This window comes from Bacillus sp. FSL K6-3431 (assembly GCF_038002605.1).
Classification (GTDB): Bacteria; Bacillota; Bacilli; order Bacillales; family Bacillaceae_C; genus Lederbergia.
The window spans coordinates 1,900,686-2,131,371 of record NZ_JBBOCT010000001.1; the positions used below are offsets into that span (position 1 = coordinate 1,900,686).

The 230,686-nt window shown below is 36.9% G+C and carries 227 protein-coding genes, 1 tRNA gene, 1 other RNA gene, 12 pseudogenes and 3 riboswitches (2 of these 244 only partly in view); of the genes and pseudogenes, 44 read left to right on the forward strand and 197 right to left on the reverse strand.

What is annotated here, in order from left to right; all coding sequences use genetic code 11:
- From MHB53_RS09805 to MHB53_RS09855, 11 genes and pseudogenes are all read right to left on the reverse strand, one after another.
- Nucleotides 1-693, reverse strand: the beginning of a protein-coding gene (locus MHB53_RS09805) for a spore germination protein (RefSeq protein WP_340917638.1). The gene continues 852 nt to the left of window position 1, outside the view; 693 of the gene's 1,545 nt are visible here — the first part of the coding sequence; the start codon lies at nucleotides 691-693; its stop codon lies beyond the left edge, outside the window.
- 90 nt (nucleotides 694-783) lie between these two features.
- Nucleotides 784-1,653, reverse strand: a complete 870-nt coding sequence (gene rfbD, locus MHB53_RS09810) for a dTDP-4-dehydrorhamnose reductase (RefSeq protein ID WP_340917640.1) — start codon at nucleotides 1,651-1,653, stop codon at nucleotides 784-786.
- Nucleotides 1,646-2,623: a dTDP-glucose 4,6-dehydratase gene (gene rfbB / locus MHB53_RS09815; RefSeq protein WP_340917642.1), complete on the reverse strand. Its 978-nt coding sequence runs from the start codon at nucleotides 2,621-2,623 to the stop codon at nucleotides 1,646-1,648. The genes rfbD and rfbB overlap by 8 nt, the downstream gene beginning before the upstream one ends.
- A 3-nt stretch (nucleotides 2,624-2,626) precedes the next feature.
- Complete coding sequence (gene rfbC / locus MHB53_RS09820) at nucleotides 2,627-3,181, reverse strand: dTDP-4-dehydrorhamnose 3,5-epimerase (RefSeq protein WP_340924589.1); 555 nt, start codon at nucleotides 3,179-3,181, stop codon at nucleotides 2,627-2,629.
- A gap of 20 nt (nucleotides 3,182-3,201) precedes the next feature.
- A complete protein-coding gene (rfbA, locus tag MHB53_RS09825) occupies nucleotides 3,202-4,074 on the reverse strand; it encodes a glucose-1-phosphate thymidylyltransferase RfbA (RefSeq protein WP_340917644.1) in 873 nt (290 codons plus the stop codon).
- A 498-nt stretch (nucleotides 4,075-4,572) separates the two neighbouring features.
- A complete protein-coding gene (locus tag MHB53_RS09830; protein ID WP_340917646.1) occupies nucleotides 4,573-4,938 on the reverse strand; it encodes a DUF2188 domain-containing protein in 366 nt (121 codons plus the stop codon).
- Between the two features lie 66 nt (nucleotides 4,939-5,004).
- On the reverse strand, nucleotides 5,005-5,394 hold the full coding sequence (locus MHB53_RS09835; protein WP_340917648.1) for a hotdog fold thioesterase: 390 nt from the start codon (nucleotides 5,392-5,394) through the stop codon (nucleotides 5,005-5,007).
- Between the two features lie 106 nt (nucleotides 5,395-5,500).
- Nucleotides 5,501-5,767 (reverse strand): hypothetical protein, encoded by a 267-nt coding sequence (locus tag MHB53_RS09840; protein ID WP_340917650.1) that lies wholly within the window; start codon nucleotides 5,765-5,767, stop codon nucleotides 5,501-5,503.
- An 81-nt stretch (nucleotides 5,768-5,848) separates the two neighbouring features.
- Nucleotides 5,849-7,165: a Na+/H+ antiporter family protein gene (locus MHB53_RS09845; protein ID WP_340917652.1), complete on the reverse strand. Its 1,317-nt coding sequence runs from the start codon at nucleotides 7,163-7,165 to the stop codon at nucleotides 5,849-5,851.
- Between the two features lie 716 nt (nucleotides 7,166-7,881).
- Nucleotides 7,882-8,166, reverse strand: a pseudogene (locus MHB53_RS09850) (NADH:flavin oxidoreductase); the annotation flags it as partial.
- Nucleotides 8,167-8,307: 141 nt separating this feature from the next.
- Complete coding sequence (locus MHB53_RS09855; protein ID WP_340917654.1) at nucleotides 8,308-8,748, reverse strand: Lrp/AsnC family transcriptional regulator; 441 nt, start codon at nucleotides 8,746-8,748, stop codon at nucleotides 8,308-8,310.
- 169 nt (nucleotides 8,749-8,917) lie between these two features.
- On the opposite strand from MHB53_RS09855, the gene MHB53_RS09860 reads away from it, so the two are divergent.
- Complete coding sequence (locus MHB53_RS09860) at nucleotides 8,918-9,505, forward strand: GNAT family N-acetyltransferase (RefSeq protein ID WP_340924591.1); 588 nt, start codon at nucleotides 8,918-8,920, stop codon at nucleotides 9,503-9,505.
- Between the two features lie 124 nt (nucleotides 9,506-9,629).
- A pseudogene (locus tag MHB53_RS09865) lies at nucleotides 9,630-9,928 on the forward strand (IS3 family transposase); the annotation flags it as partial.
- Here the strand turns inward: MHB53_RS09865 and MHB53_RS09870 are convergent.
- On the reverse strand, nucleotides 9,896-11,398 hold the full coding sequence (locus tag MHB53_RS09870; protein WP_340917656.1) for a leucyl aminopeptidase: 1,503 nt from the start codon (nucleotides 11,396-11,398) through the stop codon (nucleotides 9,896-9,898). The pseudogene MHB53_RS09865 and the gene MHB53_RS09870 overlap by 33 nt on opposite strands.
- 177 nt (nucleotides 11,399-11,575) lie before the next feature.
- Between MHB53_RS09870 and MHB53_RS09875 the strand changes: the two genes are divergently transcribed.
- The gene (locus MHB53_RS09875; protein ID WP_340917657.1) at nucleotides 11,576-12,061 is read left to right on the forward strand and encodes a divergent PAP2 family protein; all 486 of its coding nucleotides are present in this window, start codon (nucleotides 11,576-11,578) and stop codon (nucleotides 12,059-12,061) included.
- Nucleotides 12,062-12,121: 60 nt separating this feature from the next.
- On the opposite strand, the gene MHB53_RS09880 is transcribed toward MHB53_RS09875, so the two are convergent.
- Nucleotides 12,122-12,808: a 3D domain-containing protein gene (locus tag MHB53_RS09880; RefSeq protein ID WP_340917660.1), complete on the reverse strand. Its 687-nt coding sequence runs from the start codon at nucleotides 12,806-12,808 to the stop codon at nucleotides 12,122-12,124.
- A 114-nt stretch (nucleotides 12,809-12,922) separates the two neighbouring features.
- Complete coding sequence (locus MHB53_RS09885) at nucleotides 12,923-13,246, reverse strand: YuiB family protein (protein ID WP_340917662.1); 324 nt, start codon at nucleotides 13,244-13,246, stop codon at nucleotides 12,923-12,925.
- Between the two features lie 1,058 nt (nucleotides 13,247-14,304).
- Nucleotides 14,305-14,404, forward strand: a riboswitch (purine riboswitch).
- Between the two features lie 71 nt (nucleotides 14,405-14,475).
- On the opposite strand from MHB53_RS09885, the gene add reads away from it, so the two are divergent.
- The gene (add, locus tag MHB53_RS09890) at nucleotides 14,476-15,468 is read left to right on the forward strand and encodes an adenosine deaminase (protein WP_340917663.1); all 993 of its coding nucleotides are present in this window, start codon (nucleotides 14,476-14,478) and stop codon (nucleotides 15,466-15,468) included.
- Nucleotides 15,469-15,789: 321 nt separating this feature from the next.
- On the opposite strand, the gene MHB53_RS09895 is transcribed toward add, so the two are convergent.
- Nucleotides 15,790-17,007, reverse strand: a complete 1,218-nt coding sequence (locus MHB53_RS09895) for an NAD(P)/FAD-dependent oxidoreductase (RefSeq protein WP_340917665.1) — start codon at nucleotides 17,005-17,007, stop codon at nucleotides 15,790-15,792.
- Between the two features lie 347 nt (nucleotides 17,008-17,354).
- Here MHB53_RS09895 and MHB53_RS09900 point away from each other — a divergent pair, with 347 nt between their 5' ends.
- Entirely contained in the window at nucleotides 17,355-18,353 is a 999-nt protein-coding gene (locus MHB53_RS09900) for an NAD(P)/FAD-dependent oxidoreductase (protein WP_445661416.1), read from the forward strand.
- A 1,062-nt stretch (nucleotides 18,354-19,415) separates the two neighbouring features.
- On the opposite strand, the gene MHB53_RS09905 is transcribed toward MHB53_RS09900, so the two are convergent.
- From MHB53_RS09905 to MHB53_RS09915, 3 genes are all read right to left on the reverse strand, one after another.
- Nucleotides 19,416-20,180: a (S)-benzoin forming benzil reductase gene (locus MHB53_RS09905; protein WP_340917667.1), complete on the reverse strand. Its 765-nt coding sequence runs from the start codon at nucleotides 20,178-20,180 to the stop codon at nucleotides 19,416-19,418.
- Between the two features lie 262 nt (nucleotides 20,181-20,442).
- Nucleotides 20,443-20,805, reverse strand: coding sequence for a HesB/IscA family protein (locus MHB53_RS09910; RefSeq protein WP_340917669.1), 363 nt, complete (start codon nucleotides 20,803-20,805; stop codon nucleotides 20,443-20,445).
- A gap of 310 nt (nucleotides 20,806-21,115) precedes the next feature.
- Nucleotides 21,116-21,352: a YuzB family protein gene (locus tag MHB53_RS09915; RefSeq protein WP_340917671.1), complete on the reverse strand. Its 237-nt coding sequence runs from the start codon at nucleotides 21,350-21,352 to the stop codon at nucleotides 21,116-21,118.
- 240 nt (nucleotides 21,353-21,592) lie between these two features.
- Here MHB53_RS09915 and MHB53_RS09920 point away from each other — a divergent pair, with 240 nt between their 5' ends.
- On the forward strand, nucleotides 21,593-22,660 hold the full coding sequence (locus MHB53_RS09920; protein WP_340917673.1) for an NAD(P)/FAD-dependent oxidoreductase: 1,068 nt from the start codon (nucleotides 21,593-21,595) through the stop codon (nucleotides 22,658-22,660).
- 161 nt (nucleotides 22,661-22,821) lie between these two features.
- Here the strand turns inward: MHB53_RS09920 and MHB53_RS26335 are convergent.
- From MHB53_RS26335 to MHB53_RS09930, 3 pseudogenes are all read right to left on the reverse strand, one after another.
- A pseudogene (locus MHB53_RS26335) lies at nucleotides 22,822-23,090 on the reverse strand (YolD-like family protein).
- A pseudogene (locus MHB53_RS26340) lies at nucleotides 23,084-23,171 on the reverse strand (YolD-like family protein); the annotation flags it as partial. The pseudogenes MHB53_RS26340 and MHB53_RS26335, both read right to left, overlap by 7 nt.
- Nucleotides 23,168-23,812: pseudogene (locus tag MHB53_RS09930) on the reverse strand (DinB/UmuC family translesion DNA polymerase); the annotation flags it as partial. The pseudogenes MHB53_RS26340 and MHB53_RS09930, both read right to left, overlap by 4 nt.
- Nucleotides 23,813-24,114: 302 nt before the next feature.
- On the opposite strand from MHB53_RS09930, the gene MHB53_RS09935 reads away from it, so the two are divergent.
- From MHB53_RS09935 to MHB53_RS09950, 4 genes are all read left to right on the forward strand, one after another.
- Entirely contained in the window at nucleotides 24,115-24,690 is a 576-nt protein-coding gene (locus MHB53_RS09935) for a LysE family translocator (RefSeq protein ID WP_340917677.1), read from the forward strand.
- 25 nt (nucleotides 24,691-24,715) lie between these two features.
- Nucleotides 24,716-25,492 carry a helix-turn-helix domain-containing protein gene (locus MHB53_RS09940; RefSeq protein WP_340917680.1) on the forward strand — a complete coding sequence of 259 codons (777 nt, stop codon included), beginning with the start codon at nucleotides 24,716-24,718 and terminating at the stop codon, nucleotides 25,490-25,492.
- A gap of 451 nt (nucleotides 25,493-25,943) precedes the next feature.
- Nucleotides 25,944-26,420: an NUDIX hydrolase gene (locus tag MHB53_RS09945; RefSeq protein ID WP_340917683.1), complete on the forward strand. Its 477-nt coding sequence runs from the start codon at nucleotides 25,944-25,946 to the stop codon at nucleotides 26,418-26,420.
- A gap of 80 nt (nucleotides 26,421-26,500) precedes the next feature.
- Nucleotides 26,501-27,439 (forward strand): hypothetical protein, encoded by a 939-nt coding sequence (locus MHB53_RS09950; RefSeq protein WP_340917685.1) that lies wholly within the window; start codon nucleotides 26,501-26,503, stop codon nucleotides 27,437-27,439.
- A gap of 617 nt (nucleotides 27,440-28,056) precedes the next feature.
- Here MHB53_RS09950 and MHB53_RS09955 read toward each other — a convergent pair.
- Nucleotides 28,057-28,926: an aldo/keto reductase gene (locus tag MHB53_RS09955; RefSeq protein WP_340917688.1), complete on the reverse strand. Its 870-nt coding sequence runs from the start codon at nucleotides 28,924-28,926 to the stop codon at nucleotides 28,057-28,059.
- Nucleotides 28,923-29,303 (reverse strand): ArsR/SmtB family transcription factor, encoded by a 381-nt coding sequence (locus MHB53_RS09960; RefSeq protein WP_340917690.1) that lies wholly within the window; start codon nucleotides 29,301-29,303, stop codon nucleotides 28,923-28,925. Before MHB53_RS09960 ends, MHB53_RS09955 begins: the two co-directional genes overlap by 4 nt.
- 326 nt (nucleotides 29,304-29,629) lie before the next feature.
- On the opposite strand from MHB53_RS09960, the gene MHB53_RS09965 reads away from it, so the two are divergent.
- Entirely contained in the window at nucleotides 29,630-30,706 is a 1,077-nt protein-coding gene (locus MHB53_RS09965; RefSeq protein WP_340917692.1) for a nucleotidyltransferase domain-containing protein, read from the forward strand.
- Between the two features lie 162 nt (nucleotides 30,707-30,868).
- Here the strand turns inward: MHB53_RS09965 and MHB53_RS09970 are convergent, their stop codons facing one another.
- Together MHB53_RS09970 and MHB53_RS09975 are read right to left on the reverse strand one after the other, a co-directional pair.
- Nucleotides 30,869-31,024 (reverse strand): hypothetical protein, encoded by a 156-nt coding sequence (locus MHB53_RS09970; RefSeq protein ID WP_340917694.1) that lies wholly within the window; start codon nucleotides 31,022-31,024, stop codon nucleotides 30,869-30,871.
- The gene (locus tag MHB53_RS09975; protein ID WP_340917696.1) at nucleotides 31,021-31,218 is read right to left on the reverse strand and encodes an XtrA/YqaO family protein; all 198 of its coding nucleotides are present in this window, start codon (nucleotides 31,216-31,218) and stop codon (nucleotides 31,021-31,023) included. Before MHB53_RS09975 ends, MHB53_RS09970 begins: the two co-directional genes overlap by 4 nt.
- A 412-nt stretch (nucleotides 31,219-31,630) precedes the next feature.
- On the opposite strand from MHB53_RS09975, the gene MHB53_RS09980 reads away from it, so the two are divergent.
- Entirely contained in the window at nucleotides 31,631-32,308 is a 678-nt protein-coding gene (locus MHB53_RS09980) for an SOS response-associated peptidase (protein WP_340917698.1), read from the forward strand.
- 25 nt (nucleotides 32,309-32,333) lie between these two features.
- Here MHB53_RS09980 and MHB53_RS09985 read toward each other — a convergent pair whose 3' ends face one another.
- On the reverse strand, nucleotides 32,334-32,516 hold the full coding sequence (locus MHB53_RS09985) for a hypothetical protein (RefSeq protein ID WP_340917700.1): 183 nt from the start codon (nucleotides 32,514-32,516) through the stop codon (nucleotides 32,334-32,336).
- A gap of 101 nt (nucleotides 32,517-32,617) precedes the next feature.
- On the opposite strand from MHB53_RS09985, the gene MHB53_RS26345 reads away from it, so the two are divergent.
- From MHB53_RS26345 to MHB53_RS10000, 3 genes and pseudogenes are all read left to right on the forward strand, one after another.
- Complete coding sequence (locus MHB53_RS26345; protein WP_445661417.1) at nucleotides 32,618-33,115, forward strand: ATP-dependent DNA ligase; 498 nt, start codon at nucleotides 32,618-32,620, stop codon at nucleotides 33,113-33,115.
- A gap of 471 nt (nucleotides 33,116-33,586) precedes the next feature.
- Nucleotides 33,587-33,974 (forward strand): annotated as a pseudogene (locus tag MHB53_RS09995) (ferritin-like domain-containing protein).
- Nucleotides 33,975-33,997: 23 nt separating this feature from the next.
- Complete coding sequence (locus MHB53_RS10000) at nucleotides 33,998-34,249, forward strand: translation initiation factor 2 (protein WP_340917702.1); 252 nt, start codon at nucleotides 33,998-34,000, stop codon at nucleotides 34,247-34,249.
- 102 nt (nucleotides 34,250-34,351) lie between these two features.
- Here the strand turns inward: MHB53_RS10000 and MHB53_RS10005 are convergent, their stop codons facing one another.
- From MHB53_RS10005 to MHB53_RS10015, 3 genes are all read right to left on the reverse strand, one after another.
- Nucleotides 34,352-34,762 carry a DUF1064 domain-containing protein gene (locus MHB53_RS10005; RefSeq protein WP_445661418.1) on the reverse strand — a complete coding sequence of 137 codons (411 nt, stop codon included), beginning with the start codon at nucleotides 34,760-34,762 and terminating at the stop codon, nucleotides 34,352-34,354.
- A 63-nt stretch (nucleotides 34,763-34,825) separates the two neighbouring features.
- Nucleotides 34,826-35,212 (reverse strand): dUTP diphosphatase, encoded by a 387-nt coding sequence (locus MHB53_RS10010; protein ID WP_340917704.1) that lies wholly within the window; start codon nucleotides 35,210-35,212, stop codon nucleotides 34,826-34,828.
- Complete coding sequence (locus tag MHB53_RS10015; protein WP_340917705.1) at nucleotides 35,109-35,624, reverse strand: dUTP diphosphatase; 516 nt, start codon at nucleotides 35,622-35,624, stop codon at nucleotides 35,109-35,111. Before MHB53_RS10015 ends, MHB53_RS10010 begins: the two co-directional genes overlap by 104 nt.
- A gap of 120 nt (nucleotides 35,625-35,744) precedes the next feature.
- On the opposite strand from MHB53_RS10015, the gene MHB53_RS10020 reads away from it, so the two are divergent.
- Nucleotides 35,745-36,122, forward strand: a complete 378-nt coding sequence (locus MHB53_RS10020) for an STAS/SEC14 domain-containing protein (RefSeq protein WP_340917707.1) — start codon at nucleotides 35,745-35,747, stop codon at nucleotides 36,120-36,122.
- 54 nt (nucleotides 36,123-36,176) lie between these two features.
- Here the strand turns inward: MHB53_RS10020 and MHB53_RS10025 are convergent, their stop codons facing one another.
- From MHB53_RS10025 to MHB53_RS26350, 6 genes are all read right to left on the reverse strand, one after another.
- Nucleotides 36,177-36,407 carry a hypothetical protein gene (locus tag MHB53_RS10025; RefSeq protein WP_340917710.1) on the reverse strand — a complete coding sequence of 77 codons (231 nt, stop codon included), beginning with the start codon at nucleotides 36,405-36,407 and terminating at the stop codon, nucleotides 36,177-36,179.
- A 195-nt stretch (nucleotides 36,408-36,602) separates the two neighbouring features.
- Nucleotides 36,603-37,436, reverse strand: coding sequence for a DnaD domain-containing protein (locus MHB53_RS10030; protein ID WP_340917712.1), 834 nt, complete (start codon nucleotides 37,434-37,436; stop codon nucleotides 36,603-36,605).
- Nucleotides 37,437-37,564: 128 nt separating this feature from the next.
- Complete coding sequence (locus MHB53_RS10035) at nucleotides 37,565-37,723, reverse strand: hypothetical protein (RefSeq protein ID WP_340917715.1); 159 nt, start codon at nucleotides 37,721-37,723, stop codon at nucleotides 37,565-37,567.
- Nucleotides 37,716-37,841, reverse strand: coding sequence for a hypothetical protein (locus tag MHB53_RS10040; RefSeq protein WP_340917717.1), 126 nt, complete (start codon nucleotides 37,839-37,841; stop codon nucleotides 37,716-37,718). The genes MHB53_RS10035 and MHB53_RS10040 overlap by 8 nt, the downstream gene beginning before the upstream one ends.
- Nucleotides 37,810-38,067: a hypothetical protein gene (locus MHB53_RS10045; RefSeq protein WP_340917719.1), complete on the reverse strand. Its 258-nt coding sequence runs from the start codon at nucleotides 38,065-38,067 to the stop codon at nucleotides 37,810-37,812. Before MHB53_RS10045 ends, MHB53_RS10040 begins: the two co-directional genes overlap by 32 nt.
- Nucleotides 38,068-38,096: 29 nt before the next feature.
- Entirely contained in the window at nucleotides 38,097-38,351 is a 255-nt protein-coding gene (locus MHB53_RS26350; RefSeq protein ID WP_445661419.1) for an IS3 family transposase, read from the reverse strand.
- Nucleotides 38,352-39,034: 683 nt separating this feature from the next.
- Between MHB53_RS26350 and MHB53_RS10050 the strand changes: the two genes are divergently transcribed.
- Nucleotides 39,035-39,319: a DUF4183 domain-containing protein gene (locus MHB53_RS10050; protein WP_340917721.1), complete on the forward strand. Its 285-nt coding sequence runs from the start codon at nucleotides 39,035-39,037 to the stop codon at nucleotides 39,317-39,319.
- Nucleotides 39,320-39,407: 88 nt separating this feature from the next.
- On the opposite strand, the gene MHB53_RS10055 is transcribed toward MHB53_RS10050, so the two are convergent.
- Nucleotides 39,408-39,785 (reverse strand): DUF4183 domain-containing protein, encoded by a 378-nt coding sequence (locus MHB53_RS10055; protein ID WP_340917724.1) that lies wholly within the window; start codon nucleotides 39,783-39,785, stop codon nucleotides 39,408-39,410.
- A 660-nt stretch (nucleotides 39,786-40,445) separates the two neighbouring features.
- A complete protein-coding gene (locus MHB53_RS10060; protein ID WP_340917726.1) occupies nucleotides 40,446-40,598 on the reverse strand; it encodes a hypothetical protein in 153 nt (50 codons plus the stop codon).
- 284 nt (nucleotides 40,599-40,882) lie between these two features.
- Here MHB53_RS10060 and MHB53_RS10065 point away from each other — a divergent pair.
- Nucleotides 40,883-41,142 (forward strand): annotated as a pseudogene (locus MHB53_RS10065) (NifU family protein).
- Between the two features lie 233 nt (nucleotides 41,143-41,375).
- On the opposite strand, the gene yutH reads toward MHB53_RS10065, so the two are convergent.
- Nucleotides 41,376-42,371 (reverse strand): spore coat putative kinase YutH, encoded by a 996-nt coding sequence (gene yutH / locus MHB53_RS10070; protein WP_340917731.1) that lies wholly within the window; start codon nucleotides 42,369-42,371, stop codon nucleotides 41,376-41,378.
- A 101-nt stretch (nucleotides 42,372-42,472) separates the two neighbouring features.
- Here yutH and MHB53_RS10075 point away from each other — a divergent pair, with 101 nt between their 5' ends.
- The gene (locus MHB53_RS10075) at nucleotides 42,473-42,973 is read left to right on the forward strand and encodes a phosphatidylglycerophosphatase A family protein (RefSeq protein WP_340917733.1); all 501 of its coding nucleotides are present in this window, start codon (nucleotides 42,473-42,475) and stop codon (nucleotides 42,971-42,973) included.
- A 54-nt stretch (nucleotides 42,974-43,027) separates the two neighbouring features.
- Here the strand turns inward: MHB53_RS10075 and MHB53_RS10080 are convergent, their stop codons facing one another.
- On the reverse strand, nucleotides 43,028-43,792 hold the full coding sequence (locus MHB53_RS10080; RefSeq protein ID WP_340917735.1) for a TIGR01457 family HAD-type hydrolase: 765 nt from the start codon (nucleotides 43,790-43,792) through the stop codon (nucleotides 43,028-43,030).
- A gap of 32 nt (nucleotides 43,793-43,824) precedes the next feature.
- Nucleotides 43,825-44,262 (reverse strand): DUF86 domain-containing protein, encoded by a 438-nt coding sequence (locus tag MHB53_RS10085; RefSeq protein ID WP_340917737.1) that lies wholly within the window; start codon nucleotides 44,260-44,262, stop codon nucleotides 43,825-43,827.
- Between the two features lie 128 nt (nucleotides 44,263-44,390).
- On the opposite strand from MHB53_RS10085, the gene MHB53_RS10090 reads away from it, so the two are divergent.
- Complete coding sequence (locus tag MHB53_RS10090; protein WP_340917739.1) at nucleotides 44,391-44,687, forward strand: cytosolic protein; 297 nt, start codon at nucleotides 44,391-44,393, stop codon at nucleotides 44,685-44,687.
- 53 nt (nucleotides 44,688-44,740) lie between these two features.
- Here MHB53_RS10090 and MHB53_RS10095 read toward each other — a convergent pair whose 3' ends face one another.
- Nucleotides 44,741-45,016, reverse strand: coding sequence for a YutD family protein (locus MHB53_RS10095; RefSeq protein WP_340917742.1), 276 nt, complete (start codon nucleotides 45,014-45,016; stop codon nucleotides 44,741-44,743).
- 120 nt (nucleotides 45,017-45,136) lie between these two features.
- Between MHB53_RS10095 and MHB53_RS10100 the strand changes: the two genes are divergently transcribed.
- Both MHB53_RS10100 and MHB53_RS10105 read left to right on the forward strand, forming a co-directional pair.
- Complete coding sequence (locus tag MHB53_RS10100; protein WP_340917745.1) at nucleotides 45,137-45,787, forward strand: YhcN/YlaJ family sporulation lipoprotein; 651 nt, start codon at nucleotides 45,137-45,139, stop codon at nucleotides 45,785-45,787.
- A 158-nt stretch (nucleotides 45,788-45,945) separates the two neighbouring features.
- Entirely contained in the window at nucleotides 45,946-46,905 is a 960-nt protein-coding gene (locus MHB53_RS10105) for a M23 family metallopeptidase (protein WP_340924598.1), read from the forward strand.
- 487 nt (nucleotides 46,906-47,392) lie between these two features.
- Here MHB53_RS10105 and MHB53_RS10110 read toward each other — a convergent pair whose 3' ends face one another.
- The 26 genes from MHB53_RS10110 to MHB53_RS10235 form a co-directional block, all read right to left on the reverse strand.
- A complete protein-coding gene (locus MHB53_RS10110; RefSeq protein WP_340917747.1) occupies nucleotides 47,393-48,961 on the reverse strand; it encodes a Na+/H+ antiporter NhaC family protein in 1,569 nt (522 codons plus the stop codon).
- A 102-nt stretch (nucleotides 48,962-49,063) separates the two neighbouring features.
- Nucleotides 49,064-49,252: riboswitch (Lysine riboswitch) on the reverse strand.
- A 62-nt stretch (nucleotides 49,253-49,314) separates the two neighbouring features.
- Nucleotides 49,315-50,076 (reverse strand): sporulation protein YunB, encoded by a 762-nt coding sequence (gene yunB / locus MHB53_RS10115; RefSeq protein WP_340917749.1) that lies wholly within the window; start codon nucleotides 50,074-50,076, stop codon nucleotides 49,315-49,317.
- Between the two features lie 114 nt (nucleotides 50,077-50,190).
- Entirely contained in the window at nucleotides 50,191-50,496 is a 306-nt protein-coding gene (locus MHB53_RS10120; protein WP_340917751.1) for a YunC family protein, read from the reverse strand.
- A 57-nt stretch (nucleotides 50,497-50,553) separates the two neighbouring features.
- Entirely contained in the window at nucleotides 50,554-51,927 is a 1,374-nt protein-coding gene (locus MHB53_RS10125) for a bifunctional metallophosphatase/5'-nucleotidase (protein ID WP_340917753.1), read from the reverse strand.
- A 95-nt stretch (nucleotides 51,928-52,022) separates the two neighbouring features.
- Complete coding sequence (locus MHB53_RS10130; protein ID WP_340917754.1) at nucleotides 52,023-52,868, reverse strand: DUF72 domain-containing protein; 846 nt, start codon at nucleotides 52,866-52,868, stop codon at nucleotides 52,023-52,025.
- A gap of 239 nt (nucleotides 52,869-53,107) precedes the next feature.
- A complete protein-coding gene (sufB, locus tag MHB53_RS10135; RefSeq protein WP_340917756.1) occupies nucleotides 53,108-54,505 on the reverse strand; it encodes a Fe-S cluster assembly protein SufB in 1,398 nt (465 codons plus the stop codon).
- A gap of 22 nt (nucleotides 54,506-54,527) precedes the next feature.
- Nucleotides 54,528-54,959 (reverse strand): Fe-S cluster assembly sulfur transfer protein SufU, encoded by a 432-nt coding sequence (gene sufU / locus MHB53_RS10140; RefSeq protein ID WP_340917758.1) that lies wholly within the window; start codon nucleotides 54,957-54,959, stop codon nucleotides 54,528-54,530.
- Nucleotides 54,949-56,178, reverse strand: coding sequence for a cysteine desulfurase (locus tag MHB53_RS10145; RefSeq protein ID WP_340917761.1), 1,230 nt, complete (start codon nucleotides 56,176-56,178; stop codon nucleotides 54,949-54,951). The genes sufU and MHB53_RS10145 overlap by 11 nt, the downstream gene beginning before the upstream one ends.
- Complete coding sequence (gene sufD, locus MHB53_RS10150) at nucleotides 56,178-57,488, reverse strand: Fe-S cluster assembly protein SufD (RefSeq protein WP_340917763.1); 1,311 nt, start codon at nucleotides 57,486-57,488, stop codon at nucleotides 56,178-56,180. Before sufD ends, MHB53_RS10145 begins: the two co-directional genes overlap by 1 nt.
- A gap of 17 nt (nucleotides 57,489-57,505) precedes the next feature.
- Complete coding sequence (sufC, locus tag MHB53_RS10155) at nucleotides 57,506-58,291, reverse strand: Fe-S cluster assembly ATPase SufC (protein WP_340924601.1); 786 nt, start codon at nucleotides 58,289-58,291, stop codon at nucleotides 57,506-57,508.
- 278 nt (nucleotides 58,292-58,569) lie between these two features.
- Nucleotides 58,570-58,722, reverse strand: a complete 153-nt coding sequence (locus tag MHB53_RS10160; RefSeq protein WP_340917765.1) for a hypothetical protein — start codon at nucleotides 58,720-58,722, stop codon at nucleotides 58,570-58,572.
- Nucleotides 58,723-58,994: 272 nt separating this feature from the next.
- Nucleotides 58,995-59,654, reverse strand: coding sequence for a methionine ABC transporter permease (locus MHB53_RS10165; RefSeq protein WP_340917766.1), 660 nt, complete (start codon nucleotides 59,652-59,654; stop codon nucleotides 58,995-58,997).
- Entirely contained in the window at nucleotides 59,644-60,684 is a 1,041-nt protein-coding gene (locus MHB53_RS10170) for a methionine ABC transporter ATP-binding protein (protein ID WP_340917768.1), read from the reverse strand. The genes MHB53_RS10165 and MHB53_RS10170 overlap by 11 nt, the downstream gene beginning before the upstream one ends.
- Before the next feature lie 146 nt (nucleotides 60,685-60,830).
- On the reverse strand, nucleotides 60,831-61,685 hold the full coding sequence (locus MHB53_RS10175; RefSeq protein ID WP_340917771.1) for a MetQ/NlpA family ABC transporter substrate-binding protein: 855 nt from the start codon (nucleotides 61,683-61,685) through the stop codon (nucleotides 60,831-60,833).
- Between the two features lie 150 nt (nucleotides 61,686-61,835).
- Nucleotides 61,836-62,987 carry an N-methyl-L-tryptophan oxidase gene (solA, locus tag MHB53_RS10180; RefSeq protein ID WP_340917773.1) on the reverse strand — a complete coding sequence of 384 codons (1,152 nt, stop codon included), beginning with the start codon at nucleotides 62,985-62,987 and terminating at the stop codon, nucleotides 61,836-61,838.
- A gap of 131 nt (nucleotides 62,988-63,118) precedes the next feature.
- Nucleotides 63,119-63,225: riboswitch (SAM riboswitch) on the reverse strand.
- A 122-nt stretch (nucleotides 63,226-63,347) separates the two neighbouring features.
- Nucleotides 63,348-63,656, reverse strand: coding sequence for a thioredoxin family protein (locus tag MHB53_RS10185; RefSeq protein WP_340917774.1), 309 nt, complete (start codon nucleotides 63,654-63,656; stop codon nucleotides 63,348-63,350).
- Nucleotides 63,657-63,947: 291 nt separating this feature from the next.
- Nucleotides 63,948-64,292 (reverse strand): toprim domain-containing protein, encoded by a 345-nt coding sequence (locus MHB53_RS10190; protein WP_340917775.1) that lies wholly within the window; start codon nucleotides 64,290-64,292, stop codon nucleotides 63,948-63,950.
- Nucleotides 64,293-64,420: 128 nt separating this feature from the next.
- Complete coding sequence (gcvH, locus tag MHB53_RS10195; RefSeq protein ID WP_340917777.1) at nucleotides 64,421-64,804, reverse strand: glycine cleavage system protein GcvH; 384 nt, start codon at nucleotides 64,802-64,804, stop codon at nucleotides 64,421-64,423.
- A gap of 84 nt (nucleotides 64,805-64,888) precedes the next feature.
- On the reverse strand, nucleotides 64,889-65,248 hold the full coding sequence (locus MHB53_RS10200; protein ID WP_340917779.1) for an arsenate reductase family protein: 360 nt from the start codon (nucleotides 65,246-65,248) through the stop codon (nucleotides 64,889-64,891).
- Nucleotides 65,249-65,677: 429 nt separating this feature from the next.
- On the reverse strand, nucleotides 65,678-65,890 hold the full coding sequence (locus MHB53_RS10205) for an ABC transporter ATP-binding protein (RefSeq protein WP_340917781.1): 213 nt from the start codon (nucleotides 65,888-65,890) through the stop codon (nucleotides 65,678-65,680).
- Nucleotides 65,891-66,033: 143 nt separating this feature from the next.
- Nucleotides 66,034-66,711, reverse strand: a complete 678-nt coding sequence (locus MHB53_RS10210; protein WP_340917783.1) for a DUF2642 domain-containing protein — start codon at nucleotides 66,709-66,711, stop codon at nucleotides 66,034-66,036.
- A 15-nt stretch (nucleotides 66,712-66,726) separates the two neighbouring features.
- Nucleotides 66,727-68,082, reverse strand: coding sequence for an arsenic transporter (locus tag MHB53_RS10215; protein WP_340917785.1), 1,356 nt, complete (start codon nucleotides 68,080-68,082; stop codon nucleotides 66,727-66,729).
- Nucleotides 68,075-68,215, reverse strand: a complete 141-nt coding sequence (locus tag MHB53_RS10220; protein WP_340917788.1) for a hypothetical protein — start codon at nucleotides 68,213-68,215, stop codon at nucleotides 68,075-68,077. The genes MHB53_RS10215 and MHB53_RS10220 overlap by 8 nt, the downstream gene beginning before the upstream one ends.
- Nucleotides 68,216-68,238: 23 nt before the next feature.
- Complete coding sequence (locus tag MHB53_RS10225; protein ID WP_340917790.1) at nucleotides 68,239-69,471, reverse strand: DUF2642 domain-containing protein; 1,233 nt, start codon at nucleotides 69,469-69,471, stop codon at nucleotides 68,239-68,241.
- Nucleotides 69,472-69,539: 68 nt separating this feature from the next.
- A complete protein-coding gene (locus MHB53_RS10230; protein WP_340917793.1) occupies nucleotides 69,540-70,094 on the reverse strand; it encodes a hypothetical protein in 555 nt (184 codons plus the stop codon).
- Nucleotides 70,095-70,247: 153 nt separating this feature from the next.
- Entirely contained in the window at nucleotides 70,248-71,321 is a 1,074-nt protein-coding gene (locus MHB53_RS10235; RefSeq protein WP_340924602.1) for a CotH kinase family protein, read from the reverse strand.
- 273 nt (nucleotides 71,322-71,594) lie between these two features.
- Between MHB53_RS10235 and MHB53_RS10240 the strand changes: the two genes are divergently transcribed.
- Entirely contained in the window at nucleotides 71,595-72,521 is a 927-nt protein-coding gene (locus MHB53_RS10240) for a hypothetical protein (RefSeq protein ID WP_340917795.1), read from the forward strand.
- A gap of 200 nt (nucleotides 72,522-72,721) precedes the next feature.
- Here MHB53_RS10240 and MHB53_RS10245 read toward each other — a convergent pair whose 3' ends face one another.
- From MHB53_RS10245 to MHB53_RS10260, 4 genes are all read right to left on the reverse strand, one after another.
- The gene (locus MHB53_RS10245; RefSeq protein ID WP_340917797.1) at nucleotides 72,722-74,506 is read right to left on the reverse strand and encodes an acyl-CoA dehydrogenase family protein; all 1,785 of its coding nucleotides are present in this window, start codon (nucleotides 74,504-74,506) and stop codon (nucleotides 72,722-72,724) included.
- Nucleotides 74,507-74,518: 12 nt separating this feature from the next.
- The gene (locus tag MHB53_RS10250; RefSeq protein ID WP_340917799.1) at nucleotides 74,519-75,697 is read right to left on the reverse strand and encodes an acetyl-CoA C-acetyltransferase; all 1,179 of its coding nucleotides are present in this window, start codon (nucleotides 75,695-75,697) and stop codon (nucleotides 74,519-74,521) included.
- Nucleotides 75,698-75,726: 29 nt separating this feature from the next.
- Nucleotides 75,727-78,111, reverse strand: coding sequence for a 3-hydroxyacyl-CoA dehydrogenase/enoyl-CoA hydratase family protein (locus MHB53_RS10255; protein WP_340917801.1), 2,385 nt, complete (start codon nucleotides 78,109-78,111; stop codon nucleotides 75,727-75,729).
- A gap of 134 nt (nucleotides 78,112-78,245) precedes the next feature.
- On the reverse strand, nucleotides 78,246-79,166 hold the full coding sequence (locus MHB53_RS10260; protein WP_340917804.1) for a proline dehydrogenase: 921 nt from the start codon (nucleotides 79,164-79,166) through the stop codon (nucleotides 78,246-78,248).
- A 93-nt stretch (nucleotides 79,167-79,259) separates the two neighbouring features.
- On the opposite strand from MHB53_RS10260, the gene MHB53_RS10265 reads away from it, so the two are divergent.
- From MHB53_RS10265 to MHB53_RS10290, 6 genes are all read left to right on the forward strand, one after another.
- Nucleotides 79,260-79,535 (forward strand): hypothetical protein, encoded by a 276-nt coding sequence (locus MHB53_RS10265; RefSeq protein WP_445661421.1) that lies wholly within the window; start codon nucleotides 79,260-79,262, stop codon nucleotides 79,533-79,535.
- A 16-nt stretch (nucleotides 79,536-79,551) separates the two neighbouring features.
- The gene (locus MHB53_RS10270) at nucleotides 79,552-79,884 is read left to right on the forward strand and encodes a spore coat protein (protein WP_340917806.1); all 333 of its coding nucleotides are present in this window, start codon (nucleotides 79,552-79,554) and stop codon (nucleotides 79,882-79,884) included.
- 110 nt (nucleotides 79,885-79,994) lie between these two features.
- Nucleotides 79,995-81,407 carry a glycolate oxidase subunit GlcD gene (gene glcD / locus MHB53_RS10275; protein ID WP_340917809.1) on the forward strand — a complete coding sequence of 471 codons (1,413 nt, stop codon included), beginning with the start codon at nucleotides 79,995-79,997 and terminating at the stop codon, nucleotides 81,405-81,407.
- Nucleotides 81,407-82,729, forward strand: coding sequence for a (Fe-S)-binding protein (locus MHB53_RS10280; RefSeq protein WP_340924609.1), 1,323 nt, complete (start codon nucleotides 81,407-81,409; stop codon nucleotides 82,727-82,729). Before glcD ends, MHB53_RS10280 begins: the two co-directional genes overlap by 1 nt.
- 236 nt (nucleotides 82,730-82,965) lie before the next feature.
- Complete coding sequence (locus MHB53_RS10285; protein ID WP_340924612.1) at nucleotides 82,966-83,175, forward strand: helix-turn-helix transcriptional regulator; 210 nt, start codon at nucleotides 82,966-82,968, stop codon at nucleotides 83,173-83,175.
- Nucleotides 83,172-83,639 carry an MFS transporter gene (locus MHB53_RS10290; protein ID WP_340917811.1) on the forward strand — a complete coding sequence of 156 codons (468 nt, stop codon included), beginning with the start codon at nucleotides 83,172-83,174 and terminating at the stop codon, nucleotides 83,637-83,639. The genes MHB53_RS10285 and MHB53_RS10290 overlap by 4 nt, the downstream gene beginning before the upstream one ends.
- A gap of 82 nt (nucleotides 83,640-83,721) precedes the next feature.
- Here the strand turns inward: MHB53_RS10290 and MHB53_RS10295 are convergent, their stop codons facing one another.
- From MHB53_RS10295 to MHB53_RS10320, 6 genes and pseudogenes are all read right to left on the reverse strand, one after another.
- A complete protein-coding gene (locus MHB53_RS10295) occupies nucleotides 83,722-84,831 on the reverse strand; it encodes a GerAB/ArcD/ProY family transporter (RefSeq protein ID WP_340917813.1) in 1,110 nt (369 codons plus the stop codon).
- Nucleotides 84,832-84,852: 21 nt separating this feature from the next.
- A complete protein-coding gene (locus tag MHB53_RS10300) occupies nucleotides 84,853-86,073 on the reverse strand; it encodes a Ger(x)C family spore germination protein (RefSeq protein ID WP_340917815.1) in 1,221 nt (406 codons plus the stop codon).
- On the reverse strand, nucleotides 86,063-87,682 hold the full coding sequence (locus MHB53_RS10305; protein WP_340917818.1) for a spore germination protein: 1,620 nt from the start codon (nucleotides 87,680-87,682) through the stop codon (nucleotides 86,063-86,065). The genes MHB53_RS10300 and MHB53_RS10305 overlap by 11 nt, the downstream gene beginning before the upstream one ends.
- A 425-nt stretch (nucleotides 87,683-88,107) precedes the next feature.
- On the reverse strand, nucleotides 88,108-88,575 hold the full coding sequence (locus MHB53_RS10310; protein ID WP_340917822.1) for a hypothetical protein: 468 nt from the start codon (nucleotides 88,573-88,575) through the stop codon (nucleotides 88,108-88,110).
- A 6-nt stretch (nucleotides 88,576-88,581) separates the two neighbouring features.
- Nucleotides 88,582-89,070: pseudogene (locus MHB53_RS10315) on the reverse strand (DUF3231 family protein); the annotation flags it as partial.
- Between the two features lie 36 nt (nucleotides 89,071-89,106).
- A pseudogene (locus MHB53_RS10320) lies at nucleotides 89,107-89,601 on the reverse strand (DUF3231 family protein).
- A gap of 213 nt (nucleotides 89,602-89,814) precedes the next feature.
- On the opposite strand from MHB53_RS10320, the gene MHB53_RS10325 reads away from it, so the two are divergent.
- The 4 genes from MHB53_RS10325 (at nucleotide 89,815) to MHB53_RS10340 (ending at nucleotide 94,497) form a co-directional block, all read left to right on the forward strand.
- Nucleotides 89,815-89,946 (forward strand): hypothetical protein, encoded by a 132-nt coding sequence (locus MHB53_RS10325; protein ID WP_340924616.1) that lies wholly within the window; start codon nucleotides 89,815-89,817, stop codon nucleotides 89,944-89,946.
- 883 nt (nucleotides 89,947-90,829) lie between these two features.
- The gene (locus MHB53_RS10330; protein ID WP_340917827.1) at nucleotides 90,830-92,332 is read left to right on the forward strand and encodes a spore germination protein; all 1,503 of its coding nucleotides are present in this window, start codon (nucleotides 90,830-90,832) and stop codon (nucleotides 92,330-92,332) included.
- 21 nt (nucleotides 92,333-92,353) lie between these two features.
- Nucleotides 92,354-93,439, forward strand: a complete 1,086-nt coding sequence (locus tag MHB53_RS10335) for a GerAB/ArcD/ProY family transporter (protein ID WP_340917829.1) — start codon at nucleotides 92,354-92,356, stop codon at nucleotides 93,437-93,439.
- Nucleotides 93,436-94,497 (forward strand): Ger(x)C family spore germination protein, encoded by a 1,062-nt coding sequence (locus MHB53_RS10340; RefSeq protein WP_340917832.1) that lies wholly within the window; start codon nucleotides 93,436-93,438, stop codon nucleotides 94,495-94,497. Before MHB53_RS10335 ends, MHB53_RS10340 begins: the two co-directional genes overlap by 4 nt.
- A gap of 171 nt (nucleotides 94,498-94,668) precedes the next feature.
- Here the strand turns inward: MHB53_RS10340 and MHB53_RS10345 are convergent, their stop codons facing one another.
- Both MHB53_RS10345 and MHB53_RS10350 read right to left on the reverse strand, forming a co-directional pair.
- A complete protein-coding gene (locus MHB53_RS10345) occupies nucleotides 94,669-95,844 on the reverse strand; it encodes an FtsW/RodA/SpoVE family cell cycle protein (protein ID WP_340917834.1) in 1,176 nt (391 codons plus the stop codon).
- 242 nt (nucleotides 95,845-96,086) lie between these two features.
- Nucleotides 96,087-97,253: an FtsW/RodA/SpoVE family cell cycle protein gene (locus MHB53_RS10350; RefSeq protein WP_340917836.1), complete on the reverse strand. Its 1,167-nt coding sequence runs from the start codon at nucleotides 97,251-97,253 to the stop codon at nucleotides 96,087-96,089.
- Nucleotides 97,254-97,443: 190 nt separating this feature from the next.
- On the opposite strand from MHB53_RS10350, the gene MHB53_RS10355 reads away from it, so the two are divergent.
- The gene (locus MHB53_RS10355; RefSeq protein ID WP_340917838.1) at nucleotides 97,444-97,761 is read left to right on the forward strand and encodes a thioredoxin family protein; all 318 of its coding nucleotides are present in this window, start codon (nucleotides 97,444-97,446) and stop codon (nucleotides 97,759-97,761) included.
- A 31-nt stretch (nucleotides 97,762-97,792) separates the two neighbouring features.
- Here the strand turns inward: MHB53_RS10355 and MHB53_RS10360 are convergent, their stop codons facing one another.
- Entirely contained in the window at nucleotides 97,793-99,238 is a 1,446-nt protein-coding gene (locus tag MHB53_RS10360) for a phospholipase D family protein (protein WP_340917841.1), read from the reverse strand.
- A gap of 334 nt (nucleotides 99,239-99,572) precedes the next feature.
- Here MHB53_RS10360 and MHB53_RS10365 point away from each other — a divergent pair, with 334 nt between their 5' ends.
- On the forward strand, nucleotides 99,573-99,719 hold the full coding sequence (locus MHB53_RS10365; protein WP_340917844.1) for a lmo0937 family membrane protein: 147 nt from the start codon (nucleotides 99,573-99,575) through the stop codon (nucleotides 99,717-99,719).
- A gap of 76 nt (nucleotides 99,720-99,795) precedes the next feature.
- Here the strand turns inward: MHB53_RS10365 and MHB53_RS10370 are convergent, their stop codons facing one another.
- From MHB53_RS10370 to MHB53_RS10430, 13 genes are all read right to left on the reverse strand, one after another.
- Nucleotides 99,796-100,245: a GNAT family N-acetyltransferase gene (locus MHB53_RS10370; RefSeq protein ID WP_340917846.1), complete on the reverse strand. Its 450-nt coding sequence runs from the start codon at nucleotides 100,243-100,245 to the stop codon at nucleotides 99,796-99,798.
- 91 nt (nucleotides 100,246-100,336) lie between these two features.
- Entirely contained in the window at nucleotides 100,337-102,181 is a 1,845-nt protein-coding gene (gene opp4A / locus MHB53_RS10375) for an oligopeptide ABC transporter substrate-binding protein (protein WP_340917849.1), read from the reverse strand.
- Nucleotides 102,182-102,199: 18 nt separating this feature from the next.
- The gene (locus MHB53_RS10380) at nucleotides 102,200-103,108 is read right to left on the reverse strand and encodes an ABC transporter permease (RefSeq protein WP_340917853.1); all 909 of its coding nucleotides are present in this window, start codon (nucleotides 103,106-103,108) and stop codon (nucleotides 102,200-102,202) included.
- Between the two features lie 28 nt (nucleotides 103,109-103,136).
- The gene (gene opp4B, locus MHB53_RS10385) at nucleotides 103,137-104,099 is read right to left on the reverse strand and encodes an oligopeptide ABC transporter permease (protein ID WP_340917855.1); all 963 of its coding nucleotides are present in this window, start codon (nucleotides 104,097-104,099) and stop codon (nucleotides 103,137-103,139) included.
- A 5-nt stretch (nucleotides 104,100-104,104) separates the two neighbouring features.
- Nucleotides 104,105-105,037, reverse strand: coding sequence for an ABC transporter ATP-binding protein (locus MHB53_RS10390; RefSeq protein ID WP_340917857.1), 933 nt, complete (start codon nucleotides 105,035-105,037; stop codon nucleotides 104,105-104,107).
- Nucleotides 105,024-106,040 (reverse strand): ABC transporter ATP-binding protein, encoded by a 1,017-nt coding sequence (locus MHB53_RS10395; protein WP_340917858.1) that lies wholly within the window; start codon nucleotides 106,038-106,040, stop codon nucleotides 105,024-105,026. Before MHB53_RS10395 ends, MHB53_RS10390 begins: the two co-directional genes overlap by 14 nt.
- 561 nt (nucleotides 106,041-106,601) lie before the next feature.
- On the reverse strand, nucleotides 106,602-107,426 hold the full coding sequence (locus tag MHB53_RS10400; protein ID WP_340917860.1) for an urease accessory protein UreD: 825 nt from the start codon (nucleotides 107,424-107,426) through the stop codon (nucleotides 106,602-106,604).
- A 1-nt stretch (nucleotide 107,427) separates the two neighbouring features.
- Entirely contained in the window at nucleotides 107,428-108,039 is a 612-nt protein-coding gene (gene ureG, locus MHB53_RS10405) for an urease accessory protein UreG (protein WP_340917862.1), read from the reverse strand.
- Nucleotides 108,040-108,104: 65 nt separating this feature from the next.
- The gene (locus MHB53_RS10410; RefSeq protein WP_340917865.1) at nucleotides 108,105-108,845 is read right to left on the reverse strand and encodes an urease accessory protein UreF; all 741 of its coding nucleotides are present in this window, start codon (nucleotides 108,843-108,845) and stop codon (nucleotides 108,105-108,107) included.
- Complete coding sequence (gene ureE, locus MHB53_RS10415; protein ID WP_340917867.1) at nucleotides 108,784-109,239, reverse strand: urease accessory protein UreE; 456 nt, start codon at nucleotides 109,237-109,239, stop codon at nucleotides 108,784-108,786. The genes MHB53_RS10410 and ureE overlap by 62 nt, the downstream gene beginning before the upstream one ends.
- A gap of 353 nt (nucleotides 109,240-109,592) precedes the next feature.
- Nucleotides 109,593-111,305: an urease subunit alpha gene (gene ureC / locus MHB53_RS10420; protein WP_340917869.1), complete on the reverse strand. Its 1,713-nt coding sequence runs from the start codon at nucleotides 111,303-111,305 to the stop codon at nucleotides 109,593-109,595.
- Nucleotides 111,302-111,625, reverse strand: a complete 324-nt coding sequence (locus MHB53_RS10425) for an urease subunit beta (RefSeq protein ID WP_340917871.1) — start codon at nucleotides 111,623-111,625, stop codon at nucleotides 111,302-111,304. Before MHB53_RS10425 ends, ureC begins: the two co-directional genes overlap by 4 nt.
- Nucleotides 111,626-111,637: 12 nt before the next feature.
- On the reverse strand, nucleotides 111,638-111,940 hold the full coding sequence (locus MHB53_RS10430; protein WP_340917873.1) for an urease subunit gamma: 303 nt from the start codon (nucleotides 111,938-111,940) through the stop codon (nucleotides 111,638-111,640).
- Nucleotides 111,941-112,275: 335 nt separating this feature from the next.
- On the opposite strand from MHB53_RS10430, the gene MHB53_RS10435 reads away from it, so the two are divergent.
- The gene (locus MHB53_RS10435) at nucleotides 112,276-113,217 is read left to right on the forward strand and encodes an urea transporter (RefSeq protein ID WP_340917875.1); all 942 of its coding nucleotides are present in this window, start codon (nucleotides 112,276-112,278) and stop codon (nucleotides 113,215-113,217) included.
- 142 nt (nucleotides 113,218-113,359) lie between these two features.
- On the opposite strand, the gene MHB53_RS10440 is transcribed toward MHB53_RS10435, so the two are convergent.
- The 7 genes from MHB53_RS10440 to MHB53_RS10470 form a co-directional block, all read right to left on the reverse strand.
- Nucleotides 113,360-113,632 carry a hypothetical protein gene (locus MHB53_RS10440; RefSeq protein ID WP_340917877.1) on the reverse strand — a complete coding sequence of 91 codons (273 nt, stop codon included), beginning with the start codon at nucleotides 113,630-113,632 and terminating at the stop codon, nucleotides 113,360-113,362.
- 21 nt (nucleotides 113,633-113,653) lie between these two features.
- Entirely contained in the window at nucleotides 113,654-115,486 is a 1,833-nt protein-coding gene (locus tag MHB53_RS10445; RefSeq protein WP_445661422.1) for an ABC transporter ATP-binding protein, read from the reverse strand.
- Nucleotides 115,483-117,198, reverse strand: a complete 1,716-nt coding sequence (locus MHB53_RS10450; RefSeq protein ID WP_340917879.1) for an ABC transporter ATP-binding protein — start codon at nucleotides 117,196-117,198, stop codon at nucleotides 115,483-115,485. The genes MHB53_RS10445 and MHB53_RS10450 overlap by 4 nt, the downstream gene beginning before the upstream one ends.
- Before the next feature lie 203 nt (nucleotides 117,199-117,401).
- On the reverse strand, nucleotides 117,402-118,109 hold the full coding sequence (locus MHB53_RS10455) for an anti-sigma factor (RefSeq protein WP_340917881.1): 708 nt from the start codon (nucleotides 118,107-118,109) through the stop codon (nucleotides 117,402-117,404).
- A complete protein-coding gene (locus tag MHB53_RS10460; protein WP_340917882.1) occupies nucleotides 118,110-118,664 on the reverse strand; it encodes an RNA polymerase sigma factor in 555 nt (184 codons plus the stop codon).
- An 83-nt stretch (nucleotides 118,665-118,747) separates the two neighbouring features.
- The gene (locus tag MHB53_RS10465; RefSeq protein ID WP_340917884.1) at nucleotides 118,748-119,242 is read right to left on the reverse strand and encodes a COG4315 family predicted lipoprotein; all 495 of its coding nucleotides are present in this window, start codon (nucleotides 119,240-119,242) and stop codon (nucleotides 118,748-118,750) included.
- A gap of 23 nt (nucleotides 119,243-119,265) precedes the next feature.
- Nucleotides 119,266-120,042, reverse strand: a complete 777-nt coding sequence (locus MHB53_RS10470; RefSeq protein WP_340917886.1) for an extracellular solute-binding protein — start codon at nucleotides 120,040-120,042, stop codon at nucleotides 119,266-119,268.
- Nucleotides 120,043-120,226: 184 nt separating this feature from the next.
- Here MHB53_RS10470 and MHB53_RS10475 point away from each other — a divergent pair, with 184 nt between their 5' ends.
- Nucleotides 120,227-120,637: a VOC family protein gene (locus MHB53_RS10475; protein ID WP_340917887.1), complete on the forward strand. Its 411-nt coding sequence runs from the start codon at nucleotides 120,227-120,229 to the stop codon at nucleotides 120,635-120,637.
- A 136-nt stretch (nucleotides 120,638-120,773) separates the two neighbouring features.
- On the opposite strand, the gene MHB53_RS10480 is transcribed toward MHB53_RS10475, so the two are convergent.
- The 13 genes from MHB53_RS10480 to MHB53_RS10540 all read right to left on the reverse strand — a co-directional run bounded on the left by MHB53_RS10480 (nucleotide 120,774) and on the right by MHB53_RS10540 (nucleotide 132,654).
- Nucleotides 120,774-121,073 carry a hypothetical protein gene (locus MHB53_RS10480; protein WP_340917889.1) on the reverse strand — a complete coding sequence of 100 codons (300 nt, stop codon included), beginning with the start codon at nucleotides 121,071-121,073 and terminating at the stop codon, nucleotides 120,774-120,776.
- Nucleotides 121,073-121,567, reverse strand: coding sequence for a hypothetical protein (locus MHB53_RS10485; protein WP_340917892.1), 495 nt, complete (start codon nucleotides 121,565-121,567; stop codon nucleotides 121,073-121,075). Before MHB53_RS10485 ends, MHB53_RS10480 begins: the two co-directional genes overlap by 1 nt.
- A gap of 54 nt (nucleotides 121,568-121,621) precedes the next feature.
- Nucleotides 121,622-121,765: a hypothetical protein gene (locus tag MHB53_RS10490; protein ID WP_340917894.1), complete on the reverse strand. Its 144-nt coding sequence runs from the start codon at nucleotides 121,763-121,765 to the stop codon at nucleotides 121,622-121,624.
- Nucleotides 121,766-121,879: 114 nt separating this feature from the next.
- The gene (locus tag MHB53_RS10495; protein ID WP_340917896.1) at nucleotides 121,880-122,353 is read right to left on the reverse strand and encodes a CarD family transcriptional regulator; all 474 of its coding nucleotides are present in this window, start codon (nucleotides 122,351-122,353) and stop codon (nucleotides 121,880-121,882) included.
- A gap of 177 nt (nucleotides 122,354-122,530) precedes the next feature.
- Nucleotides 122,531-123,097 (reverse strand): PepSY domain-containing protein, encoded by a 567-nt coding sequence (locus MHB53_RS10500; protein WP_340917898.1) that lies wholly within the window; start codon nucleotides 123,095-123,097, stop codon nucleotides 122,531-122,533.
- A 229-nt stretch (nucleotides 123,098-123,326) separates the two neighbouring features.
- Entirely contained in the window at nucleotides 123,327-124,052 is a 726-nt protein-coding gene (locus MHB53_RS10505) for a PepSY domain-containing protein (protein ID WP_340917900.1), read from the reverse strand.
- Nucleotides 124,053-124,106: 54 nt separating this feature from the next.
- Nucleotides 124,107-125,468 (reverse strand): sensor histidine kinase, encoded by a 1,362-nt coding sequence (locus tag MHB53_RS10510; RefSeq protein ID WP_340917902.1) that lies wholly within the window; start codon nucleotides 125,466-125,468, stop codon nucleotides 124,107-124,109.
- The gene (locus MHB53_RS10515) at nucleotides 125,465-126,163 is read right to left on the reverse strand and encodes a response regulator transcription factor (RefSeq protein ID WP_340917904.1); all 699 of its coding nucleotides are present in this window, start codon (nucleotides 126,161-126,163) and stop codon (nucleotides 125,465-125,467) included. Before MHB53_RS10515 ends, MHB53_RS10510 begins: the two co-directional genes overlap by 4 nt.
- 69 nt (nucleotides 126,164-126,232) lie before the next feature.
- A complete protein-coding gene (locus MHB53_RS10520) occupies nucleotides 126,233-127,561 on the reverse strand; it encodes a multi antimicrobial extrusion protein MatE (protein WP_340917907.1) in 1,329 nt (442 codons plus the stop codon).
- Nucleotides 127,562-127,940: 379 nt separating this feature from the next.
- On the reverse strand, nucleotides 127,941-128,075 hold the full coding sequence (locus MHB53_RS10525; RefSeq protein WP_340917909.1) for a hypothetical protein: 135 nt from the start codon (nucleotides 128,073-128,075) through the stop codon (nucleotides 127,941-127,943).
- A 106-nt stretch (nucleotides 128,076-128,181) separates the two neighbouring features.
- Nucleotides 128,182-128,784 carry a TetR/AcrR family transcriptional regulator gene (locus MHB53_RS10530; protein WP_340917911.1) on the reverse strand — a complete coding sequence of 201 codons (603 nt, stop codon included), beginning with the start codon at nucleotides 128,782-128,784 and terminating at the stop codon, nucleotides 128,182-128,184.
- A 188-nt stretch (nucleotides 128,785-128,972) separates the two neighbouring features.
- Nucleotides 128,973-130,640, reverse strand: a complete 1,668-nt coding sequence (locus MHB53_RS10535) for a glycerol-3-phosphate dehydrogenase/oxidase (RefSeq protein ID WP_340917913.1) — start codon at nucleotides 130,638-130,640, stop codon at nucleotides 128,973-128,975.
- Between the two features lie 745 nt (nucleotides 130,641-131,385).
- On the reverse strand, nucleotides 131,386-132,654 hold the full coding sequence (locus tag MHB53_RS10540; RefSeq protein ID WP_340917916.1) for a polysaccharide deacetylase family protein: 1,269 nt from the start codon (nucleotides 132,652-132,654) through the stop codon (nucleotides 131,386-131,388).
- A gap of 200 nt (nucleotides 132,655-132,854) precedes the next feature.
- Between MHB53_RS10540 and MHB53_RS10545 the strand changes: the two genes are divergently transcribed.
- The gene (locus MHB53_RS10545) at nucleotides 132,855-133,862 is read left to right on the forward strand and encodes an aminoglycoside phosphotransferase family protein (protein WP_340917918.1); all 1,008 of its coding nucleotides are present in this window, start codon (nucleotides 132,855-132,857) and stop codon (nucleotides 133,860-133,862) included.
- 86 nt (nucleotides 133,863-133,948) lie between these two features.
- Here MHB53_RS10545 and MHB53_RS10550 read toward each other — a convergent pair whose 3' ends face one another.
- The 5 genes from MHB53_RS10550 to MHB53_RS10570 all read right to left on the reverse strand — a co-directional run bounded on the left by MHB53_RS10550 (nucleotide 133,949) and on the right by MHB53_RS10570 (nucleotide 138,000).
- A complete protein-coding gene (locus MHB53_RS10550; protein WP_340917920.1) occupies nucleotides 133,949-134,491 on the reverse strand; it encodes a YusW family protein in 543 nt (180 codons plus the stop codon).
- A 94-nt stretch (nucleotides 134,492-134,585) separates the two neighbouring features.
- Complete coding sequence (locus MHB53_RS10555; RefSeq protein ID WP_340917922.1) at nucleotides 134,586-135,458, reverse strand: aminoglycoside 6-adenylyltransferase; 873 nt, start codon at nucleotides 135,456-135,458, stop codon at nucleotides 134,586-134,588.
- A gap of 31 nt (nucleotides 135,459-135,489) precedes the next feature.
- Nucleotides 135,490-136,098 (reverse strand): AAA family ATPase, encoded by a 609-nt coding sequence (locus MHB53_RS10560; protein WP_340917925.1) that lies wholly within the window; start codon nucleotides 136,096-136,098, stop codon nucleotides 135,490-135,492.
- 214 nt (nucleotides 136,099-136,312) lie between these two features.
- Complete coding sequence (locus MHB53_RS10565) at nucleotides 136,313-137,140, reverse strand: aminoglycoside adenylyltransferase domain-containing protein (RefSeq protein WP_340917926.1); 828 nt, start codon at nucleotides 137,138-137,140, stop codon at nucleotides 136,313-136,315.
- A gap of 83 nt (nucleotides 137,141-137,223) precedes the next feature.
- Nucleotides 137,224-138,000, reverse strand: coding sequence for a phosphotransferase family protein (locus tag MHB53_RS10570; protein ID WP_340917928.1), 777 nt, complete (start codon nucleotides 137,998-138,000; stop codon nucleotides 137,224-137,226).
- A 348-nt stretch (nucleotides 138,001-138,348) separates the two neighbouring features.
- On the opposite strand from MHB53_RS10570, the gene MHB53_RS10575 reads away from it, so the two are divergent.
- The gene (locus MHB53_RS10575; protein WP_340917930.1) at nucleotides 138,349-138,588 is read left to right on the forward strand and encodes a hypothetical protein; all 240 of its coding nucleotides are present in this window, start codon (nucleotides 138,349-138,351) and stop codon (nucleotides 138,586-138,588) included.
- Nucleotides 138,575-138,736 carry a hypothetical protein gene (locus MHB53_RS10580; RefSeq protein ID WP_340917932.1) on the forward strand — a complete coding sequence of 54 codons (162 nt, stop codon included), beginning with the start codon at nucleotides 138,575-138,577 and terminating at the stop codon, nucleotides 138,734-138,736. The genes MHB53_RS10575 and MHB53_RS10580 overlap by 14 nt, the downstream gene beginning before the upstream one ends.
- Nucleotides 138,737-138,865: 129 nt before the next feature.
- Here the strand turns inward: MHB53_RS10580 and MHB53_RS10585 are convergent, their stop codons facing one another.
- Nucleotides 138,866-139,330, reverse strand: a complete 465-nt coding sequence (locus tag MHB53_RS10585; protein WP_340917933.1) for a hypothetical protein — start codon at nucleotides 139,328-139,330, stop codon at nucleotides 138,866-138,868.
- Complete coding sequence (locus MHB53_RS10590; RefSeq protein WP_340917934.1) at nucleotides 139,320-139,706, reverse strand: hypothetical protein; 387 nt, start codon at nucleotides 139,704-139,706, stop codon at nucleotides 139,320-139,322. The genes MHB53_RS10585 and MHB53_RS10590 overlap by 11 nt, the downstream gene beginning before the upstream one ends.
- Before the next feature lie 631 nt (nucleotides 139,707-140,337).
- Between MHB53_RS10590 and ileS the strand changes: the two genes are divergently transcribed.
- The gene (gene ileS / locus MHB53_RS10595) at nucleotides 140,338-143,418 is read left to right on the forward strand and encodes an isoleucine--tRNA ligase (RefSeq protein WP_340917936.1); all 3,081 of its coding nucleotides are present in this window, start codon (nucleotides 140,338-140,340) and stop codon (nucleotides 143,416-143,418) included.
- A 349-nt stretch (nucleotides 143,419-143,767) separates the two neighbouring features.
- On the opposite strand, the gene MHB53_RS10600 is transcribed toward ileS, so the two are convergent.
- The 33 genes from MHB53_RS10600 to MHB53_RS10755 form a co-directional block, all read right to left on the reverse strand.
- A complete protein-coding gene (locus MHB53_RS10600) occupies nucleotides 143,768-144,397 on the reverse strand; it encodes an HAD family hydrolase (RefSeq protein ID WP_340917938.1) in 630 nt (209 codons plus the stop codon).
- 70 nt (nucleotides 144,398-144,467) lie between these two features.
- Nucleotides 144,468-145,418 (reverse strand): LacI family DNA-binding transcriptional regulator, encoded by a 951-nt coding sequence (locus MHB53_RS10605; RefSeq protein ID WP_340917939.1) that lies wholly within the window; start codon nucleotides 145,416-145,418, stop codon nucleotides 144,468-144,470.
- A 220-nt stretch (nucleotides 145,419-145,638) separates the two neighbouring features.
- Nucleotides 145,639-147,612 (reverse strand): LTA synthase family protein, encoded by a 1,974-nt coding sequence (locus tag MHB53_RS10610; protein WP_340917941.1) that lies wholly within the window; start codon nucleotides 147,610-147,612, stop codon nucleotides 145,639-145,641.
- A gap of 471 nt (nucleotides 147,613-148,083) precedes the next feature.
- Nucleotides 148,084-148,896: an EcsC family protein gene (locus MHB53_RS10615; protein ID WP_340917942.1), complete on the reverse strand. Its 813-nt coding sequence runs from the start codon at nucleotides 148,894-148,896 to the stop codon at nucleotides 148,084-148,086.
- A gap of 98 nt (nucleotides 148,897-148,994) precedes the next feature.
- The gene (locus MHB53_RS10620; RefSeq protein WP_340917944.1) at nucleotides 148,995-149,381 is read right to left on the reverse strand and encodes a sporulation protein; all 387 of its coding nucleotides are present in this window, start codon (nucleotides 149,379-149,381) and stop codon (nucleotides 148,995-148,997) included.
- A gap of 16 nt (nucleotides 149,382-149,397) precedes the next feature.
- On the reverse strand, nucleotides 149,398-149,526 hold the full coding sequence (locus MHB53_RS10625; RefSeq protein WP_340917946.1) for an FbpB family small basic protein: 129 nt from the start codon (nucleotides 149,524-149,526) through the stop codon (nucleotides 149,398-149,400).
- A gap of 390 nt (nucleotides 149,527-149,916) precedes the next feature.
- A complete protein-coding gene (locus tag MHB53_RS10630) occupies nucleotides 149,917-150,072 on the reverse strand; it encodes a hypothetical protein (protein WP_340917948.1) in 156 nt (51 codons plus the stop codon).
- A gap of 505 nt (nucleotides 150,073-150,577) precedes the next feature.
- Nucleotides 150,578-150,775, reverse strand: coding sequence for a potassium transporter TrkG (locus MHB53_RS26355; protein WP_445661423.1), 198 nt, complete (start codon nucleotides 150,773-150,775; stop codon nucleotides 150,578-150,580).
- 71 nt (nucleotides 150,776-150,846) lie between these two features.
- Entirely contained in the window at nucleotides 150,847-151,020 is a 174-nt protein-coding gene (locus tag MHB53_RS10635) for a hypothetical protein (protein WP_340917950.1), read from the reverse strand.
- A gap of 189 nt (nucleotides 151,021-151,209) precedes the next feature.
- A complete protein-coding gene (locus MHB53_RS10640) occupies nucleotides 151,210-152,256 on the reverse strand; it encodes an NAD(P)/FAD-dependent oxidoreductase (RefSeq protein WP_340917952.1) in 1,047 nt (348 codons plus the stop codon).
- Nucleotides 152,257-152,571: 315 nt separating this feature from the next.
- Nucleotides 152,572-153,507, reverse strand: coding sequence for an ABC transporter substrate-binding protein (locus tag MHB53_RS10645; protein WP_445661511.1), 936 nt, complete (start codon nucleotides 153,505-153,507; stop codon nucleotides 152,572-152,574).
- A gap of 344 nt (nucleotides 153,508-153,851) precedes the next feature.
- Nucleotides 153,852-154,829: an ABC transporter substrate-binding protein gene (locus MHB53_RS10650; RefSeq protein WP_340917956.1), complete on the reverse strand. Its 978-nt coding sequence runs from the start codon at nucleotides 154,827-154,829 to the stop codon at nucleotides 153,852-153,854.
- 202 nt (nucleotides 154,830-155,031) lie between these two features.
- Nucleotides 155,032-156,747 carry an ABC transporter ATP-binding protein gene (locus MHB53_RS10655; protein ID WP_340917958.1) on the reverse strand — a complete coding sequence of 572 codons (1,716 nt, stop codon included), beginning with the start codon at nucleotides 156,745-156,747 and terminating at the stop codon, nucleotides 155,032-155,034.
- A gap of 120 nt (nucleotides 156,748-156,867) precedes the next feature.
- Nucleotides 156,868-157,167 carry an ABC transporter substrate-binding protein gene (locus MHB53_RS10660; protein WP_340917960.1) on the reverse strand — a complete coding sequence of 100 codons (300 nt, stop codon included), beginning with the start codon at nucleotides 157,165-157,167 and terminating at the stop codon, nucleotides 156,868-156,870.
- Entirely contained in the window at nucleotides 157,137-157,799 is a 663-nt protein-coding gene (locus tag MHB53_RS10665) for an ABC transporter substrate-binding protein (protein WP_340917962.1), read from the reverse strand. The genes MHB53_RS10660 and MHB53_RS10665 overlap by 31 nt, the downstream gene beginning before the upstream one ends.
- 167 nt (nucleotides 157,800-157,966) lie before the next feature.
- The gene (locus tag MHB53_RS10670) at nucleotides 157,967-158,935 is read right to left on the reverse strand and encodes an ABC transporter substrate-binding protein (RefSeq protein ID WP_340917963.1); all 969 of its coding nucleotides are present in this window, start codon (nucleotides 158,933-158,935) and stop codon (nucleotides 157,967-157,969) included.
- A gap of 303 nt (nucleotides 158,936-159,238) precedes the next feature.
- The gene (locus tag MHB53_RS10675) at nucleotides 159,239-160,207 is read right to left on the reverse strand and encodes an iron-hydroxamate ABC transporter substrate-binding protein (protein ID WP_340917965.1); all 969 of its coding nucleotides are present in this window, start codon (nucleotides 160,205-160,207) and stop codon (nucleotides 159,239-159,241) included.
- Nucleotides 160,208-160,282: 75 nt separating this feature from the next.
- Nucleotides 160,283-161,302, reverse strand: a complete 1,020-nt coding sequence (locus MHB53_RS10680; RefSeq protein WP_340924622.1) for a FecCD family ABC transporter permease — start codon at nucleotides 161,300-161,302, stop codon at nucleotides 160,283-160,285.
- A gap of 14 nt (nucleotides 161,303-161,316) precedes the next feature.
- Complete coding sequence (locus tag MHB53_RS10685; RefSeq protein WP_340917967.1) at nucleotides 161,317-162,363, reverse strand: FecCD family ABC transporter permease; 1,047 nt, start codon at nucleotides 162,361-162,363, stop codon at nucleotides 161,317-161,319.
- 11 nt (nucleotides 162,364-162,374) lie between these two features.
- A complete protein-coding gene (locus tag MHB53_RS10690; RefSeq protein WP_340917969.1) occupies nucleotides 162,375-163,166 on the reverse strand; it encodes an ABC transporter ATP-binding protein in 792 nt (263 codons plus the stop codon).
- A 1,075-nt stretch (nucleotides 163,167-164,241) separates the two neighbouring features.
- Nucleotides 164,242-164,584, reverse strand: a transfer-messenger RNA (tmRNA) gene (gene ssrA, locus MHB53_RS10695).
- 267 nt (nucleotides 164,585-164,851) lie between these two features.
- Nucleotides 164,852-165,319: an SsrA-binding protein SmpB gene (gene smpB / locus MHB53_RS10700; protein WP_340917971.1), complete on the reverse strand. Its 468-nt coding sequence runs from the start codon at nucleotides 165,317-165,319 to the stop codon at nucleotides 164,852-164,854.
- A gap of 152 nt (nucleotides 165,320-165,471) precedes the next feature.
- Nucleotides 165,472-167,817 (reverse strand): ribonuclease R, encoded by a 2,346-nt coding sequence (rnr, locus tag MHB53_RS10705; RefSeq protein WP_340917973.1) that lies wholly within the window; start codon nucleotides 167,815-167,817, stop codon nucleotides 165,472-165,474.
- A gap of 19 nt (nucleotides 167,818-167,836) precedes the next feature.
- Nucleotides 167,837-168,583, reverse strand: coding sequence for an alpha/beta hydrolase (locus tag MHB53_RS10710; RefSeq protein WP_340917975.1), 747 nt, complete (start codon nucleotides 168,581-168,583; stop codon nucleotides 167,837-167,839).
- 265 nt (nucleotides 168,584-168,848) lie between these two features.
- Nucleotides 168,849-169,082, reverse strand: coding sequence for a preprotein translocase subunit SecG (gene secG, locus MHB53_RS10715; protein ID WP_340917977.1), 234 nt, complete (start codon nucleotides 169,080-169,082; stop codon nucleotides 168,849-168,851).
- 259 nt (nucleotides 169,083-169,341) lie between these two features.
- On the reverse strand, nucleotides 169,342-170,634 hold the full coding sequence (eno, locus tag MHB53_RS10720; RefSeq protein WP_340917980.1) for a phosphopyruvate hydratase: 1,293 nt from the start codon (nucleotides 170,632-170,634) through the stop codon (nucleotides 169,342-169,344).
- Nucleotides 170,635-170,739: 105 nt separating this feature from the next.
- Nucleotides 170,740-172,275, reverse strand: coding sequence for a 2,3-bisphosphoglycerate-independent phosphoglycerate mutase (gpmI, locus tag MHB53_RS10725; RefSeq protein ID WP_340917983.1), 1,536 nt, complete (start codon nucleotides 172,273-172,275; stop codon nucleotides 170,740-170,742).
- Complete coding sequence (gene tpiA / locus MHB53_RS10730; protein ID WP_340917986.1) at nucleotides 172,268-173,029, reverse strand: triose-phosphate isomerase; 762 nt, start codon at nucleotides 173,027-173,029, stop codon at nucleotides 172,268-172,270. The genes gpmI and tpiA overlap by 8 nt, the downstream gene beginning before the upstream one ends.
- 68 nt (nucleotides 173,030-173,097) lie before the next feature.
- On the reverse strand, nucleotides 173,098-174,282 hold the full coding sequence (locus MHB53_RS10735; protein WP_340917988.1) for a phosphoglycerate kinase: 1,185 nt from the start codon (nucleotides 174,280-174,282) through the stop codon (nucleotides 173,098-173,100).
- A gap of 224 nt (nucleotides 174,283-174,506) precedes the next feature.
- Nucleotides 174,507-175,514, reverse strand: coding sequence for a type I glyceraldehyde-3-phosphate dehydrogenase (gene gap / locus MHB53_RS10740; protein ID WP_340917990.1), 1,008 nt, complete (start codon nucleotides 175,512-175,514; stop codon nucleotides 174,507-174,509).
- A 39-nt stretch (nucleotides 175,515-175,553) separates the two neighbouring features.
- Entirely contained in the window at nucleotides 175,554-176,603 is a 1,050-nt protein-coding gene (locus tag MHB53_RS10745) for a sugar-binding transcriptional regulator (RefSeq protein ID WP_340917992.1), read from the reverse strand.
- A 120-nt stretch (nucleotides 176,604-176,723) separates the two neighbouring features.
- Nucleotides 176,724-176,966, reverse strand: coding sequence for a glutaredoxin family protein (locus MHB53_RS10750; RefSeq protein ID WP_340917994.1), 243 nt, complete (start codon nucleotides 176,964-176,966; stop codon nucleotides 176,724-176,726).
- A 148-nt stretch (nucleotides 176,967-177,114) separates the two neighbouring features.
- Nucleotides 177,115-177,186, reverse strand: a tRNA-Arg gene (locus tag MHB53_RS10755).
- 234 nt (nucleotides 177,187-177,420) lie between these two features.
- Here MHB53_RS10755 and clpP point away from each other — a divergent pair.
- The gene (gene clpP, locus MHB53_RS10760; protein WP_340917996.1) at nucleotides 177,421-178,020 is read left to right on the forward strand and encodes an ATP-dependent Clp endopeptidase proteolytic subunit ClpP; all 600 of its coding nucleotides are present in this window, start codon (nucleotides 177,421-177,423) and stop codon (nucleotides 178,018-178,020) included.
- A 56-nt stretch (nucleotides 178,021-178,076) separates the two neighbouring features.
- Here clpP and MHB53_RS10765 read toward each other — a convergent pair whose 3' ends face one another.
- The 29 genes and pseudogenes from MHB53_RS10765 to MHB53_RS26360 all read right to left on the reverse strand — a co-directional run bounded on the left by MHB53_RS10765 (nucleotide 178,077) and on the right by MHB53_RS26360 (nucleotide 208,646).
- Entirely contained in the window at nucleotides 178,077-179,795 is a 1,719-nt protein-coding gene (locus tag MHB53_RS10765; protein ID WP_340917998.1) for an ABC transporter ATP-binding protein, read from the reverse strand.
- Nucleotides 179,796-179,953: 158 nt separating this feature from the next.
- Nucleotides 179,954-180,904, reverse strand: a complete 951-nt coding sequence (gene whiA / locus MHB53_RS10770; RefSeq protein ID WP_340917999.1) for a DNA-binding protein WhiA — start codon at nucleotides 180,902-180,904, stop codon at nucleotides 179,954-179,956.
- A 28-nt stretch (nucleotides 180,905-180,932) separates the two neighbouring features.
- Nucleotides 180,933-181,916: a gluconeogenesis factor YvcK family protein gene (locus MHB53_RS10775; RefSeq protein WP_340918001.1), complete on the reverse strand. Its 984-nt coding sequence runs from the start codon at nucleotides 181,914-181,916 to the stop codon at nucleotides 180,933-180,935.
- Entirely contained in the window at nucleotides 181,916-182,806 is an 891-nt protein-coding gene (gene rapZ, locus MHB53_RS10780) for an RNase adapter RapZ (protein WP_340918004.1), read from the reverse strand. Before rapZ ends, MHB53_RS10775 begins: the two co-directional genes overlap by 1 nt.
- Before the next feature lie 620 nt (nucleotides 182,807-183,426).
- A complete protein-coding gene (gene trxB / locus MHB53_RS10785) occupies nucleotides 183,427-184,374 on the reverse strand; it encodes a thioredoxin-disulfide reductase (protein WP_340918006.1) in 948 nt (315 codons plus the stop codon).
- A 133-nt stretch (nucleotides 184,375-184,507) separates the two neighbouring features.
- Entirely contained in the window at nucleotides 184,508-186,022 is a 1,515-nt protein-coding gene (locus tag MHB53_RS10790; protein WP_340918008.1) for a tetratricopeptide repeat protein, read from the reverse strand.
- A 272-nt stretch (nucleotides 186,023-186,294) separates the two neighbouring features.
- Nucleotides 186,295-186,828 carry an acyltransferase gene (locus tag MHB53_RS10795; protein ID WP_340918010.1) on the reverse strand — a complete coding sequence of 178 codons (534 nt, stop codon included), beginning with the start codon at nucleotides 186,826-186,828 and terminating at the stop codon, nucleotides 186,295-186,297.
- On the reverse strand, nucleotides 186,825-187,478 hold the full coding sequence (gene ppaX, locus MHB53_RS10800) for a pyrophosphatase PpaX (RefSeq protein ID WP_340918013.1): 654 nt from the start codon (nucleotides 187,476-187,478) through the stop codon (nucleotides 186,825-186,827). Before ppaX ends, MHB53_RS10795 begins: the two co-directional genes overlap by 4 nt.
- Nucleotides 187,478-188,416, reverse strand: a complete 939-nt coding sequence (locus tag MHB53_RS10805) for a nucleoside recognition domain-containing protein (RefSeq protein WP_340918015.1) — start codon at nucleotides 188,414-188,416, stop codon at nucleotides 187,478-187,480. Before MHB53_RS10805 ends, ppaX begins: the two co-directional genes overlap by 1 nt.
- Nucleotides 188,417-188,443: 27 nt before the next feature.
- Complete coding sequence (gene lgt / locus MHB53_RS10810; protein WP_340918018.1) at nucleotides 188,444-189,256, reverse strand: prolipoprotein diacylglyceryl transferase; 813 nt, start codon at nucleotides 189,254-189,256, stop codon at nucleotides 188,444-188,446.
- Between the two features lie 44 nt (nucleotides 189,257-189,300).
- The gene (gene hprK / locus MHB53_RS10815) at nucleotides 189,301-190,230 is read right to left on the reverse strand and encodes an HPr(Ser) kinase/phosphatase (RefSeq protein WP_340918020.1); all 930 of its coding nucleotides are present in this window, start codon (nucleotides 190,228-190,230) and stop codon (nucleotides 189,301-189,303) included.
- Between the two features lie 289 nt (nucleotides 190,231-190,519).
- Complete coding sequence (locus tag MHB53_RS10820) at nucleotides 190,520-190,876, reverse strand: phage holin family protein (protein ID WP_340918023.1); 357 nt, start codon at nucleotides 190,874-190,876, stop codon at nucleotides 190,520-190,522.
- A gap of 15 nt (nucleotides 190,877-190,891) precedes the next feature.
- Complete coding sequence (locus tag MHB53_RS10825) at nucleotides 190,892-192,058, reverse strand: DUF4097 domain-containing protein (protein WP_340918025.1); 1,167 nt, start codon at nucleotides 192,056-192,058, stop codon at nucleotides 190,892-190,894.
- A gap of 304 nt (nucleotides 192,059-192,362) precedes the next feature.
- On the reverse strand, nucleotides 192,363-195,251 hold the full coding sequence (gene uvrA / locus MHB53_RS10830; RefSeq protein ID WP_340918028.1) for an excinuclease ABC subunit UvrA: 2,889 nt from the start codon (nucleotides 195,249-195,251) through the stop codon (nucleotides 192,363-192,365).
- Between the two features lie 7 nt (nucleotides 195,252-195,258).
- The gene (gene uvrB / locus MHB53_RS10835) at nucleotides 195,259-197,238 is read right to left on the reverse strand and encodes an excinuclease ABC subunit UvrB (protein WP_340918030.1); all 1,980 of its coding nucleotides are present in this window, start codon (nucleotides 197,236-197,238) and stop codon (nucleotides 195,259-195,261) included.
- A gap of 175 nt (nucleotides 197,239-197,413) precedes the next feature.
- Complete coding sequence (locus MHB53_RS10840; protein WP_340918033.1) at nucleotides 197,414-197,656, reverse strand: DUF2164 family protein; 243 nt, start codon at nucleotides 197,654-197,656, stop codon at nucleotides 197,414-197,416.
- Between the two features lie 14 nt (nucleotides 197,657-197,670).
- Complete coding sequence (locus tag MHB53_RS10845; RefSeq protein WP_340918035.1) at nucleotides 197,671-197,898, reverse strand: hypothetical protein; 228 nt, start codon at nucleotides 197,896-197,898, stop codon at nucleotides 197,671-197,673.
- Nucleotides 197,882-198,421, reverse strand: a complete 540-nt coding sequence (locus MHB53_RS10850; RefSeq protein WP_340918037.1) for an RNA polymerase sigma factor — start codon at nucleotides 198,419-198,421, stop codon at nucleotides 197,882-197,884. Before MHB53_RS10850 ends, MHB53_RS10845 begins: the two co-directional genes overlap by 17 nt.
- Entirely contained in the window at nucleotides 198,405-198,782 is a 378-nt protein-coding gene (locus MHB53_RS10855) for a hypothetical protein (protein WP_340924625.1), read from the reverse strand. Before MHB53_RS10855 ends, MHB53_RS10850 begins: the two co-directional genes overlap by 17 nt.
- Nucleotides 198,783-199,074: 292 nt before the next feature.
- Nucleotides 199,075-199,314 (reverse strand): CsbA family protein, encoded by a 240-nt coding sequence (locus MHB53_RS10860; RefSeq protein ID WP_340918039.1) that lies wholly within the window; start codon nucleotides 199,312-199,314, stop codon nucleotides 199,075-199,077.
- A gap of 78 nt (nucleotides 199,315-199,392) precedes the next feature.
- Nucleotides 199,393-200,037, reverse strand: coding sequence for an HD domain-containing protein (locus MHB53_RS10865; RefSeq protein WP_340918041.1), 645 nt, complete (start codon nucleotides 200,035-200,037; stop codon nucleotides 199,393-199,395).
- A 707-nt stretch (nucleotides 200,038-200,744) separates the two neighbouring features.
- Nucleotides 200,745-202,337 (reverse strand): glycoside hydrolase family 32 protein, encoded by a 1,593-nt coding sequence (locus tag MHB53_RS10870; protein WP_340918043.1) that lies wholly within the window; start codon nucleotides 202,335-202,337, stop codon nucleotides 200,745-200,747.
- 391 nt (nucleotides 202,338-202,728) lie between these two features.
- Nucleotides 202,729-203,121 (reverse strand): acetylxylan esterase, encoded by a 393-nt coding sequence (locus tag MHB53_RS10875; RefSeq protein WP_340918045.1) that lies wholly within the window; start codon nucleotides 203,119-203,121, stop codon nucleotides 202,729-202,731.
- 92 nt (nucleotides 203,122-203,213) lie between these two features.
- The gene (locus tag MHB53_RS10880; RefSeq protein WP_340918046.1) at nucleotides 203,214-205,679 is read right to left on the reverse strand and encodes a beta-mannosidase; all 2,466 of its coding nucleotides are present in this window, start codon (nucleotides 205,677-205,679) and stop codon (nucleotides 203,214-203,216) included.
- 18 nt (nucleotides 205,680-205,697) lie between these two features.
- Nucleotides 205,698-206,558: a glycoside hydrolase family 113 gene (locus MHB53_RS10885; protein WP_340918048.1), complete on the reverse strand. Its 861-nt coding sequence runs from the start codon at nucleotides 206,556-206,558 to the stop codon at nucleotides 205,698-205,700.
- Between the two features lie 92 nt (nucleotides 206,559-206,650).
- Nucleotides 206,651-207,133 carry an ATP-binding cassette domain-containing protein gene (locus MHB53_RS10890; protein ID WP_340918050.1) on the reverse strand — a complete coding sequence of 161 codons (483 nt, stop codon included), beginning with the start codon at nucleotides 207,131-207,133 and terminating at the stop codon, nucleotides 206,651-206,653.
- A 7-nt stretch (nucleotides 207,134-207,140) separates the two neighbouring features.
- Nucleotides 207,141-207,470 (reverse strand): hypothetical protein, encoded by a 330-nt coding sequence (locus MHB53_RS10895; RefSeq protein ID WP_340918052.1) that lies wholly within the window; start codon nucleotides 207,468-207,470, stop codon nucleotides 207,141-207,143.
- 301 nt (nucleotides 207,471-207,771) lie between these two features.
- A complete protein-coding gene (locus MHB53_RS10900) occupies nucleotides 207,772-208,104 on the reverse strand; it encodes a glycoside hydrolase family 113 (protein WP_340918054.1) in 333 nt (110 codons plus the stop codon).
- Nucleotides 208,089-208,646: pseudogene (locus tag MHB53_RS26360) on the reverse strand (glycoside hydrolase family 113). The gene MHB53_RS10900 and the pseudogene MHB53_RS26360 overlap by 16 nt, the downstream one beginning before the upstream one ends.
- 348 nt (nucleotides 208,647-208,994) lie before the next feature.
- On the opposite strand from MHB53_RS26360, the gene MHB53_RS10910 reads away from it, so the two are divergent.
- The gene (locus MHB53_RS10910) at nucleotides 208,995-211,145 is read left to right on the forward strand and encodes an alpha-galactosidase (protein ID WP_340918057.1); all 2,151 of its coding nucleotides are present in this window, start codon (nucleotides 208,995-208,997) and stop codon (nucleotides 211,143-211,145) included.
- Between the two features lie 171 nt (nucleotides 211,146-211,316).
- On the opposite strand, the pseudogene MHB53_RS10915 reads toward MHB53_RS10910, so the two are convergent.
- The 3 genes and pseudogenes from MHB53_RS10915 to MHB53_RS10925 all read right to left on the reverse strand — a co-directional run.
- Nucleotides 211,317-211,507: pseudogene (locus MHB53_RS10915) on the reverse strand (carbohydrate ABC transporter permease); the annotation flags it as partial.
- Nucleotides 211,507-211,695 (reverse strand): annotated as a pseudogene (locus tag MHB53_RS10920) (carbohydrate ABC transporter substrate-binding protein); the annotation flags it as partial. The pseudogenes MHB53_RS10915 and MHB53_RS10920, both read right to left, overlap by 1 nt.
- Nucleotides 211,696-212,073: 378 nt before the next feature.
- Entirely contained in the window at nucleotides 212,074-212,445 is a 372-nt protein-coding gene (locus MHB53_RS10925) for a hypothetical protein (RefSeq protein WP_340918059.1), read from the reverse strand.
- Between the two features lie 250 nt (nucleotides 212,446-212,695).
- Here MHB53_RS10925 and MHB53_RS10930 point away from each other — a divergent pair.
- A protein-coding gene (locus MHB53_RS10930; protein ID WP_340915606.1) for an IS3 family transposase occupies nucleotides 212,696-213,807 on the forward strand; the annotation gives its coding sequence in 2 pieces (ribosomal slippage) (nucleotides 212,696-212,948 and nucleotides 212,948-213,807; 1,113 coding nt in all).
- A gap of 128 nt (nucleotides 213,808-213,935) precedes the next feature.
- Here the strand turns inward: MHB53_RS10930 and MHB53_RS10935 are convergent.
- From MHB53_RS10935 to MHB53_RS10990, 12 genes are all read right to left on the reverse strand, one after another.
- Entirely contained in the window at nucleotides 213,936-214,943 is a 1,008-nt protein-coding gene (locus MHB53_RS10935; protein ID WP_340918062.1) for a substrate-binding domain-containing protein, read from the reverse strand.
- A 122-nt stretch (nucleotides 214,944-215,065) separates the two neighbouring features.
- Entirely contained in the window at nucleotides 215,066-216,238 is a 1,173-nt protein-coding gene (locus MHB53_RS10940) for a glycoside hydrolase family 130 protein (protein WP_340918064.1), read from the reverse strand.
- Entirely contained in the window at nucleotides 216,238-217,410 is a 1,173-nt protein-coding gene (locus MHB53_RS10945; RefSeq protein ID WP_340918066.1) for an AGE family epimerase/isomerase, read from the reverse strand. The genes MHB53_RS10940 and MHB53_RS10945 overlap by 1 nt, the downstream gene beginning before the upstream one ends.
- A gap of 387 nt (nucleotides 217,411-217,797) precedes the next feature.
- A complete protein-coding gene (locus tag MHB53_RS10950) occupies nucleotides 217,798-218,811 on the reverse strand; it encodes a carbohydrate ABC transporter permease (protein ID WP_340918068.1) in 1,014 nt (337 codons plus the stop codon).
- 1,116 nt (nucleotides 218,812-219,927) lie between these two features.
- Nucleotides 219,928-220,827, reverse strand: coding sequence for a carbohydrate ABC transporter permease (locus MHB53_RS10955; RefSeq protein WP_340918069.1), 900 nt, complete (start codon nucleotides 220,825-220,827; stop codon nucleotides 219,928-219,930).
- 3 nt (nucleotides 220,828-220,830) lie between these two features.
- Nucleotides 220,831-223,437: a DUF5696 domain-containing protein gene (locus tag MHB53_RS10960; protein WP_340918070.1), complete on the reverse strand. Its 2,607-nt coding sequence runs from the start codon at nucleotides 223,435-223,437 to the stop codon at nucleotides 220,831-220,833.
- 14 nt (nucleotides 223,438-223,451) lie between these two features.
- The gene (locus tag MHB53_RS10965; protein WP_340918073.1) at nucleotides 223,452-224,078 is read right to left on the reverse strand and encodes a YIP1 family protein; all 627 of its coding nucleotides are present in this window, start codon (nucleotides 224,076-224,078) and stop codon (nucleotides 223,452-223,454) included.
- The gene (locus tag MHB53_RS10970; RefSeq protein WP_340918076.1) at nucleotides 224,062-225,525 is read right to left on the reverse strand and encodes an NHL repeat-containing protein; all 1,464 of its coding nucleotides are present in this window, start codon (nucleotides 225,523-225,525) and stop codon (nucleotides 224,062-224,064) included. Before MHB53_RS10970 ends, MHB53_RS10965 begins: the two co-directional genes overlap by 17 nt.
- A 14-nt stretch (nucleotides 225,526-225,539) precedes the next feature.
- Complete coding sequence (locus tag MHB53_RS10975; protein WP_340918078.1) at nucleotides 225,540-226,409, reverse strand: carbohydrate ABC transporter permease; 870 nt, start codon at nucleotides 226,407-226,409, stop codon at nucleotides 225,540-225,542.
- Between the two features lies 1 nt (nucleotide 226,410).
- Nucleotides 226,411-227,280 (reverse strand): carbohydrate ABC transporter permease, encoded by an 870-nt coding sequence (locus MHB53_RS10980; RefSeq protein ID WP_340918080.1) that lies wholly within the window; start codon nucleotides 227,278-227,280, stop codon nucleotides 226,411-226,413.
- A 105-nt stretch (nucleotides 227,281-227,385) separates the two neighbouring features.
- Nucleotides 227,386-230,319, reverse strand: coding sequence for an extracellular solute-binding protein (locus tag MHB53_RS10985; protein ID WP_340918081.1), 2,934 nt, complete (start codon nucleotides 230,317-230,319; stop codon nucleotides 227,386-227,388).
- A 143-nt stretch (nucleotides 230,320-230,462) separates the two neighbouring features.
- Nucleotides 230,463-230,686 carry the 3' end of an ABC transporter substrate-binding protein gene (locus MHB53_RS10990; RefSeq protein WP_340918083.1) on the reverse strand. 1,099 nt of this gene lie beyond the right edge of the window, so only the last 224 of its 1,323 coding nucleotides appear in the window; its start codon lies beyond the right edge, outside the window; its stop codon occupies nucleotides 230,463-230,465.

The following is a 230,686-nucleotide window of genomic DNA, read 5'->3' on the forward strand; positions in this document are numbered from 1 at the left end:
AAATCCGGGACTAAAGGCCATATCTGACGAAATAGATTCGATTCGCCGATTCACTTCTTTGACTAGTGCTGGATTAGCGATTTCATTCATGTAAATTATCGCTAATTTAGTATTGGTTTCCCAACCTACCTCATAATACTGGATCTTTAATTGGCGGTTCTTGATACGTTTGCGCACAAGGTTCAAATTCACATCAAGACTTTCGACGAATCCCTCATGTGAACCGCGAACCACCTTCTCATTTTCTGGCTCATCAGGTGAACGTCTGACTAATTTAATCGTGTTAAATAGAAAAATTGCCCCTTGTTTTTCTACAAAAAGCACACTCATCCCTTTTAGCAACGCAGTGACTGCTTCATTAAGACTTCTTGTCTTTATTAATTCAGAACTAGTAATAATATCTTCGACTTTTTGACGTGATGTTGCTGTTCCAATTGGAACTAAAACACTATTTTGTATTTTTTCAGAATCAGCCATTGTTTCCAAGTAAATGATTAAACCATGTTTATCATTAATCATTATTTCCCTTGTTTTTATATCACTGGACTCGTAAAACGCTTCCTTGATATATGAAAGGTTTTCTCCAATTGTTGCAAAAACTTGTACCACATTCGATTCATCTTTGTTTATTCTTTGCTTTTTGTTATTTTTGAAAGGATTCATGATTTCTGCAACTTCTTCCTCTCTTCTCACTGATAACCCATCTTTACAAAATATTGGTTTCCATCCTAGTATTCACAGATATTCTGATGATATACGAATAGAAGAGTAGCACAAACATCGCTACTCTTCTGGTTTTTCAATCCTGTCATCCATAAAATCTTTAAGTGCTTCTCTCCACATTCTCGGTTTTTTAAATCCATTTAACCTTATTGCTTGATGCTCAAACACAGAATATGTGGGCCTTGGGGCAGGATAGGCTAATTTATCCGTCTTATTAGCAATTACTTTTACAGTCATTCCTGAAAATTGAATGATTGTCTGCGCAAATTCATACCATGAGCAATGACCTGAATTGGAGAAGTGGTATGTTCCATATTTTTCAGTATTCATTAGGTTGAGGAGAAAATGACATAAATCAAGACTGTAAGTCGGGGAACCAATTTGATCTGATACAACAAATATTTCCTCTTTCTCTTCTGACACATTCAAAATCTTCTTCACAAAATTTGTTCCATGTTTTCCATATAACCATGATGTTCTTACAATAAAATGACGTAAATGTAAGTTCCGTACAAAATCTTCTCCTGCTGCTTTTGATTTTCCATATATACTGACAGGTGAGATCGTATCTAATTCATGGTAGGCGGAATGCGTAGTTCCGTTAAATACATAATCTGTGCTCACATATATTAGTTTGGCATTAATTTCCTGTGCAGCAACCGCTACATTTCTTGTTCCGTATGCATTGATTAAATATGCTTGGTCTGGATTTTGCTCTGAAGCATCCACATGTGTATAGGCAGCTAAATGGAGGATGACACCCGGTTTTATATCATTTACAACTTGTTTAACCGAAACGAAATTTGTCACATCTAAAGACTTTTTACCCATACCGAAGTACTCATACTTTCTCTCGTTTTGCAGCAATTCCATTAATTCCATACCTAATTGCCCCGTTGCTCCAGTGATCAATACTTTTATTTTATTCATGTATCCCACCTGTTTGCTTCCACCAATGTTCGTTTTCTGTATACCAGCGGATCGTCTCTTCTATCCCTTTTTCAAACGTATAGATCGGTTTCCATCCAAGCTCATTTTTAATCTTGCTTGGATCGATTGCATAACGAAAATCATGCCCAAGCCGATCTTTTACATATTTAATCTTTTCATTAGAAACCCCCAATTTTTTTACAATCCATTGTGCAATCTCCTTATTCGCTCGCTCATTATGTCCGCCAATATTATATGTTTCTCCTGCAGCACCTTGATGGATGACAAGATCGATTGCGGAGCAATGATCATGCACATGTAACCAATCTCGTACATTCAGACCATCCCCATATATAGGCAATTCTTTCCCTGTCAAAGCATTTGTAATGAGAAGTGGGATTAATTTTTCAGGAAATTGAAATGGTCCATAATTATTGGAACATCTTGTGATATTTACATGTAAACCATATGTTTCAAAATAGGCCCTAACTAGCAGATCAGCTGAAGCTTTACTTGCGGAATAGGGACTATTTGGTAGTAGCGGACTGTCCTCTGTGAAAAAGCCTGTTTTACCTAAAGATCCATACACTTCATCTGTAGAAATCTGCACAAATTTTTTGATATTCGCAGATTTTGCTACCTCCAACAAGGAATGTGTTCCTTCGATGTTACTTTTTATAAATATGCTTGAATGATCAATACTTGTATCCACATGTGATTCCGCAGCAAAATTAACAATTATATCAATATGATGTTCCTGCACGATACGCTGAACGAGCTCTACATTCAAAATATCTCCTTTAATAAAGTGATAGCTATCATGATCCTCTACATCTTTTAAATTATCTAAGTTACCCGCATATGTTAAAACATCAAAATTTATGAAGCTATATGATGGATATTTGTTGACCATGTACTTAACAAAATTGCTGCCAATAAAACCTGCACCGCCAGTAATTAATATATTCATTTATTAATCTCCTATAGACATTTTTTCTACCTCAGAAAAGTCTGGTAGTTTTTTGTCTTTTGCTGAAAGAATGGGATTCGTCATTGGCCAGTCAATATGGAGTTCAGATGTGTTCCAACGTATCCCTCTCTCATGCTCACGAGAATAATACTCGTCAACTTTGTATTGCACCTCGGTATCCCTCACAAGTGTGCAAAATCCATGGGCAAACCCTTTTGGTACAAATAATTGCCTATGATTGTCTTCTGTTAAGAGAAAACTTTCCCATTTTCCTATTGTTTCCGAATCGGTTCTAATATCGACAACCACATCATATATCGCCCCCTTCATCACACGCACTAATTTACTCTGTGCCTTCGGGTTTAGCTGGTAATGCAACCCCCGAATCGTTCCACTTTGATGTGAAAAGGAATGATTATCTTGAATAAATGTACGGCCTATCCCATGCATAGCAAATAAATTTTTATTAAATAATTCAATGAAATAGCCTCGATCATCTGTATGTGTCGTCAATTCCACTAACAACACCTCATCAAATGTAGTAGGAATTATTTTCATCATTTTCACCTCAAGCTGTTTTAATTATCGTTATCTATTAGACTTATTAAATACTTGCCATAGTCGTTATCTTTTAGTAATTCCGCGATTTCGATTAATTTTTCTTTACTTATATACCCTTTTCGATAGGCGATTTCTTCAATACAAGCAATTTTTAGTCCTTGACGGCTTTCAAGCGTTTCGATAAATGAAGAAGCTTGACGTAAGGATTCATGCGTCCCAGCATCAAGCCAGGCAAATCCTCTTCCTAATATTTCAACTTGTAATTCATTTGCTTGCAGATAATAATCATTTATCGAGGTTATTTCTAATTCCCCACGTTCTGAAGGTATTACTTGTTTCGCAATATCTACTACTCTATTATCATAAAAATAAAGACCTGTTACTGCATAAGAGGACTTTGGAGCACTTGGTTTTTCCACAATTGATATGGCCTTCATCTCCTTGTTGAACGCTACTACTGCAAATCTTTTTGGATCCTTGACACTGTATCCAAAAATCACAGCTCCTTTTGTCAGATGTACGGCCCGCTCTAAGATTTTTGGTAAATCATGCCCGTAATATATATTATCTCCTAAAATAAGTGCAACAGAATCTTGACCAATGAAGTTTTCTCCAATAATAAACGCCTGTGCTATGCCTTTTGGTTCTTCCTGAATTGCATAAGAAAGATTTATGCCGATCTGAGAGCCATCGCCTAGTAATTTCTTATAAAATGGGAGATCGTCCGGTGTAGAAATAATTAAAATCTCCCGAATTCCTGCAAGCATTAGAACAGATAAAGGATAGTAAATCATTGGTTTGTCAAATATAGGAAGCATTTGCTTCGAAATTGCCCTCGTCAACGGATACAATCTAGTTCCACTGCCACCAGCTAAAATGATTCCTTTCACAGTTATCACATCCTTTTATCAAATTTTATAGAGAAAATCAACAAGCCATTTCATAAAATTAAGGCGGGAAGTGGATTCTTGATCATTATTAGTTTGTTTATAAGTGTAAAAAAAAAGAAGCGATAATTGGAAGATGCTTAGATTCAGTACGGGACATAGAAGATAAGATCATTATTATTGATACTGGACCAATAGACGATACGAAGTAAATTGTCAGCAAGTATACTAGTTTATATTCTGTGGTTAGATTATGATACATTTATTTTCTGATGACCACTTACATAATTGCTATGACATAGTTCGTTAATGCTAGCTCATTATAAATGAGTATAATAATACTCATTTTCAACTTAGCCCCACCTTTTTAAAATCCTTTTACATTTATATGTGCGAACCATCGTTTTATGAAATACGCTCGCTGATGATAGTCTGAAATGCACAATGCTGTCTATGAAATAAATGAAGGAAGGCTGTCTATTTTAGACAGCCTTCCTTCATTTATTCATAAAGTCTCTGAGAAACGTCACCGTTCTCCGTATAGATAATGAGTACACCTTCGTGATCAGTCACATACTCTTTCGCCTTTTCAAGGAGACTTGCTTTCGTATCTTCTCGCTTGATCGCTCGTTTACCATCCTTTTTCTTCAATACCCAGTTTTCGTTTTCAGCCCTAACATGATACTCAGGTCGATGATAATCATCGCCTTCCACATATTTACGCGCCTGAGCGATTCCAATCGATATCGCTCTACTTTCTTCTTTATTGTCCCTCAGAACCGCATTGGCAATTTCAATCGCTTTATTTCGAACATCATCTGAAAGATTTTTCATTGAGTCGGGATAATTGTTTTTTGACCAAGGCATGAAAAAACACTCCTTCTTCCTTTTACTATTCCAATTCCCGCTCTCAACGACTCTAAACAATGAAGCTTATGGTTTCTTAACTGGAACAACTGCTATTGTACATCTCGATACACAAATAAGCTGTTCCTCTTCATCTTTTATTTTAATATCCCATACCATGGTACTTTTACCATGATGTAAAACTTCAGCTATAGCCGTAACAATACCATCCTTTTTAGATCGAATATGGTTCGCATTAATTTCAAGACCAAAACAAATTTCTTTTTCTAAGTCAATCATCGCTGATGCTCCAACACTTGCCACTGTTTCTGCTAACGCTACAGATGCTCCTCCATGTAAATACCCAAATGGCTGTCTTGTCCGTTCGTCTACTGGCATTGTAGCAACCACTCGACCTATTCCTATATCAATAAACTCCATTCCAAGCGCTTTAATTAACGTGTTTTTATTGTTCATTTTGATCACTCCACATTATGTATTCATATATATGTTATTCTCTTTAAATGAAAGAAAGCCTGCAAAAATAAAACAGCCCCCCGAAATCAGAGAGCCTCTAATGCACCTAATAACCGTATGGTCCCGGTGGACGTCCGTTTCCGTATCCATATCCGTACGGATATGGATTGGGCCCTGGACCCCCATATGGATAATAGGGCGCTGGTGGTGGGTATGGATAATAGGGACGCGGACGAAATAAAGAAGCGCCAATGCCACCGCCAAGCAAACCTCCGACGAATCCTCCCAATAGTGGTGCGCCAAAGAAAAAGCGATTATTATTATATGGTACTGGACCGCGATAATAATTCATTTTATGTTTCCTCCCTTGCATCTGAGCTAATAGCCCTTCTATATCTATTTATGCGGCAATGAGGGAGATGGCATGGGCAAATTAATACTTTCCTATTACTTTCTATAAAATCATCGCTGCAAACCAACCAAACAATATGAGTGGAATATTATAATGTAGAAATGTCGGTACACATGAATCCCAAATATGATTATGCTGACCATCTGCATTCAAACCAGCTGTTGGCCCTAATGTACTGTCAGATGCTGGCGAACCTGCATCTCCTAGCGCAGCGGCTGTTCCTACTAGACTAATTGTTGCCAATGGGCTAAAGCCAAGCTCTAATGCCAGCGGAACGAAAATAGTTGCGATAATCGGAATTGTTGAAAACGATGAACCTATTCCCATTGTTACGAGTAGACCTACGATCAACATCAACAAAGCCCCAAGAGAACGATTGTCACCAATTAAATTAGCCGAGCTTTTCACAAGACTTTCTACATCCCCCGTTGCAGCTACTACCTCGGCAAAACCTGAAGCAGCAATCATTACAAAACCGATAAAAGCCATCATTTGCATACCTTGCGTTAAAAGAGAATCTGCTTCCTTCCATTTGACCGAACCAGTTATATACAGAACAAGAATTCCTGATAAAGCTCCGAAAATCATCGATCCCGTCTCAATTTGAATTATAACTGTCGCAATTATAGCGATGATAGAAAAGATAATTCCTCGTTTCGTATACGTTTGATCGGCATTTTCCTCCATTACAGCCTTTTGCTTATATACTCGAGGTTTACGATAGGAAATAAAAATCGCGACCAACAACCCGACTGCCATTCCTGCTACTGGAATAATCATTGTCCCAGTAATATCAGAAACATCCATTTGGAGACCGCTCTTTTCAATATTTTCAGCAAGAAGTTGATGGAAAAGCTGACCGAAACCGACTGGAAGTAATATATATGGTGCGGTTAAACCAAATGTTAGTACACAGGCGATTAAGCGCCTATCAATTTGATATTCATTCATAATATAAAGAAGAGGTGGAATAAGTAATGGAATAAAAGCAATATGAATCGGAATTAAGTTTTGGGAGAAACAAGCAATAAGTAAAATGACAAAAACAAGTAATGCTTTCGATAATGCTTTTCCTTTTGTATCACCTTGTTTGCTTACTGCTCTTAAAACATTATCTACAAGCCATTTTGGCAATCCGGTATAAGAAATGGCGACAGCAAATCCACCAAGAAGTGCATAGCTTAATGCAATATTAGCTCCTCCTCCAACCCCACCTGAAAAGGCATCTATAATATCTTTTACATTTAATCCACCCGAGAGTCCACCCACAAGAGCTCCAGCAATTAAAGCAAAGACGACGTTAACCCTCAATAAACTAAGAATAAGCATAATTAGTACAGCAACAACAACAGCATTCATAAAAAGACTCCTTTCAATCTCATTGCAACTCTTTACCTCGCTAAATTGGTAGAGTGCTAAACACAATATTTAGCATACACCGCATCCTAGCTACTGTCAATGAGTTTTTTGAAGTTTATTGAGTATGCTAAAAAAGCAAGCTGTACTTAAGCCGAGTGGCTTATAAATCGCTATGAGTGGACAGTAAAAGGTTGAAAATACGTATTTATTCCCTGAACCCATCACATCCTACGGATTTCTATTTATTCCTAGTGTGGGAGATTCTTTAATTCTTAATGGTTGGGGTTACATAGTAGGTCGAAATGAATTTAGCTAGGAACAAGAAATAACTAAAATCAAAATCATATGCACTCGTCAAAGTAAAAAACGGAAATAGCTTTTAAAGACGTGATATACATCTCTTTTTATTGCACATAATTGGTCTTATATGCTAGGTAGTATTAGAATCATGGAGTTTTCACACAAAAACACCCTTGAATATTAAGTTCAAGAGTGCTTTAAAAAGAGTTTTTTCGATTAAATCACTTATCTTTTTTAAACCAAATAGACACTTCAGGGTAGTAACCACCGAACTAACTATTCGCACTAATCTCTAATCACAACAGGCATCCCGACTTCCATAGACTTTTTCTCGTCTTATGTTAGATGTAAGAAAGAAAAGAAATCTTTGTACAATTTCATTATTAACCGAGTGTTAGAAAACCGACAAAGGGCAACACATATTTTAAGTTAGCCAGGGCTCCTTTACCCAAAGCAACCAAATCGGCTTCACCATTCTCAATGATCTCCTCCGCTCTTTCCGGATTCTCTAAATGACCGTTCGCAATTACAGGTATTTCCCCGTATTTTTTTGCGAGAGAAGCAAGTCATGCTTCGCTTGTATCGAATGCGGGCTTCCATGCTTCGTATTCCGTAACATGAATAAAATCAAGACCTGATTGCCCTAATTGACCAAAATTGATTTCAGCATCTTGTTCTTTTCCTGCCCACTTATGATTTGGACCGTTTTTGTGACAGTGACTTTATGATATTCTATTAGAGTATATCACCACATTTTTACATATAAACCACGCTAACAACTTTATTATCATGAAACAAAAAGGCATCCGAATAGGTCTATTCGGATGCCTTTTGTCTACAATCTAAAATTCAAGACTGCCTTTAATAAATGGTTTATATTCCACAACAGAAGATAATTTTATTAAGGTAGACGGTTCCCCGTAAGGTAAAGTAGCATCAATAAATTCTTCAAGTATTTTCACTGATTCCGTTACAACTTTTACTAAATAACTAAACTGACCTGCTAATCGATGGCATTCTACTACTATTGGATGTTCTTTGCAAAAATCTCTGAATTTTTTTCCTTGTTTCGTGTCGAATAAAATAAATGCTGTTACATTTTTATTGAGTTTTTCAGGATCAATGATAGCCCTATACCCTTTTATAACTTCTTTATCTTCTAGTTTTTTTACTCTTTCATTTGTTGCAGGAGTTGAAAGTCCAATCTTCTTTCCTAGTTCTGTCATTGATATTCGAGCATTTTCCTGAAGTTGGCTAAGAATGCTTTGATCGATTTCGTCCAAGGTATCACGCTCCTTTACATTAAAAATTAAAGTATAAGTATATTATTAAAGTTTATAATAAGGAATTTTTCGAAACAACCTTAATATAGATATGTATTTAGAATAATATAACATATAGAATTGTAATTACTAAATATAAATATGAAATGAGGAAAAGGTATTGTTAAAAGTGGTGAATGAATTTTATAACAACCAAATAGTTTTAGAAAATCGTCTTGTTAAGTTAATTCCATTTGAAGAAAAATACAAAAAGCAGTTAAAAAATATCATTTATGATGAAGAGGTTTACTATACTATAGAGTGTAAAAATGATGCAGAACTCGACACGTACATAGATGAATCCATTAATCAAAGAATGTTGGGCTTTTCATATCCTTTTTTAGTGATTGATAAAAGAACCAATGAAATTGCTGGTTCAACAAGGTTTGGACATATTCAGTTTAATAATAAGCGATTGGAAATTGGATGGACTTGGTACGGTAAGCCATATAGAGGAACTGGATTAAATAAAGCATGTAAATTTGAACTATTAAAATATGCATTTGAAATTATGAATTTTAAAAGGGTACAATTTAGTGCTGATATTAGAAATATTCGTTCACAAAAGGCAATTCAAAAGTTGGGAGCAACAAAAGAAGGAGTTTTTAGAGCAAATTATATGGATACATCTGGAGTAAGCAGAGATGATGTATACTTTAGCATTATTCATACAGAATGGAACGATATTAAAAGAAATGTGTTTAAAGAGTTTATTTAATTATTCAACAAACTGTCGTTTATTAAACAACATGACGAACCAATATATTTTAATTAGTGAGCAAGCATATACTTATGCAAGAGTATGGCGCTTTAAACCTGTCTTATTTACAAGCCAAACTCCTAAAAGCAAAGTAATTGATGAAGCCCTGAAAACATTTGGAGTCGAACGATCCTTGAGCATGAAGATTGCCCCTACGATAACTTGGTAGCGGAAGTGATATTCAAAGTATTTAAGACAGAGTTTGCGAATGGTGCACACTTTCATCTAGAAGAACTTGAACTGGATGATTATGTGCATTGGTACAATAAAATTAGATTCCATGGAACGTTAGGTTACAAAAGCCCCTTCATGAATTCTTTGTTAAAAGATAATGAAGGGGTTTCTGTTTTATTTGATTGGTTCAAATCTTTCAGCAAGTAATGCAAGTGTTCGAACCATGACGCCAGTTGCTCCTGCAGGTCCGAGATCGTGCGAACTTGATATAGTAGCCGTTCCCGCGATATCAAGATGAACCCATGGCGTTTCATCTACAAATTCTCCAATGAATGCCCCACCCATAATCGCATGTCCCTCTCGTCCTGGTGAATTATTTAAATCAGCTATTTTACTGTTACGTACTCTTTCCTTATCTTTATCTGTATAAGGAAGTCGCCATATGAATTCTCCCGCTTCATATGAGGACTTTAGTACTTCTTCAAAAAAATCCTCATTATTCGTTAATGCTCCTGTTTTATCAAGACCTAACGCGATTATTACTCCACCTGTAAGTGTAGCGACATCAACTATATAATTTGCTCCGTGCTGCTTTGCATATGTTACCGCATCAGCCAGTACAAGTCTGCCTTCCGCATCCGTATTCAGCACCTCAATCGTCTTACCACTTAAGGATGTAATCACATCGTCAGGCTTAAAAGCTTCTGCACTTACTACATTATCCGTAGCAGGTATTACTGCGACCACATTCTGTTCAGGCTGCAAGCGTCCAATTACTTCCATCGCTCCAAGAACAGCACCTGCGCCTCCCATATCCATTTTCATTCCAACAATACCATCTTTCGGCTTTAATGAATAGCCACCTGTATCAAATGTAACTCCTTTTCCAACGAGACCAAGAACATCAGTCCAGTCATCACGCCCTTGATACTTCAAGACAATCATTTTTGGTGGTTCGACTGACCCTTGGTTAACCGCAAGAAAAGCTCCCATTCCTAGCTTCTCCATTTCATGTTTTTCTAAGATTTCTAGCTCGAAGTCATATACCTTAGCTAATTCTGTTGCATGATCGGCAAGATGAGTGGCAGTCATTAAATTGCTAGGTGTATTAACAAGCGTTCGAGCAGCGTTTGTCCCTTTTCCATGTGCATGTCCAACATATAAAGCTGCTTTGATGACATCAACTTCTTCATCTGTAAACACTTCTATAGTCTCAATGTCCACATCTGGTTCATTCGATTTTTGCTTATAACCGGCAAATTCATAAGTGGCAAGTGTAGCTGCTTCGCTAAGAACATGTGCTGCATCCTCAACAGGTATTCGTTCGCATACAAATGTATCAAGTGCAACAGATATCGAATGTATCTTTAAACTCTTTGCCTTTTTAAAAGCGACTCCAAAAGCTTCACGAGCTTGATCAAAAGTTATTTCTTTTTCCTTACCTAAACCAATAAAGATAATACGTTTTATTTCAGTCTTACCCAAACTATGTACAATTGAAATCTTCTTCAGTTTTGCTGAAATATCTCCTGATTTAACAAGATCAGTAAGCCCTTTTTGAAACGATTCATCCAATGTTTCTAATTTGCCAGAAAATTTTTCTGTTTTGTCAAATAGTCCAATAAGCATACACTCTTGCACACTTTCAAATGGATTCTTATTGTTAACATGATACATTCCTATCACCTCATTTTTCATTATAACGGAAAACAAGAGATACTTCGAATTCCGAAGTTTAGTAACGCCTCCTTACGGAAAAACTATAGCAATATTGCAAGGAATGATTTCTTATGCTTCGTTTGTGGTAATATAAACAATAACCATATTGGACACATGACGAGAGGATGTTTTTGGATGGAGGTTTTCGCTAATTTTCCCCTTTGGGCTTCGATTTCGGCAATATTTTTTGCCCAATTTATTAAAGTACCTCTACATTATTTCATGACAAAAAAGGTGGATTGGAATCTTATTAGTTCAACCGGTGGAATGCCTAGTTCACATTCAGCAGCTGTTACTTCTTTAGCCACCGGGATAGCTATTATCGAAGGAATTGGTTCCACATTATTCGCTATTTCAGCCATCTTTGCATTGATAGTTATGTATGATGCAAAAGGGGTTCGCAGACAAGCCGGTGAACAAGCTGCAGTTCTCAATAGATTGACGGCTGATTTCCAGCGTTTACTTGAAGACACAACTATTCGGAAAAATAAACCCCAAAAAGAGAAACGGAATGAAATAGTACTACTCAAAGAACTACTAGGACACAAACCTATAGAAGTATTCTTCGGAGGATTGACAGGAATCATTTGGGCTTTTGCTTTATATAACTTTTTTATTTAAACATTAAATCCATTGTAAACTGGAATCTTATTTTTCTAATCGAAAAGAGACTGACAATTGTCAGTCTCTTTCATTTCTTTTATTCATATAGCTTTGCCGAAATACTTGCATTGTCTCATCCTCATTCATAGCGGTCAACTCTTCTTCGCTTAACTTTCCTTTGCCATTTTTAATAATATACACTTCGACTGTTTGTTTTCCCCATTCATTATATACTTCATCTACTGTTTCAAAATATAAATCTATAATATCGCCTTTAATGGCTGATCCGGTATCTGCAACGACACCAAATCCATAATCTGGGATGAATAGGATAGTGCCAAGCGGGAATACATTAGGATCAGCGGCTATGGTCGAGTAAAGATCTCTTTTCACCTTTACTCCTGAAAATGTAATGCCGTATAAAGGATGTCCTGGGTTCTTTCCAGTTGACTCTATTCCGGCTGTATAACCTGTTGCAACTACTTTTTTGCTAGGATATTTCGACCAATCCTCTTTATTTTCCAATGAATTTTTCGTAGATGTATTTATTACTTTCTTATATGTCGCTTTCACTTTAGATGACGAATGGACTGATTTATCATCTTGATTAAGTATTGCCGGGGACTTCCATACACTTTCGTGGATAACAAATGACGCCAATGTCCGATTGCTCATTCCAGTCAGGAATCCCCCAGTCGTTAATATTGCTTCGACTACCAATAAGAACATAATTAATCTGATACAAAACTTTTTAATATGTAGCATTGATTACTCTCCTCTCAAATCTAGTGTTTTCCCATTTTGAGAGGATTTATTCCTTATTCAATAAATTGCGTGTTCACTGATATAGAAAAAAGAGACCTTCTTTAATGAAAGTCTCTAAAACATCCTATATCCTTTTGCTCTAAGCAGTCTCATCGTTAATCCTGAAACGACAGCACCAGCGAATCCACCTAATACGATTGCAATATCAGCTGCAGCAAGTGTAGATATAATTTCACCTAATTCAGAAAATGAGTTACTCGGATTTGTAAAATATTCACTGAACTTCACTTTATCAATAATTAATATAGCGATAATCGGATAGACAACTGCCATAATCCACGTCATTCGCAAGAGCATATTTAATATAAAACCAATTCCAAAAAATAACACAAAAAATAATAGCACCGAGATTAATAGAACAGGAATAGCCATTTGCATATATATTTCCTCCTTGATAATAAAAGCACAGTAATGGCCGTGCACGTCAAAGCTTCATTTAATTCTTAAAAAGCACTCTATCCAAGTTTACTGAATGTATTTGATAGCGTCAATCTTCGTAGCAAGGCGATTTGATGACATTTTAAAAGAAAAGTGTCAATACCATGCCACCTTCAGGCTACTATCGAAGTACAATATATAAGCACAGGCGCTTCCTTCCATTTACTACCCTACAGAAGTAAACCATTATGATATTCTTCAGTAGCTTTTGAAACAGCCTTTCCAATGCACTTTGAGAGCAATTACCTAAATGTATAGCCAGTATAGGAAATAAGGAATGATAAAAATCACGGTTCAATTCCTGTCCTCCTTTTATACATCAATGTAAAAAGTAAGCTCCTTTCTTTAACTCTACAAGAATGGAGCTACCGTTGTGCCCCCTTTGTTTCAGAATTGCACTGAAGAATTTAGTTCAATTACTTCTTCAACAATGGATTCTCCTTCACTTTGGTCATTATTAGACCACTTCACCTTTCCTGTAGTCTAATTCTGCCATCAGATCGAATTTCGGGTGTAGAATAACATCGCCCCCCCTCCCCCCATAACTCCGATTTTTGTTTACATGGTTATAATTAGACTCTAAGCAACCATTTTTCATTACTATTCCAATCATTGTTCCTTTTACAATTTCTCCCCCACTATAGGTTGCTGAAAGTATATTACCTTCTTGTTTATATTCAAAAAAAGTATTTGAAGAAACTCCTCCGTTAGCTGTATTATCAATTGATACAAATTTACGTCTATCATAATACACTAAAAATAAATGTAACTTTTAAATATCCTACCATATATCTTACCTTTTCCAGTTAACACGTTTCATTCTTTTCTTCTGTAACCTAAACCTTTGTTGAGGAAAGTAAAACAAGAATCCTCTATTAAATATAGTGTTTTGATGAATTTACTCTGACTTAGCTTAATCAAGAATAGTGCCTTTACGGAATAACTTGCCTGAATTGAGACCTACTTGACAATAAAATTAATTTCCATTATTATTTTATAAAAATGATAAGTAAAGTTTTCGTATAACTCCAAAGATATGGTTTGGAGGTCTCTACCAGGAACCAATAATTCCTGATTACGAAGAAGGTACATGTACTTGTACTTTCTTCGTAATCAGGAATTTTTTTTACCTTTTTACTTTTTTACATTAAATAAATTAGGAGGTTATTATGGATTTTACTGCGTTACCTAAAATTGAACTTCATTGCCATTTAGATGGGAGTCTAAGACCTGAAACAATCATTGATATAGCAAAGAGAGAGGACATTAGGATACCCTCTTTTGATATGGAAGAAGTTCAGAGAGAAATCACTGCTCCGGTAGAATGTGAATCTCTGGATGAATATTTGAAAAAATTCACCATCCCCAACTTAGTCATGCAGTCAAAGGAGAATCTAAGAAGAATTGCCTTTGAGCTTCTTGAAGATGCTGCACAGGAAAATGTGAAATATATAGAGGTTAGATTTGCCCCTTTACTTCACACTGAGAAGGGGCTAGATGTAGAAGAAATAGTGCAAAGCGTTTTAGATGGGATGAAGGATGCGGAAGGTCAATACGATATAAAAGGAAACTTAATACTTTCATGTATGAGAACGATGTCTGTACATAGTGCTTTTGAGGTTGTAGAAAAGGGTAAAAACTTCCTTGGAAAGGGAGTCGTGGCTATAGATTTATGCGCGTCAGAAGAGGAAGGTTTTTGTGGAAATTTCATAGAACCTATTAAATTAGCTAGAGAATATGGTTATAGGGTAACTATTCATGCTGGTGAAACTGGAATAGGTAAAAATGTACTAGAAGCAGTTAAACTTTTGGGTGCTGAAAGGATTGGACATGGAGTATTTATTAAAGATTGCGATGAAGCATATAGAATAGTTAAGGAACAGCAGGTTGTACTTGAAATGTGCCTGACAAGTAACGTCCAAACAAAAGCCGTGAATAATTTTCGTGAACATCCGATCTATCACTTTCACAAGGATGGAATAAAAGTAACAATTAATACGGATAACAGAACAGTATCAGCTACAAGTATGGTGAATGAATGCAATATAATATTCAAGGAATTTAATATTAGTTTTGAAGATTATAAACAGATTTATTTTAATAGTGTTGAAGCGTGCTTTGCAGATTTAGAGACAAAGGAATTACTGAAAAAGTATATATAATTATTAAGCTGTCTGCACCTAATATGTAAGGGGCAGGCAGCTATCCTAATAACTTATTAATTGATTTTACGTATTATACAGTTGATTCACCATTAGTAAAATAAGCTTTCTTTATATAGTTCCATCCATATTTTTCATCATAACCTTCTAAATCTGTACAAAGGTAGAGATTTTCAAATCCTTTTTTGAACTCCCTTAACAATATGTTGGAGTAGAACAGAGACAAACTCATTTTCACCTCTCCACTGAAACCAACTTATACTTTCTAAAAACGTAAAAAAGACAGAATCATCGCTGATTCCGTCTCCTAACTAATTCTATTTAAATCAAGTTAAATTTACCTTTTTTCATTGTAAGTGGAACTCCACCGACCATATATAGGGCACGGTTATCAATCATCTTCTTCATAAATGAAGCTTTTGTTCCAGTTACTTTTTTACCAAATACAACACCAATTGCATCATCATCGCCAAGTGAACAAACTGTTCCTTTATTATCGAAAACAAATGAATGGAGGTTTGTATTGCCTTTTATCAATCTTGATATATTTTCCGCTACAAGTTCACCTTGTTGCATAGCAATTTGTGCTGTAGGCGGGTATGGACGATTAATTTCTTCATTAATAACAAGTGAACAATCGCCAATTACAAATACATCTGTAAATCCTGGAGCACGTAAATTAGTATCTACCTTTACACGACCACGCATATTTTCAATTTCTGATTCTTCAATAATTGGATTACCACGAACCCCTGCAGCCCAAACAACTGTTGCAGCATTTATTTCTTCTGTTTCTGTTTCGCTTTTTGCAACAATAATACCATTTGGAGTAGCTTCTTTGATCGCTGTTCCAATCATAAATTCAATACCTTTTTTCTCCAAGTGAGCCATTGCATATTTAACTAGCTCTGGGTCAAATCCTGGAAGTGCACTTGGTGCTGCTTCAACACAAATAACGCGCACAAGCTTTTGATCAATATCATATTCTGCGCAAAGCTTAGGAATTCGATTACCTAGCTCTCCTAAAAATTCAATACCTGTAAATCCAGCACCACCAACAACGATCGTTAAACGTTCTGGCTTTTTATCAGCTTCTACTTTATATGTTGCGAATTGATATTCGATGTGCTCACGGATTTGACGTGCAGAATTCACATTACTAATGGAAAAAGCATATTTATCAAGTCCTTGGATGCCAAATGTTTCGGAAGCTCCTCCAAGAGAAATCACCAGATAATCGTATGAAATCTCACTATTATCCAGTATTACCTTTTTCGATTGATGATCTACCTTCAATGCAGTAGCTTGAATAAATTCCACTTTACTTTTATCAATTACCGCAGAAATATCGTAGCGAACTTTGTCGTGATGCAGTGTTCCTGCTGAAGCTTCGTGTAACCAAGTAGTTTCGTAATGATAATCATTTTTGTTTACTAATACAATATCAGCTTCATTGTTACTAAGCTGTTTTTGCAAGCGAGTTACTGTCATCAATCCACCATATCCAGCACCCAATACAACAATCTTCGGCCTTTTCATAATAAACACTGCCACCTTTGCTTCATAATTATGTGAGTTTATACGTAAAAAGCTAACACGTAAATTATTCGAATAAATTAATGTGATTCACTTCACGTACAATATTAAAAAACTAGAAATATGTCATATACGATAAAGAATTATCCCACTTACATCATATGGCTTTTTTTCATCTATTTCAAGCGTATTCATAGAAAAACTTAATTTAAAATAATTCAGAATCAATAAAGGTGCTTTTTGCTGAATTTTAGAGGATATTTATATATCAGGCTGCAGATAATGTCATAAAGATTCGTATGTGATAATATAAAAAAAGACAAGTTTTTATATTATCAGGAGGGATTATTTTGCAAGAAGATCAAAATGTATATGACATAACAGTTTTGGGTGGAGGACCAGCGGGTATGTTTGCTGCTTTTTACGGAGGCTTAAGAAACGCTAGTATTAAAATTATTGAAAGCCTTCCACAACTTGGCGGACAACTTGCAACCCTCTATCCTGAAAAATATATATATGATGTTGCTGGCTTTCCTAAAGTGAAGGCGCAGGACTTAGTGAATAACTTGAAAGAACAAATGGAATTGTTTTCTCCAACCATTTGTTTAGGACAAGCGGTAGAAAATGTAGAAAAACTGGAAGATGGTAGTTTTAAAATAACATCTGATCAGGAAATTCATTATAGTAAAACGATTATTATTACTGCTGGGGTCGGTGCATTTCAACCTCGACGTTTAGATCTAGAATTAGCAGGTAAATATGAAGGGATTAATCTTCATTATTTTATCGATGATATGAATAAATTTGCTGGTCAAAAGGTTGCTATTCTTGGTGGTGGAGATTCCGCAGTCGATTGGGCACTTATGCTCGAGCCTATTGCGGAAAAAGTAACACTCATACACCGCAGGGATAAATTCCGCGCGCATGAAAGCAGCGTGGTTCAATTGAAAAATTCAACTGTAGAAGTTAAAACGCCTTTTACAGCAAGCGACATTGTTTGTGATAATAAAGCAATTAAACAATTAGTTCTACAAGAAGTAAAAGGTGAAACAAAAGAAGCAATAGATCTTGATTCACTGATCGTCAATTATGGATTTGTTTCCGCACTTGGCCCAATCAAAAATTGGGGATTAGAAATTGAAAGAAACTCAATCGTTGTAAACAGCAGAATGGAAACAAATATACCAGGTATATATGCAGCTGGCGATATCACTACCTATGATGGCAAAATCAAGTTAATCGCAACAGGATTTGGCGAAGCACCTACTGCAGTAAGTAATGCTAAAGCATACCTCGATCCCAAAGCGCGACTACAGCCAATGCATAGTACATCCTTATTTGAACAGTAATAAAAAATGAACGTGGTACACGTCAAAAAACATAACAATAAGAAAAGAACAGCGTATGTTGCACTGTTCTTTTCTTGTTTTCAAACATTACCTATAATATAAAAAGACCCAAGATTTTTCCCGCCTAGGGTGAACCTTCTTTGTCACTTTGAACTATAATTTCCACTTGTTTTAAATGTTATTTTGCACATCTAACTTTATAAAAGGGGTGTCCAAAAAGTCATATAATTGGCATTTTAGGAGCCCCACTCCATTTTATCCTCATCGCGAAAAAAGCACGACCTGGTCATTGGACGCACTTCGATTTCCCCTCCCTGCAAAAAAAGCAGGTCTAAGGTCAATCGAACGTCTAGCGATTACCCTTCACTGCGAAAAAGGCAGGACTAAGGTCAATCGTACGCCTACCGATTTCCCCTCACTGCGAAAAAAGCTGGACTAAGGTCAATCGAACGTCTAGCGATTACCCTTCATTGCGAAAAAAGCTGGACTAAGGTCAATCGTACGCCTACCGATTTCCCCTCACTGCGAAAAAAGCTGGACTAAGGTCAATCGAACGTCTAGCGATTACCCTTCACTGCGAAAAAAGCTGGACTAAGGTCAATCGTACGCCTACCGATTTCCCCTCACTGCGAAAAAGGCACTCCAAAGTTCAATTGAACGCACACCACTCCAATCAACTGACATTTTTTCACATCAGAGCAAGATGAAAAATCAGCAGAAATCCATTTTAACGATTTTCCTCTACTTATCGGACAGCTCCTTTATTACTAATGTAGCTAAAATAAAGAATGACTAATTGAAAACAGTAAACTTTAAGAGAGTGAACACACTGATTATTAATACCGGTACCACAAACCATTTTTTTAACAATATGTAGCCGATTAAATGTAGCTACACTTACAATGATAGTATAAAGTAAAAGAATCCAAAGAATTTCCATATTCTTATATAACCCTTAAGCTTTTTGAAGACTACTAATCTCTCCTCACGAATAAAAAGAAGATCCCTAATTACCCAAAAAGCAAAGCATCTATAGTTAAGTGCTTGAAATAAGAACTCGAATTAGTTGATATTTGTAATTAATTCCTCAACTATTGTATGATTTCCGTAATCTTCACTATATAATAATTCAATTAATTTTTCCGCTGTCTTTAGAGGGGGCTGTAATTTCCCTTCCACATGTAGCTGATTAAATAGTTCAACATATGGAAATTTTTCTTTACTTGTTGACCGTATTTCAGATTGTAATTGCGTATCTACTACACCTGGATAAACTGAAACAACCTTTACAGGGAAGGGTTTATCTTTTTGTTCTAAATGTACACTTTTCGAAAAGGAATCTACACCTGCCTTTGCAGTACTGTAAGAACTTTGGGAAGGAAGCAAATATTTAACCGAACCAGATGAGATATTTAATATTCTTTTGTCTATATTAATATTATTCGTGTACTTAATAAAATTTGATGTAAACAATATCGGAGCAATTAAATTCACATTTAAATTTCTTATAACATCTTCACTACTATTTTCATCGATGGGACCAATCGGTGCAAGTATACCTGCATTGTTGATTAAATAAATAGATTCAATAATTTCTTCATTAACTATTTTAAATATTTTTTGAAAAAGTTGATCTATATCTCCTAAATTATTGAGATCAAAAGAAAAGTAACTGGCATTAACAGTTTTGATACTTCCTACGCCATTCAAATTGTTATTCTTTTTCCTTGAAATACAAATAACATGGTTATCCTCATCATTTAACAATTGCTTTACCAACGATTCTCCAATACCTCTCGACGTTCCTGTTATAATAAAATATCTCATTTGGTAACCTCTCTTTCATAATCTCTAGACTATATTTTTACTTCCTCTATTACTATTAATAGTTTATTCCAACTTTCTAGGTATAACATGAACTAACAAAAAGACCTCCTCGAATAGTTATGTTTTGCAACATTAACTACCAAGGAGGCACGTAATTCACAACCTTAATTTATGTCTTTTAGGGTTGTTATTACTTTATCTAAGACTTGTGTTACACTCAATTTCTGACTGTAATTCACAACCCAGAACAATTATTCTAAACCTAACACTTTTCTGGTGAACCTTCTACTTTTGCAGTACGGAAGGAAGAACCGCATCCACAGGAAACAAGGGCATTAGGATTATCGATCGTAAAACCACCGCCCATTAATGACTGTTTATAATCGATAACAGTATCAACTAGGATTGGAGCACTTTCTTCGTCGATGATTACGGGAATACCATGTTGCTCAAAGTATTGATCCGTATCGTTCTTCTCTTGCTCCAAGCTCATGCCATAGGATAATCCACTACAACCGCCACCGTTGATAGAAAAGCGGAAATAGGCACCTTCTTCTCCATTTTGCTTTATCATATCTTTGATTTGCAAAGCTGCTGCTTCTGTCAGCGTAATGATTGTACTCATCATTTGCACTCCTTTCAACCTAGCTTATGCTGTATTAAATATATTGTAAACATTAGTCTATACAGTATTATATTATACGTTATAGAACACTATATAACAACATTTCAGCATCATTTCACCTATCTGGATTTGAAAATTCGTAGGCCAGCCTTTCCATATAACTCAATTATAAACAAATGGTAAAATTCCAGTTAGAAATAAGTATTAACTAAATTTGGCAAACAAAAAGGGTTAACGATGTTTTATTTAGTTAACCCTTTTTGAAGTATGAAATTTTTGCTATATATACCCAAATAGGCAATCGGGATGATTAAAACATTGGATTATCTTCGATATATTGATAAATGGCTTTGACTAGTCCCTCTGGTGTATCACCAGTTACCACATCACCGTTAACAAGTGCATATAAAGCTTCCCCGCATAATCCGCAATGGTCCAAGCATCCATATTCCACAATATCTAGATCCGGATCTTGTTCTAGCACCTGCAACGCTTCAAATCCCCCACTTGCCAGGTTACTTAAGCAAAATTCAATGATCGGATTCATCTGCATCACCTCATTAACAACATAATCCTACTTCTTTGTTGCCAGATAGTCAATAAATTCAAGCCCGCTATGGTAGGAAAATCATACTAATTTTTGTTTTTTCCCATAGTAGGAATCACATAAGATCAGTTGTATATATATGGGGAATCAGCTATACTTTTACGTGGATATAATAATTTAATATAACTTCTATAAATGTTTCTCTCATACTTCAAGTAGACTGCAAAAGGAGATATTTGCATGAAAAAATTAGTTTTACTTGGTGGAGGATATGGTAATATGCGTGTGCTACGTGAATTATTACCACATAACTTGCCTGATGATGTATCAATAACACTAGTCGATCGAGTTCCATATCATTGCTTAAAAACAGAATATTATGCCCTCGCTGCTGGAACTGTTTCAGACCAGGAAGTGCGCGTTACTTTCCCAAACGACCCTAAATTGGATATGAAATATGGAGAAATCTCTGAGATAGATTTGGAAAATAAATTAATCCATTTCACAAATGAAGACCAAATCGAATTTGATCAATTAATCGTCGGTCTTGGCTGTGAGGATAAATTTCATAATGTGCCCGGTGCCGATGTATATTCCCATAGTATTCAAACAATCGGAAAAGCTCGTGATACATATCAAACACTAAATAACTTGCCAGCTAGATCCGTAGTAAGTATTGTTGGTGGTGGTCTTAGCGGAATTGAACTTGCAAGTGAACTACGAGAAAGCAGGCCAGACTTAACAATTAAATTATTTGATCGCGGTAAAACTATTTTATCTTCTTTTCCCGAAAGAATTAGTAGATACGTGCAAAATTGGTTTAATGCAAACGGTGTCGAGGTAATTAATGAGGCGAATATTACAAAGGTTGAAAACGGACTCATTTATAATCATGATGAAGCAGTTTCAACTGACGTAGTCGTTTGGACTGCTGGGATCCAACCAAATAAATTAATTAGAGATTTGGATGTCGAAAAAGATCGTCAAGGAAGAGTTGTCTTAACACAACATCACAATATTCCCGGTTATGAGCACGTATATATTGTAGGCGATTGCGCCAGCCTACCATATGCGCCAAGTGCACAATTAGCTGAGGGACAAGCTGAACAAATTGTACAAATGATGCAAAAGCGTTGGAGTGGCAAGGAACTGCCTGAAACACTTCCAACGATCAAGCTAAAAGGCGTTCTCGGTTCGCTGGGAAAAAAACAAGGGTTTGGATTAATGAATGATCGGGCTATCACCGGCCGTATCGCACGAATTCTTAAATCTGGTGTCCTTTGGATGTATAAATACCATAAGGGGTGAGGTTTCGCTCCCTTTCGTAATCGGTCAGATAATGTCTGACTTAGTAAGGTTTGAAGAAATTCATAGAATCGAAGGTCCGCACTTTTTCGTAAAGTTGCGGATTTTTTGTTGGGGATGTTGGGTAAAAGGAAGTAACTCCCGCTCTCATGAACGGGAGTTTTCTAATCCATAAAATTAACATCAATGATCGACTCATTATCAACTCTATGCACTTCGTCTTTTAAATCTTTAATCCGCACATGCTTATTTATCACGTCTATAAAATGAATATAACCTGTTATTTCTTCCTGCGAACCGTTGATCCATAGAGTAAATTTAACAGATAATGAAAGCCTATAGCAGTATGGATCTCCTCGTCTATCTCCTCGAACTGGTATTCATCTAATATTGGCCTTTTTATCTTTTCTTTGTCTATACCGTGAGATAATATCTGTTCTTTATGTTCCGGAAGAACCATTCTACTCGATTCCCATCTCAAATTGTATCCTGGAGTAAGCTTATTAATTTTCACTTATAATGCCCCCCTATTTTCCGCGCTCTCTCATTCGCTTGTCCGGCACCAGTAAGAGACGAAGCTCTGTATATGGCTGTACGACCATATTTGTTCCAAATTGTATCCAATACTACATTAAGCTGCTCTCTATATAAATAATTATCAAACAAATCAATCTGATAACTATCAGTGGATTGCAAATTGCCCATTGTTACACCTAAACTTCTTATTGGTTCGCCATCCCAAAATTCTTTAAATAATTTAATCGCTGCATTGAAAATATCCATATCATAGTTAGTTGGAATTGGTAGCGTGACTTGTCGGTGAAATCCAGTCGGATAATCAAAATCAGCTCCACGAACTCCGCACGAAACAGTAGCACCCATATACCCTTTCGTTCTACATCGACGTGCAACTTCTGTGCATAGTTCTAGAAGAACAATTTTTATATCTTTTAAATCAGTGTAGTCCCTCGGCAGCGTCATATGAAGGCCGATCGCCTTTTGTTGGTTGTGTGATTTTACAGTAACAGGAGAATAATCAATACCATTAGCTGTTTGCCAAAGTACCTCTCCGTTAATTCCCCACTTTTTCCTAAGTAGATTTAAAGGGAAAGTAGCTAAACCACCAATTGATTAAATCCCCATCCCTTGTAGATGCCTTTAAAAATAGAGGCCCCTCTCGATTGAGAAGGGCCTCTTTTCCAACTGGAAATATGTAGTATTTAGGAAAATTAAAAAGCCCCTTAATTAAGAGGCCTTTAGTTCACCGCATCGATTATATAACAACTAATAAAACCGTCTTTTATTTTGTCCTACAGAAAGGTATAACGAAACAGCACCCTAAATTTGTAGAGTTAATTTTATAGTACTTAGTATAATCCTGCTGCAATAATATACTATATGCATTTAATATTAAGATGTAATAATTATATGATAATACTTTAAAAGGAGTTTTCATCATGGATATTACATCTTTTTTAATATACTGTTTTATTGTTACTTTTACACCAGGACCTACCAATATCGACATATTATCCACAGTACATAATCATGGGACAAAAAAAGCGATGGAGTATACGTATGGAGCAACTATTGCTTTTGGTTCATTACTTGCTATTTCTGCTATGTTGAATACAATTCTTATAACAATAACCCCAAAAGTTTTGATTGTTATGCAGATAATCGGAAGCGTTTATATGCTCTATCTCGCTTATCAAATCTATAAAATGGATACATCAAAACCAACTGTAAACAAGACTGGTACCTTTATGTCAGGCTTCCTTATGCAGTTTTTAAATCCAAAGGTAGTAACATTTACAATGACTGTAATTCCAAGCTTTATTTTTCCCTACTATACCGCAATGCCTGCGGTGACAATAGGTGTTATAATTATAACAGTTATTGGATTTTCGGCATTTATTATATGGGTTCTTTTCGGTACAATCTTCAAGAGTTTTTTACAAAAGCATGAAAAAATTGTTAATGTAATAATGGCATTATTTTTGGTTTATGCTGCAATCATGATATGGATGTAGCTATGCCAATTAAGAGGTGAATTAGATGGACAAATTTATCTATAAAAAATCGACAGGTATTACGGCTTTGTCGGCAAGTATTACTAATTTTACGTATAAAAAGCACTCGCACAAGGAGTATGCAATAGGTGTAACATTGCGTGGCATTCAACACTATAATTTGGATGGCAGTTTACAATTATCATATCAAAATGGTGTTATGCTTTTTAATCCGGAACAAGCACATGACGGAATGGCACATGATGATGCAGGCCTTGATTATGTAATGCTATATATTGAGCCACAATTGCTTTTAGAGGTGATTGAGAAAAAGGATATAGTACGTTTTTCAACTCCTATTGTGTATGATCATAGACTTAAACAAAGAATATTAAGTCTTTCTGATGCAATTTTAAGCGAAAAAGATGAGGCTTTGTGCAGTGAACTACTCTTATCGCTTATAGAAAGTCTTCTTCAAACTAATCTTTCCACAGACTATAAAAAAGATAACCTACTAATTAGAAAAGCAAAGGATATGCTTCATACCAACTTACAAAATGTACTTAAACTTGACGATGTATGTAAAGAACTTAATCTGTCGAAGTTTCAGTTTATTAGATTATTCAAGGCTAATACTGGAATTTCCCCATACCAATACTTTCTTAATTGCAAGATAGAACGTGCAAAGCAGTTAATAGAAAAAAATAGAGATATTTATTCAGCAGTAGCAGAATGTGGTTTTGTTGATTTAACCCATCTAAATAAACACTTTAAAAGCATATATGGGACAACCGCATTTAAATATATGTCACATTTAAATTGAAAAGGCATTTTTAAAATGAAATTTGATATATTTAACGAATGATAGCGAACAATTACACTTAGACTAACTCGGTGTTTTAGTTCGGGAAGAAGAGGCCGTCAACAACAAATAAAAAACCGACCCACTCTCAATTTGAGTAGGTCGGTTTTCCTTATTTACTGTACATCTGAAATTTTAACCCACGAATAGATCTCCTTAAGCAAAACTCTATCCGATTTAACTTGCTATCTTTATATTTTTTACAAAAAAGGCCTCCCAATTAAAAGGAGGCTATTGCAATGTGAAAAAAAGGAGGACTGTATCAGTATTTCTCATAACGTTTTACTTAAACCTGTCGAGGCTATTTTATGGGATAATAAAGCATAAAATATCTTTGTTCAACTTACGGGCATGTTAATTGAATAAGGAATATTTATATTTTAATTAAAATAGAGACCAAGAGGTGTTTTGATTGAGTGAAGAGTATTTTGAAGTCCCAATAAGATGTACAGGGATTGCAATCGTTTTATTAAAAAAGATAGAAAATGAATATAAAGTTTTACTCTTAAAAAGAGCTACTTCTGTTCTAAGGGGTGTTTGGTGTTATATCGGAGGCTGTATTGAAGAAGGGGAAAAGGCTTGGGAATCTGCTTTAAGAGAAATTAAAGAGGAAACTGGAATTACCAAGGTATTATTATATACATCTAACAAATTCGACCAAATATATTCACCAAAAGAAAATTATATATATGTTGCACCTGTATTTGTTGGATATGTGGAAGAGCAACAAGATGTAAAATTAAATTATGAACATAGAGATCATCAATGGTTATCATTTGATGAAGCGATAGAAACAGTTTCATTGCCTGGAAATGATGAAGTTCTTATGTCGATCGAAAAACATTTTGTAATGAGAAAACCTCCAGAATTTTTACGTGTTGGAAATTAAAGTTTCTTATTTAACTTAAGGGGCGGTTTAGTCAATAATTAATAAATTGAGATCAGTTAAAAGTGGAAAGGTGTGCACTGATGGAGAAATTAACTACTTCACAACTTGAGAATATATTTAAAGATAAGATTAATAGTCGTAAAATAATTGATGACTCGAAACTTGGAAGGATTATTGAAAGGGTAGAATTTTCAAACAGAAAGATATTAATTAAATATGGTTGGGATACTGATTTACAAAAAGAGATTAGTATATACGAAAGAGTCCTAAACAACCCGGACAATTACCCAGTGCCACAATTATTAGTAAGAAAAAAAATAAATAATATTCACTTTTTAGCAATTGAGTGGATTGATGGTATTCATCCTGACTTTAGGAACACAATTCATATTGAAAATGTTTTTACATCCCTCGGAAGATGGGCTGCTGATTGGTCTCATATAATTGAAAATTACAACTACATAAAAAAGGATACCTTATCTAATTTTGAAGTTTTAGACAACCTACTTAAGAATAACAAAAATACTCTTATTAATATCCTTGGAAGTTCCTTAATAGACTTGCTTAATAACTGTACTCAACAGAGTGAAAATATTATTAGAAACATTGAAAAGATGCCTTTGACATTAAATCCAGGTGACATATCCCTCAATAACTTTATTATCAATTCTAATGAAAAGGTCATTTTCATCGATTTTGAATCATGTACAGTGAGCCCCATGATCACATTAGTCGAGCACCTTGGTGAAGACTATGAATCAATCCCACACAAAAAAAGTGATATTCATTTAGCTCTAAAATCTTATTTAAACTCTTGGAACAAATTTGCAAAAGTAAATATTGAGTGGGATGATTTTGTCCATTGTCAGCTTTGTGCAAGAATATATTACAACATCGGTAATTTTAATTATTGGATCAAAAGAACTCTTGAAGACAAAAATATTGAAGAAACTTTAGAATGGATCAAACACGGGCAAGAACAATTGCAATTATTATTAAGTCCTGATATGAGAGTGTGAAATAATGTACTTAAAGTAACGGGAGCTTTTGTTCAATAAGAAGAGTCCATCAACAACAAATAAAAAACCGACCCACTCTCAATTGGAGTAGGTCGGTTTTCCTTATTTACTAACATCTGATCTTTTCACCCAAGAATAAATCTCTTTAAGCAGCACCCTATCCGATTTAACTTGCTGGATCATTTATATTTTTTCAATAAAAAAATCCTCCTCAGTTATGAGAAGGTTATTGCAAATGTGGAACACGAAGGTTACATCTATTATTGCTCATTATTTTTCCTTATACCTATCCGAGCTATTTCTAACGCGATAATAAAGATAAAAGAAATATCTTAATTCAACAATCGAGCCATATTGTTGAAGTTTATTCTTAAAGAAAAAGCACCCTTTTTACAAAGGATGCCTGAATTTAGTTGCACCATTTTGGTATTTCATCTTCCTTTAAACTTTTTCGTTTGAAATCAATAGCGTGCCAATCTAGTTTTTTTCATTACTAAAAGTGATTGTCACTAAATCATTAGGAGGGCCGTGAGAGCCTTCAAATGTTATTACCTGCACGAGAACATTAAATAAGAAAAACGTTCAAATCTGTAATGGAATTAAAATTATTTACTGACTTACTTCATGAAAATTTTCATCAATCTATTGTAAAATGGATTAATCATATAACCAGTGGGTTTAATCGAATACCTTTTACCCGTGTTAAGTTGGATGATTTTCCCCATTTCTTCATGGGTTAACACAAAATCAAAAATATCGCTGTTCTCTTTAATTCTTTTTGGATTTGATGATTTTGGAATAATAATAATTCCTCGTTGTAGATGCCAACGTAGAATGACTTGAGCTACCGTTTTCTGATGTTCATGGGCAATGGTTTTTAAATCCAAATTTTCTAGTAACGCTTTATTCCCCTGTCCCAACGGTCCCCAAGCCTCATGTAAGATGCGGTGATTCTTGAGGTAGTCATGAAGTTCATTTTGTGGGAACTCCGGGTGAGTCTCGATCTGGTTAATCATCGGTGCGATTTCAGAATGTTTCATGATGTTTTCAAGGTGTTGAATTTCAAAATTCGCAACGCCAATTACTTTAATCCTTCCCTCCATGTATAGTTCCTCCATTGCTTTCCATGTTTCCAGATAATGAGGTGAAGCAAAATGGATGAGGTACATATCAAGATATTTTACATTAAGCTTTTTACAGGTTTGTTCAAACGCATTCTTAGTGGCTTTGTAACCGTGATCCGTATTCCACACCTTTGAAGTAATAAAAAATTGTTCTCGGGGGATCTGACTTTTTTCAATGGCTGTTCCTAATGCTTTTTCATTCCCATAAATTTTTGCCGTATCAAAATGGCGAAAACCTACTCGGATAGCCTCACGAATCGCCATTTCAAACTCTTCCTTTTTCTTTATTCTGTACACCCCGAAACCCAATTGAGGGATTTTCACGCCATTAACCGCTTCAATTGTCTTAGTTTCTACAGTCATTTTCTAACCCCGTTCCTTTCGCCCTGATATAGGATAGCGTCTGATTCACATTTAAAAAACATTTCCTCGATCTGATCGACAAGACCTTTAAGTGTCAAGAGCCTGCTTTTGGAGTCCAGATGATAATAATTCATGGTTCCTTCTTTATGCACACTAATGATCTGTGCGTCCTTTAAGATTTTTAAATGGTGGGATACGGCTGGTCGTGAAAGATGTGTTTTTGCCGTAATCTCCCCTACTCGCATACCGGGATGTTGTAGCCCTTGCATTAGGGTAATAAGGATGGCTTGCCTGGTTTGATCTCCGATTGCAAATAATATATCCTGATTTTCTTTGAATTTGTTTACCAGATTTTCTTCGACTCCCTGATTAATCATTTTTCCTCTCCCCGATGGTCTATATTTTAAACAAACAAAACCCTTTTCTCCAAATTCATTTCAGAAACTGCTTTTTTCTATTGGATTAATGGATTACTTCCTTCGACGGAATAAGAATATCACGGTTTTTATTTTAAAACCACATCGAGAAAGAAAATCGAGATCTTTGACTTTTGAAACATCAAACCTACCATTCGTTGGTATTAAAGATGCTTCTGTTACAATAGGGTTGTTCCTCAATCGGGCGCGTTTCTTCAAGAAGGAAATCGCACCTTTCTTATTGAATTAAAGAAGCAAGAGAAATTATTTTTTTGGGGGAATGGAAAATGGATGAAAATGTAATAGATCAATTGAAGCAAAAAAATAAAGAATTAATTGAAATCGTAGCACAAAAGGTTCTTAGAGAATATCCAAGTGATATTGATTTAATAGGAGTTTATGGTTCCTTTTTTACTGGCGATTTTCATGAGAAATCAGATTTGGATTTATTAGTAGTATTAAATGATGATAATGGACACGGAATTTCAAGTTGTTTCATATTGGATAATATAGGATATGATATCTATGGTTCACCATGGCAGAAACTTGAAAGTATGGCATCTTATGATCATACATTTATCGCGGAGGTTATAGATGTTGATATTGTTTATTACAGAAATCTTCAAAGTAGGAAGCGATTTACGAAGCTCAGAGAAAAAGCACTGGATATCATAAACAGTCCCTTGTCTCCGAAGATACTGGAAAAAGTAAAAAAACACCTTGATAATGTGGCCCTTGCTCTTGGGAAAATGATGTCTGAGGAAGAAATAGGAACTGTAAAAAAATTATCGGGGGATGTGATCCATCATTTGATAGATACCGTATGTTATCTGAATCATAGTTATTTTAAACTTGGAGTTAAGCGCCATCTAGAAGAGATACGCTCTATGAAACGTGTTCCAAAACATTTTGAAGTATATGTTAATGGTGTTATTCATGCAACTTCGGTGCCTGCTATTAAAGAAATTTCAACTCAATTAGTTAAAACAGTTAAAGAATTGTATGACGAGATTTCAGATGAAACAGTGGAAAAATCAGTTCCAACCAAAGACCAACTTAGAGGAACATATGAAGAGATTTGGTCAAACTGGTACAATAAAATACGATATGCTGCGGAGCATAAAGATGTATTTCTGGCTTTTTCTTCAGGTGTTAACTGTCAGGATTTTTATAACGAAATGCATGCAAATCATGGGACAGTCCGTATCGATTTAATGAAACATTTTTATCATAACGACTTAAATGCCTTTGTCAATGCGTTTGAAGAAGCAATGCAACTATATAAGAAAGAATACGCTAAAGTACAAATGCAAGTTCTCGAGTATGATTCTGTTGATGCATTCAGAAAAGATTATCTTGGATAAGATAATTTAAGATATTCAAACAAAGTTTTATCATGAAAATAATAAGATCACAAGAAAACTTTACTCCATAATCGGGCGCTTTTGTTTTAGAAGAAGGACAGTCAATTACAATCTAAAAAAGCGACCCGTCCACATGATGGATAGGTCGCTTAGTCTCATCTATTATATATCTGAAATTTTAACCCAAGAGTAAATCTTTTTAAGTAATACTCTATCCGATTTAACCTGCTGGATCGTGTACGCCTTATTTTTAATCGATGCAGGAATCTTAGCTATTAAACCAACTAACCATTGATACTCTTGCAATACATCTTTCAAAACTCCTCCCCCTCTTCCCTTCTCATCCGCTTCACTTTACCCTGATGTGTAACAATTTTATATTCACCATGTGGCGGCAATTCTCTTAATTTCACCTTCCCATCACAAATGACAATCACGCAACTGGTTGGTATTTCCATTATATCAATCTCTAGTCTATTTGTCTCAGTCAATTCTATATCTTGTATATTCATAGTAGAATCCCTCCTGTATATGGTATAATCAAATTATCGAAGTTTGATTAGCCGGGAGGAATCCTGGCTATTTTTGTATGTATATCCCCTATTGCACTTTGCGCACAGGTATATTATCCTATTAATTAAGCAATGCATTTGTAGGAGGTGACCAACTATTAATGACGAAGTTTTGTTCTTGCTACTAGAGTTTAAAACTGTAATTGATGAATACTCCAGATCACTTAAAACCTGAAATACAGGAAGACATCCTACTACTCATTCAAGCGATCGACCCCCAACACCAATGATAAACCCACAACCTTGTCCACCATAGATATAATCACATTTTGAGTATGCTAATCCTTTGAGCTTTTGATTATCACCTTTACTTTTTGATACAATGAACCAAATTAATTTACGAGGTGATATTATGTGTGGCAGATTCACCCTTTTTGCTTCTTTTTCGGAAATAATCGATCGCTTTGATATTCAACAAATGATCGACGAAGACTTATATAACCCGAATTACAACGTCGCTCCATCACAATCGGTATTGGCTGTCATAAACGACGGAACCAACAACCGACTAGGCTACCTCCGATGGGGACTGATCCCCTCATGGGCAAAAGACATGAAAATTGGTTACAAGATGATCAATGCGAGAGCTGAAACCTTGTCCGAAAAGCCTAGCTATCGTAATGCCTACAAAAATAAACGCTGCTTGATCCTGGCTGATAGCTTCTATGAATGGAAACGCCATGATGATAAATCCAAAACACCGATGCGTATAAAATTAAAGTCTGACAACCTTTTTGCTATGGCTGGCTTATGGGAATCTTGGAAATCTCCTGAAGGTGAATCCATTTATTCTTGTACTGTGATTACAACTCAACCTAACAAGCTGGTTAAAGATATCCATGATCGTATGCCTGTTATCCTAAAACCGGAAGACGAACGAATATGGTTGGATAAATCAATTACTGATTCAGATCAACTTAATGATTTATTGAATCCTTTACCGGAAAATTTAATGGATGCATACGAAGTATCTTCACTTGTAAATTCGCCTAAAAATAATTCAATCGGGTTGATACAGAAAATTTGCTAGGGGAGGATTCTCCCCTGTTTGTGGTTCATTCCTTTTCCACTCCCTCAAAATACTCCTTAACCTTAACTGCCGTTTTAATCCCAATCCCAGGCACTTGCTCAAGCGTCATGAGCCTAGCTTCAAAGTGATCTACAGCATCCTTTCTGCCTAACTTGCGCCCCGCATTAAATCCTTTGAGATATACAGGATCGAGTGGGTTTATCTGCATTGGATTCCCTCCAAGAGAACCTATTTTTTCAATAACTTACCAACGCCAAAACTAATGTCTGCTTTATTCCTACATGTTAAAATTAATAAGAGGTGTTTATTATGTTTATATCCCCAATGTTGCTGCATAAAATAGATCAGCCTTTTGATGACGACTCTTGGCTCACTGAGTTAAAACTAGATGGTTTTAGATGTATCTGGACTAAATTTAATAACAAGGTAAAGTTATATACTCGACATAACAACGAAATCACTTCAATGTTCCCTGAATTAATAGATTTACCGTTGCCAGACGGAACAGTCTTAGATGGTGAGATTGTCGTTTCGGACTATCAAGGCAAACCCGATTTTAAAGCTGTAATGCAACGATTTAAATCGAAGAAGTCTCCTCACCAGATAACCTATGGTGTATTCGATATCGTTTACTACGCTAATGAAAATTTGTCTACTAAACCTTTACTAGAAAGAAAAGAAATTCTAAATCAATCTATAGCGGTTGATACCAATTTACTCACTAAAGTTAACTGGACTAACGGCAATGGTATGGCTTATTTAGACTCCGTTAAGCAACTAGACCTAGAAGGCGTTGTACTAAAATGAGACGATTCAAGTTATCAAGTCAATAAACGCTCTAAAGATTGGTTAAAAGTCATTAACTACAAATATGAGAATGTTTATATTTCTGGTTTGCGTAAAGATAAATTCGGATTACTCTTAAACTATGAAAATGGGACTTATGCTGGATTACTAGAATTCATGCCGCCCCATAATAGAAAAGAATTATATAATGTTTACTCTGATTTAGTTATTAACGAAAATGATAAGTTTTTCTACTTAAATCCCGACTTGAAGGCATCTGTAAAATTTCGTAATTATACTAGCAAAGGGCTGCTTAGAATACCAAGCTTTGTGGAGTGGGTATCTTAATTTACCTTCTCCACATTTTTTTCGAACTATGGATTAAAAATCTAAACTTCAATTAGACAAGAACACTTTGTTACACTCGCCCATATATTGATATAAAGGAGTGATTACAAGGTGCGTTATTATGCTAGACAGCCTTCTGCAAGCATGGAGATTATTTCTGATATATCCAAAGCTATAAATGGTGAATATCATGCAATTCACTGTTACGAAAAACTGGCAAATCAGTCTCCGAATACTGAAATTAAAAATCGTATCCTTGAAATCAGAAGAGATGAAATCAGACACCATCACACTTTTGCTCAGATTTATTTTTCATTAACTTCAGCCAACCCCACTGATCACGGAACAATGCCCAAAAGATTATAAAAATGGAGTGCTAGCCGCATTTATAGATGAACAGGAAACAGTAGATTTTTATCACAATGTTGCAAGAAAACACAATAATGACAACATCAGAAACGCTTTTACACAAGCCTCTGCTGATGAACAAAATCATGCTGTTTGGTTCTTATACTTTTTAAATCATAGCTAATGTTACATAAAGGAGGCGTGTTAATGTCAAATAAACAACAGGTTGGGCAAAATGCTGACTCTCCCGAAGTATTCGCTGCTAAGCTTGCTGTGTTAGGAGCCGCACTTTCTACATTGGGTGATGGAATTTCGGCAATCGCCGCAGGTATGGCACTTCAAGAACTAGAACGCTCAAATCAGCAAGATCCCCAAGAGCAACTACCAAAAGAACTAGAAAAAATGCAAAAGCAAATTGATCAATTAAATTATCAAATTAAGAGAATGGAAAGCGATTAATTAATAATTGGAAGCTGTTTTACTAAGGGGTCAAAAAAAGACCCTTTTATTTTCACTTCGCATAATGTTTCACATCTTCGAAATGGTCTAAGATTCTTTTCGTCATGCCATCTCCTCAAATCTTCCGTTCTCGTACTTAATAAGGTATAACTTATGTGAATACTTCTTATGAAACATCTTCTCTTTCATCCTAAACACATCAGTCTTTACTCCCTTTACATCAATTACCTCAATGCTCCCATCCTTCCGATGGACTTCAAAATCAGCAACATACTCTATCTTTCTATGAGTCTTGCCGTTTTTTTCAAAAGCTTCTTGGAGCAAATACCGTAGCTGCGTCCTAAAGAACAATATTTCTTTGCATTCCTGCAGCCACTTTAATTGTTGGTAATATTTCGCTTCAGCTTTACTGTCAAAAACAATGCCGTCCAATGTAGTTTTCTTATTGCCGTACTTTGATCGCTTAGGCTTCGAAACTTCCCTGTACTGATCCACTGTCATTCTCTGTCCCATGCTGTTCTTTCGCCTCCTGCACCTTTTTAAAACAAACCGGACCGTAACCCCCTGTCCTTGCTTCTAACGTCCTTTAGTAACCGTCCACATCTGCAGCATGTCATTGATTCGTTCATCAATATCCCTCCGATTGTCTAGCATGATTGATTTCATTTTACTGATGTAAGCTTGTTCGATCTGCACAAAACTAAATCCTAATAATTCTCCCAATGCCAAGAAGATACTAAATGCTTTTCGATAGTCTTCTTTCATTTGATGGATTTCTTGTGAATAATTTGTACTTAGCCATATGCCACTCACGTTAGCTATAATCAAATTAAATTCAGTGGTGACATCTTTACTAGTGTCAATTGCGTATAACTCCACATCTTGATAGTCGATCTCTATACCAACGCTTAAAAAGAAATGCAGACAGTCCACGTATTCTTCTAGGAGTGTGATTTCTAACACCGCTTATCCCAGTGCAATCACAAATTTCGCAATCAATATATTCGTGACCACCACTACCCTCAGCTTCTTCTTGAACAAATTCGTAATTCAAGTCTCCAGTACCATCGCAAGCGTTACACGAAACATCTTCTTCAATCCTCGGCTCCTGATCCTTACTCCACTTTTTAAACCCACGCCATTCATTCGCACATTCGCCAAGTTCCACCTGCAACGCTAAGATTTTCCAATCCAAATTATTCTGACCTTTTAGTTCAGGGTGCTCGTCCAAGATCCGATCATCGAGCACCTTCTGCATTTCAAACAATTTAATGAGATTCAAATCATCCACATCCTTATCACTCTGTCGAAGCAAGTAGAGCAAAAACTTCCGTTTTTTCTTGAATGACTTTTCGCACTTTAAGCATTTATTCATTGGGTTACCTCCGTTGTGGGGTTTTATGGTCGTCCTTTAAACGAACTGTGCAATTTAACATTAAATTTTTTACACCTTCCCATTATTTAATTTATAATGATAGTAAGGGGTTGATTTTTTTTGTTGAATGTTAAAAATATAAGTACAACCATCTATGAAGATATTATTATTACTAATTTGACTGGTTACATATCCATTACTGATGTAAATACGTGGTTTAATGCATTTGAGAAAACATGCTATTCCTTTATTAGTCAAGGAAAAAAGTATAAGTTGTTAGTTAATCGTAAAGGTTATACTCCGGAACATTTTTCTGTTCAAAAATTGTGGAAAGACAAATTTTTCTCAAATAATATAATAGACAACATTATTGCAGTCGCTTTTTTATTAGAAGAAGGGGATATTTTAAATCACCTTGAAAATTCTAATAACAAGAACAACGTAGTATTCTCAAGTAACTATGACCAATTAATTGACTGGCTTAGTGCTTATAGATAATAGATTCTTATCTCTGTGGTGCCAAAAGGAACTTTTTTAGTTCGCATTTTCTGTCTACCTAGTCACTTCCATAAACCATTCTTTGTCGTTCGCATCCAAGATAATATTGATCAAATCCTCGTTGATCTCCCAAACTGTCTCCTCATACCTGGTTAATTTATAATTCATAACAGGTTCCAAACGCTTGTCCTTTGGGAAACATACAAAGCTCTTAAAATCCCCTACTGAATCCACAAATCCCACTTTTCCGCTATCTGTTTTAACCCAGTCCCCTTCACGAAACATCAGAATCACCCTCCTGTAATTCTTTTGTCGAACTCGTCAAGCGCTGCCAGTCTAAATTCCGTGAACCTTGCCGAAAACATAAGCTGCGATAAGTTTGCTATTGTTAGGTTCATTTTTGTTGCTCCAACAATTCTTTGGCTTCTTCCCTGATAACTTCCTTTTGCCATGCGAGCCATTCAGCTTTACTCATGTTCTTCATCCTCCCTGCCTATATTTTTGCTGTATTGCTTCTAGTCTTTTTCTTCTAGCTTCATCAACTTCATCGACTGCTGGATCAGCGACTGACTTTTGATTTTCTTTTTGTTCAAACCACTCAGCCAATTGCTCCTGTCTACCAGTGCGTCTTCTTGGGTAGTTTTTCGATTGACTAGCTTTCTCTTTATGTTCAAGTTGAGCAGCATGGGCTTGTTCAAGAGTTGTTATCTTTTTATCAAACCAGTTTTTCAAAATAGCTTCCGTATAGCTCCAGAACTTCTTGCCGTTTTCAACCGATTGCTTTAAAGATTCTAAAACTAGTTCTTCGGATAGATCGTCACACCATGCGATGATTTTTTCTGATATGTAACTGTCAATAGTGCCGAATCCGTTTTGTTCGTAGAAAAGAAAGACTGCTGACAAATCATTTTGCGGAGCTTCTTCTACTACTACTGTTTTAAGTCCTTTAGTTCTTAGTTCTTTATTAACCTTCTTATTTATGGTGTCAGCCTGTCGTTTTGGCATCGTATCGTTCGTGTCATTTTCAGCGTTCTGTTCGTAGTTGCTCGGGTCTTGATAAACGTTGTAGTTGCATATGGTTACGACTAATCCCTTCGTTGTCTTCGTTGTTTCTATCATCGGTTTGCTGTCGTATCCTTCGTCCGGTTCTTCGTCAACATTTCGTAACCACTCTAAAATGTTAAACATTTGGGATTTTGTGGGTTTTTCAACACGATAACCAACCTTATGGCTACAGGCTTCAATTAACTCTGGGATAGATACAATCACTTGTCCTCTATCTAAATTCTTGTAAGGTTTGTACTGTGCCCTCATAAGGAGGTACATCCAAACCTTTAAATAGATAGGTGGCTTCTGCTTCTCCCATATCTCGCTTTCTACCATTTTTCTCGATGTCAGGATGTACCCACCTGGATTTTTGGGCCCATGCCACATAAATCACCTCAATTTCGTTTACATATTGCAAATCTATTTTTTATTTTTAATACTTCATAATCTGGATAACGCGACATATAATCTAGTACAAGCTGTTTAAGTTGGGCTTTATCTTGCGCCTTCTCCCAGATCCACGCTGGAAGAAGGACGCTTGATGTATTATTCAAAAGGTATCTCGCCTTGCATTTCATCAAAATCAATATTTTCGAAGTCTATATCTGCTGCAGATGGATTCTCCGGCTCTACTGGAGGTTCATCTTGAACTTCTGTATATTTCAGCTTCAACCACTTCTTCTTTCTTTCGTGTCGGCTTCTTAACGGGTTGAAGTTCAACCATTCTTTTAAGTCCAGTCAATTGCTGAAGGTTTAATGCGCTAACAGATCCACCAAAATTCTTTTGTGCCATCTCTTGTATAGCTTCAGAATCAAAATTTAAACGAATCATCACGCTGTTAAAAGAAAAAGAATAAAGAACAAAGAAATAGGCAACTTCCTGTTCAAAATCGAACAAGAAGTTACCTATTTTTGTTTGAAAAATAATTACGAATTTAAAAACGTAAGTTTTTCAGTGCCCTCGTATTGTTCCTGAGTCATCTTATTTAAATTCCATTGATAACGATGCGAATTATATTTGAAAATACAGGGGTCAATCCGCTGTTTCAATTCCTCGAGGTTATGACAGCCTGCGAAATCAACTTCATTTGACTGGTAACTAATGAAAAATGGTTTTCTTTTACGGAAACAGACAAGGAAGTATGCATACTCGATGCCATAATAAGTTGATATAACTGACATTACGGACACCTTTTACAGATAAAGTAAAGGGGAAAAAACTACTTAATTGCTATATTGAACCCTTTTCAATAATGAACGTAATCAAAGCTATATGGCAAAGGGAAATAGATAGAATATATTTGTGACTATAACCATGACTGTTAGATGAAAAAGATGTGACCGTAAAATGATAACTATTGGTTAACTATATATTTATGTATAATTTATCAAATTTTCCAGAGATAAGAACTAAGCATCCTATAATAATGGTCATTACCCAGAATTAAGTTTCCAAATAACAGTTCTTGGTTGCCTTTTGAAGATAATGATATAAGAGAATACTTTGAGGGAATTAGCTGTACCTTTTGATACTACTGGTTTGGGTAGACTATTTTAGAGTAGAGAATACCACCTCAAAAAACGCACAAAAGATACGGCTAAATTTTATATTAAAGAACTCATTGGAATGTTCTGTTTCTTTCCATTGTGATCTTTAAGCTGTTTTAAAGAGTGTGGAAATAATCTAGTAAAATCATATGCTTCTTCCTATTGATTCTACTTCTAAAATGTGTTCATTTTAGAAGGTCATTAGCCGTCCTCAAAAAGAAGTAGGAGCATAAAGTAAACTAACGGAAAAACAAGCACAAATTTCGTGAACTCTTCAATAATCTCTGTAAACTTTCCATTGAAAGGAGTGAGTATAAATGGCTATTGTCAAACCTTTTGTGACTGCCAGAAGATTCAGTGCCACAGCAGGTAGCGGAACAGGTACAGGTGCTACGTATAATATTCTTGCAACAGCATTCACTGATGACGTTGGTGTAGCTGCTACAGTTTTTCCAACAGCACCTGCATATTATAATCTTTATGTTAATGCTATGATTCAAACAGCTGATACTTCGACAGTTAGTACTACAGTAATCACAATTCCAGATGGTGACACACTTGATCCAGCGACTCCAATTGTAGTTGAATTTGTTGTAAACTAATCATATTTCGTGCAAATGCTGACATTCTATTTTCAGCATTTGTTTATTGTATAACCAACATAACAAGAACATACGGAACCTTTTATAATTACCCAATAATTCTAACAAACTGAAGAATGATGGGACTTCCTGCTTCAGGAACATCACCGGAAATAAATATAAGCTTTCCAGATTTAACCGTATATTGATTTTGTGGCTGTAACATACCATTAATAAAAAGATTAATGAAAGAAACTGTTGCAGGATCTAAAATACCTTGGCTCCCGTATTCTGTTAATTCATCTTCATTAGTATAAACCGATTTTATTCCGTCTGATACGGCATAGTATTGGTAATTATCTACTTTGAGAATTCCTTGATTTGTACATTGAAAGGGCACTTTTATATTAATTGTAGAGGGTGATCTTACCCAGTCATAGACCTTAGGAATAGTAACAATATGCTTTTTGTTCTTATAGGAAGCCATTCATATCACGCAACGTTTTTTCAAAGTAATCTTATCTAAATTACAAAATTCATTCCATTTATCTAACAACATTATGTTATCCTTCTTTCTTATTCATAGAGTTGTTGTTATTAGTAAATGCAAACAACATAAAAAAGGACACTGATATAAGCCTATTTAACAATATGTCTGAACAAATGGACTTGTTCGAGTTTATTAAGCTAATTAATATATAATAAGAAACAAACTATATTAGGTTCCAATTGTTTACGTTTTTTGTTTAGTAAAATTTTTCGGATTTAAGAACCATCTGTTCAACAAAATGGAGAAAGCTCTGTAAGCTGTCAACGCATTTTGGGACGTATGTGAATATACCAAACATTCAGTATTAACGAAACAGAGAGCAGGAGGTTTCGTCTGGAATAATTAGCTCGTCCAGCCATTTAAGCCTCAATTATTTTACAATACAATAAAAAACACCTCATATGAGATGCCTATTTGATGTATATAAACATAACGCTTTTACTTACACCTTTTCTCAAGCTATATAGAAATGAGCCATTACAAGAATAAAAGCCATACCAACTTTAATAGTCATTCCAACACCATCCTATTCCTATCATTGTTATTCAAAAATTGAACATATGAATTAAGAAATCAGTTGATGAGAACGTGTGTCTATTAATGATAGTAATACGTGTCTTCAAATTCATGCTCATCTTCATCCTCATCTTCATCCTCATCTTCTTCATCTAATTCCGAATGGTCTTCATAGAAAAAGGGTATTTCAGATTCTGATTTGTCCTTGAATAACATAAAGAACTTTCTTAACATCAAAAACACCTCCCCCTCATATTTTCACCTTACAAATACAATGTATCATCCTTGTGTTAAGCTCCTTTGAAGTCTTTGTAAAAGTTGTGTTTAGAAAAAAATCCTTATTTGGCTCGACTTCATGCATTAATTTATCATTAACATAATAGCTAACCTTTAAACCGGTCGAGTTATTGATTATCAGTTCCTTTAATTTTCTTTATTTCTTCTATCCTTATCGCATTTATTAATAAGCAAGCGACTGTTTTATAGATTTTTTTCTTAATACTGTTTATAATGGTTATATGGAAAGGAGTCGATATCAATGTATGAAGAAGCAACAATTACAGATCAAGTACAGGTAGTATTAGATAAATTGCGCCCCTTCCTGCTTCGTGACGGTGGAGACTGCGAACTAGTGGATGTAGATGACGGAATTGTAAAATTGCGCCTACTAGGAGCTTGTGGAACTTGCCCGAGCTCAACGATTACGTTAAAAGCGGGAATCGAACGTGCACTAGTTGAAGAAGTACCAGGTATTGTCGAAGTAGAACAAGTATTTTAATGAATTACAATCGCGATCCAATTTTGGATCGCTTTTTTATTGTCTAGCTACAGTGCCTAACGACTAGGAAACTTCAGGATTCTTCCTACAATAAGTCAACATCGAATCGCTTCCTTCGTGTCCTTTATCTCGGGGCCCACACATGTGGGTCACATCGGTGTTGCCACAGGACGTGGCGATCTTAACCGATGATCCACTTTTTGTACGTCGCTTAACACGCACTTTCGTTTTTCTTATAGCCAATCAATTATTGGCAATTTCCTTTTATCAGCACCAGCTATCTCATAAAAGTTCTTGAGAAATAATTCATATTCTGTTGAATCCCTGATATAGCGACGTATTTTTTCCTCTAGTTGCTTTTGTTTCCACTCGGAATCAGCGATGTAATATTCCTCGATACAGGAAAAATAATGAAGTGGAAATAAAAGCCTTGCATATATAAGCCGCCAAGATAACTCAGATAGTGGGCCTATCGACAAATATCCTTGAAAAAACTTCTGCATTTCTGGTTGAAATGACCTCGTATGCCGAAAATAACAATCTCTGACCCATTCAGCAATATCTCTTCCTCCATGATCAAATACCCAATCAAATGGATTTCTAACTTCAAATGTTCCTGACCATAGATCATCATCGAAGCGTTCATGACAAACAGTTCCTCGTTCAGCATACTGTGTCGTTATATCTAACTCTGTGTCAGTCACGTATTGAATGGCATTTTCGCAGAGCCCAAGATAATAAGGAAAAGATTCAATAAAAAGTTTTCCAAATTCCTCATCTGGCTTTTCCTGTTTCACTGAATGCCATACCTTTTCTAGCTGATCCAATCTTTTTATCCAATATTCTTTCCAATCTCCCATTCTGCTCATTGATGTAATATTAAATTGTATACCCTTTCCACGCTCATGAAACTTTGCAAGCATTCTTCCTATATTTTTTCCGGATTTGGACGCCAAATTCCTATTTTTCAACAGGACATAATCTTGCTTTTCATGTGTAATGATAAATTTCCCTTCAGTTTCAGCTACAAAACTTGAGACTTTTATATCTCCATACTTTGCTAAATGGATTGATATCTCATATAATTCAATTAATGTATCCTGTTCTATGTGTGTAACAGGGACAATAGTATATAATGAATCGTTCTGAACATAGCGAGTCCAACGCCCATCTTTAATCGATGACTCAGGTTTCACCTTATAGTATTTTTCCAAAATTTCCAAAGACACTTTAATCCCTCCCACTCAATAATATGTATGAAGTAAAAGAGTTAATCATGAGCAACAATAAATCTAAAAATAGACAATCAATTCAGAAAAGGGTGAAAAACATGGAAGAAGAAAGAGTTATTAGTGAAGTAGAAAAAACAGCACGTCATTTGTTGAAAGAACGAGGAGTAACGATCGAAGATATCGGAGAGCTTGTTATGTATTTACAAAAAAAGTATCATACGGGATTAACAATAGATCAATGCACATACAATATTGATCGTGTACTTAAGAAAAGAGAAGTTCAAAACGCCATTTTAACTGGGATTCAACTAGATATATTGGCTGAGAACGGAAAACTTGAAGAACCTTTACAATCCATTATTGCGAGCGATGAAGGCTTATATGGGGTCGATGAAATTCTTGCATTTTCGATTGTCAATGTATATGGGTCCATCGGATTTACAAATTACGGATTTATCGACAAACAAAAACCGGGTATTTTGGAGCGTCTGAATGATCATTCCACTGGTAAATGTCATACATTCCTTGACGATATTGTTGGCGCTATCGCAGCCGCTGCCTCTAGCAGATTGGCCCATAGTATGAAAGGTGCTGAATAAAGAAAAGAACAACGTTCAACAAAGAAACAGGCCTAGTATCATTTAGGCCTGTTTCTAGATATGCCAATCTTCCAATGACTGAAGTGTATACGTTGGCTGAACATCCTTATTTTCTAGATGCTCTTTCATTGTTACTCCCGTATGCACAAGTAATGTATCCATACTAATTCCAATTCCCGCCATTATATCGGTATCGTAATTATCACCAACCATCAGGGTCTCTTCTTTTCGCATTCCTAATTGCACAAGTGCTTGTTCCATAATAATTGAATATGGTTTGCCAATGAATGTTGGCATAGTTTCTGTCGATACAGAAATAACAGATGTGATAGCGCCATTCCCCGGCATTAACCCTCTTTCTGTTGGCAAGGCTATATCTCCATTCGTAGAAATAAATTTTGCCCCTTCCCTAACTGCAAGACAAGCTTTTGTTAATTTCTCATAATTAATTTCCCTGTCAATCCCAACAACTACTACATTTGGTTGATCATTAGTAATTATTATATTTTTTTCGAGTAATGCCTCTTTAAGTCCCTCTTCCCCAATCATAAAAACACGTGGATCTGGGATCGTATCCGCGATATAAGTCGCAGTAGCCATCGCTGTAGTAATGATATGACTAGCAGTGGCTTCAATACTAAAGCCACTTAAATGATCTACAACTTGTTCAGCTGTTTTAGAAGAATTATTTGTCACATACAAATATGGAATATGATTATCATCAAGCTTACGAACAAAAGCGATTGCTCCCTTAATAGCTTCAGATCCTCTATACATCGTCCCATCAAGATCAATTAAATATCCTTTATACTTTTTCACTTGGTTCCCCCTAATTTCAAAAAAAAAACTAATCAGTTTCTGAATGCAGAAACTGGTCCGAGTTCATTCACTAAATATGTACGGATACATGTTGGGAATTGCTCAAGCATATTCATTTTGGTCGTCAAAACATCTAATAAAACCTGATGTTCTACATTGGTATATTGCTGCACAAGCATCTTCCTGTAGGAAATTATTGCCTTCAAAACAGATTCTAATTCGGCATTTATCACTTTTTCATCCATAAGAATATCCACGATATCTTCATAACTGCCTGGGTCACGCATGATGAAACCATCTATCATTGCATTTCCAGTATCAAGTACAGCCTCAATTAACGTCGTAGCTAAACGTTCTAGCGCTAATTTCTCCAATTCTGAATCCCATGTTTTATTATTTTTAATGAGCTCAAGCTGTTTCTCCATATAAATTAATATTTCCTCAATTTTATCGCGATCAACAAAATACATATGTCCTACCTCCATTTGGATCTATCTCTTCTATCTTACCAAAAAAAATGATATATGGCTTTATAGGTATTTTCCGAATGCTTTTCATCATAAAGGGACAATCTACCTTTAAAAGGTGGTTAACCAAAATGAATAAGCATGATAAAAATAAAGAAATCCACTACACGGATATGTCCAATGTTGAAACTGATAGGAATTATATTATTCCTGAAGAATTTCCTGAAGGAGGATACGGGGCAACAAAAGGTGAAAATACACCTGTTGAGAACAAATCTACTCCTTGGGAAGAAGGACAACGGTCATACAGTGCTTACAACTATGAATTTAAATCTATGCACGAGAACAAACCTAGAAATTTCCCTGGAGCTCATCCTACACATGATAATCCAGACGAAGAAATTGAGCCACCATATCAAAATAGTTGAAGTGTAGACTGGAGATGATCATCTCCAGCCTACAGTATTCATTCGTTTTAAAATCATTTTTCCACTTTCTTCATAACGAAGTAAGCACATCCAAAGTTACAATACTCATACAGATATTCTGTTAAAGTGCCTATTTTTGTATCGAATGAAGCTTTTTGATTTTGGTCCGAAAAAAAACCTTTTAAACGTAATTGACCATATCCCCAGTCACCAACAATATAATCATATTTCGATAATATATCGCTGTATCTTTCACGAATGGCTTCTTCGTTAAATCCGTCACGGAACTCATTAACCAATTCATACTGTTGATTATTAATTACCATCATTTTTCCTTCACCCACTTCTTTTCTTTCTTCCTAATATAAATTATAGCCTATCAACCAACATTTTCTAAGTAGAAAATTAATTTTCTTGTGCACCCTATGTACAGAGGGAGGTGTCCATCCATGAAAATAAGATGGGTTGTCATATTGTGTATGATTGTAGCATTATTAAGCGCATGTGGCACAACTGATGATAAAAGAGATCTTACTAAAAATACGAAAGATGTAGAAGATCATAATGAATTATATCATAATGATCAATTTGGATTTGTTCGCCAAGTAAAAAACTCTACACAAAATGATACTGATAACAAAATAGGAATAAGGCCAATAGATAGAGAAGACACAGCCGACACTATAAGTAAAATGGCTGTTAGACTAAATAATGTCGAAGATGTCAATGTGCTTGTAACTGATCAAGAAGTATTAGTTTCCTATCTAATTAATGACGATGGGAAAGACATTCGTTTTGAAACAGCAGACCAAGTAAAAAAAACGGCAGCAAGTGTAGTTCCACGCTGGTACCATGTATACGTAACAGATGATCCAGCATTATCACAAGATGTCAGAAATATCGCATCAATGACATCCACCATTAGCGATAAAGACAATACAGTTAGAAAAACAGTAAAATTAATGCTTGAACGTTCTCCTCAAGGAAGAACATTAGGTAACGGTGAAAATGCAAATGGCGAAACAGCCGATCAGATCAATCCTGAATTAGAAAAAACTAATTACCAGCAACAATTCGATCGAAATCAAAAGCGTCCTTAATCAGGACTCAGATAAGACAGTGGCTACAGGTTTGGGAACATCGGCGACAAATAAAAAGCGTAGGATCAAGTAGCTAATAGTACTCCCCCGCCTATGTGTCAACGCCGATGTTACCTTTCATATAGTGGCCGAAAAGAGGTGAATTTTCTGTGCACAAATTGTTGCTAGCTTTACTCCTGTTCTTATTTTTTCCATGGCAAGTTAATGCAGTATCATTAACAGACGCTGAAATATTGGAGAAAAGGATCACTTTATATAAAAAGACAGAAGCTACGTCACAAATTCCTTGGTATTATATAGCCGCTATCGATCAATTTGAGCGAAGTATTCGCCATGTACGCAATGATTTGCCAAAACCTGATGGATTTACTGGTTATTATATAACTCCAGAACAATGGGTAGGTCCTACAAATCCTAATCCACAAGACGAAAATTTACTTTCAATTGGACTATTTGGCGGCAAAGGACAGGACGGAGATGGGGACGGGAAAGCGAATAAAGATAATGATGAAGATTTACTTTATACACTTGCAACATATATTTCCCAATACGGGGTGAATGATCAATCATTTCGGATTGCGTTATGGGATTATTATCAACGAGATAAAACGGTCAACGCGATTATGACAAATGTAAAGTTATTTAAGACATTCAATCGGATCGATTTAATCGAAAAAGCCTTTCCCATCCCGAAATCTCATCATTATTCGTATAATAATACGTGGGGAGCTGGAAGAGGCTGGGGTGGCCGAAGAATCCATGAAGGCACGGATATTTTCGCTAGTTATGGCACGCCCGTTTACGCTGTTGCTTATGGAGTCGTTGAATTAAAAGGGTGGAATAAATTTGGAGGTTGGCGCATCGGCATCCGTGATATAAACAATACGTACCATTACTACGCTCACTTAAATGGTTATGCTAAAGATATAAACATTGGAGATACTGTAGAGCCTGGTACAGTAATCGGAAGCGTTGGAAGCTCTGGCTATGGTCCACCAGGCACATCTGGTAAATTCCCGCCACATCTTCACTTCGGTATGTATAAAGACAACGGAATCAATGAATGGTCTTTTGATCCTTACCCACATTTAAAAAACTGGGAACGTAGTAAAAATTAGATAGAAGGAGCTGTCCGATAAGTATGAAAATCGGTAAAACGGCTTTCTACTAATTTTTCATCTTGCTCTGATTAAAAAAAAGTGTAAGTTGATTGGAGTGGGGGCGTTCAATTGACCTTGGGAGTGCCTTTTTCGCAGTGAGCGGAAATCGGTAGATGTTCAATTTACCTTAGTCCTGCTTTTTTCGCTAGGAGGGGCAATCGGGAGGCGTTCGATTTACCTTAGTCCTGCTTTTTTCGCTAGGAGGGGCAATCGGTAGACATTCGATTTACCTTGGTCCTGCTTTTTTCGCAGGGAGGGCAATCGGGAGACGTTCGATTTACCTTAGTCCTGCTTTTTTGCAGGGAGGGGCAATCGAAGTGCGTCCAATGACCAGGTCGTGCCTTTTTCGTGATGAGGATAAAGAGGGGCTCCTAAAAAGCCATTATATGACTTTTTGGACACCCCTCCTTTTTTTCAATACATATCATTTTGTTGACATTTCACTTTACATTTCAAGTTGTTTCTTTTTATTTTTTTCCATCACTGCTGTAAAAATTACTAACAGCAGTATGATTGTTAGCAGACCAAATACAGTGCTGCCCGACATTCCCAGTACTACATAGCCAATCCCCGAAATCACTGCAGCAGTTACGGCATATGGAAGTTGTGTAAGTACATGATCCATATGATTACAACCTGCACCTGTCGAAGAAAGAATCGTTGTATCTGATATTGGTGAACAATGGTCGCCAAACACAGAACCGGCTAGCACAGCAGCCATTGCAGGCAATAATAATGATATATCAGTGACAGCAATTATTTGTCCTGCAATCGGTAATAAAATACCAAATGCCCCCCAAGATGTTCCTGTAGAAAAGGCCATTAATCCTGCACCGAAAAATAAAACTACTGGTAGAAATATTGGATTTAATTGAGATTTTTCAACAAGGCTAGCCAAATATATACCTGTCCCTAACTCATCAATGAGGGAACTAATTGCCCATGCGAAAAGTAAAATAAGCACAGCAGGCACCATTGATTGGACACCTACCTTTAAACCAGTAACAATATATTTTGATTCCAAAGATTTATGTTTTATTTGTTGACGGAAAAATAAAGCGATAGTTACAACTAAACCGAATAACCCACCATATAAAAGCGCCGCAGAGACATCGGCATTAGCGAATATATCCATAATAGATGCTTTACCTTCTGTTTCTTTTAACCCGCTCCAAATGATAGCGCCAACCGTTCCAATAAAAAGTGCCGCAATCGGCCACAGTAAATCCCCCACTGCTCCCTTTTCACTGACAGGCAGGTTTTCTTTCACTTCACCTGGAATCGCTTTGTCTGGGTCGTATGGGGTACCTGTGGCTATTGTCCGTTCCTCATGTACCTTCATGCTGCCAAAATCAATATTTCGAATCGCGATAATAAAAACAAGTGCTAATGCTGTCCATACGTATAAATTCATTGGAATCATTTGAAGAAAGGCAGACAATGGTGAAATGTCGGTAATGTTGTGGGTAACAAACACAGTACCAATAATCCCAATAATAAACGCGCCCCAGCTTGAAATAGGTGCTACAACACAGACTGGCGCGGAAGTTGAGTCAATAATATAAGCAAGCTTTGCTCGTGATACACGATGACGATCCGTTATTGGACGCGCAACCTGACCAACTGCTAAAGCATTAAAATAATCATCGATAAAAATGATAATCCCAAACACTGCAGCTAATACTTGTGCTCCAGCCCTACTTTTTACCTTTGTCATCGCCCATTCTCCAAAAGCTCGGCTTCCACCTGCAATATTAATAAGCGTTGTAATTGCTCCTAAAATAAATAAAAATAAAACAATATAAATATTCCATGTGTTCAAACTACCATTTTCAATAAAAATCCCTTTAATTGTTTTCCATAATGTGGATACAGCACTAATAGGACTTCCCTTTTCCAAAAGCAAGGCTGATGTTATAATCCCTGTTCCTAGGGAGAGTAAAACTCTTTTTGTTATGATGACCATTACAATCGCCAAAAGTGGCGGAAGTAATGAAAAAATTGAATTCTCCATTTTTCCTCCTATTGTTTAGAGGAGCCGCAGACAGATTTAAACACACAAAAAGAGCAATGATAGAGATCTACCATTACTCTTGTAATGTACAGGTACTCCATCGTGATCTGTAGCTCCCCATTTTGATTCGTTTAACAAAATCAAATAATGAGAGTGGTACTCTTATTTAGAGCAACACCAACGATCACGTATTGACATACATTCTCGCTTCGGCAAAAGAACCTTTCAGCTATGATCATAGTTGTCATCCTCACGCAGCTTACTGATTTATTTTGCACCTCTACCCCATCCGATTTGATAAGGTTTGATTCATTTATAATTCTAATATAACATTTTTCCAGCATACTAGCAATTTACTCCGGTTTAGTTGGCATTTGGATGGATGGTCCAGTATTACCACTTCCATTATAAAATTGTGGAACCGCTCCTTCCAAGACTCCAATTGCGATTGGAATACTTTGCGTCACCTTCGTCATTGTTGATTCAAAAGGAATAATAATTTGCACATGTACCACGATTTGTATAGATACTACAATAAAAGCACTATTAATTCCATACGGTTCCATATCATAATCTATATTCGTTTGTACATCTCCGATCGCCGTAAATTTGATTGGAATTCGTGGTCCCAGATTTCCAAGTAACACATTATTCGTTGCTTGCCCAAGTGGAACGGAATATACAATCCCATCATCTTCGGCAGTTTTATCCATGTCTATTTCTATATTCGCTTCAGCTTCCAACGCTTGTAGATTTCCCCTTTCCGCTTCCTTTAAGTTAGCTTGCACAAGGGTTTCGATATCTGACTTAATCCGTGAGATAATAACAGTATCAAAATTCGTCGATGTTCCTCCCGCACCATTCGGTACTGTTTCCGTTACTTCTTTTATATCCTTCACATTTGGGACAACTTCCTTTACAGCATTATTGATCACCATTGGCGCGATTTTTCTCGTCTGTGATTCGGCATACCTGACCAATGTCGGCTTAATACCTTTATTTACGATCCACAGCCCTGCGGCCGTAGAGAATATAAAAAATACCAATGATAGCAATAAGACATAACGGAACGGCAAAGGCCCGCGCCGTGTCCTTCGAGCGCGAAATACTGCCAATAAAATCCCCCCTTAACAGCTAATATATGCTGATAAGAGGGGATTTAGCGCTACAAAGTGAAACATCTATCTAGACTTATTACTGTTTCCACGATTAAAGTACATAATGTTCATTTAATTTACCATTTTAAGCAATGCATCTTTTCCTTTCATACCAACCTTAATCCCCAACTTTTCAGCTGCCTTTGTAACTGATTCCAAAGGTGCTTCCAATAACTGATCTATCGTCCTAACTCCCAATGCTCTTCCCGCGATAATCTCACGATCCGCAAGTAAACGATTAAGCAATCCCACATCTAATGCACCACACATTATATATCCATTATCATTAGATACAGTAAGCAATGTCGTCTTTGGCAAGCTTACTGAAGTGGCAATAAAGGTGAACCCACCGATGTTAATCGGAACAACTGAAACCATCTTATTCACTCCTTCCAATATTCATATGTATGAATATTGGAATCAATAGTTTACTGATTATGATCCATAAAGTTTTTTCAATTTCCATTCCATTACATCACGAAGGAACTCTGGCATATAATATTGCTTCATTTCCGAACGTTGCATTTCTGGAAAAAACTTTCCAAATGTAAACATATCAATTGTACCAAGCTTATAAATCCTTTCAGGATCCAGTGGTTTTCCCGCAATTTCCACTTCAAGCTTGCTACGATTTATTTCAATTCCATAATAAATAAATTTACCCATTACACTTCCACGAAAACCAAGACCTTTTACTTCTAACGATGGCCAATGATCACTCTCTGCATGCAATAGAATTTCTTTAAGCTCCGCACCTGTCAGTTCAACGGTACACGGATTGATCGGATGTGGAAGCATTTGGTGTAGGTCATATTTTGTTATTTCCCCTTTTTTTAAGGGCGCTAAAACAAGTCCTGAGTTGATGAGCGTACAATCAGCATTACACCACTCGTGTATCGCTTCACATAAAATCTGCGGAGTTGGCGATGGAATTGTCCAATCAAAAGCCAATGTTTCAGGAATTACAGCAACTTCTGTATTTAATTGTTCTTTACCGATCTGAGCGTATGATTGTATTTTATTTTCTTCATTATTAGATGGTGGCAGGTTGGATGTTTTAATGAGACTTGCTTTCACTTTTACGTTTGTCCTTTGTTTTTCCTCCACCTTAACATAGCCTACATATTGCCCATATTTTCCAGCTGCAGCAAGTGTCGTGCGATTTATTTGTTTCCCCATATGTAAAATATGATGTGTATGCCCGCCTAATATTAAATCGATGTTTGGATGAAGTTCTGCTATTTTCTCGTCATCATAAATGCCCAAATGTGATAATAAAATAATGATATCCGTCTTCTCTTTCAATTTGTTCAATTGAATATCTAATTCCGTCAATGGTTCTGATAGATCCCAGCCAAGCTGCTCATATAATTTCCGATAATAAGCGGTTATTGCTGTGACACCAATTCTTGTACCTTGTTTTGTTTCATATATTTGATAGGGTAAAACCCAGTCTGGCCTCTCCCTATTCAGATAATATAAATTTGCTACAATTACATCAAAGTTCGAAGCATTGTATAATTCATCTAAAGCATTGTGTGGCAACGTGATTCCTTCATTATTACCAATCGTTACAGCTGTATATCCTACATCATTCAACAACCCCACATTACCTTTTCCCATAGTCGCTTCTGTAAACGGATGCCACCGATCAGCAAAATCTCCAATGTCAAAAATGAAAACATCTTCCCCCATTGCTTCATGATGAGCTTTTCGCTCTTTTAAATAGTCAGCTATTCTTGGCCAGTTTTCAAAATGGCTATGAAGATCATTTGTATGGTATATATGAATTACTTCCTTCTCTTTCATTTATACACTTCCTATCGGTATCAACAATTCTAATTAACTGTACAGTTTTTTACTAAGACTGAATAAATACCCTACTTTATTTTGCTCGGATGCATCTAAAATAAATTGAGCTGTTTTGCAGCAAGGCCATCGTACTCTATACCCAGTAAATCAATTAGTTGTTTTGCATTATTCGCTGCATCTCCGCCAGAGTTATTATTGAACATAACAAAAATATCTTCTGTTTCTTTTTGGATTTTAAGCAAGTTCTCTTTCCATTCAAGGAGCTCCACCTTATTATACCGATATAAATAGCGAACTTCACGCCAATTTTTTCCGTTAGGCTTCATCCATGCCGCTATATTGCGGCCGTGCATGCGGACAAGCGTTTTTGTTTTATTTGTAGGAGTTAATACCGTTGGAACTGAACCTATCCCAGCCTGTGGTTCGTCACAAATACTATGAATCCAGTTCTCTTCCTCCATAAATCTTAATGTACTTGATTTGTAACGGGGATAAAACCATGTCTGGTTACGAAATTCTAATGCAAGCGGAATATCGCCCATCTTCTCTCGACAATAACGTAAATAGCTCACATTTTCCTTTGTACAATCGAACCACGGAGGAAATTGGAACAGCACCATTGCTAACTTTCCGCTCTTTATATATGGATCTAACGATTGATTAAATGCTGAAAACATTTCTTCCTTTGTAGAATAAGGAATCTCACTCCGCTGGTGTCCTGTCATTCCTTGATAGGCCTTTACGACAAAGTGAAATTCCGGCGGAGTGTCTTTAATCCACTTTATTACATTTTTTTCAGGTTGAATGGCATAGAAGGAAGTATCTACTTCAACTGTAGGAAAATGAGCCCCGTATTCTTGTAGTTTATCACGAGTGACAGTTCGATTTCCATAGAGCGATTCATGATCTCCCCAACCGGTTACGCCAATATAAATCATGTTATTCACCTACTTTTAAGTACTTATATTAGGTTTTCAGTTTAAACAATGGAATACGTGTCATTGTAAATATTAGTATTTATTTCCATGAATAAGCACTTCTATTTATTTCTATAGGCCATAATGATATTCTACTGCCACCATGGAGGTTTGATAAACCCCATGAGGCTCTTCAACTAGCGCTTGTTACAAACAAAAACCCGTCAGGCAATTATCGCCGGACGGGTTTAGATGTGATATTAACCGATAGAACCTTCCATTTCGAATTTAATAAGACGGTTCATTTCTACGGCATATTCCATTGGTAGTTCTTTTGTAAATGGCTCGATGAAGCCCATAACGATCATTTCAATCGCTTCTAACTCAGGGATTCCACGGCTCATTAGGTAGAAGAGCTGTTCTTCGGAAACTTTAGATACTTTTGCTTCATGCTCAAGTGAAATATTGTCATTCAATATTTCATTGTATGGAATTGTATCTGATGTTGATTTATCATCTAGGATCATCGTGTCACATTCAATATTAGAACGAGCACCATGCGCTTTACGTCCAAAGTGAACGATTCCGCGATATGTCACTTTTCCACCATGCTGTGACATTGATTTTGAAACGATTGTAGAAGATGTATTCGGCGCCAAGTGCATCATTTTTGCTCCTGCATCTTGATGCTGGCCTTTTCCAGCTAAAGCAATCGACAATGTCATGCCGCGTGCTCCTTCACCTTTTAGCAAAACAGCTGGGTATTTCATCGTTAATTTAGAACCGATGTTACCGTCAATCCATTCCATTGTCGCGCGTTCTTCACAAACTGCACGTTTTGTAACGAGATTGTATACGTTGTTTGCCCAGTTCTGAATCGTTGTATAACGGCAATATGCATCCTTTTTGATAATGATTTCAACAACGGCACTATGCAATGAGTTTGTTGTATAAACCGGCGCAGTACACCCTTCAACGTAGTGAACAGATGCCCCTTCATCAACAATGATCAACGTACGCTCAAACTGTCCCATATTTTCAGAGTTGATCCGGAAATATGCTTGTAATGGCGTATCTACCTTTATGCCGGGTGGCACGTAAATGAATGATCCACCTGACCAAACTGCAGAGTTTAGTGCTGAAAATTTATTATCAGAAGGCGGTATAACTGTCGCCCAGTGTTCACGGAAAATATCTTCATTTTCTTTAAGCGCTGAATCTGTGTCCTTAAAAACAATTCCCATGTTCTCAAGATCTTCTTTCATGTTGTGGTAAACAACTTCTGATTCATACTGCGCAGAAACACCTGCAAGGTATTTTTGCTCTGCTTCTGGAATTCCTAATTTATCAAATGTTTGCTTGATTTCTTCAGGTACTTCATCCCAACTTCTTTCTGTTTGTTCGGATGGTTTTACATAGTATCTAATTTCATCAAAATTGAGTGAATTTAAATCTCCACCCCATTGTGGCATTGGCATTTTATAAAATTGCTCAAGTGATTTAAGCCGGAAATCGAGCATCCATTGAGGCTCATCTTTGATTTTTGAAATTTCTTCAACAATTTCGCGTGTCAATCCGCGCTCTGAACGGAACACGGAAACGTCTTTATCACTAAAACCGTATTTGTAATCCCCAATTTGAGGTGCTTTTTTAGCCATATGTCATTCCTCCATTCACATATTATTGTTCATTCAAACCCTTTTCCATCGCTTTCCATGCAAGTGTTGCGCATTTAATGCGAGCTGGAAATTTCGAAACGCCTTGAAGTGCTTCGATATCACCTAAGTCAATATCTTCAGCATAGTCTTTTCCCTGGATCATATGAGAGAAAATTTGCGAAAGCTTATTAGCTGATTCCACATCCTGGCCAATGATTGTTTGTGTCATCATTGATGCCGATGCCATAGATATCGAGCATCCTTCGCCGTCAAATTTTGCATCCGTCACTTTTCCGTCCTCGACCTTCATTGTCAGATGGATCCGATCTCCACATGTCGGGTTATTCATATCGACTATCAAGCTGCCGTCTTCTAAGCTGCCTTTGTTTCGCGGGTTTTTATAATGATCCATGATTACTTGTCGGTAGAGGTTATCAAGGTTATTAAAAGACATTCGTGAAATACTCCTTTGTTTTAACAAGCCCAGCTACAAGCCTGTCAATGTCTTGTTCCGTGTTATATAAATAAAAGCTTGCCCTAGCTGTTGCAGAAACATCCAACCATTTCATCAGTGGTTGTGCACAATGGTGACCAGCTCTTACAGCAATTCCTTCTGTATCAAGCACTGTCGCTAAATCATGAGGATGGACTTCTTCTATATTAAATGTGATAACACCTGCACGCTGTTCGGCAGATTGCGGACCATAAATAGTCATTCCGTCAACGGCAGACATCTTTTCTAGCGCATAAGCAGCAAGCTTGTGTTCATGTTCTAAAATATGTTCTGGACCAATATCAGTTAAAAAGTCGATAGCTGCACCGAGGCCAATTGCACCGGCAATAATCGGCGTACCAGCTTCAAATTTCCACGGAAGTTCTTTCCATGTTGATTCTTGCAATCCAACAAAATCAATCATTTCTCCGCCAAACTCGATTGGCTCCATGTTTTCAAGAAGTGCTTTCTTTCCATAAAGGACGCCAATTCCTGTTGGACCACACATTTTATGGCCGGAAAAAGCAAAGAAATCACAATCAAGATCACGCACATCAACATTCATATGAGGAGCACTTTGAGCACCGTCAACAACCATCACAGCTCCATGTTCATGGGCAATGGCAGCTATTTCTTTAATCGGATTAATGACACCAAGCACATTGGAAACCTGCATGATCGAAACTATTTTTGTATTAGTAGTAATTATAGCTCGGGCATCTTCAAGTGCAATTGTTCCATCAGCTTTAAGAGGCAAATATTTTAGAATTGCCCCTGTTTGTCTAGCAAGTTGTTGCCAAGGAATAATATTACTATGATGTTCCATATAAGAGATGACAATTTCATCACCTTCGCTAAGGTTAGCTCTGCCGTAGCTCGCAGCCACCGTATTTAAAGCTGTCGTTGTACCACGTGTAAAGATAATTTCTTCAATGAAAGCTGCGTTAATAAACTTTCGGACTTTTTCACGCGCACCTTCATACTTATCAGTAGCTCTTGTACCAAGTGTATGGACACCTCTATGCACATTAGAGTTATATTCTCTATAATATGCATCGATTGCTTCGATTACCTGTACAGGCTTTTGAGAGGTCGCTGCGCTGTCCAGATAAACAAGCGGATGTCCGTTTACTTCCTGGTCAAGAATAGGAAATAGTTTACGGACCTCAGCTACATTCATTATCGCACTTTCCTTTCGATGACATCGACTAGTTGGCGTCTTACTGCTTCAATTGGTAATTTGTCTACAACAGGCGCAAGGAAGCCATGGATAACTAGACGTTCTGCTTCTAACTGTGTAACGCCTCGACTCATCAAGTAGTAGAGTTGTAGCGGATCTACACGGCCAACAGATGCAGCATGACCTGCCATTACATCGTCTTCATCAATTAGAAGAATCGGATTCGCATCTCCACGTGCTTTTTCACTAAGCATTAATACTCTCGATTCCTGTTCAGCATTTGCTCCTGATGCACCTTTTTCAATCTTACCAATTCCATTAAAGATGGAAGAGGCTTGATCCTTCATCACGCCATGCTTAAGAATGAAACCTTCTGTATTTTTCCCATAATGAACAATGCTTGTCGTAAAGTTTTGCGTCTGCTTCCCCGTGCCAACAACAACTGTTTTTGCATCACTGTTAGAACCATCACCAATCAGGTTTGTTACATTTTCAAAAATTGTATTTCCGTCATTCATCATACCAAGTGCCCAATCAACCCGAGCATCGCGACCAGTGACACCACGGCGATTTACATAAACTGTTGATCCTTTTGCAAGTGTATCAACTGCACCATACGTGATTTTTGCGTTATTCTTTGCAATCACTTCAGAAATGATATTAACAACACCATTTACTTCTTCTTCTGTGGAAATATAGTTTTCTACAAAAGTAACCGAGCTATTATCATCAGCTACAATAATCACATGATTGAATGTTGCTGCATCTTTGTCATCCAAAATATAAACCGCTTGAATCGGCTCTTTTACCTCAACGTTTTTCGGAATATATAGGAATACACCGCCGTTCATTAATGCTGCATGATAAGCAGTAAGTTTATGTTCATCGACTTTTACTGCATCAGTCATGAAGTATTTTTGCACTAATTCACCATGCTCTTTAGCTGCTGTGTTGATATCTGTATAAATAACACCTTGCTGCTTTAATTCGTCATTTAGTGATAAGTATGCAGTAGTTTGATTATGTTGGATAAATAAGTTTTGATTTGTCTCATCTATATTAACAGCAGCTTTTGCCGCTTCTGGTAAATCAGCAAGTGATTGGAATACAGATCCTTGTGCTTGATGCTTCGTAAATTCTGTAAAATTCCAATTTGCAATTCTGGTTTTATCTGGTTTGGGCATAGATAGTTCATCCATTTTAGCTAGAGCTTGTACTCTAAGCTCTGTAAGCCAGCTAGGCTCGCCTTTTTCTGATGAAAAAGCGCGGACGTACTCCTGATCTATTGTTATTTTCGTATCAATTGTCATTTCCATCCTCCTAACTCTTATGCTTCTTGGCCGACTGTTTCATCTTCAATGCCAAGTTCCGTTTTGATCCAATCATATCCTTCAGCTTCTAGACGTTGCGCCAATTCCGGACCACCGGATTTAACAACACGTCCTTGCATCATGACATGTACTTGGTCAGGAGTGATGTAATTAAGTAGGCGTTGATAGTGGGTAATGATCAAGCAACCGAAATCACTTGAACGCATTTCATTAATACCTTTAGATACGACTTTCAATGCGTCAATATCAAGACCTGAGTCAATTTCGTCAAGGATTGCAATTTTAGGTTCAAGTAAAAGAAGCTGTAAAATCTCGTTACGTTTCTTTTCCCCACCTGAGAATCCTTCATTTAAATAACGTTGAGCCATATCCGGGTCCATTTCCAGTAATTCCATTTTATTATCCATCTCACGGATAAATTTCATTAAGGAAATTTCTTTTCCTTTATCACGTCGTGCATTGATAGACGAACGCAAGAACTCGGCATTTGTTACGCCGGTAATTTCACTTGGATACTGCATAGCAAGAAATAGACCTGCGCGTGCACGCTCATCAACGGCCATTTCCAGTACGTCTTCACCGTCGAGCATAATTGAACCTTGTGTTACCTCATAATTAGGATGTCCCATAATTGCAGCGGACAAAGTAGATTTACCCGTTCCGTTTGGTCCCATTACTGCGTGAATTTCTCCACCTTTTATTTCAAGGTTTACACCTTTTAATATCTCTTTTCCTTCGATCTCCACATGCAGATCTTTGATAGTTAATGTTGAAGCCATGATCATACCTCCGTTATATAGAAAGTCATTTTCTTATTTTGATGAGTTCATTCTCAATTTATTCTCATTATTATCTTATACCATATTAAAATTATTATCAACTAGGAATGAGTGGGAACAAGATATACCTTATTTCCATTTTCTTTATAAAAGATGTTTCGATAAATTACCAAATCATAAACGGGTGCATTTGCATTTTTGAACAAACACTTTATAGAAGAACAAAAGACCAAGAGTAATTCACTCCGGTCTTTTGCTCATAAATATATATTAATGGGTGATCAAGTATGAAGCTTTTTTTCAATGCTAGACACAAGCCTCTGACATTCTTGATGCTCTTCATCGCGCCTTTGTTCAACTTTCATTCTCAATCCATGCTCTTGCTTGTAAGTTTCATAACCTAGACCATGCGCACCGTGCATAGCTTTTTCCATTCCACTTGTGTACTGCAATTGCAGGGTATTAATAAAAAACCAATCCTTTCATTTTTGGAGACCAGCAGTCCCAGTTTGTGAAGCAATTTATATTTTTCATATCATATTATATACTAAACAAACATTTTTATAAAATGGAAATTCATCAATATTATGTGCAATTTGTTCTGGTAACGACCGCCATCAATGAGTTAGTAGCTGCATATAGGTGAAATCAACCATTTTAAAATCCGGACATTTTGACCTATGATTAATCTCGGAAAATCAATTAATTAATTTCTTCTAATTTTTTTAGCAATAAGATTGCCGATCGATTGGACCAATTGAACCATGATAATCAATGTAATGACTGTAACAATCATAATTTCTGTCTTAAATTGGTTATAACCATAAGTGATAGCTAGATCACCTATTCCTCCGCCCCCAACCGTACCCGCCATGGCTGAAGCACCGATAAGCCCAATAGTAGCAATCGTTAATGCTAATATAATGGAGCTTAATGCTTCCGGAAGTAAAAACCTCCAAATGGTTTGCCACGGTGTAGCTCCCATTGCTTGTGCCAATTCAATTGTACCTGTATCAACTTCTAACAGGGAGTTCTCAATTAATCGGGCAATATAAAAGGCTGTGTATAAAACGAGCGGAACAATTGCGGCAGTAGTGCCAATCGATGTCCCAGCAACAAGCCGTGTAAATGGAATAATCGCAACGATGAGAATAATAAAAGGAATAGATCGAAAAATATTAATAATGATATTTAGAATATTAAATAAAGCTTTATTTTCTAAAAGTCCGCCTTCTCTTGTTACAACAAGTATGATACCGACTGGCAAGCCGATTATAATGGAGATGATTAGTCCCACAGCAACCATATAGAATGTTTCATTCAATGCAGTAAAGAACTCGGGCCAGAACCATGGATCAAAATGCATCTTCCGTTACCTCCTTTACAATCGCGTCATGATTTTTCATATATTGTACAGCACGCATAATTTCTTCACTATCACCTTTCATATTGATGAGCAAATTTCCAAATGGTATTCCTTGTAGTTCTGTGATCATTCCGTAAAATACATTTAGATCAACTGAAAAGTTTTTAGCGGTATCTGATAAAAGTGGTGTACTTGTTGAACTTCCTTTAAAAATAACTCTAAAAGCTCTATCTGTACTAATCTGCTTGTTCTCCAAAATCATTGTTTTAATCGATTGAGGTATATCATCGTTTAAAACAGTGCGAACGAAACTTTTTGCAATCTCTGTTTTAGGTTCAGTAAAAACATCAATCACTGATCCTTGCTCTACAATTTTTCCACCTTCAATGACAGCGACTTTATCACAAATATCCCTAATTACATTCATTTCATGTGTAATCATGAGAATAGTTATATTAAATTCAGTTCTGACCTTGCGTAACAACTCTAAAACGGACTCCGTAGTACTAGGGTCAAGCGCAGATGTCGCTTCATCACATAGAAGTATATCAGGATCAGTCGCTAACGCCCGTGCAATACCTACTCTTTGCTTTTGACCGCCTGAAAGCTGTTCAGGATAATGGGACATCCGATCCTCCAGGCCCACAAAGGATAGTAACTCCGCTACTTTTTCTTTTATGAATGTTTTAGGTTTACCTTGCAAAATAAGTGGCATTGCTACATTTTGAAAAATTGTTTTCGAATGTAACAAATTGTAATGTTGGAAAATCATACCGATTTTTTTTCTTTGGTCACGTAGTTCCTTTGGAGAAAGAGTGAGTAAATCTACGCCATTAATAAGAATTTTTCCAGATGTTGGGCGTTCTAATAAATTCACACATCTAATTAATGTACTTTTACCTGCTCCACTAAAACCAACAACCCCAAAAATCTCCCCTTTATTAACAGAGAGATTAATTCCTTTTAATGCTTCAACTCTCTTTTCTTTCTTTTTTCCAAAGACTTTATATACATCATCTAGCTGAAGCATCATTTTATCTCCTTTAGTCATTCATTAAAATTGTTTACGTTTCACTGCCTACCTCTATTTATAACTAGGTCCGGACGAAATATCAATACTTTTACTCATAATTTTAGCCTGTTTATAAGGAAAACAGGCTAAAGTGTTAGTATTTTTTACTTCGTTTGTTTATAATGATCTAAGAAAGAAATTGGTTCTCTTACTGGAACAGCAGCACCTTTAAATTCTTCCTCAATAAATTCTTTCACTTTATCCGCGTGGTAAATTTCCACTATTTTCTGTAATGTCTCATCGTCTTTTCGCTTTGTTTGTGCAGCAATAATGTTCACGTATGATTTATTACTTGCATCTTCCCTAAATATTGAATCATGCGTAGGATTTAAGCCTGACTTGATCGCCATATCCGAGTTAATAACCGCAACTGCTGCATCATCAAGACCACGTGCCGCTTGGCCTGCATCTACAGGAGTGATTTTAAGGTTTTTAGGGTTATCTACAATATTTTCCGTGCCGCCAGTACCATCAAATCCGTCTTTTAATGTAATTACTTCTGCTTTTTCTAAAAGTAATAACGCTCTGCCTAAGTTGGTAGGGTCTTTAGGTAAAATAACCTGGTCCCCGTCTTTCAAATCACTCACGTCAGTAATTTCTTTCGAATACATCCCCATTGGCCAAATGGAAGTCGTTCCAATCGCTGATAAATCAAGTTTCCGATCTTCTTTAAAGCTATCAAAATATACAACCGTTTGAAACGCGTTAATATCAATTTCACCATCAGCTAATGCAAGATTAGGCTGAACATAATCATCAAATTTTACAACTTCGATTTCAATTCCTTCTTCTTTCGCAAGTTCTTTCACTAGATTCCAAGTTGGAATTTCTGCTGAACCTACTCCAACTTTAATGACATCACTATCTGATTTACTTTTCGATCCACATGCAGCTAATACTAAAATAACTCCTAATAAAATGATCGTAAATATATTTCTTACATTTTTGCTCGATTTCATTATTTTCCCTCTTTTTTTATATTATTTTATTTTGATCTTTCTTTAGAGTAGTTTAGGAATCCTATCCCTAAGCGAAGCGTAGGTGAGACCTACCAATCAGGTGGGGTAGAATCCCCACCTGATCCTCCGATGTTGTAGCTTACTGTAAATTCACTTATCAAAACGACTTGGATCAAACATGCTTATGTCTATGTCCGGCGTTGTATCCGTTGATAGCTCTGCTGCAATCTTCCCCATGATCGGTGCAAATTTAAATCCATGCCCAGCCATTGGTCCAAGCAGTGTTACATTTTGCAAACCTGGTGCTGCACCAAGAACAAAATGTTCATCAGGCGTATTTGTATAGAAACATGTCTTAGCTTTTACAGGTTCTGGAATGAGATCTGGCAAGTACTTCCTTACCTTTACAGTAAGGGGTAACAAATCTGCATCATGAATCTCCCTATCTACTTCATTAGGGTCGTCGAATATCGCTCCACCATGATGAAATGCAACCTTTACCGTTTTCCCATCAATTGATGGGAACCCATAGAAACCTCGACCTTTGCTTACCCTAGAAAAGATAGGGAATTTCTCTGGTGTGAACTGCTCAGGATTTCTAGCATTGTACCATACTAAAACTTGGCGTTCGAGTGAAACAGGTAATTTTAGCTGTGGGAGAAGCTTGGATGTCCATCCACCAGAAGCAACAATTACTTTTTTTACCCTAATTTGTTTATCTCCATATGAAATAGAGACACCATTTTTATCCGGTATAATTGTCGTTACTGGACTATCTGTATAAACAGTTCCCCCTAATTCTTCGCCCCGATTTACCGCTGTTTCAATTGCAAGCTCGGGTTTTAAAAAACCAGCTAATTCCTCATAAACGGCAATTTGATTTTCTTGAAAATTAATTTGTGGATATACTTTGCTGGCCTCAGAAGCATCATATATTTTATGAGGAAGATTATACTGTTGGACACTTTCTTGCACAGTAGTCATAAAATCGTCTTCTTTTGGTCCGAACATCGTTCCACCGGTTTCTACATAAAGTTCAACACCGGTTTCGTTCTCCAATTCGCGCCAAAGATCCCTAGCTGCTTGGAGTAGTGGAACATATGCAACACCTTCACCATATGCTGTACGAAAAATTCTCGTTTCACCATGTCCAGCGCCTTTATCATGTCCTGGTCTATATCGATCAAACCCTACAACATTAACTCCCATCCGTGCAAGCTGCCAGAATGCAAAACTCCCCATGGACCCTAATCCAATTACTGCTACATCTGCATCAACTTTTTGCTCATGATATTCGCTCATTTTGATGATCTCCCCATAATTAATTGTTTTATATGTGCTGTAATATCTAAGAATTAATCTGCTTATTCTTTATAAATAAAAATGCCCCTCTGCATAAATGAGCAGAAAGGCATCGAAATAAACAAACCTTCCTCTCATCTCCCAAAGCATTAAGCTTTGTGTGATTTGGCACCATTTCACTATTGTGACGGTTGCCGGGCTTCAAAGGGCACATTCCCTCCACCTCTCTGGATAAGAGCAAAACTTTATTAAATTTTATGATCAAGTTATCTATTATTGTGATTTTAACATGCAGACTTACAATCGTCAATGACATAATTATAGTTTTTTCGACAAAATCCTCAGAATCCTATTAAGCATTTATACATATCGCTTAACTAAATCGTGTAAATAAGGTACTGATTTACACGCATAAATCTTTTCATCTACTTGCCCATCTTTTACAATTAACATGCAGGGAACACTTTCAATAGAAAAAAGCGCAGCCATATCAGGATAATAATTTAGATCAGTTTTTCCAAATGGAATACCTTCTATCATATGTTCGACTATGCTAATCATTTTTCCAGCAACCTGACAGGTGCCACAAAGCGGAGTGTAGAAATAAAGAACAGCTGTCCCTTCCTTTTCCAAAACTTCCTTTATATCTTCATTAGACCATTCTATCATAATAACTAGTTCATCCCTTTATAGAAGTTGTTCAAAGAGTCCGGTAAAAATGGCAGTCGAATTTCGTTGTCAGCATGCTTCTCCGTTCGTATAAGAAGAAATCTTCTACCTAAAATCGCTCACGTTCCTGTGAACGACACAGAAGACAACACATCCTGTGCAAGTGCTGTGGTGCTCGAAAGCTGCTCTTCCTAGAACTTCGACGGACAGGACGTCCTATTGCCGACACTGCACAGGACGTAGCGGTCTTAGTCGGCATTGGCCCTTTTTATCCTCATTTTGAACTTAAATTTATAAATATTTCGCGTCAACATCCATATTTGCCCTCAATAGCATTGTTGCTAAATACTGATAGGGCGCCGTTGCTACTTCTTTATATGTCCGATCAATATATAGATGATGTGCCATTGGAAATTCACGTTTTAATACTTTTCTGAGCTTTTCACCCGATTTATCGGCGTCAACTAAAATATATACTTCTTTATCATCCAAAACTTCAACTAACTCGTCAAGTTTTGAAAAACTAATTGTTCCATTTGTACAAATGATGTCTACAGGTTCTTTGACAATCCTTGCAACCCTTTTTTTATCAGACAAACCTTCAACAATAATGACTTTATTCGGGGCTGTTTTCATTGCTTCAACTCCGGTTAATCAAATTTTCACAGAAGGAACCTCGACTAACACATCCAATTTCTACAGCTGTATAAAGCTTATGGGAGTGAAAAAATGCATCTCAGCTATTGCTAAGATGCAAGTCTTTATTATTCTTCATTCGTCATGTCTGCATATTGTTCAGCAGACATCAGATTGTCCAACTCACTATGGTCGGAAGGCTCTACTACGATCATCCATGCTTTTTCATACGGAGACTCGTTTACGTATTCCGGATTATCTTCCAACTCTTCATTAACCTCAATTACTTTTCCGCTTAGTGGTGAATATAATTCAGAAACAGTTTTAACAGACTCTACGCTTCCGAATGGCTCATCAGCTGTAACTACATCACCTACCTCCGGAAGTTCAACAAATACAATATCTCCCAGCTCGGATTGAGCGAAGTCAGTGATACCGATACGCATATTCTCGCCTTCTGTTTTAATCCATTCATGTTCATCAGAATAGCGAAGTTCTTTTGGCAAATTCATTCCATAACCCCTCCATAATATCTTCTATAGTTAATGTACATAAAGATTTTCACTAAATCAAGAAAAGCATTTTAAACCGAAGATTTAATTCGTCCATGCTCCCGAAAAATCCGATTCTTTAAAACCTACTGTTACTTTTTTTCCGTCTGTGACAATAGGACGCTTTATAAGCATGCCATCAGAAGCCAGTATTTCGTAAAGCTCTTCCTCTGTTGCATTCGGTAATTTATCTTTTAACTCGAGCTCGCGGTACTTTTTCCCACTTGTATTAAAAAATTGCTTTAATTCAAGACCGCTATTTTCATGTAGCTGCTTTATTTCATTGCTCGATGGAGTACTTTCTACAATATGTATTTCGGTAAATTCAACATTATTATCCTGCAGCCACTTTCTTGCTTTACGACAAGTACTGCATGGAGGATAAGTATATAACGTAACAGACATTTCCTCACCAACTCCCCTTTTTTTTCCCCTGCAAACAGGAGGCTTATCTACTATACAGTATACTTTATTATTCGGCAGAGTTTTCAATTTACCTTTGTCAAAACAACTAACATTTTTATTTACTTTGCATATTGTAAGTTAATACATATAGAGATACTATCCTTAGCATTCAGAATGATTGTCCAGTTTTATAACATCAACTTATGCAATTCTTTAGTAGGATCTCTGCATAAAATAACTTTTTCTATAGTGTCATCAGAGTACACAGAATCCTGATTTTCTACAAATTCATACTTTATTTTAAGTCGCGACTTCAAAGCCCCTTATGTCAGAAAGGTGATTTGATATCCCTTTTGAATAGCCCTTTAGATACTATCACGATGTCATGATAATATTCAATCAAGGTCTCTCAGTCGGAAATCCCATCACCTATTTTCTATTTTCAAGTAATTGTACATGTGGGGACCTTGTACGAGACATACAGACGAATAGTGAATGAAATGGTCTAGGCACTTCACCTTTTAGAATAATCTGTTCACTCTTTTCTGTTACTGTATCAGTATCAGGAGTAGCCAATAATAATGCTTGATTATATGGATGAAGAGGATTTGTGTACACATTATTACTCCCGCCAAATTCCACTAGATTACCAAGTCTCTAAAGTAAGCTGAGGTAGGTATCAAAGTTTGTCAAATAATATATCGGCAATATAATAGGCTTAAAATATTAGGAAGTTTTCACCTTCTCTTAGTTTCGACTAATAAATAGATTGGTTTTATAGGGAGTTACACCTGGTGTAGCGTTTTAATGTGATGAAGATTTAGATAAACGGGATGTGTTCTTGCTGTTTGAATCTCTATGATTTGTTCTTCGACATTATTTATTTTTCCTATATGGTTATTATTTTCACCGATGTTAAACACAACGACTTCATTTTCGAACTTTTTAACTTGAACTTCAAAAGTTCTTGCTAGTGAAACATTAGTCGGTTGAATAGGAAAATTACGGTTATCTAGATCGTATGGCCGTTGATTGTTAGAATAAGGAATCAGCCACTTTAGATGATGTAACGTAATATACATGGTTTTATAAATAGGAGAATGAAATACAAAATAATTGTTCATGATGCTCGTAATATACCCATGTAAAGGCTGATTGCTTGTTACATAAATTTCAACAAACATTCCTTTAGACTGTGTTAGAACCTTTCTTAAAGACAATTCATCTTTATTTTCCTCCGAAACTATGCTAGGAGATTCTGTAGGACTTTTTATCTCGTCTTCATTTTTTTGATCCACCCTTAAATTTTGAATATGGACTAAGGGAATGTAGACAAAATCCGTTCCGTTAAATAAAACAATGATGTCATTACCTATATCAACGATTGTCCCATTAATAAACTTCTTTCCGGAGACTTCTATTTGAACAACTTCCCTTATAAGGTTTTGAATAATTTTATTCAAGTTCACCCCTCCTTTTTAATAAAATAGCCACATTACCCAAAAATATAGACTGAACAAACTAACGATTAAACCTATTGGGATAACAAGTATTGTTACTTTTAGGTACTGACTCCAAGTTACTTTAATTGCATGCTTTTTAAGAATAAACATCCATATTAGTGTCGCGAGTGTTCCTACCGGTGTTAATAAAGCCCCAATATCGGCTCCAATGACATTTGCCAGGTATGTGATATGCACAAATGATGGTTCTAAATCCATGTCCACAATTGACAAAGTACTAATCATAACGGCTGGTAGATTATTGAAAGTATTGGATAAGAATGTTGATAAGACTCCCATCACGAATGTAGCATTTAATGGATCTTGTTCTACTATTTCTTTTAGTAAACGAACAATAAAATCATTTATACCGATATTCTTAAGTCCGTACACGAGAACATACATGTTAAATGCAAACAATAAGATATGCCACGGAGTCTTTTTCAAAATATCAGTAATGCCAGTTCTCATTTTAAGCCATCTAAAAACAATTAAAATAAAGGCACCTAATAAACCAATCCACTCGATTGAAATTCCTAATGGAGATAGGGCAAAAAAACAAGCTCTTGTAGCTACTACAATACTCAGACTGATTTTAAACATACTCCAATCAATATTTTCAATATCGCTTCGGATTTCAAGAGGATGGGAGTACATATATTTAGAGTTGTCATTTTTCAATCTTAGTTGAATCGGTGAAATTTTTTTGGGAATATTCTTTTTAAAATATAAAAACATTAGTAGGAAAATTGATAAAATCCCTATCATCGAGGGAATAAACATCATATTTATATAACTGTTTAAACTTAATCCGACTATTTCTAACGCAATGAGATTGGAAATGTTACTGACAGCGATCGGAGCGCTTGCTGCAGTTGCAATTAATGCACCAGATATTAAGTAAGGAAATATTTGATGAGGCTTGAATCGCAAGATCGTGACCATATGAATGATGATGGGGGTTGTGATAAGAATACTACCGTCATTATTAAATAACATCGTCATAAAAAAGCAAAGGAGATTCGTATAAAGATAGAGTCTTACCCCGGATCCTCTTGATCTGTTAACAATATTTATAGCGACCCACCTAAAGAATCCTATACTATCCAGTACAATTGTCATCATAATCGTTGATAATATAGTTAGTGAAGGTCCTCTTACAATCTCCAATATTCCTATAATATCTGTCCAGGAAACAATACCTGTAATTAAAACTATTGCAGCACCGATAGTCGTTGGGACTGTTTCGTTTATTCCATATGGCCTCCAAAGCATTAATAAAATCGTTAATGTAAAAACAATTAACATAATAGTAACAGAGGAATCAAGCATGGAAATCCGCCGCCTTTTGTTTAGAAATAACAGGTTTTGCTGATTTGATTACGTTTTCCTGCTTATATGGTGATTTTAAAAATAGTTTATAAAATAATCCTCCAATTATGGAAAAATAAAGGATCATAATCATGTTTTCCCCCTCCTTTCTTATTATTATTTCCCGAATCGTTCTTGTTTCAATTGATGATACATTTTTTCAGCATGCTTCATTAAAGCATAGTATTGATTCTCTAACATTACTTTTTCTTCTTGTGGACTCATTTTTTTTATAGGATTATGAGTGGCTTTTACATTAGCAGCTTCCGATTTCCCTTCTACATTCCTCCTAGTCAATTTAAAATTTTTACTATGATTGCACCTCGGACTAGCAGTCGTCTTAGATAATTCAGAATACCCTTCTTTTTTTAAAGATTTTATGACATTAGCAGGTAATCCTAAATCCTCAACAGAATGGTTTTGGGATGTAAATGCTTGCTGATCATTACATTTGGGATTTACCCTAGTTCGATGTTTTCTATTTTCTCTCTTATTATATTGAGGTTCGATAAAGATATATTGCTCCTCGTTCATAGCGCTATATTGATTAGATTCTAATACATCCTGGCAACCTTCATCGTGAGAAAATTCTTCATCCCTTTTTAATACATTATGTTTTTCCGATTGCTGAAAAATAGATTCTCCAATAAATTCAATTTTTGAGATGACATTTCGATCACCATTATTAAAAGATTCAACATCCGTTTCCTCGCTATCATTACTTAGCTTAGAAGGAACTTGATCATCTTTTTCCAATTCATTTTCGTTTGTTATTTGTATGTTTTTTTCTACATCTTGATTCACTTGATGAGTATCCCTTGCTTCTTCATTCTCAGAAGAGTCCAGCTGTTCTTTAGACTCATCATTTGTATCAGAAAGAGAATCTTGCACAGCTTTTTCTTGACTGGTGTCTCCTTGTCGATCTTCAATTTCATATATCCCTTTACATATGTTTGAAATATAGGATTTTTGAATATATAGTTTTTCGTCATTATTTATTAAGATGATGTGATCTTCGGATATTCTGCTTAGCAACCCCACTAGCGTCTGATTATTAAGACTATTGATAGTGACCCAGCTGTACCTTAAAGCACTCAATATGTCTGTTAAGTGATTTCTATCTAGATGAGGAACAATGTTGGACGATGCGCGAAAATCTTTAGCATTCTTTGACAGTGCGTAAATCTGTTGAAGTGCAAAATAAAAAACGTTGTGATCCACCTCAACTATTAGGTGGTCTTGTTTAACATCCAGCAAAAGTCCTTCTACAAATTGGTCGTTATTAAGAAAGATTCCAACTTTGAACCCTATAAGGATGCTGAGTACATCAACAAGATTTTCCTTTTCCAATTTAGAGTTCCTCCCCTCTAAATAATTTGTCGCAACTAACAAATAGCAGCGACAAATTTAAGAAGCCACTATTGATTTTGTATTGTTATATCTTTTTGGTATTTATTTGTGTTTTCTTTATTACTTTCCTCAGACTTATTTGCTGTTTTCTCATCATCATTTGATGATTTATTTTCTGATTTATCAGCCTCTTGTTTTTCAACTTTAACTCCATAGCTTATGTTACGGACATGAAACATTGAAAGACGGACTATTTCTTCATTCGAGACAACTACCATAAAATCATCATTAACATCGTCCAGTACACCCTCTAGCGATTCTGGTCCACCACGGTTAACTTTTATCCAGTGATATTTTAAGCTATCACAAACACTTTTAAAATCTTGAGCTCTTACGAACTCAAAGTCCTCAGGAATTTCAAGTTCAAATTTCAATCCTTGTTTCGCATTATCAGATAGGCTCTTAATATGCTGTGTATTATAATAAATAACTCCTTCATCTTCGGTTAGCACCGTAAGATGATCCTCTTCTGCTGCCAGAACTTTTCCAACACGAGACTCAGGTCCACCCCTATCGATTTTAATTACTTTATCTACTAATGAAAGCATTAATTCTTTATTCATCTTTTTTTAACCTCCATTCATATTTTCCTTATATCTATATGTGTCATGGGATGACAAAGTAACTTTCATACGCCTATTTTAGAGTACAAGGTTAAAAATGGGTTTACTTGTCGTCCCTTTTATTGGAGGTAATTGAAATGCTAAATCTTTTAACTACACTATCCGCGAAAGCTCATTAGTTAAATAATGATTGCGATTTCGAATAAATTCTAATATGAACTCAGGTTCTTTCTCGAATTCTTCAACTCTATACTTCATATAAGGATCTTTTATAATGTATGGATTTAATTCCCTATATGACAACTCGATGCAGGGACCTTGATTTGCTGCTGTAAATTGATTTTGCAGTACACTTTCCATGATGTTTTTATACATGCTTCTATAATGAGGATACTTAAAAAGTCTAGCAGTTAGAGTATTGTAACCATCTATAGGAATGTAGTCATATTCCAATGGTGTTCCATGCCTATCTCTTCCCCATGTTCCGTCATAATCCCATGGAGTTATTTCATAAAGCTTTGTATTATCGTCTCTATACAAAGCATAATTGTGTACAAATCCATCGAAATTTTGCGTGCAAACGACACCAGCTAACCATAATAAATACTTTTCTATATTAATAATCTTTGAAATTTCTTCGTAAAACTCCGCATCTGTTAACGTATTAACCTTAATCAGTAAGTTAAGCAAGGATGCCTTCCCTTCCTCATTACCATACTTTTCTGAATACCCTTGAGTTAGATCCGCTTTAACTTCATTTTCTGCTGTTAGCAATGAAAAATTGGCATCATTATCAGTAGCATAATATATGCTACCATCTGGCAGTTTTCTTTTGGTTAACAGATATTGATCAAAAGACTCTAATTGTAAATAGATCCCATTAAAGACCCCGTTAATATACAAAAGAATGTGTTGTGATTGAGGTGACAAGACTCCAATGTCGCTAAAAAAGTCTAATGAAAGTTTATTACGAATGAGGGAGGGATCATTAAATTCAGCGTTAAGATGAATTTCATGTGCTCCATTCATAAAAAAAGGTTTTTTAAAAAGGATATTATATGATTTTTTTTCATGGTTTCGAATGGAGTGCCCTCTGTAGGAAACATCGATTGCATATTTATCACCGCCTATCCATAATGTGCCTGAAATATATTCATCACTCCAAATATCCTGCCTCAAAGTTTTAAAATCTTTTGGATTCATATAAATGTTATAACTTAACAAGATAGTACTCTCCTTTTATATACATTTATCCTTGTTAAATTTTATGCTTCTTCCTTATATACAGTGACAGTATGACGTAAACATGTATTTTTCCAGAAATACAATAAAGTCTAAACAGATCAACACCATATCTCATATTCTGAATAGTGACATAAAAAAATAAGAAAGTGGTGAAGGTTTTGGCTGAGACTATGACTATTGATATTAATAAACTTTTCCTAATTGCTACAGAAAAAGGGCTATCAGGATATATGCATAATAATCCAGTAGAATACGATGAAGCACCTAGAGTTTATGCAAAGAAGAAAGGGCCTGGAAAGAAAGGATCTGGCGGGAATAAAGGATCTGGTGGAAAGAAAGGATCTGACGGGAATAAAGGATCTGGCGGGAATAAAGGATCTGGTGGAAAGAAAGGATCTGGCGGGAATAAAGGATCTGGTGGAAAGAAAGGATCTGGTGGAAAGAAAGGATCTGGCGGGAATAAAGGATCTGGCGGAAAGAAAGGATCTGGCGGGAATAAAGGATCTGGTGGAAAGAGAGGATCTGGCGGGAATAAAGGATCTGGTGGAAAGAAAGGATCTGGCGGGAATAAAGGATCTGGTGGAAAGAAAGGATCTGGCGGGAATAAAGGATCTGGTGGAAAGAAAGGATCTGGCGGGAATAAAGGATCTGGTGGAAAGAAAGGATCTGGCGGGAATAAAGGATCTGGCGGGAATAAAGGATCTGGTGGAAAGAAAGGATCTGGCGGAAATAAAGGATCTGGTGGAAAGAAAGGATCTGGCGGGAATAAAGGATCTGGTGGAAAGAAAGGATCTGGTGGAAAGAAAGGATCTGGCGGGAATAAAGGATCTGGTGGAAAGAAAGGATCTGGCGGGAATAAAGGATCTGGTGGAAAGAAAGGATCTGGTGGAAAGAAAGGATCTGGTGGAAAGAAAGGATCTGGTGGAAAGAAAGGATCTGGTGGAAAGAAAGGATCTGGTGGAAAGAAAGGATCTGGTGGAAAGAAAGGATCTGGTGGAAAGAAAGGATCTGGTGGAAAGAAAGGATCTGGTGGAAAGAAAGGATCTGGTGGAAAGAAAGGATCTGGTGGAAAGAAAGGATCTGGTGGAAAGAAAGGATCTGGTGGAAAGAAAGGATCTGGCGGGAATAAAGGGCATAGGAAAAAATAGGGTAGAGTTAATAAGTTACTACCATTATAAATAATAATTGAAACGCGAAATATTCTTCATTAACATCTCGAATGACCTATAATGACGCCTGTTGTTCAATAAATTTGTTTCGAATACGCTTACCGTATGCAACAAAATAGGATGTTCATGGTGAACATCCTATTTTTCTTTTTTTAAACAACAAAAAAGCCGACCACTCTAAACTAAACTAGTAGTCGGCTTTTATTAAATTGCTTATACTACATATTTCTCTACATCAATCAAACGGTCTGCCGCTTCTCGTTTCTTGACAATAACGTTGATCGGTGTGTGACGCGTTAATTTACGGAGAGCAGAGTTCATCATACGGAATGTATCTCCTTCTTCTATTGCTGCAAGACACTCTTTTGCAAATTGTTCTACCTTCACAATCGAGTCTTGACAGAAGATTTGTGTGTAAAGGAGCTTTTGATTACTCTTTGCTAATCCCACCTGGCCAATTGCCTTTTCAGTTCGCAGAACTACAGATTCCATTGCATAGGCAAGTGAAATAATATCAGCTAATTTCCCAAGAATTTCTTGTTCCTTTTCAAGTGCTTGCCCAAATTTTTGAGCACCCAGTCCAGAAATCATCAGTGCAACTTTTTTTGCGCCTTTCACTAGTTGCTTCTCTTGATCAAGCGGTTCACTTCCGGGTTCTTCAGGCATGAGCATCATCAATTCTTCTTGCAAACTTTGTGCTTTTTCTAGTAAAGGTAATTCACCTTTAAATGCCTTTTTCAGAAAAGTACCTGGAACGAGTAATCTGTTGATTTCATTTGTACCTTCGAAAATCCGATTGATACGTGAGTCTCGATAGGCTCTTTCAATTTCGTATTCCTGCATATATCCATAACCACCGTGGATTTGCACGCCTTCATCAACCACATGATCGAGAACTTCTGATGCAAACACTTTATTCAAAGAACATTCAATTGCGTACTCAGCAATCGAACGTGCTACTTCCGATCCATTTTTCACTTGCTCCTCAGTCAATTGGCTCATGCGATCTTCAAACAAACCAACTGTCCTGTAAACTGAGCTCTCTGCAGCGTATATCTCCGATCCAAGTGTACCGAATTTTTCTTTCGTCAAATTGAATTGGGAGATTGGTGTTTTAAACTGTTTCCGCTGATTTGCATATTGCAAAGTAGTTTCAAGTGCTCGTTTAGAACCACCAACTGCTCCTACTCCAAGCTTATAACGCCCAATATTTAAAATATTAAATGCAATTCTATGCCCTTTACCCGCATCCCCTAGCAAGTTTTCTACGGGAACTTCTACGTCTTCCAATATTAACGTCCGCGTTGACGAGCTTTTAATTCCCATTTTCTTTTCTTCCGGACCTGTCGATACACCTGGGTATGCTCGTTCAACGATAAACGCAGAAAACTGTTCGCCATCAATCTTAGCGTATACAATAAATATATCTGCGAAAGCAGAGTTTGTAATCCATTGTTTTTCACCATTTAATATATAATGTGTCCCAGCTTCATTTAATTTTGCTCTCGATTTTGCACCAAGCGCATCTGATCCAGATCCTGGCTCTGTTAAGGCATAAGCAGCTAGTAATTCGCCCGTAGCTAATGATGGCAAATACTTTTGTTTTTGTTCCTTACTACCAAACAAAACAATTGGCAGGGAACCGATTCCTACATGTGCCCCGTGAGAAATCGAAAAGCCACCAGCTTTCGCCAGTTTCTCGGAGATTAATGATGAACTCACTTTATCAAGTGCTAGCCCACCATATTCCTCAGGAACATCTGCTCCTAAAAGCCCCAGCTCACCTGCTTGTTTCAATAATTTTACGGAGCGATCAAATTCATGATTTTCAAGATGCTCCACTTCAGGCATGACTTCATTATCAACGAAGTCCTCCGTCGTTTTTGCGATCATTTTATGCTCATCTGTATAATCTTCCGGTGTAAACATTTGTTCAGCAGCAATATCATCAATTAAAAATGCTCCACCTTTGATCAACTTTTTCGTTTCATTTGTCATATTGATTCCTCCTTATGATAGTAATTCGAATACTCCCGCTGCACCCATTCCACCACCAATACACATTGTGACAATGCCGAATTGAATATTCCGACGTTTCATTTCATGGGCAAGCGATAATGTTAGCTTCGTTCCTGTACATCCAAGCGGATGCCCAAGTGCGATAGCACCACCATTAACATTGACTATCTCTTCATTGAGTCTCAACTCTCTTATTACTTGAATCGATTGGGAAGCGAACGCTTCATTCAGTTCAAATAAACCGATATCTGAAAGCTCAAGACCAGCCATTTTTAACACTTTGGGAATCGCCTTTACAGGACCAATTCCCATAATTTCCGGTGGCACACCAGCTACTGCGAATGATCGAAATTTTACCAATGGTTTTAATCCAAGAGATTCTGCTTTTTCCCGATCCATTACCATGACAGCTGCAGCACCATCACTCGTTTGCGACGAATTTCCTGCAGTTACTGACCCCGTCACAGAAAAAGCTGGTCGTAATTTAGCGAGGACATCTAGGTTTGTATCAGGACGAACACCTTCATCTTGAGCAAAATTTATCTTATTTTCTTTTATTTTATTGTCCGAACCGACATGTCTGTTGATCACATCTACTGAAACGATCTCATCCTTAAATTTTCCATTCGCTATCGCTTCTGCAGCCTTCTGATGGCTTTTCACAGCAAATGTGTCTTGATCTTCTCTTGAAATACCGAATTTTTTCGCTACTTCCTCCGCAGTATGCCCCATGCCCATATAATAAGCTGGTGCCGTTTCAGCAAGTTTAATATTTGGTCGAACGACATGCCCCATCATTGGAACTAAACTCATTGATTCCGCTCCACCGGCAATAACAGTATTTGAAGCGCCGAGCATGATTCTTTCTGCGGCATAGGCTATAGACTGCAAGCCTGACGAGCAATAGCGATTAATTGTAATGGCTGGCACTGTATCTGCTAGCCCAGCCAATCCGCCAATATTCCTCGCCATGTTTAAACCTTGTTCAGCTTCAGGCATGGCACAACCAAAAATTAGATCATCAATATTTCCTTCATAATGACCCGCACGCTTCAGTGTTTCTTTGACTGTTAAGGCCCCTAAATCATCGGGTCTTGTCGTAGCGAGCGTGCCCTTTTTCGCTCTACCAACAGGCGTCCTTGCACCAGCAACAATAACCGCTTCACGCATATAATCACCCTCCTCTTCATCTCACACGATTAATTTCTAAGTGGTTTTCCTTTTATGAGCATATGCTGCATACGTTGTTGTGACTTCGGCTCAGCTACAAGGCTTAAAAACGCTTCTCTTTCAAGATCTAATAAATACTGTTCATCTACTTCTGTTCCAAATGGCACTTTCCCACCAGCAATAACATATGCAAGCTTTTTAGCAATTTTCAGATCATGTGCTGATATATATCCAGATAAATGCAACGTTTCTGCACCGAGCAATAAGGTAGCATAGCCAGATTCACCAGTAACTGGCACCTTTTGTCGAACAGGTGCCTTATAACCTTGATGGTGCAATCCAAGTACCGCTTGTTTAGCATCGTAAAGTAAATGATCTCCATTTACGCTAATGCCATCATTTTTGTTAAGAAAGCCATTGTCGAAAGCTTCATCTGCGGAAGTCGATACTTTCGCCATCGCAATTGTCTCGAATACCTTATTGGCAACTTTTTGCAAATCAAACTCTATTCCTTTTGGCATTCCTTGTAATGTTTTAATATATAGTTCTTTATTGCCACCACCACCCGGAATGAGGCCGACACCAGCTTCAACGAGTCCAATATATGTTTCCATTGATGCTTGAATGCGCGCCGTCGGTAGACACACTTCTCCACCACCACCTATTGTCATGGCAAATGGCGCAGCAACGACTGGTTTTTTGCTGTATTTTATTTTCATCATTGCCTGCTGGAATTGGCGAATGACCATATCCACCTCAAAAATATCATCATCTTGAGCGGCCATTAATATCATTGCTAGATTGGCACCGACACAGAAGTTTTTCCCTTGGTTACCGATCACGAGTCCTTTATAATTTTTCTCGGTTTCATTAATCGCATAATTGATCATCTGAATAATATCAAAGCCAATGGCATTATTAGGCGAATGGAATTCGAGTAAAACAACATCATCACCAATATCTATCAAACTAGCACCTGTATTCTTTTTCAGTAATTTTCCTTGTTTTTTCAAAAGCTGCAAATCTATCACTTTAGGATTTCCGACAATTTCCTCGTATTCTCCATTTGCATAAACCAAATTAACTCCATCCACCTCTTTATAGAAGGTCGTATTTCCTTGTTCGAGCATTGTTTTTACCCATACTGGGACCTTAATACCGTCTTCTTCCATCTTCTGTACAGATTTTTTAACACCAATCGCGTCCCATATTTCGAACGGCCCAAACTTCCAGCCAAAGCCCCATTTCATCGCTTGATCAATCGAAGTGATGTCATCCGCAATATTTCCGAGTAGTTCTGCGGAAATAGCGAGGACCGGAGCAGTAATATTCCAAAGTAATTTTCCCGCGCGATCATCCGAGTGTACAAGCGCTTTCATTTTATTCGCTATTCCTTTTGCCTGTTTAGCGATTTCCAAGCCAGGCGTTTTCAGTTTTTTACGCTCTTCATATTCCATTGTTTCTGGATTCAATTCAAAGATTTCTTTCCCTTTCTTCAAATAAAATCCTTGACTTGATTTGCTACCCAGCCAGCCTTTTTCTTGCATTTTCTTCATAAATTCTGGTACGGCAAAAACTTCTTTCTCTTCCCCACTCACCTGTTCATATACATTGTTAGCAACATGAATAAATGTATCTAAACCAACCACATCTAAGGTTCTAAATGTGGCACTTTTCGGACGCCCAATCAGTGTGCCCGTGATCGAATCAACTTCTCCAATACTATAGCCACCTTTTAGCATTTCTCTAACAGTTACAAGCAGGCCATATGTTCCAATCCGATTTGCAATAAAATTAGGCGTATCTTTCGCAATAACAACACCTTTACCAAGCGTATCTTCACTGAATATTTGCATAAACTGAAGTACTTCTTTATCTGTTTTTTTAGTCGGAATTAATTCCAATAATTTTAAATAACGAGGTGGATTGAAGAAATGCGTACACATAAAATGCGTTTGAAAATCTTCGGAACGTCCTTCAGACATTGCCTCCACGGAAATACCCGAAGTATTAGAACTGATTATACTACCAACTTTCCGGTTTTGATCAACTAGTTCAAATACTTTTCTTTTTACATCTAAATTTTCAACAACTACCTCAATAATCCAGTCTACCTCTGATAAACTTTGAAGATCATCCTCCAGATTCCCCGGGGTAATGAGTGCTAAATTCTCCTTTTTCGTAAGTGGGGATGGCTTTTGCTTTAATAATTTCAACAATGCATTTTCTGCTAACCTATTCCTCACTTTCTTATCTTCAAGTGTTCGCTCTTTAGACATTTCTTCCTTTGTTAGCTCCTTTGGCACGATATCTAAAAGTAATGTTGGAATACCTATATTAGCCAGATGAGCTGCTATTCCAGAGCCCATAACACCTGATCCAAGGACAGCGGCTTTTTTAATGCTGTAAGTCAAATTATATTCCCCCTTCACTAGCTTGAATGAACACTCACTCATTTTTACAATAAAAAAATATAAATGAATGTCTGATTATTATTAATATATCGGATTTTCTATTCGCTTGCAATCAAAATTTATAATGGTCTTTTTTATTTTTCAGTAAAAATGCTCTTTAACACGAATATGACGTTAGCCGGCCGTTCCGCAAGTCTGCGCATAAAATATCCATACCAATCTGTACCATAAGGCATATATACGCGCATTGTATAACCTTGTTTCACAAGGTCAATCTGCCTTTGAGATCGTATTCCATACAACATTTGAAATTCAAATCTCGCCTTTGGAATACCATTTTCCTGCACAAATAGTTTTACGAAATCAATGATTGTTTCATCATGTGTGGCAATCGCTGTATAATGTCCGTTTAATAGATGCGTTTTAATCAGCTCTTTAAAATTATCATCCACATCCACCTTTTCTGGGAAAGCTACTTTTGGTGATTCTTTATACGCACCTTTAACTAAACGAAGATTTGGTGAAAATGCCTCTAAATCAAGCAGATCTTTTTGCGTTCGATATAAATAGGCTTGGATAACAGTCCCAATATTTTCATATTCCATTTTTAACATTTTGAATATATCTAATGTTTTTTGACATCGAGAAAAATCCTCCATATCAATCGTAATAAATACATGATTCATTTTCGCCACATCCATAATCTCGCGCATATTTCTCATAACAATCGCATTAGAAAGATCCATGCCCATTGATGTAAGCTTCAATGATAATTGGGAATCAAGACCTTTATTAGCGATCGTTTGAATAGCCATTATTGCGTTATCTTTCATTACGCTCGCTTCTTTTTCATTGTCTACAAATTCACCTAAATAGTCGATCGTAACAGCAAGTCCCTGTTTATTTAAATCTTTAATCCTATCTATTGCTTGCCCAAGAGATTCCCCTGCAACAAATCTTGAAGCACCGAACCTGAGTCCGTATTTTTTAGCCACTTTTGAAAATGTTTTATTTTTCGATAAAAATAAAAAGAAATTGCGCATTGCTTTTTCCATGCTACTCAACTCCTCTCAACTATCATATAAGATGGTATAAAATTGTACGCCGCAGGCATGCTAAATGTTGAATATATGAAAGGAGGAAATCATTTGCAAAATCAACAAATGAATCAACAAAATCAAGGTCAACAAATTGTCATGCCACAACCACCTCATGTCATTACTACAAAAGACTTTGCTTATATTAATGATATGCTAGCGTGGAACTTGCTAGCAATGAAAAAAGCACATTTCGCTGCTAGCCAATGCCAAGATCAGCAAATTAAAACAGTAATTAATTCATGTGGGCAAATGCATCAACGCCATTATGAAAAATTACTTGGACATTTGCAAGAAAAACAACAATCCAATACGTTCATCCAATGATAAAGGAGGCCTATCCATGCAAAACCAAAAAATTCAAAATCCTTCCATGCAAGTGCCTAAAACTCCTCAGATGAATGAGCGGGACTTTATTAATGATATGTTATCTACTGAAAAATATCTGACAGATGCTTACGCAACCGCTCTACATGAAGCTAGTCACCAGCATCTTTACGATGATATACTTACCATTTTCAATGAAACACAACAAGCACAGCGGGATCTATTCGTCGAAATGTTTCAAAAAGGCTGGTATAAATTAGAAGCTGAAGATCAACAAAAAATTCAACAATCATATCAACAACATGCCGGATATGCCAATCAATTTCCATACAATGCGTCCATGCAATAACCAGTGCCAGGCACCGAAACAATTCTGTATTGTTTCGGTGCCTGGCACTTTTTTAATTGCATAAAAGCACTTACATTCCTATAATATAGTTATAGAAATGAGGGAAGAAAATGCTTTCACCACAGATTTCGGAAAAACTAATCTCCATTGTTGGCAAGGAAAATTTCGATGATTCCCAAGTTGGTAAATTAGTATATTCATATGATGCATCACCACAGTTTCAATCGATGCCTGATGCTGTCATATCTCCACGCTCCACAGAAGAAATTTCTGAGGTTTTACGCTTTTGTAATCAACATAAAATTCCTATCGTTCCACGCGGATCTGGAACAAACCTATGCGCGGGCACGACACCAACTGAAGGTGGAATCGTATTACTTTTTAAATATATGAACAAAATTCTTGAAATTGATGAGGATAATTTAACCGTCACTGTCCAGCCTGGGCTTATTACATTAGATCTGATTCATGCTGTAGAAGAGAAAGGTTTATTTTATCCACCTGATCCAAGCTCTATGAGCATCTCAACTATCGGCGGTAATTTAAATGAAAATTCCGGTGGGTTACGTGGACTAAAATACGGTGTCACCCGTGATTACGTCTTAGCGCTTGAAGCAGTCCTGCCTAATGGGGATATTATTCGAACGGGTGGAAAATTAGCAAAAGATGTGGCCGGATATGATTTAACTCGTTTATTTGTCGGCTCTGAAGGTACGCTTGCCATTATTACAGAAGCAACATTAAAGCTTATACCCATGCCTGAAACCAAAAAAACATTACTAGCGCTTTATCAAGATCTTGACGCTGCAGCACGTTCTGTTTCAAAAATAATTTCGAATAAAATTATCCCTGCTACGCTAGAATTTTTGGATCAGCCGACACTTGAAGCAGTCGAGGATTTCGCGAAAATTGGACTGCCGACAAATGTGAAAGCAGTTCTTTTAATTGAACAAGACGGCCCAGCTGAAGTTGTTGATCGCGATATGGAAATGATTGCTGCCATTTGTCGAGAACAAGATGCTGAATCCGTTGAAATTGCGAAAGATCAGCATACAGCCGAGTTGTTAAGTACTGCAAGGCGTTCTGCATTGTCAGCACTCGCAAGACTTAAACCTACGACAATCCTAGAAGATGCTACTGTACCTAGATCTGAAATAGCCAAGATGGTTGAGGCTATCGAGAAAATCGCGGTGAAATATGATGTAAAAATTTGTACATTCGGACACGCTGGCGATGGAAATTTACATCCGACTTGTCCTACTGATATACGAGATCTTGATGAGATGTCGCGCGTTGAACAAGCATTTGAAGAAATTTTCGCCGCCGCGATTGATCTAGGTGGTACAATCACAGGCGAGCATGGTGTTGGGCTCGTAAAAGCACCTTATCTTGAATGGAAACTTGGTCCAGAAGGTATCACTGCAATGAAGGCGATTAAACATGCCTTCGATCCAAATAACATCATGAATCCTGGTAAAATATTTGCGAAAGAAAGCCGAAAAAGAGTGGTGGTAACACGATGATTGCAACAGATGAGCAGCAAAAAATTCAGCAACAGTTTGCAGAACAAATGGATATGGACGAACTCCTTAATTGTATGCGCTGCGGATTTTGTCTCCCGGCTTGTCCAACATATATCGAAACGAATTTTAATGAAAAACATTCCCCTCGTGGACGGATTGCTCTGATGAAGGCAGTTGCAGACGGCATGATTGATTTCGATGATGACGTTGAAGAATCTCTGGACCTTTGTCTTGGGTGCCGTGCATGTGAACCTGCATGTCCTGCCGGAGTAAACTATGGAATGCTGTTAGAAGATGCACGGGATATTATTTCACAAAATAAAAAACACAGTATGCCTGTTAAAACAGTACGAAACACCGTATTCGAAGGTCTATTTCCTCATCAAAATCGGATGGTTAACCTAACTGGATTACTTGGCTTTTACCAGCGTTCTGGTTTGCAAAAAACAGTGCGCAAAATTGGATTCATGAAGCTGTTCCCAGAAAACCTTGCACAAATGGAACGCGTATTACCAGAAGTTCCGAAAAAGAAAGACATGAAAAATCGTCCAGTATTTTTACAAGCCCAATCAACTAGAACAACGACTGTCGCCTTCTTTTCCGGCTGTCTCATGGATACAATGTTCATGAAAACAAATGATGCGACAATGAAATTGCTACAAATGGCGGGATGCGATATCGTTATTCCTAAAAACCAAGGCTGCTGCGGCGCATTACATGGGCATAGCGGTGAAAAAGCGAAAGCAACCGAGCTTGCAAAGAACAATATTACAGCATTTGAAGAAACAAATGCCAATTATATCGTGACAAATGCCGGTGGCTGCGGTGGTTTTCTTATTGGCTATGATCATTTATTAGCTGACGATCCTGAGTGGAGCGAACGAGCGAAAGTATTTACTGGAAAGTTAAAAGACATATCTCAAATTCTTGTTGATCTTGATTTTCATCGAAAGCATGCTCTTCGTTTGCCGGGCGCTATTTTCACCTATCAGGATTCATGCCATCTGCGTAATGTCATGCATACGGCGTCTGCTCCTAGGACACTGCTCGATGCCATTACCGATGCTAGATTCCGCGAAATGACCGATGCGGAGCGCTGCTGTGGGTCAGCTGGCATCTACAATATTGTTGAACCAGAAATGTCTATGCAAATTCTTGATCATAAAATGATACATGTCCAGTCCGTTCAACCTGGAATTATTGTGACAGCTAACCCAGGATGCCTCTTGCAAATGAAGCTTGGTATCGAACGTGCTGGAATGCAAGGTAAAGTGAAAGCAGTTCATATTGCAGATATATTATTGGAAGCAGCATTAAATTAGCAAGTTAACCCGGCGAGAAATTCTCCTCGGGTTTTTGCTTGTTTAGGCAATTAAAAATAAATAAGAATATAACGAAAAGGTTGTCTAAATATTAGCTTAACCTGGATCATGTTAAAAAAAGTGATGTTTTTATGAATGTAATGTTAAGTCGCCTTTACTTTTTGTTTATTATATCATACAATGAAATCAAATCAAGATGTTAACTCAACTTAACAATAAGGAGGTTAGTAGTGGTCATTCAGAATCGTGTCAAGGAATTGCGTGCTCGGTTTAATTATTCACAAACAGACTTAGCGGAATTAGTTGGAGTCACACGACAGACAATTGCTGCGATTGAGAAAGGTGATTATGTTCCTTCACTATTACTTGGTCTTGCGATCTGCAAATCTTTCAATCTGCCCATGGAAAATGTATTTTGGCTTGAAGAAAAGGAGGAAGTAAATTGAAAAAATCTTTTATATCCATGATTTTAAGTCTTTTGACTATTGGCATCGCTGGATGGTGTCTAGGCTCCCTTTATAATACGCAAGTTCAATTTTCCCATGTACTGAAGAACCCGGAGCCACCTTGGGAAATATCATTTTATATAATGCCTTTCATCTTTTTTATCTTATTTGTGATCATTCTATTACTCATTTATATTCGGCGAAAAAAATACAAGCAAAAAAGTTCATTCTTGCTTTTTCCTTTCGAATTTTCTGAGGAAGATGAGCGTGAAAAGCAAGTATCAGGTGAGGCATGTAGAAGAGCATTCATTTCAACATGGGTTGCTGCTCCAATTGCAGCCGCATTGCTTGCATTCTATCCACTTTTCCAGGAAAAGTTTATTCACTTTCCACTTCTATTAATATTACTTATTCCTACAGTGCAAATTATCACCTATTATTTGCATATTCGAAAAGTCCATTAAAAAATCAGCGGCATCTTTGCTGCTGATTTTTACCATTTATTAGACTATTTCAAGAAGCAAAATGAAACCTTTCTAAAAAGTTCTATGTGACAACCTTTGTTTCTTTTTTCCTATTTTTAAAAAATGCGATAATAAGAAGAAAGAGCGGAATGATTATTTGAAAAGGAAGATGAAGAAACACTGGGACGACCTTCAAACCTTCCTGAAGATGTTCCGCCACATTACTTGCGATAATGATGGACATAAATAAGACGACTAAACCAATTGGAAACGCGAGTTGCGAAGGTTGTTTTATTTTGAATAAGTCCGCAGCCCCAATCACAGCAGCATAAAAAAATATACTGATTTTAATAAAACCAAGAACAATCATTGCAAGCATAAAAAAAATATCAAGTCGTTCCAAAAACTCTGCAAATTGTATCGTTTGGACTGTGCTAAGTAATGGGAATTGTGTTCGAGAAATAAGGGAAACGCCAAGAACACTAATATTAATCGCCATAGTAATTGCTAGATTTATTCCACTTAATCCCAAGGCTAATAAACCTGTAATTCTTGCTTTTTTAGGATTATTTAAATAAGGAAAAATCATTCCAAATACTACTATTTCTCCAAACGGAAAAAACAAGACCTGACCAAAGGCTACTTTAAATAATGGATAAATACCTTCTTCCAATATTGGCTTTAAGTTATTAATATGAATGATGCCAGAAAAAATAATTAGCACAAATCCACTAATAGCGAGAAAATAAATAAAGAAAAAAGCTAGCTCTCCCGTTCTCGCTAGCACCTCTATGCCTTTACGTACTGTATAAACAACAACAAACATCAAAAGTGCGTGGTTTATCGATAACGGTGTTTCTGGGTATGCAATAATAGCCAGCATTTCCCCGAAATCCCGTAACACCCTAGAAGCAAGATATAAAAAATATATCACATAGAGCAAGGCGAGTATTCTACCAAAGGTTTTTCCTATTAACTTTTGCACAAAAGTGGTTGGTAAGGAATCGGGATAATATAAATAAAGGCGGTGATATATTAAAAACATGCCAAAACCGCCTACCATGCCTAGCAAAATGGCGAGCCAAGCATCCCGATTTGCCTCCATAGCAATCGGGACCAATAAGGCACTTCCCAGTTCAAACAATATTATGAGGACAAACAATTGGTATGGGCTAATTTTCGCTTTCTCCACGACTGTATCAACTTCTTCCGCTCATTGGTTATTTTCTATTTCATTTAGGAATGACTTGTTTCGTAAACCGCTGCGGCGCACATAAGTATCTACCTTCACGTTCACTTTCAGTTCCGGAAAATAATCGTTATTCCACTCTTTTTTTAATTCCTTCCATACTTTTGGATCTGAACGATGTACAGCTTCCCCAAATCCAAAAATGTCTGCTTGCTCTTTTTGCATATGTTGGACAGAGTTTTCTATCTGTCTCTTAATTTCTTCTTCCAATTTTCCTTCTATTTTTTTTATCTCATATGGGTCGTTAAGATTTACAGGTATTGTCAATCCACTAATATCTCCTTCAGCTCGAACATGAATGGAAATACTTGGCGTTTTGTTTTTGATATGGGCGGAAACATCAGTTTTTTGGCGAATTACTTGAAAAGTGATTGCCTCTTCTTTTTCTTTCCACTTAATAAAGATGCTTGTATTCTTGATTCTATCCATTACCCACACTGCCCCTTTTGATGTTTCCCCATGGAGCCAGTCGATCAATTTACCATCTTTAATGACAGCAAGACCGCCAGTTTCAATGACTACGTCAGGAACCGTGTTTTGAAGACTTTCCATTTTTCCAATTTGCTCCTCGTCGCCAATTAGACGCATTCCGGTAATGACCGGTACCTTACTAGATGAAATAAGCCCTTTTATCAATTCACTCACAGAAACATCGATATTTTCACCCAACCTTTCTTCCGAATATTTCATTGTCTTTAACACATTTTCAGCTGAGATTTTATCGATTGATGTTAAGGTCTTAATAATTTTCTCAGCTGCTGTATCTTCGGCAATCACAACGGATGCTGTCGTTCGAAATTGTACGTCACGATCCAAAATATCAAAAATAGACATGATCCCTTCTTCTTTTGCCAACTCTTCACTAATAACTACAAGACCCGTGTGAGAAAAGTATTGTTGTCGAGAGATCTTCTTGGTTAATTGGTCACTTACTTCGATTAGGTTATGTCCCGTGGCTGTATGTACGACAAAAGGGGTACCTTCACCACTCCCTCCACCAGGCATTCCTGCTACATTTCCGGGAATGACGATTTGAAAGCTGCCAACATATTCTCCTTTTTCATTTTTATCAATTCCAAAAGCAGTTACGATTGCCAATTCCGTTAATTCCTTTTGACTCCAGCATCCTGATAACAATAAAGTGGCGACTGTGATCGAGAAAAGACATAAAAGTCTACGGCTCATTTCGATCATCCTTATCCGTGCTGTTATTGACCATCCCACGGTCTGTAGAAGGACCAGGCATTTGATCTTCACCTTGTCGAGTTAGGTTTTCATTGTTTGCAATTAATTCCGGCCTTTTATTGAAATTCCACCATGGCACTCGAACGACTGTATCACCAGTATTCCCTGGAATGAAAGGGGCGAGTGGCGTCATATATGGAACTCCGAAAGAACGGAGACTAGTTAAATGAACGATTAGAACGATACCTCCTAATACGATTCCATAAATACCAAATGTGGCTGCGGCTATCATAAACCCAAAACGGAGCAAACGCAGGGAGATCGCCATTCCAAAATTAGGAGTAGCAAAATTTGCAATGGCTGTAATTGCTACAATAATAACCATAGCCGCAGAAACTATTCCGGCTTCTACTGCTGCTTGTCCAACGACTAATGCTCCTACAATTGAAACAGCCGTACCAACAGGCTTGGGCAATCGCACCCCCGCTTCCCTTAAAATTTCAAAGGTTACCTCCATAAGTACCGCTTCGAAAAAGGCTGGAAAAGGCACTGTTTCTCGCTGAGCTGCAATAACGATTAACAGCTTGGTAGGAATCATCTCGTGATGAAAAGTCGTGGCGGCAATATATAAAGCTGGAGCGAAAAGAGAAATGACCAAAATAATTACTCGTAAAATCCGAAGTGCGCTAGCAATATCAGATCGAAAATAATAATCATCAGCCGTTTGAAAAAACTGAACAAAAACTGCGGGTACTAGTAGCACAAACGGACTACCATCAACAAAAACTGCTATCTTTCCCTCCAACAAATTACCAGCTACTACATCCGGCCTTTCTGCCCGGTACATCGTTGGAAATAGTGTAGCCGCTTGATCTTCGATAAATGCCTCAATATAACCACTATCAAGAATACTATCGGTGTCAATCGTTTTTAATCTTTCTTGTGTTTCTTTAATTATTTTTTCATTTGCAATTCCGTTGACATACATAATCACTATATCGGTATTTGTAACTTTTCCTACCCTCAACGTCTCAACCCATAAATTTGTGTTTTTAATAATCCGACGGACCATCGCTGTATTTGTTCCAATGGATTCAGTAAAACCAATTTTTGGCCCCATTATGTCTACTTGCGTACTTGGCTCCTCGATTGATCGTCGTTCTCCACCTTTAGTGTCAACACTTAGCGCCTCATTTATTTCATCCATTAGAATAATCGTTTCGCCTGACATTAAAGAATAAAACAGCTCTTCCCAGTTCCTTATCGGATTTATACTGCCAATCGCCACGACACCTTCAGCTATCATTTCAAAAGCTTCCTGCTTCTTTATTTTTTCTTGTAATTCGTGTTTTTCCAAGATAGCTTCTATTAAAAAATCATTGATAAATTGGCTGTCAACAATTCCATCTACATACACTAATGCTATTTTCGTTTCAGGGCTATTTCCCATTATCAACTTTCGTGTAATAACATCCGGACTATTTCCCGTTTTTTGTTTAATAATGTCCAGATTAGCCTCTAAAGAATATTCAATAGACATTGGAAGTTGAGTTACATGATTTTTCTGGCTTTCTTTTTTATGTTTGGCCCGTTTAAATAATGAAGGCATCGCACACATACCCTTCTTTATTGTTTAGTCTTCGTTTTATCCATATAAGCTATGTTTTATAACATTTTTCCTTTTAAAAGTTCTTGCATATTTTGATATCTGTACTTAACAAGGGAAAGATATGAATCGGAGAGTGATAAAAGTTGAAAATTATCAGTATCACTTTATTGATGATAGTACTATTAATAGGCTTATCATTAAGTGTTGACATTTTTTTAGGATATGATCTAAAAAATTCATTGCAAGATATGACGAGTCCTTTGCAGGTGATGGAACTTATTGAATTAATTGTTTTTCTTCTTTACTTATTATTGGTGATTATTCACCCCGTGTATTCTCTTTACCAAAAAAGAAGAATGAAAAAATCATAAATAAAACGGCAGACTCTATATTCTGCCGTTTTTTAAACAGAAAAAATACTATCATTAAAATTCATTTACATAATGTAACTTTTTTATCATGATCTTTTTAAGTATAAGCCCTATAGTAACCCCAGCAATCACACTTATTATTGGTAGCCAAATTAGTCCTAATATAAAACCAAACAATGAAAATGTTGCTGAATAAATCGTTCCAACAGTAACGAAATAGGTGGAAAATACGAATGGAAGGAATGAATATGGCTCTTTACCTCCCCCGGCATCATTGAAAGCATCCCACATTACGAAAAAATATAGACATGGATAAAACATAAGCCACTGATAGTCTGCTTGCATGATCGCAGCCTCGATATCTCCGTGAAAACTAGAAATGATTACTTCGTTAAAATTCGCTTTTACGTTAACCAGAAACTCTAAAAATATTAACAAAATTCCTTTTATATATTTACCGTTTAATAATTGACCAAAACCGGGAAGGGCAATGCTCCAAAATAATTTTTCTTTTGCACCCACATCTCTTTAACCCTTTGCCAAACTTTTTCGATCTGGTGCTGATTGAGGCTTTTCGAACCATCCATTTGAAATCATAATATTTGCCCCCTCCGTACCAAGTTCCCCGACCTCAATAATCAAACGAGCATAAGCAGCACTTAAATCCCTTCTTAGGCTTCCACTTAAACTTTCCCCATAAAAACCAATCCCAGCATTTTTTAAAGCGGCTGTATGAAACATAATTAATTTATTGGAAAATACCGGTTCCTTAGATGTGGTCACAGTTAAACTCCATGGAACAGGAGCTGGCATGTTCCCTTCCTCTAAAAAATTTCTGAAGACCGCACTATGATGCGTAGCAACCTCTGACCCCTTTGTCACATATTTACGAACCTCCTTAGACTGTGCTATTTGAGAAAGACCAGTCAATAGAGCACTTCCAAGTGTATTTCGATATAAGTTCATAAATAAAAGAGATACTTCAGTGCTAGTTAAAGGTCTCTGCTCGCCGATCCACCCTGCTAAGAAATGTTGTTTTCGAACAAATTCTGCCTATTTCGGATATGGAATATAAGGAGGGCGAATGTAAAGGCTTTTTTCCTGCAATACATTTGTTGCACGGTTATATACATCTGCTGATGCCTCTATACAAGATGTATAAAACTTCCGAATATCTTTACGAGAGGAATTCGGGAGAGCGATACTATAAGTATTTAACCCCATTGATCCCAAGTTTTGCACGTAATACAATATTAGTTCATCACTAAAAATCCTTGGAGTTTTAATATTAACATCTTTTTTATTAAACCCAATTGGAATAGGATAATCCTCCGTATTAAAAATATGTGTAATAAACTCAATATGAGCTGTCGCTATTTAAAATGCATATTCCAAACAGGCCTTTACATCAGGATCTTCAACATGTTTTAAAAAGTACGATATCATACAAGTCGCTAATGTATCATTCAAATAAGTCGCAAATAAATCGGACATTTCACTTGAAGTTAATTTAATATGGTTGAGACCTTGATTTGTAACCCACCTCACATTAATTTTCGATTAACACAGTATACTCTCTCCTAATTTGGAAAAGTTATGAATAGGATTGGATTACTAATTAGGGGGTAGCAAGATGCAAGAAAAGAAAATTCCTTTAACATCTGCTGAAATTGCTTCTCTTTGGACTTCATATATGAACAATTATGCTACTCTAGCCAACGGAGCGATTTAAGTCTCATTTATGAGCGACTATCATTAGAAATTGCCCGATATACCAAAACCGGAGCCGATATCATAATTAAATATAATTGGCTTGAACAACCACCTAGACAAACAATAAATAAAACCCAATTAGCAAAAAATAAAGATGTAACTAAAAAAGCGCAAGGGTAGGCGACTAAGCCCTTAAGGTGGGTACGCCGAATTTTGCCACAGGATGTGTCTGGCGATATCGGCCGAGGATTTCTTTTTTCTGAGATAAAGGAAACTTGAGAGGTATAAGCCGAACCGTTGCTGAATTATCGTTCAAAAGGTTTTCTAATTTATCTGTATTAAATTGTTAAAATCATATACTTCAAAAGGAAGGCCGATTGCACTATAAAAAGTGCATCGGCCTTTCCTATACAAATTTGATCAGTCATCCATACACACCTAATGTTCACAAGTGATGACGGAAGCAATATTTGAAGCTTGTTGTTAATGCCGTCAATTTACCATTCTAATATTACTACTTTACTACGCTAGCTATACTCCACCTGAAGCGGTTTTGCTAGTAGTGGTGCATTTTCAACTAATACATCCAATATAACCTGTAATATACGAATAAACTCTAGCCAGCTCATCCAAATGACTGAATATGCGTTAATACACGTGACTCCGCTTTTATTTTTTTCGGATTACTGGTCACTCTATGATTTTATGAGCCACTCAAGACTTTTACTGGCCACTCGCCGATTTTATAAGCCACTCAGAACTTTTACTGGCCACTCGCCGATTTTATAAGCCACTCAGAACTTTTACTGGCCACTCGCCGATTTTATAAGCCACTCAAGACTTTTACTGGCCACTCGCCGATTTTATAAGCCACTCTTTTACTGGCCACTCGCCGATTTTATGAGCCACTCAAGACTTTTACTGGCCACTCGCCGATTTTATAAGCCACTCATTGAACCGGATGGTATATATGAAGAATTCATATAACCGGAAACAACCAAATTCAATTCCGTATTTTTTTATAAAAAATGGACACAATCATGGAGAAGGGAGATGAGAAAATATGTCTTTATTTTTCAAACAAGCGTCCAAGGATAAAGTCAAAAATGAACCACCTTCCCTTTCTTCTTTTGTAAGTCAAATAAGCAAATCAGGAGATTTCAAGCAAAAGAAGACTACTAATCAAAAAACAAATCTTAGCTTTTCCATTTCCTTCATCTCAACCCTAGTGGATAATGATATTATTCAACAAAGTATTCTACCATATTTGCTCCAAGGGGAATTTCATACACTTACTGATATTCATCAATTAGTTCCCATTCAGTGTGTTATGACATCCGACATTACTGAAATAGAAGATAATTTGCTTACTGGGTCTGTACTAATCATACTCGAAGATGATAATGACAATGTTGCCTTGATCCCAGCTCGAGTGGAAATTGGGCGTAGCATTGATCAATTGGAAATCGAGTACAGTGTTGATGGGCCTAAAGCAGCATTTGTAGAATCGCTTGATCAAAATCTTAATCTTGTAAGAACAAGACTTCCGATAAAAGAACTTGTTGTCGAAGAGTTTATTATTGGTACACTTACGAAAACGCGAACAAGCCTTGTCTATATAGATGGTCTTACAAATATTGAAAACGTGAATACTATGCGTGAAAGAATAGAAAACATTGATTTTGATCAAATACAATCTAGCTCATATATTGAAGAATTGATCTCAGATAATTATAATTCGCCTTTCCCACAGCTGATGAGTACTGAGAATCCTGTAGAAGTAGCCGCTTCACTTGGAGAAGGAAAAGTAGCGGTGCTTGTCAATGGTTCGCCCTTTGCACTATTAGGTCCAACAAACATCTTTTCTTTTTTCAGCTCTTTTGAAGATTATGCAAACAGCTGGTATATCAGTACTTTCGTCAGACTACTTAGGATTATCGGAATAATTTTCTCCATATTGGCAACACCAATATATGTCGCAGTTTTAACGTATCATCCTGAAATCATCCCAAAAGACGTAATGGCTACGTTAATTAGTTCAAGGGAAAATGTTCCCTTTCCACCTATACTAGAAGCATTATTTCTAGAATTAGCAATCGAACTTTTGCGCGAAGCAGGAGCCCGATTGCCCACGAAGGTTGGTCAAACGATCGGTATTGTGGGTGGTATTGTTCTTGGTACCGCCGTAGTGGAAGCTGGATTGACAAGTAATGTGTTACTTATTTTCGTAGCTATTGGTGCATTGGCAGCATTCACTACACCTATTTATAAAATAAGTAATACAGCTAGGATTATTCGCTTTCCTTTTTTACTTGTCGCACATCTTTGGGGATTACTTGGCATAAATTTATGCATTTATTTTGTTTTATCGCATTTATTACAGTTGAAGTCGCTTAATAGACCTTTTCTAGAACCAATTTATCCTCCACGATTGAGAGATGTAAAGGATTCAATTATTCGAGCTACATTCATTAAACAAAAATTACGTCCTGGTTATTTGCAAACCCAACAACCCATTCGCTTTTCCCCAAAGAAGAAAAAAAAGACCAAAGATATTGATGAATAAACAGGTCGGAGGCAAACTTCAATGGATTCGATAGCTAAAGGAAAACAAATCGCACCTTTTCTCGTATTTTTTGTCATTCATTCTATGCAAGTTGGTATTGGTGTTCTCGGGTTTCAACGTTATATAGCAAAAAGTGCTGGTTATGACTCTTGGATTTCTGTCCTTATCGCTTTAGCGGCCTCGCATATCGTCTTATTTATTATTTTTAAAGTGATTGAACTTGGAAAAGGTGACTTGGTTGATACCCATTTTTTTCTATTTGGAAAAATAGCTGGTACATTCTTTAATATCATCCTTGCTCTCTATTTTATTATCATTACAATCACTGTTTTGCGACCTTATGTTGAAATCCTACAAGCTTGGATGTTCCAAGACGGCAGTATTTTTTGGTTTACGCTTAGTTTTTTGCTACTGGCTATTTATATTGTCAACGGAGGGTTTCGAACGATCGTCGGGATTTCATTTTTCAGCGTGGTCCTCCCATTTTATATATACTTTGTCTTTTTATTTACCATTCCGTATTCCGATTACTCCGATTTTCTACCATTACTAAGTCATTCTTTCAAAGACATCTTTAAAGCCTCGATGCACTTATCAATCTCTTACTTAGGCTATGAAACACTGCTTATTTTTTATCCTTTTATTCAAAATGGGAAGGACTCGAAAAAGTGGGCACATTTAGCACTTTTAGGCACAGGAGTTATTTACTTATTCATTACAGTTATTTCATTTGGTTATTATAGTGAAGAGCAGCTTAAGAACATTATCTGGGCAACCTTATCCATGTGGAAAATTGTAAAACTTTCCTTCATTTGGCGTTTTGAATATATTGGTATTGCCATGTGGAGCTTAGTGATCCTTCCAAATATTTGTATTTCACTTTGGTGTGCTAGCAGAATTATCAAAAAATCAATCAAAGTTACTCAAAAAAAAGCACTATATTGGATTGCAGCTATCGTACTAGGCGTATCTGTACTATTCCAAACTAGGCAGCAGTTAGATCTATTTATCACATGGGTTGGTAAGATAGGGTTTATCATGAACTATATATATATCCCACTCGTTTTGTTGCTTGTAATCATAGTGAAGAAGGTGAAGAAGACGTGAATATTAGACTGTTATTATTACTTCTTTTACTCCCTGCACTTTCAGGATGTGTGCAAACAAAGATTATAGATGAAGTTAATGTGATAACTGGTGCTGGAATTGACTATACAGAAGATGATAAATTGCAAATATCGACAATCACTACTCGTTATTCAGCTGCCAAAGAAGCGATTGATGAATATCTTGAAATAACGATGGAAAAGAGCGGTAGTATTGAAAATAACCTAAATAGACAATCTAGTGAAACTGTTTTAATTGGTGACCTTGATATCGTTGTTATTGGGGAAAAGGCAGCAAAGGAAGGCGTTTTCCCCATCATTGATACATTACAAAGAAATCCAAGCGTTGGTTCACGTTTATTTCTAGCGCTCACAGAAGGATCTGTGCCAGATTTGATGAAAGGAACATATGGTACCCTAGGAAATTCAATATATATATCTAACCTAATTGAGCATAATATGAAAAGTCGAGATATTCCTAAAACTAATCTACACTTATTTTCTTCAGACTACTTTCAAAAAGATAAGGGTTCCTTCTTACCTATTTTAAAAAGATTACCCGGAGATAAACTTGGAATCGCTGGGCTAGGCTTATTCCACAAGGAAAAACTAGTTCATACAATACCTACAAATGATATGTTTTACTTCAAATTATTAGTGGATAAACATACGGATGGCACCCTAATTGTAAAAGTTGGTAAAGATGATGCAGTAGTAAATAGTATTGGGTCAAGGGTCATATTGCACGCAGATTATAAGAAATTGACTTTTGAAATCGACTACACATTAAAAGGAATTGTGAAGCAATACACAGGAACAAAGGTAGAAGCCAAAGTAATAGACGCGATAAAAAGAAATCTGGAGCAAAAGATTGAAAAAAATACACTTAAATTGCTAAATGAATTTCAAGAAATGGGGATTGATCCCGTCGGTGTGCAGCGCAAGTTCAAACAGCAAAATCGAAACTTTGACAAAAACAAATGGAAAGATCAATACAAAGAAGTTACCTTTAAGTTGCATCCTAAAGTAATTATTACAGAATCTGGAACATTAGAATAAAGAAAACAGAACAAAGCGTGCCTTTGTCAACCGCGACAAGATTAAGTCACAGGTTCTACCACAACCTGTGAATGCTTGCTTCCGTCACAGCAATTTGGCCCGAACCTCGAGGAGCTAGGCAATAAGAAAAGCCCACTCAACAAAGATTTATTAGTTGATTGGGCTTGTCCTTTATTCTCCAGACGAAAACATATATTTTTTATAGTGATATCGTATCGAAAGGATGGTACCCATCGCTAGCATATTGCTTAGTAATGAGCTTCCCCCATAACTGATAAATGGTAGCGGAATTCCTGTAATTGGTAGCACTTGAATCGTCATACCAATATTTTGAAATACGTGGAAAGCCAGCATGGAAATGACCCCGACACAAATATAAGAATAAAATGGATTTTTCGTATCTAACCCCGTTTTTGTAATTTGATAAATGAGTAGGAAAAATAAACTAATGAGAATACTGCCTCCAATGAAGCCGAATTCCTCCCCTATTGTACTAAAAATAAAATCAGAATGGCTTTCAGGCATATACACTTCCCTATTTGCGAATCCTTTCCCTTGTGTTTGCCCCGAACCTATCGCAAGCAATGATTTGACAAGCTGCATACCCTCATTTGAGCTATATGAATGGGGATCAAGCCATGAATATATTCTGGCAAACTGATATTGCTTCACACCAATGAATTTTAATAAATCCGGTCTAAATATAGCGAAATACATCACTGTTCCACCAAGTAACGAGAATCCAGTAAATATTGGCAGTAATAACTTCCAAGTAATCCCTGATACTAAAATAATCCCTAAGAAAATAGCAACGAAAACGAGCGATGTACCTAGATCCGGTTGCTGGATGATAAATACTACAGGAAGGAATGCGACTACTCCAATCTTAATCATCAACCAAAAGTCAGTTTTGATTGTTTTCATTAAAAACTTCTGATGGTGATCCGCCGTTACTTTGGCAAGTGATATTATTGTAAAAATTTTCATATACTCCGATGGTTGCAGGGAACCTACTCCAGGGATAAAAAACCAACTTTGCGATCCGTTCAATTCCCTAGTAAATGACAAAGTTTCAGGAGCAAAAAATAATACAATTAAAAGGAACAAACCAAATCCATACGCATACCATGATAGTTTTTTCAGTTGATCTGAATCCATTTGTATGACGACAATCATTGCAATTATGCTAATGGCATACCACATTAGCTGTTTTTTAATAAAATTATCTAAATATTGCCCTGTCGATTGGGCGCTATAAATGGAAATGAGACTAAAAATCGTCAACAACATTAATGTTAATATAATTCCATAATCTATTTTTGGAATTGTTTTTTTCTGAGAAGTCATCACTTCGTCTCCTCTTTATTTATATAGTGAAAAAGGGCAAGCGCTATTAGGTTAATATCGGGGAAGTGAACACTGACTATGAAAACTGAGTTCTTATAATACTTCTAGTTGACCGATATGACCCACTTCGTACGGTTCTTTTATCATTACGGAGTATGGCAGAACCAAAAGGACGAATCTATTCCTTATTTCGAAAAGGTATCTAGAGAACAACGGCAACCTATGGTGAGCCTAATTTCTCTTTATTCCGACGAAAACATATATTTTTTATAATGGAATTTTATAGAAAGTATAATACCCATTGCCATCATAGTGCTTAATAACGAGCTACCACCATAGCTAATAAAAGGTAATGGAATCCCCGTGATTGGGAGTACTTGAATTGTCATACCAATATTTTGAAAAACTTGGAAGGTAAGCATGGCAATAACACCGACACAAATATATGTATAAAATGGATTTTTTGTTTCTAACGCAGTTCTCGTAATTTGATAGATGAGTAAGAAAAATAGACTAATTACGATACTGCCGCCAACAAATCCAAATTCCTCCCCGATCGTGCTGAAGATGAAATCGGTATGACTTTCAGGCATATACACATCTCTGTTACGAAATCCCTTTCCGTTCGTTTGTCCTGAGCCAATTGCGAGCAAAGAATTCACAAGCTGCATACCAGCGCCGGTTCGATAAGTATATGGATCGAGCCAAGAATCTATTCGCATAAACTGATATGGATCTACACCAAACTTCTCCAAGAAAGGACGTTGCCAGATTGCCAAATACATGGTTGTTCCCGCAATCATTGTTACAAAAGTAAAAATAGGCAATAATAGCTTCCACGTGATTCCAGATATAAGAACGATACCGAGAAAAATGGCGATAAAGACGAGAGCCGTACCTAAATCTTCAAGGATAATAAGTATGAATGGGAGTCCAAAAATAACGGAAATTTTCAATAAAAGAAAAAAGTCGCTCTTGATCGTTTTATGCAAAACCTTTTGATGATGTGTTGATGTGATCTGAGCAAGCATCATAATCGTAGCAATTTTCATAAACTCCGATGGTTGAATCTGACCGACTTTGGGAATGACAAACCAAAGTTTCGCGCCATTTCTGATTGGAGTAAAATCTGTCACTGGTGCAAATAATAGGATTAATAACATTAGCACCCCAAATCCGTATGCATATTTTGATATTTTTTTCATTTGATCAGAATCAAATTGAATAATAAAGATAATCGCAAGCGAACTAATCACATACCACTGTGCCTGTGATGCAACAAAATTAGTTTTGTATTGATCTGTAGATTGGGCACTGTACAGCGTAATAAAGCTTACAATCGCTAACAGCATTAACGATAAAATAATTCCATAATCTATTTTTGGAATCGGCTTCTTCTGAGAAGTCATCACTTCGTCTCCTCTTTATCTATAAGTAGTAATGAAATATTCATTTACATCAGTCATCTCATCATTATACCGAATATATCGGAACTAAAAAAGGGACAATTTATGGAGTTTACCTCTTTATATGAAAAGCCATAAAAATTGAATCACTGAACATAACGTTTTACAATAGAATAAAAGGAGGTTTTTTAGCATGGAAGCAATTAAAAGCACGGAACAATTTGAGCAACTAATTTCTAGTTCAGACCCAGTAATCGTTAAATTTGAAACAGACTGGTGCCCTGATTGTAAGGTAATGGATATGTTTATTGGCGATGTGATTGAAAGTAATCCTCAATATAAATGGTTTCAAATGAATCGAGATGAATTCCCTGAAATTGGCGAAAAATACGATGTAATGGGAATCCCAAGTCTATTAATTTTTAAAGAAGGCGAAAAAACAGCGCATTTGCATAGCGCAAACGCCAAATCACCTGAGCAAGTGAATGACTTTCTTGTAAGTGTAAAATGAGAAGCGGGACAGGTTATTAAAGCCTGTCCTTTTAATATGTGGTGAAATTAAGACCTTTCTGTATGGTGTAAATAATCCTCTGTAAAGGGGTAAGATTGTCTTGATACTTATCGAAATCCAGGGTAAAATCTCCATTTGTATTATGCCATTGGCGATGGAAATATTCGTCTAGATTTTCTGTCAACTTTGTATGGAGCCGTGCTTTAATTAATACGTTTGTTTCTAAATTTAGATCATCTAAATTTCTTGCAGTAAAATTTGTTGAGCCACCAATGATTGCTGCTTCTTGTTTTTTTTTAATGTAAAGTAGCTTCGGATGGTATTGCTCTTCTGTTGTATTATACCAGCGTATTTTAATACCGCTTTTAGTCTTTTGATCTAGTTCCCTCGCAACTGGTCTATTTGGCAACCCCGTTTTTTTCGCACCAAATGCATTTTCATTAGGATCTAAAATTATTTTTATATTTACTCCTCGATCGTTTGCAGCAAGCAAAGAATCAATGATTTTACGTTCTGCCAAATAAAACATCGCGAGCCATATTTCATCTCCTTCCTCAGTGGATTCCATCTCGTCAAGGACAGCTTTTAAGACCTTCCCTTCTGTAATTAGCTGTGCTGCAAGTGGGCCTTCTAATTCAGTCTTATTACCGTCATATGTAGGAAGACGCTTCCCTCCAGCTAAATTTGCAGCTGCTTGTTCTGATTTCAATAGATCTGCAATAATCGGGCCATTCAGCTGAAAGCCGATATTGGAATGATTTGCACTTGCATCATGGGGATTTCCAGATAAGATGATTGCAGTTTTGTCCGTTGCAACTGTTTTTCGATGATTGGCCTTTACATTCATTAGTTTCAAGTAGGATCGTAAAGTCATATTTGGAGCCTGGTTTGCCATTGCGTTTGGTACACTTGCTGTCCCTGCCTGACCCAGCCACTTTATAAATATTCTCCAAATAGCAGAATACAAAGGATTTGAATCCCTCAAAGAATCCACATCAGTAAGCAACACGTCAATTCCGTTCTCCTTCATTTTTTCGAATTGCCAATTTTGATGTGAGCCGTAAGAGGTGTTAATCTCATCTGAAATCAAGATAATCTCTATTTCAGGATTTTTTGATTTCTTTGCAATCAATTTATTTGTTAGTTCAGCACTTAGCTTAGGAAAATTTAATTCTTTATCGTAATAATCATTATATAAAAATAAATCAAGAACTATGAATTGTTCGGCCTCTTCTATCGCCTTAAAAATACGATCAAATAGCTGTTGCTCTCGCTTCATTACTTTTCCATCGGTATATGTCAAATCATATAAAAAGCTTGCATCGTCATCAGATAGATAGTGAACTTTTCCTTCATAAGATATTCCATCTGGTAGTTTTTTGTTTTCATGATAAACTATCGTACCAATATAGATCACCAAAAATAATGAAATCGGTACTACTAATACTTTTCTTTTATTTATTTTCCAATTAAACATTCCTTTTCCTCCAGATCTACCGCTAATACACTATTATTCCCTCTATCTTGCAGCAAAAAACCACCTATTAAAGATATAAGGAAACAAGTTTGATTTAAACAGAATTGGGTAAATTATAGTTATGCAATAAAAAAGCGTAAGCGCCCTGTTCAGCAACGTATAAAAAGGGACCGCATGATGCGGTCCCTCAGAAGTTGCCACCGGAAGTGGCGGTTTTAGTTGAAGAACCTTATGGAAACAAAGCGAACCGATATAGTCTTTTTGTAGGATGAAATTTAAAAGATTATCGCTGGGCGCTTGAGCTAAAAAAAAAATCGTTGAAAGGAATATGTATATGCTCTGGACTATCATTGGAATTTTAATTGTTCTTTGGATTCTCGGACTCATCACGAAAGTAGCGGGTGGATTAATCCATATTCTTCTTGTTATCGCTCTAATCGTATTTATTTTCAATATGATCTCTAAGCGACGGGCCGGTTAGTAAAATAAACAGATTTTTTAACGAAAAAACGACCAATGAAGCCACTCCATTACTTTGGAGTGGCTATTTAAATTTTTCATCTATGTATTTCAAGCAGCATATCAAGATGTGGAATGTCATCTTCTAAATATACATCTGAAATTCCTTTAAACCCAAATTCTCCATAAAACTTTTGCAAATGGGCTTGCGCTTGAACTCTGACAATGTCTTCAGATAACTCTTCCGTTACAAACTGCAATCCCTTTTTGATTAATTCTTTACCTAAGCCTTTTTTTCTGTATTGTTTTGCTACTATAATTCTCCCCAAGGATAGTTCTTCATACGCAGTTCCTTTAGGTAGTATGCGCAAATAGGCCGCAATTCCATCTTCTACAGATAGGTATAAATGCCAAGCATGCTGGTCTAACCCATCCAATTCAAGATAAGGGCACTGCTGTTCCACTACAAAAATATTCACTCGTTCTCGACAGATATCATACAATTCACTCGCAGTTAATTCATTAAATCTCTTTAGTATCCATTCCATTTTTTTCATTCCTTTTCAAGTATATGATCAATAAATTCCACAAAAAAGTAGAAGAAGACTCACCGTTAGGAGTCTTCTTCTGTATATCCATTTATTTTGCAACAAGTGGTTCTTCTTGAGTTACCTCAATTTCGTTTTTATACATTTCAGTTCCGTCACCGATCGCATAGTTATGCACACGATTATTAACAGGTACCAATACTGAACGATACAACGTTGGGAATACTGGTACTTCATCCGTCATAAGTTGTTGCCACTCTTTATAAATTTCTTTACGTTTTTCTGGATCAAATGCAGCGTCAGATATACCTTCAGCTAGCAGGCGATCATTTTCTTCATTTGACCAACGTGTGAAGTTATAGATAGCATCGCGACCATAAAGTCCGCTAGGATCCACATCAATACCTACACCCCAAGCAGCCGCATAAATGTCAATCTTAGGATTGTCATCGCCCTTTTCTCCTACACCTTCGTAGAAGCTATTAAATTCCTGTAAGCGACCATCTAATAGCTCCACTTTCAAGCCAACAGCTTCCCATGCCTGGATATAATATTTTGCTAATGGTTCAGCTACTTCATCACCTGACATTGAAGCAAAATTGATGACTAACTCATTACCTTCTTTATCTTCACGGATACCATCACCATCTGTATCTTTATAACCAGCATCTTCAAGTATTTGTTTCGCTTTCTCAGGGTCATATGGTGCACCTGGATTTGAGTCATCGTGATATTCTGGATGTGAAGCAGGAATTAATGTTGTTGCGGCCCAACGAAGACCGTGATAGAATCTATCGCCTACAGCATCGTTGTCAACAGCATGCCACATCGCTTTACGTAAATTCACATCTGCCATTTTCGACTTTGGATCCGTTTTAACCTCTTTTGCTTTTTTATCCCAAGTACCTAGTTTAAATCCAATATATGAATAAGCACGATCTATCGCACCTAAATATTCCACATTTGATATTTCAGCATTAGCCGGGAATTGATCCACAGGGAATTTATCAACTGTATCTACTTCACCTTTTTTTAATGATTGAACAACAACATTTGGATTAATAACTTTTAAAGTAACTTTATCAAGCTTCGGTGCTCCGCGCCAGTAGTCTTCATTTTTTGTGTATGTGACTGACTCACCTGGAACAATTGATTCTACTTTAAATGGACCAATACCAATTGGATTCTTACGTACTTCTGGAGAAGAAGAGATATCTTTAACTGGTATATCACCAAAGATATGTTTCGCCAATGGATATGTCCATATACCACCTGTTATAAGTGATGGTGTTGCTTCAATATACGTAATCTTCAGTGTCTTTTCATCCACTACTTCAATACCAGAAATCGTGTCAGCTTTACCTTCATGATAATCTTCAATTCCTACCACATTTCTCAATGTTGAGTCAAAACGTGGACCATCATAATCTTTGTTAGCAATTACTTCATGTGCAAATAACCAGTCTTCAGCTGTAACTGGCTCACCATCATGCCAGTTTACATTGTCACGAATTTTGAATGTATATGTTTTTCCATCTTCTGATGCTTCATATGTTGCAGCACCATCATTTGTATATACATAGCTTGAATCCCATGTTAACATTCCCTCATCGAACCATTCAAGCACTTGTGCATCAGGATCACCTGAATAGAAGTTAAAGTTCAATGTTCCCTGGAAAGCAGTATCGGAAACGAGCCCAAATGTAAAGGAGCCACCTTCCATTGCTTCCCCTTCATTCGTCTTAATGTTACTGAAATCATCGATAGAATAAAGCTTTTCTTCCTCTTTTCCGCCCTCTTTTTTGCCTTCTTCGGTCTTTTTTCCACCATCCTTTGGCTTTGAATCCGTATCTGTTTTATTACACGCTGTTAATGCAAGTAATAATACAAGCATAAGCGCGAATAGAACTTTGCTAGCATTTTTCGTTCTGAACATATAAATCTCTCCCCTTTCTTATCCTCTTCTTTGTCTTGCGTCAGTCGCACGTTTTAACGCTTGACCAACATTATTTATACTCAACATCAATATTAGGATTAACATTGATGCAGGTAACCAGATCCACCATCTAAACTCAAGTGTTTGCGGGTTTCTAGCATAGCTAACTAGTGTTCCGAGACTCGGAGTACTCTCTGGAAAACCAAAACCTAAGAAGGAAAGCCCTGATTCTAAACCAATATTAGCCGCTAAATTCAATGTCATTGTAACAATGATAATCGAACTTAAATTTGGCAAAACCTGTGTAAACATAATTTTAAAATCGGATGATCCTAATGTTTTCGAAGCTTGAACATAGTCAAGTTCTTTTTCCTGCAAAGTCTTCGAGCGGATTAAGCGCGCTATCCCCATCCATAAAAATGCTGTCATAATTAATGAGAATGATAGGATGCTATATTTCGGCACGATTGCAGCAAACACAATGACAATCATTAAAAACGGTAAAATCATAAAGAAGTCAAGGATACGCATAAATAAATTATCAATGGTTCCTCCGAAGTAACCTGAAATCAATCCGAATCCAATTCCAATCACTCCAGTCATTAAGGTCACTAGTATTCCAATCGATAAGGAATTACGCGTCCCAACAATGAGTTGGCCAAATACATCACGCCCACCGTGATCCGTACCTAACCAAAATTCCGAAGAAGGAGGTTTATGGATAGAAAATAAATCAACTGTAACGATCTCCTTCTGATCTAATATAAGTGAGATACCATATACGAATAGGACAACTAAAATAATAAAAATTAACGATATAAAAGCTAATTTATCCCTGACAATTTCACGCCATAAAATTCGCAAGCCAGATGGACTTCTATCAGTATCTTGACTGCTATCGAGTAATTGAACATTGTTCGTTTCCAATCTTAACCACCTCAGAGTCTATCGAATCTTATTTAATACGAATACGCGGATCTATAAGACTTAGTATAATATCTGAAATTAACGCTCCTATAATAGAGGCGATTCCAAAGAGCAAAACAACGGAAGTAACGACACTATAATCCCGTAAAAGTATGGATTCAAAAAACAGCTGTCCCATACCTGGGTAACCAAAGATGTTTTCAATAAAAATAGTTCCTCCGATTAAACCAGTAATTTCATATCCGAAAAAAGCAGCAATTGGTAATAGTGAATTCCTTAAAATATGATGATTATAAATTCGAGATTCAGGAGCACCTTTCGCTTTTGCAGTAAGTATAAAATCCTTTTCTTTTATATCGATAATCTCACTTCTCAAATATTGTACGGTCGAAACCGTTGCGATTAATGCCATCGATAACGCCGGGAGTAATAAATGGTTTATTTTACTAATAACATATTCGAATGTACCTGGAGTTAGTCCTGGCTTTACACTTCCGCCTGTAGGAAACCATCCTAAATTGAAACCAAACATCCATAGCATAACTAGTGCAAAAATAAATAGTGGAGCTGCAAAGCCAATATATGTGTACCCAGTTATTAAACGATCCGCCCATGTATCATTATAACGTCCGCTTGTAATTCCAAGTGGTATCGCAATTAAATAGGTTAAGATCAATGTTACAACTGAAAGCCAAATTGTATTAATAAGTCTTTGAGTAATCAACTCAGTAACAGGCATTTTAAAGCGGAATGATTGTCCAAAATCTCCATGAATAACTCCCTTTAACCAATCTATATATTGGATGTACCAAGGATTATTTAAGCCCAGCTTCTCCCTTTGTGCCTCAATAGTGGACGGATCAACATTGGGATCAATCATTCCACTTAGTGCATCTCCGGGCATCATTTTTGCCAAAATGAATATCAATATACTAAGTAATATAATTTGAGGAATCATAATTCCAATACGTCGTACAGTGAATTTCCACATATTTTTCAACCTCTCCCAGGCAATGCCACTAAATGTGTGTCAGATACGGGCTGTAATTTATACGCTAAGCCCTCTTCATCAAAATAATCATCATACGATTGTTCATATTCCGCTTTCACTTCTTGGCGGAATTGAAGTTGCTGATCTCGCTTCCTCGGATCAATATCAGGAATGGCAGCTACAAGACGTTTTGTATAGATGTGTTGAGGGCTAGTAAATATATCTTCCTTCGTACCTTGTTCGACATAACGTCCTTTATACATAATGCCAATATGATCACACATATGTTTAATAATCCCAAGATCATGACTAATGAAGAGATAAGTCAACCCTAATTCTTTTTGTATATCTTGCATAAAGTTTAGTACTTGCGCTTGAACAGAAACATCAAGTGCTGAAACGGGTTCGTCTGCAATAATCAACTTCGGCTTTAAGGCAATTGCCCGGGCAATTCCGATCCTTTGCCTTTGCCCACCTGAAAACTCATGAGGATATTTATAAATACTTTCGGGACTTAATCCAACTAGTTCCATCAATTCTTGTACGCGTTTTTTCACGCCATCCCTTGATAACTTCTCATAATTATTAATGGGCTCTGCCACAATATCTAAAACACGTTTTTTCGGATTCAACGAAGAATACGGATCTTGGAATATCATTTGCACGTCTTTACGTACTTTCATATCAGAACGTCGCAATTTGGTAATGTTTTGTTCATCAAAAGTAATTTTACCTGACGTAATATTGTTCAAACCAATAATTGCTCGACCAGTCGTCGTCTTTCCAGAACCTGATTCTCCAACTAGCCCATAGGTTTTTCCTTTTTCAATTGTAAAATTCACTCCATCAACTGCTTTTATATGATCAATCGTTCTACCAAATAAACCGCCTTTAATTGGAAAATGTACTTTTAGATCTTCTACTTTAAGAAACGCCATTGCGCTGGTCCTCCTTGTTTTTATCAGGGAAGTAAAATTGTTTATAGCAAGTGCAGCGTACGAAGTGACCTGGGCTAACTTCATGCAATTCCGGACTTTCTTCATGTGCCGAAGGATCTACCCAAGGTATTCTTGCACTAAACCTGCAACCTTCGCGGGGTAACTTTTGCAATGAAGGAACAATTCCCTTAATAACATGAAGTTTTGATTGGACTTCTTTTGAATTTGGTACGGAATTTAACAATGACCTTGTATACGGATGCAATGGATTTTCAAACAATGTGTATACATCTGCAATTTCCACTATTTGCCCTGCGTACATTACAGCAACCCTATCAGCCATTTCAGCTACTACACCTAAATCATGAGTAATAAGGATAATGCCCGCATTGCTGCCTTCTTTTAATTCTTTTATTAAATCAAGAATTTGTGATTGAATCGTTACATCAAGTGCTGTTGTAGGTTCATCTGCAATTAATAATTCAGGCTCGTTTGCAATCGCCATTGCGATGACAACCCGCTGTCTCATCCCCCCGGATAGTTCATGTGGGAATTGATCATACGTATGGTCAGGTCGTGGGATACCTACCTTATTCAACAAGGAAATAACCTTTTCTTTTTGTTTACTTTTTGGGAGCTGTTTATTATGCAAATAAATGATTTCCGCGATTTGCTCTCCAATAACCATTAAAGGATTTAACGCAGTGAGTGGGTCTTGGAAAATCATTCCTATTTCTTTCCCACGAAATTTATTTAACTTTGCCGGTGAAATATTAGCAATTTCCTGGTCTTTAAACAATACACTACCTTCAATCTTCGCCCGATTGTGTAAGCCCATAATCGAAAATGCGAGCGCACTCTTTCCACACCCGGATTCACCAACAATTGCTAATAATTCATTTTTATTTACAGTAAGTGATAAGTCATCCACAGCTGCATAATATTGATCTTTAATCCGAAATGATGTTTTCAGATTTTTTATTTTCAATAATTCTCCACTCAAATTAATCCCCCCTAATGAGAAATGAATTTATTCTGAATTTTACACTTACAGCTTCTTATACCCTATATTCTAGTAATGAATCACTTATTCGATTAAGTGAAAAGTAATTGAATCCATTTCTACCAGTCATCTGAAGGTTTAGATAATTCATTACAAATATGTAGATACCATTTGCATTTTTATTATCGATGATGTCTATAGGTGGTAACGGAAAAAACTATACTAATATATTGAATACAAAATTGCTTATTCTGTTTAATTATATACTGCCTTCACCATACGGTTACTAAATACCTATATAATGCGATTCATAAAATAAGAGTTTTCTACTTATTTCGAATATCAAACTAATTTTAGTATAAGAGAATAGTTTTAAAAATGCAATATCTTTTTCTCCTGTAAATAATGCCATAAAAGAAAGCGATATACGCACTGTCACATTTGATATAATTGTCTTTTTCAATACAAACGTTATGCGTTGTTACATTGCCCCCTGCTCAAACTATAATAATAAAAGAAAAAACACGTGGAGTATGTTTGCTCCACGGGTTTCCATTCTGTTTAATATTTTCGCAGGAACACTGCTTTTTTATTAAACCATTGTTCACGAATTAATCGATGACACTCCATAAATATTTTCTCCATTGCTTGAGTCGAATTCGCCAGTACCCTTAATGTAAAACCCGGGACAGCGAGTTGTGAGATGCCAAATTTGCTCTCACCCGCAACTTCTCCAAGTAATTCATAGAGTTCATCAAGAAAATCAGAAGTCATTTTTTCTCCAACAACGATCATTGATCCAAGATGTGTAAATCCTTCCATCAGCCCGATCGCACCCATTTGTTTGCGCGCTGGTTCCAATTTTAAATGATCGAATACAACAAGCTCATTTTCCATATAAATTTCATTCTTCAGCTGTAGCTTCCCATAGCTAAATAATTCTCCATCAGGCGACCATCCGGGAGTGAGCATATCGCAGTATACAAGGGTTGCTCCTTTTTCCATATGGATCATGTTTTTTTGTACGTAGCGAGCATCGCGATACCCGATTAATGGATCAGGAATATATTCAAGTACACTGTTCTCTTTCAAAGTAAAATTAGTCTCTTGACTAACAGGAACATTGGGAGTTTTGTATACTTTAGCAGCCGACTGAGTCGTTAATAACAGTTCGGCGCCTTCTTCCACAGTGATATCCATCCGATACGTATCGCCATCCACATAACCACCACCGGGATTGATAAGAAAATAAGTAACTTGACCAGACTCATCTAAATAAAGGGGACGCATCACTTTAAATGCCCCTTGGTAATAAACATCGTTCGGGATGGTCTTACCTTTTTTATTTTCAAGCTTTAACCGCAGTTCCCCTGTCCATCCACTCATATTAATGAAGACCTGCTAAAAGTGCATGCCTCTTGAGCCAATCTATCACTTCATCAAGCCCAGTATTGTCTTGCAAATTGGTGAATACAAATGGTTTATTGCCCCGGAAGGTTTTCGTATCTGCTTCCATCACATCAAGGCTAGCACCTACATATGGTGCTAAATCTATTTTGTTAATGACAAAAAGATCTGATTTAATCATCCCTTGTCCGCCTTTACGCGGGATTTTTTCCCCTTGCGCTACATCAATAATATAAATCGAAAAATCAACGAGTTCAGGGCTAAATGTTGCTGCAAGATTATCCCCACCGCTTTCAACAAAAATCAATTCGAGATCTTCATGCTGCTTTTTCAGATCTTCAATAGCAGCAGTATTCATAGATGTATCTTCTCTGATCGCTGTATGTGGACAGCCACCTGTTTCTACACCAACGATTCTGTCTGCTGGAAGGACACCATGATTCATTAAATATTTCGCATCCTCTTTCGTATAAATATCATTCGTAACTACCGCCATGCTTAGTTCATTTTCAAGGGCGCGTGTCAGTTTTTCAACGAGCATCGTTTTTCCAGCACCTACTGGACCACCTACGCCAATTTTAATTGGTTCCATTCAAAGCACTCCTCTTTTAAATATATGTTCAATAAGGAAGACGAGAAAAGATTTAAACAATCTCTTCAAGACATAAAAATTCTAATCGTTAACCGTTCATGTTTCATTTGTGAAATTTCAATTCCTGGAGCAGTAATACCAAAATCATCAAATTTTAGCTTCTCAGTCTCTTTTGCCGTTTCCAATAACTGAGGCTGAATATCTCTGAGAATTCTTTGACCTGCTGTTTGACCTAGTGGAATCCCTCTCACCGCATTTTGGACAATTCCTGATACACAGGAATATAAATAAGAGGAAATCGCGCTTTTCTTCGGCACTTCTAAGTAGTAAGCGATCATTGTAAAAACAATAGCTGGGTGACCGAACGATTGATTAGTAGAAATCCGCTCTTTATATTCAATTAGAAGCGGAAATTCGTATAGAGATAAACCAAGGCTTACCAACCGTTCTCCCATTTTATAACTACCTTGACGTACCTCACGTGGCAGATTTTGTACAGTAATCAAGCGATCAAGCTTCCAAATTTCAGCAATATCATCTCGCTCTATTGCTTCATACACAAGACGGCTCACAAGCCCGTCCGCGTATTTTAATTGTTCATCTACGTACATGTTGAGCCAAGCTGTAAACGATGCTGCATCTGTAACCTGATCTTCTTGGATATATGTTTCTAATCCATAGGAATGACTAAATGCCCCAGTAGGAAGCTGTGAATCAGTTAGCTGCAACAGCGCAAGTAAATAATTATCCATGGCTATGACCAATATGCCGGAATGCTTGTTTAACTTTTCTTTTCTCTCGCTCAAAAGGAATTGCTAACTCTTGAAGTAATTCTTCCACAAGATAGTCATATTGGACAAACATTTCATCACCTTCAAATTGAGCAGGCAAATGACGATTACCAAGTTGATGTGCAATATTCCCCATTTCTTGGATCGTTCTCGGTTTAATAATAAGTAAGTCATCTGGCATGACGTCAACGACGATCATATTGTGATCATCCATAAATAAAACATCGCCTGCCACTAAGTCCCGAGCTTCTTTTAAGCGTATGCCTAATTCATTCCCATGGTCAGTCGTAACCCTTTGAATTCTTTTTACAAGATCAGCACTTTCCATAAATACTTTTTCCTTATGGTATCTAGCAAGCTGATCTTTATCCATTTCATCAATATGAGTAACAATTTGTTCAATAATCATTTATCTGCTCCTTCAAAATCATTTAAAAAAGAAGGAAAAAAGCCAGAGCGACCTACTACGCTTCTTCCTAGCTTCTTCCTAGCTTCTTCCTAACTACACCACTCTAGCATTTCCATGACATTGGAAGTTAGAGGATTGTTTGATATTTATGATCACAACCCTCGTCATATCTGTTAAGCACCCACCTAAAAAGTTGCGGACTCTAAGTGGAGGGACTAGAGAGTCGTCATCCATAAGATTTAGGTCGTTGTGTTTGTACTATACAGGTAGCTGTCTATTGTCTCGTGCTGCTAGATACGGACAATGTATTAAGAAGAAATTCATAGCTGGTTTTCCCCGGACTTTTTAACCTCTTAAAATAGAAAATATCGTTGTGCCATTGGAACCACATCGACCGGATCACATGTTAGCAATTCACCATTTACTCTTACTTCATATGTTTGTGGATCGATCGTAATTTCTGGCGTTTCCGTATTTAATTTCATGTCTTTTTTCGTTAAATTACGAATACCACGAACAGGGAGAATTACTTTTTCAAGCCCAAGCTTGTCTTTAATACCATTGTCATATGCTGCTTGCGAAACAAACGTAATCGAATGTTTATAAAGAGCTTTACCGATCGTCGCGTACATCGGACGATAAATATATGGCTGTGGTGTTGGAATAGATGCATTGGAATCTCCCATTAAACTATTGACAACCATGCCACACTTTAGCACCATATCTGGTTTAACACCGAAAAATTTCGGACTCCATATGACTAGATCCGCATATTTTCCTTCTTCAATAGATCCGATATATTCTCCAATACCATGGGCAATTGCTGGATTGATCGTATATTTAGCCACATATCTCTTGATGCGGGTATTATCGCCAATTCCATTGTCACCGGACATTTTTCCACGCTGTTTCTTCATTTTGTCGGCCACTTGCCAAGTTCGGATTGCCACTTCCCCAACCCTACCCATCGCTTGGGCGTCAGAACTCGTAATACTGAAAACACCCATATCTTGAAGAATGTCTTCTGCTGCAATCGTTTCAGCTCGAATTCTTGAATCAGCAAAAGCTACATCCTCAGGAATATCAGGATTTAAATGATGGCACACCATCAGCATATCTAAATGTTCGTCTATTGTATTAACAGTAAAAGGGAGCGTCGGATTAGTGGAAGCAGGGAGAACGTTCATATAACTCGCTACTTTGATAATGTCAGGAGCATGACCACCGCCTGCACCTTCTGTGTGAAAGGAATGGATGACTCTATCTTTGAATGCAGCTACTGTATTTTCGACAAAGCCACCTTCATTTAATGTATCTCCGTGCAAAGCCACTTGAACATCATATTTTTCAGCAACTTTTAATGAGTTATCAATGGAAGAAAACGTTGCTCCCCAGTCTTCATGTACTTTTAATCCAATTACACCGGCTTCAACCTGCTCAGCTAGTGGTTCTTCTGCTGCTGCATGACCTTTTCCAAGTAAACCTACGTTAATAGGTAAGCCTTCCACCGCTTCAAGCATCCGATGAATATTCGCTGGTCCTGGTGTAACCGTCGTCGCTTTAGATCCTTCTGCCGGTCCTGTTCCACCACCAATTAACGTAGTCGTACCTGCCGTCAATGCTGTCTCTACTTGATCCGGATTGATAAAATGAACATGAGTATCAATTGCCCCAGCTGTAACAATTTTTCCTTCTCCAGCGATCACTTCTGTTGCTGCACCGATCACGATATCGATGTTGTCCTGGATCAACGGATTACCAGCCTTGCCTATTTTAAATATCTTTCCATCCCTAATTGCAAGGTCAGCTTTATAAATTCCTGTATAATCTAAGATGATGATGTTTGTAATAACCAAATCTGGAATATCATCGCCGCGTGTCGCAAGTGGATGCTGCCCCATACCTTCACGAATAACCTTACCGCCGCCAAAGACAACTTCTTCTCCATATAGCGTGCGATCTTCTTCAATTTCAATAAATAGATCTGTATCTGCTAAGCGAACAGCATCACCTTTTGTCGGACCGTACATATCTGTATATTGTTTTCTCGACATGCGAAAACTCATGATTGCTTCCTCCTATCAACTGATCCTTCTGTCTTTTCATTTAGACCGTATACAAGACGTTCTCCGCCTAAAGCTACAAGCTCCACTTCCTTTGGATCACCTGGTTCAAATCGGAAAGCAGCTCCTGCCGGAACATTTAAACGAAATCCAAAAGTTTCATCTCGATCAAACGCTAATGCTTCATTTACCTCAAAAAAATGAAAATGAGAACCTACTTGAATCGGACGGTCCCCCATGTTTACGACAGTTATTATTTTCGTTTCTTTTCCTTCATTGCAAATGATTTCTTCATCACGCAATATGTATTCACCTGGTTTCACCAGCAATTCCTCCTATCTAATCGGATTATGCACAGTTACAAGTTTTACCCCATCAGGAAACGTTGCTTCTACTTGGATATCATCAATCATATCTGGAACACCTTCCATGACATCTTCCGCAGATAAAATCGTTCCACCATATTGCATCAATTCCGCAACAGTTTTCCCATCTCTTGCACCTTCCAAAAGCTCATATGTAATGAGTGCAACAGATTCTGGATGATTCAGCTTTAATCCTCTATCTTTTCTACGTCTTGCCAAATCAGCCGCGACGACGATCATCAGTTTCTCTTGTTCACGTGGTAATAAATGCATCTTACTTCCTCCTATCTTTACATGACAATTGTGTCATTTTTCTTTTAATTCAAAAAGTCGGAGCGTGTTAATTAAGTAGAAAGCCTAAATACAAGTTTTCCCTAGCTTCTTAAAAATAAACACAAAACAGCTTCTAAACAAAATAGATAAAATTTATAATAGCTGTTAAAATTAACGACTCCTTCTATATCTATTTTTAATACCAAAAGCCCATCCTGTCAATGTTTAGGCTTGTTTCACTCTATTGAAAATATTTACATTTTTCATTTGGAGATAATAAGGTAAATATAATGTGATATATTTATAAATAAATTAAGTCCTAAGGGAGGGTTTCTTTGCAATACAAACTAGAGAAGTTTTTTAATAGTAATCATTATTTATCGCTTATTCCAGCAACCCTTAGGGGAGTATCGCAAGTCATTCTACTTGAAAATGCTATGTCAGGATTTATCATTATAATTGGCCTCTCTATTGCATCTCCTGCACTTGGATTGATGGCTTTCATTTCATCCGCAATCGGTACTTTAGTCGGTGATTTCGGAGGAGCAGATAAAAAACAAGTTCAGATAGGATTATTCGGTTTTAATTCTGTTTTAACAGGAATTGCGATTATGATGTTCATGGAAGGAGGAGTTCGCTGGATCATTGCGATGGCTGGCGCAGCTGTTGCCTCTCTACTGACAGCAGCGTTTATGCATACGGCAAAAAAATTCGCGTATCCAGTTTTAACATTCCCTTTTATTATTTTGACATGGTTTTTACTACTTTCAGCATACCGCTTTACAGCTTTTCAATTGAGTTCAGATTTAGTACCGCAATCCTTGTCCCAATGGCAATTAGATGTCGAGGGTGATCCCCGGTTATTTAGCGGATTAATAAAAGGAGTAGCAGAGGTTTTTTTAATTGATACTTTTTGGTCTGGAGTATTCATTTTAATTGCAGTGTTTTGGGCGGGCTGGAAATACGGTGTTTATACTTTATTCGCAACTGCTGTATCTTGGCTTGTCGCCTATTCTTTAGGAGCGGACATCAAGTTGTTGAATCTAGGTCTGTATAGCTATAATGCCGTCCTTTCGATGATTGCAGTCGGTTCCGTCTATAATGTCCGACAACGGAGTTTTCCTTTTGCAGCTACGATCGCTGCTATGGCTACGGTTCTGGTTACAGCTAGTGTCGATACATGGTTATTACCGTTCGGTCTCCCGCCACTTACCTTACCATTTGTTTTATGTACATGGTTATTTATCGGTTCCCGGAAGGTATTGCGTAATTTATAATAAAGGAAAGCAGGTACCTCGGCACTGGTATATCATGTAAGAACTATCTCAAAAATTGTATTAAACAATTAAGACTCTTTTGTGAGAAGCAATCTGGTTATATAAAAAGTGGACAGCTGATTAATCAGCTGTCCTTCTTCGTTTAATGGATGTATTCAATAAAGATTCTGCACACTTCAGCTTCTACTTCTTCAATTGGCATTTCATGATCTCCTTGCTCTGGCTGTGGATGAAACCAGTTCACGTCACCATTTCTATAATGTCCTTCATAGCTTTTGCCATCTAGGCTAATCTCAAAATGAGTCAAGCCATGAGGTAATCTTTCAAAAACTTCTTTTTTTACTTCAAATTCCTCAATCATGATGGCTCCGCCTCCTATTTTATTATGTACAGTTACGTTTCCCCATAATTTCAACTTGTAAACCTCTTTTTTCATTTAGCTTGCATTCACTGCAAATTGACTTCGATATAGATCTGCATAAAATCCATTTTGTGTTATTAGTTCGTTATGCGAGCCTTTTTCAATAATATCTCCTTCATTCATAACTAATATTACATCTGCATCTCTAATAGTAGAAAGTCTATGGGCAATCACAAAACTTGTTCGCCCAGTCATTAAGCGATTCATTGCACGCTGGATATTCATTTCTGTCCTCGTATCAACACTGCTAGTCGCCTCATCAAGAATTAATATTTTCGGATTAGCTAAAATGGCTCTTGCGATTGTAATCAATTGCCTTTGTCCTTGAGATATATTTCCTGCATCTTCGCCTAATATCGTGTCATAACCTTCAGGTAGCGTCCGAATAAAATCATCTGCATAGGCACTTTTTGATGCTGATATAATTTGATTTTCGGTTGGATCATTGTTTCCATATGCAATATTATCACGTATCGTACCATTGAAAAGCCACGTATCTTGAAGAACCATCGCAAATAATGATCTCACCTGTTCACGCGACATTTTTTTTAAACTGATCCCATCAATTAAAATTCTACCTGCATCCAGTTCATAAAATCTCATTAATAAATTGATGATCGTAGTTTTCCCGGCACCAGTCGGACCAACAATAGCAATGGTTTGACCTTGCTTCACTTCTAATGTCAAGTCTTTGATGACAGGCTCATTATGTTCATATCCAAAGCGAACATGTTCAAATGAAATACCACCCTCTAGCTGTTGTAATTGAATTGCAGCAGGAGATTCTTTCGGTTCTTCTTCTTCATCCAATAAAGTAAATATCCGTTCAGCAGAGGCGAGTGCAGTTTGAATCATATTTGCGATCCCAGCTGCTTGAGCCATCGGCTGCGACAATTGCTGTGAATACTGGATAAACGCCTGTACATCCCCAATTCGTATACTCCCATTTAAAACTAAAATACCTCCGCCGATACTTACAAACACATAGCCTAAATTACCGATGAACGTCATAAGCGGCATCATGATTCCCGAAATAAATTGTGCTTTCCATCCCGAGTAGTATAGCTTCTCATTGATTTCATCAAATGTCTCAATCGCCTTCTCTTCATGTCCATATGCTTTAACCACTTGGTGGCCAGAAAACATCTCTTCAATATGCCCATTCATATCCCCAAGCTCTTTTTGTTGGCTAATAAAGTGCTTTTGGGAAAAGGAGGAAACATATTTGATAACTAACACGCTTAATGGAAAAGTAACAAATACAACTAGTGTCAGCATAGGGCTAATGATTAGCATCATGATCACTATTCCAAATATCGATATAATAGACGTAATAATTTGGGACAGAGCCTGCTGCATCGCATTATTAATATTATCAATATCATTGATTGCTCTACTAAGTACATCACCATGTGAATGACGATCATAATATTTTAAAGGCAAACGGGTTAATTTATCATTTACTGCCTGCCTGAGCTCAGCAGTTGTTTTTTGTGAAACAGTCGCCATAAGAAACTGCTGTATATAAGCGAATATAGCGGAAAGGACATACAAAAATAATAATATCATTAACATTTTACCGATAAAATTAAAGTCAATGCCTACCCCTGTTTTAACACTAGTAAAAATCGAAGTCGTTGCATCTCCTAAAACTTTTGGACTGACGACATTAAATAAAGTCGAAAATACTGCAGCGAGTGCAACAATTAAAAGCTGATACTTGCGCGGTTTTAAAAAGGCAAGTAGTCTCCGAAGTGTTTTTTTGAATTCCTTCGGTTTTTCTCCATGCATTTGCCCTGGACCATGTTTTGGAGAAGAAGTAGGTCGCTTGTTATTTTGTTTACTCATGCTCCTTCCTCCTCACCTTGTGATGAAACAATTTCTTGATAAATCTTATTCTCAGCAAGCAATTGTCTATGCGTCCCAACACCCGCTATTTCTCCTTCATTTAAAACAATGATTTGATCCGCCTGGATAACAGTATTAACCCGTTGTGCAACTAAAATAATCGTTGCATCCTCCGTCACATTTTTTAATTCAGCTCTTAATCTAGCATCTGTTTTATAATCAAGCGCTGAAAAACTATCATCAAATAGATATATTTCCGGCTTTCTTATGAGTGCACGTGCAATCGCTAACCGTTGTTTCTGACCACCGGATAGGTTAGCTCCGGCCTGTTCTACTTTAGATTTAATTCCTGCTTCTTTATCCATTACAAAATCGCTAGCCTGACTAATTTCAAGTGCTGTCATCATATCCTCTTCACTAGCTTCAGGTTTCCCATAAAGAAGATTATCTGCGATCGTACCGCTGAATAAAGACGCCTTTTGCGGAACATAGCCGATTTTACTTCGTAGCATTTTTTGAGTCATATTTCTAAGATCAACTCCATCAATCAACACACTACCTTCCTCAACATCATAAAATCTCGGAATCAGTTTAATTAATGATGATTTCCCCGAGCCGGTACTTCCAATGATAGCAGTTGTTTCTCCAGGCTTCGCTTGAAAAGAAATATTATATAATACTGGTTTCTCTGCTCCTTCATATCTGAAAGTAACTTGTTTAAATTCTACATATCCCTTTTTCTGTGGCTCATTTACGGGTTGTTTTGGATCCTCTATTTCCGCTTCCATCAACAAAACTTCATTAATCCTTTTCACGGAAGCCTGTGCACGTGGAATCATAATGAAGCCCATCGATAGCATGACAAGTGAGATTAAGATCATCATTGCATATTGTAAAAAGGCCATTAAATTTCCAACTTGCATTAATCCTTGATCAATTCTAACAGCCCCGAACCAAACAATAGCGATATTCGTAAAATTCATCACGATCATCATGACTGGGAAAAGCATCGCCATCAGTTTATTTACTTTAATGCCCGTATCACGAAAATCTTCATTTGCGGTGTTAAAACGTTTCTTTTCATAATTAACACGGTTAAATGCTCGAACAACGCGAATACCTGATAAATTTTCTCTTACAAGCAAATTTAAACGATCTGTCTTTTTTTGCAGAGCGCCAAACAGCGGAATTGCTTTTCGTGAGATAATAAAAATGAGTATAGCAAGAAGTGGCAGTGCACCTAGAAAAACGAGTGACAAGCCTGGCTCCCTTGAAACTGCAAGAATTATACCACCGATCAACATAAGCGGCGCCCGCGTCATCATCCTTAAAATCATGTTTAACACATCTTGCACTTGCTTTACATCATTCGTTGTTCTTGTAATCAATGAAGCAGGACCTATTTTGTCGAAAGCCTGCAAAGAAAAGTCCTCTACACGAATAAATAAACTGCGGCGAACGTCTCTTCCAAAGCCCAGCGCCACTTTTGAAGCAAAAAACGAAACGCCAATCGTTAAAGCAACAGCAGCTAAAGCACAGAGCAGCATGATAACGCCTGTTTTTACGATGTATGGTATGTCACCGTTTACAATGCCAATATCAACAACATTGGCCATTAGCGTTGGTAGTAGCAGCTCCAACATAATGCCCCCGAGCGTTAAAATGACAACTAATGCAATATGTACAGAATACGGTTTAATATGTTTTAACATCTTGGTATCACTTCCTAATTATTAACATAAGTTCATTGTACCTATCAACCAACAAAAAATAAATGATTATCTTTAATTTTGTAGCTTTGAAGAAGGAAGTTTATAAGATGGTGTTAGAAGCATCTGATATATCAGGTTGGCATTTTGCAGAAAAACGCAAAAGAGACTCGCTCTTTGGCAAGTCTTTACATTAAATCGAAACATCATAAAGAACCAATTACTTTTTTACCCCTAGGCTCAGTACCATTTGCATCTGGTTCTTTCGTGATACCAATTTGGTCAAATTGCTCATTTTGTGCGAGGCTATAGGTCAACACGCCAGCGCCGGTTTCGTCAGGCTTGAAAACACCTGCATTGGAACGTTCTCCATCTTTTAACAACCATACTTGATAAACCTCTGATCCTTGCAGGGAAGGCAAATTTCGAATCTGTATGACTAGGCTTCTAACTTCACCATGTTGTACGATGAGCGCAGCGCCGTCTGTATTGGTATCCCCAGTAGATTGTAAAAGAAGCGTTGTTGGTACTTCTATTAAAGGGGACATAGCTACCAATTCTTTTTTCAGTTGATTATTCGAATATACTAGGGCTATTATCAAGAACAGAGATGCCAGCATAATTACAGAAACTGCTGGGGTAAACTGTCTACGAATAAACCTTCCCCATTTAACCTTTTTCACTGAAGCTTTAGGGTCTTGGTCAAAAACAAAGTCCATCACCTCTGACTTTAGGGATGCAGGAGCTTCCATATCTTCAAAGTCCCATTTTAGTGAACTCCAAGCTTCTGTCATTTGATCATACTCCCGAGTGCATTCTGGGCAAAGGGGTAGATGCTCAACGAATGCTTTTTTTGTCTTTTCGTCCAACTCTTCTGCTATATATGAAAGTAGGTTGCCGCACTCTTTACTCATTTATAGATCACCTACTTCCAAATGTTTCTTTAACTTTTTAAGGGACTGATGAAGTCTGCTCTTTATTGTTCCAATCGGTTCGTCTTCTATTTTTGCAATCTCCGTGAGCGAATAACCTTCCCAATAGAGTAAATCAATTAATCTTTTTTGTGGCCTACTTAACAAACTTTTTGCTTTAGCGATTTCACTAAAATGAATACTATTGTCTATTACATTATTCGGATCGGCTAAGTCGTTAGGCTGGCTCAAATCCATTTGCTTGTTATTCCTAATATGAATACTGTCCTTACGTATATAGTCCACACATACATTTCGAGTAACAGTTAGGATCCAATTTACAAAACTTCCTTTTTCAAGTGTATAAATACTTCTTGTCGTCCAAAGTTTTAAAAATACCAATTGCACAATCTCTTTCGTTTTTTCATCATTGCCATTTGTAAATTTATAGATAAATCCATAAATCAATTTAATATACCGGTCATAAATTTCTTCCAGAGCGGGACGATGCTTTTTATTTACTAACTCCATTAACTCTTCATCAAGTTTTTCTTTCAATCCCACCTGCACTCCCCGCCATTGATATTCTGAACATGAACATGAGAACGATCATATTTTGATCGTTCTCTTTATTATGCCATTTATTGAAAAGCTGTTTCATTATTTACAATATACCAAACATCTTTTACACCTTCACCATTTACATCGCCCTCTTGCTGATCATTTACAAAATAGTAAAGCGGATATCCTTTGTACGTCACTTGTTCAGTACCTGTATCTTCTCTTGTTATTGTTTCAAAGTCTTTTTTGTCCATGCCCGTCGGCACATCAAAATCTTTTTCTGCAAATGGAGGCCAATTTTCTAAACATTCACCGGCACAATTACTTTTTCCGGGCTCGTCTTTTTTAAAATAATATAGTGTCATCCCCTTAGAATCAGCTAGATACTCACCAACCTTCTCATTTTCTAGCAATTTCAAGCTTGCCGCATTTTCCTCTACTTGGTCTTTCTTTACAGATTCCGAACCTGCATTTGCTACTTGATCCTTTTTTACAGATTCCGAACCTGCATTTCCACAAGCAGCCAAAAATAGCACTGTAGCAAAAAACGTTAATATAAACATCCACTTTTTCATACTTATTCAGCTCCATTTCTCGTTTATTTCCAGCCCCATTGTTGGAATACTTGATGAGATTGTTCTGTTTTTAAAAATTCAATAAATTGTTTCGATTCTTTCCTATTGTCTGTTTCAGTGGTTAGACTTATTGGTGTTCCCCTATAGAGTTTTTCTTCTTCTGGAAACTGGACTAGTTCTGTCACATCTGACAGGCGGTAATGCCAAGATTCATAAGTGATCCAAGCATCGAATTTCGAATTTGCATTCCATAACTCAATCGCTTCAGCACTTGACTTTACGGATACGGCAATATTGTTGCTTATTCCGGGAATAAGTCCTTTTCGCCCTGCCAAATCCTCCCACAGCCCCAATTGACCAGCACCATTTACATCAATAATTTTAACACCAGGCTTTGTTAAATCCTCCAGTGATTGAATCTGTTTAGGATTTCCTTTTCTAACTAAAATGCCAGCAGCACGCGTATACAACTCCGTTCGAGTTTTTCCATTGATGATACCTGGATGCTTCAACATAAAGTCTGTCAGCATATATTCGGAACCACCGTAAATAATGTCCGCATCATGTTTGGCTTGATCAATCCATTTAGCTTCTGGGCCTGCTGTAACTTCGACTTCTATACCCGTTTTTTCTGTAAACTGCCCTGCAAGTTCTTTTATTGGTCCAAGGGGTCCACCTGGCCCGTACACTTTCACCACATTGTTGGCAGCATGACTTCGTTTTGAATCTGCTCCAGCTGAAATCCCTAGCAATATAAGCATGATTGACATCAGCATCGCAAGAAATAACTTTTTCTTCATACTGTTTTCTCTCCTTTCTAAAAAACCTGTTGTACTATAGGTAACGAAAGAAAACATCAAACGGTTTGAATAATTTTTAACTTTAAAAAAAAACACATATAGGCAAACGAATGTTCTAGCTATTTTAAATGATGTATGACTATAATATTACTTGCAAGATAAAAAAAGTTGGGAGTGTTCAATTATGAAGCATCAGGTGACACCTTATTTTACATTTGAAGGAAACGCAAGAGAGGCACTGGAGTATTATACAGACATCTTTAAAGGAGAAGTATTGGAAATGCAAACATATGGTGAAGCCGATTTTCCCACACCACCGGAAGCTGATGAGAAGATCATTCATGCAAAATTCAAAAAGGATGGACTCTTCATCATGGTTTCTGATGCTTTTCCAGGTCAGTCTGTTACAGTCGGTACTAATACTTCATTTGTGCTTGATTGTGAAAACGAAGACGAAATACTACATATATATGATCGCTTAATTGTAAAAGGAACCATCTTACAAGAACTTCAAGATACGTTTTGGGGTGCTAAATACGCCAAAGTCAAAGACCATTTTGGAATAGTGTGGGATTTGAATTATACAAAAGAGTAATACAAAAAGCTGGCTAAATAGGCCAGTTTTTTTTCAACAGGAAGCAGGTATCAGTTTTAATGAACATGGTTCATGCCTAATTTCAAAGTACACAATGTACTAGTTTTCTAATTTACAAAGCAATTCCGTTTTTTCTTTATGCAAATCGATAATATATTAATAGAAATGTTGAGATAACGAATAGGAAATTCAAAAAGTCAAAAATAAATTGATCAGTAGCTGATTTATGGATTTTGATCGGAGGGTTATAAAAAGAAACACCTTCAATAATAAATATAATTAATACAATATGAATCATGAAATGGCCGATGATTTCCGTAAATCCAAACAACATCGTTGTTAAAATAAAGATAATAGTGACAACAATGCCTAGCACTCGATTTAAAATCCTAACTACTAATAAATATCCAACAATAAATTCAATAATTGCAGCCATTACGATAAATACCGCTGGGAACCCGAATCTTGGTACATGATGACTTGCGACAATATCAAGTGACATTCCAGGGGTATACCCATTTTTCCACAGCCACCCAACATAAGGATAGACCAGTACCTAAATATAAAAAGGGAAAACTCATTCTCCCATTTAGTATGACTAACTAGCAAGACACCTATTATTTCTACATGAAATCCATAGTCTAGCATATGGAAAATACCGTTTTGCATCGTAATATAAACAAATAACCCTAGTAAAATAAATGCTCTCGCTTTCGTAGCATAATGATGCGGTATTAATAGACAGCCAATAACACCCCAGAATATAACTATTGCAATTGTATTGTGAAGTTGAAATTCTGGTGCGAAGAGTGTACCGCTCGTTACTTGAAGAAACAAAGCGATTGCTGTTCCATATTTTAATATCGTTTTCGAATACTTCCTCATACTTGAGAGCTTTTCATCCCATTTTTTCACAATGCGCCGTTTCATCGTTTTTGGAATCAACACAGCAAGAAACGCTAGCCCAAATGCTACAATAAACGTTTAAAGAATAAATAATGGCGTAATGATATTTTCAATCGTCTCTTTTTCAGGTGTAACTTCCGTGAACCACTTCACATGTGCATTTGTAAAAAAAGGCGTAATAACTAATCCTAAAATATTGCAAAAAATAACTTCTTCATCCATGACACCCCAATACCTACTTAAGTTATTATAAATATACAAATATTAAAACGGAAACGCATTACCCCCTAAATTCCCAACAAAAAAACCTCTTCAATTAGAAAGAGGCTTTCAAAGTTAATGCGTGATGACAAGCATATCAGCAGCTTGGACCTCACTGATACCTTTAATTAAACAAAGTTCACTAATTAAGACTTTTCTTGCATTATTCAACATTTGTTTCTCACTTGCATTAAGCGGCTTTTCCTTTTTACGATATAAAAGGTCTCGAACGACTTCAGCACCGTCCGTCATGTCACCTGTTCTCATTTTATCCGAATTTTGTTTAAACCTTTCTTTCCATGGAAGCTGACAATCAGGTTCTTCATTATGAAAGTCAAACAAAATTTCTTGTAGCGTTTTCCGATCTACCACTTGACGTATCCCTGTTTTCACCATATTTTTCATCGGAATCATCACGTCCATATTACTAGCCGGGATAGTAAAAACACAATATTTCTGCATTTCACCCTGGATTTCTCTTTCCTCGATGGCTTCAATTACACCTGCACCGTGCATTGGATAAAAAACTTTATCGCCAATATGAAACAAGTTATCCACTCCTATGATTTGCTATATATTCATTATACCATAACATTAAAAATTTATCAAATTTACAAATATATCACGAACAGTCAATGTGTGTCAATACATTTTTTCTTATTTCTTCTAAAAAATATATGTAAAATTATAACAAAAGGTCCATCACTTGGATGGACCTTTAACTTCTTATTGATCATCATCTTCATCTATCTCTTTTTCAAGAATTTTTCCTGTTTTCGCGTCGACTTTAATTTCCACTTCTTTGTTTCCTGCTTTGATTTCAATCTCATAATCATTGTCATCTGAATCAAAGTCTATATCTGAAACATTTCCTGATGTATCTTTTAACGCAATTGCTATAGCTTCCTTTTTTGAAATATTCTTGTCTTTATTTGAACGCTGATTGTCTCTATCATCGTCTTCGTCTCTTTCGTCTTTATCTACCTTGATTATTTCACCAGTCACAGCATCTACATCTACGTCAACATCATCATACTCAGGTACATCTATTTCGACCTCATAAATAAGACGTCCGTCGTCCTTATCTAATTCCACACTATTTAAAGATCCTCCCACTTCATTAATAGCAATCTCTGTTGCCTTTTCCATTGAAATGATAGACGTATCGGCCTCAGCTTGAGTATTCGTCTTCACATTCGTATTGGAATTAGCATTCGAAATAGCTCCCGCACCTAACGCCCCTCCAAATAGAACAAATCCTGCAACTCCAACAATCATTAACTTTTTTTTCATTTGTTATGTCCTCCTCTATTTGATCTAACTACATCATAACTTGCGAATATGAGGACGTTCGGATAGCAAGATGAGAATTTGATGAGAAGTACCATTTACAATATGTCCCTCCCTTGAAAAAGCATTAGAAACATACCATGCCTGCCTTATTTATACGATAACTAATAAAACCCACAGCCTTCTAAGCTGTGGGTCTTCACATATAAATTAAAAGATTATATATAGGGATTTACTCATCCCATGAAATATTCATAACTTTACCTGTCATTGCATTAATTTGTATTTCTGCTTCCCGTTCGTCATTTTGTTCAATTTCTATAAGGTAATAAAATAAGCCATCCTCGTTTTCGAAATCTATATCATCCACTGTTCCGCTCACTGTTTCAAGGGCAATTTTCACAGCCTCAGCTTCCGTTAATTTCGTCGTCACTTCTTTTGCAGGTGTTAGTTTTTTCTCCTTTGTATCGACCACTTCTCCAGTTAACGCATTTAAGATCATCACTGTCTTTTTTTCACTATCTTCAAGCACGGCATCATAAAAAACCTGATCTTTGTCTTCTCTTCTGTCCAGTTTTTTAATTTTTCCCTTTTTCTGCTTTTCAATAATTTTTTTGATCTCTGCTTCCGATATTTCTTTGACACTAGCTTCCTGTTTTTCTTTCTTTAATTCTTCATCGGAGATAGTCCTAATAATCTCAATCACATCTCCGGTAGATCTATCTATTCGCAAATCATACGTTTTATCTTCTAATTTAAATATTACTCTATAGACATCCTTTACAAGTGTAATATCAACAATTTCTCCACTATATCTTTCTGTCGCTATTTTTTTTGCATCAGCTTCTGACAGTGGTTTGGCCGAGGGCGACAACCCCCACAATTGCCAGACAATGATTGCAAGTAAAATAATGCCTCCAACTCCAAGAGCAACTCGGCGTAGACCTTTTTTCTTCATCTGTCTCACTCCAAAAATATTATTAACATAATCATACTAAATTAAGATGAGAATTTACTGAGAATGAGCAATTTCAAGAGAGATTTTTGCCGTTGTACCATACCCTTCCACACTCTCCAAACTGAGATGGGCATTAATAGCTTCTGCAATTTCCTTTGCTAGTGATAGTCCAAGACCGAATCCACCTGTTTTTCTTGTTCTCGCTTTATCTACTCGGTAAAAACGATCAAATACTTTCGATATTTCCTCAGCAGGTATACCGACACCCTCATCCTTGATTTCGATAATTCCCTTATCCTCTTCTCTTCGTACGATTACAGTAATCGGAGCTTCACTATATTTATGGGCATTTTCCATTAAAATATAAAATAATTGCTTCAGCTTTTGTTGGTCTGCTTCAACTGTAACGTCTTCTTCTATCCTCATTTCAATATGCCGATCAAAAGCAGCTTTGAAAGATCGAATGGATTCTTCCCCAAGTTGAACCAACTTAACCGACTTCATTTCTACATTCCACTGATCTTCTTGACGTGCAAGAAGAAGTAATTGTTGTGTTAATTCTTTCATGCGAATTGCTTCAGAGTGAATTGCTTCTATAGATTCTTGGAAAAGTTCGGGTTGCTGCAGTCCCCTCCGCTTTAAAAGGCTCGCATATGATTCGATCACAGTAAGCGGCGTTTTTAATTCATGTGATGCATTTGACACAAACTGCTCTTGTTTCTCAAAGTTCTGTTTAAGTTGATCTATCATTTCATTAAAAGTTTCGCCCATTTGGTAAAGTTCATCTTTCGATTGTTTTGGCAAGTCGATCTGTTTGTATTTGCCACTTTTTCGAATTTCAAACATCGTCATGATCATGGATGAAATGGGTTTTGTAATAAAGTTACTTAATAATCTAGAAGAAAAAATGACCGGGATGGAGACTAGTAATGTAACAGCTATCAATACGATCCTTAATGTTCGTAAAATTTGAGTAGTCGCTTCAATACTCTCTGTCATTTGCAAATTTGCAATTTCTCCCTTACTAGTGATAATTGGTATAGAAACGAATGTATAGGGCTTTCCTTTATAATCAATTATTTTTCTTTTTTCTTGCTCATAAAACACTGTAGGCCAATTTTCCAATTGACGCTGACTAGCATCAATACTACCTGCACCAGGACTTCCATCCGCATGAATAATTTGCAACATGCCATTGACGACTGGCATATAGGCTCTAAGTACATCCGTAATGTTTATCGTTTTATCATTTAGATTCATTCCTTCCACCGTCTTTGAGGCTTCAGTAGATGAACGCTCCAGCTCACCATTCAGCACCATGCGACTAAATGTAATGTAAATGGCTCCATTTACCAAAATAAGCAGGAAAATAAACATCACAATCGTATAAAGATTTATTCTACTTCGCAGTCTCATTTCGTATCCTTCAGTACATAGCCTATTCCTCTAACAGTGTGAATAAGTGGCTCATCATATGGTTTATCAATTTTATTGCGTAAATACCGAATATACACGTCCACAACATTCGTGTCACCGAAATAATCATAGCCCCAAACGCCATTTAAAAGTTGCTCCCTATTTAGAACATGTCGTGAATTCTTCATTAAATAGGCCAATAAATCAAATTCTCTAGGTGTAAGTTCAATTAAATCTTCTCCTCTGTATACTTCTCTTGTATCCACATTTAATGTTAAGTCTGTGAACTGCAGCATCTCCTCTTCCAAAACATTTGAACTATGCTGGTGAGTTAATCGTAATGCCACCCTTATTCTCGCTAGCAATTCCTCAATTTGAAATGGTTTCGTCAAATAATCATTCGCACCAAGATCTAATCCCGACACTTTGTCTTCAACAGAATCTTTAGCTGTCAACAGAATAACAGGCACACTTGATTCACTAGAGCGAATCCGACGTAAGACTTCAATTCCACTTAATCCTGGCAGCATAACATCCAACAATATTAAATCCCACTCATGCTCACGAAACATAGCAAGACCATCTAGTCCATCCAATGCTTTTCCCGTTTCATAGCCTTCATAGGTAAGTTCAAGCTCTAATAACCGCGCTATTTTTTCTTCATCCTCAACAATTAAAATACGCTGTTTATTCATTTTCATCCCTCGTTTACATATGTTTGTACTGTTATATTAACATGAATACTAAAAAGCCTTTGATTTTCATCAAAGGCTTTTTAGTTTCTTCCCACTCTTTTTAAAATAATACCTTAAGAATATGAATGCAATCGCCGTCTCTGTCAAAATACCGATCGATTGGGCTAAAGAGCCGATTAGTCCGCCTCCGTTTGGTAGAATGAAAATAAACGTAAACAGCGCAATAAAGGTTAATAAAACATTTCCTGCTTGAGAATAAGATAATACCTTTGTCTGACCCTTTAACATAAGTACTCCATTGATAAAATCGAGCCAAGGAAAACAAAGTGCAAATAAAATAAAAAATTTCAACGCTAAAATACTTTGTTCAAGCAATTCGCCTGATACACCCATAATATTTTGAAAGCCCCAAATACCAACAGGAGAATAGACAATAGTTATTAATAAAACACTCGGAACAAGACTGAAAATAAAAGCGAACCGAGTTACAGCCCTTGCATCTTTTTCGAAAAAGTTAATAACGATCTGATGTGTATAAGATGAAATGCTTACTAATAGATTTAATACGGAAAACGCGATTGCATAAGAAGCGATAGCAATTTCAGCTTTGCCACTAGATCCCAATACTGCATTCGTAGCCGGAGAAATACTTACGGATATTAAGGATGCGATTAATAGTGGTAGATAAAATTTCATCACTTGTGATCGATGAACAATTGGATGCTCCACTTTTTTATCTGGTAGCTTTTTTACTAATTGACGACCTTCCACAGCACTAACTAATGCCTCAATCACCATTCCTATTAAAAAAATATACGCGCCAATATAGCCGTGATTTACCAAATTATATTTTAATAAAATATACGCGAGGGATGCCATAACAAGTAACCGAAAAAACATACCAATTGTAAGCCACTTCGTTCGCAAATTAGAAATGATGACGCCTTGGTATAAACAGCGTATTCCAGAAAAAATGGTTACGAACATTAATACACGATAAACTGCTAGCGTTGGTTCCAGCATTTGCTCTTTAACACCAAGGATTTCCGAAAAAAATAATTTTCCCAGCGGTGAATATCCTATAATAAGACTTAACGCTAAAATAACCGCAAGCAGTCTGACTGAAAGTCTCGATACTAACCTAAATGACTGTTTATCTCGGACGAGCGTCGCACACGTTTGCCGTAATATTACCGCGCATCGCTCAAATATAGCGAATAAGCTCATTGCCACAGAGTAGCTCGCAATAACAACAACAGGATCTGATGATCGCGCTAAAGTGCCGTTAATGATAACGTGTGAAATCGTTACTAAACTTGCAGAAATACCTAAAGGAATAAAAAATCGGATTAATGTACGGAAGGAAACAGCCTTTTTTGCTTCTTGTTGTATGTTCATCTTGTCTTCACTTCTAACTAATATTATTTGCAGCTTTTTTCTCGCATATATTAATCTTCTACAACGCTTTCAAAATCCCTTTACATATACCAATAAAATTAATTTCATATAGATATTAGAACACTTATATAAATACTTTCCACTAATTGTTTAATCCGAATTATTCATCCATAACTAATAAGTAATTGCCTAGATAAATCAAAGTATTATATTCACATTCTTCCATTTCACTAAAATAGACTATACGTCGAATAAAGCCCTGTATCATATTACTTTTGACTTGGGCTCTGTGTATAAAAAGCATATGTTTATATTTGTGAGCTAATTATTTCATACATTTCTTTTTATTCAATGAAAAAGATATTTTGAATTGGTTTAATCATGTTTTCCCCACTTGAAGCTCGCATAATATTTTTCTGATTTCATCATGTGAAAATCCCTGTGCTTTTGCAATCAACAAAAGTGTAATCCATTCTTCATCCAGCCTATCATCCATTCCTGCTAGAGAATTCATTTTTAATATCCCCCTAATTTACTTAAATACAGTTGCTTCTCGATATACCCTTTTTCTATATATATTAATGAAATATCTTCATAGCTGGATAGATAGCTGAATATTATTATCGATGTTCTTTTGCCAGTACGCCATACAAAAAAATATGAACAATTTCATTTGCAAGTTCCTCTGGTGTCATTATGCCAGTAAATAATTTTTTAATAGTGAGACGTTCAATAATTCCTACCAAACTTTCAGCAAAAGTACTCATGTCAATATTAGGTTCGAAATAGCCTGCTTGTTGTTCTGACAATAAGTTTCCCTCAATTTGAGCAGCCAATTGTTTTTTTATATCCATTGATTCTTTTGCCATCATGAAACCGATTCTTGTTAAATTCGGATTTTCATTTAAAAAACGAAAGATAGCTGCCAGTCTTTGAGCGATTCTTTTAGACAATGAATCAACTTGAATTCCATTTTCAAGTCTGCTTCGTTTCGTAAAATCAAGTAATTTAAAACGAAATTCTTCCACTAATTCTTGGAATATCGCTGCTTTACTCTCAAAATAAAGATAAAAAGCTGGTTGAGTTAAATCGGCTTTTTCAACAATCGTACTGATTTTTGTTAGATAGTATCCTTGTTCTGCAAACTCATCAGCGGCTATAGTAAGAAGTAAAGCCCTGCTTTGCTCACCGTTTGCACCTCTTCTTCTTCCTCTTTGATTCATTCCACATTACCTCAACTTTATTCACTTTATATTACTTTCAAGTATTATCCTATAGATACAATGTCCTAGTCAAGAAAAAGATTATTAATTTTCAATCTTTTCACTGTCACTTTATGACTATTTCTGCACAATACAAAAAACTATCCACATAATGCGTAATGGGAGGATAGTTTTTGAAAGATAATTCATTATTTAATTTGTTTATCAATCGGAACGATGGCATCTTTTATTTCTTTGTCTAATTGAATACTATATTCATCGGTTTGATCCGATGTCCATTTTAATTTATTCGCCATAAACGCTATGACACTTTCCTTCCATTCCTCCACCCAATCGATAGCAAAAAACATGGCACCTGTACGACGAATGAAAAAATCGATTGGTTTAACAACCATTTCCTGTTCAATGGCATACATAATTTGAGTATAGACCACCCTGGACAGATGTGTATCAACTGCTTGATCGTATTGCTTACTGTATTGAAAAAGCTGATCCACATTAGAGCCATATAAACGAACTAAATATTGCCCTTCCTCTTGGGTAAATCCATATGAAATGGCCTCTTTTTCCTTGCTCTTAATAAATGCTACAAAGCCTTTAGAACCATCTACTTCACCGCCAGATATTGGATATGATTTTGTCTGGCATGCTTTAAATGTTCTATTATCACTTTCTTGAAGTAATTTGCTGACAAGATTAACCACAGATTCTGCCATTTGCCGATACCCTGTTAATTTTCCTCCAGCAATTGTAATTAGTCCACTGTCAGATTCCCAAATCTCGTCTTTCCTAGAAATCTCTGATGGATCTTTACCTTGCTCATATATCAGCGGTCTTACGCCGGCCCAGCCGGACTCAATATCATCCTCTGTAACATGTACATCTGGAAACATAAAATGTATGGCATCTAATATATATGTGCGGTCTTCATCAAGCATTTTGGGGTTAGCCGTATCTTTGTCATAAAAAGTATCTGTTGTTCCGACATATGTTTTACCTGCTCTTGGAATGGCAAACAACATACGTCCATCTGGCGCGTCAAAATAAATTGCTTGTTGTAATGGAAAGATTGACTGATCTATGACTAAGTGAACGCCCTTTGTTAAACGAAGTTGCTTATTATTTTTCGAATAATCCATACCGCGAACATCATCCACCCACGGACCTGCAGCATTTATTATTTTATTGGCAACAAGCTGATATTTTTCGTTAGAGATCATATCCTTTACGCTTATACCTTTCACCGTTTCATGATCGTAAATAAATTCCTCTGCTTTCACATAATTAATCAGCTCCGCTCCATTTGCAACAGCAGCTTTCATTACTTCAATTGTGAGACGTGCATCATCCGTTCTATATTCAACATAATAACCACCACCTTGTAGCCCTTCTTTATTAATTAGCGGTTCTTTTTTCAATGTTTCATCTATAGATAACATTTTTCTGCGTTCTGTTTTTTTAACCCCTGCTAAAAAGTCATAAACCCGCAATCCAATCGAAGTGCTAAACGCGCCAAAAGTTCCTCCTTTATGAAAAGGTAAAAGCATCCATTCCGGTTTCGTCACATGTGGCCCATTTTCATAAACAATAGCACGCTCTTTCCCTACCTCAGCGACAACTCCAATTTGTAATTGCTTTAAATATCGTAATCCACCGTGGACAAGTTTCGTAGAACGACTTGATGTTCCCGCCGCGAAGTCCTGCATTTCTATGAGTCCTACCTTCATTCCACGTAAAGTCGCGTCTAAGGCAATACCTGCTCCCGTTATACCCCCTCCAATTATTAAAATGTCATATTCTGTTTTAGTCATCATATCTATTTGCGCTTTTCTATTCACATTCGAAAATGAATCCATTTTTCATCCTCCTGCAATCTTTATAGAGTAACTCGCTTCAGCAAGCTGAAACACCAGGGAATCAGGGAGGAATTCTACCCCATCTGATTGTAAATCCCACCTACATATGTTTAGAGGTGGGTGTCTTAGACCCTAAAGCAATCTACTCTTAATATATATCAATAATCACTTAATCTAAGTTCGAGTATAGCCCTTATTCGGACATTTTAATTCAGCCCCACTTAGCATTTTCCCATAAAAAAGAGAGACCAAACTATCATTATGACGGTATTCATAACGTAGCTTGGTCTCTCTGGATCTCCAACCGATTATTAACTTACTTAAAGCATAGCATGCCCGCTAAATATTTTAAAGTATCATGCTCACAATCTTCCTTTATTATGCACTTACAATAAAATGTGGGTCACACCGTGCCAGATGGAGAAATCCAGTCTTGCGGATCCATGAAGTTGAGTGAGTGAGGCGTATATTCCATGAGTCGCTCGTAAATTTCCTGAGTGGCTCGTAAATTCCTCGAGTCGCTCATAAATACCATGAGTAGCTCATAAATACCGTGAGTCGCTCATAAATACCATGAGTAGCTCATAAATACCGTGAGTCGCTCATAAATACCATGAGTCGCTCATAAATACCGTGAGTCGCTCATAAATACCATGAGTCGCTCATAAATACCGTGAGTCGCTCATAAATACTGTGAGTCGCTCATAAATACCGTGAGTCGCTCATAAATTTTCTGAGTGGCTATTCATTGATAAGCAGGAATATCCAATAAGGTTTCTAAATCAACAATTTGGTAATTATTTTTCTGCAAAGTCTCAATGATAAGCGGTAATGCCTTGGCTGTTTCGCTATGTTCAGTTGCAGAATGCATTAAAATTATATCGCCATTTCTCACATTGTCCACAATATTTTTTGTAATATTACTAACCTCTTTTTGCGACCAATCTAGTGTATCAATAGACCATAAAACAATAGAATATCCTTTTTCTTTGGAAACCGCTGCTACTTGTTCGTTCGTGTCTCCGTATGGTGTACGGATAATCGCTGGTCTCTTTCCAATAATAGATTGAATCGCTTCTTCCGCTCCATCTATTTCCATTTGTATTCCCTCTATACTTAACTTCGTTAATTCCACATGGTTATTACTATGATTTAAGACTAGATTACCTTTTTCATATGCACTTTTTACAACTTCGGGATAAAGCTTCACATTACTTCCTATGAAAAAGAAATTACCGTTCACATCATACTTTTCTAAAATATCGATTATCGCCGGAGTAACTGTATTATCAGGTCCATCGTCAAATGTGAGTGCAACCATTTTCTGATTCGTTCCATGGATGAATACATTTTCCTGAGTCTTAGAAAATTCAACAATTTGTTTACGCCAATCTAACATACTATTCCAAGATTGCTTAGTTAGCTTATTAGAATTACCATTAATAGGAAGCGTATAATTCATTTCAGATATCACTCTGTTTGGGTTAAAAATAGAAATATGATCCACACTATTTTTCTCATTGGAAATAACGACTTTTAATTCAATCTGAGGATTGATGTTGTAAACAAAAATCCTTTCCTCATTATTACCTCTTTCCAGATCAGGTTTCCCAAACGATGATTCTATTTCATTAACTGTGATTTCTTGATCTTTTACATATGAGCGAACATCAAATATTTCCCCATATTTATTATAACCAAATGTAACTTGCTTTTTATTAAAAACTGCATAATAACCTGAACCCGCCAGACTCACACTTCCCGGCCTCCCCCATTGAGCTTTCACCTCACTAATCGTGCTATCCAATGCACTAAACTGTGATCCACTGACCATTCCCTTTTCCGCTTTATCTATCATTTCAGTAAGGAACGTTCGTTGCAAAGATGGCTGCATTTCCTTAGGCTGGATGTCGATTCTTCTTGAGTTTAATTCTTTTACAGGGGGGGATTTTTGAAGACTACATGCTGCAAGAACTACTATTAAAAGCATTAAAGTTATTTTTATTTTAGTCAATGCCACTCACATCCCTTAAAGTTTTAAATAATTTAATCATAAATAGCCTTTATACAAACAAACAGAAAGGGAAAAATATTCTTTTATAGAATAAGTAAGGTACTAACATTAAAACGACGTGTGATAATCTTTTCACGTTAAGTCATACGATCTAGTTTATTATTACAGAATTTATTGCAGCTAAGTTTCGGTGGAGCTTCATGGCTAACAGAACGCTGTATGAATATAACAAAAAAAGCATTGTCATCTCAATAAATATTTTAAAAGGAAGTGGAATAATGCAGTCATTCAAGTTAGATATGGAAATAACGGAAGCGACTAAGGTATTAAATGATCTTATGAATGGATCAGTTTCGAATGTCGTATCCATAGATATGGGAGAGCTTAGCAGAGTATTTAGTTTTGTACAAAATAACAATGAATTTGTTGTGCATTTTAAAAATGACAGATGGAGCTTTGATAAAGCCAGATTCATATATGATATGTATTCTTCCCAATCACTCCCTATCCCCAGAGTTATTAAAATTGGTCAATTACATAATAATATGTATTATGCCATAAGTGAAAAAGCTAGTGGCAAACCGATAAGTTTACTTGTAGAGGATTATAATATTGAAGGTATTTTAAATAATCTTGCTAGCCATTTTACCTATATGAGTCAACTTCATATTGATCCTAGCAAAGGTTTTGGAACAATTTCACCTTCTGGTAGCACTGCTCAAATTAGTTGGAAAGCAACATTATCTCACTTTTTTGATGAGAACGAAGAAGGATTCCATAATAATTGGACAAGATTATATAAAGAAAGTTTTTTGGAGGAAGATTTATTTCAAGCTGGATTCGCAACCATGCTGGAATTAGCAAACTATTCCCCTTCCAACCCACATTTGGTTCATGGTGATTTCCATTTAGGTAATATGCTTTCAGATGGGAGTCATGTTACAGGTATTGTTGATTGGGAGATGGCTATGCATGGTGATTTTATGTTAGATCTAGCTGGATTACACTTTTGGTCTCCACATCTAGAATTTCCAAATCGGGTACGAAATTTATGGAAAATAAACGGCATAGACATCCCTCACTTTGAAGACAGATTACGTTGCCACCTTTTATTTAAAGGAATAGATGGTCTCCGGTTTTACGCAAAAAAGGATGACCATCCTAGTTATGATTATATGAAAGGGAGAGTAATTGCTTTGTTAAAATAGAAATATTGTTAATAATTAAAAGGCGGTGAAAGGCTCCCATTACATTTTGAGCCTCTCACCGCCACCTTCTTTATATCCTGCAATCCTTATTTTCTATCTTCATATTCAATCTTTGTACCATCTTTAAACTTGATTTCTACTTCTAACTTTGTATAATCTGTAGATAAATCAAATGCATTGATAATTTCTGTAATAGCATCCTCTTTTTTTGTATTTTGATTAATCGTTAGCTTTTTAACGTTCGGATAGATTTTATTAAATGCTTCTTCTCCATTCATATCCACCCCATTTAGATCATCTTCTAATTCCGCTTCAACACGATTGTTATCTAGTTCTATTTCCGCATCATAATCTTTATTACCATAATCAATATCTAATCCAAATTTAGTATATTCGAGTTCATCCATTTTTTTCTTCATATCATCTAGGGATGTAGTATCTGCTGCTGTATCATTGTTTGTAGTCCCACTGTCCGGTTGTCCCGTGGTGTTATTATCATTCTTGTCATTAGTGGAGTTTGTTACATCATCATTATTTTGATTGGCATTTCCTCCGTCATTATTTTGTCCACAAGCTACTAAAGCCAAAGAAAGTACAAGTAGCCCTATAAGTAAAAAGTATCGTTTCATCATATACCTCCTAAATTTAAGTCCTAGATATATAATTCCACAATCTGTCTAAAAATAAACAAATGAATACTTTTGATTTTATTTCGTCCACTTGCTAATACATTTCTTTTGCGTTTTTCGGTAATGATCTTACATGTTTTAAATGCGATGTCACCCTTGTATCGTTTCCTTGCGGATATTCATAATCCAATTGATCTGCAATAGGCACCGCAACACGTCTAAACAAGTCGCACATCGTAAAAAGCGATTGCCAAATATGTTCGTATTCAGCATCGGGATATGTTTTCTTCCACTCATTCCAGGTATATTTGTCAAGGTATTTCTCAAAATACTTCCCGCTTTTTCCTGCACTGATTGTGAAATCGGTATGTAATCCAATATGCCATTCAAGCATTCTTTTGAGCATGTTTCTAACAGGTATTTCAAGTGTTTCCTTTGCATATGATAACTCTTCTCTCCAAAGTCCTTTTGCGACATATGTGCTTACCCACCAAAACTCATTGCAGCAATCCGCAAATTGCTTTGCAGTCGGCCGCTTAATATGATAATCTGCATCATTTGCGGAGGGAAAAGGCTTGATTATTTTATCTTTATCGAGCAGAAGGATGCTTAAGCTGTCCCGGCTAATCAAGTTATCGGCTACTTCTACAGGGACTAAAGTGAGATCAATTCGATTGCCATCGGTGAATTGCATCAAATAGGCAAAACTTCCATCACCATCTGCTGGAGGAAGAATCATCTCTTCAGGCATTTGCATAATCATCATTTCACCAAATTGTTCCACCCAATTATGATCTGATGTGAATGATTGTATATCTGTGACAACATACACAATATCATAATCTTGGAAACAATCTTTCCTCGCATTTGGGTTGGTACGAGAGCCATTCATAATGACTGCCCGAATTCGCTTATCTTCTTTAGCTGTATATATAATTAGATCCATCATTTCTTTTTCCGTTCTCATTCTCATATTCCCTCCTACCTTTTATTCCTATTTAACGTTTTATCTGTTTTACCAAACCGATCTCTTTTAATTTAATAGAAAGCCTGTCGATCCTTTTTCTAAACCTTGTTCGCTGATCAGATAGTAACTCCACTCCAGATAATCTAGCAATGCTTTCTACTACTTCCTCAATCGACATGGAGTCTGTTTCAAGATGTTCTCTGAAAACATCCTTTGATAAACTATGGAGTCGTCCTTCTATTTGTTTATAGGCCCATGAATTTTTACCTTCGAATCTTTTACTAAGACGTTTTTCGATCGTTGATTTGGAAGCTGCTAATGTAAAATGGTATACGATGACTCCATCTTCTCTTAATTTTCCAATAATTTCTTGAAAATATAATTCATTCGTAAGCGTCATAGGTACAATAATGATACCTTTATATTCCGTAGCTACTTGTTTTAAGCACGCATGGTTTGCTTCACGCCATAATGGATAATCTTGAAAATCATCCTTCGATATATTTTTCGGTATGCTCGCCATTAATGCATATCCAAATCTTTCCGGATCATAAACAAATGATCCTTTTATCCTTCTTTGCAATTCATAGGCCATGGTCGTTTTACCGGAGCCAAATGTTCCATTTATCCATATGATCAAAAAATCACCTCAAATTTGAATAATCATGCATGTTCTCGTTTTATTATAATGAATATAAAAAAATGAAAAATAATTATCCATTCATTCCTTAGATTGCAACATATAGAGTTATAATCAGGATTACGATTGAATGTGAGGATGTTGGTTGTAGATTATATAGAACCGTGGACTTCAAGGACTAATTTGATCATCTGAAAAACGAGACAAACCTCGTTTATCTAGTTCGTAAAATCTTACGAACATAGTCCCTTAAAGCCAACAGTTTGGTTTGATCCCATTCCTGTCCTCCTGTTTTTCTTTGGTTTTCATTTACTTTCTCGGAAGAACGATAAACATCAAGTACTTGTTGGATAAGTGGATGAAACTCATCAGGTAAATGTTCGAGACCCCATTCCCCACCTTCATCCTTGCTGTGAACAGTCTTGCTTTCCTCACTTAGCAGTTGGAGTACACGGCAAATGTTCAGCACACCATAAAATGGTGTCTCCAAAATATGTTTATTTTCAAGGATCCAATCAAGATCTTCCAATACTGAATTCATAAAATATTCCCATTTCACTTGACCAAAAACTTCTGATATTGGTTTTCCATATAAACAAACGCCGCGCTGTATGACATATGTTAAGTGAGTGGCTAAATCGCCGTCTATTCTCTCTTCGCTATAGTCTACCTCATTATTTAATATTTTTTCGTGCCAGTCCGAACTATAATGAAATTCAAAAGGTGTTGGTATCGGTATTTGTTTTGCTACTTTGGCGGTTATAACACTCAATTCGACATTACCTAATGTGGGTCTATTAGTAGACTCATTAGCAATAGCGATCCCAACTGTTTTAGCAATATCGCCCTTTACATTCCCTTCAATAACCACTATCATATCCATATCACTTTTTGGACGGTAATAACTCCCCATCGCTAATGAACCATGCAGGTATATTCCTACTAACTCATATCTAAGTTCGCTTTTCAATCGTTCTATCAATTTGGCAACAAACAACTTTATATCCTCATCACAATTGATCCAGCTTTGTGGTTCAGCCATCTATATCGCTCCTTCTTGGATTTGTTGCTTCATTAACCAACAATACACCGCCGCAATCGCTCTTTTCATATAATCGAAAATCATTAATACCAGCCTGAAAAGCGTATCATTGTTTTCCAATCCAAATAATGCTTCTTGCAAGGCGAATGTACGATGTAGAAGTTTATTTGTTCCATACTAGCTTTGATATCTAGATACTGATCAACCAGATATCGAAAAAAGCGTTCGCCATAGGAAGCATATAAAGCCGCGTAATCAACAGCAGGATCACCAATTCCAGCCGAACCGAAATCTATAATACCACTTATCTTCTTTTCTATTGAATCATATAATATATTTGAGGTGCCGAAATCACCATGAATAAGCGTCGGAATGAACTCAAAATTCCTTTTCTCTCCAAAATAATTTGAGAAATGCTTATGAATCCATAGCCGGGCTTCTGGATTCATAAAAGGATAAAGTTTCATTTTGATTCGTTCATACATATCGAGCCAATGAAGATAACCTTGATCATTCACTACAAGTTCATTCGTCGATATGGAATGTAACTCTTCTAGAAAAGATCCCAATTGACCTGCTAAGTGATGCAGATGACATTCATCCTTCACAGTCTCCATAATTTCCCTTTCGAATGGTGCACCCGCAATTTTTTTATAACCAATAAATGCACGTTCAGTCCTGTCAGGGTTAATGTTCAGATAGATTGGCTTTGGTACTTCTATTGAGACATGATCAACAACTTTTCTCAAGAATATAACCTCGTGCTCTAACTGTTTGATGCCATCCTCATATTTAGGAAAGCGGAAGATAAGCTCAGAGTCTAATAGAATATATTGTTTCTTTGTCCGGAACTGAGCCACTCTACATTATCTAAGGGCACCTCAGGATAGTAAAATCGGACGGAATCCGTATATGGTTTCTCTAATCTCACTCTTTACACCTTCCTTTTCGAAACTTTTGATACTATTTACATTGTCACGGTGATTTTATTATAACAGTGATTACTTATAATTCACAAAATTCCTCAATCTTAGATTCCCACATTTTTTTTAGGTAATATGACGTTAAAAATACGGGCACTTCTAAAAACCTTCTTATGAATTATTAAATTTTTATTAATTCAGCAGATATAGCTAATAACAAACAAAAAGTGATATTAACTTTTTAAATGGGTATATTAAAATGAACGATTGAATAGAGGTGTATGCATGTTAGAACAGAAACAAACTTTTTCTAAAAGACGGATAAATGGTGCTCACTTTAAAGAGCCAACATTTAATGTTTATCTGAATGATATGTTAGTGGCGGAAGTTCGTGGTAATATCCCAAACCAACAGACAGTTATTCCTATGAGGGAATTAAATGATTATGAAGAAGATAAACTTCATGAATATATAGCATCCGTGTATTTAGAGGAAGATGGAGGGAAAAAGAATGGACAAAAATAAAGAAAAAAAACCTGATTCTTCACCAAACAAGCCTTTTGATCAGGGAAAAGCATTTCAAGAAGTTTCAGAGGAAATGGCAACAAATCCAAAATTAAAAGAGATGCGTCCCACACCCCAACCTAAGGATTTCGATGAAATTGAATATTAAATAGAACGCAAAAACGATCAGAGGATAAGTCCTAATCCTTTGATCGTTTTTATCTTATTTCATTAAAAGTTTATTGAATAAAAATATTTTGATCTTTCATTCCCCGAGTTTCAGTTTACTGAAACGAGTTTACTTGAAAACCGTAGATATAATATCGTCTAACGTCATCTCACTATCTACTTCGTATGTACCTGGACGTAAATCTGTAGACAAACCACGTTTTTCAACTTCATTGTAAAACTTCATTTTTTTATCAATAATCTTCGCCCGCTCAAGAGCCTCACCTACATCGATACTTGTCATACCTGAAGACACGGTCAACATCGTACGGTAAATAATTGTTTCTTTTACAACTTCCTCTGTATCATCTTTTTCTTTTTCTGCTTCAGCTGCAGCTACCTTATCACGCCACTCATCTTCTGTGTGGATAACATAGCCTTTAGAAGTTAGTAAGCTCTTCATCTCATCTTCCGTTGGTTTTTCAACGGTCTGTGTGCTTGTCGCTTCACTAGGACCAAAAAAGTATACTGCACCACACACACCTGCCGCGACCAATAATCCTACGGCAAAGCTGCGCATTGATTTAGATGTCATTGGCAACTTTGCTCCTTTCGATCTTTGTTTTTGAGTAAGGAGCAATCAAGTTTTCTAGCTCGTTCTTAGCCATCCGTTTTTTCGCTGCAATATTTTCAATGGAGTACCCACGCTTATACAGGTCAAGTACCTCTCGCAACATAAGACGGTGCTCAGAAGAACTTGCTAATAAACCCGCTTCTTGAATTGTAATTTCAGCCTCTATCTCGATGTTCCGAATTTGCTGTTGAAGTTGATAAACTTCCTCCATAAAAGTAAAGGAAAGCTGATCCATCTCTTGCTCTATCTTCGATGATGATTGTCGCGTTTTAATAAACGACAAAATGAGTAGCAAAACTGCCACACCAAATAAAATGGCTAACGCCCATTCCATCATTCTCTGCCCCTCCCTTACATGAATCTGTTATCCTACATTTACTCATTATATATAATTTCCTACTAGATTTCGATCAAAATCATGCAAATACCACATAAGTCATGTATTTATGGCAAAAAAAAGACGTATGTTACATAAAAGTAGGACTTTCTACGGAACAATCTGGCCATAAACGACTTTTTGATATATGAAATATTTTTTATTCAAACTTTTATAGCCGGTATCAATGCTAACCGCATAAAACACACTACCGCCTTAATGATAAAAACATCTAATTTTTCCCTCCTTGACTTTATTAATTCAGCCATGTATCATAACAATCAAACAAAATACATTCATTCTATGACGAGAAAGAGTAGCTATGTATATCTTATCTACAGAGAGTTGACGATTTGCTGGAAGTCAACGTTAAGAACATAATGAAAATCCTCTCCGAGAAGCAAAGCTGAAAAACATATAGGCTTTGACGGTATTCTACCGATAAAAAGAACGCGTATGATAGTACGTAGTGAGACATGTTAAAACCACTACTGATGGTTTTTTACTTTTTGTCAACAGTTTATTAAATATATAAACTCGATCCTGCGTAATAATGGATCGAGTTTTTTTATTTTAAAAGGGGTGAGCCAAAGTGAAAGAAAGTGCTTCTGAAAGAGAACGACGGATTAGAGATGAATGGGCGAAAAATGAGACGTTTCAAAAGTCTATTTTAAACAGGGATAGCGGCGAAACCTTTGTATTTTATGAAGGACCGCCAACTGCCAATGGAATGCCACATGCAGGTCATGCATTAGGTCGAACAATCAAGGATTTTATTGCTAGATATAAAACAATGTCAGGCTATCAAGTCATTCGAAAAGCTGGATGGGACACACATGGTCTACCCGTAGAACTTGGAGTTGAAAAACAATTACAAATCCATGGTAAGGATGAGATTGAAAAGTTTGGTGTCGAGCAGTTTATTGAAAAGTGTAAAGAAAGTGTCTTTGCTTATGAAAAAGAATGGAGACAATTTACTGAATCCCTTGGTTATTGGGTTGATATGGGAGACCCTTACATCACTTTAGAGAACAGTTACATTGAGTCCGTCTGGAATATCCTTTCAACCATTCATGAAAAAGGGTTCTTGTATAAAGGACATCGTGTCGTTCCTTATTGTCCTAGCTGTGAAACATCTCTAAGTTCTCATGAGGTTGCACAAGGGTACAAAGATGTAACGGATTTATCTGCAACTGTGAAGTTTCGCGTTGTTGGATCTGAAAATGAATTTCTTTTAGGTTGGACAACAACCCCATGGACCCTTCCTGCTAACGTTGCCATTGCCGTTCATGCTGATATTAACTATGCAAAAGTAAAAAAGGGCAAGGAAACATTCATCGTTGCAGAAAGTCTAGTCGAGAATGTCATGAATAAGGACTATGAATTTGTCAGTGTGCTAAAAGGAAGTGAATTGGTGGGAATTTCCTATGAAGCACCTTTTAATTTTGTTTCAATCAATAAAGGCCATCAAGTAATTTCAGCTGATTTTGTAACAGAAGCGAGTGGAACGGGGCTTGTTCATATAGCACCTGCACATGGAGAAGACGACTACCGAGCTGTAAAAAATAATGGGTTTGACTTTGTAAATATTGTTGATTCTAAGGGGCATTACAAAGAGGAAGTAACTCCACTTGCAGGCAAGTTTGTAAAAGACTGTGATGTCGAGATCATTAAAATGCTTTCGAAAAGTAATTTATTATATGAAAAACAAAAATACGATCATAGTTATCCTCACTGCTGGCGCTGTGATAGTCCGCTTCTTTATTATGCAATGGCAGGATGGTTTATAAAAACAACTGCAGTAAAAGAACGTATGCAAAAAAACAATCAGTCTGTCCATTGGTTCCCTTCTCATATAAAAGACGGCAGATTTGGAAAATTTCTAGATAATATGGTTGATTGGAATATTGGTCGTAACCGATACTGGGGTACTCCATTAAATATTTGGCAATGTGAAGTTTGTTGCAGTGAAAAGGCTCCACATTCCATTAATGAGTTGCAACGCCTTGCTACAAGCACCGTGCCTGATGATATAGAGTTACACAAGCCATTCGTTGATAAGATCAAGCTTAGATGTTCCTGTGGTTCTAACATGAAAAGAACTAGTGAAGTGATAGATGTTTGGTTTGATAGTGGTTCTATGCCTTTTGCACAATACCACTACCCATTCGAAAATAAAGCATTATTTAAGAAACAATTCCCGGCAGATGTTATTGCAGAGGGTGTGGATCAAACGCGTGGCTGGTTTTATAGTTTACTTGCCGTTTCCGCTTTATATACCGGAGAAACGCCATATAAACGCGTACTTTCTTTGGGGCATATTTTAGATGAAAATGGTCAAAAGATGTCGAAAAGTAAAGGTAACGCCCTTAACCCAATAGAACTTATTGAAGACTTTGGGGCTGATGCGCTACGTTGGGCTTTACTTGCTGATAGTGCGCCTTGGAATAATAAACGTTTTTCTAAACAGACTGTTAGTCAAGCTAAATCTAAAATAATTGACACATTGGTAAACGTGCATTCTTTTTATTCCATGTATGCTAAAATTGATAACTTTGATCCAAGTGAAGACCTTGGTGGGACTCGTTCCATCTTAGACAATTGGATTTTATCTCGATTGAATACAGTGGCAGATGAAGTAAGAAAAGATCTAGATGCTTATGATTTTACAGGAGGCGCAAAAAACATTGCATCTTTTTTAGAAGAACTAAGTAATTGGTATATAAGAAGATCTAGACAAAGGTTTTGGAATAGCGGTATGGACGTGGACAAGAGAGCAGCATTCAGTACACTTTATGAAGTACTAATAAAAGTATCACAATTAATTGCACCGTATACGCCCTTTATAGCAGAAGACATTTATTTAAACTTAAGAGGTTCGAGTGTTCATCTATCAGATTATCCAAAAGCCGATTTCAAACTTATTAACAAAGAACTGGAAAATGATATGAACAGTGTTCTACAAATCGTTGAACTGACAAGGTCAATCAGAAATACGGTAGGAATTAAAACAAAGCAACCTTTAGCAAATTTATATGTTACAGCAAAACATTCGATCGTTTTTAACTTAAAACCGTACACAACAATCATTCAAGAAGAAACAAATGTTAAACAGATTAATATTAGTGATGATGTCGCTACCGCTGGGCTACTGAAGTATAGTCTTAAATTAAACTTTCCTATCGCTGGCCCTAAGCTTGGTAAATTGGTGGGTCAAGTACAAAAATTTCTTCCAACAATAGGAAATAGAGAAATTACAAAGCTGTTTAAAGACGGTTTTCTTGAAATATCATTAAAAAATGGGCCAACTATTAAACTGGAAGAAGAAGATCTGGTTGTTCACAAACAGGCGATTGAAGGGTTTACTCAAGCGGAAAATGAATCCTATCTTCTTGTTCTTGAAACGAATTTAAGTAAAGAACTAAAAGAAGAAGGATTCGTTAGGGAATTAATTAGAACTATACAGACATACAGAAAAGAACTGAATTTACCTGTAGAATTAAGAATTAATTTATGTATGCATGTTGCTCCTAACATTCAGGAAATGCTTAATCGATATGATTCACTATTGCAGAGCAACCTAATTCTGAATTCCATTTGCTTTAAGGAAATGGCACATATGAAAAGTTACGTTGTAGAAGAAGAAAAGATCGGTTTATTTATAGACATTTGATCATCGGCTTCCATCAACCAATTTTTAATGACTGATTGAAAGTTGTCGGTAAAGCTTAAGACGCTTTCAGCTTTTTTCAAGTAGAGGGTGTCAATAGTCTTTTGACACCCTCTATAAGTTATATGGTATGAGCGTACGCTCTTTTCTCGTTCCTAACATATGACTAAAGAGAACACTTATTTTTATAATCTTATATTCAGCTACATTTTTAAAAACAGAACCGGGCTCTATTGCAAATTCCAATGGTTGAACGTCAAGCACCCCATTGGGATTCTACTATAAAATCATTTGCTTAAACCACTATTTAAATCTGATTCACTATCTCCAATAAACATTGCTACACTATTTTCTAACCTTGCCATTCCTTACCGTTTTTTATCAGTTTTAATATGTCATAAGGAGATTCAAAAATATAATCTGCAGTTTCAAATCCCGATATTGTTTTTGATCCCCATAAAGCTAGACCAAAATCAACACCAGCTGATTTAGCACATTCCATATCGTATAGTGAATCACCTATATAAATAGCTTTGTTTGCTTTACATCCTAATAATCGCAAGCCTAATTCTAATGGTTCAGGATGAGGTTTATGTTTTTCAGTATCACTTGCACAAACAATGGATTGAAAATGATGATCGATATTTAATAAATAAAAACTATGATCCATCTCTTCAGCAGTTTTAGATGTTACAATTCCTGTTTTAGGAAGTTGAGCAACCACTTCTATCATACCTTCAAATAATGGAACTTCTTTTATCAGTGGTTTTTCCTTTTCTAGCCATGATTCAAGCGTGGTCGGAATATCTGCTATATTTAAAATTTCTAACGTCCTTAGCCCCGGGATCCCCAATGAAAAACGGAGTTCATCTAAATTTTTTTTAATCCCCTTTTCCTTTAGTGTTGCTTGTAATGCATGAAGTCCAATCATCTCAGAATCGATAATTGTCCCATCTAAATCAAATATAAAAGTATTGTACACAAAATTCATCCCCCATAAAATTAGTCTGTTAAGAATATGGTAATAGATGAAATGGATTTCAGGTCAATACTTAAGTTGATAAACGATGAATAATTGTATAAGGAATATTAATCTTATCTCTTGATTTATTAATAATGAGATCGAAAGCTTGTTCACCAACCTTAATTAATTGATGATCTACTGAAGATAGTCCCAATCCTACACCAATCGGTTGATTTTCTTGCCCCAAGATAGCTAAATCAGACGGTATTTTAAATTGGATCGAATGCGCATACTGATAAATGCCACCTGCAACTTCATCCCCATTTGCATATATTGCTGTTGGCCTTGTTTTTAGACTTAATAACTTCTTTCCAGCGTTATATCCGTCTTCCATACTGAAACAATCTGATAAGTGAAATGCTGATGATAGTTCTCCAAATACCTTCTTATAAGCCGCAATCGTTTGTTGAGTACTAATACTCTCCATTCCCCTAGCTGTAGTAAAAGCTACTTTTATATGACCTTTATTTTTGAGATTTTGAAAGACATCGAGGTATGAGGCGTATCTATCCACATAGGAGCAACCTATTTCAGATTGGTCCGTATATTCACAAGAAACGATCGATCCATAATTCGTAAAAGGTATAATTGACTCCCATTTATTTGATTTAGAAGTGATAATGATACCGTCAAGTAATTTATTCTTTAACATGGAGAGGTATTCCAGCTCTTTATCTTTTTTATATTTAGTAGGGAGTACAATAATGGAGTAATCTTTCTCAATGGACTTATTAAGTACACCATGTAACATTTGATCGAATGCTTGATTATTGTTATAGGGAATGATTACGCCAATCATTCTTGTCTCTCCCCTGATTAAATCGATTGCATTTTTGTTAGGGGTATAGTTCATTTCCTCGATGACTTTCTGAACAGCGACTCTTTTTTCTTCAGATACATATTTATGGTTGTTTAGAACCCTCGACACAGTCGAAACTGACACACCAGCTAACTTAGCTATATCATTAATATTTGTCATATGAATATCTTCTCCCTTAACTGCGGTAACTCATTACTAATCTATTGGTCCATTATTTTAGACTTTATTATATCTTATTACCAACCCGAAGATTGAAAAAGCCTTCTTCTCTTATCTGCTTTTTGAACTTTTGTAATAAATGTATTTGAGCTGCTTGAAGTTTCAAATCGTGCCCACATAAAAAGGCTGCCCCAGACAAAGGGGCAGCCTTCTATTTATATTACTCTCTCACTGATTCATCATCTTGAGATTCTTCATTATCTTGAGATTTTTTATAGTTGTATTGTGATCGATCCACTGGAACAAAGCCTTCAGGAGTGTAAAAACGCAATAAATCTCCTGTTACTACTCTATCCGAAAGAGATAGCTTATAATTTACGGCTTCCTGATATTTCTTAGCTTCTTCTATTTTATTCATTTCCAATTCCATTCCAGTACTTGAATCATAGAATTTACCATCAGCCGACGTAATCGTTGAACTGACAAAATCACCATTTCGGAATGGTATTAGATCATCATGATTTTCAGATAATAAATCTGTTCCAAATTGTACATATTCCTTTGTATCTATTCCAACCATGTGAAGTAATGTTGGAAGTAGATCTATTTGTCCACCGTATTCGTGATTCACTCCACCTTCTATACCTGGGACACGAATGAATAATGGTACTCGTTGTAAACCAGAGCTCTCAAAAGGTGTAATTTCTTTTCCAAGAACCTTTTCCATTGCTTTATTATGATTTTTTGAAATGCCATAATGATCTCCATACATAATTATAATGGAATTGTCATATAATCCAGATTCTTTTAAGTAGGCAAAGAATTGTTCCAACGCCTCATCTGCATAACGAGCTGTTTGGAAGTACCTATCTACAGAACCATCACCTGTTGTATGTGGTTCAATTGTAGCATCTTCTTCATCTATCGGATACGGAAAATGATGTGATACCGTAATAAACTTTGAGTAAAATGGTTGAGGTAATGTTTCCAAAAGTGGAATTGACTCCTCAAAAAACGGTTTGTCTTTTAGGCCATAAGGAGCCATGTTTTCGGATTCCATATCATAATAGCTAGAATCAAAAAAGTGATTAAATCCAAGCGATTTATAAATTTCATTCCTATTCCAAAAGCTACCCGCATTTCCATGAAACACTGCAGAAGTATAACCTTTCTGTCCTAAGATAGCTGGAGCGGATTGGTAAGTGTTTAATCCTTTTGTTGTAAATGCTGCACCCTGCGGTAATCCATATAATGAATTTTCCAACATAAATTCAGCATCCGCTGTTTTACCTTGCGCAGTTTGATGGAAGAAGTTATCAAAATAAAGTGTATTTTCTTCGCTTGTCAATGAATTTAAAAACGGTGTGACTTCTTCTCCGTGCAATTTATAATCAATAAGGAAGTTTTGAATGGATTCAAGATGTAAATAAATAACATTCATTCCTTTTCCCGAAGCAAAGTAATCCGGATTTGGTTTGGCATAGTTAGATTTTGTATAGTTTATTACTTCTGTCATATCGTCACTACTTGCGGTAACCCTTTGCGCAGTTGCTTTCGTACTTTGAACCGCATCATAAATAGTGTAATTGTACATACCTAAATATTTCACAATATAGTTTCGGTCAAATCCTCTAGTTAATAATTGAGGACGATCCGTTTCTGCTAAAGCTAGATTTACACTTGTGATAGCTAATCCCAATGAAAGTAAAGCCACTACCTTCCGACGATTCATGTTTTTGACCTCAATTTTTACGAATCGGAAAGCAAGAATAGCGATTAAAAAGATGATATCAATAAAAAATAAAAAATCATAAGGTTTTAATAGGGATACTATACTACCGCTAACGTCTCCAAAATTTTGGGTCTGTGTCAAAGTCGGTAACGTAATAAAATCATTAAAGAATCGGTAATATAAACTATTGGCATATAAAAGAAAGGATAAAAGAAAATCGATTACAATTAACCAAATATACTTTTTCCGTCCTTTAAAAAAGATAGCCAAGCCTAAAAATAGTAAGGATGATCCTAAAGGATTTAAAAACAATAGGAAGCTTTGAAGAGAATTTTCAATTCCTAAGTCAAACTGCGTTAATTGAACGATATATGTTTTGGTCCAAAGAAAGAATACAGCCAAAAAGAAAAAGCCTATATATTTATTGAATATACCTTGAGCTTTTTGAAATATATTATTCATTGTAATACCTACTTTCTAACATAAATTAAGATTATTTATTCACTTTTAAATAGATTATATTATACGAATCAATAATCTAGTATTTATTTTAACAGTTATTTATGAACAAACTATGAATATGCTTTAATAAATTGTAACAGAAGTATATGTTACGCTCTTTTGTTAGAAATGTCAATTCGTCATACAAAGCCATATAGGCTTTCTCCACTTATAAGGTGATTCAATTAAGTATTGTTTCTGTAGGTTTATCCGTCTGAAGAAAGGTTATTTTCCCATATATTCCTTACAAACCAAGTGGGTAAAACAAAAGCTAAGCATTTGGATCACTAGTATTAGTCGAAAAGTCTATTTGATTTATTCATGCCTCCTACGATGAAGTTTATTATTGATGTATTAAAATATATTTAAGAATGGTGAAATACCCGTACAGAAAAAGTTTTTTAATGAAAGCGATCCTTTGTCAATGGTTGTTTAATTTTTTAAATCCTCCGATACCATCGCTAGACGCTCATTAATTCTTCTCTTTCGGTATAGCATCATCCCGGTCTCGGCTAGGTCGTTAACCGCGGAACGATTAATAAATGCACCGAAAATCAGCCCAACAATTGGAATCATTTGAAAAAGCTTTTTCCAACCGACTTGATCCCTGTATGTAATTACAACTTCTCTCCATCCTTGGAGTTCTGAAATAACTTCTCTTTTCGCCTCTTCATCAGGAGAATCTATGAGAGATAATTGTTGTAATATCGCTTGTTTCCCTACAATATCTGAAGAAACAAACTGTAAAACCTTCACAATATGCACTCTTTCCTTTTTATCGTTCGGATTATATCCGTAGCAAATTGCAATGTCCTGTAAAGTCTTTAATTGAAGACCTAAAAGCAATGGGATATCAATCGATAAAGTTAGAAATCCTCCAATACCCGTACTTGCACCTTGAAAGGTTGCCAGTCGCTTTCTGTTATTTATAAACCCGCTAACTGCCTCATCCATTTCTGCTATGGAAATACAATCTACATCTTCCAATGTATGGACATCTTTATGGGGATAATAGGATTTCAGTGAGGATACAGAACTTAAATATTTCCCCCCTGATTGAACATATTGACCTAATTCGTCTAGAATGATGCCAATCTTTTTTTGTAAAAATGCTGGAGTGACCCTGTCCAACAGTTTGAATGGAAGACGGCCAAGTTTTTCCCAAAACCATAAATCATTCTGATCTTTTTCCCAATCCTCACTTTTTTTCAGTTCTACAAGTAATTCCTCAATTGTTTCAACCACTTGGCATTAATCCTTTCATTTCACGATAAAGTTTCTATTTCTTTTGACAAAAATCATGTCCCCTTTGTTGCATGCTGCCTTACTAATAGATAATCCAGCTAAATGATGTGAATGCTATCCTGATCCTTGCTTGCTACCCCTTCCTTAAAAGTGAGCTTTGTTTTAAAACGGTAAGATACTTCTTCGGTAGAAACTTGGACAGTAGCTGGTATTTTTAATGTAAATGATATTTTATATACTTCTTCTGAATGGATAAGTTTTGACGTTAAAATGGTAGTTGTATTAATTATTTTTTCTAAACCCGATGATCGTTCCGTCATGACCAAATCACAGTCAAATCGTTTTGCTTTTTGGTCGATGGTACCGCCTTTGATTATGAAATAGCCTTGAATACATTCACCAGCCTTATACGTTTGCTTAGGCAAAGTAAGATCTATTCGTGCAGAACCTATTCCCAATAGGGACATGTATCTTCTCAGTAACAATAAACACCCTCCCGTATCATTTATTTAGTTTTAAGTATTTTTCATCAACGCGTTTTTCAATCTTTTCAATTAATGCCTTATCTTTAAGAAGCTCTTCTTTGTTTATTTTAATTAATTCTGATAAGGATATTTTTCCTTTTTTCATGTTGTTTTGTCACCTCGCCCAAGTTAATAATTATTAATTAAGGTCGTTTCATTCTTTCCATGCGTGTTCAATCACTATTAATCCATAACATCAAGTGAATGCCTGCTTTTCCAACAAAAAAAACCTCTACCACTTGTGTGGTAAAGGTTTTTACGTGTATATAAAGACCTTTACCAATAGGTAAAGGTCTCGCTAACAACATTATGTTGCTAACAAAGCCGAGAGTTTTAAACTCCGTAATGACGACTTTGTTATAAAAGCTACTCCCCTTTAGGAGAACTATTTAAGTTTATGAGTCAATCATAAACAATCTCTATTAATTTGTCAAGTTACAATTCTGTTTATATCTGCATCACTTGAAAAAATATCGCAGGGGACTAAATTTGCTTGTTATCCGATTAACACATCTGCATAAGGATAGCGAACATTAGATTGATTTCGTTTTGCAAGGGAAAAAGCCAATGTTAGCGGACCTAGCTTTCCGAGAAGCATTATGAAAATAATTACTCCTTTCCCGATTGCACTTAGATCAGTGGTTATCCCCATTGGGAGTCCTGCTGTACCGATAGCAAAGACAATTTTAAATATTAATTACATAAATGGCAGATTCTCTGTAATGTTCAAGGTAAACTGTGCAATAAATATACATATTAAACTAATAATCGTAACAGCAAATGCTTTATATATATGGGCGTGGTTAATTGTTCTGTTAAAATAGGTAACCTCTTTTTTCCTTTTAGAAAAGTTCCAACAGCAAGTAAAATAATTAAAAACGTAGTTAATTTAATTCCGCCTCCCGTCAATACGCTCCCAAGCACCTACAAACATCAGCAACAACATGTATAAAACTGTTGAATTTCAAAACCCCCGAATTCATTGTATTAAATCCAGCGGTCCTTGTTGTTACTGCTTGAAATAGGATTCCCACCACTTCTCCGCTGTGTCTAGTGCTTCAATTGTTTGAGGGTTTTGAAACTCCAATAAACAAATAATAACGTCGAAACAGTATTTATAATCAATGTTCCATATTAGCTGAGTGCAATAACAGTTTTTAAATTTTTTTAGAATACCACATATCTGACAACACGGTATAACCAATCCCACCAATAATAATGAAACTGGTTATAGTAAGATTCACCATGGGATCACCTACATATTGTGACAATTTATCCGGCCATAAGGCAAATCCTGCATTATTAAAAGCGAAATTGAGTGAAGGTAACTGACGAAGATCCCTTTCCCCATCCACACTGCGGAACCCATTTAAAGCATAAAATTATTACAGCAATTGCCTCAATCAAAAACGAAAAAACAAACAGATTACGGATGAGCATGATTACATCGTCGATGGATGTCTGATTTAATACCTTTTGTAAAACGATTCTTTGCTTTAAACCAATTTTTCTCCGCAGCATAATAAAAATCAGCATTGAAAAGGACATAATACCAAGCTTGACTACCGGAATAAGCAGCTTTATATAAGCAATTATGCATCGGCGGGATTCATCCAGATTTTTATCGAGAGTTCAAACGATAAACTTCCTATGAGAATCTTTGACATCCACCGAAGGTTTTCACTTCATTCAGCCGGAGTTTGAAGTCCCACTGAATTAGGTAAATCGCATTCATCCCCCACTTATGGAAGCTGGTACTTCTGCTGAATAAGTTTAATCAGTTCTTCACCTAATACAAATGCTTCACTAATTCGCGATTTTTATCTTTAAATATATCATTATGTGAGGATACCATTCCATGTCCATAAGCATCTGGTGTGATATACTGCTTCGCTTTATTCACAGCGTTCGCTGCGTCCTGAAACGCCCCTGCAATTAAATGAAGTTTTCCTTCGTGACTCAAAATATCTCCTGCGGCATAAAGCCCTGACACAGAGGTTTCGCTCATCGGGCTGCCCGCAATACCGTATTCATCTGCCATCTCAATGTTCAATCCACTATTTGATGTCAACTCTTTATCACGTTCATAACCATGATTGATGATGACTTCATCCACAGACAACTGAATTTTACTTCCATCTTCCCCGCTCAACAACTCTACTTTCTCAATTGTTTCATGGTCACTTGCCGCGATAAGGCTTTCGATGGAGGTATTTAATAAGCATTCAGCAGAACTATTAAATAATCGGGATACTTCAGCTTCATGTCCTTTCAATATCTCTTTCCGATAAGTCAAATAGACTTTTTTGGCAATAGGTTCTAGTTCATTTGCCCAGTCAACAGCAGCATTGCCCCCTCCGGAAATTAAAACGGTCTTCCCTTTGAATCGTGATAGTGATTTTACCGTATAATGCAAATTTGCAACTTCAAAGCGCTCAGCGCCTTCAATAGGCAATTTCAATGGTTTCAAGATGCCCCCACCTACAGCTAAAATAACTGTTTTGGATAAATGCTTTTGGTTCGTAGACGTCTGCACAACAAAGTTTCCATCTTCATCTTTGTTTATTAAGATCACTTTTTCACCCAATACTACATCTGGATCAAACGTTAATCCTTGCTCAATCGTTTGTTCAATCAGTCGTTCTCCTGTAATAGGTATGAGACCGCCAACATCCCAAATCATTTTCTCCGGATAGACATGTACTTTTCCGCCTAAATAAGGTTGATACTCAATAATCTTTGTTTTCATTTCCCTTAACCCGCTATAGAAAGCTGAAAAAAGTCCTGCTGGGCCGCCTCCAATAATTGTTACATCATATAATTGTTCAGAATTCATCTTGTATGCTCCTTTTTTATGAAGTTGCTTTTAAAAAAATCAATTTGTTCATAAATTGCAATTGGATCCTATCGGTAAAATGTGTCAAAGTCATTTGTAAAATTCTTGGTCCTACATAGCATCTAGCCATGTCAAATCGGATATTTTCATCAGATCCTTTAGTGCTTCCTCCCCTATTGTCAGGATCATAGGTCATCAAAAGCCTATAATCTGCAACATTCTTTGGCAATGTCTCCATTGATAGTTGCAATGTTTGTTCTTATAATTACTTTTGTGAGGCATTTTAGCTACTTCGTATTGTACAGCGTTTGTCCGCTATTTAGACAATAGTTCAATAGCTTGATCCAATGATTTCTCAATTGCGATTGGGGCGTATGTAAACCATGGATCTTCTTCAATATAGTAAACTTGGTTATTTTTTATTGCATCAACGTTCTTCCACAAAGCACTCTGTTCAATTTGATTTAACATACCGCCTGCTTCTTTTGTTTCTTGCTCAAAAGAAAGCATGACAATTCTATCTCCCAAGAATTCCGGTAATTTTTCCATCGATATATCATCATAGACAAATTCCTCAAATTTAGGATCCGTTTTTAATTTCTCTTGAATATAAGCAGGAGGCGTTAATTCCAATGAGCGGTAAAATACATGACCAATATTCCTTGCGCCATATAGTCTAAGCGTGTCTTTTCCATATGTCATAAAAATGGATACAACCTCATCTTTACTAATTTTATTTACGATTTTCTTTCTTCCTTCTGAAGCCTTTTCATCTAACTTTACAATCCATGCATCTGCCTCTTTTTCCTTACCTAAAATATTTCCGACTTCATTTAATTGTGTGAAAACATCTCCATATAGCCATGGAATAACAACGGTAGGAGCGATTTTACTTAGTTGCTCTACTTCTTCCTGATCTGCTGAAATTATTAAATCTGGAGCTAATTCCAATACTTTCTCGATGCTAAAAGGACTGCCAAGATCTTTTACACCATCTTGTAAATCACCTAAATAATCATTGTCTAATACATGAGTTGGTGCACCAATTGGTTTTACTCCAAGTGCGAGCATCGCATCTAAGTATTGTGTAGTTACTACACGCTTCGGATTGACAGGAATTTCTACTTCTCTTCCCGTTACATCTTTATACATTCTTGTCGATCCGTTCTCCTCTTTTTTACTATCATTTCCCGATATTGTCACTTGGGCTTCGTTTTTTCCGCAACCTCCTAAAAAAATAAAACAAAGCATGAGTGAACCTAAAATAAGTAAATATGATTTCACTCTCAAAGTATTGCCTCCTTGATATAGATATTTGATAATGATAATCATTATCAAATTCGTGTATTGTATATTATAAACATTTTTAATTAATTTTGGCAATGATAAAACTTTGCGAAAGGGCGTCTTGATTCCCCCCTCTTTTACAAGGGCAGCCAGTCGAACGATTGACTTTTGTAAATCCACGTGTGCTAAGGGCAAGATAGACACGATTTACTGACGCTTCAATTAACATGTTGATATCAATTGTTCCCGAGCAGTGTATGATCATTTACACTCACAATTTGCTATTACCCCTACGCAGAATAGTATGATTATTTATTACCTTCCACTAGCTTATTTGCAATTTCCTCAGCTTGATATAATGCTGATAATGGGTCTGAATTAAAAAATTTTTTAATATCAAATTCGTATACATTGTTGTTTTTCACGGCATCAAAATTATTCCATATAGTTGGAAGTTTAACTCCTTCGCTCCCTTCACTTTTCATTGAAATGATATAGTCACCCATATAATCTCCGACTGTTTCCCAAGATGTATCTATACGTTCCTCTTTTTTATCAATGATGTCACTTTTAACACGTGGAGCAGGTGTCAATTCTAATAATCTATATGCAGCTTTGCTACCTCGCTCACCCAAATCACCGATGATCATTACATTTTTATCCATGCCATAATCAGCAACTGTAAATGTTGCACCTTCTGGAATAACTTCCTTTATTTTTGCCTTGGCAGCATCGACACACTGATCAAAATCAGCTAGCCATTTCTTCGCGTCATCTTTTCTGTTCAATATTTCAGCCATTGCGTTAATTTCTTCATGAATTGAATTGTATTTAGTAGTATCGTAAACAATTGTCGGTGCAATTTTTGAGTAATTCTCATATGCTTCTTGATCCCAAGTAATGATTAAGTCCGGTTCAAGTTCCAGTACTTTTTCCATTGAAACTGCACCCTCTACACCAATATCCTCGATGCCATCTGATACAAGCCGCTTCAAAAACGCACCATAATCTGTTAAAGTTGAAGGTGCTCCAACTGGCATTAGACCTAAAGCCATAACTTGTCCTAAATGCCAATCAACTACAACACGCTCAGGATGATCAGGCACGTCAACTTCACCCATTACTGTTGATATTTTCCGAGTTTCTGCATTGCTTATTTTATGACCAGTTGTTTCAGTTTGCTCTTGATCTTTTGTCGCATTTACATCATTTGAACAGGCGCAAAGTAATAAAACAAACCCTAATGTTACTATTGATTTAATCACTAGCTTTGATCTTTTTAACATTGTCATATACTCCCTATCCGTATTTTCATATACCTTTTTTATCATACTAAAATCTGATATTCTTCTTTGTAATTTGTTCTTCTACTACTCTATAATCACCATCGTTATTTAAGCCTTATATGATTTAAGGATACATATGATGATTTCTCCTTGATAAAATGAGCACTCTGCCACCAAGATTTGCTTCAAAGTCTAATCGCTTTTACATACTAAATTGCGCTTCGTGAAGCCTGTTATAAGCGCCTTTTAAAGCAAGTAGCTCATAGTGACTTCCTTGTTCAGCTATCCCATCCTCTGTAACAACAATAATCCGATCTGCATTTTTAATTGTTGCTAATCGGTGCGCAATCACAAGCGTAGTACGTCCTACCGATAATTCTGTTAGGGCCTGTTGAATTGCGACCTCCGTTTCAGTATCTAGTGCAGATGTAGCCTCATCCAAAATGAGGATAGATGGATTTTTTAGGAACATTCGAGCAATGGATAGACGTTGTTTTTGACCACCAGATAGTTTGACACCTCGTTCTCCAATCAATGTATCCATCCCTTCAGATTGTGATAAAATGATATCTTCCAACTGAGCTCTTCTTGCCGCTTCCCATATCTCCTCTTCAGAAGCAAGTAGATCGCCATATGCTATATTCTCTCGAATCGTTCCATCAAATAGATATACATCTTGTTGGACAATTCCAATTTGAGAGCGGAGAGATGCAAGGGTCATTTGTCGAGTCTCCATTCCATCAATCAGTAAAGAACCTTCCTTAATATCGTAAAAGCGAGGTAAAAGACTACAAATCGTCGTTTTCCCAGCGCCGGATGGCCCAACAAGGGCTACTGTTTCTCCTGCATGAATCGTTAAATTGATATTAGCTAATACGTTCTCTTTGCCCTCATAACCAAACGATACGTTTTGGTATTCTATATTCCCTTCCAAATGTTGGACAGTGATTGCATCCGGTTCATCCGCTACATCAGGCTCAGTTTCAAGCATCTCTATGTAGCGCTTAAATCCAGCAATACCTTTTGGATACATTTCAATCACGCCGTTGATTTGTTGAATTGGTCCTAAAAACACATTCGACAGAAGCACAAAGGCAAGGAACTCTCCGTACGTCATATCTTTATTGATCACAAACCACGTTCCGCATAGCAGAACAAACAATGTGACAATTTTCATGAGAATATAGCTAATGGATGAATTCCAAGCCATCACACGATAGGCAATTAATTTTGAATCACGAAAACGCCCGTTATTATCATTGAATTGAGCGATTTCATGATCTTCATTGGAAAATGCTTGAACGACACGCATACCACTCACATTGTTTTCTACACGTGCATTAAAATCGGCAATATCTGCAAAGAAGCGCCTAAATGCGATAGACATTTTCTTACTGAAGTACAATGATAGACTGATAATAAGTGGAACAATAATAAAAGTAAGTACAGCCAGTTGTGGGTTTATCGTGAACATGATTGCAAATGCACCAGTGAGAGTCATAAAAGCGATGAACAAATCCTCAGGCCCATGATGTGCAATTTCACCAATATCCATTAAATCGTTTGTCATTCTTGAAACCAAATGACCAGTTTTATTATTATCAAAAAAGCGGAACGATAACTTCTGTACATGCGTGAAAAGATCTTTTCGCATATCCGACTCTATATTAATGCCTAACTTATGTCCCCAGTAGGTGACAATATAATGGAGAGCCGCACTGATAATATAAATTCCGAGTAACGAGACGCATCCCCATAAAATCCAACTCCAGTTTGAGCTAGGTAACAAATCATCTACAACACGATGGACCGCTAGCGGAAACGCTAGTTCCAATAATGCTGCTATGATTGCACAAGAAAAATCGAGATAGAAAAGTTTTTTATAAGGTTTGTAATAAGAGAAAAAACGCTTTAACAATATGGATCACGCTCCTAAATTTCCACATATTTTTACTACTTTCTTTTATTAGACACTTAAATTCTTTTTCGGTATTTAGGTCTTAATCTGTTCAAAGGAGCTTTACATATCATTTCCAGCTTAATTCTTCATCATAAGTTTAGGCAATTCATCTAATAGCCTTTCTCTAGTGATCGGGTCATCAAAGTTCCATAGACTGTCCATGATATATACATGTCCGGTTTTAACAGCTGGAATCATTTTCCAGGTGTCGCTATTCAAAAGATTTTCAGTTTCTGTAGTAGTTTCTTCACTTTGATCTGTCAAAACAAACAGTACATCGCCTGCGTACTCTGGTAATACCTCCTCAGAGATATCAGAGAATCCGTCGCCATTGTCAATCAGTTGTTTCACTTTTTCTGCTGGTTGGAAACCAAGCATTCATATAATGATACACTCAAACCTTGATGCCCTATCACATATAGTTGCTCCCCCATTTGTAATAGTACAGTTGCTGTCTCATGGGATTGAATATCAAGATTCAACAATTCCTTCGTCTTTTCCGCTTTAGCTTGATAGTTTGTTATGAAAGAATCCGCTTCGGTCTTTTTACCGAATATTTCCGCAACTCTCTCCAAACGTTCGAACGTTCCAACTTCACCAATTACGACAGTTGGATCAATTTTTGCCAATGAATCAATCGCCTTGTCATCCCAGTCATTAAACACGATCAAATCCGGATTCAGTGCAATAATCTTTTCAAGGTTTGCAGGATAACCAATATCCTCCATCCCTCCAAGGAGATCGGGATAAGCTACCTGCGTACCGATTACTTGTAAACTAGATCCTAATGGTTTAACGCCAAGTGCCAACAGATCACCTGGATCGCTGCCGATATAAACAACTCGTTGCGGATTAACTGGCACTTGGACTTCACGACCCTTGGAAATTAGATAATTGGTATGCTTAGCCTCACCTTCTGATCCGGCATCCGTTAGCTTATCTACTGGCTCTGACTTACTTGCATCTTTAGAAATGTTTGAGTCTGTTCCACATGCTAAAATCAGTATCATTGTCAGGAAAGCTGGACATATTATAGTAATCCATTTTTTAGTGCCACCCTGCTTTTCCTCCTAATCTCCCACCAAAATCATAATAGTGGCGTTTTCGTGCTTTTACTGACGGTAATACTAGTCTAACACTAGCTATTTTGATATTTATCTTTCTCAATGTCGAATTACTATTCAGGCTTCTTCTTAGAAACTAGCATATCAGCCACTTCTTCCACTTGCGCTAAAACTGCAATTGGATCGTACGGCCAAAAAAAGTCCGGATCAAGATAGAAAATTTTATCATTTTTAACAGCGTCGATCGAAGCCCAAACAGGATCTTCTTTGTCTAACACCCCACCATTTGATTGATCAAAAAAGATATAATCTCCGGCATAATTAGCCAACACCTCAAAAGAAACCTGTTTGTACGTCTCACCTGCATCGATTAGTTCTGTTTTAACAAGTTCTGGCGGCGTTAATCCAAGATGTTTGTAAATTGCTTGCCCACCACGGTAAATACCATCACCATAGATATAAGAGTCTTTATCAAAAGCCCCAAAGATAGAAACTGTTTCTCCCTCGTCCATTACTTTCTGGACTTTATCGCGCTGTTCTTGAACTTTCTTATCAAAGTCCGATAACCAGGCTACTGCTTCTTTATCCTTACCTAGCATCTCTCCTATTGCACTTACTTCCTCGTAAACATCACCATATGTTTCGTAAGGTATAATGACAGTCGGAGCGATTTTAGAAAGTTGATCAAATGTGCCTTTTTCAGCATCAGCACTTATGATTAAATCTGGATTTAAACTCATGATTGCCTCAATAGAGTTCTCTCCTGTACTTTCAATACCAGTGATTAAATCCTGGATATGAACGTTCTCAAGGTCTCTTTTTGTTGCCCCAACAGGTTCCGTCCCTAGTAAAAGCAATGTAGGTAAATATGCATCTACAACAATTCTTTTAGCGTTAGCGGGTATTTCAATATCACCATGAATGGTGTTAACTGTTCTTATTTCTGGTTGTTCTCTTGCGGACGATTCGAGCTCTTGCTTACTATTAGTGGTTTCGCTACCCGAACTACTACAAGCAGCCATAACAATAGAAATCATAACGAGTAACATACTAAGGACAACATACGATTTTTGCTTTAACAATATTATTCCTCCTAATTAATGAAGATTCTCGTTTTTTAATAGCCCACTCTATTACGCTTCGGCGTGATTCAGTCCAAAATGTATCGAGCTTGCTCGATACATTCCTAAATCTGTGACATCCGCCGAACGCATTTAACTTTATGCAGCTAGGGTTTTGAAGCCCACTGAATTATAGAACTGTTTTGCGTTCATCTTGCCATTTATAGAAGTGGAGACTTCTGCTAAATGAAGTTAATGTGTAGATTTCAACATATTTTTAGCTGCATGTGTTATGTGGAGAAAGTACCCTTCTCTGCATATCTATTATTTAGTAAGGGATTCTACTACCCCGTCTATAATTTGCGTGTTTGCAATTACACCTGCATATAACCAGCTAGTATCTGAACCGTATTCATAAATTTGGCCATTTTGCACAGCAGGAATGTTTTTCCACAAAGGGTCTTTTAGCATTTCTGCACCATTTCCTTTGTCGCTATTAATTAAGAAAAGATGATCTGCATCAAGTTCAGCTAAACGTTCTAAAGAAACCTCTGACCAATTTCCCGTTGCAGTGCTGGAAATTTCTTTGACTACACTTGGGGTTGAAAGACCAAGATCTCCATATAACACAGTGCCACTAGATACATTTTCGCTAACGATATAGAAAGTATTATTTACAAGCCAAATCGCAGCAGCTGATTCCGAGCCAACATAATCTTGTATCAACTTCTTCGATTCTGCGGCCTTCATTTCATATTCTTTTAATACTTTTTTCGCTTCTGATGTTTTTCCAAAAATGCCACCCATGGTTAATAACTGCTCTCTCCAATCGCCATTATTTTCTTCTTCCACAACATAAGTTGGAGCAATTTTATTGTATTGTTCGTATTTAGACCCTTCGACAGCATGTGCAGAACCCATAATGATTAAGTCGGGCGTAAAGCTGGCCACAACTTCAAATGGTAATTCTGACGGAATCGACGGTACTTCTTTTAAATAATCCTGGAGATAATTTTGTACCCCTGCACCGTCATTAATCCCCCACTGTGCAACAGGTTTAATTCCAAGTGCGACTAAATTATCTTCTAAATAGGAAGCAATCACCCTTTTAGGATTTGCGGGAATAGTAACTTCATGTCCCATTACATCCGTTATTGTACGCCCTGTTGATGTTTCTTCTATAACTGGTTCAGATTGCTTATCTTCATTCTTTTTATCGTTACATCCAACTAGAATGAATAAAAGCACTAAAAAACTTGCAATCATTCTTGTTACTTTTTTATGATTAGACAACTTTTCCACTCTCCAATATCCTTTTATAACAATAGTAGTAGTCCCTCTCATTAGCTGACTATTAGACATTTTCCATCAATCTTTTAAGCGTGAAAGTAAGTAAAGGAAGTACGGTGCACCTATCACAGCGACAACAATACCTGCTGGAATTTCTGATGGTTGTAAGATCCAACGACCGATTGTATCCGCAACAATAACCAACAGCCCTCCTGTCAAAGCAGAAGCCGGAATTAAAATTTGATGTTTAGACCCGACAAGTTGACGAGCCAAATGGGGCCCAATTAGTCCGACAAATCCTATACCTCCGCTAACTGATACACTAGCTCCTGCTAATCCTACGGCAGCTGCGAGTAAAATACGCCGCTCTTTTTCAATCGATGTTCCGAGACCTGTTGCCGTTAGATCACCTAGATTCAATACGTTAAGCACACGTGCTCTCGAATATACAAATGGAATTAAAACAATGACCCAAGGTAATAGCGAAAATACAAACTTCCAATTTGATCCCCATATACTTCCTGCTAACCAAGTTGCCACAAACTGATAATTTTCTGGACTTAAACGGAGGGTTAACACGATCATCGCTGAACTAATACCTGCAGCAACTGCAACGCCTGTTAATAATAGCCGCATTGGTGAGATTCCCTCATATCGTTTATAGGCTAATGAATAAATAATAATGGCTGTAATGCCTGCGCCTGTAAACGCCAAAACTGGGAGTAAAAATACTGGAGCTGCTGTCGTTGATGGGAAAAAGGAAATAAAAAGCATAACTGCTAGCCCTGCTCCCGCGTTAATCCCTAATATTCCCGGATCAGCTAATGCATTGCGGGATATCCCCTGTAACACGCAGCCTGATACAGCAAGTCCCATACCTACAAGAATGGAAATAATAATCCGTGGCAAGCGAAATTCATACAATACAAGTTGCTGCTTTTCGTTCCCTAAACCAAACAATGTACGCATTACTTCCAATGGAGACAACCTGATGAATCCCGTATTCATGCTAATAATAATAACGATGATTATGAGCAAACCAAGAGTAGCAATGATCAGTCGATTTCGAGTATGTATTTTATGTTGAATATGCGTCATAAACGGCTTTTCCTTCATAGTTCTTTCCCTCCTTTTCGTGCGAGATACAGGAAGAATGGAACCCCAATTAAAGCAATCAAAGCACCAATTGGTGTTTCATAAGGAGGATTAATCATTCTCGCACAAAGATCAGCCAAGACAACTAACAGTCCTCCTAGAACAATCGAGCAAGGAATAATCCACCGATAATCATGTCCGACTAGAAAACGAGTTAGATGGGGAACAATTAACCCAACAAAACCAACTGCGCCTACAACAGAAACGGCTGCTCCGGCCAAAATAAGCACAAAAATCATTCCAAATACTTTAATGGTCTTTGTTCGTTGACCGAGTCCAATAGACACTTCTTCACCAAGACTTAATAATGTAATCGACCGTGACAGAATCACTGCGCCAATCATGGCCACCAAAATCCAGGGTGACATAATTTGGAGGTGAATCCATTTCGTACCCGATACACCACCCGCATACCAAAAGGCCAAATCTTGACCGATTCGGAAATATAGTGCAACACCTTCACTAAGTGCGGCTAACAATGCACTAACCGCAGCTCCTGCAAGCACAAGACGCATGGGTGTTAACCCGCCTCTTGACATGGAACCGACCCCATAAACAATTCCAACACCTAACCCAGCACCTAAAAACGAATACATGATTAAATACATATAAGGTAGACCTGGAAAAAGGGCGAAGCATAGGGCAAGCATAAATGCAGCGCCCGAATTAAGTCCCAATAGTCCAGAATCGGCTAATGGATTTCGAGTCATTCCTTGCATCAGTGCACCAGATACTGCGAAACATGAACCAACCAGCGCTGCACCAAGAACACGTGGCATCCTGATTTCTCGAATAATTTGATGGGAAGTTAAATCTGCATTAAATTGAAACACCGCCTCCCAAACGGTAGTGAACTTAATGTCAGCAGCTCCAAAGGAAATAGATAATCCAATTGCAATCAGCAATGCTAATATGCCCCCAAATAAAACAACGACAGCAATAATTGGATGCGAATGCTTCTTTATTTCTTTTAATTCTGTGGTCACTTCCGCTCGGGTAGACATACTTTTCCTCCTTACTTCTTCTGACACATTTGATAAGATAAACAAATTGGGTTCGTACTAAATGGGCATGTCACTATACTTGCATCAATATTAAAAACCAGTTGTAAATTTGGACAAGTCATCAGTTCGGCTGGCGTACCTTCTCTCATTAATACACCATCCTTCATAGCAATCATGTAATGGGAAAATCTCGATGCGTGATTTAAATCGTGAAGTACCATAATGATTGTGCGACCTTCCTCTTCATTAAGTCGCTGCAAAAGCAGTAATATGTCCAGTTGATGAGCCAAATCTAAATACGTTGTTGGTTCATCAAGAACCAGGATTTCTGTGTCCTGGGCAAGCGCCATCGCAATCCATACCCGTTGCCTTTGACCACCGGATAATGCATCAATCGGACGATCAATAAACTCATTTAATCCAGTTACATCAATTGCCCAGTAAATAGATTCATAGTCTTCCTTTTTTAAAGAGCCAAACCCCTTTTGATGAGGAAACCGGCCATATGAAACGAGCTCAAATACAGTTAATCCCCCGGGTGCATCCGCTGTTTGCGGCAATATCGCCATCTTTTTGGCAACATCTTTCGTCGCTAGTTGATGGATGGCATACCCATCTAAATAGACAGCGCCACTTTTCATTTTTAATATTCTAGATATTGCTTTCAATAAAGTTGATTTCCCGCAACCATTTGGACCAATAATCGTTGTTATTTTATTTTTTGGGATGGAAACACTTAAATCCTCAATTATCAGTGCGTTTGAATAGCCAATGGCTACCTGATCTACTTTTAAATCTTCCATATTATTACACCTCTCTTATTATCAAAATCTATGACATCCGCCGGAGGCATGCATCCCGGCAATTATTAAAGTAGGGACTTTTGCTGAATGAAGTTAATAAATGTGAAAATGCATTTTTGAATCGTCATGTAACTTTGATTTATAGATGATTGTTTAAGTGATAATGATTATCACTATCACTTGTCTCATCTTAGATGGTCTTTTGACAATTGTCAATACAATCCTTACATTACTAATTTAAACATTAAAAAAATTGTCAAATAAATGAATAATATTTCATTTACACCATCTTTTTAAAATGAAGTAACAATAATACAGCTTTTTTCGACACAATATCTAGTTGCATACTCTGATTTATAGAGTACCTTAATTAATAAATCGATATATCCTACTCATAACCGTTACACAACCTATCCATGATTCTCATCTGGAGCGATATAAAACTCCGTTATTAATTGGTCTTTTTGAAGCATGTTCATTATTGATAATAGATGGTTTTCTAGTAGGAGTTGATTTCATTAAATGGTTCGTTTGTAGAATAATACTACAATAATATTAAATAAAAAAAGCCATATTATCGCTAATAGCAATGATATGGCTTTCTAATATTCAAGCATATATTTTCATAAAGTATTTTAAAGCATAAATCTTCACTTTTGGAAAACTTATGTTTGCAGTCACAAATGTCTATCATATTTTTTAAAGATTATTGAAATAATAATAATTTGAAGTATATTAAAGTTACAAACACAAATAAAAAACCACCAAATATGTATTTGGTGGAGACGGTGGGACATGCTATTCCATGCTTTCGTCATGGCACTGACTATGTCTTGAACCTGTATTACACAGGCCCCTCGGCGTATTATGCGAAAGTATATTTACCTCTGTTTATCACAGGTAGATTCTCGCATCCTAGTACTACCAGTTGTACTGGCAGCCTATAAGTCGATACACGGCTGTTGGATTACTCCACATACCGCTCGGCATTGCCTTACCGCATTACATGCGACTTAGGTTTCACCGATAAAGCCGAATTTTCACTTATGTGTTACCACATAAGGCGACTATTTACTAATCGAACCCACGTCCAGAAATATCGCCACTTAAGCGTCTACGAGTGTAGTCGATATATTAGTATTTCGCATCTTCTTCCGCCTATCAACAGGCATCAGAAGCGCTAGCCCGATTGGTCTCTTCCATGGTCCCCAGGCGGAGGACTTCCGGTGTAGCCCACTTAGAGTGAGTCCCTTACCCTACCACATGGGCGATGGAGGGAGGAACCGCTATCGACTGTTATTAAGCAGCGAAAGCGAAGTTGTTGTTTTCTTTGCCAGTTATTATTGGCTTTGACGTTTTAACGAGGCCGATCCCCTCGACTCGCAACTTAAGCTCAAACTATCCCTGTCGAATCCGTAACGTCCCCATGAGTAAAAGATAAGCGGTGAATATCCGCGTCAGCTTGTTTGTTCGCATCCCTCACGTACTTTGTACGCTCCGGTGCTCTCGCACTGCGCTTCCTTGATCTTCTTGTTCTCTTTTCCTCATTTTGCGGAGGATAGATAAGCTATGAAGATTCAAATCACTATGCCTTATCAATATGGGCGCTCGGGTATAGAGCACTTCATCACTTACATTTATTATTATAACATAAACTCACAAAAAATCAATGTTGGCAAGGCTACTTACATTTTTTGGCGTTCACGGAATGCTCTTTCGATATCGCGTTTTGCTTCTTTTTGTTTCAAATCTTCACGTTTATCATATTTCTTTTTCCCTTTACCAAGCCCAATTAAAACCTTAGCAAAACCATTTTTCAAATATACCTTTAATGGGATAATGGAATATCCTTGTTCTTTTGATTCGCCAATTAATTTATTGATTTGCTTGCGATGCAATAATAGCTTCCGGGCTCGAAGTGGATCATGATTATATCTATTACCTTGTTCATAAGGGCTAATATGAGCATTATGCAAATAAATCTCACCTTGATTAATACGCGCAAATGAATCTTTTAAGTTAATTCGCCCCGCACGTATAGATTTAATCTCCGTTCCTTGCAATACGACTCCTGCTTCAAATGTCTCTTCGATAAAAAAATCATGGTTTGCTTTTCTATTTTGTGCAATCATTTTCCCTGTCCCTTTTGGCATTTGTTCTCCCCCCTAGCGTTCCTTCTGTTTTTCTATTATACACGAGTGTGAAAAAGGTTAGAAGCATAACTACTTCCAGACTGTTTGATATATATTACAACGGCGTAGCTCCTTTTCTAGCAACGCCGCTGTTCCTTCTTCAAACCTGAAGCCTAGCGCTTTTTCCCACTACGTTTTTTTCTTGTTGTCGAAGGTTTATTTTCATACGATTTCTTCTTTTTTTTCTTTTTCGGAGGCTTTGTCGACCATTCGTCATCTCCAACTACTACTATTGAATCTTTGCTAATACTTTCTTTAGCAGGTGCTTTTAACTTCACAATTCTTGGTTTCTGTTCTTCCTCTTTACGTCTACGGTTATTTTTCATACCGACGATTTCAAAGTCGATATCATGTTCAATTTTATTTACTTTAATTAATCGTACCGTTATTTCATCGCCAATTCGAAACACATTTCCAGTTCGCTCACCAATCATGGCCAGATGTCGTTCATCATAATGATAATAATCATCCGTCATAAAGCTTACATGAACAAGGCCCTCAATTGTGTTTGGAAGTTCAATGAACATACCGAAATTAGTGACTGAACTAATGATACCTTCAAATTCTTCACCAATTTTGTCTTCCATGAATTCCGCTTTTTTCAACTCATCTGTATCTCGCTCTGCCTCAACTGCACGACGCTCTCGTTTAGATGTATGGTCCGCAATCTCAGGTAATTGAGCGTTCCATTTTGCCCGTGTAGCTTCATCTAATTTACCTTCAATTAAATAATTACGGATTAGACGATGAACAATCAAATCCGGATACCTGCGGATCGGTGAAGTAAAATGGGTATAGTATTCAGTAGATAATCCAAAGTGGCCTAAGCTCTCAGGGTCATATTTTGCTTGCTGCATCGAACGTAGCATAACCGTAGATATAACCATTTCTTCTGGTTTGCCAGCCACAGCTTCAATAATTTCCTGTAAAGCGCGCGGATGAACAGCATTTGCGGTCCCTCGTACAACCAACCCAAAGTTCGTAATAAATTCAAAGAAACGTTGCAACTTTTCTTCTTTAGGATTTTCATGAATACGGTAAATGAACGGAACATCCATCCAGTGAAAATGCTCTGCAATTGTTTCATTAGCAGCAAGCATAAATTCCTCAATTATCCTTTCACCAATTGACCGCTCTCTAATAACTACATCTTTTGGTTTTCCACTTTCATCAACCAATACTTGCGCCTCTTTAAAATCAAAATCAATCGCTCCACGCTTTTTACGTTTACTCTGTAGAACACCTTGCAACTCTTCCATTAATTCAAACATTGGAACAAGCTTCTCATATTTTTCACGAAGTGCTTCATCTTTGTCTAACAAGATTTTATTCACATCTGTATATGTCATTCTTTCCGTTGTCTTGATCACACTTTGAAAAATTTCATGCTTTAAAACTTCCCCGCGGTCATTTAATTCCATTTCACAGGATAGCGTAAATCTATCCACTTGAGGATTGAGTGAGCAAATCCCATTTGATAATCTGTGTGGTATCATTGGAATTACCCTGTCAACTAAATACACGCTTGTGCCACGATCATATGCTTCCCGATCAAGCGCTGAACCTTCTTGTACATAATGACTTACATCCGCGATATGAACACCAAGTTTGTAATTTCCATTTTCAAGCTTTGTAATGGACACCGCATCATCAAGATCTTTTGCATCCGCACCATCAATTGTAACAATCGTTTCTCCACGCAAATCTTTTCGGTTTGGAATCTCCGACTCTTCTACTGTATCGGAAATACTATTCGCTTCTGCCATTACTTCATCTGGAAAAGCAAGTGGTAATTCATGTTGGTGAATAATAGACAATATATCTACACCTGGGTCATTTTTATGACCAAGTATTTGAATCACTTCACCCTCGGCATTTTTACGATTTTCTGGGAAAGTAGTTATTTTAACGACTACTTTATGACCTTCCACCGCACCCATATCTGCACTTTTCGGAATAAAAATATCATCAGCAATCTTTTTATCATCTGGAATGACAAATCCAAAATGTTTACTTTCTGTAAATGTCCCAACTACTTTATCCGAGCCCCGTTGAATAATGCGAATAACGGCCCCTTCTGGTCGTGATCGAGAACTACTAGTAGATATACGAACAAGTACCGTATCTCCATGCATTGCACCATTTTTCTCGTGTGGTGGAATAAAAACATCATCTAAACCTGCTTCTTCAGGTAATAGAAAAGCAAATCCTTTCGCGTGCCCAGAAAGGGTACCGCGAACAAGATTCATTTTCTCTGGAAGTCCATAACGGTTACTTCTCGTTCTAACAACAAGTCCATTTTCCTCCATTTGCACTAACGCTTTTACGAAATACTTAAAGTCTTCCGAATCGCTAATTTGGAAAGCCTCTTCTAATTCTTTAACAGTTAATGGCTTATATGCCTCTTCTTTCATATATGCCAATACTTGATCCATATATTTCTGTATCACGTCTTCCATCTTTTTCCCTCCTTCAAGCCTACTCAGACCAATCAAGTTGTTCTAAAAATTGATATATATCCTCATGTAGCGTTTCTTTTTCAGGTCCCAGTGTTATTACATGACCTGACTTTTCATACCATTTCAAATCCTTGTTCGGCGACTCAGCCTTTTCATAAATAATATCGGCACTTTTTGCATTAATCATATGATCATGTCTTGCCTGTACAACAAACAGTGGAGCATATGTCATATCTACATTTTCCCGAACATCTGCAATTAATCCTTGCATTGCTTGTAATGTTTTCATAGGTGTTTTTCGGAATTCTTTCATTTCTATTTCGATTTCTTCTTCAGATTTACGTTCGAATTTTTTAAACTCGCGGGCATAGTCGATAATTCCATCGAACATAACTTCTTCGCTTTTTATGTACATAGGCGCACACATTGTTATAATTCCCTTTACAGGTACAGTGTAACCCAGTTTTAAAGAAAATACCCCACCGAGTGATAGCCCAGCAACAGCAATTTCTTCATAACCATTTTCTTTTAAATGATTGTAACCTTCCATCACATCCTGCCACCAATCTTCTGGTCCAGTATGAACCAATTCTTCAGGTGGAACGCCGTGGCCTTTATAGTGTGGCGCATGTGATGTGTATCCTTTCTTTTCAAGAAATCGCCCTAACATTCTTACGTCGGCACTATTTCCAGTAAAACCATGTAGTAGCAATACCGCTCGTTTGCCAGCCTTAAATGTAAATGGTTGCGGTAGCTTGATTTTCATATGTAATGACTCCTTTTTCTAAACAATATATGTAAACTCAATATGTCTGCCTATCCTTATTTTTAACAAAGTATAGAAAAACAATCCAGAAATAGGTCTTTTAATTTGCTAATATCCTTTATAAGAATACTGATTCTTTCACGAATGTTTATGCATGTATCCTTAGGAGCGCTAACCCCATCCGATTCAAAGGTTACCGTAACAGTAATATTCCCCTGTATAAATAAAAAAACCCGGCATCCAATTAGCCAGGTTGGTTTTTCATTTAAACTTCAAATATGGTTACTAAAATTGTCAAAATGAAAAATAATACAGACAGTACTACTGTGATACGTTGAAGAACTAGGTCCATTCCACGAGCTTTTTGCTTTCCGAATAATTGCTCGGCACCACCTGAAATAGCACCCGAAAGCCCAGCGCTTTTCCCTGACTGTAATAATACGACTACAATAAGTGCGATTGAAACAATAATCAATAATGTAATAATCAATGTATGCACTTGCGTACACCCCCCGAAACGAACATAAACAATACGTTAAATGTATCATAAACTTGAAGCGTGTACAAGTAGGAATAACAGGGCAAGCCCAACGAGCATCGTCGTACGTCATTAGCAACTCTGGACTAAGTACGCTATGTCTTACGGGTAGCGTCTGTCTACCTTTTATCATGCAGACCTCATACAGCCCTAATTATTTCTATTCATAAAAAAATAGAAAAGGGGCAACCGCTAATCAACGTTTGCCCCTTTATGTTACTTACTTGTTAATGTTATAGAATGTTTTTGCGCCCAAGTATTGAGCTGTGTCTGCCAACATGTCTTCAATGCGAAGAAGTTGGTTATATTTAGCGACGCGGTCTGTACGAGATGGTGCGCCTGTTTTGATTTGTCCAGCGTTAGTAGCTACTGCGATATCCGCAATTGTGCTGTCTTCTGTTTCACCAGAGCGGTGAGAGATAACAGCAGTGTAGCCTGCACGTTTCGCCATTTCAATTGCATCAAATGTTTCGGTTAGCGTACCAATTTGGTTCACTTTTACCAAGATAGAATTTCCAACGCCTTCTTCAATTCCACGTGCAAGTTTTTCCGTGTTTGTCACGAATAAATCGTCACCAACTAGTTGCACTTTCTTGCCGATACGTTCTGTCAATTGTTTATGACCAGCCCAGTCGTTCTCGTCAAGACCATCTTCAATTGAAACAATCGGGTATTTACCTGCAAGTTCTTCGTACCAATCAACCATCTCTGCAGATGTTTTAACGATACCTTCACCGCTTAGATGATATTTACCGTCATCCTTGTTATAAAACTCAGAAGAAGCAACATCCATTGCAAGTTTCACTTCTTCGCCTGCTTTATAACCAGCTTTTTCAATTGCAATCATAATCGTTTCAAGTGCTTCTTCGTTTGATTTCAAGTTTGGTGCAAATCCACCTTCATCACCAACACCTGTATTCAAACCTTTTTCTTGCAATACAGCTTTTAAGCTATGGAAAATTTCAGTTCCCATACGTAGTGCTTCTTTAAAAGTCGGAGCTCCTACTGGCATAATCATGAATTCTTGAATATCAACGTTATTATCAGCATGCTCGCCACCATTGAGAATGTTCATCATTGGTACTGGAAGCTGTTTCGCATTGAATCCGCCTAAGTACTGATATAACTCAAGTCCAAGATAATCTGCTGCTGCGTGTGCTACAGCCATAGATACTCCTAAAATAGCGTTGGCACCTAATTTTCCTTTGTTGTCTGTTCCGTCAAGCGCGATCATTGTTTGATCAATGCTCACTTGTTCAGTTACATCAAAACCAACGATTTCTTCAGCGATTACTTCGTTAACATTTTCAACTGCTTTCTCTACACCTTTACCAAGATAACGGTTTTTGTCTCCGTCGCGTAATTCAACAGCTTCATATTCCCCCGTTGATGCACCACTTGGTACTAATGCACGGCCAAAAGCTCCTGAATCTGTATAAACTTCAACTTCAATTGTTGGGTTACCGCGTGAATCAAGAACTTCACGAGCATATACTTGTGTAATGAATGGCATAAAAAATCTCTCCTCAGAAAATTATTTTTTAAAAGAAAAACGCAAGCGCCTTGGTTAGTTGTTATTTTCTTACCTATTATAAATCGACTGCAGTCTTTTTAATCTTTACTTTTTAAGCAAACTATTGCCAGTCATTTCTACTGGCTGATTAAGTCCTAATAAATCAAGGATCGTTGGTGCCAAATCTGCTAAAATGCCACCATCCCGAACTGATACATCATTTTTCGTAATAATTACTGGTACGGGATTCGTCGTATGTGCCGTCATAGGCGTCCCTTCAAGCGACACTACTTCATCCGAATTTCCGTGATCAGCTGTAATGATAGCTGTCCCACCTTTTTCAGTAATCAAGTCAACAATACGTCCTAGACACTCATCAACAGCTTCTATCGCTTGAATAGTTGGTTCAAGCATACCTGAATGCCCCACCATGTCTGGATTTGCAAAGTTTAAGATGATCGCATCAAAATTGTCATTCTCAATTTCAGCGCAAAGCGCATCTGTTACTTCATAGGCACTCATTTCCGGTTTCAAATCATATGTAGCGACTTTCGGCGAATTAATCAATATTCGCTTTTCACCAGGAAATGTTTCTTCTCGTCCACCGCTCATAAAAAACGTAACATGTGGATACTTTTCTGTTTCCGCAATTCTTAATTGTGTTAATCCATTTTGCGAGATTACCTGTCCTAATGTCTCATCCAAATTAACAGATTTAAAAGCTACGTAACCATTTACTGTTTCAGAAAAGTGTGTCATACATACAAAGTAAATATTTTTAGGTCTATCTGCTCCACGATCAAATGCATCAAATGCTTGATTCGTAAATACATTGGAAATTTGAATTGCACGATCAGGACGGAAATTGAAGAAAATGACTGCATCTTCGTCATCCACTGTAGCAATCGGTTGCCCGTCTTCATCCGTCATCACTGATGGAAGCGCAAATTCGTCAAAAATCCCATTGTCGTAAGAATCATGAATCATTTCCAAAGGATCCTTATAGGAAGGTCCCTCACCATAAGCCATTGCTCGGTAAGCTTTTTCCACTCGATCCCAACGCTTGTCCCGATCCATCGAATAAAATCTTCCGGAGATTGTCGCAAATTGACCGACACCATATTCAGCCATTTTAGCCTGAGCCGCTTTAATATAACCTTCAGCTGATTTTTGACCTACATCACGGCCATCAAGGAATGCATGAACAAATACATCTTTCACACCTTCATCAGCGGCGAGTTTTAATAAAGCATAGAGATGCTCAATATGGCTATGCACACCGCCATCAGATAGAAGTCCAAACAAATGAAGCTTTTTGCCCATGCTTTTAGCATGGTTAATTGCTTGCAAAAATGTTTCATTTTTTTCAAACTCACCACTTCTGATCGCAATATTCACGCGCGTTAAACTTTGATATACGATTCTGCCTGCTCCGATATTCAAATGTCCGACTTCTGAATTTCCCATTTGACCTTCTGGTAGACCAACAGCTTCCCCACAAGCAGTCAATTGATTATGCGGAAATTGATTCCAATATCGATCAAAATTCGGCTTTTGAGCATGTGCAACGGCATTACCTTTACTTTCCTTACGACAGCCGAAACCATCTAAAATTATTAATGCAACTGGAGCTTTACTCATTTGTAGCACCTTCAAGTAGTTGAAGGAATGAGCTTGCTTCGAGACTAGCACCACCAACAAGTGCACCATCAATATCAGGTTGTCCCATATATTCTTTAATATTTTCTGGCTTCACGCTACCACCATACTGGATGCGAATAGCATCAGCAGCAGCTTTTGAGATCTTACTTTCCACAACACTGCGAATATGTGCACAAACCTCGTTCGCATCTGCTGCAGTAGATGACTTACCAGTACCGATTGCCCAAATTGGTTCATAGGCTACGACAGTTTGTTTTACTTGTTCCTCTGAAAGGCCTTGAAGCGCCTCTTCAACTTGAGCTCCAACAAGTGCTGTCGTTTGATTGTTTTCGCGTTGTTCTAGTGTTTCACCCACACAAACAATTGGTGTCAATCCATGATTAAACGCTGCATGTGTTTTCTTATTTACTGCTTCATCTGTTTCATTAAACATTTCACGGCGTTCAGAGTGGCCAAGGACTACATAGGAGACACCTAAATCTTTAAGTGCAACAGGACTTACCTCTCCAGTAAAAGCACCGTTTTCTTCATAGTGCATATTCTGTGCACCAATAGCTACATCATAGTTGTCAACTGTAGTAGTTAACTGTCCTAGAAATAGTGAAGGCGCACATATTACTGATTCTACCTTATCCTTTGAAGGCACAAGACCTTTCACTTCATTAGCAAATGCCAATGCATCTTCAAGTGTTTTGTTCATCTTCCAGTTACCAGCAATGATTGGTTTACGCATCGCTTAACTCATCCTCTCATTTATACAAAGAAGCGGTTATTTTTTACTCCACTTCTTTTCTATAAATATTATTTATTATCAATTGCAGAGACTCCAGGTAATACCTTACCTTCCATGAATTCTAGTGAAGCACCGCCACCAGTCGAAATATGGCTCATGCTCTCTGCTAATCCAAATTTTTCTACAGCTGCCGCCGAGTCTCCTCCACCTATGACAGAATATGTATCTGTAGCTCTAGCAAGTGCTTCAGCAACTGCCTTTGTTCCATGTGCGAAAGGTTTTAACTCAAATACGCCCATCGGTCCATTCCATATAACAAGTTTAGACTCTTGGATAACCTTAGCATACAGTTCTCTCGTTTTTGGTCCGATATCAAGTGCTTCCCAATCTGAAGGAATCTCTTCCACCGATACCGTTTTCGTGTTCGCTGTTTCTGAAAAATCATCAGCAATGGTAACATCTAATGGCATATAGAAGTTTACGCCTTTTTCCTTTGCCTTTTCAATAAATGATTTTGCAAGATCTATTTTATCTTCTTCCAATAAAGATTTACCAACTTCGTGGCCTTGGGATTTGATAAATGTATAAGCAAGTCCCCCGCCGATAATCAAGTTATCCACTTTATCAAGCAAATGGTCAATTACACCAATTTTATCTTTTACTTTTGCGCCACCAATAATTGCTGTGAAAGGTCTCTCAGGATTTGATAATGCTTTCCCTAGAACTTCAAGTTCTTTATCCATTAACAATCCTGCAGCTGAAGGAATATATTTTGCGATCCCTTCTGTTGATGCATGTGCGCGATGTGCTGCCCCAAATGCATCATTAACATAAAGATCAGCAAGATCGGCAAATGCTTTTGCAAGTTCTGGATCATTTTTTTCTTCACCAGGATAAAAACGAACATTTTCAAGTAAAATGACGTCACCCATTTTTAATTCAGAAATTTGTTTTTTTACATTATCACCGTAAGCTTCGTCCGCTTTCGCCACATCATTACCTAGCAACTCGCTAAGTCGTTGTGCCACAGGTGTTAGTCTAAGTTCTTCCTTCACTTCACCTTTAGGTCTGCCAAGATGACTTGCCAAAATGACGATAGCCCCTTGTTCTGCTAAATATTGAATTGTTGGCAATGCAGCGCGAATTCGTGTATCGTCAGTTACTTTACCATCATTCATCGGAACATTGAAGTCGACACGACAAAATACGCGTTTACCTTTTAGATCTAGATCTCTAATTGATTTCTTCTCCATAACGCAAGCCTCCTTTTAATAGCAAAAATAAGGGAGGGGGATTGTTCCCCGCTCCCCTTCACTCTTATATTATAGATGCCAAGCCTCGAATTATCCAATTTGGGGCCCATATGTGTAGTGGTCCAACAAAATGTAATTCACACCGATGTTGTCATACGACGTGGTGCTCTATACGGGCACCTTTCGCTTGGACTCGCACGATGCTGCTCTTAGGCGTTATTCTTTTATAGTCCTTTTTTAGCGATATATGCTGCAAGGTCTACTACACGGTTTGAATAACCTGTTTCGTTATCATACCAAGACAATACTTTGACCATATTATCTTCTAATACCATTGTAGATAATGCATCAATTGTTGATGAATGTGCATCACCATTGTAGTCAGTAGAAACTAGTGGCTCTTCTGTATAAGCCATAATTCCTTTCAATTCGCCTTCGGCTGCTTCTTTAAGCGCTGCATTAACTTCCTCAGCTGTTACAGATTTGTCAAGTTCAGCAACAAGATCGACAACTGAAACGTTTGGAGTTGGAACACGCATCGCCATACCATTCAATTTACCTTTCAACTCAGGAAGTACAAGTGCAACTGCTTTTGCAGCTCCTGTTGTTGTTGGGATAATGTTTTCTGCTGCTGCACGTGCACGACGATAATCACTATGCGGAAGATCTAAGATTTGTTGGTCATTTGTGTATGAGTGAACAGTTGTCATCATTCCACGTTTAATACCAAATTTATCGTTAAGAACTTTTGCAAATGGAGCTAGGCAGTTTGTAGTACAAGATGCGTTAGAGATAACATGATGGTTTGCTGCTTCATATTTAGCTTCGTTTACACCCATAACGATTGTGATATCTTCGCCGTTTGCAGGTGCAGAAATAATAACCTTTTTCGCTCCAGCTTCGATATGTTTTGCTGCATCATCACGTTTTGTAAAGCGGCCAGTTGATTCAACAACCACCTCAACGCCTAGATCTCCCCAACCAAGTTGTGCAGGATCACGCTCAGCAAGTACTTTGATACGATGATCACCAACAACAATTGTATCGCCGTCTACTGATATATTTTCTTCAAGTGTGCCATGGATTGTATCACGCTTCAACAAGTGTGCAAGCATGTTTGCATCTGTTAAGTCATTTACAGCTACAATTTCCACATCCGGATTATTTAGTGCTGCACGGAATACATTTCGTCCGATTCTACCAAAACCATTAATACCAACTTTTACTGCCATTTTAATTTCCTCCTTTATGATTAAACATTAAATCTATATTTAAAAGGTTGCATCCGAGTCGAATGTTCCTTTTAAAAGCTCTTTTGCTGCACCTTCATCCGTGATTAATATTGTCGAATTCGGTGCACTTTTCATGTAAGCCTTGATTGCTTTAGCTTTCGACTTTCCTCCAGCTGCAGCGATCACTTGCCGTCCACTATGAAGATCAGAAATTTGGATTCCAATTGTGGGGACCTTATGTACTATTTCCCCATTTTCATTAAAATAATAGCCAAATGCTTCAGCAACAGCTTTTTCTTCGATAATTTTTTTCATCGAGGATTCAGACGATCTTCGTCTTCCTGCCATTGTAATAGCATCGCCAATACCATGAAGAACAATATTGGATGATTTAATCAGCTGTAAAATTTCCGAAATTACTGGTTCTTTAAGTAGAGATTCGTATACTTCTCTACCTACCTGATCCGGGACATATAACACTCGATGGGAACCGCCGGTGTTTTCAGCCATTGTTGCGCAAATCACATTTGCCTGGTTCCTTACATCTTCTCCAATTCCACCACGAGCAGGCACAAAAAGCAAATTTCTTTTTTCACCAAGATGATTTGTTAACATCTCTGCAGTACAAGTCATCGTTGTTCCACCTGTCACCGCAATGACATTATCTTTGCTAAGACTACTACTTAATCGTTCAGCACAAGCTTTACCGAGTTCTTCTTTAACAAATGTAGCTGAATCACTGTCACCAGGAACGATTATTACTTCGGATATACCTAATATTTCTTTAAGTTCATGCTCCAACTGACGGATACCTGTTAATTCACCCATCGTCTTATCAAGTTCCGCAAGTAGTTTCTTTCCTTTATTGGTCACCATCATTCCAGCTGTTTTTACAACAATTAGGTGTTGGGACTTTAAAAAATCAGCTTCACTTCTTAAAGTCCGTTCTGTCATTCCTAGCATTTCCGCTAGCGTTCGACGTCCCACTGGTTCCGTTAAGCGTATAGAGCGCAATATCTGATAACGTTTTTGCATGACAACCAGCAAGTCAGGCACAATTTTCGATTGTATTTTTAAAAAATCATGCATAATTATTGCTCCTTCACCCTCCTAGGTCATACAACGTCCCAGCCAGACATAAAACGTCCCATCTTGGGTAAAAAAATAAGTTCCTGCTTACTTATATAATAGCATGATGAAAATTAAATATCAATTAAGGTGTTCTTGCACTTTTTCCTCAATAGTAAGTAAATCAATTATCCCTTCCTGAATCACTTCACCATCTATTTTAACTACTGGGATGTTTATTCCGTATTTTTCCATCCAATCCTCATTTGTTTCTATATCATTTGTAATTATTTCAAAGTTATACTCTTTCTGTAGTATTTCCAAGATTAATTTTGCATCATCACATAGTGAACAGCCTTTTTTTGTATAGAAAATTACTTTCATTGTAATCGCTCCATCCATTAATCTCAAAAAAATACCCACATGATCTAGTGGGTATTTTATCGTTATCTAGTTATTAAATTATGTACTTCTTACGATCTCATTTTTTACGTTTTAACAACCTTATAACCATTGATGTTCAACATATTTATGCCCTCGGCGGGAATCGAACCCACATCGCAAGCTTCGGAGGCTTGCGTGTTATCCGTTACACTACGAGGACTAAGTATTTTTATCGTACGATTAATAATTATAAGTCAAATAACTAACCATTGCAAGCACTTTTTGTTTAAAATAATAGAGAATGGTTAACTATGTTATGGTATGAACTTTATTTGTTAAATTTGAATTCATTCATTTGACCTTTACTGACCATCGATGTATGATTATATTACATCGAATGTAAACAGACTGTAGTTGCAATAACCATCTGATTTTTTATAAGGAGGAAAATTACATGAATTTAATTCCAACAGTTATTGAACAAACAAGCCGTGGGGAGCGGGCGTATGATATTTATTCCCGATTATTAAAAGATCGCATTATTATGCTTGGTAGTGCAATTGACGATAATGTAGCTAACTCAATTGTTGCACAATTATTATTCTTGGAAGCTGAAAACCCTGAGAAAGACATCTCTATTTATATTAACAGCCCAGGTGGAAGCATTACCGCTGGTATGGCAATTTATGACACAATGCAATTTATTAAACCTGATATCCAAACAATTTGTATCGGGATGGCTGCATCTATGGGCTCATTCTTACTTTCAGCAGGTACAAAAGGAAAACGCTATGCTTTGCCTAACAGTGAGGTTATGATTCATCAACCACTTGGTGGTGCACAAGGTCAAGCAACTGAAATCGAGATTGCTGCGAAACGCATCCTCTTCTTGCGTGAAAAGTTAAATCAAATTTTGTCTGATCGCACAGGCCAGCCAATTGACGTGATCCAACGAGATACAGATCGCGACAACTTTATGACAGCTGATAGAGCGAAAGAATACGGCTTGATTGATCACATTTTACAACGCCATGAAGAAATTGAGAAAAAGTAAATCATCATTCATGGAAAAACGCTTGGGGGAAATTTCACCTCAAGCGTTTTTTGTGTTTACACTTCTTGAAACTGAATATGATGTAACCTCGCAAAGATACCATCATGTTTAACTAGTTCAGAGTATGTTCCATCCTCCGCTATCCCATCTTCTGTTACAACCACTACTCTGTCTGCATCCCGTATCGTTGCCAATCGGTGTGCAATGATAAGTGTTGTCCGATTTTCAGCCAACTCGTTTAATGCTTGTTGAATTATTTTTTCTGTTTCCGTATCAAGCGCGGAAGTTGCCTCATCAAGAATAAGTATCGGTGGATTTTTCAAAAACATACGTGCAATTGCTAGTCTTTGCTTTTGACCTCCGGATAATTTCAAACCGCGTTCGCCAATTTGCGTCTCATATCCATCAGGTAAAACAGCAATAAAATCTTCCAAATGCGCTTTACGAGCTGCATCATGGATTTCTGATTCACTTGCATCTTTTTTTCCATAGGCAATATTTTCGCGAATTGTTCCAGTAAATAAGAAGACATCCTGTTGAACAATCCCAATTTGCGAACGAAGTGAATGCTTCGTCATATCTCTAACATCGATACCATCAATGGATATAGCACCTTCATTCACATCATAAAATCTAGGAATTAAAGAACAAATCGTTGTTTTTCCTGCGCCAGACGGTCCGACAAAGGCCACCGTCTCTCCCGCGCGAATATTTAAATTAATATCCTCTAATACCGCTTGATGTTCATCATACTTGAAATAAACATCATGAAAGCTGATATCCCCCATTAACCCATCTACTTTTTCCGCATTTGGGCGATCCTGTATTTCCGGCTCCTGTTCAATCAAATCACGAAAGCGCCTGAAACCCGCCATTCCTTTCGGGTACAGCTCGAGCAATGCACTAATTTTATCAATGGGCTTTATTAAGACGTTAATGTACAAAACAAAACTGACAAGTTCCCCATATGAAAGCTTTCCGTTAAAACTAAACCAAGCACCTACTACAAGTACTAACAACGTAACAATACGCGTCATCATATAAATACTGGAATGGGTTCCAGCCATGACTTTATAGGCAAAAAGCTTCGCTAGTCTAAAACTATCATTATCTTTTTTAAAACGCTCAATTTCAAACTCTTCATTTGTAAAAGACTGAACAACCCTTGCACCAGAAACACTATCTTCTACACGCGCATTCACATCCGCAATTTTCCCATACATGTTTCTCCAGGCATTATTCATTTTCACATTACAAAACGTGACTAGCCAAATTAGAAACGGCACCATAATAATGGCGATAATAGCAAGTTGGGGGTTAATGTTGAGCATAATTGTAAATGCGCCAACGAATGTCATAATCGCAATAAAGAAATCCTCAGGGCCATGATGTGCAAGCTCACCGATATCGAATAAATCATTTGTAATCCGACTCATCACATGCCCTGTTTTCGTATTGTCAAAAAAACGAAACGACTGCCGCTGCACATGCGTAAATAGCTCCTCACGCATATCCGTTTCGATATTGATCCCAAGCTTATGTCCTAAATAACTAACGATAAACTGAAGACCTGTACTAATTACATAGACAAGTAACAATAGAATACCTACCGTCACAATTGTATTCCAGTCCCCATTAGGCAAAAGCTTATCTATGAACCACTGGACAGCCACAGGAAATGCGAGTTCAAGAATGGCAACAACTACTGCGCTGGAAAAATCGATAATAAAGAGCCTTTTATGGGGCTTATAGTAAGAAAAAAATTGTTTAATCATGTCTATTCTCCTTCAGTGAACTCGTTCAGCAAGCTGAAACATCGTGGAATCTGGTGGGAATTCTACCTACCCGACCTGATTGGTAAATCCCATCTACGCTTTGCGGGGTCCTAAACCCTAAAGAAAGACCAGGATAAATTCATTCAAATTATATTTCTCTAGGTTATCGAAGATTCATCCCCAGCCCGAAGCTTTGTAGCGATTTCATCAATTTTTCGCAACCGATGATTAATACCTGATTTACTAATCGGACCACTTGAAAGCATCTCACCTAGTTCTTTTAAGGTAACATCCTGATGTTCTACTCTTAATACAGCAATTTCTCGTAGCTTATCAGGCAAAATATCAAGTCCAGCTGACGCTTCTATATAGCGGATATTTTCAACTTGCCTTAATGCAGCACCGATTGTTTTATTTAGATTGGCTGTTTCGCAATTTACTAATCTATTTACTGAATTTCGCATATCTCGAACAATTCTAACGTCTTCGAATCTAAGCAATGCATTATGCGCACCGATCACACTGAGAAACTCTGTGATTTTTTCGGCTTCCTTTAAATAAGTAATAAACCCTTTTTTCCGCTCTAACGTTTTACTATTTAATTGGAAGTTATTCATTAATTCACATAATGATTCATTATGTGAATGATAAAGTGAAAACACCTCAAGATGATAGGATGATGTTTCCGGATTATTTACCGAACCTCCAGCAAGAAAGGAGCCCCGTAAATAGGATCTTTTGCAACATTTCTTTTTAATCAAGCTCTTATCTATATCATGAATAAAAGACATTCCTTCTCCAAGAATATGTAGATCTCGAAGCATTTTCTCCGCATCCTTTTTTAATCTGACAATGTAAACATTGTTTTTTTTCAGGCGCATTTTTTTCCTAACGAGCAATTCAACGGTTGCGTTATACAGCTTTTTAAGTAGAATATAGATTCTCCGTGCAATCGCAGCATTCTCAGTCTGTACATTTACTACTAATATTCTATTAGAAAATGACAAAGATCCGTTCATACGAATCAAAGCCGATAGCTCCGCTTTTGCACAGCAATCTTTCACTTCTACGTTCGTAAGCTCTTTTTTCGTTTCCGAGGCAAACGACATCTTTCCTACCTCCTAACAATTACGACTATTACGTCTGAGCGATGTGGTCTGTGTCTCGTTCCAGAAGTGAATAGAGGATATTCGCGACTTTTTCAGTATCATGTCGGATGTAACCTTGATCAAAGCTAATGATTTCATCATGAATGACTTCCATTCCAAGCGCAACCAGTCGATCTACATCAAATAGTACTGGCTTGGCTTGCTCCTCTTTATAGCGATTTTGCAATTCAATCGGAACTGCTTCATTATTCACTAAAATAATATCTATGAACGGGCATAGCATATGACTATAAAGCGCATCAATATGATGACTAGCAGTAAATCCAAGCGTTTCTCCAGCTTGCGTCATTAAATTACATATATATACTTTCTTCGCCTTCGCCTTACATACTTCCTCACCTAGGCCTGGAACAAGTAGATTTGGCAAAATACTAGTATAAAGACTACCTGGTCCAACGACTATTAAATCGGCTTCCCTGATCGCCCTAATTGTTTCCGGTAATGGCTGAATAATATCTGGTGTTAAATAAACCCGTTTTATTTTTTTACCAACTGTTGGGATTTTGGATTCTCCCGACACGATTGATCCGTCTTCCATTTCTGCATGAAGAATTACACTTTGATTGGCTGCGGGTAATACCTTACCATGAACATTCAACACCCGACTCATTTCATGGACAGCATGAACAAAGTCACCAGTAATAGAGGTTAGCGCAGCTATAATCAAATTGCCTAAAGAATGTCCCGAAAGTTCATTAGTTGTCTTGAAACGATGCTGAAACATTTCTTCAACTAATGGTTCTACGTCAGACAATGCTGCTAAAACATTCCTAATGTCACCAGGTGGTGGAATTTCCATTTCCGATCTTAATCTTCCAGAGCTACCTCCGTCATCAGCGACGGTTACAATTGCGCTAATGTCGACTGGGAATTTCTTTAACCCTCTCAAAAGGACAGGTAACCCAGTTCCACCACCTATCACGACAATTTTAGGCTTCACATCCTTCTTCATTAGGCCAATTCCTTTCTTTTCTGGATATCACGATGCGTTACTTGAATATGATATTCATTTTCATAGAATTTCCCAATATATTCAGCGAGTGCGACAGATCGGTGCTGTCCACCTGTACATCCGATAGCGACGACGAGTTGACTTTTCCCCTCGCGTTTATAGTGAGGGAGCATAAATGATAATAGATCCGTTATTTTCGCAAGGAACTTTTGTGTATCATGCCATTTCAACACATAATTGGATACTTCCTCTTCCAAACCTGTCTTAGGTCTCATATGGTCAATATAATGTGGATTAGGCAAAAAACGGACATCAAAAACAAGATCTGCATCGATAGGAATGCCATGTTTAAAACCAAATGACATCATATTCACTGTAAAAATAGATTGTTTATTTGCCGAAAATTCCATAAGTATTTTCTCTCTTAATTCTTTAGGCTTCATATTAGATGTATTATAAATAAGCTTTGCTTGCCCTTTTAATTCTTCTAGTAGCTTTCGCTCTTGATTAATCCCATCAAGCGGTAATCCAACAGGGGCTAACGGGTGAGTACGTCGTGTTTCCTTATATCTACGAACTAGCGCCGCATCATCAGCATCGAGAAACAAGATTCGTGGGGTTACCCACGTAGAATCCCCAAGCTCTTCAACGACACGTAAGAGCGTATCGAAGAAATCTCTCCCACGTAAATCCATTACAAGTGCTACTTTATTCATTTTATTTCCTGATTCCTTCATTAACTCAAGAAATTTCGGCATGAGTGCAGGAGGTAAATTATCGACACAAAAGAAACCCAAGTCTTCAAAACTGTGGACCGCAACCGTCTTTCCTGCCCCAGACATCCCCGTAATGATAACCAATTGCACTTCTTCCGTAACACTAGTATTCATAATCTTACACCCCTATTCCTATTTATATATTCTTTTCATTATTATTTAAATTACGTTCTTAACATTATACTATTTTAAATTGTATTTAAACAGTTCTTCTACCTTGTTCATCATTTGAAGCATCTTTTTATTAGCTTATTTTTCTTTACAATAAAAAAAGCACAGGCTTTTGCCTGTGCACCAAGAAAGGGATATTGTATAAAAAAGGGGGTCAATATCTCATGTTTATACTGTACCCTAATTTCATTTCAACACTGTTACAATAGCATTAAAATGAAATTACTTTTAGGCCAGGCCCACACGACGTGGGTCACACAGGCGTTGCCACACGACGTGGCGTCCTTAGCCTCTGTTCCTTATAAATAAGTGGCGTCTCCCCAAGTACTTAGCCTGTGTTCCTTTAAAACCAAGTGTATCTCCCAAGGTCCTTGGCACGTTAAAAATAAGTGCTATTTCCCCTATTCGTGCTAAAAACCAATGTATTTCCAAAGTACTTAGCCTGCAATCTTTCAAAAGGCTAAGTGCTATCTCTCAAGTCCCTAGCCTGTGTCCTTTAATAACTAAGTAATTATGATTCCTAGGCTAGTATTCCCGTGTATACCAAGGACACTACAACGTTCTTACTGAGTTTGTAATTGCTCCATTAAACTTTCAATATATATTTGAGCGCTTTGAGCAGCAATACTTCCGTCTCCCGTTGCAGTAACGATTTGTCTAAGTAATTTATCGCGCACATCTCCTGCAGCAAAGATGCCAGAAGCATTTGTTTCCATATTCTCGTTTGTTACAATATAACCCGCTTCATTCGTGATTCCAAGATGAGTGAAAGGCTTAGTTAATGGGTCCATTCCAATATAGATGAATGCTCCATCTGCAGCAAATTCTGTTTCTTCTCCCGTTTCAGTAGAAACAATTGTAGCAGAACCAACCTTGCCATTTTTTTCATTAATTTCTTTTACTGTATGATTCCAAATAAAATTAACTTTTTCATTTGCAAAAGCGCGGTCTTGAAGAATTTTTTGTGCACGAAGCTCATCTCTACGGTGAATAATTGTCACTTTATCAGCAAATCTTGTTAGGAACACTCCTTCTTCAACTGCTGAATCGCCGCCACCTACTACTATAAGCTCTTTTCCTTTAAAGAAAGCACCATCACAAACCGCACAATAAGAGACACCACGGCCTGTAAGGTCTTGCTCACCCGGAATTCCCATCTTACGGTATTCAGCACCTGTTGTGATAATAATCGCCCGAGCTTTATATTCTTTTGCTCCAGCTTTTACAATTTTAAATTCCTTGCCATCAATCACATCTTTAATATCTCCGTAGGCATATTCCGCACCAAATTTCTTTGCGTGTTCAAACATTTTCGTCGATAAATCAGGACCTAATATATGCTCAAATCCCGGATAGTTTTCCACATCAGCCGTGTTTGCCATCTGTCCACCCGGCATTCCACGTTCAATCATCAAAGTAGATAAATTCGCACGTGATGCATATACAGCAGCTGTCATACCAGCTGGACCAGCACCAACAATAATCACATCGTAAATTTTTTCTTCCGTCATTGTTACAACTCTCCTTTATAAATAAAACGGCTTTCGTCAACATAGGAATGCTGCTTCAGGCCGCTATCAATGATAATTATTATGCCACTACTTATATCGTATTAAACAACTGCTGTTCCGTCCAAGAATATGCTCATTTCCAATACTTTTCTAATAATTGAATATACTTTCTTAATGTTGACAGTGAAGTACCACATTCATCTGCTATTATTTTTTGTGATTTTTTATTTTCTTGATCACGAAGCCAAATGTATTCCATTGCAGCTGCAATCGCATGAGGATTATTAAAGTGTTCTCCAGCTTTTAAAGCATCCACAAAAATAGAAAACCACGTTAAAATAAGGTCGTCAGCTTTCTTTCTATCATAATTGCATTTCTTATACAATTTCAACGCGACTTCATGTCCTTTTTCCACTAGACCATCTGGATCAATTTTTTCTTTTGTGTTTGATTGGATGATAATTGCTAAATAAATTTTTTCTGTTAATGAAAATTCATCCAATGGTTTAAATTCATCGTGCGTGATCAACTCTTGTTTTCGTCCAGATACCCCAATTAGAAAAATGGCGTACAGTCTTTCTCTCAAACGATCACTACGTAGCATTTTCATAATGGAAGCATCATCATCTATTTTTCTAATATATGTTTGTTGAACTTCTTTCCAAGGCTCCGTTACGGCCCTATCAGGATTCATCTCTGCCAATTGTTTCCATGCTCGTTGTGCATTTGCAGGGTTCCCAGTAAAATGTGCTGCTCTTGCTAGCCAATAATAATAACCTGCATCGCCTTCATAGCCATGCTTCTGAATATGACGTAGCCAATAATATGCTATGTCATATTTACCCGCTAGTGCGAATGTTGCCCCCAATTTATATCGATGTTCCATGGAGATTGGTTGAACTTTTTCTAGGGCTGAAAGCAGTGTATTTAATTCGTCTTCTTTTCTTTCATAAAATAAAAAGATAACTAAATTACATAATGCGTGTAAGTTTCCTGGATTTTTTTCCAAAACCTTTTCCAAAATCCCCAATGCTTTACCAGTTTCCCCTTCATAGAAATATGCTAGGGCAAGATTATTATATGCAGGCCAAAACTCAGGATTGTCCTCCACTGCTTGTTCAAGCATCTCAATCGCATGATTAAAATCTCCCGCTTCTAATAACTGGCGAGCAACTTCCTGTTGATTTGCTAATGACTCCTGCTCTTCAAGTTCATCTAAATCCTCATCTTCATTTATCCCCATCAAAGCAAGTAGCTCTTCCGCATCTTCCGAAAACTCGCCTAGTTGGTCTAGATCGAGATATAGCCGTGCGTGTTTATAAGCTTCAGTAAAAAGACCAAGATGAGCATAATTGTTAGCCAAAAAGTAATGGCATTCAGTCATTCGCTCGTCAAGATCTTTAATTACTTTATGCAATAATGCGTTTGATTCAGTGTATTCGCCTTCTTCTGTGTAGATTAGTGCTAATTGGCATGCAATCATTGGCTCGTCAGGTTCTAGCTCCCATGCTCTTATTAAATACTTTTTCGCTTTGCTTAAATCATATCGGTCATACGCTTTAATTCCTCTATGGTAATAATATTCTCCAGTTGGTACAAACGGAAAAATATTTGATTTCTCATACTTTAGTTTTGATTCTTTAACCATCGAATTCCTCCGTCGTCATCTTCCATTGTCGCTTTTTGTAGTATATCATACTAAATTGCGCGTTTATAGCATAAAAAAGTGGAAGCTGCTTGTTCAGGGACGTATGTACAAGCAGGAATTTTATGTTAGTTCCTCACGTTCTATGACAACATCAATGAAACCAACATGATATATTCCGAGGTGGTTGTATGAGACATACACTTCGTCCGACAAATAGCTACTTCAATAAATTTTATAAAAGTTTCTTTCAAAAAAACCTGATAATTATTTCATCAGGTTTTTTCTCCATATATAGGATCACTTTTCCACTTTTCTGCAAGTTCTTCTTTTGTATAAATAATTCGCATCGGATTTCCTCCAACAAACGTTCCAGGAGGCACGTCTTTATTTACAAGTGTACCAGCTGAGACAATAGCACCATTGCCGATCGTGATTCCAGGCAAAATGGTAGAATTCGCTCCGATCATCACTTCATCACCAATGTTTACTTGTCCCAGTCGATATTCTTTAATTAAATATTCATGTGCTAAAATTGTCGTATTATAGCCAATCACCGTGTTTCGGCCAACAGAAATTTTCTCTGGATACATGACATCAAGCATAACCATTAGTGCGAATGACGTATGCTTGCCAATCTTCATATGTAAAAACGTCCGATACATCCCATTTTTTATACTTAAAAAAGGTGTATATCTTGCCAGTTGAATTACGATAAAATTGCGAATAACCTTCCAGAACGGTACCGTTTTATATACATGCCATAAAGAATTTGCTCCCTCTACTGGAAACCGCTCTGTTTTCCTCATTTGTTGTCTACTCCGATAATTTCGAGTAAATCAGCCATTTTTTCTAACATATAATCAGGATGAAATTGCTCTAAGTATTCTTTTCCTTTTAAGGACCATGAAACACCACATGTATATGTACCAGCATTTTTCCCGCCCAATATATCATGATGATTATCACCGATCATCATTGCCTCTTTCGGAGTTGAGCCTAATGCCTTTAAAGCTTTTTCTAACGGTTCGGGATCTGGTTTTGCTCGCTCGACCTCATCAAGACTAATAATCACATCGAAAAACTGGTCAAGCTTTGTCAACTCTAATCCTTTAATAACGGTATCTCTCATTTTGGTCGAGACAATAGCTAATTTAAAGTTATTTTCAGAGAGAGTTCGAATCGTTTCAAACACACCGTTGAATTCTTTTACTAGTAAATCATGCTGAGCTAAGTTATATTTCCGATATTCTACGATCATTTCTTCCGTTTTCTGTGGATCAATTCCGTTAAATGTAACAACCAATGGCGGGCCTAGAAAAGGAAGTACATCCGCCCTTTCAAAACGATTTGGGTAAAATTTCCCCAATGTATGTAGAAAAGACGAAACGATTAATTCATTCGTGTCTATTAATGTTCCATCAAGATCAAACAATAAAGTTGTAATTCGTTTATCCATTATGCTACATTCCTTTCTTCTGTCAATTTAACTCGCTTCCAAACCGACGCCACAAGTAAGGTTAGTAAAATAGCTGTTACAAGCCTGATAACCAGGAGGGGCAATACCGGTATACCGAGCGGAATAAAAATAAGAGTATCCTCCACTACTGCGTGACATGCAACAAGGAAAATAAAAGCAAGCGTAACATCCTTTTTGCTTACCCCATCTTCTTGTACAGCTTGTATCATCACGCCAGCACCCATGGCAAGTCCGAAAAACAGCCCTGCAGCCATTGTTGTTGATGTATTTTCTTTCATTCCTAATAGTCGTGTGAATGGCGCTAACCACTTTGAAAAGATTGACAGCCATCCATAATCTTTCATTAACTGGATGCATACCATAAGCGGAATGACAATTACAGCTAATTGAGCAACTCCTAGCAAGGCTTTTTTAAGTCCGACTGCCGCAATTGCAGTCATTCCTACAACTTGTTTTTCATTGACTGGAATTATACCATACTGCGCAATTTCCTGTCCGCCACTCCAAACTAAATTAATCAGCACAGCTGACAGCAGTGCCAATCCAACTCGAACAGCCACAATGATCCAGATTTTCACTCCTACTTTAATCGCAACAGCGGATTCGATAAATAAATTATGCGAAAATGACATCATCATTGCGATAATAAACACTTCTTTTACCGATAATTCAACTGAAAATATCCCTGCAATTCCTGCATATAGATTCAGAAAGTTTCCAAGTACTAATGGAATAGCAGCATCTCCCGATAAGCCTAAAAGGCCCATAACTGGCTCTAATTTATTAATGATCCACGGTAAAATTGGCGTGTGTTGGAGCATAACTACGATCAATGTAATAGGAAAAATAACTTTTCCTAATGTCCATGTCGTTTTTACCCCCGTTACTGCTCCATTTTTGATCGAGGACTGCCACATGATGAATTTCTCTCCTAATAATTACATTTATTTATCTAGATATTTAGCTGTGGCAAGCCCTAACTTTCTTCTATAGACCCAAATAGCCGATGCAATGACTATTAGAATAAGCGAAATGACTTGAGCGATACGCAAACTATCTGTAAGCATTAAGCTATCTGTTCTCAAACCTTCAATAAAAAAGCGACCAACCGAATACCAAATAACATAACTTAAAAATAATTCTCCACGGCGTAAGTTAACTCTTCTCAATGCAATTAATATAGCAAACCCAATAATATTCCAAATCGATTCATATAAAAACGTTGGGTGATAATAGGCGCCATTAATAAACATTTGATCAATAATAAATTGCGGAAGGTGCAAGTTCTCAAGAAAAGCTCTTGTCACTTCTCTCCCATGTGCCTCTTGATTAATAAAGTTCCCCCAGCGGCCAATTGCTTGGCCAAGAATAATGCTCGGAGCAGCAATATCTACCACTTTCCAGAATGAAACACCCTTAAGCCTTGTAAAGATGACGGTCGTAATTACAGAGCCAATCAATGCTCCATGAATGGCGATGCCACCTTCCCATATTTTAATAATTTCTCCAGGATTTTGTCCGTAGTAGTCCCATTGAAAAATAACATAATAAATTCTTGCAGAAATAATAGCAATAGGAATAGCCCAAATCATTAAATCTGCAAATAAATCTTTATGTAACCCTCGTCTATCACTTTCACGTATAGCGACATATAACGCAAGTGCAATTCCTAGTCCGATGATGATACCGTACCAAGCAACTGACACAGGACCAAACTTTATCGCAACTGGATTAATTGGGGTAATTCCAGATTCCATCTATTTCACTCCATTCAAACATTTTATCATTTATTTATTGTTTATTAGTCATTGTCACCATCACGGATTACTTGATTAAGGCGTTCCGTAAATTGCTCCGCAGCATTCACACCAAGTCTTTTTAGTCTAAAATTCATCGCTGCAACTTCAATAATAACTGCTAAATTTCGACCAGGACGAACTGGTACGGTTAATCTGGTTATATCCGTATCAATAATCTTCATTTTTTCTTCATCAAGGCCAAGTCGATCATAATGTTTATTTTGGTCCCATGATTCCAAATTAATTGTTAAAGTAATACTCTTACTAGGTCTTACCGCTCCAGCTCCAAATAATGTCATTACATTAATGATTCCCAAACCACGAATTTCTAATAAGTGTTCCAGCAGCTCCGGAGATGTTCCAACGAGTAATCCCTCATCCTCCTGCCGTATTTCTACACAGTCATCTGCGACTAACTGATGTCCGCGCTTGATAAGCGCTAGTGCAGTTTCACTTTTACCTACACCACTTTGACCTGTAATTAGAACACCTATACCATATATATCTACTAGCACGCCGTGAACCGCAGTAGTAGGAGCTAATCTACCTTCTAAATAGTTTGTTAGCCTACTAGAAAAACGAGTGGACTTCATTGTTGTGCGCATAATTGGCACAGAATGGCGCTCAGAAGCCTCTATTAACTCAGTAGGAATGTCTAACCCGCGTGTGATTACAATTCCAGGCGTCGTTGCATTACATAAAAGTTCCATCCGTTCTTGTCTCTCATGCCCTGTCATTTGTGCGATAAAGCTACTTTCAGATCTACCCAATAGTTGCACTCGTTCCGCTGGATAATAATTAAAGAATCCGGAAATTTCCAAACCAGGTCGTGAAATATCACTTGTCGTAATCAGTTTATGAATTCCTTCCTCACCGCTAATCAATTCCAAATCAAATTGTTTAATAATATCTTCTGTTCGCACTTTCGCCAACAAAATCACTCCCCGTCCTCTATATATTGAAAAGCTATTAACCTTTGGGTTATTACATTCATTTTTCTATTTTAGCACTTAATAGCTTTGAAACTCTACCTTTCATTTTCAATCTTTTAAAACAACATGAAGAAAAGCACAAGCGCCTTCCTCAGCTCCACAAGTACAATTGTAAATATCCTTTAAAAGATTTATGCCTTCCAAAGATAGTCTTATACATTTAAACGATGGTAATGCTGACTTTTAAATAACGAAAAAACCCGCTCAGTTTTCACCGTGCGGGTTGCTTTTATTTTTTTGTTTTTGGTTCTATTACTGTTTTTTGGATGATTAGATTAATAACTGACATCAATATCGCAATCAATATTGCTAATCCAAAACCAGATATTTCAAATTTACTTCCCATTAACGCATCAGTCATCCATAACGTGATGGCATTTATAACAAACAAGAACAAGCCTAAAGTTATTATAGTAACGGGCAATGTTAAAATAATAAGGATCGGTCTGACAAGCATATTTAAGATCGATAATACGAGGCTCGCTGCCAATGCTGCCCCAAAACTGGATACTTCAAACCCTTCGAAGAATCCAGCAAAAGCAATAAATAATAATCCATTGATCAAAATACCAAGTAACCATTTCATTAATAATTCACCAGCCTATAAACTCTCACTATGCCTAACAAGTACTGACCCTGTCTTTGTGTCTGCAAGCAGACGGATAACCTCTTCATCACTTCCTGGTCGCTTGAACTGTATTTGCTTTTGAACAATTTCTTTCTTTTCATGTGAAACATTGATGCCTTCAAGGTCAAGCTTATAACTACCTAGATTAGAACGCACATCCCCGTCAATCGTAGCTCCCTCTGGGACATATATATTAATATTACCAGTAACTACTTTTGCTTCTATTCTTTTTGCACCTGTCTTAGGTAATGTACATGTAATATTACCATTAAATGACTGAAGTTCAGCTACCTGAAAAATTCCGGAAACATCGACTGTGCCATTTACTGTTTCAGCTTCAATTTCATCTACTTTCGAATCTTTCACATTGATTTGACCATTCACCGTATCTACTTCGAATTTTTTACCTTCCAATTTTGCTAGTTCCACTTTTCCATTCGTTGTTTTCACAGTTAATAATTCGGATTGGATATCTTCACCTGTAAGTCCACCGTTAAAGATTCTAATTGTTATTTTCTTATATTCCTTTTTAGGAATATAAACCACCGTTTCTACTCTCATCCATTTTGATTGTGTAGCAAAGCATAATAATCCATTTTCAATGGAAAAGATTGTGTTATCAAGAAAATATTTCCTCGCCTCTTCTCTGTCATCTGAACGATATACCTTTGCTTGACATTCAATCCGAACATCAGCTTGATCCCAAGCAACAATCCTCATTGGACCATTAGCTATATCTATGTCTATTTTTTCAATTTCATTATCCGTTTGTTGAAACGTATGCGGAATATCCACAGATTGATTAAACTGAAAATCAATATGTTTAATTTTATGGAGTGCATTGTTTACAAAGTCAAAAATCCGTTCGCCTGCATTCTCAAGCTGGGAATAAAAAGTATCATCCTTTTGATTTTCAGACGATTGTTCACCATTGGATTGAGAATTATCTGAAGTTGATTCTTTTTTGGTATCTGTCTTATTTGTCTCCGCACCAGTATTTTCATCAACCTTTTTATCACTTTCACTAGGTTCCTGCATCTTTTCATCTTTTTCAAGTGCTTCAAGTAGGATAATCGCTTCTTGAGCGGAGAGCTTTCCGTCCTGAACTAATCCCAATATTTTTTTTCGTTCTTCATTCATTTCGCTTCCTCCTCTTAAATGAAAATATAATCCTTTTGAAAACAAATAAGATTTTCCTTATCAGGCTTCAACGGACACGACGATAATAGCTATTCAAATACAGGCAAGACGCCTACTATCCAGTGGAGTATTCCCTCATTTCAATATTTCTTGACCAAGAGCATAATCAATGTAACGTATCAAGATGGCAAGTTTAGCCTTCTTAGATAAAGGAAAATGATTGTGGGCTTCCACTTTTCTTATCGCCTACATAAATATACGGATACAGAGCGGTAATAGTTTCATTTTTTTATACAAGCACGTTTTATTGCTTCACATACTCTGCTATAATATTTTCTTGTTTTGATAATCTTTTTTTCATTCGTGCTCTGTCACGCTCTAAAATTGGCTTCAAGTATTTTCCTGTATACGACACAGGACTTTCTGCGATTTTCTCGGGCGTACCTTTCGCAATTATCATCCCACCCTTATCCCCGCCTTCGGGTCCAAGGTCTACTAAATAATCAGCGGTTTTTATCACATCTAGATTATGTTCAATCACAAGTACTGTATCTCCATTTTCCACAAGCCTTTGCAAGACTATAAGTAAACGTGCAATATCATCAGCATGTAGTCCTGTTGTTGGTTCATCCAAAATATAAAGTGAGCGGCCATTTGAACGACGATGTAGCTCTGAGGCTAACTTTACCCGCTGTGCCTCCCCACCTGATAATGTTGTCGCTGATTGTCCTAGCTTCATATAACCTAGGCCAACATCAAAGATTGTCTGAAGTTTACGTTTGATTTTAGGTATATTTTCAAAGAAAACTAGCCCATCCTCAATCGTCATATCCAATACATCAGCAATATTTTTCCCTTTATATTTTACTTCAAGGGTTTCGCGATTATACCTTTTACCATGACACACTTCACAAGGGACATACACATCTGGCAAAAAGTGCATCTCAATTTTGATAATACCATCGCCCCGACATGCTTCGCAGCGACCACCTTTTACATTAAAACTAAATCGACCTTTTTTATAACCACGTACTTTTGCCTCGTTAGTTGATGCATATACATCCCTAACATCATCAAAAACACCAGTGTATGTCGCGGGATTGGATCTTGGCGTTCTGCCAATTGGTGATTGATCAATATCGATCACTTTTTCCAATTGTTCAATTCCTATAATTTCCTTATGTGCACCTGGTTTTGCCTTTGCTTTATTTAACTTTTGCGCTACTGCTTTATGCAAAACCTCATTAATCAAAGTACTTTTACCTGAACCTGAAACACCAGTAATAGCGATAAACATGCCCAGTGGCAATTTCACATTTACATTTTTTAAATTGTTTTCTTTTGCCCCTTTAATCTCTATATATCTTCCATCAGCTTTCCGTCGTTCTGTTGGAAGCGGAATAAACTTTTCACCAGATAAATATTGGCCTGTAAGTGAATTTGGATTGTTTGTAACATCAGCAGGCGTCCCGCTTGCGACAACTTCTCCACCATGCACTCCAGCTCCAGGACCAATATCAATCAAGTGGTCAGCAGCCAGCATCGTATCTTCATCATGTTCGACAACAATTAGTGTATTCCCGATATCTCTCATGTTTTTTAATGTACTAATCAATCTGTCATTATCACGTTGATGCAAACCAATTGATGGTTCATCTAATATATAAAGCACACCCGTTAGACGTGATCCAATCTGTGTAGCAAGACGGATTCTTTGTGCCTCTCCACCTGACAAAGTACCCGCAGCACGACTTAATGTTAAATAATCCAGACCTACGTTAATTAAAAAGCCAATTCGTTCATCAATTTCTCTTAAAATCAACCTCGCAATTTGCATTTCCTTTTCTGTTAAATGTAAGTTCATAAAAAATTTCGAAGCCTCGACAACTGAGAGCTCAGTAACCTGACTAATATGTCTGCCTTCCACTTTCACGGCTAAGCTTTCTTCTTTCAGTCTGTATCCTTTACAACGCGGACAAGCTTGCTGTGCCATATACTTTTCCATCTGTTCGCGGATATAGTCAGAACTTGTATCTTGATATCTGCGTTCCACATTGCGCAATACACCTTCAAATCGGATATTACTTTCACGAATTTGCCCAAAATCATTTTGATAGCGGAAGTTAATTGTTTTTTCGTTCGATCCTCTGAGAATTATATCGATCTGATTTTTGTCTAGGTCCTTCACTGGTACATCAAGCGGAATCTTAAATTCCTTACATATCGCTTTTAATAATTGCGGATAATATTGAGAACTAACAGGCACCCAAGGTAATATAGCACCTTCCTCAAGCGTGAGGCTCCAATCTGGAATTACCAGTTCGGGATCTACCTCGAGCTTTGAGCCAAGACCATCACAGTCCGTACACGCGCCAAATGGGCTATTAAAAGAAAACATGCGAGGTTCCAATTTATCGATCGAAAAACCACATTGTGGGCAAGCGTGATTTTGACTAAATAATAATTCGCCTTCGCCAAACACATCAACAATGACTTTTCCATCCCCTAATCCAAGCGCCGTTTCCAAGGAGTCAGCAAGACGTGATTCTACACCATCTTTAATTACTATCCGATCAATGATCACTTCAATCGAATGCTTTTTGTTTTTATTCAGTTCTATTTCATCATCTAAATCAACCACTTCACCATTAACACGTACACGAACAAACCCTTGTTTTTTTATATCTTCCAATACTTTAGCATGTGCCCCTTTACGGCCTGATATTAACGGTGCAAGTATTTGGAGCTTCGTGCGCTCAGGATAAATCATTATTCTATCTACCATTTGTTCGATTGTCTGAGAGGTGATTTCTATACCATGTACAGGACAAATCGGTCTCCCCACTCGAGCATATAACAACCGCAAATAATCATAAATCTCTGTTACCGTTCCAACAGTCGAGCGCGGATTCTTACTTGTCGTTTTTTGATCTATCGATATGGCTGGTGATAATCCTTCGATTGCATCGACATCTGGTTTGTCCATTTGCCCTAAAAATTGTCGAGCATAGGCTGATAGAGATTCCACATAGCGACGCTGCCCTTCTGCATAAATCGTATCGAATGCGAGCGAAGATTTCCCTGATCCAGAAAGTCCAGTAATAACGACGAGCTCATCTCTTGGAATCGTGACGTCAATATTTTTCAAATTATGGGCTCTTGCGCCCTGAACAATTATTTTATCTAAAGCCATCGCTTACTCATCCTTCCGCTTTTAACTCTAAAATGGCGTCACGAAGCTGTGCAGCGTGTTCAAAATCAAGCGCTTTTGCAGCTTCCTTCATTTCTTTCTCCATCGAAGATATTAGTTTTTCTCTTTCTTTTTTCGTATATTTCTTAGGTTTCCCTTGTGTCGTATATTCAGACCCATCTTCTGCAGCAACGGTCGCTCTAATAACATCACGAACTTCTTTTTGAATGGTCATTGGTGTGATGCCGTGTTCAATATTATAAGCTTCCTGAATGGACCTACGTCGTTTCGTTTCGCTTATCGCCTTTATCATTGAATCTGTCATTTTATCTGCGTACATAATAACTTGACCATTTGCATTCCGTGCAGCCCTTCCGCTCGTTTGGATAAGAGAGCGCTCTGAACGTAAGAAACCTTCCTTATCAGCATCTAAAATTGCCACGAGAGATACTTCAGGAATATCCAATCCTTCTCTTAAAAGGTTAATACCAACAAGTACATCATAGTGACCAAGTCGCAAATCTCTAATGATTTCAATTCTCTCCAGTGTTTTAATGTCTGAATGTAAATACTGGACCTTTATTCCGACCTCTTTTAAATAATCCGTTAAATCCTCAGACATCCGTTTCGTCAGTGTGGTGATTAATACGCGCTCATTACGTGATATTCTTTCATTAATTTCTCCCAATAAATCATCAATCTGACCTTCGATCGGACGGATATCAATTACTGGATCAAGCAAGCCCGTAGGACGAATAATTTGTTGAACCATATCTGGTGTATGTTCAAGCTCAAAGGGACCAGGCGTGGCAGACACAAACATAATTTGATTAATATGTTTCTGAAACTCCTCAAATTTTAACGGTCGGTTATCAAGTGCTGATGGCAATCGGAAACCATGGTCGACAAGTACCTGTTTCCGCGCTTGGTCCCCATTATACATTCCACGAATTTGTGGTAACGTTGCATGTGACTCGTCTACAACGATTTGAAAGTCGTCTGGAAAATAATCTAATAATGTATATGGAGTGGCCCCGGCTGGTCTTAATGTTAAATGTCTCGAATAGTTCTCAATGCCTGAACAAAAACCCATTTCTCTCATCATTTCTAAATCATAACGCGTTCTTTGTTCCAAGCGTTGTGCTTCCAATATTTTATTGTTTTCGCGCATGATAAGAAGTTGTTCATCCAGTTCCTTTTCAATATTTTCAATCGCAACTTTCAATTTATCTTCACGTGTAACGAAGTGAGATGCCGGGAAAATAGCAACATGTTCACGTTCACCCATTACTTCACCCGTTAGCGCATCTACTTCCCTTATTCGGTCAATATCATCTCCGAAAAATTCTACACGAATACATTGTTCATCACGAGAAACTGGAAATATTTCTACTACATCTCCACGAACACGAAAAGTCCCGCGTTGAAAATCAATGTCATTGCGGGCATATTGAATATCTACCAACTTTCTTAGTAGCTGGTTCCGTTCAATCTCCATTCCCGTCCGGATGGAAAGAACATGTTCTCTATATTCTTCTGGAGAACCAAGACCATAAATGCATGAAACACTAGCGATTACAATTACATCTCTGCGCTCAAACAAAGAAGATGTTGCAGAGTGACGTAATTTATCTATTTCATCATTAATACTGGCATCTTTTTCAATAAATGTGTCTGTCTGCGGTACATAGGCCTCAGGTTGGTAATAGTCGTAATAGCTGACAAAGTACTCCACAGCATTATTCGGAAAGAATTCCTTGAACTCACTATACAATTGTCCAGCAAGCGTTTTGTTATGTGCGATAACAATCGTCGGCTTATTTATATCTGTAATTACATTAGAAATCGTAAATGTCTTCCCAGTTCCTGTAGCCCCAAGCAAAGTCTGATATTTACGTCCTTCGTTTAAGCCTTCAATCAGCTGCTTAATTGCTCTCGGCTGATCGCCAGCAGGCTGGTAACGTGATACAAGTTCAAATTGATTTTCCAAGCGGACAGCCTCCTATATATTTCTTTCTATTTCGAAATAAACCATCTATATACATCCTTGGTAAGTCGATTATTTTATAAACGTCTTTATACTTATTTTACCACAAAGGACATAGATAAAACCACCAAAAGACGAACAAACTTTCGGTGGTTTTTTTATGGCATAGTTATAAAGTTTAATTTTGCCTCTCAAGTGCATATAAATCTTCTTCCAACGTCTGCATTCGCTGTTCCGCAATTTCACGCGCATCACGAATAGCTTCATTATAAAATACAGGCCCAAGCCTATCCTTAATAAAATCAAAACATATTTCTGCGGCGATTTCTCCAATCTCCTCTCCACGTTCTTCAAGAAAATAGGTTTGAATTTCACCGATCATTTGTCTTTTCTTTTCTGCTGATAGCTTTGGCATTAACATATACATTGCTCCTTTTATAAAAAAAATAGCGGTAAAATGGATGCGATGGTAATAAAAATCGGGAGAAGTTGCATGAGTACCATTCCTTTTCTAGTTAACTTAAAATTAGTAGTCGGAAATGGTACTTCTTCGAACAACCAATTTGCCAGTCTTTCGATCCGGGATTTTCTTATCGGGAATTCTGGGACATCGACATGGAATCCTTTCAGTTTTTCATACAATTTTTCATCCTGATTCTTCATCATTTTCCACCTCTAAATCTGCTTTCAGTTTCTTCAACGCATGGTGTAACCTCGACTTTACAGTGCCAACTGGTATCCCTAATATTCTTGCAGTTTCTCTTTGTGTCAAATCATGATAAAACGATAGAATAATAACAGCCCTCTGTTCATCTGACAATGATTGAACAGCTTTTTGAACCAAAAGTTTTTCTTCCAACGCGAAGGTATGCGGGCTTTCGGCAGCTAAAAATGGTAGTATTGCCTTGAATTTTTGACGCCTCTTTAATTTTGTCATCATTGTATTATAAGCAATTTGAAAAAGATATGTTTTAAAATTCCCTTTTTCTGGAATGTAAAGATAATTTTTCTTCAGCAGTTTTTCGAATGTATCTTGGACAATATCAATGCTAAATTGACGATCATTAGAGTAGCGGTATACAAATCGATATATTTGATCTTTGTACATGAGATAAATTGCGTCGATCGATTGCAAACTACCATTTGAATCCACCTTAATATATGCATTATTATTCTTGTAACTCATTTGGCCACCGCTCTTTTATTCCCCTGAAGACATAGGTGAGTTTTGTAATCAGCCATATAAAAGTAATTAAACTAAACACAAAAGTTTGATGGATGAAATATTGGATGATCGGACTATTAATCGTATCACCTCTCAACAAAAAAATGAGTAATCCTGTTATATTGAAAAATGTATAAACGGCAGAAAACACTATGATCGTGTCCCACCTAGTCCAACGAAAATATATATCGGTTTTCGTAAAGTCAATCTTTCCCCATTGATCACGGATAACCTTTTTATTCATCGGAACGATGACCAAAGCAAAAATAAAACCAACCACACCAGCAACAATGCTACTAATAACCCAGCCTATAATCGGCATTTCCAACACCTTCCTCCACTTCTATTTACTAAGTTATACTATTAGCAAGGGGAAATGGTTCATTTATAAAGTGCTTTTTATATCCGATAGCCGTTAAAACAAATGAAAGCGCCAGTTTAGCGATGTATAAACTACGCACAGGAAATGGAAGTTTTAGACTAGGAGCTACTATTGGTACAAGACAAACGAAACATGTTAGGCCTTTATGAACCGATTTTGACTTATTGATGTTTGCTGACGCTGAGATACCCGTCTTTTTAAAAAAATGCCCCATGATACAGATTCAATCTGCTCATGAAGCACTTTTGTTTTTTCTCTTCCTTTTCATTTCATTAACAAAATACAGTCCAATCGTAAGCGATGCAGCTTCAATCACAATTAACCACCACATATTGATATATCCTTTGTAGGCAGATACTAAGATTAATGCTACAGTGAGCAAAAAGCCGACAATCTGACTATAGGTAATTCTTGTAAAAAAGATAATTAGTAATGCAGGTAAGAATATTGCAGATAATACTTTGTCAATCATTTCTTACACCTCGATCTTCTATCTCACTTCCATCTTATCAAAATTATTAGAAGGTATTAATACTTTTTTCAAATTCGCTTAGTTTTCACTACTTTCCGAAATCATTTTATGCGTAATGACCGTTAGTTCACTTTGTTCTATAAACCGTTCTTGAAGCATATCTGGTAAAATATAGTCTAAAAAATACTTAACGCACGTCATATCTTTGAATGTAAGAATGGTACTTAATGCTTCCTCATATATTTCAAGAAACAACTCTTCTGGGTTTTCCTTTTGAATTTCCCCGAAGGATTCATACAGCAAATCAATCTTATCTGCTACCGATAAGATACGCCCTTCCAGCGTCTCATCCTTACCTTCCTTCAAACGGTCCAAATAAACCTCTTGAAACTCCATTGGTATTTCTTTTTCCACGAATTTCTTTGTCATCTCTTCCTCAACTTCATTGAAAAGACGTTTTAATTCTTTAGAAGCATATTTTACTGGCGTTTTGATATCTCCAGTAAAAAGCTCTGCATAATCATGATTTAATGCTTTTTCATATAAAAGTCGCCAGTCGACTTGTTCACCAGCTTCTTCCTCTACTGTACCAAGAAACTGAGCTATTTTCGTCACTTTAAAAGAATGGCTGGCAACAGAATGCTCTTGAAATTTAAATTTACCTGGGCAGCGAAAAATCTTCTCCAAATCCGACAAGCTTTTAAAATAATGATGAATTCCCATACTTAACACCCGCCCTTAAGTTATTTACAGGATTGTATCATGAAGAAGCGCTAGTGACAAAAAAGAGAAACTGCACTCACGGATTTATAAGATACTCGCAAGATTTATGAGCCGCATACGAGATTTACGAACCGCTCACGGGATTTACGAGCCACTCACAAGATTTATAAGCCACTCACAAGATTTATAAGCCACTCACGAGATTTACGAGCCACTCACAAGATTTATAAGCCGCTCACAAGATTTATAAGCCACTCACAAGATTTATAAGCCACTCACAAGATTTATAAGCCACTCACGAGATTTATAAGCCACTCACAAGATTTATAAGCCACTCACGAGATTTACGAGCCACTCATAAAGAATACATCTGGTATACTAAATGTAAAAAATTTCCCCTACAACTAAGAGGCTGTCACTTTTCGAGACAGCCTCCATTTTATTGACTTACTTGAGCAATCAATTAAAGTGATTGCAATGTTTGAAACTCCTTGTCCGCAAAACCAGGTAGATGCTCATGACCAAATTCATGATATAAGAGCATTTCTTTTTTAGATGTAATTTTATTGTATGGGCCAACCAGGGAGACTGGCTGGCCTTATCTAATGATACCTCCAACGGTGGTGCAACTTAGACATACGAGATACTCGTTACAATGAAGCTACCTTTGCCGGTAGCAATTGAGCTATTAATGAAAACTGCCACTTTTATTTGTTCCAAATATTATGAAGCTCTGCAACTTTCAATTCTCTAATTTCAACATTGTTATCTATAGCCTTCAGTTCAATATTGTTAATGTTGTAATCCTGAATATGGCTCATACACATGTATGCTTTACCGCCATTTATATAGATCTCAGTCACAATTGTATCGACAAGGATTCGTAACTCTATGCAGTCATCATAGAGTTCCGCAGGGGCGAGGCTGTCTAAGCTCTTCAGTTCATTCTTACTACCGTTATACTCTAGGGTGAGTCCAAAGATAGAAAAACTGAAGCTTGCAGCGCTCTTTGGAGAAAGCTTTAAGGTTATATCGTATAGCCTTCCTGTTAGCCTTTCTTTATAGGTTGCACCTGAAGCTAGTTCAACATTTTCTATCCTATTGATGTTCTGATATAATCCTTCAATCTCTTTAACAGGATATGTACATAAAAAGATTTCATCTTGAAATGTTTTTAACTGCATCTCACAAGGGAAGTTCATGACGCTGCCAAAGGGCATCGAAGGGATCGTAATGGAACTATGAGCTGTCCTGATTCGACGTCCATCTTTCTTGCTAATATTTGACCAGGATTGTGCGGCATAACCACTATTTCCGTAATTCAGTCTATTCAAATCTGTTTCCGGATTGAATGTATAACCATCAAAGCTACCAATAAAATATTTATCTGATGCTCCGATAAGTACCCACTTGATACTTTTTTCATCACCATCTACCGGAAGGGGATAAAAGTCAGGACACTCCGTTTCATTTGGCATGGTAATTTCCTGAATTTGTGTCCAGTCCAATAGATTTTTTGATGATAAAAGTACAAATTTATTATTATCCAAATAAAGCGCCATGATATAACTGTCATTTGGCTCATAATAAATGACTTTTGGATCCCTGTTACCAGCCACGATTTGCTGTACTAAAGGATTCTTTTCATATTTCTTAAATGTGATACCTTTGTCCGTACTGTAGGCAAGACATTGCGTAAACGGCTGACCCTTAGAGGTTTCAGAGGTGCTTCCTGCCGCAGTATAAAATAGCAAGATAACATCATTCTCATTCTCTTTCAGCCCTGTAGCATTACGAGTGTCTACGATTGCCGCCCCGGAAAACATTGTTCCCGAGAAATCAGGGTACAAGGCAATCTCTTTCTCCGTCCAATGAACTAGGTCACTGCTCACTGCATGTCCCCAATGCATGTTACCCCAGGTACAACCGACAGGATTATACTGGTAGAACATGATATATTCATTCTCATAATGAACTAACCCGTTGGGATCATTCAGCCATCCTCTTTTTGTAGTAAAATGAAACCCCGGCCGATATTTCTCGTTATAAACTCCTTGATCAGGCAGCGCTGCATCAGACTTACGAATGTTCAAGTCTATTTTAGGTAAACAGGTGATCTCCAATTCCGTTCCCTCGAACCGTTCCACATTCACAGAAAACTCGTAATCAGGATCTATAAAATCTAACTGAATCTCAAGATCATAAATCAAAGTTCCATCTGTAAAAAAATTCACTTTCTTCTTTTGAGCATGATAGCTTGCGGGAAAAATCAGATACTTGGAATCACATAAAACTTTCATATATAAAACCTCCATCGTTTAGTTGCTGATATGATAATTCACGAGAAATCGCAATTAAATAAAATCAAGCTTCATAAATAATATAGTTATTCAAGATACGAGTTCAACAGAGAAACCGATAAAAAGGTGAGAATTAACGACATGATAATTTATCTAAAAAACGATACTTGATTTTATCAATTGATAGGTTATATCAATTGATAAAAAACTTGGTTTCTATAATGGTTAAAACACCCTTATTCATCACTTTTCACCTTCTAGGGAAAAGTGTCTTGTTATTACTCTAAACAAGTACACTCCATTAAAACTTATTTCAAGTTATATTCCTTACGAACTTAATCTGCAAATTTCTTATTCTTTAGAAGTATCTATTTTTTTAAGATTAATATAATCATCTTTGCGTTTTCTGGAGCATTAGCACAGCATTACGTTTAACAGTAGGAACAGCTGAGATAATCTTAGCTTGAATATCTTGACCTTTTCCTAAGAGCCAGTCTCCACTATCGACGGAATAACCATGAAATACAGCAAGCCCCGCACCGACCATTTGTATATTTTTTGGTTTTACATATTTACAATGAACTTTTGCTCCGTCCACGCCCTTAAAATATAAATGATAGCAATCTGCAACAACTGATTTTATTTCTTCCGGGACGAGCGCATAGTCTAGTGACTGCCCATTAAGTTCCGCAAGTGTACGTGTCCAATAGTCATCAAAATCTGTAGGTTTTGGACTCTTCCCTTGATAATTTTCAAGTTCATGAAGTGGCATATCAATATGCATGAATCTTACTCTCCATTTGTCATATCGTGATTCTCAGTGTACCCGACCTGTATCTATCATGCCGCGAATACAGTCCTTTTACATAACAACCATTAATACGTATTATAAATACTCCGTATCACTAATTGAGTTTTGAAATCTTCTAGACTTATAATCTCGCTTAAGCTTTCTTTTTGCACTGTAATTTCTCTTACTTCCCCACTTGAGATATCAAAATAATTATCAGCAAACTTACAGTCAGCTTCACTTAAATCAAGCTCAACATATTTGGCTAAACCAGCCTTTGCTTGAATAGAAAGAACGAATTGATCACTTTCTTCACGTACATCTATATGCAATTGTGGATTAACAAACTCAAAATGCTTCGGTTTTACAAATAGAAGGACAGCATTGGAATGAACTTCTCCATCTAATACAAGTTTTGCTTCAAGATACGTGTTTCTCATGCCAGCATCAGAAAGTTGCTTTTCAAAGGAAAGTTCGATGCAATTTTCGGCAGATAACGTGGCTACTTTAGCATCCACACTGCCTTCTTCGAGAATTTCGGATGTATTAGAAAGTAATTTCCACTCTATACGCCCTTGAATATCCTTAAGCGTATCGTTTGTAACGTGAATGGATGCTGTTTTTCCTTCTTCCTCTATCGATAGCAAGATTGGCGAATAAAATTTCTTCGCATAATAATGTAGCGCCTTCCAACGACCAAAACTGTCAATACTTGACCATGATGCAACAGGCCAGCAGTCATTAAGCTGCCAGTATAATGAGCCCATGCAACGCCCCCGATTACGACGCCAATGTTCCACACCATATTTAATCGCTTCAGCCTGTAAAAGCTGAGATGTATATAGTAACGAGTCAAAGTCTTTTGGATAGAGGAAGTTCTCAGATAGATAAAAAAGAATTTTCCCATTGGCTCCGTCATTTTTCTGATGGGTTTCCATCACATGAGAGAAAATATTTCGATCTTCCTGTAGCGTAAATGATTCCACTGTTTTTAATGAAGGAAATGACTGGAATCCAAACTCTGAACAAAAACGAAAGAAAAACTTTCGATATTCTGTAAATGGTTTCAATCCATGCCATACTTCCCAATAATGGACATCGCCTCGATCTGGATCACGTGGCTTGTCAAACCCGCCACCAGATGATGGAGATGATGGCCAATAAAATCTTTCTGGGTCCATTTCTTTCATAATTCCAGGCAAAATAAATTCGAATAGTTTAATATAATCTGTTCTAAGCTTTGGATCTTGTGGCCAGCCCCAATGCTCCCAGCCTTCTTCTGTTTCGTTGTTTCCGCACCAGATTCCAAGACTTGCATGGTGACGCAGGCGTTTCACATTATCTGCTACTTCTTTTTTCACCGTATCTAAAAATTCATCTGTCAGGTCATATGCACTGCAAGCAAACATGAAATCTTGCCAAACAATTAGTCCAAGTCGGTCGCATAGGTCGAAGAAATAATCCTCTGGATAATGGCCACCACCCCAGATGCGTACCATATTAAAGTTGGCTTCCACACTGTCTTTTAATAGACGCTCTGTTTTTTCAACAGAATTTCTAGCCAAAATATTATCTTCCGGAATATAGTTGGCACCCATTGCAAAAATAGATAGGCCATTCACATAGAATTCAAATGATTTTCCGTACTCATCTGGCTCATGTTTTACTTCAATCGTGCGTAGTCCGATATTAAAATCTTTTCCATCAAGCTTGTAACTATTTCTATCCAATACAGATACTTCTACTTTATATAACGGCTGTGCTCCATATCCATTTGGCCACCAAAGATCTGGACTTTTCACATCAAATGTGATGACCTCTTTCAGTTTTGCTTGATTAATATTCTTTATTTCTACTTCACCATTCGGGCTTATCATCTTCACTTCCAGCTGAACGTTACTCGCTTGATCCCATTCAATAAGCTCCGTACGCACACTTAGCTGTACTTCATTCTCGGCGTGTATTTGTGTAATATACACATCATCAAGTTTCGCGGTCTTCCATGCATGAATAGAAATATTTCTCCAAATCCCCATGTCAGGAATTTTCGGTCCCCAGTCCCAGCCAAACATATAATGCGCTTTTCTTAAATGTGGGTAGCCTTCCACTGCGTGTTCTACACCAGCTAAAGGACGCTCTTTTTGTTGCTCTTGAATATAATGAAGTGGAGAAGCAAATTTCACTGTAATTTCATTATCCCCAGCTGTCAAAAATTGCTGTACATCAATTTCATATGTGCGATGCATATTATTTGTTGTTCCTACAACCTCACCATTGATAATAATCTCAGCAAGCGTATCGACACCTTCACACAGAAGAACAATTTGATCATTTGTTAGTAGTTCTTCTTTAACTGTGAATGTTCTCGTATACGTATAATCATTGGCAGCGATATCTAAACCGATATTTTCATTGTCCCGATAAAAGGGATCTTCGATTTTACCGTGTTCTAGCAAATCATTCATGACCGAACCTGGAACCCAGACATCAAGCCATTCCGCTGTTCCTGTTTCTTGCATTTTCCATTGACCATTTAAATCCACTTTTAACATTTTCCCCAATCCCCCAAATTACATTTCAGAATAAAATGCTTTAATTGTCTTTTCAGCAGGTTTTCCAAATACATCATATCCATCATTTTGCGGCGCATCATTTTCATCGTATAAAAAAGCACTCCAATCCCATAAACCAAATCCCTTTACCCAAGTCCGCTCCTTCGTTTTCTCAAACATCATTTTGTAAAATTCATTCTGTTCTTCCATGTTGACACTGCCCTCATGTCCCCAGTCATTCGGAATAAAGGAAGAGTCCGTTCTGCTTGGACACCCTGCCTCATAAATAGGATAGTAGCCGCTAGAGGAAATAATATCGACCGCATCCCACCATTTCACATTGCCTTCTTGATATTTATCTGTGTTATACGTAATTGGACCTGTGTACACTTCTTTAACCGCTTTACACAGTTGTCTCCATTCATAATCTCGGCGCTCCGTTTGTACCATTTCACAGCCTACGATCATCATTTCACACTTTGTTTCTTCTGCAATTTTTGCATAGTGAAGCTGGTAATCTGTATAGCTTTTGAACCATTCGTACCATTTAGGTTCGCATGGTACGTCTAAATCAAAGAAATTAATATGTGCTCGCCAAGTACCATTTCTCACGTTAACAGTCGGTTTCATAATCACCTTTAAATCAAGACTGCGCGCGTACTCGATCAAACTGACAAATTCTTCATCTTCTGGCATATGCGCACCTGTATAATCAATTTCTGTTGAGTGTGGCGTATCCTGTAAAGCCGCAAACGCAATGATCACGTGATCACTATTTGTCCGTTCCTTCATTAAACGCAAAGACTTCCTCGCTTCTTCTTTATAAAAATCTCCCTTTTTACAAATCCATCCATAAGTAAACCCCTTAATATAATCCATTTCTGTTTTTCCCCCTCTCGCTGCATACCTATATATTTTGTAAATTGTAAAAGTAACTTTTATTGACCATTAACTCTTCGAACGTTCCACAATCAACTATTTTCCTTTTTCCATGACAACAATCCTATCTGCACTTCGGATCGTTGATAGTCGATGTGCGACAATAAAAGTGGTTCAACCCTTAGATTATGTGTCCAATGCTTGTTGAATATGAAACTCTGATTTCTTATCGAGGGGGCAGACGTTGCCTCGTCAATAAGAATAATTATCGGATCACGGATAAGTGCCCGTGTAATTGCAAATCGCTGGTTTTGACCACCAGAAAGCTTACTTCCATGTTCACCAACTTGCGAATGTATTCCCTCTGGAAATTGCGCAATCACATCTTGTAAATTGGCCACTTCAATCGCCCGGCACAGTTTATCTTCACTTACAGTCGGTAATCCATATGTAATATTGTCTTTAATTGTTCCCGAGAACAAGATCTTATTTTGTAGGACCATCGCAAGTGACTTTCGGTATTTTCTAATTGAATTGTCTTCAATCGAAATCCCATCGATTTCGATCCTTCCCACCTGTGCTTTATAAAATCCAATAATCAAATTTAAAATCGTCGAATTCCCCAGATCCCGATTCTCCTACAAAAGCAATTGTTTCAACCGATTTTACATCGAGTGTGAACGACTTAATAAGCGCATGGCTATCAGAATTAGGATATTTAAAAGCAACATTACGGAACGAAATATCTCCCTTTAATGGCTCTAGAAATTTTTTTCCTTTAAATTTTTCTGTATCATGTGATAGTAGAATTTCCGTTACAGAAAATAATGATTCAAAACCTTTTGCGATGATTTGACAAACATTTAATATCCCGCTTACCGCTCCAAGAATTAAAGTAAAAAAGTTTTCCAAAATGTTCCGATATATAACCTTAATAAAATGCCGGATGGCTTCACTTTAGAGACAGTTTCATCGTTGAAAAGCTGAATATATTCTATGGAAGTCTCTTCAAGTTTTGTCATACAAATACCTCGGTTCTTTCTTCAAACTTTGTATATTATTTAATTAATAATCTGTGTAAACACGCGTTTAATACTTTTTAAAAATAGATTCTTGTTTTTTATCTTTATGCCCCCACACCTGTAATACTATCTCAGTTATATGGCGAACGAAGCAGGTTTAAAGCAAGTGTTAAATGGTTTACTTCATAATATTACCGATTTACATACCACTCTTTTAATGTTTGTTCCGCTTTTTTGCCATAGATATCAAAACCTTTATCTAGCTTAGCTTCTTCTAGCGGATACAGATTTGTGCTCCAATCCCACCAGAAAAATCCGGCAAACCATGGTTCATCCCAAAATGCTTCCATTACAGATCTATAGAAATTATTTTGCTCCTCTTGATGAAATGGAAGTTCTATTTGTTCAAAATCCCAAGGCATAGTTGCGCAGCCTTCTGCACTTCTGCAACCAATCTCCATAAATATAATAGGTTTATTAAATTGATAATGTAATTTTTCAATTCGGACTACTCTCGTTTCCAATTTTTCAGCATCGTTTCATAGCTATCGTTCGGTTTTTCACCTACTGGATAGTAGGCACTCGTCCCAATAATATCGATTTTATCAAACCACTTAATCCCATCTTCTTTTCCATGGTTAGCGTTATATACAATTGGCCCATTGTATACGCTTCTCACTTTTTTAATCACATGCTCCCAATGAGTCGTCTGAGATTCTGTACAACCATCTCACAGCCAATACAAAACATTTCGCAGCCTAATTCCTCAAATAACTCCGCATAATGCATTAGAAAATTCGTATATGACTGAAACCAGCTTTGCCAGTATTCATATACGTCATGTGGGGAGCCTATTCTCGCTCTCCAAAGACCGTCTTTTGAATTGACTACAGACTTCAAACAAACTTTCATCCCTAGCCTTTTTGCTTTTTACTGCAAAAATAATATCACTGTCGGACATCGTAAATCCGTAATCAAAGTTTATTTCTGTTGAAAAAATTGTTTTTTGATATGTATAAAAAGATAACGCTATCCATTCGCTACCCGTTTTTTTAACTTTTCTAATGACTCTACAGCCTCAGGAGTTCTATATGCACCTCTTGATGAATTCCACCCATAAGTCATTCCCTTAATGAGTAATTCCTTCACCTTTCATTCCTCCCTAATCATAATCTTACCTAACAAAAACACTTTATATCCAGAGACAGACATGCTAATTAGCAACTTTCTATTAATCTGTTATAATATAAATATTAACTTAATCGTTAACCTTATGCAATTGTTTTTTTAAGATCAAGCATTTCACCAGATTACCTTAGCATCATTCCATATACTAATTTGACTCCTAAGCTTATTATCAATAAAGAAGAAGCCTTACCGTTTTTAGTAATTACTTTTAAAGGAGTTTTGTATAATGACAATCTATCATCAAGAGAAGTTCAACATTTTTCATCTTCAATCAAAGGAAATGAGTTATATTATTCAAATTGTGAATGGCGCACCAGCGCATGCTTATTGGGGAAAAAAATTGCGTAACGAAGCTAGTTTAGATCACTTTTTAGCTCCTCGACTGGAGGATACGCTTGATAGACTTCCCCAAGAATATCCACAATATGGGTCAGGTGACTTTAGAAACCCTGCTTATCAAGTTAAGTTAAATGATGGTAGTAGAATAACTGAATTAATATATAAAGACTTTAAAATAATAAAAGGAAAGCCTGAACTAAAAGGTCTACCTTCTGTTTATTCAGAGGCGGATAAAGAAGCAGAAACATTAGAACTTGAATTACATGATGAATATTGTGGTTTAACTGTTTATTTAAGCTATACAGTTTTTGCCGATCATAATGCCATCGCTCGTTCTACTCGCTTCGTCCATGAAGGAAAAAAGACCGTAAGCTTAACGCGCGCATTGAGCGCTAGCATTGATTTTCATGATGATAATTTTGAGATGATGTACCTTTCTGGGGCATGGGCAAGAGAAGCACAAGTTCAAAGAAAATCGCTATCACCAGGATCAATTGTGATTGACAGCAAACGCGGTGTTAGTAGCCACCAGTTAAATCCATTCGTTGCATTAATGCGACCTGATGCTGAGGAAGACCATGGCGATGTTTACGGATTCAGTCTCGTGTATAGCGGAAGCTTTTTAGCTGAGGCAGAGGTCGATCAATTTTTCAACACAAGATTATCCATTGGGATTAACCCTTTTGATTTCGGATGGAAGTTAGAGCCAGGAAAAGATTTTCAAACACCGGAGACAATTATGGTTTATTCAGCAAAAGGCATCGGTGGCATGTCTAGAACATACCACCGCTTATACCGGACACGCCTAGCAAGAGGGAATTTCCGTGATCAAACTAGACCAATCCTTGTAAATAACTGGGAAGCGACTTATTTTGATTTTAATGCGGACAAAATCGAATCAATTGCCAAAGCTGGAGCAGAGCTTGGGATTGAACTATTCGTATTAGATGATGGCTGGTTTGGCAAAAGAAATGACGACACAACCTCACTCGGAGATTGGTTTGAAGATCAACAAAAATTGCCGGATGGTCTTGAAGATTTAGCTAATCGAGTAAAATCTACCGGACTTCAGTTTGGTCTTTGGGTAGAACCTGAAATGATTTCTCCAGACAGCGAACTATATAGAAAACATCCAGACTGGTGCTTACATGTAGCTGGAAGACGCCGTACATTGTTGAGAACACAAAGTGTCCTAGATTTTTCCAGAAAAGAAGTAATCGATTATATTTTTGATTCATTAAGTGATATTTTTACTCGTGTTCCCATTTCTTATATTAAATGGGACATGAATAGGTATTTAACGGAAATAGGCTCTGTAGAGTGGCCAGCTGATCAACAAAGCGAAATCGCCCATCGCTATGTACTTGGTTTATACGAATTGCTTGAACGCTTAACAGCCAAGTTCCCACATATTTTATTTGAAAGTTGCTCTAGTGGTGGTGGACGCTTTGACCCAGGCATGCTTTACTATATGCCACAAACTTGGACAAGCGATACAACAGACGCTATTGAGCGATTAAAAATTCAATATGGAACAAGCCTTGTCTATCCAATTAGTTCCATTGGCGCACATGTGTCTTCGATACCAAACCATCAAGTCGGAAGAATGGCATCATTAACAACACGTGGAAACGTAGCTATGTCGGGTAATTTTGGTTACGAAATGGACTTACGAACGTTCACAGATGAAGAAAAAAGCATCGCTAAGCAACAAGTAGCAATGTATAAGGAAATTCGCCCACTCGTCCAAACCGGAGATTTTTACCGTTTAAAAAGTCCTTTTACCGGACATGAAGCCGCATGGATGTTTGTTTCTACCGATAAACGAGAAGCATTGGTATTTTATTTCAAAATACTCGCAGAACCGCATATGCCTCACACACGCCTTATCCTAAAAGGCTTGAATCCTGATGTGAATTATATGTCAGAACAAGATGAACTTATCTATGGCGGGGATCAGCTGCTAGCTGCCGGCATCAACCTACCTAAACTGCATGGGGATTATGCTAGTACTTGGTTCAAACTCACAGCTAAATAAGAAAGTCCCAATCGAAGGCATTTTCCCACTTTGATTGCACATGTATTACGTCGGAGGAGGTACAGAAAAATTTTTATGTACTTGTATCTCTAAAATTAATACTTAATTTCAAATATAAAAAGCTCCATTTCCAGCAGCTAGCTGAAATGGAGCTTTTAGATTATCTACTAATTATTTTACTGATCCTTGCGCAAATCCATTGTATATATATATCTTTGCAAGGCTAAAAATGCAATTAACGTCGGGATAATCGCAATCATGATTCCCGCAGAAACGACCTCCCACTGAGATCCATATGGTCCTTTAAATTTGAACAGAGCAGTGGAAATTACATTTAAATCAGTCTTCGGCATGTAAAGGAATGCACCTTAACATTCGGATGTTTTTCATTAAATTTCTTTGCATAATCTTGGAATACAGTGTCAACAATGTCCGTCCTTTGTGTAATAACAGTAATCTCGCCACTTAGACCTTCCTCACTAGTACCTTTTTCCCCTGATGATTTTTTATCTGAACAACCTACAAGAGCAACAAGAAAGACGAGCGACATAGTAAGCAAAGCAAAAAACCTTTTCCCCCTCATGACGAAACCCCTTCCTTTTCTTTATATTAAATTAACGTTAAGCTTAATTATAATTTATCTCCAAGGTTTTAACTTGTCAATTACTTTATTTTACTATTTAAACAAAGTTACTAATTAACTTTGTTGAATTGTATCCTTCATCCTTATATTGCTAAAAGTATATAGAATGCTGAGCCCATATAGAAAAGGACCAAAAAACAAGAAAAATGCAAAATTTACGTACGCCGCAATAAATAGAAGTACGGTTGCTATGAGAACAGCCCCTGTATGCACAAACTTCTTTACCAAAGAATAGAACGAATGTACTATTGCTTGTTTCATGTTCATTCGAGAAAACGCGAGATATTAAATAGCATAAGCCAAAAGCACAAATGTCATTGTAAAAAAGTAAAACGCAGCAATTGTCAATGCAGCTGCCAAGCTATTGTCCTGCATATTAAGTGAAAATAAAACGGACCAAAAAACGATGATTATGAAGGAAAATAAAAAGGATGGAAATTTGTAACGTGAATAGCGAAGCCAATACTTTTTAAACAACACAGCTACTTCATCACGTTCTTTATTATCCTTTACTTCACGAATTGTCAAAATCAATGCACATCCCGCTGGAATCAATCCATAAATAACCCATCCTCTAACGAGATAAAGCCAGAAGTATAAACTAACCTTTAAATATGAATATAACTGATGAAAAAAGGAATATAATTTACTATTCAATATAGACTTCTCCCTTGTTTAAACTTAAGTTTCTTTTGAGAACGATGAAGAAACAAGGTATACTAACTACCTTGTTCTCCTTTAGGATTCTCAAAATTCACTCTCGTTGAACTTTACTTTCCTTTTATCGCAGATTAACAGGCAGTAAAACCCCCACTTCAAGACTTAGAGAATGGATGGGCTACACTAAGTTAGACAATAAAATTAAGGTCTTGTAGAATACAACTAACAGAAATAAGGAGAATCTACAATGACCCAAAAAAGAGCCAGAAGAACGTTCACAAAAGAATTTAAAGGCCAGATGGTACAACTTTTTGAAAATGGAAAACCAAGAGCTGACATCATCCGTGAATATGATTTGACTGCTTCAGCATTCGACAAATGGGTGAAACAAACTCAGTCTTCGGGATCCTTCAGTGAGAAAGACAACCGAACTCCTGAAGAGGCGGAGTTAATCAAGTTACGTAAGGAAAATCAACGCCTGATGATGGAGAATGATATTTTAAAGCAAGCCGCGCTGATTATGGGACGAAAGTAGATGTGATTCGTAGTAACCGACACAAATACTCGGTATCAGCAATGTGTGACGTCCTTACCATTCCAAGAAGTACTTTTTACTATGAACCTATTGAGAAACCACCCGAAGACGAACTCGTCGAACAAATTCGATCTATTTTCATCTCGAGTCGAAGCAATTATGGGACCCGTAAAATCAAAGTGGAACTCGAAAAGTTAGGTTTCGTTGTTTCCAGAAGACGTATTGGCCGAACTATGCGAGAGCAAGGTCTTGTATCGAACTATACTGTAGCTCAATTCAAGCCATTCAAAGAAAAGTGTAACGAAGAGCCTGTGAAAAATGTATTGAATAGAAAATTTAATGATCAAGAAGAATTGGCCGTTGTCGTTAGCGATCTAACCTACGTACGTGTGAACGGAAAGTGGAATTACGTATGTTTATTTGTCGATCTTTTTAACCGAGAAATCATTGGACATAGTGCGGGTCCCAATAAAACTGCTGAATTGGTTTACAAAGCGTTATCAAGCATTGATAGACGGCTAGATGACATTCAAATATTCCACACTGATCGCGGGAATGAATTTAAAAACAAATTAATAGATAGAGCCCTAAAAACCTTTGGAATCGAACGATCTTTAAGCATGAAAGGCTGCCCCTACGATAACGCAGTGGCAGAAGCAATGTTCAAAGTGTTCAAGACGGAATTTGCGAATGGTGCACACTTTGAAAGCCTTGACCAGCTCCTACTTGAACTTAGAGATTACGTGAATTGGTTCAACAAGTTTAGAATACACGGCACACTCGATTACAAAAGTCCAGTAGAATACAGATTACAGACCTTATAATTTTTGTTCAGTTTACTGTTGACAATCCAGAAATCTAAGAAGGATAAGTGGGGGATAACTGCCCGTAAAGGCCCGATTGGTTCAACTAACCATCAGTGGGGGATGACCCCCCCCCACTGATGGAAGTTTCACTTTATATTTTTAACAGAATCGCGATAGATAATTTTCCCCTTGATTTGCACTCGACCATGCTTTTTATCCTTTTTTCCAATTTTCTCATGGATAAACTTAACTGCCGTATTTGACATTTCTTCCACATCAACCTCTACAGTAGTTAGTCCAGGCTCAGAAATAGAAGCAAAGATATCGTTGTCGAAACCGACTACTGAAAAGTCATCAGGTACATGATAACCACTTTCCTTTAATTCACTAATTAAATTATGAGCAACTTGGTCACAATTGCATACAAACGCAGTAGGCAGCTCTTTAGGCAACTCAATATCTATATACGTCCCATATTCGTCACGGTCATTAATAAGGAAGTTATTATTAAGTTTAATGCCATGTTCTAACAATGATTTATAATAACCGAGAAATCGATCTTGAATACTACTTGTAGAATACAAATTACCTACATATGCAATTTTTTCATGACCACTTCTAATTAAATAATTAGTTAAGTCATATGCCCCATAGAAATTATCAGTAATAACTGCATCAATATCAGCATGTTCATCATAAAAATCCATAAATACAGTTGGTATATCTATCTTTTGAAGCGTTTGGATATACGTTTTTTTAATTTGTCCTAGAATAATAAAGCCATCTACTTTCTGCTCTAAGTAAATTCTTGGCAAAATTAACTTTTCTTCATCCTCTGCACTCATTATATGCAATATGCCGTAATAACCTTGTTTCTCCAATACTTTTGAAATGGATTGGTAAAAGTTTAAATAAAACGATTGGTTTAACCCTGTGAACCTTTCCGGAATTATTACGCCGATATTAAAAGATAGTCCATCTTTCATTGACCGTGCTGCCGTATTGTAACGGTAGCCCATTTTTTCAGCAAGACCTTTAATCTTTTCCTTTAAATCATCACTTACTCCCTCTTTGTCATTTAGCGCTTTTGAAACGGTAACGCTACTGACGCCCATTTTTTCAGCGATATCTTTCATCGTCACATTATTTTTCATATGAACACTCCTCACCTACTACAACAATGGAACTTAATTTTTCCATAGATTTATTGACCTACCGTTAATATACATTGTTACGGCCATTTATTCCATGCTGATTATCGCAGACTACCGAAATGTTACTTAAGCAGTTCATTATTTTTTTCAATTAATGCGTTGCGTAACGCTGCGCTTTCTAATGATCGGAACGGATCCTCCGGTGTATTAAACGTATAATCTATTAGCTTCTCAATCGTAGTTGTTGCAACATGGATGCGCGTGTCACTTGAAGCATAATAAATGAACACTTCATTATGTTCATTTACAACCGCACCATTACAGAAAATAACATTAGACACATCACCCACACGTTCATTGTCGTATGGAGAAATAAAATATCCTCCTGGCTTCGCGATAATTTTCGCAGGATCCTCTAGGCTTGTTGCGAAAACATATAATACATATCGCAGGCCAGCCGCAGTGTTACGCACGCCGTGAGCGATATGAATCCAACCTTTTTCTGTTTTAATCGGTGCAGGCCCTTGGCCGTTTTTCGCTTCACATACCGTGTGATATTTTCTTTCATCTATAACTGTTTCAGATGCGATTACAGGTTTTTTAATATCCTCGCAAACCCCAAATGCAATTCCGCCACCAGATCCCGTAGAAATAAATCCATCTTGCGGGCGTGTGTAGAATGCATATTTCCCATCAATAAATTCAGGATGTAGAACAACATTTCGTTGCTGTGGGGACGGTGTCTGGATGTTCGGAAGACGTTCCCAACTTTTTAAATCTTTTGTTCTAACTAAGGCAGCTTGGGCTACTGCACTAGATGTGTCAAACGGATCAGCGTCAGGGTCTTTACTTTCGGAACAGTAAATTCCATAAATCCAACCATCTTCATGCTTTACTAGCCTCATATCGTATATATTCGTTTCTTCTTTATCAATATCTTCCCATACGAGCGGCGTGTCAATAAATCTGAACTGATCGATACCATTATCACTTACTGCCAAAGCAAAAATAGATTTACGATCATGGCCTTCCGTCCGAACAACCATGTAATATTTACCTTCAAAATAAATAGCTCCAGGATTAAAAGCGGCGTTAATACCTAGTCTTTCCATGAAATGGGGATTCGTTTCTTTATTTACATCAAATCTCCAATGGATCGGCACATGATGACGCGTAATAACAGGATATTTATATCGTTCAAAAATCCCATTATAGAAATCTACATCTTTTTCATTTATTCTAGTCAAAAATTTTTCTTGTTTCTCCACTAATTGATAGTAAGTTTCATGTATCATTATTTAGCCACCCTCTCCATTATTTCTAAACAAAATCTGCCATTATGATATGAGGCTTTCCACGGATCTCCCACATTAAGCTGGAGCGGATTGCCTTCCAGATCTACTGCCCATAACCACTCGCCTTTTTCTCTACAGTCGATGATTTTTTTTTGTATGTATTGCCATAGACCCTCAGCAAGTTCAAGGAATTTTTCATCTTTCGTACGTTCATAGGCATTATAAAATCCTACAATTGCTTCAGCTTGCACCCACCATATCCGTGTTCTGTCTAGCACATTCCCCGCTTGTTCATTAATAAGTGAACCATCCTCTTCGATAGCACATTCTGCAATATTATATGCAATATCAATGACCATTTTGTCATATGCGGGATTCTCGATACCAATTGCTTTGATCGCTTCGTCTATTAGCCAACTTGCTTCGATATCATGACCAAATGACTTAAGATCAATAAGACTGTTCCAATTTTTATCAAAAAACACACCAAGGAATTTTGTTTCACGATTATATATTTTCTCATGCAAAATATATAGTAGATTTGTAATTCTTTCTTTTACCTCTTCTGTTGGCCACACTTTATACAAAGTTGTGTAAGCTTCTAGTACATGAATATGAGTGTTCATCGTAATATCAGCAAGAAGACCATTTTCACTAAGCATTTCATTAGGCATTTCATTCCACTCACGATCAAACTCTTCACGATACGCATTTACTTTCCTATCAAAACCTTTATCTTCAATTAAGAAAAAAAGTTTTTTTGCTAATGCCAATGCTCCCTCATCTTTACTCGCTCGGAAATATTCACTCAAAGCATAAACACCAAATGATTGTGTATAAACATGTTTTCTAGTATTTTTCGGGTTGCCTTTATAATCAACAAGCCAATACAAACCACCGAATTCCTCATCATGGACTTGTTCTTTTAAAAAGTGATACAAATGCTGAGCTGTTTGTATATACGCTTCATTTCCTGTTACTCGGTAAGCAGAAGCAAACGTCCATAAAAACCGCGCAGTCACAATGCCACCTTTATCCGCTTTTTTATCCACAAGTAGGTCATAATCAATTGTTCCAAATATACCCCCGTACTGCTTATCAGTTAATCCCATCCAAAATGGTAAAATTCGTTCAGTTAATTCAATGGAAACTTCACTTTTTAACTTATTCACCTGTGCACCCCTTCATGTATTAATTAATCGGTAACCTTATAAATTAAGTTTACTTTGCGGGTTAAAGTTTGTCAATAAGGTTAGAGATAAAGACTAAGCTGACTTTTTTTAGGAATACTTTAAGGAGGGAACTTCTCTTTATATTGTCATTTCGATCAATCTTTATTAAATCTCTCTTTTACCTTCTGTTACATCATTTAAAAATCATTGTACTCTCTTCACACGATTGAACCTTCTAAATATAAAAAGTGGTTTCCTGTATACCGCTCTTTTAACGGCTTACAGATAACCACTTTTCAATTAATATATTTTACATTCAACACTTTCAATAAATGTGGCGAAGACTATGAAATCAATTTAATTTCACTTTTCGATTTTCCCCATCCATTACCCAACAATACCAGCCCTTTCAACGCTTTCTACGAAATGCCTTTGGACAAACATGTACATAATAATTAATGGTAATATCGATAGCAAAACACTTGTATTTACGAGCATGGAAAGATAAGAAGGATCTGTTGCACCTTGCCCCCCCGCTGTTGATAAATTGTAAGCTATTGTTGACCCCGCAATTTGCAATTGGGATGAGAGAACACTCGCTTGTTCAAGGAACATCGTTGTAAAGTAAATATCATTCCACTGCCATACAAAGGAAAAAAGCATAACAGTAATCATAGCTGGGACGGCATTTGGCAACATGATTTTAATAAATATTTTAAAAACTCCCGCACCATCAACAAGAGCTGCTTCTTCAATTTCTTTCGGAACACCTTTGAAGAATTGCCGGAAAATAAAGATAAATAATCCTGCCTTTAATCCCATCGCTGTAATGGAAGATATTATAAATGGCCAATAGGTACCGATTAATTTGATTCCTTTTCCATCATTAAACAATCCAATTATCCCAAATATATCAAAATTCCTATATTGTAAATATGTAGGCACCATGATTGTTTGCGGAGGAACTAAAATTGTCAAAATGACCAATGCAAAAAGGATATTGCTACCTTTAAATTTAAACCGCGCAAATCCGTATCCCACAACTGCACATGCTAAAGTTGTGAGGAGCATGGTCCCCCCCGAAAGTAAAAAGGAATTTAATAGTACTTTAAAATAATCCATTGTTTCCAGTACATATTTAAAATTTTCTAATGTAAAATTGCGCGGAATATACACAATTGTCGGATCGTATAAATCCATTCTTTGTTTAAAGGCTATAGAAACCTTTAATAATATTGGATAAAGAATTACAAAGGATAACCCGATGATTAATACCGACCTGACAATGACCCAAGCCCAATTTTTTAGTTTTTCTAAACTAATGAGATTACGCTTTCCCTTTTTCTCTTTTGTTACAACTGCTTGCGTTTGTAATTTCTTTTCTGCGATAGTCGGCTGCATAGCTTCCCTCCTATAACTACTATAGATTCTCGGCATTTACCGAGTCAGATGGTACAAGGTTTTCTTGTGCCACTTTTTTATGTCTACTCCTACTTTTAATAGGGGTAGAGTTTATTTTTTATTAGTAGAATTACCCATTCTGTATGGAACGAGATAAATAATCTACATACAAAGTGTTCGCCTGCTACCGTTGATTTCCGTTTCAGGCGGACGCCTTCCACTCCAATCAACTGAGATATTCTTTTGCTTATGGTAGGGCGACTGTTCATACCTTGTTCTCAAATCTATTCCTTTTCATACGATTTCCGTGAAAGGTGGAGCAGTTCACGGAAAATGTACTTCAACGGATACCATCTTTACATGATATCCACCACGATAGTCGATATGATTAACCGTTGTATCCAAGACTTTAACCTGCTTCCCGGCATGATTATGTCAACCTTGTTGACAGCGCTATTGAATTTTCGAAACGTACTTACCTTGGGCACAATCATTAAAATTCTTTTAGATGCTACATACAATGCTGCACCCATTTATTAATTGCTGGATCACTATCAGATCGGCACTTTCATCGATTTAAAAGTCAGTAGATTATCACTTGGTATCTGGGAGGCATCGGTCCACAAAAAGGTGGTACATAAGGACATATGCCATCATGATGTGCCAATACATAGACGCTTGGTATGCTTATCAAAAAGATGAACTATCGTTTCTTTACGGTCATATTTTCTCTTCAATGGCTAAATCTATTTTAAATGCTCTATCCTAAGGGATTGTTGCTTTTAAATGAAAATCTGTTGAAGGTTGATTGGAGCGAAAGTGCGAGACTCCTGTGGGATCAGTGGGACAGGTGAGACCCCACAGGCGTTTACGCCGAGGAGGCTCACCGCCCGCCCCGCGGAAAGCAAGCAACTGTAGCGGAAATCAACCACGCACTATCTTGGTAAAGCAATGTTTGCAAAAACAGCCTTTTAAAAAAATAAATATGTGATGCTTCTTTGCCTTGTCTTTTTTTGAAAAAATTTTTAAAACAAATACCAAATATTCAATAAAGCTTAATTTCCAGTAGGTTTTTGGAAATTCGGCAGATTTATGCCTCGAAATTCCGAGAGTCTACTACTGATAAAACACTTTTTTCGAAATAAAGAAGGTACTGATTAATAAAATGACTGAAATTACTAAAAAGTATATCCATGACATAGCTCCACTCAAACCATAATCAAATTGTTTAAATGCTGTTTCTTGAAGTAATGTTGTCATGTCATTATCCGTAAACGAATCAATAACACTATAAATTACATTCGTTAAAATCAATGGACTAATCATTGGTAGTGTAATTTTCCAGAATGATTCATAGCCAGTTGCCCCTTCAATTTTTGCTACTTCATAGAGCTGAGGGGAGATGGATTGTAGTCCAGCAAGAAAGATAATAATCTGAACACCAGATGAACTAACAATTTCGTAAATCCGATTAACAGCACCTGTTAAATACTCGACAATGAAATCGTTCATACCCGCATGAAGCATCATTTTTTCAAGTTCAAAGCTTTGCAGCCCTGTTTGAATATTATCTTCCCCGCTATTTCCCATCATTGCACTCTGTAGGAAGTCTCCACTTTCAATACTACTAATAACTCCAGATGCTAGTATAACCGGCAAAAAGAAAATCGCTCTGGCAATCATCCGCCCCCGAAACTTTTGATTCAATATGCTTGCTATAAACAAACTAAAAATAACAATAAGTGGAACGTTTACGACCATATCAATGACAACTTCGGCAAGCGTTCTATTATAGTCTACATTCTCTGTTAATGCATTCTGATAGTTGGCTATCCCTAAAAACTCCAAATTAATTCCATTTGGTGAAAGTGTCAATTCACTAAAACTGTAGCGGAGCGATTGTAATAATGGAATGGCAAACAGTAGCACGAAACCAATTAGCCAGGGTGAGATAAAAGCCCAGCCCCATAACCCCTTTCTTTCTTCAAGGGACATCTTATTGCTTTTAAGTAACATCTTTTATTCCCCCTGTCTAATCTTGTAGCTCTCGGCTTCAATAGTCATACCATCTACTACTGCAGAGTGTTCGTTATAATTGACAATAATCGAAAAATGATGACCATATGTTGTTTCATAAATGCCTCTGGCAAGCTCTTTATGTGAGGTGATGGGTTTGTCGCGCACATCATTTAACACTGAATTTACTGTCTTATACATAAGGATCGCATCATCTTGCCATAATTGAAAATTAGATGAAATCAAATGATTAAATTCAGTCTCTTTAATGGTGGAAGCTTCTTCATAAAACCAGTTAAAATATACGTTTGAACCTGTCTCTAACGACTTTAAAATTTGATATTGTATATTTTGGTCAGCCGCTAAATTCACTGGACTTCCAGCGTAATCAATATACCCATGGAGAACCATTTGATAGAACGGAATACTCCGATCAGTTATATTGAAACCGCTGCTTGAAAGCGGAACATCTAAAATAGACTTTGCATATGGAAGAACCGGTGCATTACCTCCAATTGTTAATAAATTGGGGTATAGATCATTTAATTTACTCATTTGTTCTTCCCCTATTTGCTTTGATTGCTCTCGATTAATAACTTTCTTCTCTTTATAATCAGAGTGTATTCTTTCTCCTAAATCTCGTAATGATAAATTCTTAATATTAAATTTGTCATAATCTGTGATGAATTCATTAACATAAGTCGGAAGTTTTGTTGGTGATAGTAGGTAATAAGATGTACGGTTTGCCAAATCTTGCCGATAGGTAGCACGATTTGTTGGAAATACTTCCGCAACCTTTTTTGTTATAAATCGTGACGCATCTTTCGTAGGGCTAAAATCTATTGTCTTACGATAAACATTTGAAAAAGCAACGTCAGGATATAGCTCAATATTGTTATCTGTTAGGAACTCAGTAAATTCTTGTAGCCCCTTTAGCCCCCCAATCTCATTATCAACCTCCACTTTCTTTGGTATCTTATGGTTTACACCATCGTTAAACCATCCCATATAACGTACCTTTAGATTACTAATATCAGAATCCAACAATTCCTTTACTATTTTTTCCGCCTCTTCAAATGTAGTAAGCGGCTCCAATGATTTGTACGGTATACCAAGAAATGTATTTCTCTTCCAAATAGAACCTGTTAATTCAAGATAAAAAGGAATGTCATCTTTTTTCGTCAATGGCTCAAGTTGATGATTATCAATTAAATACCTTTGATAATAACTTGCCATTCCTGCATAATTTGCATCTTTACCTTCTAGAAATGCGTACCTTATAGTAAGGTTTTCTTTAAAATCACCCTTTTGAAATATAGAAATAGTATTTGAACGCTCTCCACCCGCAAGAGTAAATTCGCTAGATTCTTTAATAATGAATGAATGAGAGACAGTATTGTATGAATTCAAACGCCCCGATACATCTGCTTCAATTGCTGCAATCCCATCGCCTTCTTCTATGATGCTAATAAACGCATGATTACCCTGCTTCATTCCAAAAACAGGTAGTCTTATCGATTCACTAATTAAACTATTTGTCCTCTCGAATATAGCCTCATCGTTACCATACACACGTGCCTTATATGGCTGATACTGACTTTTCCCATTATTTAATTCTATTAATGCACCTGATCCATCGGGTACAAACATATAGCCGTCGTCATTTTGACCAGCAGCTCCAAAAAAAGGAAGAACTTGAAGTGTACTAATAGGGTAGACTGGATTATACTCCAACTCGCTTCCCTCTATTCTCACTACTACATTATCTTCTTCAAGTTGAACAATAAGAGGTATTACAAAATAGGGGAAGCTTAGTTCTTCCTCTAGTTCCACTTCATGCTCATCATTGTCCTTAGCTAATTCCTCCTCGGTATAACCAATTTCCTCAAATAATTGTACGGTTCGGTCAATTATATAATCTCGAAAGGTATTATCTCTTCGTTCATATACATCTTCTTCCTCGATATATTTATAACGCTTTTCAACATCTTTTCTTTGTTTCTCATCATCAATTTTATCTAAAATAAGTGATTGAAATCTATCTTTACTGATTAATCTCGGAAGCTGTTCAATACCTTTTGATGCATTTCCAAACGTGTAGATTATTTTAATACCGTTTTCTATCTGTTCAAACTCGAATTGTTCTTTCTGTACACTATCTCTATAACTATCAAGGCGTGTAGTTTGGCCATTAGGATTAAAATAAGTTAACGCCAATTGCGCATAAAGCATCCCTTTATTTTCAGCGACTGCAATTGGATCGCTGTCACGGTCTATTGGATTTGAATACCAAACCTTTCCACTCTCTAAATCTTTCACAGCAAAATCTAGTCTTTTTTCATTAAAATAAAGCTCAAGTTTGTCATTAGATACTACAACCTTCATATCATCTGTATTAAGTGAATTTACTTTACCAGTTACATTGACGGCGTCATTATTTATCTTAGGCTGATCATTGTCTACTGTTATATCTGATTGTTGCAAGCCTTCTGCTGATTCACTTTCCCCATTATCTTCTGTATTTGCTGCAACTACATGAACCATCGGATTCAATCCAATCAACAGGAAGAGTATACATAGCGAACTGATAAATCTAATTTTTCGGGACATCACATTACCTCCCCCTATATTCGATACACTATTTCTCTATAAATCGTTCCTACGAATGAAGCTAGCTGTTGAATCAAGCTAAAGAATAGTAAGCCCAAAAATAGCATAATTCCTATTACAATAGCGGTAAGGAAAAAAGTTATAATTGTTTTACTGGCAGAATATTGATGAATAGTCATTATGCCAACAAATAGCAGGCCCAGAAACCACACCATCGCAACAGCTTCCAATAAAAAAAACAGAGGCGTCTCTTCGAATGTAATAAAATTACTAATGATCATTGTTGTTGCATAAATTATCGCCAATGGGAGCAATGCATAGGCCGTTACTGTAATAATCTCAATGATTTTTCCTTCTCCATCCAAAAGCGTCGTAATAGCCCAATTCGCAATACAAAAGATAAAAAAAGGTAGTACAATAAACGTTAACTCATCAATGCTATTTAATTCATTTGGATTGTTAAAATTAACTATAAAACCCGTAAACTGACGTTTTAAAATAATAATCATAGTTAATAGAAAAAGGATAGAAAAAGCAATTATTGGTTTTCCTTTTCCTTCATATTTAAGATCCCAGAAACCTTTAAAAGGATGAATCGTTACATAAAAAGGATATTTAATCAACTCACTCCACAATTGCATTCATCCTCCTTTTTTTAAAGCTTTTCCGTAACCATTTGTATAGAAGGAATAGGAACGGTACTAGTATGATACCGGACATAATTAATCCAAAGTTTTCCCTTAAAACTTCCTGTCTATGTCTTTTAAATGCTTTGGAATAATAAAGTCTATTATTACCATTTTCAAAATACTTCATTGCTTCCTTGTTTTTTCCTTCCATAAGGAGTGCTTTACCAATTCCTACATAAGCAATTTCATTATTGGCATCAAGACGTAGGACTTTTCTCCAAGCTACTGAGGCTGCATCATCGTTTCCACTATTATAATGCATCACCGCTTCATTAACGTTTCGACCAAAATCAGTCGGTTTGAAGACAACTAAATTATTAAACCCCTTATCTAGTACAAGCATATCTTCATCCAATCTTTCAATAGCCGAAGGAGTCTTAAATGTTCCTGATTGATTTCCCAGCTTTCCAAATATATAAAGTAAATTTCCATCTTCATCATAGGTAAAAATTCTACCTCTCTTGGAATCTAGCGCGCTATACATTCCATAATTATTTACACTTACATCAATAAACGTGGACCCTCCTGCTAGGCTACCTGTATTTGGATAAAGTATATCCCCTTTAACATTGTGATATCCTTCTTTTCGTATAACGTCCTCACCACTTGGATTCAAACGTTGGATTGGAGTTTTTGTATCTTTTTCCGAATTGGTCACATAAATAAACCCCTCTTTATCTAGGTCTATGTTGTTAAACTCAATAGGAATAAACAATGCCATTTTCGCACGCTGAGATTTCGTAGCCATCAGTCTCCAAAAATAGTCGATAGGATTAAAGGTAACTTTGTTAGCACCCGTATAACCAGTAAAATTCCCATCTGAATCAAACTCAATAATTCCATCATAAACACCACGGCTAATAACATAAATTCGCTTTGCTTTATCCACTGCAATTTTAATAGGATAATATTCGAACCCCGCACGGATGACATCTGATTTAGGGGATCCCATTTCTCTAATAAAATCTCCCCCATCGCTCAATTCTACAATCCGCTGATTTGCAGTATCCGCAACGTAAATATTCCCTTCTTCTGTTACGAAGATCCCTTGTGGCTGGTTAAAGCTATCCGTTTTCTTTCCATTTTGAAATTTCTTTATTTCTGATACGAATTCATATTGCTTATCTAAAATTACAATTCTATTATTTCCAGTATCCAAAATATAAATTTTGTCATTGGCCACATATAGGTCATCCGGAGCACTTAGTGCACCAAACGGAGCATCACTGCCATCAATAACCAAGCCCGGTATATAAGGTATAGCAGACGGTTCTGATTTTTCCCAATACGAATAATTATATCCACTATATGGCACTTCAGCTGAAGCAGAAGATGCTAATGAGACTGTCACAAGTAAAATTACAATGATTGAACAAAAGATTTTTGAATATAGCTTCATATCTCTTTGCCCCCCTAGTCTTTCATTCCAGAAGAAGACATCGTCTGAATAATACTAGATTGTGAGAATAAAAAGACCGTGATAGGAACCGACATTAGAAGCAATGCGACTGCCGCTGCAGCACCTGCCCGTGCTATTCCACCCTGAATGATTTGGCCCATTGCGTAATTCATTGTTTTTAATTCCTCACTATAAATAAAGTTCCCTCCATCTGTCCCCCATAGTTGCTGAAACAGCAAAATCATTAAAGTTAGCCAAGCCGGTTTCACCATTGGCATTACTATTGTCCAAAAAATTCGGTATTCGCTTGCACCATCAATCCTTGCTGCTTCAAGTAATGTATCAGGTATTTGTTCCATAAATTGCTTCATCAAGTACAAACCTAGTGAAAAAGCAAATGAAGGAACGATAATGGACCAATATGTATCTACCCAGCCCAAAGTTGCCATCGTCATATAATTAGGAATCGCTGTGACATGTGGCGAAAACATTAAAGACAAAACAACAATATGAAACAGAAAACTTGACCCAGGGAATTTGTGTTTGGCCAATGGGTAGGCGGCAGCTGCTGCAAAAATAATATGACCTGCAGTTCCTACAATTGTAATAAAAAAGGTGTTGAAGACGTATCTTGTAAACGGAACCCAAGAATCGGCCATTAAATTAAATAGGTCAATAAAATTATTGATCGTTGGATTTCTAACAAAAAACCTTGGTGGGAATAAAAATATTTCATCCAACGGCTTAAATGCATTATTGATTGTATAAACTAAAGGCAATGCCATAAAAGCACCGAAAAATCCAAGAAATAAAAAGAGGATAAGTGTACCATACCAAGAGCGATTAACCTTCTTTTTTCTTCTAATTGGCAATCTGAATGCCATCCTATTCACCCACCTTCCGCAGTAACTTTTGTACAACCAGGTTTGTTGTCATCATAATAATGAAGAGAATAGTGGCAATTGATGAAGCATATCCCATTTCAAACCGGATTGTCCCATAATCAAGTAAGTGAGTAACAATTGTATGTGCTGCATATTGAACACTTGGGAACCCAGCAAGTGCCATAGCAACATCGGAGACTGCAAATGTTGTAGTAATTTGAATAACTGCTCCGAATAGCAATTGCGGTTTCATTGATGGAAGCGTAATAAACCAAAGCTCTTGCCATCTATTTCTAATACCATCAATTGCAGCGGCTTCGTATAATGTTCTATCAATCGTCTGTAAACCTGCGATAAATGCTAGGAAACTAGTGCCTAAACTAAGCCATAGCTGAACAAGCATTACAACAGCCAAAATATACGTAGGGTCATGTAACCATTGAATTGGTTCATAAATTAAACCTATTTTCATCAGAATTCCATTCGCATAACCATATGTGTCACCAGAAAAGATAATAAGCCAGATAAAGTAAATATTGCCTGAAATAGAGGGAGCAAAGAAGATCAATGTCATAAACGCCCTGATTTTCGGTGGGAATTCATTAATCAACCAGGCAAAGACAAAACAAGCAATATAACTTACTGGTCCCGTAATAGCTGCAAATAAAATCGTATTTTTTAAGGAGATTAAGAACACATCATCTTCTAAAAATAATCTTGCATAGTTATCCCAGCCAACCCATCTCGGAAATTCAAGCATATTAAAATATGTAAAGCTGATGATGATTGAAATCAAAACTGGTAAAATAGTAAAAAGAAAAAATAAAATAAAGTAAGGTGCCATCAAAATATATGAATGTTTATGTAACATTACATTCCTTTTAGTCCTTTGAAAAAATGATGGCTTTTTCGCTGCAACGGAGCTTACTACATTCGCTTCTGATTGCTTTGTTTCTGATAAAATAATATTCCCCTCCTATTCCAACGGCAAATTGAACTCTTTTCTCTTCACACGAATTTCATCATTAATATAAATAATGTAATCATTCAGTGCTTCACGGGGATTCGTGCCGTTATTCACAACTTCTCTAAATGCGTTATCCAAATGCCTTCCTGTAAAGTATCCTCCCGGCACCTCAGGTACACCTTGGACCCACTGCCACTGCTCTTCAAGCTCTTCATAATCTTTTACAGGCCAAGGAAGTTCTTTCAATGCCTCAATATTTGCGGTTGGATAACGAGCTGCTGCCCCCATTAACCCTTCCATTTCTCTTCCAAATCGAACTTGAACATCTTTACTAGTCCACCATTTCATAAATTCCCAAGAAGCATCCTTGTGTTTCGATTGGTCCATAATGATAGCTGATGTTCCGGCACTACCAACATCACGTCTAATACTTCCATCTTTTTGAACAGTCCCAGGGATTTGCACGAATTCCCAAAGCCCCCGAATTTCAGGTGCAGAAACGGACAAATGATTATAAAAAGTATAATCAGCGATTCCAAGTGGCATTTCACCGGTTCTGAAACGGTTAGGAAAGTCAAATTGCAAAGGCAATTTATAATTTGTATATAGAGTTGTCCATTCCTTAAAGGCTTCCATTGATAATTCTGACTCAAGTGCACTTGCTTTATCTTCATTTTTGTACAGCTTTCCATCTTTTTGATATAGCATCATAGTAAATGCTTGGTTCGGAATTAAGTTCTGTACTTCACCTGGGTTCTGAGGATCTTGCGCTAGTGGCAAAGCAATGTCCATATGATTTTTCTGCAAGGCCGGTATCACCTCATATAGCTCATCCCATGTGTTTGGTACCTTCAAGTTCAACTCTTCAAAAATATCCTTCCGGTAAAAAAGCATATTGAATATTTGCTGTTCGGGCAGGGCATATACACCACCATTAAAACGATAAGGCAAAATAGCACTCTCTCTAAACCTTGTACTGATATCATTAAAATCTTCGAATTGCGCTAAGTCGGCAACTGCATTCCGCATAGCATAATTAACAGGGATATCATTGCCAACTTGCATCGCTACATCTGGCCCTTGCCCTGCCAATGTTGCAGGAAGCAATACCCCCATTTGCACTAGTTTCAAATTCACATTAATATTCATTTCGGGAGTAAATGTATCATCAATCATTGATTTTAGAACTTGTGCTTGGTCACGCCCTGTTCCAATCCAGACTGTGATTGACTCTTCCTCGCTTCCTTCCTCCGTTACATTACCGATGCTATTGTAGTCCTCAATAAACGAGTAAAAAAAGCTGCCAACTTCATGTGCCGCCTTTCTTACGACGGAAACATCAGGCTTTGGCATTTCTTTGTCTGGAGAAGATAATACCAAATAATCGATATCCAACGGCTGTTCTCTGACAGTCAAAATCCATGTCCCTAGTCCACCGACATTGATTTTATAATTTTCAAGACGCCTCTGAATGGTTTCGGGGCGTTGAGTAAAGTCTTTGAGCTGATAAGCCATCGTTTTTAATATAGCCGTTTGATCACTTGTTTCTCCTGTCACTCTGGCAAGCTCATCTGCCACTTCATAAAGAACATCACTTTGACGCGCGAAAACTTCCAACATTTCAGGTATGTTTTTTTCTAGTTGATAGTCTCGATATTGGTCTGGCGTTGCTCCCGTTACCATTAGTATTTTCCTGTAAATATAATTCAGTTCAAGCACACTATCTTCTACGGTCCGTAAAAGCGGAGCCATATCACCAAGTGTAACTTCTAGTTTTATTTCATGCGTACCTTTAGGTAGATAATATAAATATGGATCGTCTCCTCCGAACACTTCCATATCCCAGCTATTATGATAGTAAAATGGGATATTTTCCATCTCTTTAAAAGGAACTTCATTGTTAATCAAGAGTTTTCTAGCCGAATAAAGACCTCGTAACGTATTTTGTTTATATTTCACACCCAGTTTGTACAATCCATCCTCCGGCACTTCAACATTCCACGAAATCCATTGTCCTGGCCATCTCCAATTCTGCCCACCGATCATATTCATCCTAACTTTTGAAATATCATATGGTTCTGTGGCTGGACTTGAACGATCATTTATCGGATATAAGGTTGGGGCCGATTTTAAAACAGCATCTTCTCCTTGTATTTTTATCCGTGTATCTTTTATTTCCTGGTAGCCTATTTTTTCATACTCTGACTTTATTTCTTCATACATTTGTGGCTCATTTACTTGGTAAAGTTTTATGTAATCTATGACCATTGGTTCTCTTGAAGATACAAATGTAATCGTGTTTTTTCCCTTACTAAAATAAAATGAATAAGGTTCCGTATAATAACCTTCACTATCCCGCAAATCAACTTCCATCCAAATCGGTTTTTCAACTTGCCTTGGCCTTAAATCGTTCCCACGATTATCGCGCCCAATTTCTGGTAAAGCATTCTCCCATGTTCGCGGGAAAGTTAATGTTGCAGCACCCCGGAAAGGTAGTTTTCCATTAATCAGTAGTTCCCTTTCAATTGAAGAACTTTTCCCTTCAATTGGAAAATACTTAACTAGCAGATTGTAAAGCCCTTCTTCTGGAACCTCAACTTCCCATGAAATTGCCCCTGTCTCATCTGTTTTAATAGCTTGTCCATCTAAACCCTCGTATTTAGATAATATTTCGGCGGTCATTTCATCTGTTGAGGTGTATGCTTCCCCCTCAATGATAATTTCTGTTTGTGGCTTTATTAAATCTCCATAAGTATCTAAGTAGTTCGAATACAAATCTGAACGGACAAATTGACCTTCCTTTATTGGTTCCTCTACATTTTCCTTCTGGGCATATGCTTTAGGACTTGAAAAAGTTAGATCTTGCGACAAACTAACTCCAGAAAGGAAAAAAGTAAAAACTGTAAATAAAGAGAGGATTTTTCTGATTTGGTGATTGCACATTCAAACCACCTCCTACCTGGTTATTTATATCACTGTCTGAATATGAAATTCCCGCTAATGTATATACTATATTAGACGGGAATTTCTTTTATTTTTAATACTATTGCTACTAATAAATCAGGATTTCCATATATTTATGGGTACTATTTCTTCCCCATGAATTCATCTATACGGGCCTGAGATTCCCCTTTCACTTTAGCAATCGCCTGTGTTGGTGATTCAGTACCGGTAGCTATATTTTCAAAAGTTTCGTAAAACGCATCTTTTAGATTGTATGACGGCCAATAGTTTGACTTAATATTATCCAACATTTCAGTCGCTGTATTTACAGATTCTTCATTTGGCATAACGATTTCAAACCAATGAA

What these genes read in the sequence shown, in the direction of transcription:
- rfbD (WP_340917640.1), bottom strand. Translation starts at nt 1,653, where the DNA reads ATGAATAAAATAAAAGTATTGATCACTGGAGCAACGGGGCAATTAGGT.
- rfbB (WP_340917642.1), bottom strand. Translation starts at nt 2,623, where the DNA reads ATGAATATATTAATTACTGGCGGTGCAGGTTTTATTGGCAGCAATTTT.
- rfbC (WP_340924589.1), bottom strand. Translation starts at nt 3,181, where the DNA reads ATGAAAATAATTCCTACTACATTTGATGAGGTGTTGTTAGTGGAATTG.
- MHB53_RS09830 (WP_340917646.1), bottom strand. Translation starts at nt 4,938, where the DNA reads ATGCCTTGGTCAAAAAACAATTATCCCGACTCAATGAAAAATCTTTCA.
- MHB53_RS09835 (WP_340917648.1), bottom strand. Translation starts at nt 5,394, where the DNA reads ATGAACAATAAAAACACGTTAATTAAAGCGCTTGGAATGGAGTTTATT.
- MHB53_RS09840 (WP_340917650.1), bottom strand. Translation starts at nt 5,767, where the DNA reads ATGCAAGGGAGGAAACATAAAATGAATTATTATCGCGGTCCAGTACCA.
- MHB53_RS09845 (WP_340917652.1), bottom strand. Translation starts at nt 7,165, where the DNA reads ATGAATGCTGTTGTTGTTGCTGTACTAATTATGCTTATTCTTAGTTTA.
- MHB53_RS09870 (WP_340917656.1), bottom strand. Translation starts at nt 11,398, where the DNA reads ATGTATCATGTTAACAATAAGAATCCATTTGAAAGTGTGCAAGAGTGT.
- MHB53_RS09875 (WP_340917657.1), top strand. Translation starts at nt 11,576, where the DNA reads ATGGAGGTTTTCGCTAATTTTCCCCTTTGGGCTTCGATTTCGGCAATA.
- MHB53_RS09880 (WP_340917660.1), bottom strand. Translation starts at nt 12,808, where the DNA reads ATGCTACATATTAAAAAGTTTTGTATCAGATTAATTATGTTCTTATTG.
- MHB53_RS09885 (WP_340917662.1), bottom strand. Translation starts at nt 13,246, where the DNA reads ATGCAAATGGCTATTCCTGTTCTATTAATCTCGGTGCTATTATTTTTT.
- add (WP_340917663.1), top strand. Translation starts at nt 14,476, where the DNA reads ATGGATTTTACTGCGTTACCTAAAATTGAACTTCATTGCCATTTAGAT.
- MHB53_RS09895 (WP_340917665.1), bottom strand. Translation starts at nt 17,007, where the DNA reads ATGAAAAGGCCGAAGATTGTTGTATTGGGTGCTGGATATGGTGGATTG.
- MHB53_RS09905 (WP_340917667.1), bottom strand. Translation starts at nt 20,180, where the DNA reads ATGAGATATTTTATTATAACAGGAACGTCGAGAGGTATTGGAGAATCG.
- MHB53_RS09910 (WP_340917669.1), bottom strand. Translation starts at nt 20,805, where the DNA reads ATGAGTACAATCATTACGCTGACAGAAGCAGCAGCTTTGCAAATCAAA.
- MHB53_RS09915 (WP_340917671.1), bottom strand. Translation starts at nt 21,352, where the DNA reads ATGAATCCGATCATTGAATTTTGCTTAAGTAACCTGGCAAGTGGGGGA.
- MHB53_RS09920 (WP_340917673.1), top strand. Translation starts at nt 21,593, where the DNA reads ATGAAAAAATTAGTTTTACTTGGTGGAGGATATGGTAATATGCGTGTG.
- MHB53_RS09935 (WP_340917677.1), top strand. Translation starts at nt 24,115, where the DNA reads ATGGATATTACATCTTTTTTAATATACTGTTTTATTGTTACTTTTACA.
- MHB53_RS09940 (WP_340917680.1), top strand. Translation starts at nt 24,716, where the DNA reads ATGGACAAATTTATCTATAAAAAATCGACAGGTATTACGGCTTTGTCG.
- MHB53_RS09950 (WP_340917685.1), top strand. Translation starts at nt 26,501, where the DNA reads ATGGAGAAATTAACTACTTCACAACTTGAGAATATATTTAAAGATAAG.
- MHB53_RS09955 (WP_340917688.1), bottom strand. Translation starts at nt 28,926, where the DNA reads ATGACTGTAGAAACTAAGACAATTGAAGCGGTTAATGGCGTGAAAATC.
- MHB53_RS09960 (WP_340917690.1), bottom strand. Translation starts at nt 29,303, where the DNA reads ATGATTAATCAGGGAGTCGAAGAAAATCTGGTAAACAAATTCAAAGAA.
- MHB53_RS09965 (WP_340917692.1), top strand. Translation starts at nt 29,630, where the DNA reads ATGGATGAAAATGTAATAGATCAATTGAAGCAAAAAAATAAAGAATTA.
- MHB53_RS09975 (WP_340917696.1), bottom strand. Translation starts at nt 31,218, where the DNA reads ATGAATATACAAGATATAGAATTGACTGAGACAAATAGACTAGAGATT.
- MHB53_RS09980 (WP_340917698.1), top strand. Translation starts at nt 31,631, where the DNA reads ATGTGTGGCAGATTCACCCTTTTTGCTTCTTTTTCGGAAATAATCGAT.
- MHB53_RS09985 (WP_340917700.1), bottom strand. Translation starts at nt 32,516, where the DNA reads ATGCAGATAAACCCACTCGATCCTGTATATCTCAAAGGATTTAATGCG.
- MHB53_RS26345 (WP_445661417.1), top strand. Translation starts at nt 32,618, where the DNA reads ATGTTTATATCCCCAATGTTGCTGCATAAAATAGATCAGCCTTTTGAT.
- MHB53_RS10000 (WP_340917702.1), top strand. Translation starts at nt 33,998, where the DNA reads ATGTCAAATAAACAACAGGTTGGGCAAAATGCTGACTCTCCCGAAGTA.
- MHB53_RS10005 (WP_445661418.1), bottom strand. Translation starts at nt 34,762, where the DNA reads ATGGGACAGAGAATGACAGTGGATCAGTACAGGGAAGTTTCGAAGCCT.
- MHB53_RS10015 (WP_340917705.1), bottom strand. Translation starts at nt 35,624, where the DNA reads ATGAATAAATGCTTAAAGTGCGAAAAGTCATTCAAGAAAAAACGGAAG.
- MHB53_RS10025 (WP_340917710.1), bottom strand. Translation starts at nt 36,407, where the DNA reads ATGTTTCGTGAAGGGGACTGGGTTAAAACAGATAGCGGAAAAGTGGGA.
- MHB53_RS10030 (WP_340917712.1), bottom strand. Translation starts at nt 37,436, where the DNA reads ATGAGGGCACAGTACAAACCTTACAAGAATTTAGATAGAGGACAAGTG.
- MHB53_RS26350 (WP_445661419.1), bottom strand. Translation starts at nt 38,351, where the DNA reads ATGTCAGTTATATCAACTTATTATGGCATCGAGTATGCATACTTCCTT.
- MHB53_RS10050 (WP_340917721.1), top strand. Translation starts at nt 39,035, where the DNA reads ATGGCTATTGTCAAACCTTTTGTGACTGCCAGAAGATTCAGTGCCACA.
- MHB53_RS10055 (WP_340917724.1), bottom strand. Translation starts at nt 39,785, where the DNA reads ATGGCTTCCTATAAGAACAAAAAGCATATTGTTACTATTCCTAAGGTC.
- MHB53_RS10060 (WP_340917726.1), bottom strand. Translation starts at nt 40,598, where the DNA reads ATGTTAAGAAAGTTCTTTATGTTATTCAAGGACAAATCAGAATCTGAA.
- MHB53_RS10075 (WP_340917733.1), top strand. Translation starts at nt 42,473, where the DNA reads ATGGAAGAAGAAAGAGTTATTAGTGAAGTAGAAAAAACAGCACGTCAT.
- MHB53_RS10085 (WP_340917737.1), bottom strand. Translation starts at nt 44,262, where the DNA reads ATGTATTTTGTTGATCGCGATAAAATTGAGGAAATATTAATTTATATG.
- MHB53_RS10090 (WP_340917739.1), top strand. Translation starts at nt 44,391, where the DNA reads ATGAATAAGCATGATAAAAATAAAGAAATCCACTACACGGATATGTCC.
- MHB53_RS10095 (WP_340917742.1), bottom strand. Translation starts at nt 45,016, where the DNA reads ATGATGGTAATTAATAATCAACAGTATGAATTGGTTAATGAGTTCCGT.
- MHB53_RS10100 (WP_340917745.1), top strand. Translation starts at nt 45,137, where the DNA reads ATGAAAATAAGATGGGTTGTCATATTGTGTATGATTGTAGCATTATTA.
- MHB53_RS10110 (WP_340917747.1), bottom strand. Translation starts at nt 48,961, where the DNA reads ATGGAGAATTCAATTTTTTCATTACTTCCGCCACTTTTGGCGATTGTA.
- MHB53_RS10120 (WP_340917751.1), bottom strand. Translation starts at nt 50,496, where the DNA reads ATGGTTTCAGTTGTTCCGATTAACATCGGTGGGTTCACCTTTATTGCC.
- MHB53_RS10125 (WP_340917753.1), bottom strand. Translation starts at nt 51,927, where the DNA reads ATGAAAGAGAAGGAAGTAATTCATATATACCATACAAATGATCTTCAT.
- MHB53_RS10130 (WP_340917754.1), bottom strand. Translation starts at nt 52,868, where the DNA reads ATGATTTATATTGGCGTAACCGGTTGGGGAGATCATGAATCGCTCTAT.
- sufB (WP_340917756.1), bottom strand. Translation starts at nt 54,505, where the DNA reads ATGGCTAAAAAAGCACCTCAAATTGGGGATTACAAATACGGTTTTAGT.
- sufU (WP_340917758.1), bottom strand. Translation starts at nt 54,959, where the DNA reads ATGTCTTTTAATAACCTTGATAACCTCTACCGACAAGTAATCATGGAT.
- MHB53_RS10145 (WP_340917761.1), bottom strand. Translation starts at nt 56,178, where the DNA reads ATGAATGTAGCTGAGGTCCGTAAACTATTTCCTATTCTTGACCAGGAA.
- sufD (WP_340917763.1), bottom strand. Translation starts at nt 57,488, where the DNA reads ATGACAATTGATACGAAAATAACAATAGATCAGGAGTACGTCCGCGCT.
- MHB53_RS10160 (WP_340917765.1), bottom strand. Translation starts at nt 58,722, where the DNA reads ATGGAAAAAGCTATGCACGGTGCGCATGGTCTAGGTTATGAAACTTAC.
- MHB53_RS10165 (WP_340917766.1), bottom strand. Translation starts at nt 59,654, where the DNA reads ATGCATTTTGATCCATGGTTCTGGCCCGAGTTCTTTACTGCATTGAAT.
- MHB53_RS10170 (WP_340917768.1), bottom strand. Translation starts at nt 60,684, where the DNA reads ATGCTTCAGCTAGATGATGTATATAAAGTCTTTGGAAAAAAGAAAGAA.
- MHB53_RS10175 (WP_340917771.1), bottom strand. Translation starts at nt 61,685, where the DNA reads ATGAAATCGAGCAAAAATGTAAGAAATATATTTACGATCATTTTATTA.
- solA (WP_340917773.1), bottom strand. Translation starts at nt 62,987, where the DNA reads ATGAGCGAATATCATGAGCAAAAAGTTGATGCAGATGTAGCAGTAATT.
- MHB53_RS10185 (WP_340917774.1), bottom strand. Translation starts at nt 63,656, where the DNA reads ATGATAGAATGGTCTAATGAAGATATAAAGGAAGTTTTGGAAAAGGAA.
- MHB53_RS10190 (WP_340917775.1), bottom strand. Translation starts at nt 64,292, where the DNA reads ATGAAAACAGCCCCGAATAAAGTCATTATTGTTGAAGGTTTGTCTGAT.
- gcvH (WP_340917777.1), bottom strand. Translation starts at nt 64,804, where the DNA reads ATGAATTTGCCAAAAGAACTTCGCTATTCTGATGAACATGAATGGATT.
- MHB53_RS10200 (WP_340917779.1), bottom strand. Translation starts at nt 65,248, where the DNA reads ATGTCTGTTACGTTATATACTTATCCTCCATGCAGTACTTGTCGTAAA.
- MHB53_RS10215 (WP_340917785.1), bottom strand. Translation starts at nt 68,082, where the DNA reads ATGCTTGATTCCTCTGTTACTATTATGTTAATTGTTTTTACATTAACG.
- MHB53_RS10220 (WP_340917788.1), bottom strand. Translation starts at nt 68,215, where the DNA reads ATGATTATGATCCTTTATTTTTCCATAATTGGAGGATTATTTTATAAA.
- MHB53_RS10230 (WP_340917793.1), bottom strand. Translation starts at nt 70,094, where the DNA reads ATGAATAAAGAATTAATGCTTTCATTAGTAGATAAAGTAATTAAAATC.
- MHB53_RS10240 (WP_340917795.1), top strand. Translation starts at nt 71,595, where the DNA reads ATGAAGCACCTAGAGTTTATGCAAAGAAGAAAGGGCCTGGAAAGAAAG.
- MHB53_RS10245 (WP_340917797.1), bottom strand. Translation starts at nt 74,506, where the DNA reads ATGACAAATGAAACGAAAAAGTTGATCAAAGGTGGAGCATTTTTAATT.
- MHB53_RS10250 (WP_340917799.1), bottom strand. Translation starts at nt 75,697, where the DNA reads ATGCGTGAAGCGGTTATTGTTGCTGGTGCAAGGACGCCTGTTGGTAGA.
- MHB53_RS10260 (WP_340917804.1), bottom strand. Translation starts at nt 79,166, where the DNA reads ATGGAAAAAGCAATGCGCAATTTCTTTTTATTTTTATCGAAAAATAAA.
- MHB53_RS10270 (WP_340917806.1), top strand. Translation starts at nt 79,552, where the DNA reads ATGCAAAACCAAAAAATTCAAAATCCTTCCATGCAAGTGCCTAAAACT.
- glcD (WP_340917809.1), top strand. Translation starts at nt 79,995, where the DNA reads ATGCTTTCACCACAGATTTCGGAAAAACTAATCTCCATTGTTGGCAAG.
- MHB53_RS10300 (WP_340917815.1), bottom strand. Translation starts at nt 86,073, where the DNA reads ATGAGCCGTAGACTTTTATGTCTTTTCTCGATCACAGTCGCCACTTTA.
- MHB53_RS10305 (WP_340917818.1), bottom strand. Translation starts at nt 87,682, where the DNA reads ATGCCTTCATTATTTAAACGGGCCAAACATAAAAAAGAAAGCCAGAAA.
- MHB53_RS10330 (WP_340917827.1), top strand. Translation starts at nt 90,830, where the DNA reads ATGTCTTTATTTTTCAAACAAGCGTCCAAGGATAAAGTCAAAAATGAA.
- MHB53_RS10335 (WP_340917829.1), top strand. Translation starts at nt 92,354, where the DNA reads ATGGATTCGATAGCTAAAGGAAAACAAATCGCACCTTTTCTCGTATTT.
- MHB53_RS10345 (WP_340917834.1), bottom strand. Translation starts at nt 95,844, where the DNA reads ATGACTTCTCAGAAAAAAACAATTCCAAAAATAGATTATGGAATTATA.
- MHB53_RS10350 (WP_340917836.1), bottom strand. Translation starts at nt 97,253, where the DNA reads ATGACTTCTCAGAAGAAGCCGATTCCAAAAATAGATTATGGAATTATT.
- MHB53_RS10355 (WP_340917838.1), top strand. Translation starts at nt 97,444, where the DNA reads ATGGAAGCAATTAAAAGCACGGAACAATTTGAGCAACTAATTTCTAGT.
- MHB53_RS10360 (WP_340917841.1), bottom strand. Translation starts at nt 99,238, where the DNA reads ATGTTTAATTGGAAAATAAATAAAAGAAAAGTATTAGTAGTACCGATT.
- MHB53_RS10365 (WP_340917844.1), top strand. Translation starts at nt 99,573, where the DNA reads ATGCTCTGGACTATCATTGGAATTTTAATTGTTCTTTGGATTCTCGGA.
- MHB53_RS10370 (WP_340917846.1), bottom strand. Translation starts at nt 100,245, where the DNA reads ATGGAATGGATACTAAAGAGATTTAATGAATTAACTGCGAGTGAATTG.
- opp4A (WP_340917849.1), bottom strand. Translation starts at nt 102,181, where the DNA reads ATGTTCAGAACGAAAAATGCTAGCAAAGTTCTATTCGCGCTTATGCTT.
- opp4B (WP_340917855.1), bottom strand. Translation starts at nt 104,099, where the DNA reads ATGTGGAAATTCACTGTACGACGTATTGGAATTATGATTCCTCAAATT.
- MHB53_RS10390 (WP_340917857.1), bottom strand. Translation starts at nt 105,037, where the DNA reads ATGGCGTTTCTTAAAGTAGAAGATCTAAAAGTACATTTTCCAATTAAA.
- MHB53_RS10400 (WP_340917860.1), bottom strand. Translation starts at nt 107,426, where the DNA reads ATGAGTGGATGGACAGGGGAACTGCGGTTAAAGCTTGAAAATAAAAAA.
- ureG (WP_340917862.1), bottom strand. Translation starts at nt 108,039, where the DNA reads ATGGAACCAATTAAAATTGGCGTAGGTGGTCCAGTAGGTGCTGGAAAA.
- ureE (WP_340917867.1), bottom strand. Translation starts at nt 109,239, where the DNA reads ATGATTATTGAACAAATTGTTACTCATATTGATGAAATGGATAAAGAT.
- ureC (WP_340917869.1), bottom strand. Translation starts at nt 111,305, where the DNA reads ATGAGTTTTCGCATGTCGAGAAAACAATATACAGATATGTACGGTCCG.
- MHB53_RS10430 (WP_340917873.1), bottom strand. Translation starts at nt 111,940, where the DNA reads ATGCATTTATTACCACGTGAACAAGAGAAACTGATGATCGTCGTCGCG.
- MHB53_RS10445 (WP_445661422.1), bottom strand. Translation starts at nt 115,486, where the DNA reads ATGAGTAAACAAAATAACAAGCGACCTACTTCTTCTCCAAAACATGGT.
- MHB53_RS10450 (WP_340917879.1), bottom strand. Translation starts at nt 117,198, where the DNA reads ATGTTAAAACATATTAAACCGTATTCTGTACATATTGCATTAGTTGTC.
- MHB53_RS10455 (WP_340917881.1), bottom strand. Translation starts at nt 118,109, where the DNA reads ATGAGTAAAGAGTGCGGCAACCTACTTTCATATATAGCAGAAGAGTTG.
- MHB53_RS10465 (WP_340917884.1), bottom strand. Translation starts at nt 119,242, where the DNA reads ATGAAAAAGTGGATGTTTATATTAACGTTTTTTGCTACAGTGCTATTT.
- MHB53_RS10470 (WP_340917886.1), bottom strand. Translation starts at nt 120,042, where the DNA reads ATGAAGAAAAAGTTATTTCTTGCGATGCTGATGTCAATCATGCTTATA.
- MHB53_RS10475 (WP_340917887.1), top strand. Translation starts at nt 120,227, where the DNA reads ATGAAGCATCAGGTGACACCTTATTTTACATTTGAAGGAAACGCAAGA.
- MHB53_RS10480 (WP_340917889.1), bottom strand. Translation starts at nt 121,073, where the DNA reads ATGGCTGCAATTATTGAATTTATTGTTGGATATTTATTAGTAGTTAGG.
- MHB53_RS10485 (WP_340917892.1), bottom strand. Translation starts at nt 121,567, where the DNA reads ATGAAACGGCGCATTGTGAAAAAATGGGATGAAAAGCTCTCAAGTATG.
- MHB53_RS10490 (WP_340917894.1), bottom strand. Translation starts at nt 121,765, where the DNA reads ATGGATGAAGAAGTTATTTTTTGCAATATTTTAGGATTAGTTATTACG.
- MHB53_RS10500 (WP_340917898.1), bottom strand. Translation starts at nt 123,097, where the DNA reads ATGAAAAAAAAGTTAATGATTGTTGGAGTTGCAGGATTTGTTCTATTT.
- MHB53_RS10505 (WP_340917900.1), bottom strand. Translation starts at nt 124,052, where the DNA reads ATGAAGAAAAAAGGTCTACGCCGAGTTGCTCTTGGAGTTGGAGGCATT.
- MHB53_RS10510 (WP_340917902.1), bottom strand. Translation starts at nt 125,468, where the DNA reads ATGAGACTGCGAAGTAGAATAAATCTTTATACGATTGTGATGTTTATT.
- MHB53_RS10515 (WP_340917904.1), bottom strand. Translation starts at nt 126,163, where the DNA reads ATGAATAAACAGCGTATTTTAATTGTTGAGGATGAAGAAAAAATAGCG.
- MHB53_RS10520 (WP_340917907.1), bottom strand. Translation starts at nt 127,561, where the DNA reads ATGAACATACAACAAGAAGCAAAAAAGGCTGTTTCCTTCCGTACATTA.
- MHB53_RS10525 (WP_340917909.1), bottom strand. Translation starts at nt 128,075, where the DNA reads ATGAATTCTCTAGCAGGAATGGATGATAGGCTGGATGAAGAATGGATT.
- MHB53_RS10530 (WP_340917911.1), bottom strand. Translation starts at nt 128,784, where the DNA reads ATGAATCAAAGAGGAAGAAGAAGAGGTGCAAACGGTGAGCAAAGCAGG.
- MHB53_RS10535 (WP_340917913.1), bottom strand. Translation starts at nt 130,640, where the DNA reads ATGGATTCATTTTCGAATGTGAATAGAAAAGCGCAAATAGATATGATG.
- MHB53_RS10545 (WP_340917918.1), top strand. Translation starts at nt 132,855, where the DNA reads ATGGCTAACAGAACGCTGTATGAATATAACAAAAAAAGCATTGTCATC.
- MHB53_RS10550 (WP_340917920.1), bottom strand. Translation starts at nt 134,491, where the DNA reads ATGAAACGATACTTTTTACTTATAGGGCTACTTGTACTTTCTTTGGCT.
- MHB53_RS10555 (WP_340917922.1), bottom strand. Translation starts at nt 135,458, where the DNA reads ATGAGAACGGAAAAAGAAATGATGGATCTAATTATATATACAGCTAAA.
- MHB53_RS10565 (WP_340917926.1), bottom strand. Translation starts at nt 137,140, where the DNA reads ATGGCTGAACCACAAAGCTGGATCAATTGTGATGAGGATATAAAGTTG.
- MHB53_RS10575 (WP_340917930.1), top strand. Translation starts at nt 138,349, where the DNA reads ATGTTAGAACAGAAACAAACTTTTTCTAAAAGACGGATAAATGGTGCT.
- MHB53_RS10580 (WP_340917932.1), top strand. Translation starts at nt 138,575, where the DNA reads ATGGACAAAAATAAAGAAAAAAAACCTGATTCTTCACCAAACAAGCCT.
- MHB53_RS10585 (WP_340917933.1), bottom strand. Translation starts at nt 139,330, where the DNA reads ATGACATCTAAATCAATGCGCAGCTTTGCCGTAGGATTATTGGTCGCG.
- MHB53_RS10590 (WP_340917934.1), bottom strand. Translation starts at nt 139,706, where the DNA reads ATGATGGAATGGGCGTTAGCCATTTTATTTGGTGTGGCAGTTTTGCTA.
- MHB53_RS10605 (WP_340917939.1), bottom strand. Translation starts at nt 145,418, where the DNA reads ATGACAAATATTAATGATATAGCTAAGTTAGCTGGTGTGTCAGTTTCG.
- MHB53_RS10610 (WP_340917941.1), bottom strand. Translation starts at nt 147,612, where the DNA reads ATGAATAATATATTTCAAAAAGCTCAAGGTATATTCAATAAATATATA.
- MHB53_RS10625 (WP_340917946.1), bottom strand. Translation starts at nt 149,526, where the DNA reads ATGAAAAAAGGAAAAATATCCTTATCAGAATTAATTAAAATAAACAAA.
- MHB53_RS10630 (WP_340917948.1), bottom strand. Translation starts at nt 150,072, where the DNA reads ATGGGGATAACCACTGATCTAAGTGCAATCGGGAAAGGAGTAATTATT.
- MHB53_RS10635 (WP_340917950.1), bottom strand. Translation starts at nt 151,020, where the DNA reads ATGCATAATTGCTTATATAAAGCTGCTTATTCCGGTAGTCAAGCTTGG.
- MHB53_RS10640 (WP_340917952.1), bottom strand. Translation starts at nt 152,256, where the DNA reads ATGAATTCTGAACAATTATATGATGTAACAATTATTGGAGGCGGCCCA.
- MHB53_RS10645 (WP_445661511.1), bottom strand. Translation starts at nt 153,507, where the DNA reads ATGCTTTGTTTTATTTTTTTAGGAGGTTGCGGAAAAAACGAAGCCCAA.
- MHB53_RS10650 (WP_340917956.1), bottom strand. Translation starts at nt 154,829, where the DNA reads ATGTTAAAAAGATCAAAGCTAGTGATTAAATCAATAGTAACATTAGGG.
- MHB53_RS10660 (WP_340917960.1), bottom strand. Translation starts at nt 157,167, where the DNA reads ATGCTTGGTTTCCAACCAGCAGAAAAAGTGAAACAACTGATTGACAAT.
- MHB53_RS10665 (WP_340917962.1), bottom strand. Translation starts at nt 157,799, where the DNA reads ATGATACTGATTTTAGCATGTGGAACAGACTCAAACATTTCTAAAGAT.
- MHB53_RS10680 (WP_340924622.1), bottom strand. Translation starts at nt 161,302, where the DNA reads ATGACGCATATTCAACATAAAATACATACTCGAAATCGACTGATCATT.
- MHB53_RS10685 (WP_340917967.1), bottom strand. Translation starts at nt 162,363, where the DNA reads ATGTCTACCCGAGCGGAAGTGACCACAGAATTAAAAGAAATAAAGAAG.
- MHB53_RS10690 (WP_340917969.1), bottom strand. Translation starts at nt 163,166, where the DNA reads ATGGAAGATTTAAAAGTAGATCAGGTAGCCATTGGCTATTCAAACGCA.
- smpB (WP_340917971.1), bottom strand. Translation starts at nt 165,319, where the DNA reads ATGCCAAAAGGGACAGGGAAAATGATTGCACAAAATAGAAAAGCAAAC.
- rnr (WP_340917973.1), bottom strand. Translation starts at nt 167,817, where the DNA reads ATGGAAGACGTGATACAGAAATATATGGATCAAGTATTGGCATATATG.
- MHB53_RS10710 (WP_340917975.1), bottom strand. Translation starts at nt 168,583, where the DNA reads ATGAAAATCAAGCTACCGCAACCATTTACATTTAAGGCTGGCAAACGA.
- eno (WP_340917980.1), bottom strand. Translation starts at nt 170,634, where the DNA reads ATGCCATTCATTACACAAGTATATGCTCGTGAAGTTCTTGATTCACGC.
- gpmI (WP_340917983.1), bottom strand. Translation starts at nt 172,275, where the DNA reads ATGAGTAAAGCTCCAGTTGCATTAATAATTTTAGATGGTTTCGGCTGT.
- tpiA (WP_340917986.1), bottom strand. Translation starts at nt 173,029, where the DNA reads ATGCGTAAACCAATCATTGCTGGTAACTGGAAGATGAACAAAACACTT.
- MHB53_RS10735 (WP_340917988.1), bottom strand. Translation starts at nt 174,282, where the DNA reads ATGGAGAAGAAATCAATTAGAGATCTAGATCTAAAAGGTAAACGCGTA.
- gap (WP_340917990.1), bottom strand. Translation starts at nt 175,514, where the DNA reads ATGGCAGTAAAAGTTGGTATTAATGGTTTTGGTAGAATCGGACGAAAT.
- MHB53_RS10745 (WP_340917992.1), bottom strand. Translation starts at nt 176,603, where the DNA reads ATGCATGATTTTTTAAAAATACAATCGAAAATTGTGCCTGACTTGCTG.
- MHB53_RS10750 (WP_340917994.1), bottom strand. Translation starts at nt 176,966, where the DNA reads ATGAAAGTAATTTTCTATACAAAAAAAGGCTGTTCACTATGTGATGAT.
- clpP (WP_340917996.1), top strand. Translation starts at nt 177,421, where the DNA reads ATGAATTTAATTCCAACAGTTATTGAACAAACAAGCCGTGGGGAGCGG.
- MHB53_RS10765 (WP_340917998.1), bottom strand. Translation starts at nt 179,795, where the DNA reads ATGATTAAACAATTTTTTTCTTACTATAAGCCCCATAAAAGGCTCTTT.
- whiA (WP_340917999.1), bottom strand. Translation starts at nt 180,904, where the DNA reads ATGTCGTTTGCCTCGGAAACGAAAAAAGAGCTTACGAACGTAGAAGTG.
- MHB53_RS10775 (WP_340918001.1), bottom strand. Translation starts at nt 181,916, where the DNA reads ATGAAGAAGGATGTGAAGCCTAAAATTGTCGTGATAGGTGGTGGAACT.
- rapZ (WP_340918004.1), bottom strand. Translation starts at nt 182,806, where the DNA reads ATGAATACTAGTGTTACGGAAGAAGTGCAATTGGTTATCATTACGGGG.
- trxB (WP_340918006.1), bottom strand. Translation starts at nt 184,374, where the DNA reads ATGACGGAAGAAAAAATTTACGATGTGATTATTGTTGGTGCTGGTCCA.
- MHB53_RS10790 (WP_340918008.1), bottom strand. Translation starts at nt 186,022, where the DNA reads ATGGTTAAAGAATCAAAACTAAAGTATGAGAAATCAAATATTTTTCCG.
- MHB53_RS10795 (WP_340918010.1), bottom strand. Translation starts at nt 186,828, where the DNA reads ATGAGGAAAACAGAGCGGTTTCCAGTAGAGGGAGCAAATTCTTTATGG.
- ppaX (WP_340918013.1), bottom strand. Translation starts at nt 187,478, where the DNA reads ATGGATAAACGAATTACAACTTTATTGTTTGATCTTGATGGAACATTA.
- MHB53_RS10805 (WP_340918015.1), bottom strand. Translation starts at nt 188,416, where the DNA reads ATGTGGCAGTCCTCGATCAAAAATGGAGCAGTAACGGGGGTAAAAACG.
- lgt (WP_340918018.1), bottom strand. Translation starts at nt 189,256, where the DNA reads ATGGAATCTGGAATTACCCCAATTAATCCAGTTGCGATAAAGTTTGGT.
- MHB53_RS10820 (WP_340918023.1), bottom strand. Translation starts at nt 190,876, where the DNA reads ATGAAATGGTTACTTGGTATTTTGATCAATGGATTATTATTTATTGCT.
- MHB53_RS10825 (WP_340918025.1), bottom strand. Translation starts at nt 192,058, where the DNA reads ATGAATGAAGAACGAAAAAAAATATTGGGATTAGTTCAGGACGGAAAG.
- uvrA (WP_340918028.1), bottom strand. Translation starts at nt 195,251, where the DNA reads ATGGCTTTAGATAAAATAATTGTTCAGGGCGCAAGAGCCCATAATTTG.
- MHB53_RS10840 (WP_340918033.1), bottom strand. Translation starts at nt 197,656, where the DNA reads ATGTTAATGCCAAAGCTATCAGCAGAAAAGAAAAGACAAATGATCGGT.
- MHB53_RS10845 (WP_340918035.1), bottom strand. Translation starts at nt 197,898, where the DNA reads ATGAAGAATCAGGATGAAAAATTGTATGAAAAACTGAAAGGATTCCAT.
- MHB53_RS10850 (WP_340918037.1), bottom strand. Translation starts at nt 198,421, where the DNA reads ATGAGTTACAAGAATAATAATGCATATATTAAGGTGGATTCAAATGGT.
- MHB53_RS10855 (WP_340924625.1), bottom strand. Translation starts at nt 198,782, where the DNA reads ATGCCGATTATAGGCTGGGTTATTAGTAGCATTGTTGCTGGTGTGGTT.
- MHB53_RS10860 (WP_340918039.1), bottom strand. Translation starts at nt 199,314, where the DNA reads ATGATTGACAAAGTATTATCTGCAATATTCTTACCTGCATTACTAATT.
- MHB53_RS10865 (WP_340918041.1), bottom strand. Translation starts at nt 200,037, where the DNA reads ATGGGAATTCATCATTATTTTAAAAGCTTGTCGGATTTGGAGAAGATT.
- MHB53_RS10870 (WP_340918043.1), bottom strand. Translation starts at nt 202,337, where the DNA reads ATGAAAGTTTTATGTGATTCCAAGTATCTGATTTTTCCCGCAAGCTAT.
- MHB53_RS10875 (WP_340918045.1), bottom strand. Translation starts at nt 203,121, where the DNA reads ATGCATATTGATATGCCACTTCATGAACTTGAAAATTATCAAGGGAAG.
- MHB53_RS10880 (WP_340918046.1), bottom strand. Translation starts at nt 205,679, where the DNA reads ATGTTAAAAGTGGATTTAAATGGTCAATGGAAAATGCAAGAAACAGGA.
- MHB53_RS10885 (WP_340918048.1), bottom strand. Translation starts at nt 206,558, where the DNA reads ATGGATTATATTAAGGGGTTTACTTATGGATGGATTTGTAAAAAGGGA.
- MHB53_RS10910 (WP_340918057.1), top strand. Translation starts at nt 208,995, where the DNA reads ATGACAATCTATCATCAAGAGAAGTTCAACATTTTTCATCTTCAATCA.
- MHB53_RS10935 (WP_340918062.1), bottom strand. Translation starts at nt 214,943, where the DNA reads ATGAAAAATAATGTGACGATGAAAGATATCGCTGAAAAAATGGGCGTC.
- MHB53_RS10940 (WP_340918064.1), bottom strand. Translation starts at nt 216,238, where the DNA reads ATGATACATGAAACTTACTATCAATTAGTGGAGAAACAAGAAAAATTT.
- MHB53_RS10950 (WP_340918068.1), bottom strand. Translation starts at nt 218,811, where the DNA reads ATGCAGCCGACTATCGCAGAAAAGAAATTACAAACGCAAGCAGTTGTA.
- MHB53_RS10955 (WP_340918069.1), bottom strand. Translation starts at nt 220,827, where the DNA reads ATGTTACTTAAAAGCAATAAGATGTCCCTTGAAGAAAGAAAGGGGTTA.
- MHB53_RS10960 (WP_340918070.1), bottom strand. Translation starts at nt 223,437, where the DNA reads ATGTCCCGAAAAATTAGATTTATCAGTTCGCTATGTATACTCTTCCTG.
- MHB53_RS10965 (WP_340918073.1), bottom strand. Translation starts at nt 224,078, where the DNA reads ATGCAATTGTGGAGTGAGTTGATTAAATATCCTTTTTATGTAACGATT.
- MHB53_RS10970 (WP_340918076.1), bottom strand. Translation starts at nt 225,525, where the DNA reads ATGAAGCTATATTCAAAAATCTTTTGTTCAATCATTGTAATTTTACTT.
- MHB53_RS10975 (WP_340918078.1), bottom strand. Translation starts at nt 226,409, where the DNA reads ATGGCATTCAGATTGCCAATTAGAAGAAAAAAGAAGGTTAATCGCTCT.
- MHB53_RS10980 (WP_340918080.1), bottom strand. Translation starts at nt 227,280, where the DNA reads ATGTTACATAAACATTCATATATTTTGATGGCACCTTACTTTATTTTA.
- MHB53_RS10985 (WP_340918081.1), bottom strand. Translation starts at nt 230,319, where the DNA reads ATGTGCAATCACCAAATCAGAAAAATCCTCTCTTTATTTACAGTTTTT.